Raw genomic sequence first — 230686 nt, forward strand, 5'->3', positions numbered from 1 at the left:
TCTTGATCTTTTAAACGAATCAGTTCTTGCCAAATTTCCTTTTTTAAGACAGGATCTATCCCCACCGTTGGTTCATCCAAAATGAGTAGTTTAGGATTTTGAATAAGGGCAATAGCAAGAGATAATCGACGTTTCATTCCCCCCGAATAATTTTCTACTTTTTGTCGTAAGTCATCTGTTAAACGAACGAGGCTTGCCGCATAGGCTACTCTTTCTATTCGTTCCGCTTTAGATAGTGAATAAAGCTTTGCAAAAAAATGTAGATTTTCTTCCCCCGTTAAATCTGTATAAAGTGCATCTGATTGTGCCATATAGCCAATGTCATTTAATAATTGTTTATGAGGAACATTCAAATCTAATACTTGAATAGTACCACTATCAGGTTTCAGCATGCCCATAATCATTTTGATTAGTGTTGTTTTACCACAGCCTGACGGACCGAGTAAGCCCATTAACTGTCCCTTAGGAACATCCAAAGAAAGGGGGGCAATAACTTGCTTATGTTGAAATCGTTTTTCGAGAGACTTAATAGAGATTGCCTGGTTGCCCATATGGTCCTCACTCCTTCACTGAACACAATGTTGATTTGATAAAAATTTTACGGTAGCATGTGAGCAAATACAATCAACAGTTTGCCAGCAAGTGTTAAGTAAATGGAGGGAAATATGTGTCTGTACATGAAAAAATGAATTTTGAAACGAAGCAAGCCATTAAAAATGCTTTTATCCAACAAGTAGAGGAGGTAGGCTTTGAGCGTGTGACTGTAAAGAATTTAGCGTTAGTAGCTGAAATTAATCGTGGCACGTTTTATTTACATTATTCAGATAAATATGATGTGATGGAGGATTTGCAGCAAGAGCTATTAAAGGAGTTAGAGCGCTATGTCAAACATGTTCAGCCGTTGGATGCTTTTCAAACGTTAAAAATGGGGCAACTTTATCAGCCATTTATCAAGGTGATAACGTGTATAAAAGAGCATGCACCAGCTTTTCGTATGTTATTAGGAGAGCAGGGGAGCCCTAGCTTTACACAAAAGGTGAAAATGATCTTTGGGAGTCATATTTTGGACAGATTATCGCTTATACGCAAGGAAGCACAAGATCCAGAGTTTCAACAATACTTACAAGCCTTTATAGCATCTGCCATTTTGGGGGTCATTCAGGAGTGGTTGGACAAGGGGAACGAGAACTTAACGGTAGAAGAAATGGTCGCTCTACATTTTCGATTAATACGTTTTTTAGGAAATGTAGTAGGTACTATTTAATGAAAACCGCTACAGCACTGGATCTGTAGCGGCTAGAAATTTAGAGATGTAAATCTCGTTTTACAAAAAAACGAATTGCTAGACTATAGCAAAGCAAGCCAATGAGGAAAAGTGTACCTAGCATCCACCAGCAAGAGCTATTTTGTTGGATTAATTGAACTGAATCGAACAATGAATAGATTGTAATGTATTGTAATTTGTCTAGTGAACCACCCATATTGCTCAGTGCCTCAATCAGATAAAAGGCAATGGGAATGCCAGCACTATAGGCATAGGATGTTCTTAAATCTTTCGTGCTGCAAGACATAAGAAAACAGAATCCACTAATGGCAAAGTGCAATAAAAATAGCCCAAAATTTAACAGCAGTAGGGCCGTTATGTCCAGCTCATTAGGGAATAATATTTCTGCAAAGACAATCATGACCATCGTAGTAACAGCAAGGAGTGTAAAAAGGCTGATGATCAAAAATAGTGCTTGTGTAAAGACAATTTTAAAACGTGTATTCGGTGTAGCGATTAAGTATGCCATCGAACCATTATCAATATAGCCCATGATGAGCTTATTGGCTAACATGATAGAAAATACCAAAGGAAGAATCATTAATAAAAATCCATATAAATAGGTGGAGAGAAATTCTATCAAGGTATCGCCAATGCTGGTCATACCAAAGGCTGCCATCATCTCAGGCATAGTTTCTGTTAATTTTTTTAGTGTATCCGTCATTTCTGGGTTATACATATAAATTACACTGACAATATATAGCATTAGTACACCGATAATAATGGTGAATAGTTTAAGAGAGGCAAATAACTCATGCTTGAATAAGGTAAAATTCATGATTAAGCACCTCCACTTTCGTAATAATGCATAAAAATATCTTCTAGTGACTGGGAAATAACGTCTAAGTCTATAATTTTATAGTTAGATAGCGTATGGAGAAATGCTTGAAGGTCTCCCATTATAGTAATCATAACTTTTGTAGAAGAGATACGTTCAAGTACATATTCCTCATCAAGGAAGCGAGTGAGCTCTTGCTCATCTTGAAACTCAAGCATGTATTTTTTAGATTTACGTTTCTTTAAATCTGTAATGGTTTCAGTCGCCACGATTTTACCTGCATTAATAATCGCTACACGATCACAAGTTTTCTCTACTTCTTCAATCATATGAGAGGACATGAAAATGGTCGTTCCTTTGTCTTTTTCAGCTAAAATGAATTCAATAAATTTGGTTTGCATGAGCGGGTCTAAACCACTAGTAGGTTCATCTAGAATGACAATTTCGGGATGATGCATGAAGGCACAAACTAAACCAACCTTCTGCTTCATACCTTTCGACATTTTTTTTATGAGCCCAGAAGCATCTAATTCAAAGAAATGCATTAATTCCTCGGCATGGGTGTAATCATTCATCCCTCTTAACTTAGCAATAAAGTGAATAAATTGCTTACCCGTCATTTTATCAATAAACGCAATTTCTCCAGGTAAATAGCCAACAACTTGTTGAATGGTTGCAGATGCCTCCCGACAATTTAAACCGTTAATGAAACAAGAGCCCTCAGTTGGCTGTAAAAAACCCATTAAATGGCGTATAGTTGTGGATTTTCCTGCCCCATTTGGTCCTAAAAAACCGAACACTTCACCCTTTGGAATTTGTAGATGAACATTTTGTATACTATAAAAATCGCCAAACTTTTTAGTTAAATGGTTTACTTCAATCATGGACACGTCACTCACCCCATTTTATTGATACAATAATGTTTTCAAAAATAGAAAGTATTCACTAGCCTCTTCCATGCATTGCTCGATTAATTCATTAAAGAGCTCTTGATTATCTACATGCGCTTTTAATCTTTCCTCATAACGATGACTGATACCATCTGTTACCCATTGAATAGTATCAATTGCCTTTTTTATATCCAAATTTTCTCGGAATAAACTCGTATCAATTCCTTCGAATGCAGTTACATAAGCATTTTTTTGAAAAGCGGCATTGTAATGATTTAGTTCATCTCGTACCTCAGAGCTTGTTTCAGCATAGGCCTTTTTCAAAAAATCAAACAGCGCATGATATTGCTTCATGAGATCAACTTTAATTTTCATGATCTGTTCATAACGCTTAAAAATATCAGGCTCTGCTAAATCAATTTGGCGATTAAGTGCCTCGGAGAATTTAGTAGTTGTATAGTCATATAAGAAAAGATATAAATTTTTTTTACTACCAAAATAGTGATATAAAATGCCTTTTGATATATTGGCATTGCTCACAATTTTGTTTGTTGAAGCGGTAGCATAGTTATTGAGCGAAAATTCCCTTAAGGCAGCATTAATAATTGCTTGGCGCTTTTCTTCGGTTAAATTCATAAAAGCTTGATACAATTTTTTACTCCTTTCCGTCATATTTTATGCCATTATATAGAAATTGACTACTGTGGTCAATGTTTGGGAAAATAAAAAAGAACATGATTGTGACCATTTCCAATAGTCTCACTCATGCTCTCCATTGCTTCAGTTTACTTATCATAATAATTGTTCAATGCAATTTCTAAACGTTCTTCTAAATGCTTTGAAATATAGCTTAGAACGAATTGCTCTTTGTCCATTTCAATTTGTGCGGACTTAAAAAATTTGGTGAAAAAACCGACTTTATGATTTTGGGAATATTGCTGTAATGCTTCTGTACGTAATGTAGAAACGATTTCATTTTCTATATGACGCTCTCTAATCTTTTGGACAATGTCCTTCACGCTATTTTCTTGCAGCTCGGTAATTTGATTTTGTAGATGCTCATTTTCCTGCTTTAGCTCCAACGTTTCTTTTTGAATTTCTTCCACTTGAAGGACAGAATCGGTCGAAAGACGTTGAATGTTTTTGTCAAGAAAGTCCTGATTAATGTTAACTTGTAACGTCCCTTGCTCTTCATTCGGCAAAATCTGAAAAAGACCTGTTTGAATCATTTGCTGTAGGACGTTTCCAAGTAAATCGATTTTATGTGATAAATCCTCAGAATCCATGGTCGTTGCGGTAATTTGGTGTTTCAGCAACTGACCGTTATCATCAATACCTAGCAATAATTTAATCCCCCTTACACGATACTCATCCTTCAATAATAAAATCATACGCAATCTCAATATAGCAGGTAGGTTTAAACGAATATTGCTATTTGTATTGGGCGAAGCATTGTCAAAAATATACTGTTCAAACGGTTTTAAATAGTAGCGAAGCATGGCGTCTGTAATATTAAACCAGCCCGCGACTTCTGCAATTGTATAGTGTTTCGATTCATCGATCTCTGCTAAATACCCATCATTATAGAGGTTTTCCTCTAAAGGTGTATGTTGCAGTGCCACAAACAATGGGTCATCTTGCACAATTTCAAGTACCATTTCTTTTGCATCATTTACTTTAAGCATCCTTACACACCCCACTTTATTTTTCCCATGACTAAATGTTCCCTATATAGGTTTCTATTCGATTGGCAGCAATTGTATGCCTATTTTATGTAGGAAATAGTCATTAGAACGAAGTACCTTTTAATCTTTTATGAATCTTAAGGGAAATTGTACTGATGTTCAGGAGGAAGTTAATACAGAAGAATTACCATCCTATACATTTTATTTTTTATAGATAAAAGAATATAATTGGTGTAAAATTACACTTAAATAATCATATTATATTTTTGTGGAGGTGTAGCTGAAATGAAAAGATTTATTCAAAGTATGTTGTCGCTATTTCCATTTCCGTTTTTATTTCATTTTTACGAGTATAATAGCCACCTCTCAAACCAAGAGGCTAGCTTCTTATTGCCATTATTTCTTTTTTCCATCATTGGAGTTGGCATAGTATCTAGAAATGAACATCTACCTTTGTTCATTGTCCTAAATTTTTTGATGACTGCTTTGTCTTTAATGTTAGGCCATTTTTTTATAGATGATGATGGAAGTTGGTTTAAGCCTTTTGGAAGAGATATAGCCATTATCTTTGTTTCATTCTTTTATGTTTTTGGGCAATTAATTATAAGAGGGATTAATATTGGAATCATAAGACATAGAGTAAAAGATTAAAATTACAATAAGTCGTATAAGAAAGGACCATGCCTTTATAAGAAGAGAGGAAAATATGGTCATTACTATTGATAAAGCTAAAAATGAAGATTATATTGCGATCAATCATCTTGGGGAAACAGTTACTTGAACGTGGTAAAGAATGGGGAGGGGGCTACATCTATAGAATTAACTGTGTAAGTTCAATACCAATGAAATTGAATTTTATGAGCATTTAGGGATAAAGAGTGTAAAAAGAAAAATGAAGATGAATATAGAAATCAAGCAATTAAGTCACTCATGAATGAAAATGAGCGACTTTTTTCGTTTTTACCCTATGAGATCGTGTTGATCTACTAACTAATAATGTCAATTATTAAGAAAAAGTTAAGAATTCTCCTTGCAAATCTTTAAGAAAGTCTCTTTATAGTTAAAACCATCAATAATGAAAGCAAAGCGAGGAGACAACTAAATGCAGCTCATCACCTTCCTTACTGAATTTATAAAGCATCCAAAAACAATAGGCGCTATATCACCTAGTTCTAAGAAATTAGCGCATAAAATGGTGCAACCTATTTGCTTTGAGACGGCTCAATGCATTATAGAGCTTGGCCCTGGGATGGGGGCCTTTACAAAGGAGCTTGTGAAAAGAAAAAAGCCAGCTACATTACTTGTTCTCATTGAACATAATGCGATTTTTTGTGAGAAACTGCGTAGGCAATTTGCTCATGTAGCCAATGTTGTAGTGATCCATGGTTCAGCAGAAAATTTGAAGCAATATTTGACAGATTTGAATATCGAAAAAATAGATTATGTTATTTCTGGACTGCCATTTACTTCGTTAAAGGCGGAAGTATCGTGTTGTATTTTAAGAAATGTGAGGGATTGTTTGTACAATGGAAAATTCATTACTTTCCAATATTCACTTGTGAAAAAATCATTTTTTCAAACCTATTTTCAGAATATTTCACATGAGAAAGTATGGATTAATATGCCACCAGCCTATGTATTGAGCTGTAGGCTAGGAAATACGAGGGTTAGCTAATGGAGCTAAAGGATCTTTTATTATTTATTGAACAATATGGCTATTTTGCTTTGTTTTTTAGTTTATGGCTAGGGATCATAGGCATGCCGCTACCAGATGAAATGATTGTCATGAGTGGTGGTTTTCTATCGTCGCTAGGAAAATTGGTCATATGGAAATCTTTCTTACTTACTTATTTAGGCGTTGTTTCAGGGCTTTCTCTAGGATTTATACTTGGAAAACTATTTGGTCATCGTGTACTCGATAAACTTGTGAAAAAGAAAAAGGCAAAGTACTTAACCAAATCACAAGAATTGTTAGATCAATATGGACACTTTGCATTAGTCCTGAGTTACTTTATTCCAATTGTTCGACATATCCTCCCTTACTTGGTGGGAATGAATAATATGTCTTTTAAAACATATGCCTTATTTTCCTATACAACAGGCTTTGTCTGGACATTGATTTATTTTACACTAGGTTTATTATTTGGCACTCAAATTGAATATATTTCTTTGATTGCTACGAAATATGGTATTTACTTTGGGTTATTCATCGTGACTGTTAGCTGTATTTATTATTTTTATATACGGAAAATAAAAAAATAGCTAAAATGGAGGAGCATTATGAATGGAAAATATTTGATTAATGGTGGGATTAGATGAGTAATGAAACAATTTTAATTGTAGATGATGAAAAAGAGATAAGAAATCTGATAGGCATTTATTTGAAAAATGAGGGGTTTCATGTGTTAGAGGCATGTGATGGAGAAGAGGGCTTACAGTTAGTAAAAAAGCATAAAGTACATTTAATTGTATTGGATTTAATGATGCCTAAAGTAAATGGCATTGAAATGTGTATGAAGGTAAGAGAAATAGCAGAAATGCCTATTATTATGCTAACTGCCAAATCTCAAGATATGGATAAGATTAGTGGTTTAACGATAGGTGCTGATGATTATGTGACTAAGCCCTTTAATCCGTTAGAGCTAATTGCCCGCATTAAATCACAGCTCCGTCGCTATCTGAAAATGAGTGGCTTACATAGCAGCAATAGAGAGGAGCTGGAAGTTGGCGATTTACGTATCAATACAGCGACACATGAAGTTTTTGTTAACAATGAAAGAGTAAAGCTGACACCTAGGGAGTTTGCTATTTTGGAATTGCTTGTTAGTAACCCTGGCATTGTCATGAGTGCAGAGCAAATCTATGAAAAAGTTTGGAAAGAGGAAGCATTTCAATCGGAAAATACTGTAATGGTACATATTCGAAAAATTAGAGAGCGAATTGAGGCAAATCCAAGGAATCCACAATATATTAAAACCGTATGGGGAGTAGGGTATAAAGTTGAAAAAGTTCTTTAGGCTTTTAAAGTTCCCAAGGTTTCTGAAGCAAATTGGTGCGAAAATAAAAAATAATATTCAACGTAGCATTCGTATTCAACTATTTACAACGTTTTTATTATGTGCACTTGGCAGTTTTTTAGTGGCACGTGCAGTAGTGCCATTTTTTGAGAATAACAATGAGACAGTGATTGTGGATTATAGTGGTAGTATGAAGATGATGTATTATCATGCACAGGATACAGCAGCATTGGCAACCCAAGAAAATAGTGTTGAAGCATTAAGAGAATTGATCGATCAAGAAAATGGAAAAATAGAAAATGAGGACAATGCATTCAAAATTGTCGTCACAGATGAGGCAGGTAAGATCTTATATAAAACAAAGCAGGTAAAAGAGCAACAAATCGATTTGCATGAAGAAATAAGGCATATCATGGGCTTTACAATGAATCAACCTTTTGAAAATGCCTATCATATGATCGAAACTTCTCGTGAAGAGTTTACTACATTAGTGCCACTAACTTTACAAGATAAAAATTATTACTTCTTTGTTAGTGGGCTTCCACAAGGAGAAGCCATCACAAGTACGAATGAAGGTCCCATACCTTTTTTCATTGGTGTTATGTTGTTTATCGTATCATTTTTCTCGATAACAAAACGCAAAATGAATCAAATTGAGGCATTAGCGGAGGGGGTTATGGAAATCGCAAAAGGAAATTTAGCCTTTCGTATTGAGAAAAAAGGCCAAGATGAAATTGCTTCACTAACGGATAATGTTAATCAAATGGCAGAAGAAATTATGACAAGTATCGAGATGGAGAGGAAAATTGAGCAACAAAAAAACGAGCTTATTACAAATGTTTCACATGACCTTAGAACACCTCTTACCTCAATCATGGGTTATTTGCGTTTATTAAGAGAAGAGAAGTATGAGACAAAAGAGCAATATGACGAATATTTGAAAATAGCCTTTTCTAAATCCGAGCAATTAAAAAATTTAATAGACGATTTATTTGAATATACTAAGCTCACGAATGATAAAAATACTTTAATGCGACAACAAGTTTGTGTAAATGAGCTGCTCTCACAACTAATGGAGGAACTAGTGCCGTTAGCAGAGGAGAAACAACGTATTTTTATAAAACATTTTCCAGAGAATCGAATTTTTGCTGCGCTGGATTCGGAAAAGATTGTACGAGTTTTTGATAATCTACTCATCAATGCGATCAATTATAGTACTGCTGAAGGAAAAATTATGGTTTCCCTTGAAGGACAAGCAAACCATGTGCGTATTTGTGTAGCGAATCAAAGTGATACCTTTACATCGGTGGAGCTTGCTAGTTTATTTGAGAGATTTTATAAAAAAGATCAATCGAGAACAAATGTAACCGAAGGCTCAGGGCTTGGACTAGCGATTGCCAAAAGCATAGTGGAGCTTCACGGAGGAACGATTCACGCAAAATACAAAAACGAGACACTGTACTTTATTATCACATTGCCGTTAGCAGCTTCATAACTGACTACAATGGAAGAATAGTAATGGCATGTTGTGTTTGTGTATGATGTGACAGCATGTCTTGCAGGGTTACTAGGGTAGCTGTGTTTCTGATTAATAATTGGATTTCAGTATGCTTGTATTGTCGTTGAAAGTCCATAATATAATCTACAATGATATGTAAATTACATTGATTTTTAATCTCTACCTCAACGAAAAATGGCAGTGTTAAATCTGGCAGCTTAATACTGCCACCACGTCGAATCCAAATTGCTTCCTGCCCATAGTAGCGGATCGGTAATTGGCGGTTACTAGCAATAAAAATATCCATAGAAAACTCCCTTCAGTGTCTAATTACAGCCTAATGGAAATGCATTCAGTCGTCAAAAGAAAACATGTGAAAATCTGATTGAAGATTTTCACATGTTTTTTTGTTTGTTTTTTGTTGAATTTGATTTGAATATGTCCGTTTTTTGGACTAAATGTAAAGGGCATGTAAACATTAATTTAATCCATTGTAAATGATATGTACAGCTAGCTTAAAACTATTAATAATAAAGTCTGACAACAAGGAAAGGGTTGAATGGATTGGCTATCAATGTACAGGAGATGATTTTCCAATTTCTTGGAGGGTTAGGCTTATTTCTTTTCGCTATTAAATTTATGGGAGATGGCTTGCAGAAGGCTGCAGGTGATCGACTAAGAGATATTTTAGATAAATTTACAACAAACCCATTGATGGGTGTACTAGTTGGTATTGTTGTTACAGTTCTCATACAATCAAGTTCAGGTACGACCGTTATAACTGTTGGACTAGTGAGCGCAGGACTTATGAAATTGCGTCAAGCAATAGGCGTTATTATGGGAGCTAATATTGGGACAACCATCACAGCATTTATTATAGGAATAGATGTAGGTGCTTACGCATATCCAATTATGGCAGTGGGCGCGATATGCTTATTTTTCTTTAAGAAAAGTTTCATTCAAAATATGGGACAAGTATTATTCGGGTTTGCAGGTTTATTTATTGGTTTAGAGCTTATGAGTGGTGGAATGAAGCCGCTTAGAGATTGGCAACCATTTTTAGATTTGACTGTACAAATGTCTGATGTGCCGATTTTAGGCGTATTAGTAGGAACGATATTCACCCTGATTGTTCAATCTTCCTCAGCTACAGTAGGGATTTTACAAGGGCTTTATGCTGAAGATTTAATAACTTTACACGGGGCATTACCTGTCTTGTTTGGAGATAATATTGGTACAACGATTACAGCAATTCTAGCCGCTTTAGGTGCTTCTATTGCAGCAAAGCGAGCAGCTGCCACACATTTACTATTTAATGTAGTGGGTACAATTATCTTTATGCTCATATTGGGATTATTTACGAACTATGTGGAATGGATTGCAGGGGTGCTCAATTTAGAGCCGAAAATGCAAATAGCCTTTGCACATGGAACGTTTAATGTCATCAATACAATCATTCAGTTACCATTCATAGGTGTTTGGGCTTATGTCGTAACGAAACTAATTCCAGGAGAAGATTCAGTTATTGAATACAAACCAAAATTTTTGGATAAAAATTTGATTATCAAATCACCATCAGTGGCATTAGGTCAAGCAAAAATGGAAGTAGTGCGCATGGGCGAGTATAGTATTCAAGGTCTAGAAGAAACGTTAACGATTTTGAAAACGGATGATGCTAAGTTAATCGGCAAGGTCAGCCAATTGGAGGAAGCCATTAATAATTTAGACCGCAAATCAACAGAATATTTAGTGGAGCTATCAAAACAATCTCTATCAACCCATGATTCCCAAGTGCATCATGCTTTATTTGAAAATATTCGGGATATCGAACGAATTGGTGATCATGTAGAAAATATAATTGAGCTTCTGCAATACAAGGATAGTAATCGCGTTCGTTTAAGTCAACAAGCGATGCAGGAGTTAGAAGATATGTTTGTTTTTACAGTAGAAACTGTGAAAATGTCTATTGAATCCCTTGATAAGCGTGATCTTTCCTTAGCACAGCAAGTGATAGAAAAAGAAAATGAAATTGATAATATGGAGAGACGTTTACGTAAATTGCATATTAAGCGATTAAATGAAGGAGTTTGCTCAGGTTCAGCAGGTATTGTATTTGCGGATATTGTGAGTAATTTAGAAAGAATTGGTGATCATGCTTCTAACATAGCGGAAACCGTTATTGCCTAATAATAAGCTGTTCAGTGGAGATAATCTGCTGAACAGCTTTTTTATTAGGGGAAGGATAGAATTGTTAAAATGACGGATAGAATTTCAAAACTTACGGATAGAATTTCAAAACTGACGGATAGAATTTCAAAACTGAAGGATAGAACCCTCAAACTGTCGGATAGTCATAAGCTTCTATGGCTTCTAAAAAATAAGTTAGGATGGGGGATTGTACTTCGTCTTTACGATAAATAAACCATGTAGGAATATGTGCTTGCTTGTTCTTTATCTTGTGCAATGTTAATGCTTGTGTTGCCATATATTTTTCCGCAATGGCAAGTGGTAGTAAGGTAATACCTAACCCAGCAGCAACACAGCCAATAATACCGTCAAGCGTACCAAGCTCCATTCGATTTTGTGGTCGAACCCCTTCTTCATGTAACCAATGTTCCAAGATAGCTCGATAGGAACAGCCGTGGCGGAATGTAATCACAGTGCTTCCCTCTAAATCCTGTAGATGCTTAATAGGTTTATGCTTGCTAGAAGTGAGAATAACAAGCTCTTCACAGACAAACTCTTTCATCATTATATTTTCTTTATAAACAGGTCCGGTAACAAATGCGCCATCTAGTTCATAGTTTTCTACCCGTTCAATATTGTACTGAGAAGGGCTTGTTAATATGGTGATATCCACTTGTTCATGTGCTTGATGAAATGTGCTTAACAGAGTTGGTAAATGCAATGCAGCAGTTGTTTCCATCGAACCAATTCGTAAAACGCCTCGTTGTTCCTCCGTTTCATGTATGATCTCAAAGGTTTTTTCATAGAGATGAAGCATTTTTAGGACTAACTCGTAGAATTGTTCTCCTTTTGATGTTAGCCGTATCCCTCGATGTCCACGATAAAAAAAGGTTGTTTCGTAGATTGCCTCAAGACTTTGTATTTTCATAGAGATATTGGATTGTGTGTAATTAAGTGCTGTGGCAGCTTTAGAAAAGCTACCTGTTTGGACGACTGTTCGATAAATCGTTAAATCATTAATATTCATATGCCCTCCAGCTATCAATTTTATTGATACTTATTATAAAGAATTAGATCTATTTTTGATACCTAGATATTCGATATAGTGAAATAGAAGGAGTGATGATATGCACAAGCAAACCGTACGCTATTTAATCGGGGGTATTTTTGCTTTAGTTATTGCTATGGGCATCGGCCGTTTTTCGTATACGGTTATTTTACCTTATATGCAAGAAACTTTTGAATTTAGCCGAGCAACAGCAGGTTACTTAGCAACAAGTAATTACTTAGGTTATTTGGTTGGAGCCTGGGTGGCAGGTCGTTTACCAATAGGGAATAAACGTATTCTCTTTTTGCAAATTACCCTTGTTATCAGCATTTTAACAACAGCCTTCATGGGCTTTACAAATGTAATCATCATTTGGTATTTATTACGATTTATCTCGGGTGTTGTGAGTGCTTTTATTTTTGTTGTTATAACAAGCCTTATACTAGACCAGTTAGCCAGCAGTAGTCATATGCATCTATCGGGGCTGTTCTATAGTGGGGTGGGAATAGGGATTGCATTAAGTGCGGTAATTGTTTCACCAATCCAAGCTGTTTTCCATTGGAATGGAACTTGGATCGTATTAGCTTTATTTAGTATTGTATTGTTTGTCTTGATTGTACTATTCATTAAGCCTATTACACCAAGTAAACAACTAGTGGAAAGCCAGATAATTTCACAGAAAACGCCTCCTCAGTCTTGGATGAAATGGTTAATCATCGCTTATAGCTTAGAGGGGCTTGGCTATATTGTCACAGGCACATTTATTGTATCAATTGCACAGGAGTCGACAAGCTTTCATGGAGATGCAGCCTTTGTATGGTTTGTTGTGGGTGTTGCAGCAATTCCCTCATGTATCGTTTGGTCTAAGCTAGCACAGCGTTATGGCTATGTGAAAATTTTACTCATCTCTATGCTACTGCAAGCGATAGGTATTGTTTTACCTGCGCTAGCTACAAATTCGATGACCCTGTATGCTAGTGCCTTCATTTTTGGGGCAACCTTTATGGGAATTACAACTGTTTGTACAACATTAGCGAGGAAACTTGCACCAGTTAATAGTCATCAAATGATAGGTTATTTAACGGCTGGCTATGCGCTCGGACAAATGATTGGTCCATCCATTGCAGGCACACTTGCAAGTTACACAAATAGCTATCAGTATGCCTTAGTTGGGGCTTCCTTAGTAGTAATGCTGGGAGGATTATGTTTAATAGGAGGCGTAAAATATGATAGAAGCAACTAAAAAAAGTAAGTAAGGTATAGTGCGCCTTACTTACTTTGAAATTAATGGATATCTCGTTTCTTAAAGTTACCACCACGAACTTCTGACACATCAGAAATGACTACAAAAGCGCCTTCGTCGATGTCTTTAATAATCGAAACTAATTTATTTTCTTCCATACGGTTAATGACACAGTTTAAGATTTCTGTTGGTTCATTGGAGAAACCACCACGTCCATGTGTATAGGTAACACCACGTCCTAAGCGGGCTTGGATAGCGTCTCCAATCTCCTCGGATTTTCCACTAACAACACGAACTTCTTTTGATTTTTCTAAACCAACTTGGATAATATCGATAACATTTTTGGCAATATAGTAAGTTAACGCTGAGTAGAGAGCACTCTCTAAGCCAAAGATAAAGCTTGCCCCTAAGAAAATAAAGGCATTGATAAATAATATAATATCGCCGACTGAAAATGGAATTTTACGAGATAATAGTACAGCTAAAACCTCTGAGCCATCTAAAGCGCCACCATTTCGTAGGACAATTCCAATACCCACACCAAGGAGCATACCACCAGATAAGACAATTAGGAGGGGATCATTTGGGCCTAAAATGGTTTTGACATCATGTAAAAGCACTGTAGAAATCGATAATGCTGCAATACCAGCACTACTCATTAAGGCAAAGGTTTTTCCAACTTGCTTGTAGCCGATATAAATGAACGGAATATTTAATACAAAGAGCAGTACGCCTAACGGGATACCAAAGAGGTGCGCACCCATAATACTAAGACCTGTTACACCGCCATCAATGACAGCATTCGGAATTAACACGGCCTCTAGTCCGTATGCGGCTATAACTGCCCCAATAATGATCATAATTAATTTTCGTATATTTTCTAGTGACTTTCCTTTTTTCATAAATCTTCTCCATTTCTCTACGTCAATAGTACCTAAGGCTTTGGAATAATATTTAAAGCAATTGTTTTAGTCTCCAAACCTTTATTTGAGTCGGTCATATTATAGTATTTAGTTAATAAATCGTTTAATTCATTTTCAAAGTTTTTGAATTGATCGTCCGTTAACGTTAAGTCGATTAAAGAAAAAGTTGCTAAATCTGTTGTGCTTTCTTTTTCATCAAGTGAATGCAAGTAATTTTGATATTGAGATAGTAAAGCCAATTGATAGTAGGAAATATAATTTAATTTTTGCTTGGTTGTGAGTTGAGTCCAATCCTCCTTACTAAGTTTTGCTGCTCCTTCATTTAATGCATAAAACTTCTCTGTAACAGAACGAACTTTTCGCTCTTTCACAATTTTTATGATATTTTCATCGACTAAAATTTGGATATGACGATATAGAGTGGCTTGTGGTACATCTTTAATGACAGAAATCATCTCCAATGTGCTCAAACCCTCTTCTTTATTGTGCATCAGAGCTTGTAAAATTTTCATTCTCACAGGGTGCATTAATACCTCTGCTTTATTACGCATAAACCGATCCTCCTACCAGAAAATGAGATAGTATCAAGGGAAGCAATCAAATGTTATCAATTTGAGAACATTATCAAAAAATATACTATAGCGTTTTTTTAAAGATGTACAGTAAAAAGGTAATGAAATTTTTTCATTCTTTTGTTATCATTATTGATAATGATAATAAAAGGGGTTATAAAAATGAAATTACACTATGGTTTTGAAGACTTAAATCAAATTGATTGGGTAAGCATACTACCAATTCTTTTACCATTTGTACTCGTAGGTTTTTTACTTATCACTGTTGCACTAATAGATTTATATAAACATAGAGATAGCAGAGAAAACATACTAATGTGGGCCATTATTATTTTGTTCTTTAATACAATTGGTTCTGTTCTATATTTCGTGATGGGAAGAAAGGATGTCAATAAACGTGCGCTTAGAAATTAATAATATTACGAAAAAATTTAAACAGAAAACGGCAGTAAGTAGTTTTTCAATGGTTATAGATTCGAATGAATGTGTAGGGCTTATTGGACCAAACGGGGCAGGGAAATCTACATTAATTCAGATTATTGCTGATATTCTTTATGCAGATGAAGGGGACATTGTACTTGATGGGCAAAAAATTTCAAAGATGAAAAATCATATTGGTTATTTACCACAGTACCCTAATTTCTTCTCGTGGATGACAGCATCTGAAACTTTAGCCTTTATGGGGACACTTTCGGGTATTTCGAAAAATCAATTACAAAAAGACATCCCAATTCTTCTGGAAAAGGTAGGCTTAGGGAAAGAAGCACATGCTCATGTTGGAACATTTTCAGGAGGTATGAAACAGCGTCTTGGAATCGCACAAGCTTTATTACACAGGCCAGCTTTCATCATTATGGATGAACCAGTTTCAGCCCTAGATCCAATTGGTAGACGTGAAGTGCTGAATCTATTAAAAGACATAAAAAAAGAAACGACCATACTACTTTCTACACATATTTTAGGCGATGCGGAGGAAGTTTGTGAGCGCTTTGTAGTCATTAAAAATGGTTACAAAATAGAAGATGCAACAAAATTAGAGTTACTTAATCGCTATCAAGATTCAGCTATCTTTTTAGCGGTTCAAAAGAAAGATGTTAAGTGGCTAACAACGATTGAACATTTACCTTATGTAAATAGAATCGAAAATTGTGGGGATGGTTTTAAAGTATATGTCAATCACTTGGAAGAGGACGCCCATCGATTGCTACAGTACGGATTGGATTCAAATGTACTATTTACAAAGTTTGATCTTGGCCTTCAAGAAAGCTTAGAAGAAATATTTTTAGAATTGGTGGTGTAATTTGAAGTGAATACGTTTATAGCATTAAGTAAAAAAGAAATGAATCAAATGACAAAGGAATATAAAGTCGTTTGGCTACCAATCGTCTATATCCTCCTAGGTTTAACTCAGCCGATTATGATGTATTTCTTGCCTGCTATTTTACAATCAATGGGTGGTATAGAAGGGATTATAATTGATCCAACAATGGCAAAGCCAGGAGGAGAAGAAGTGCTTGCTTCAACCCTTAATTCGCAATTTGATCAATTAGGTATAATCATCCTTGCTATTGCAACGATGGGTATTATTCAAGGAGAAAAAGCGAATGGAATGATGGCCTTCATTTTAACAAGGCCAGTATCAATCACATCCTACTTAAACAGTAAACTCCTTACTCATTATATTTTAGCCGTCCTATGTATTTCGCTTGGCTATGCAATGTCCCTTGGCTATACATCTTATTTATTTACCTCTGTACCGATAATGCGCGCATTGATAGCTTTAGCATTTTATTGTATTTGGCTGTTGTTCATCATTACATTTGTTGCCATGATGAGTACATTTTTTAATAGTACACCATTTATTGCTTTAATTAGTATTGGTGTCTTATTTATTTGTCGTTTTTGTGCTGGTTTACATCCATTCTTAGATGTCATAAATCCAGCTAGTAATAGTTTGTATGCTACAACGATAATAATGACAGGTGACATAGAAAAATGGTATAGCTTTAATATAATTGTCACACTGTTACTTGTACTATTCATGATGGCTATCATGCATCATTTTATTGCCAAAAAGAAATTTTAATATGGAGGAAATCCTCGACAAATGAATGTAAAAGTAAATCGAAGAAGCAAAATTCCATATTATCAACAACTCACACAGCAGTTGCTTTTATCCATAGCGACTGGAAGCTTAAAAAAGGGGGAACATTTGCCTTCAATTCGCCAGCTAGCAGCACAAACAAACCTCAATCTGCATACAGTTCATAAAAGCTACAAAGAGCTTCAAAAAAAGGGGATCATCACCATTAAGCCTCAGTCTAGAGCATTTATTATCGTAGATCCTAATAAAGCAACGACTATTTCATGTCACCAAATAGCTATGAAAGTGGAGCAATTATTTATAGAGGCTTATATTTTAGGCATGAAAAAATCTCAACTAAAAGAAATGTTTTATGACATTTTACAAAAGTATTATACGGAGAGTGAAAGAGATGGCTACTGATAACCTAGTGACCATCTCTTAACTATTTTTATTAAATTAAATTAAAAACACAGCAACTATCGTTGTCACAATCAGTCCAATGACTACAGGAATTAAATTTCGTCTTGCCAGTTCAAATGGGCTGACATTACAAATAGCAGCTGCTGGGATTAATGCCCAAGGAATTAGTGTGCCACCACCAACGAAAGACAAATTATTTAGCTGAAACAATTATGATTTCTCTTGCATGCTTAGTACTATGATATTCATCTTTTGTGTCAATTACTAATTGTTCAAATACCATAGTCATTAATTGTTTACGTTCATAATCATTTGCGTGCAACCACAAACTATCGATGTTTCTGATTATTGACTTTAAATCTTCATTATTACGAGAATTGTTTTGCTGTATATTCTTTATTTCTCGTTGCAATTCCTTTTCCTTCTCACGCAATTTTTCGGTTTCGCGAATTAATTCATCTATATCAATAACATCATTTTCGTACATAGTTTTTTTCTTTTTCATCAATTTTTGAACAGATGCCAATTCATTTTCTAATGTAGAAAGAAGTTCTGTGGAATATTCCGATTTACCCTCACTGCTTTTGAAATCACCAATTAATTCGTCCCATTGAGCAAACACTGTTTTTACTAAATTGTCCTCTAAAATAATATGACTAGTGCAATTTTTACCAGCCTTTTTCCCTGAACATCGATATGTCTTTTTATCACCTGATTTATGCCCAGACATCGAATGACCACACCTTGCACATTTTAATATAGATGAAAAATAATAATTGCTCGTTTCTCGTTTTCCACCAACTTTTCTTCGTTTATCCAATATATCTTGTAGTGCCCAAAACTCATCTCTTGATACTATTTTATCGTGATTACCTTCGTATAAGTTTTGTTCGCGAGGAGGCTTTTTATATTCTTTGAGACTTTCACTAAATGTCAAATAACCTGCGTAAACGGGATTGTTTGCTATATCTCTTACGGAATCAACATGCCAATCGCTACCTTTTCTTGTTTGGTAGCCTTTAGTAGATAATTGTTTTGCAATCGTGTAAAAACCAAGTGTCTTGGATAACTCAAATACTTCTTTTACAACTCCGACTTCATTTTCGTTAACAACTAGCTGTTTATCTACTATTTTGTATCCATATGGTGGAGTTCCACCCTTCCATAGACCTAACTTAATTTTCTTTTCCATTCCCATTCTCACACGTTCTGCTGTGTTTTCGCGTTCCCATTGTGCTATGGCTGCAACAAGTGTAATGAATAAACGTCCCATAGCATTAGTTGTATCATAAACTTCTGTTGCACTTTTAAACTTACAATCGTATTTGTCTAACTCTTGTAAGATTGAGTAAAGGTCAACAACAGATCGAGTTAATCTGTCTAATCGATAGACTAATACAACATCAATCCCACCTTTTTTTACAATATTCATCATCTCTTTAAATTGTGGGCGGTTTAAATCTTTAGCTGAGTAACCGTCATCTATGAATTGTTTCACCATTTCCCAACCTTGAGAGATGCAATATGCTTCTAACTTTTCAATTTGTGCTGCAATAGAATATCCGTGCCTAGCTTGTTCATCTGTACTAACACGGACATAAATTACACATTTCATAAGTACCTCCTTTATATAAAAGATATAAGAAAAGAGCTAGACGAATAAGTCTGCTCTTTTTTAATTTCAAAACGTTTTGGAATTAAAGTATCATTTCATAACTTATTGCTTTACCAATAATTCTTGCTGGATAATCCTCTGATATTTGTTTTAGTTCATGTTTAGGGTTATCAGGAACTAACCATATAAAGCCATTTTCTTTCCTTATACGTTTTAAAGTGGCTTCTTCATCACCATTTACTAAAACTGCTGCAATTTCACCATTTTCAACCTCAGGTTGTGCCCGAAGAAGTACGATTGCTCCATTTGGTATTGAAGGTTCCATACTATCACCCTTAGCTTGTAATGCAAATATGTCACCACTTGGTAGACTATCAGCAGGTTTATAAATGTATCTTTCGATATTCTCTTTAGCTAATATAGGATCACCACAAGCAATTGGCCCAAGTACTGGAATCGCGATCTTTCTTTCACTTAATAAACTAACATTTTTAACGTCATATCCTAGAAGTAATTCTATTACATCTACTTCTAATACCTCTGCAAATTTTGGAATTTCATCCATAGATATTTTTCTATCACCTTTGTAATATCTAGTAATAGTACTTCTATCTGTCCCCATCCTTCGGGCAAGTTCAGCACCACTGATACCTTTTTCTTCTGCTATTTTCTCTATTCTCTTAGCAACTTCTAAAGAATTCAAAAAATAACACCTCCTTGATTTAAATACTATCATGTTTCCTATAAGGAAACAATAGGAGGAATTAAGTATTAATTTTAATAGATTATCATATAATTGTTGACGTAATGGAAACAATGGTGTTATTATTTGGCTAACAAAAAGATGGAGGTGAAATAATGGAATTCAATCGCAATCGACTAAAGGCAGAAAGAATTGCTAGGGGTTTGACTGTGCAAGAAATGGGAGAAGTTTTAGGTGTTTCCAAAGGGACTTATTCAAAAAAAGAAAATGGAAAATTACCAATCGATGTTGATGAATTTTCCTTAATCACGAATAAGTTTGGAATCGAACATAAGGATATATTAATTTTTTTTACCCTTGATGTTTCCGAAATGGAAACAAAAGAAATTTCTTATGTTTAATCGGTGTCAAAATGTCAACTTTGTTTATTTCAACTTATAGCTTATTTGACAACGGCAACCTTGAAATAGCCAAATGGTTTTTGGATAAAATCAGACAAGCCTATTCGACATATTCTGATAAAAAGGAGTGTGAGTATGAAGGGGTTTAAAATGACAGAGGAAAAAGTGCGTAAACTGTTACCAGTTGTAGAGAGTATTTTATCTAGAGAGTATGGTAGGAAAATTACATTGAAAGACTTATCAGTTGGGGGAATTACAGTTTACAGACAAGATTGCGCCAAATAGCGCAGTCTAGAGAAGTTTTGTACAAGCTTATATAGAGGTGAAACAAATGAACATTAAACCTGTTCCAGTGGAGTTAGTAGGTGAAACATTGATGAATATTTCGCCACTGTATTTATTGAGTACGGTTGCTAGCAAGTTACCTATAGCTGTCCTATTAGATGTTAAAGGTCGCATAGGTGACTGGCTTGCCAGCGGTGGCAAAGAAACAGATCCATACATTTGGCAGCAAGTAGCCTATGCTCAGAAAGTTTATGAGGCAATGAAAGGAGGTGAAAAGGGATGAAGTTACAACCTGCAGCTGAGATGAAAAAGGTTACAAACGAAGCAACTGCAAAATTCGAAAAGGATTCATTAGAAAGTGAATATTTCAAAGACCTAGTTAAAGGTATTGAATCAAAAGCAGAACAAGGTAGCTGTAAATTCACTTACATTTATCAAGGTGATGAACCTCGTATACTAGGAGTCTTTTCAAAAGAGTTAAAAAAAGCTGGCTATACGATTTTAGACAATAAGGGCGTGACTGGTTTCACGGTAAATTGGGGTGAGTAAATGGAGAAGGTACAAGTAAGTCAAGATGTCGCTAAAGTTTTAGACCATCTGACAATGAACTACACAAAAAAGGTGATTATAGATGCACATGTAAGAAATCCTAATGGATGGGATACAGATTCCAACAAGGCTTTAAAAGGACTAGATTTAGATGTACTTTGTCAGGCTTTGTATTGTGGCTACACTGCAGAGCAAACACCCGAGGAAAAATTGCTAGAGTACTTTAGCACATATAAAAATAAAATCCTTGACGGTACTGCTACACCAATTGACGAGCTGGTCGTACTCTCAATTGAAACAACATGTGTCTTATTAAACGCAAAAATTAAAGGAGTGAATTGTTAATGAAAGCAATAGGTATTGTTCGTAGAATCGATGATTTAGGCCGTGTGGTAGTACCAAAGGAGATCCGTAGAACTCTAGGAATTGATGAAGGAGATCCATTAGAAATCTTTGTGAATGGTGGACAGGTTATTCTCCAAAAATATCAACCGGAAACAGAGAAAGAAGATGTAATTGCTTCTCTTAAAAAGTTGGCTGTTAGTGAAAAAAATCCAAATGTGCTCGAGACAATTGAACGTGCTATTAAATTAATACGGTAGGTGAAAAAATGAATGATTGTCTTTTAGAAGTCCTGGGTGATTATTTCGTAAAACACAACCTAGTAAATAAGGGTTGGAAGTTTCATGAATTTGTTGCCGAATGGCAGCAAGGCACCATTGTAATGGACAAAAAATAAGAGCCTATACCGCTGGAACGGTTCAGGCTCTAAACAAAATAATTATCTGAAATCAGTATATCAAATCGGGAGGTTGTTTCCTAGTATGACGAGAAAACCACTCGAAAAAACAATAGAAAATCAAATAAAGAAATGGCTCGAATCAAATGGCTATTGGTGGATGAAGGTACATGGTGACATGTTTCAGAAGTCGGGTGTACCTGACATTCTTGCTTGTATCAATGGAAAGTTTGTTGGCATTGAAGTGAAGCGACCAGGTGGCGTTGTGAGCGAGCTCCAAAAATACAATATCGAAAAAATTCAAGCTGCAGGGGGTGTAGCATTTGTCGCATACAGTGTCGAAGATGTCCGAGTTAATCTCGACCGATTCCATGTTATATGAATACCAAAAAGATGTATTAAAGGCAGCCCGCCCAAATTGGTTATATGCACTTGATACAGGTACTGGCAAAACAATTTTATCTATCCATCATTATCTACTTCATTACAATGGAGAACCACTATTGATTGTGGCTCCACCACAAAAAATTAAAGAAGGGGGATGGGATAGGGATATTCAAACGGTCGTTAATCATTACGGTGTCGAGATTAATTATGATCTATTAAGCTACGGAAAGATTGCTAGTGACTGGAAGAAATACAAAGGTTGGTTTGTCATATTCGATGAATGCCATTACGTGAAAACATCTACTTCACAACGTGGTAAGGCAGCCAAAAATTTAGTTAAGGCAAGTACGTACTTTGTACTTTTATCTGCCACACCATCCAGCAATGGGTGGGGGGACACAATAAACTATTTCATCATGTTTAATTTTGCACAAAGTAAAACGCAGTTTGAGCGTGAATTTGGCATCTTTGACACGCTGTATCTAGGCCAACGCCGAGTAAATAGAGTAGTGGGTTGGACACGTGAAAATATACTCAAGCAAATGTATCAATCTTTTAGTGTAAAGCTATCGAAAGATGATTGTTTGGATTTGCCACCAATGTTAATTGAAGATGTATTTTTCAAACGATCCACTGAGTATTTGAAGCTAAAGAAAGATCGCATTTTAGAGGTTAATGGTGAAAAAGTTGTCTATGACACTTATCCAAAATTGGCACAGGGTTTACGATTCTATGCCAATCAAAAGAACAAACTTGAATATATTGAAATGCTTGCTGAAAGTACCAATGAAAACATCATTATTTTCTATAACTTTAAAGCTGAAAAAGAAGCATTGCTTTTATTGTTGGGCAAATTGAAGAAAAAAGTGTTTGAGGTAAGTGGCCAACGGTCTGAATTGCCAGCTCGTAATACATGGCCAAAGTTAAAAGGTAGTGTAACGCTTGTTCAATACCAGGCTGGTGCTGCAGGTATTGAATTACAATATGCCAATCTAGTTATCTTTTATACGCCTACGTATAGTTTACAGGATTATGATCAATCACTTGGACGAGCTTATCGAAATGGCCAGGATAAAAAAGTAACAGTCTATCATTTTATCACCAAAGATACGATTGAGGAATTGATCTACGGTGCCTTGAAAACAAAGAAAGACTTCACAGACGAACTATTTGTGAAGTATATGGAGGGGCCAAAATGAGTGAAATAAAAGAAAAGGCAATCCTCATCGACCTGGGCATTGTCCGAATTAAAGAGTATGACAGTCTTAATGTCCAAATTGAACGGCTTGAAGAAGTTCTTAATCCAATATCAAAGGAATCATCAAATAAATGGCGATTTAAGGGCTATTCAGATACCATTTTGAACGCTTTAAAACTAATCGTAAACAAAGAGTTGTTGATTGATAGAAATACCGCAAACGGCTTGGAAAATTACTTAAAACAAGTTCAGGAAATTCATAACAAAATAATGATTGCTTTGAAGGGGGAAAAAATAGATGTTCCAAACAGATGATAAAAACGTCATCGAAAACCGTAGCTTATTTGTTGGTGGTTCGGATGTTCCAATTATTTTAGGTCTTAGCAAGTACAAGTCACAATTTGAACTTGCTAAAGAAAAAACTGGCTTAGTACCGACCGTATTTGAAGGAAATGAATACACAGTATATGGCCAAACAATGGAGCCACAAATTCGTGACTACATTAACGTAATAAACGAAACGAATTTTAAACCAGAAACAGTTATTAATAAAGAACGAAATATACGTGGTAACTGTGATGGCGCTGATTTCGATGAATCATTATTACTTGAAATTAAATCACATGGTAAAAATCCAACAATGGATGTATACAAAGTTCAAATGCAACTGTATATGAATGAATTTAACCTTGCTGCAGGATGGTTAGCTTTGTATGAACGTCCTGATAATTTCGATGCTGAGTTTGATCCTGAACGATTGAAAATTGAAGTGGTCCATCGAGACGATGTACAAATCAATGAAATCTTACAAGCTATTGAATTGTTCTGGAAGCGTTGTGAAGCTTTAAAACGACAACCTGTTATGTCTGAGGCTGAATATTATTCTATTACTTTAGAAGAAAAAAATGAGATTGCTATTGTAGCCAGTGAAGTTGAAAAATTTGAATTACAAATACAGTCTTTTAAAGAAACTGAATCACAATATAAAGCCATGAAGGACAAGTTGTATCAATTAATGATGGACCATAAAGTGAAATCTTTTGAAACGGATCGCTGCATTATCACTTTAGTGTTACCAACCGAAGTCACTTCAATAGATACCAAAGCTCTACGTGAATCACATCCACGTATTGCTAAGAAGTTTGAAAAGACTTCTCCTAAAAAGGGTTATACAAAAGTTTCTGTGAAAAAAACGAAGGAGGTTCAATAATATGGCATTACCACCAAACAGACCAAAGAAAACAATTGAAACACCACGTAATTATTTCATCTGGGGACCAACTATGAATGGTAAATCTTTTCTAGCAAGTGAGTTTCCTAATCCAGTCATTTTCAATACAGATGGGAACGCTGCACAAATTGAAACACCATCGGTTGATTTAAAAAATGAGCGTGATCCAAAGACAGGTGCAATAAAAACCACTGTTGTTGAGCAGATGTTAGAGCTTATTAAAGACCTGGAGAAAGGTGGACACGGCTTTGAAACGGTCGTTATCGATGTAATAGATGATTTAGTCACACTTATTGAGCAAGCAATTTGTGAGGAAAATGGTGTTGACTATGTAGGGGATGTACCATACGGCAAAGGTTGGGGTCTACGCAAAACATTCATTACCTCAATTGTGGTCCGTCTTAAAGCCCTGCCGATGAATGTTATTTACATTAGTCGTTATGCCACAAAATTAGAGGGTACTTTAGAAAAGCCAATTCCCTCATTAGGAGATAAAGATCTAAACGTTGTAAATGGTAACTGTGATCTGAACATCATGTGTCAAAAAATCGGTAAAAAATATCTTCGCCGTGTTGTGGATCGCCGTAAAAATTATCAACGTGATTGGATTGAGGACGAGCGCATTTTAAAAATCTTAGATTCTATAATTGGTGCTTTTGATAAAGGCTCAGCTAGTGAACCTCAACAACCATCAAAGCCAGTTGAAGAAAAGAAAACACTAACTCAAATCGCTGAGGAAGTATCGGTTGAGCTAGAAGATGGTTCAAGTGTATCTGTTGAAGTAAAGCCAAACGATAATTTAGCAACTGAGACATTGTATTTTCAACATGAAGGCTCAGGGGAATTTATTAAAGTTGAAAAAGGAGAGTCATTAGATTTTTTGGACAAAGACATCTATGATCCGCGTACTAAAGAAGATTATGAAAAACAAAACATCGAACAATATGTTAATGACAACCCACCGCCAGCCAATGCACCAAACACAACCATAAAAGCACCACGTACAGCTAAACCAGGTGCGCCACGTGCACCGAGAGCTCCACGTACAAAATGATTTGTCCATACTGCCAAGAACCAGCTGAATTTATCAGTTCGAAAGATTTTTATGGCACAGATTATCGCACCAACTTATATGTATGTAGGCCATGTGATGCCAGGGTAGGTACACATGGTCGAGGTAAAACACCTCTTGGCACAATGGCAAATGCTGAATTGAGAGAACTACGTAAATTGTGCCATGCACGATTTGATGTGCGTTGGAAATATGGAAAACTTAGTCGTTCAAAAGCTTATCAACAATTAGCCGATATGATGGGATTAACAAGAGAAACTGCACATATCGGTATGTTTGATAAAGAACAATGTAAAAAATTATTATCACTATTACCAAAGGAGACGAAGAATATGAGTAACTTAGCAGCTATGGCTCAAAAATTATTAGCAGAGGGATTTGATCCTAAAACATCACCAGTAGATGATTATGAGGCACTACCAGAAGGTGGCTACGATGTTGTACTTTCAGAGGTACAATGGCGTGTAAATGATAAAGGTACAGAATGGTTACAACTAGACCTTGAAATTTTAAATGAAGGTTATGAAAATCGTAAACATTTTGGAATGATCTTCTTCACCGAAAAAATGATGGAACGTGCATTAAAACAAACGATGAAATGTGCATCAGCTCTTGATATTGAATTAGATCCATCTGTATTCGGTTCACCTGAAACAGACCTAGTAAACGCATTTAAAGAAGCACTGGGTACTCAATGTGAGATGGACATTAAACATTCTAAATCTAAAAACGGCACATTTGTCAACTTCTCACTTTCACAGCCAGAACCGTTTTAAGGAGCTGACACAGCATGTTTAAAGTGTATGATTTCGAGATTTTCCCTAACGATTGGATGTGTGTCATCCTAAATCTGGCTAACAATAAAATCATACGCATACACAATGATAAAGAGCGCCTACAAAGCGCTCTTTCTTCAAAAGATATTCTTGTTGGCTTCAATAATTATCATTATGATGACATCATTTTATGGGCTATTTTAACCGATCAGGATCCGTATGAAATTAGCAAACAAATTATAGGTGGCACATTTAAACGAAAAGTAAATTGCGGCTTTCTTACATTAGACGTAAAGCAAGAATTAATAAATAAATCACTTTCTTTAAAAGAGGCCATGGCCAATTTAGGCATGACTATCATTGAAACACCAGTGGATTTTGATCAAGAAAAATTAACACCTGATGAAATAAAAACGATTCTTGATTACTGTGAAAACGATGTAAAAGCAACTGGTGCGGCCTTTCAAAAACGTGAAGATTATTTTGCTTCAAAGTTTGAAATTATTGAGACGTTCAAATTACATCCAAGTGATGTAAAAAAGACACGTGCAAATCTAGCTTCTACAGTATTAAAGGCTTTTAAAATGAAGGACCACAAACGTGATCGATTGAAACTTAGCTATGACAAGCGACTCAAAATTAATGAATTGCCAAAATCAGTTGTCGATTTTTATAACAATATCCACGTTTCTTATTTAGAAGGAGGATCTGTTACTGATTTAGAAAAACGACAATTTGAATATAAGCTTGCTGGATTAATACACACGTATGGTTTTGGTGGATTGCATGCAGCTAAAGAAAATTATTTAGGCGAAGGGTATTTTCTTCACATCGATGCAAAATCTTATTTTCCAACATTAAAGATTAACAATGGATTTATTAGTAGAGCAGCTAAGATGCCTGAACGATACGAAAAAATATACCAGGATCGGTTAAGGTACCAAGCTGCAGGTGAATCAAAAGAGGAAATTTATAAAATTTTGCTCAATGCTGCAGTAGGTGCTTGTAAGTCAGAATTTAATGCACTGTTTGATCCGCAACAATTTAACAACATCGTAGTAAATGGCCAACTTATTCTTACACATCTAATTGTGTTATTGGAGCCATTTATAGAGCTTATACAATCAAATACAGATGGCTTAATTGTTAAGTATGAGGACAAATCATTCCGTCCTTTTATCGATGAAGTCATTGAGCGATTCAGTAAACATTATGAAATACATTTTAAAATAAATGAAATTAATAAAATTGCTCAGCGTGATGCCAATAATTATTGTGTCCGATATTCTGATGGGAAAATCGTGGCAAAAGGAATTATGAAAAACTTCGAAGGTGGGACCTGGGAGCGTAATAGTTTATCAATTATCGATACAGCCCTGGTCAATTACTACATGCATGATATACCCATTCAAAAAACAGTCATTAATATGTTCAAAAAGGATTTAACAGCATTTCAGTTAGTGGCCAAGCAAGGGAAGTTTGAGGGTATGACATGTGAAGCGTTTGAGGATGGCAAAATGCAAATGATAGAGCTTCAAAAGGTAAATCGTATTTTTGCAACAACCGATCCAAAACGTGGCGGTGTTTATAAAGTACGTGATGAAAAATATCAAAAAGTTTCTAATAGTCCAGAGCAATCTATTGTGTGGAATGGTCCACTTGATCAATTTGAAAAACGAAAAATCGATTTGAATTGGTATGTGAAAATGATTCAAAAACAATTATTTGTATAGGAGAGTGTTTCAAATGACAACAGAAACAGTACAAACAAAAGACATACAAATTAGTGTGCTTTTTAAGAAAATGCAAAAGGATGATAAGAAAGAAGTTTTAATGTTTCATATCTTAACAGATGAAACGAAACATGCTGCCGAATTATTAAGGTTAACAGGTAAAATGACCATTTTAACAATTTCAGATGATGAGGGACCATATGAGCCGATTCAAGCTGAATTTGTGAACTTGCAGCGTGACAATAAAAAGACTGTACTCAAATTTAATGTAGCAACTGAGGATGTGGACCGAGTGAACGCCATTTATCCAGCTGCAGGTACAAATATTTCTTTATTAATTCAGCCGCAGCAAATGAGTATTGATGATCTTGAAGATGAGCATGAAGGGATTGAATATGAGGTAGGTTCGGATGGGACTGTGGAGATTAATTCGAATCAGGACCAAGAGGAATAACCTTAAAGATATTGTCAAGAAAGGAGGTGCTACGGTTTGAAGTCTACTATAAAACCATTGCGCTATATCGAGCTAGAAGAAAAGAAGCCTAAACACTCATTCGACATATTTTCTACGGATCACAAAAATTATAAGGATGCTGGTGTCATTTTAACAAAAGATATAGTGGTGGTGGACTTTGATACTCGCTCAGATGCTGCTGAATACATCTATTCTGTTTATCCATCCTTGCGTGTAGAGACGAGTCGAGGCTTTCACCTTTGGTATAAGCGTCCAAAGGCTGAGGGAATGACCACACCTATTAAAAACTACACAGATAAAACAACGGTAGCTGGATTAAAGGTCGATTATAAAACGGGTACTCGCTCACAGGCTACGATTAAGCAAAATGGCAAACTTCGGCCGATGGAAAATGCTCATTATCTTGAAGATGTGAGTACGTTACCAGAGCTTCCTTTGCTCTTGTATCCTTCTAAATTAAAACATAATTTACTAGGCATTAAGGAAGGGCAAGGGCGCAACAGTGCAATATATAGCCATTTGCTCACAACGTTAGAGCAATATGGCACCGATATGATCGATAATGAAACACTGCAGATCCTAGCAACCTTTATCAATACAAAAGTATTTGCTGAGTCGATGGATGATGACGAGCTTAATAACACAATTAAATCCGTGTTAGATAAAAAGCCAGCACCTAGTTCACAGCAATGGCTTAATCCAAAGGATATGGTTATGACCAGCGAAGTATTGGCCAAGCGTTTGGATCTCCATTATTACAACAATCAAATTTATTTTAAGCAGCTGGACCGTTACATTACCGATTCTAATAAGCTACTAAGAGAAATAGACAAGCATATAAAATTGAAGCCAGCCCAACATAAGCAGTTAATGGAACTATTTAAGATTAAATCGAATGTGGTAGAGGACAATGATTTTGTTATCCAGCTGCCTAATGGTGTGATTATCGATGATGGTGAGCCCATAATAATCGATGCTGGCTTCACACCGTATTTTTTAGATGTTCAATACGATGAAGATGCCTATGATGAGCATGTGGATCAATTCTTAGATTTCTTTACATGTAATCGAAAAGATTTAAGGATTGTGATTGAAGAAATGTTTGGCCATATTTTAATGACTAAAGGCTTTCCGCATAAAGTTTTCTTTTACAAGTCTGAAAAAGGGAACAACGGTAAATCAACATTATTAAAAATGCTTACTGCATTCACGAATGGCTTGGAAACGAACGTGCCATTAGATAAATTCGATGACGACACCGCTGTATATGGGATGTCAGGTAAATTAATGAACATCGCTGATGATATTGACGCGTCGTACCTGGACAAGTCGGCCAACTTTAAAACGTTGGCATCAGGAGATCCAGTTATGTTGCGTCCAATCTATTCAATCCCTATTACCATACGCTCAAAGGCGACACTCATTTTTACTTGTAACAAGATGCCACAATTTAAAGATAAGTCAGGTGGTATTGGTAGGCGCCTAGTAGTCATTCCTTGTGATGCAGAGGTTAAAGTGATCGATGAAAATTTAGACGAAAAGCTTTCGAGTGATACAGCTAAGTCTTACATACTAAAATTAGCACTCGAAGGTATTAAGAGAATACGTAAAAACGGTAATAAGCTTTCTGAATCAGCCACGATTGAACAACAAACAATTGAATATTTCATTCAATCTGATAGTGCTCTTTCATTTTTGTATCAATATAGTGATGAGATTGATGGAAAGAGGACCAGGGACGTTTACGCAATGTACGTAGCCTATTGTGAAGATGAAGGACACAAACCTGCTGGAAACACCGAGTTCGGTCGTAGGATGAAGAAGGAAGGTTGGGAATCAAAAGTGGTAAAAGTTATGGGGAATTCGGTACGTGTCTATAAAAAAGTTACGGATGAAGTAACAGGATAAGTAATAATATCAGTAACCTGCTACAAACCTATATCTATCAATGGTTTAATCTCCTATTTTAATGAATGACGGTTACACTTTAAAAAATACATCTGTAACCGTCACAAATCCTTATTATATATATATTTATATTATTATTATTTCTTTAGTTACAAATAAATAATAGATATAAGTATATAAAAAATAAATAAAGAGAAAAAAAGAAAGAAATAAAAATATATATAAAGAAAAAGCGCTTAAAAATCTGTATATTTGTAACCGCAAATATAAAAACGTTGATTTATCAACGTTTAGAAGGTTACGTATATCTTGAAACTCGTTGTAACACAATTTGTAACCTTTATTGAAAGTAGGTGCTTAATTTGAGTAAATTCGCATGGCTCAAAGATTATCGTGAGCTAGAATATGAAATTGCTTATTTAGAACTTAATTTAATGCGAACGAAAACCGAATTGAAACGCTGGGTACAAGGTGATCTAGCTAAAGTGAAACTAACTGCAGACAGCCAAGGAAGTAAGGTTGAGGAAGTTATTGAACAAATTGAATGGAAACTTGCCCATAAGATGAATAACCTATTTGATATTAAAAGATTAGTAAAAACGTTTGAAGGACTTGAACATAGGATATTAATAGGTAAATACATTGAACATAAAACGTTGGAACAGGTGGCAGAGGATTTAGGATACAGTGCTCAATATATCTATAATAAGCATGCACAAATAAGACGTATGGTCTCATTCGCTGAAAACTATACGGTAAATTCTTCACATAATATTACCTTAAGTTAAACCAATGTTAAGTATTGAATAATCGAGATATTATAGGAGTATCAAAAAGCGCACGGAAATGCGTACAAAATTTCCATTACAAAATAAACACGTTCGCTTGTACGTGTATGTCAGAAACAAGTAAAAGACTACTAAATTGGTAGTCTCTTTTTACATCAAAATTGTATTAATGACAACTACTTCTTATAGATTTATTATTGTAAATATATAGGAGGTGACTAGGTGTTATTAAATACATCTTTGATTACAGATGCAATACGTGAACCATTAGAAAAAATGAGCACGCAGTTACTAACATTTTCAATAGTTATTATCGGAACTTATATAATATGTTTTTTACTATTGAAAGCATTTAGACTTCCTTATAAGTTAGCTCATTTTGTAGCATTAATTGTTACATTCTTTGCTATGTATAAATCGTATTTTTATATCTTTATTGAAAGTCACATCTAACAAGGTGTGGCTTTTTACATTTTGCACCTTCGTGAACAAAATCTACTAATTTGTTTATAATAAAAGTATAAATAATTAAGGAGCTGATTAAATGATAAGTGTAAATGAATATAAGTATAATCTAGATTTGAATGGTAAAACATTAGGTGTTTTTAATTCATTCGAAAAAGCTGAACAGTGTGTAAAATATTTGGTTGAAAAATATTTTGAAGAAAAGTTACAAGGGCATGGCAATGAAGGCTCAGTAAAGCTGGATATTATACCTTTCTATTCGGGAGTAAATCGAGGTGAACGTGTTTTATCTGGTAAAAACTATAGTTCTGAATATAGTGTGAAAGAAGAGTTTAAAGAGATGTTTAAGGTGGAGTATCAAAAAATCTTGATGGATTTAGAAAAGGAAATAAGATTAATATAATAAAACTATCAAGTCGCATCAATCACGATGTGGCTTTTTATTATGCCTTAAAAGGAGGTGAGAGTATTGCTAAAGAGTTGTACCTATTGTGGTGGTATTCATAAGCGTGGTCAAAGATGTGCATCTAAGCCAGTAGCTATAAAGCAGACCACATACATTGATAGATTCAGATGGTCAAGGGCATGGAAGAATAAACGAGCGCACATTGCTGATCGTGACAAACATTTATGCCAGGTATGCTTGCGCAACTTATACAATACTCAAATGCAATATAACTTCACTGACTTAGAGGTGCATCACATAGAGCCTATAGCCAATGCCTGGGACAAGAGGCTAGAGGATAACAATCTTATATCGTTGTGTCGTTATCATCATGAGCTGGCAGAGAAGGGATCAATACCTGCAGAAGAATTAAAAAATATTATTTTGGAGAGTACCCCCCTGGTAATCGGTGAAAAATCGTGAAATTCCTGTACACCGACTGCCCCCATTTGCTCTAAAAAAATTCCCTAAATGAAAATTTTTAAGGAGGTGAGGAAATTGGCTAGACCGTCAAAAAGTGTGAAAACAATGAGCAAGAATTTAACGAAAGAAGAAATTGCAATTCGTACTCAAACAGAAGAAAAATTAAAAGGTGCTGCCGATGAAATCTTGCCTCCTACACACCTGAATGCAAGGCAAAAGAAAATTTTCAATTTCATTGTGAAGGAGTTACAAGCAAGTGGGATTCTTGGGAACCTCGATATTTATATTCTAAGCACCTGTGCTGTAGCCATTGACCGAGTCCAACAAATTGAACGAATTATTAACAGGGATATTGAAAGGCTTTTAGATCGGAACTTATTGAGTGCTAAAGATAAGTATTCAAAAGAGTTTTTCCGTTGCTGTAATGAATTAAGCCTATCACCACAAAGTCGAGCAAAGCTAGGTAATATTAATTTCCAAGTTCGAGTTGAAGAAGATGATCAACTGTTAAAAGTATTGCGTGGTGGTAAGAAATGATATTTGAAAAGGCGGTAAAATACGCTGAAAGAGTTGTAAAAGGTAAGGAAATTACAACAAAAGAGGTCATTATTCAGTGTAATTGGTTCCTAAAGGACTTAGAAAAGCAGTATGAAGATGATTTTGATTACTACTTTGATATGGAAGAAATAGAAAAGATCGAAGGACTTTTGGAATTGCTTAATTTTGCTACAGGTTTAGGCGTTGCAGGAAAAACAATATTAGAGGGCTTGGAAGGATTCCAGGCTTTTTTTCTTGTCAATATATTCGGATGGCGCTTTAAAAGTGATAAAGAAAAGTTTAGATACCGTGATATTACGCTGTTTATTCCTCGTAAGAATGCGAAGACATTCATTTGTGCCTTAATAATCATCATCTTAATGCTTACAGAGGATGATTATTCGGAGTTTTATTCTATTTGTTTGGATCGTGAGCTTGCAGGTGAAGTTAAAAAGGCTATGACTCAAATTATCATGGCCAGCCCAGGCGTTGCTAAATACTTTGTTATTCCAAAAACGTTAAGTGGAAAAATTGTATGTACTTTAACAAATAGTTTTTACCAGGCACGTACTGCAGAGGCGAATAGAAACAACTCGATCCGCCCAAGTGCTTTTATCGCTGATGAAGTGGGTGCATTTAAAGATTACAAGAATATAAATGCCATGAAATCGGGCCAATTAAACGTTAAAAACCCATTACGCTTTAAATTAACAACGGCTTATGCTGAGGATAAATCGATCATGTTGGAAGAATTAGCGTATGCAAAGAAAGTCTTTAATGGGTTTATTGAAGATGATCGCATGTTCGCGCTGCTTTATTATGCTGAGGACGAGCATTTATGGGACGATACAGGGCTATTACAGGCGAATCCATTGAGAGTTGAGGAAAACTATAACGAGATACGAGATAGCCGTAAATCAGCCATAGAAAAGCCCTCAGAACGTGAAGAATATCTATGTAAACATATGAATCACTTTTTACCTTCTAATAGTGGTGAAGCGTATGTAAATGTGGAAGACTTGCGTAAATGTAAAATTGATGATTTCGATTGGTCAGGTCGTCAAGTTTGGGTAGGTTTAGACTTGGCCATGACGAATGATAACTGTTCATTCTCGATGGTGACAGAGGAAGACATGCAAATATACGCTGATTCCTATGCGTTTGTACCAACAGAGCGTATCCCTGATAAAAACCGAGTGGAAAAGATTAATTACTACGATCACATTAAGGCAGGGAAGTGTTTTTCTTGTGGTGATATGACGGTGGATTACGGCTTTATTGAACAAAAGGTTCTAGAAATAGAAGAACAATTCAACGTCATTGTGATGGGCGTAGCTTATGACCGTTATAACTGCCTTTCTACAGCTCAGAAACTAGAAAAGGAAGGTTTAGTTACTGTAGAAGTGAAACAACATTCAAGCGTGTTACATCCAGCTACAAAGCTATTACGAGAAAAGATTATGAACAAAGGGTTCCATTATACCGAAAATGAATTACTAGAAGAAAATTTCCAAAATGCAAAAGTCACAGAGGACACAAATAAAAATATCTATGTGAATAAGAAAAAGTCCACTGGCAAAGTTGATATGGTTGTGAGTTTAATCAATGCAATCTATTTACTGCAGCATGATGTCATTTTTAATCCTGATGCTGATTGGGGCGCACAAGTCATTTAAGGAGGTGAGATTGTGGGATTAATTAAAGAGTGGCGTGAATGGCGTGATTATAAACGTATTCAGGAGTTTCGCGAAAGTGGAATGGATGAATTGTTGCTGCAAGCAGGGTTAACGGATGCTGTTTTAACAAAGGAACAAGCGTTAAGCATACCTAGTGTTGGCACCTGTGTAGATTTGATTTCAGATATTATTGCAACTTTACCTATCAAATTGCACAAAGAAAACAGTGGTAAAGTTGAAGAAATTGAAGAAGATAGACGTGTTTTTCTACTTAATGATGAGACATTAGATACACTAGACGGCTTCCAGTTTAAAAAAGCTTTAGTAACTGATTATTTATTGGAAGGCGCAGGGTACGTATTTATCAACCGAAAAAGAAATGATGTTGAAAGTCTTCATTATGTTGAGAATCGAAATGTATCGGTGTTAGTTGGTGTTGATCCAATATTTAAAAGCTATGATATTTCTGTTAATGGTGTGAACTATCGGGAATTTGAGTTTATTAAAATTGCTCGAAATTCTAAAGACGGGGTAACAGGTAGTGGAATTATAAAGGATCACAATAAAATTTTATCAGTTGCGTACAATACGCTTGTTTTTGAGGACTCGCTTGTTAAAACTGGCGGTAATAAAAAAGGTTTCTTGAAGTCATTGGGCCGATTGTCAAAGGATGCAATTGCAGAACTAAAAACAGCCTGGAACAATTTATACAAAAACAATACAGAAAATGTTGTGGTATTAAATAATGGTATAGATTTCAAAGAGGCATCGAGTACATCGGTTGAAATGCAGCTGAATGAAAACAAAAAGACCAATTCAAGCGAAATAAATAAACTTTTTAAAGTACCTGATAGCATTTTGGATGGCTCCGCCAATGAAGAAGTGCATACAAACTTTATTAAAAATTGCATACTGCCGATTATTCGAGCAATTGAAACGGCATTGAACAAGGACTTACTTCTTCCATCGGAAAAAGAGCAGTCTTTTTATTTTGCCTTCGATATGAAAGAGCTAGTCAAAGGTGACATCGAAAAACGCTATAAAGCTTATGAAATTGCGTTAAAAAATGGTTGGCTGCAGATAGATGAAGTTCGCTATTTAGAAGATCATTCTCCACTTGGTTTAGATTTCATTAAGTTAGGCTTACAAGATGTCTTGTATGATCCAAAAACAAAGACCGTTTACACACCAAATACAAATAAAACGGCTGCTATTTCTGGAAATGGCCAGGAATCCGAGAAGGGAGGTGAAGAAGTTGAGGATTGAAATTAGAGAAAATCAAGTGTTGCTAGATGGTTACGTGAATGCTGTTGAGCGTGAAAGTCGTATTTTACCTTCACCAAGAGGACGTTTTAAAGAAAAAATACGCGCTAAAACGTTTGAAAGGGCTTTGAATAAGGCTGAAAACGTTGATCTATTATTCAACCACGACAAAAACCGTAAGCTTGGATCACTACAAGAAGGCAATTTGCAACTGTATGAAGATAACATCGGATTACGTGCTATTGCTCATGTATCTGATGAAGAAATCATTCAAAAGGCAAAAGACGGCAAGCTAAAAGGCTGGTCATTTGGTTTTGTCGATAACAAGCCATCGTGGGAAGACGGAGAAGACGGCATTCAGAAACGCACATTAGAGGACATCGAGTTATTAGAGGTGTCAATTTTAGATAAAACGCCAGCTTATGTTGCTACTTCAATTGAAGCTCGCGGAGAAGATCAGGCAATTTCAGAAACACGTGGAGCAGATTTTAAAGCTGAGATTGAAAATCGTTCAGAAGAAACACGTTCTAAAAAAGATGTTGATTACTCATTGTATGAAAAACAAATTGAGCTTTTAAAGTTGAAAGGTGGAAACTAACATGAAAAAAGATATTAAGAAATTTATTGAAACTCGTTCTATGCCGTCACTGGTTGAACAGCGCAACAACTTATTAGATGAAATGGATAATTTACTAAAGGGGGCCAAAGAAGAAACACGCGCACTAACTGACCAAGAATCGACTCGATTTGATGAAATTAAAAGCGAAATTGCAGGACTTGATAAAACAATCACTGCTTTGGATGAAGCACGTTCTTTGGACAAAAAGTTACCTGCTAAACAAGCAGAACAACGTACGCAAGAAGAAGCTGAAACACGCGCTTTCGAGAATTACATTCGCGGTGTAGTCGAGGATCGAGCAGATGTTAATTTAACTGTAGGGTCAAACGGTGCCGTAATTCCTTCCAGCATTGCAAACAAGATCATTCAAAAGGTATATGATATTTCACCAATTTATCAATTAGCAACTCGTTATAACATTGCTGGATCATTAAGTATTCCTTACTATGATGAATCGGCAGGAACAATCGAAATGGCTTATGCTGATGAATTTGTTGAATTGGAATCTACAAGTGGACGATTCACTTCAATTGAGTTAAAAGGCTTCTTAGCAGGTGCATTAAGTAAAGTGTCTAAGTCACTCGTTAATAATTCACAATTCGACCTTGTTTCATTTGTTGTAGCGAAAATGGCTGAATCAATCGCAAAATGGATTGAAAACCAATTGTTAAACGGTACACCAAATAAGATTACTGGCCTTTCAACTGTAAAGCAATCTGTAACTGCTGCAGCTGCTACAGTATTAACAGCTGATGAATTGATCGATGTACAAGAAGAAGTACCTGATGCTTTCCAGGGCAATGCCATTTGGATCATGAACAAAACAACACGAAAAGCTATTCGCAAGCTTAAAGATGGACAAGGCAACTACTTGTTAAATAAGGATGCCACTGCTCGTTGGGGCTACACTTTATTAGGCAAAGATGTGTACACATCTGACAATATGGCAGAAATGGAAGCAGGAAAAACAGCTATTTTCTATGGTGATATGTCTGGACTTGCCGTAAAACTTTCTGAGAATGTATCGATTGAAATATTACGCGAAAAATATGCTACTCAACACGCAATTGGTGTTGTTGGCTGGATTGAAATTGATTCAAAGGTTGAAAATGAACAGAAAATCTCTAAATTAGTGATGAAATCAGCGTAGGGGCTAAACTCTACGCTTATTTTATTGGAGGTGACAGAATGAAAGTAAAAGCACGTGTAAGCTTTTCGGGTAGCGTCACAATGTCAAAAGGTGAAGTAAAAGTGCTACCAAAGAATGTGGCAGATGACTTGTTACAAGCTGGCCATGTAGAGGAAGTTGTCGTGAAAAAGCAGGTGAAAACAGATGCAGGTTAGTGCAATTACACCAGGAGAACTGGCAAAATATGCGCGAGAGGATGAAACTGATTTAGATGTCCTTTCAACTTTTACGCTTATCTTATCAGCTGTAAAGGCTTATATAAAAGGCTATACAGGACTATCAGATGAACAACTGGACACCAAAGAGGATATTTCAATAATTGTATTTGTTCTTGCTAATGAAATGTATGAAAATCGCATCTTCACAGTGAAGGATAATAACGTAAATAAGGTTGTTCAATCTATTTTGGACATGCATTCTATTAATTTACTTTGAGGTGAGCATTATGAATCCTGGCGATTTAAAACACAGAATTGACATCCTCACTAATCAAAAGACAAAAAATGAATTGAACGAAACTGTTTATGAATTTCTACCTGATAAAAAAATATGGGCAGCAATCATTCCGCAAACTGGCTCATTACAAAAGCAAGTTGCTGACACGATTTTAACGAATGTCACGCATAAAATCATCGTGCGATACAACGCTGGCAAAGACATCACAAAGGATATGCGGATCAGATACAAAGGACATGAATTTGAAATTAAATATATTCTTAATCCCTATTTTCGCAATGAGACACTAGAAATCTTTGTTCAGGAGGTGTTAAAGTGAGCATTCAAATGAACGGTTTAACTGATTTTCAAAGAGATTTATTTAATGTCGCCACTAGGGAGGTACCTAAGGAAGCACCAAAACTGATGCGTAAAATTGGTTCAAAGGCCAGGACAACTGTAGCTAAGAAATCTCGAAGCCTTGTTAAAAAGAAAACAGGAATGTATCACAAAAAGTGGAAACGAGGAAAAGTTTTTGTTGGTTATCATGGCGAACTTGTTGTCCGTGTTTATAATTCTTCACCACATGCGCACTTAGTGGAAGATGGCCATTGGATGGTAGACCATGAGGGCAATAAAACAGGTGATTTTGTACCTGGTAAAAAACCAATGGACAAAGGTATGCGAGAATTTGAGTCATCGGGTGACGTAGAGAAAGAGACTGTAAAATGGCTAGATGAATTGTTGAGGAAGAATAAATTATGATTACTTTTAAGCAAATCAAAACGGCAATTAATGATAAATTACAGTCAAATTTTATTGATATTGATGTTATTAGTAAATCAGCTAACGAAGGATTTACACGACCATCTTTCAAAGTGGAATTAGATAATGTGAAACGTGAGGGCTATTTGACACAAGTTGAAAAGTCTTGCACGGTTCGCATTTTTTATTTTCCTACAGATGAAAATGATAATGCAATTGAATTGTTAGATGTTCAAGAAGCATTAGGGAATGTATTTGATCTTAAATTTTCTGTAGAAGATCGCCATTTGGATATAGTCGAACCTAATTTCGATGAAATTGATGGTGTACTGCAGTTTGAATTTGATCTTCAATTCTTTGATGGCCGTGAATATGGCGAGGGCAGTTCAGGCGGAAATATTGAAGATGAAATTAAAAATGGAAAAGACTTTTATGAAAAATATCCAATTGAGCTTATGGGTGAATTGGATGATGAGGAAGGGGATTAAACAATGGGCCTACCACAAATTATTATCGAATTTAATGGTAAAGCCGTTACTGCTATCAAGCGAAGTCAACTAGGTATTGTTGCATTGATTTTAAAAGATGATGTACAAACTGCTGATACAGTAACTTACAAAAGCATTGAGGATGTACCAACAGAAGGATGGGCGCCAGCCAATTTAGATTACATTCAAAAAACGATTATGGGTACACCAAGCAAAATCATTATTGAACGTTTGCCAACAACAGCAACAGATTATAACGTAGCATTAACACGCTTAAATAATAAACGATTCAATTACTTGGCCATTCCAGGCATTGAAGATAAAGACACAACAATCATCGCAACTTGGATCAAAACAAAGCGTGACAATGATAAAAAAACGTTTAAGGCAGTTTTGCCAAATATCGAAGCAGATCATGAGGGAATTATTAATTTCACTACAACGGGAATTAAAGTTGAAGGTAAGGATTATACAACAGCAGAATATACAGCTCGAATTGCTGGCATCTTAGCTGGACTGCCATTTACAAGATCAGCTACTTACTACGAGTTGAATGAAATTGACTCTATTACAGAAATTGAAGATCCAGATAAGGCCGTTGATAATGGAGAACTCATCCTTATTAATGATGGGGAAAACATCAAAATTGGCCGTGGTGTGAACAGTTTGACAACAACAACAGGTAAGAAAACGGAGGACTTTAAATCAATCCGTATCATGGAAGTACAGGATATGATAAAAGACGATATTCGCACAACATTTGATAAGCACTATATTGGTAAACACAACAATATTTACGACAACCAAGTTCTGTTTTTGCGGTCGGTTAATGCATATTTTGATGGTTTAGAAGGTGAAGAAATACTTGATCCAAATTACGATAATAAATCAGAAATTAATGTCCGAAAACAACGTTTGGCGTGGGAGGGCATTGGAGTAGATACGTCAGAGTGGGATGACCAAAAAGTAAAAGAAATGTCCTTTAAACGTAATGTGTTTGTAGGGGGCAATATAAAAATTGTGGATGCTATCGAAGACTTAGATATGGATATTGCGATTTAAGGAGGGATTGACACGTGGGTAAATTAAAATCTAATCGCGTTATTAATGGCACATACGGCAGCGTGTGGGTGAACAATGAAAAATGGCTAGACATTGAGGAATTTGAAGCTAAAGTAACCATTGATTATGAAGATGTAAACATGGCTGAAGATCCAGCGACACATAAAAAACAGACTGGTTGGTCAGGAGAAGGCAACTTGAAACTTAAAAAAGTATATAGTCGAGGGGCAAAGCTACTTGCAGAAGCTGTTAAAAAGGGAATGACACCTGATGTAAATATTGTTGGGAAATTAGCTGATCCTGACGCATTTGGTTCAGAGCGAGTGGCAATTAATGAAGTGACATTTAACGAATTTATGTTGATGCAGTTTGCCCAAAAAACTATAGGAGCAGAGGAATTACCATTTAACTTTGCAGACTATGATCTCATTGATTCAATTACAGCCTAAAAACGTATAACGGAGGAAATCAAATGACTAAAAAGGTAAATAAACGATTATCAGTTACAGATTTAATGAAAGAGAAAGAAAAGTACCAGGTGAAAGATGATGTCACAGAGGTTGTACTTGTGGAACGTTTAGGCGTTGAAGTAGTCTTGCGTAAACCTGAAAAATCTTTATGCTTAGATACTTTGAAAATGTCCCGAGACGAAAATAATGATACTGACGCTGACGAGTACATGGTTTATAACACAATGGTGGAGCCGAATTTAAAAGATCCTGAATTAAAAAATGCATATGGCTGCACATTACCAACTGACATCGTAGCTAAAATCTTTGAACCAGGCGAAATTGCATTACTGTCTGAAATTGGTTTTGAACTTGCAGGATATAAAAAAGGTGGAGTTAAAGCTATAAAAAACTAATTGATAGTGATGATGATTTTTATTTTCTTCATCACTATATTCAACGCGGTTTTAAACCTGAATATCTTCTAAATCTTGACTATGATACAAAGTTAATAATGATGGCCAGCATAGAAAAATATTTAGAAGAAAAAGACGAGGAAATGAAAGCTAGAGCAAAAATGCTTTAGCTTTTTTCTTTTGTAAAAGGCGGTGAGGAATTGGGAAGAAGGGTAATATCAGCGGTTCTCACATTGCAAGATCGTGATTTTTCTAGCAACCTAAGGCGAGCCAGTGATCGAGCTGATGATTTTGGACGAGGCGTTGCGAGAGTGGGCAACCAAATTCAACGGTTTGGACAAGGGGCAGCTAGAGTTTTTAAAACAGTAGCAATGGGCGCAGGTGCTTTGGGTGCAACTGGAATCGCTGCATTTGGCGCAAGTGTCGCGAAGTCAATAGTTGATACTGATGGAGCCTTTAAACGCTTAGAAGCTCGAACAGGGGCAACAGGAGCAGAATTAAAAGGGCTTGAAAATGTGGCCAAAGATGTATTCAAAGCAGGTTTTGGTGAAAACATGGATCAGGTTGCTGATGATGTTTCTACTTTAAGTGCCATGTTCAAAAACCTAAAAGGTGATTCATTGACGGAGGTAGCCAAAGGAGCTGCAACTATTTCACAAGCCTGGGGTGCTGAATCAAAAGAAGTCGGAAAAACTGTTAAATCTATGACGAGCAACTTTAAAGGTCTAAGTGAAACAAAGGCACTTGATTTAATGACTCATGCCTTTCAGAAAACAGGCGACTATTCTGATGATTTACTAGATACGTTTAATGAGTATAGCGTCCATTTTAGCAAGCTTGGATTGTCTGCAGAAGAATTTACAGGCATTTTAATTTCGGGCGCTGAAAATGGAGCCTGGAACATGGATAAAGTCGGGGATGCTGTGAAAGAGTTTGGTATCCGTGCAATCGATGGCTCAAAAGGAACAAAAGAAGGTTTTGCAGCTATTGGATTAAATGCCGATGAAATGGCCGAGAAATTTACTGCAGGTGGAGAAACAGCAAATAATGCTTTTGCTGCTACTATTGCAGGTTTAGCGGCTATGAAAAATCCTGTTGAACAAAATGCTGCAGGCGTTGCGCTTTTTGGGACTATGTGGGAGGATTTGCGCGAAGATGTAGTTTTATCGATGGCAGATAGCGCTAAATCTGTACAAGGCTTTGAGGGAGCAACAGGACGAGCAGCTGATGCGCTACAAAGTAGCTTTAAATCGAAATTAACACAATCGTGGCGAGATTTACAGGTCGGCATAGCTGATGTTGTAAACGGAGCAGGAGCGCAGGAGTTTTTACAAGGTGTTGCTCAAAAAGCTGATGAATTGGTGCCTAAGATTCAGGGAATTGTACAAAAAGCTTTCGAGTTTGGCAATACCGTTCGTGATAATTGGGGGCCAATTAAAGAAACGCTTATTGGTGTTGGAACAGCTGTAGGAGTTGTGGCAGTAGGTATGGGTGCCTTAAAAGTTATCACCACAGTAACCACAATGATTCAAGGCTTTAGAACAGCAATGGGACTAGCAACAGCTGGACAATGGGCCATGAATACGGCCATGCTTGCCAGTCCTTTGACTTGGGTAGTGGTTGGCATAGCTGCTGTAGTTGCTGCAGGTGTTTTGTTATATCGAAATTGGGATACCGTCAAAGCAGCTGCAGGTAGCTTGTGGGAGAAAACGAAAGAGGTATTTGGAGGTATTTATGATTGGGCTTCTCAAAAGATTCAGCCAGTAACAGGCTTTTTCAAAGGACTCTATGATAAATTTATGGGCTTTAAAAATGCCATTAGTAATTTCCAACCGCCTGAATGGGTTTCGAAAATAGGTGGAGCTATTGGAAAAGCTGCAGGTGCCGTTGGTAAATTCGTTTCAGGATCACATGCAGATGGTTTAAATCGTGTCCCTTATGATGGATATATTGCAGAATTACACAAAGACGAAATGGTTATACCTGCTCGACAATCTGAAAGGATTCGTGCTGCAGGCGGATCAATCGATAATGTGGATCAAATGGTGCAATCATCACCAGGAACAGTAACAACGCCTACACCTGCAGGAGCTATGCCGCAGCCAACAGCTTCAAATACTGGCGGTGTACAAGTTATTATCCAAAACTTAAATGCCAAAGGCGTAACAGCAATGGAAGTAGCCGATGAACTTGTGCCGTTACTAAAATTAAGATTGGCCAATTTATAGGGGGTTGGATAGATGGACATTTTTCTAAGCACAATGGATCGAAAACAAATTATTCAACTTCCTATAGTGCCAGCTGATTTTAAAATACCTAGTCCTGTGAGTAATGAAGTGTTCACAACAATTAATCAAGGTGACATTAAATTGCTTGGTCGTAGAGGCTTGAAATCTCTTACGATTGATTCTTTTTTTCCTTCAAAGGTGTATCCATTTTCAAGAAACAATAAATATTTTGGGTGGGAGTATTATGAGATCATTGAAGGCTGGATAGACAAACGAATGCCAATTCGATTAATCATGTCGAACACACCCATTAATATGCTCATGACAATCGAAAACTTTGAGGCTGGACTTCAAGACGGATCAGGGGATGTTTATTATTCGCTGGCCCTATCAGAGTTTAAAGAGATCATTTTAGAAACAAAGAAGGTGAAATAATGGCTCATGAATTATGGCTAATTAAAGGTGGTACCATGACGAATATTACGCCTTTGCTTGGCACATTAACCTGGCGTAGCAACATGGAGGAATTAGGGGACGAAATTAATTTTAGTATCGCTTTTACTGATACAAATTACTTTCCTGTGAATCCATGTGATATTAGTGATATGGTGGCCCTTTACAATAACGGCAAGGAAATAACACGCGCTATTATTGTAGACGAGCTGAAAAATGGAAGATCACCAATTGCATACGTTGCCTTTGATTATGCCTTTTATCTAAATAAATCGAATGCAGTTTATCAATTTAATAAATTATCTGCAGATGCTTGTATCAAGAAGATCGCCAAAGACTTCAATATTCAAGTTGGTAAGATCGTATCTATTCCTAAACCTATCGATCAAATATACAACGATAAAAAGGTTAGTGAAATTATAAAAGACATTCTTACTATTGCAGAACAGTCGTTAGGTGTTAAATACCTCATGGAAATGCGCCAGGGCAAGCTATACATCGAAAAGCAAGGTGATGTAGTTGTAACAGGTACATTTCAGTTGTTTGAAGGTGGCCCAAAATATGATATTCATTCAGCTCTTATGAATCCATCTAAAAGACGCAGCATTACAGAAATGGCCAATACAATCCAGGTTGTCGGAAACAATGACAAAGTGGTTTTAACCAAGTCTGATAATAAAATGGCTGAGAAATATGGTCGTATTACTAAAGTTGTGAAGCTAGATCAGAATGAAAAGAAAAGTGCTAAACAGGTAGCTGAAAATGAATTAAAGCAGCTGTCAAAAGTGTCAGAAGAAAATAGTGTTGAATTGATGGGCCACGATGATTTTAGAGCAGGCCGTCTATTTGCACTCGAAGAACCAACCACAGGCATTAAAGGTACATTTTTAATTAAGGATGTATTGCACACGATTAGTAAAGGCATTCACACCATGAAGCCTACATTAGAGGTGAAGTAAATGGATTCGATTACAACGTTAGCTAAGATGCTTAAACAAAATGAAAATCCTAAACCTGTGTCAATGTCTACTGGAATTGTTATTTCACCACCGCCAAATGCTCAAATACGCTTAAATGATACTGTCATTCTTGGTAATAACCGATTAGTGTTTGCTGCTCATGTCCTAGAAGATTATGAACGTGAAATTGAGCTAGAGGGTGATATTCGATTTACAGATAGCCCATTTCAAAGATTTGAAGCTAAAGAAGTAAAATCCACAACAAAGGATACCCTCAAAGAAGGTGACGAAGTAATACTGTTACCGACTGCAGATGAACAACTGTATTTTGTTGTAGGTAAGGCGGTGAGGTTCGAATAATGTTACCTAAGATCGCACAACTAGAATTTGATACACAGGAAATTAAAACGGACTTGCCACCACTAGGTAAGTCCTTTTTGTATGACTTTGATAAAGGGGATTTTGTATTCAGAAATGGAAAAATGGTTGAAGTCCATGGTCTTGAAACATTGAAGCAATGGATCTTAAAAGTGTTAAAGACCGAGCGCTTTCGCTTTAGAATTTACAAAGGCATTCCGTACGGGGTGACATTGGAGGATTTAATAGGTTCCAGCTTGCCAAGAGCATTTATTGAAGCAGAAATAAAACGAGAAGTCACAGCGTCCCTAATGGAACATACCCACATTCAAGAGATCCAGGAATGGCAATTCAGCCATGATGGAAAATGGATGCGGATAAAATTTAGAGTCGTCACAGTAGAGGGAGCATTCGAAATTGACGAGCCAATAAAGAAGGTGGCAGCGTAGATGGAAGATGAAAAGATTATTCATGATCGTATGATGGTCAATATCAGCGATGAATACGACAAGTCGAAAGGTAATTTTGTTTATGACATTACAAAGCCAGTGGCCGTTGAATTTGCTAAACAACAAGAAAAAATTGCTACAGTACAAGAAAAATTAGACGTTGAAAAATTAACAGGTGACGAGCTAACAAGAACAGTTTATCAGCGCACAGGAATTATCCGTAAACCTGCTACACAAGCCACGACAACAGTCATTGTTTCGGGTACAGCTGGCACACTTGTAAAAGTTGGCGAATTAGTAGGCTCAGAAACAATTTTATATACAGTCATTGAAGAAGCCATTCTTAATGAAAGTGGATTCGCTCATGTTCGTGTCCAGTGTACTGAATTTGGCCAAATAGGAAACGTGCCAGCGAACACCATTGTAAATTTCCCTGCATCTATTAATGGCCTGGTGAATGTGTATAATCCGGATCCTGTCGTTGATGGCTATGACGAGGAAACAGATAACGATTTACGCCAGCGCTATTATGATAAGCTGCAGCGTCCAGGCAAAGCAGGCAATAAATATCATTATCGAGAATGGGCGCTAGAAGTGACAGGCGTAGGGGATGCAAAAGTATTTCCTCGCTATAATGGCCCATTATCGATGAAAGTGGTTGTAATCGATGCGAATAAATTACCTGCTAATGCCGAATTAATCGAAGCTGTAAGGGAGCATATCGAAGTAGAAATGCCTTTTGGGGTGGATGATTTACTTGTAATACCTGCAGAAGCATTATTAATCAATCTATCGGTGGCCCTTACAATAATGCCAGGTTATACAGAGGAAGTAGTCAAAGCGAATATTAAAAAGAACATTACACAGCACTTAAAAGAAATAGCCTTTAGAACATCATTCGTGAGCTATGCAAAGATTGGGGCGCTCATTATTGATAGTGATGGGGTTTTAGATTATCAGGATCTATTAATCAATGGATCGACTGCTAATGTGGTAATTCCTGATGATGGGGTGCCAGTAATGGGAGGTGTAAATGAATGAATCACATGACAGTGTATTTAAAAAATAAAGTTCTGACGGACAATTTAAGAACAACGCCAGTATTCGTTGCCTTGTTCAATGGTGATGTGGAAGTAATGGCAGCCAGCTACTCGCGTCAGTCTGCAAGCTTTACAACGCCAACAGATGGTCAAACATCGAACAGCGCTGATATTCTGTTTCCTATTGCCACAGAGACATGGGGGGATATAACGCACATTGGGATTCTTGATGCCAAAACAGGAGGTAATTTGCTATTTAAATCGCAAGCAGAATTTACGAAAAATATTGATGTATCAAGCCAGTACAAGATCCCTAAAAACTATTTAATTGTCCGTTTAAGGTAGGTGAGGACAAATGCACGCTATACCACAATCCGAGTGGGGCCAAGTATCAGTCTTTACATGGGGAGAGCTAACAGCTCACCAATGGGAATGTTTTAGACTTGCCTTGATGATTACTAAAACAGAACTGCAGACGCAAGGTGTTTCAATCGCTTCAACAGGCACAACGAATGAGGTTATCACAGAGCAGCTATCACAGGGGGTAAAGGTGGTTCAATCGCCTATTATCATGCAGACAAGAGCTGAAATGATTACAAGCATTGTTGTTTCAACAAAAGACTACCTATCGGACATGATGAAGTATTTACCTTTATATGAGCGTAAATCAAATGTATTCAGAACAGTACTTACAGCTGATGATCGGGAGCTACGAAATACAGAACAACAGCTTGAAATTGTGAACCGTAACATTTTTATTGATACAGCCATTGAAGCCTTACCTATTTATGAACGTGATCTTGGAATTAAACCAAATAGCACATTACGCTATGACCAGCGCAGAGAGCAAATTTCATCACGAAATCGCGCAAGCTTTGACCAAACAACAGAAGAAACCATTAAAACTGTAGCAGCTGCTTATAGCAACGGTGAAGTAAAAATTAATACTACAAATACACCAGGCGTATATGAGATCAAATTCACAGGTACAAAGGGCATTCCTGACAATTTGAGTGGGCTTATGCAAGCAATTGAAATAATTGTGCCAGCTCATTTAGAGTTTGGCTATTCGTACACATATAATGTTTGGGAATTTGTAAGCAATAGAACCTGGGGAAGTGTAACCAATATGACATGGGATGAAATTAGGATATATGAAAATGAGGTGAGCTAATGGAACATACACCAAATTTAGGTTTAAAGAAGCCAGAATTAACAGACAATGTTTTGATTACAGACATTAATGAAAACATGGATGTCTTGGATGCTGCAGTAAATGAATTGCAAAAAGGTACTGCATCGATTCCTGATTTAGAGACAGTTGACAAAACAATGGCAGGTGCCATTAATGAAATTAAAAGTGAAGTCATTAATGTTAAACAAGAAATTGAAAATCACATAACTGATCCAATGCCTCATGTATACACCAATAGCGAAAATAACAAAAAGTATCAATTCGGCTTTGGTGTTGATGCAGGTGGCTTTTATATCATTCAACAGGAGGTAGAGTAGATGGCAGGGATTGATAAGACATATTTTCCTGATAAACCTACACAAGATGCTATTAAACAAGGTGTAGATAATATAGCAGCACAAATTGAAAACAAAGATGCTGGAAAGGTAATGAGAAGTAAAGTTTTCGAAACACCTGGCACATTTACCTGGACAATTCCAGAAGGAGTAACAGAAGTATTTTTAACAGGCTGTGGCGGTGGGGGGAGTGGTGCGCATGGTCCTGATGGGGCAAGTGGTTATTATGGACCTTGTGGTGGTGGCGCGCGTTATGTTGAATACTACCCCGTGCAAGTAACACCAGGGCAAACCGTCACCGTTACAGTAGGGGCAGGAGGTCCCGCTGTTACACATGGTGGCACAACTGGCGCCAATGGTAATGCAGGAGGTACTACATCATTTGGTACCTACGTATCTTTATCGGGTGGTGGTGGTGGTAATTACAGCACTTTGAAAGGTGGTAATGCAGGGGGGCCCTTAGGAGTTAAAGGTAGTGATGGTGTTCCACATGGTGGCACAAATTATACCGCCTCACTTATAAAAGGGGGGAATTGTGGACCGTTTACAGGGGGGGCAATAGGTTCTTTTAATAGGTATCTCCCTGGCCAAGAAGGTGGGCCAGGTTGTGGTGGTGGTGGAATTGGAATTAATTCTGAAGGTATACCAAGTGGTAAAGGTGGAGACGGATTTTTAATAGTACAATGGTGGGAGTGATTAAATGAAACGTTATGCACAAGTATTATGGGATCAAGCCCATTGGATATTTGAAGCTGATGAAAAGCCTGAATTTGCACCAAATATTATTTTAGTTGATATTACAGGGCGTGATGATATTCAAGAAGGTTGGGATTACAACAATGAAACAGGCGAATTTACAGCGCCAGTTATACCCGAGCCAACGCCAATTGATGCACCGCCAACAGTTGAGGAAATGCAGGCGCAAACGCTAATCAATACAGAATACTTAATTGCCATGAATGAAATGGGCATCGAGGGAGGAAAAGTATAATGAAGGTATATGACTTATGTAAATTTTTAATTGATCGCAACCGATATAGTTATGATGACATGCTAAAGAAAGTAAATGTATTCTATGCCAACAATCAGCTGGCAGATGAAGAATATACGCAGCTATTAACAGATATGGACTCTCAACAAACGCAAGCATAAGCAAGCGTTATTTTTTATGTCTAAAATAAGAGGGGATCTTTTCCTTTTGTCGAATGGTAGTAAATAAGAGGAGGAGATGAAAATGGCTTTTACAAAAGAGATTTTAAAGGATCCTACATTTGATTCTGAAACTAGAAAAAAAGCTTCAACATGCTTAATGTGTCATGAAGAAGTAACTAACGGTGGAACTTGGGGAGGTGTAAGTGATAGTTTTTTATTAACTATTTGTAATGATAGTAATTGTATTGAACAATCTATAAAATGGTTAATCGATGCGTTTATATCTGACGAAACAAAAGATATTAGAGAATTAAATACAAAGCAAGAATTTATGAATTTAGTTGAAGCTGTATATGTAAACAAAGCAAATCATCCAAATCATAATCAGTAAGAATAAAGTAAATAAATCATGTTTGAAGATAGCCTTTCTTTAATCGTGTTTTTAGCCTTCCACAGATAATCGTGGAGGGCTTTTATATTTGGGAAAAGGGAAGTGTTCAGATGGAAAAATGGATTGCTGTAGTAAGTGGAACGATAGGCACTATGGTTTCATATTCAGTGGATGGTCTAGGAATGGCGGTTACTGTTTTGATTGGTTTTATGGCCATTGATTACCTCACAGGAATTATGGGCGGTATTGTAAATCAAAATTTAAACAGTCGTACAGGCTTTAACGGTATCATTCGAAAAATCTATTATCTAATGCTAGTTGGTTCAGTTTATTTATTATCTGTTGTAATACCTGGTATCGAGTATGCAGGGGATGGGGCAGCCATTGCATTTTGCGTCCTTGAATTCATTTCAATCACGGAAAACGGTACTAAAATGGGCTTACCAATGCCTGACTTTGTAAAAAATATTCTAGCAATCGTGAAGGATAAAACAGGGGAGGGTGAAGTTAAATGAGCTACACAATTGAAAAGCGATTAATGTCAGGGCTACCTAATCAAGCGTTAAAGGCAGTAAAATATGTCATTGCCCATGAATCAGGTAATGGTAATAATACAGGTCCAAATGCATTGGAAAACGAAATTGCCTATATGAATCGAAATAAAGCCAATGCCTTTGTTTCTCACTGGGTAGGCGGTGGGGGAAGAATCGTGCAAATTGCGCCAGTCGGCAGGTTACAGTATGGTTGTGGTCCAAAAGCTAATCCACTTAGCTATGCCCAGGTGGAATTAGCTCGTACTTCCGATAAAGAGCAATTCAAGAAGGATTATGCCGCTTATATTTGGTTATTACGGGAACTTGCCAAAGAGGCTGGAATACCTGTTGTGTTGGATGGGGCAGGTAATGGCATCAAGTCACACCGATGGATTACGGATAATTTGAAAGGTACAACACATAGAGATCCGTATTCGTATTTAGCGAGTATGGGAATCTCTGAGGCACAATTCAAATTAGACATCTTGAATGGCTTGGAGGAAGTAAAAGGGGCGCAAATTACAGAAGCTAAAGTTATGCTTAATGATACAAAAACTATTCCAGCTGTAATTATAGATGGTAGGACGCATGTTCAAGTCCGTGAGCTAGCCGATCTTTTAGGATTAAAACTTGTTTATAACAATGAAAGTAAAACAACAAAATTGTATGAAGTAAAATGATTATAATTTTAAAGCCCAGGCGCTCATTTTAACAGTGAGTACCTGGTCATTTTTGCGTTTATTCATATAGTAACGTGCAAACTTTATTGTAAAAAGTATCAAAATAAGTTTTGTTATAAATGTATTCACCATTAATATCAACAGCAATAAAACCTGTGACATTCTCCAAAAATGCTAGATTTTCTATTTTTCTTAATCTATAGCTGTCATACTCATTTAATTTTAGCAATTCAGTAGAAGATAAATGTTTTTTATTTTTTTCTTCATTTATAAAACAAGTTAAGGTATCGACTTTAGAATGTATTTCTTTAAATAATAAAATTTCAGGATCGTACATTTGCTTTAATTGATCAAAAATAACTTGGTAAGTGTAAAGTTGAAAAGTTCCATTATTCTTTTCGTGTAACATATTTACAACTAAATTTATAATGCAATCACGCTTTACTTCCGTATATATTTCTTGCATTTCTTCAAACATAGAAAGCATCAAATTATTATCTTCCTGACCTAGTTCAGGAAGTTTGCCATTTAAAACAGAATGATTAATTTTAGTTTTCATGATTAACAAACATTCTTCTAAATTTTTATTAGAAACGTGGTCTTTATAAGTTTGAATTAGATTTAAAATATTAGTAAGAGACGGTCCTTCCTGTAATAAATCTGTAAAGATATTCATTAATTCTAACTTCATTTAGTCACCTAAATCCCTAACAATTGCTTTTTCTTCGCGTCAAATTCTTCCTGAGTGATTAATTCATCCTCTAACAGTTCCTTCAATTCTCGAATTTCATCGGCTACCTCATACATATCCTTTTCCACTTTACCTGCAGGAGCAGAAGAAGTTTTAGCCATTGATTTTAGATTCTCAATAGCTGCCTTAATTTCTAATGCAATATGCGCTGGCACATCATCAATGATTGCCTTATTTCCAGTAGATACAATCTCGATAGTAGAGTAAACAAGCTTGTTAGAAATGTTGATACTGCTAATTGAAGACAAAGGAATGCTTCTTTCATCGTTTGAAACAATACCTTTGATTTCATGTAATAAAATACGTTGGTCAGTTACATAAAGCTGTTTGATGCCTTTAACGGATGCACATACAGCTAGTAGCGTTTCACCTTGATCCGTTAAGCGATCATCGAACATTTGAATTTGTTTAGCCATTGCCTTTTTCTTACCAAAGCCAGCAAATTTTATTGTTTCTGCAATTGTATCCATGTCATGCACCCCTTACAGATATTTGTAATCTTATTTTATAGAAAATCCTACCAATAGTACATATAAAAAAACAGACAACCAATGTTAGTTATCTGTTATCGTATATTTCATCATCGCAGTAAACACAATAACCTTTCCCGTTTTTAATTGGAACGGGTGAACAACATAGTGAACATTGAATAGTTTTACTTTGATCATTTATTTTTTTAATGAAATTTTTACACCCACATAAATGACACTTTATAGCTGAATCACTACATATAGCTTTGCAATTATAGCATCGTTTTTTATCCACGTTATCACCGTCCTATAGGTATTTAGAGGATAGATAAAACAAAATATCGACAACCCTGATTAGTTATCTGTTTTCTCTTTTATTTCATATGTCACGACTGCTTTAATGCCATCTTTATTTCTAGTCGTCTTTGTATCAAAGGATACATACAATTCATCAATTGTATAACCTTCATTTAACTTCGCTTTAAGAGCATCTCTCAGTGCCTTCTTTTGTATATTCGAGATTTTTGTTACCAACTCGTTTAATTCCATCCCCATCACCCCACAGATTATTTCAGTTCAAGTATTTCGTTCATATCAATTATTTCAAGGGCTTTACATATTATTGCAAGTTGTTCGCGGTTAATGGTGCTACGTTGATTGTTTACAATTTCACTTATTGCATTTGGTCTAATTGAAGTCATTTCGGCTAATTGCTTTTGAGAAATTCCACGTTCCTCGATGATCTTCTTTAACTTTACCTCAATCATTTTTCCACCACCTATCAGATAAATTATTAATACCATTATAACACTATATCGCTATTTGAGAAATATTTTATTCAATTATGTTGACATATCGATATGTCGATATTAATATGTATATAACGATATGTTGTAATATCGATATTTAGTGATAACGAGGTGAAAACGATGGCATTTGAATACTTAGCAACTTATAAAACATTTGAATCAATAGCAGACATGGACACAGCGGTTGAAGAACATATTGCGGCTCATTACTATGATTTAACGGAATCAGAACGTGCCATCGTTTTCAAACTTGCGAGTCATGCTTTGGAACATCCAGGAGCCTGCCACTTGAAAGCTGCAACTATTGCTGCAGCATTGGAGATCAGCACAAAGACGGTTTATCGGAGCGTTAAAAAGTTAGAGGATTTAGGCATCATAGAAAAAGTACCAGGAACGAAATTAAACGGCATCAAAGGGGCTAGCATTTATCGCATTTTACCTTATGTCCCATCGAGCGTGTCCCAACGAGATACAGCCAATGAAGCTAGTAATGACGCGGTTTGCCCTCCACAATCTGAAAACCAATCATCTAGTTCTTTTAATCTTTTAAGTTCTAAACAAGCAAATAATATTATGAGTCTTGGCAATGAATTAGCTTTGCAAGCTGAAAAGAAAAAGGCATACATGAATGAGTACCAAGTGATGCTATACGATTTCATGCACTCGATGCCTTTACAAGATGAATTGAAAGATCAACTTCACAAATGTATCTTGGCTACAAAAATGAACGATATACGTGATTTTGTGAACGCTAAGGACGTTTTAGCTAACATTATCAGCGATATTGTGAACGGTACATTAACTATCACTAGTACATTAAGAGCCGTATTTGCAGGGGCGTTTAACAAGGCTGTAGAGCGTTCTAGTATGAAGCAATATAAATCATCATCTATAGAAGAAACAGCTAATAGAGAGCGTCCAGTACCTTTCTATAACTGGCTAGAGGATAGAGATAGTCGAACAGAAATATGTAGTAGACCAAATATAGAAAACTGGCTTGAATGGTGAAAGGGGGACTAGTATATGGCTCATTTTGAATATATGGAACTGCAGGGGCAATTAACAATTTTTGATTTGGAGGATCAATATGAGGAGATGCAGTTCGAGAAGCCATCCACAAATGTTAATAAGCTTGTTGATAATGATAAAAAGATGTATATAGAGCCTCGTAGGAGAGTGTATATTGTTCAGTGATTTTTATGTACATTTGTATACCCGATGTTGCGTAATAGTGAGTGCTTGTAAAACATTATGAACACTGGATTAGGTTATGTATTAATTCAAATGTCCCCATTGTTTTTAGAGATACTTAGAACGATTGGAAAGGCTGTTTAATAGAAAAAAGACTATCTAGTTGGATGATAGTCTACAATTACTTTTTTACCAGGGAAGTTTTATCGTAATTTCCAAATAATACTGTTATGATATTTAAAAAGCAAAAAAGGGGATAAAAATGGATACTACTACTTTTATTTGGACCGTAATTGGCGGCTTGGTTGTTGCAGGTCTAGGTTTCGGTGCAACAAAGATTTATAACAAGAATAGTATTAAAAATTCACAGATTCAAAATGGTAATGAAAATATAGGAGTTTACCGATCAAAGAATATTGATATAGGAAGTGAACAAATTGTTCGGAAAGATAAAAACAAAGATAAAAAGTAGAATAAAAAATAGTGTTATTCAAAAAGGGATGGGGAATCTATCCATTTTCAAATCTAAAAACATAACTATTAATCAAATGCAAGTGATGGACCAAATGCAACAATATCTTCATAAGGGTGATATCGAAAATGCAGCTTTACTTTTAAAACAAATGGAGGATTTTGTTCATTCGCAACATCCTTGTGCACCATTTTGGAAATACGAATTTGGAATTGATGAAAATGGAAAGAGTTATATAGGACATGTGCCCGCATTCGCTGATGCAGCGAAGAAAATGCCTTTAACAGGAATGATGAAAGTAATTATTCCACCAAAATATCAAAAATTTACGAACATGGAGAGCTTATTGAATTTCTCCTATGGAACTCAGCAAGAAATAGAATTTGATTTAGCCAGTTTAAAAACTTGGATCGGAGAAACCCTTATAGATGAGTTTGTAGCAACAGAAAACAGCAATTCTAAGATTATAATAAAACCTAGTAAATTTCCGCCTCCACTTCCTATGAAGTTATATTTAAAAGACAACAGTTGGAGTATTGATTATCTATTAATTGGAGTCAAGCAAATGCTTGGATCTACTATTACCTTAAGCAATCATCAACAAGAAGGTGCACCTTTGGAAGTTGAATTTATAATGGATTTAAAGTTATCAACTGCTACATTTAATATCTCAATAAATGATGTTGGTTCTAATTCAGTTAAAAATATTATAACGTTTCTTGAAATCATTGATAAAAGTAAGAAAAAAAAGAAACCTAAATTAGCATTAAAACTATTAGATAATGATAGAGATATATTTATAGGCCCTAATTGGAACTTTAATGATACTGATGAAGAAGGTAATTTAGAAGAATTAATTAAAGTTCTCAAAAAGATGCTTTATATAGAAGAGGAGCTTGGTATAGAGTTTGTAATTTCAAACCGGGCTTTTACTCAATGGGAGCTATATAACATCGATGTTATATATCATTCAATTAAAGGTGAATATTTTAAAATTGATTTTAAAGGAAGCTATAGCTTTATTCTTGATAACCAATCAGAAATTAAAAAGCTTTTTAGACTTCATGATAAAAACAAATGCCTTAGCTTCCCATTATCTCTGCATTCAAATCTTCCTCTTGAATTATTTGGAATAAAACTAAATGTACTTACTAATGATGTAACTTTTGAAAATGTAAAACTTGATAGACCAGATAGGTTAAGATCGAAAAGCAAATTACTAGACGAAGGAGAAACATTAACTGTAAAACTAGTGCCATGCAATGACAAATCTTATCTTAGTATGAGATTAGGGATAGAGCAAGATTTACTTTAACATAAAAATAGTATTAGCTTCAGTTCTCAATAAAAGACCACTCCATGATGGGTGGTCTTAATTAATTGTCTTATGGTGGTGGTAGTGTACCACCACCAACCCAAATCGCTGTGATTTGTCCTAAAGCTGTTAAAGTTGCTGTTCCATCACCAATAGCATTCCCGAATAGACTACCAACCGAACCTGCTAAAGAAATTCCGGAGAAGCCCGAACCATCTAACCCAGTAATGGCCCCAACAACTGCCAATGTAACAACAGCAATTTCCTTTGTTAACGGAACTATTGCTGCAAGACCGACACCAAGATCATTGACAATACCGTGTGAAGTAGCGGGGAGGTGATCTCCAAGAATTTGTGTAAAGCCAGCATCTCCAAGATAGAAGAAAGCAGCAATTGGAATTACGGGTCCAAAGACTTTAAAGCCGAATTGAAATCCTTGAATCAAATAACTTGTTGTCTTTTCTAATCCCGCTGATTTATGAGCAACCATACTAAGCAACAATAAAATAAAAACAGAGGTTCCACCGATTAAAGCCGTTGCATCGCCGCCCGTTAAATTGAATACTGACATAGCGATAACGTCTAAGATAAAGGCAATAGGAATAAGTACGGCGAAGAATCGTTTTTGCCCAATTGACAGTAAGTTTTCCGCAGTTTCTTGTTCACCATCCTCCTCCTCATTGTTGCCAGTATTTAAAAGTAGCGTTCCTCGTTTCATATCACGTCTTAAAAAAATATAAGCAACAATTGTCGTTACAACGCCCATTGTGATAACAAGCGGAATACTGGCTGAAACAACATCTCCAACAGGGATACCAGCAGCATCAGCCGTTAATTTTGGAGCCCCTTGAATGACAAAATCACTCGATAATGCAATACCATGCCCAAATAAGTTCATCGCCATGGCAACCCCCAGTGCTGGGAGGCCCGCCCGAATCGCAACAGGCAAGAGCACGGCTCCTAATAGCGCTACTGCAGGTGATGGCCAGAAAAACCAAGAAATAAACATCATTAAAAGTCCAATCGTCCAATAAGCGAGTGCGGGTGTTTTAATGATCTTTGTGAAAGGGGCCACCATAATCTCATTAATACCTGAAGACATCATGACCCGACTCATCGCCACGATAATCGAAATAATAAGAATCGTTGATAGCAGCTCAGTTATGGCATAAATAAAGCTGTTAAACACACCACTTATGGAAGAAGTAAAATCACCAGTTGCAACAATCGCTAGCATAAAGATGCCTACTACACAAATGAGGGTGGTATCGCGACGTTTAACCATAAATCCGATGATGAGCACAATAAAAACCACGTAAATCCAATGGAGAGCTGTGAATTCAATCCCCATACGTTTCCCCCTCAATATTCTGATTCTATAGAATATGAAGAGAAAAAAAGATGGTGATGATTTTAAAAAATTTAACTTAGGCGGAAAGCTAAACAACACCAAAAAGGTATTTAAAGTTATACCCAAAACAAGATATTTGAAAGAAATGAGTTTATAGATTAAAATACTTTTATAGATTATCGATAATCTATAATCCATAATATATAACGCTTTTAGCTAATCACCCTATACACTGAACTATGTTAAAATAAAAGGATATAAATTTATTGGAGTGGTTTAATGGGGTTTGATGAAAATTCAATTTCAAAAAAAACAATTTCTGAGCAAATAGCTGAACGATTATTATTCCGCATATTTTCTGGTTACTATGAACAAGGTCAGCGCTTAATAGAGGCAGAAATTGCAAAGGAGTTACAAGTAAGTCATGCACCTGTCCGTGAGGCTCTATATCTTTTACAAAAAGATGGTGTAGTTGAAAAAGTACAACATAAAGGTGTAAGAGTGAAGATTATAACGGATCAGGAATTAAAGGATTATTTGGAAGCGCTTTATCATCTATTGGATATTGCACTAACCAAGTGTGAATCTAAATGGACTGCCGATTTGCAAAATGAACTATTATTTCGATTTGAAGCTATGAAACAAAGAAAGTCTGCTGAAAATATTTATGAATATGTTGTTTCATTTGCCCACTTGTTACAATTGTTTTTTGATGTTACAGGAAATATTGCTATGCTACGATTCTTTAAAGAAACAATATTTGTTACAAATGTAGCTGCACAAACCAAATGGAAGATGAATCTAGTTGAATCCTATCATATGTCCATCAATACTTTTATCAAGTGTATAGAAGTGTCGGATTTTGATCATGCACGAGTAGCTATTAAGGATGTTATTTTATGGTACCAATTTAAATAATTTTATGGGGGTAACATAAATGAAAGCTGCAGTTTGGCATGGTGTGAAAGATATTAGAGTTGAAGAGGTTGAATTACGCGCTTTAAGAGAAGAAGAAGTGAAAGTAAAAGTAGCGTGGGCTGGTATTTGTGGAAGTGATTTGCATGAATACGAAGAAGGTCCGGTTTTCGTACCAGTTAATGAAAAAGCTGATTTAACAGGTGAAGTTGCCCCACTTACAATGGGACATGAATTTGCTGGTATCATCGAAGAAGTTGGCTCTAAGGTTACTGACTTTAAGGCTGGGGACCGAGTTGTCATCAATCCTACATTAACATATAGAAATAAACATGAAGAAGTCGATCGTTATGATGGATTTAACTTTATTGGTTTACATGGAAACGGTGGATTTGCGGAATATGTTAATGTCCCTGTAACGAATATACATCGTTTAGCAGATAACTTAACATTACAAGATGGTGCACTGGTAGAACCAATGGCTGTTGCTGTACAAGCTGTTAAAGATGCTGGGGTTACATTAGGTGATTCTGTTGCTGTATTTGGAGCTGGACCAATTGGATTATTAACAGTAATCGCTGCAAAAGCATCAGGTGCTAGTAAAGTTATCGTATTAGATTTATCCGATGATCGATTAGAAAAGGCAAAAGAATTAGGTGCAACCCATGCTATTAATTCAGGTAAAGAAAATCCTGTACAAGCAGTTCGTGCGATTGTTGCAGATGGGGTTGATGTATCCTTTGAGGTGGCAGGAGTTGCTCCTACCTTTAAACAAGCAATTGATGTAACAAAACCTCGTGGTAACATGATGATTGTTTCGATTTTTGCAAGACCAATCGAATGGAATCCAATGCAACTTACAAACACAGGTGTTAATGTATTATCATCCATTGTTTATACACCGTCAATTTTCCAAAGAACAATTGATGCAATGAGCGCTGGTCAACTAAATCCACAAGGGATCATCACAAGTCAAATTGACCTAGATGAGATTGTTGAAAAAGGATTCAAAACGTTAACAAATGACAAAACACAATCTAAAATTTTAGTCGAAATAAGCGGAGAAAAATAAAATTGAGAGGAGTATGGCTGATGACAGCCATGCTCTTTTTTTATAGTCTGGAGGAGTATGGAGCTTAAGAAAAAATGACAAAAGGAATCGAGAATGAACTTCTCGACTCTTTCAGTAACTTAATCTCTTTCTCTAGCTCTCTGTGTGTCTCTAATATTCTTTTGAACCGTGATGGATGCAAATAAACTTAGAACAAATGACATACCATAGAACCCTTTTTCGCTTAAAACAATACTTCCAGCATTATATAACCCAATGCCCATTAATGAAATAGATACAATAAGTGCAACCCAGCTAATACCATAATAAATACTAGTAACTGGTATTCCCTCTTCTTTATCTCTTACTGCTTTTTGTAAGGATATTGCTGAATAGAGTCCAAATATTAAAACAGCTAGGTAATATCCTTTTTCGTTTAGTTGCATCGTTGCATTAAACAAGCCTATAAAATATGCCGTAACACCTACTAACAATGCGCCCCAGGAAGCCCCCTTGAAAGCAGCAGTTGGTTCCCCCTCTTTTCTTTCTACTTTAACTTTCGGATTAGGCTGCTTTTCCTTATCTAATGAAGACTCATTTTGATTAGACAATATCTTTCTCCTCCTTCTATCACTGTATAAAAACATTCTATCATTCTACAGGGAGGTTATGAGAATAGAAATTTTTCTAAATCTCGCTCTTCAATAATAATTTGGCTGTTATTTTTACTGGAATATAGAGTTAATATGGCTTTCTCAAATCTGAAAGCACTCTTATCATTCCTTGGTAAAATTGTGTTCTACACCGAGAACAATTTTTTGCTGTGATTTGCTGTAATTCTTTTGAACAGATAAGAGCTAGGTGTATAACTTTTTTTCATATTATTCAAATAGACAGCTGAATATGTTAGGTGTATATGTCTGCCTGTTGTTGCTATGTCTACCGCTTATTACGATTCGTGCCACCGATGAAAAAATAATTGAAATGGTTGATAAAGCTGTGAATACCACCGTTTATAGATGAAATTAAATCGCTAGTCCGATCACTTAGAAAGTGATTGCGCCACTGTAACCAACTTTTTTACTCCTTCTCTTAGCTGTTTTTCATTTGCATAGGAATAGCTTAAACGTATCCAGGAGGATAGTTGTTTTAATGGATCACAAACTTGACCTGGCACAAAGGAGATCGATTGTTCGATGCTTCTAGATAATAATAATTCAGTTGGAAGATCGTCTGGGAGCTGTACCCATAAATTTAGACCGCCTTTTGGACTGTTCCATCGCCAGCCTGTTACAGCTAGCTCTTCCTCCATAATTTCCTTTCGAATCTGTAGGGCAATTCGGATTTTCTCCAAATGTTGTTGCAATCTTAGTGAGGAGAAGTAATGGAGAAAAATTTTTTGATTGAGAAGTGGTGAGCCATTATCAGCTAGCGATTTTTCTGTTAATAGTGATTTCATTAATGATGATGGACAAATAACAGTTGCAATTCTCAAACCAGGAGAGATGTATTTGCAAAAGCTTCGGATATAAATGACTGTCCCAACACTATCAAATGTGTAAATTGGAGGTGGTGGGGCTTGGTCAAAATAAATGTCGTGATAGGCATCGTCTTCTATTATTAGAAACCGATAGTGCTCAGCTAATTCCACTAATCTTTTGCGCTGCTCAACAGAAACCGTATAACCAGTTGGATTATGGAAGGTAGGGTTGAGATAAAATAGGCGTGGCTTGTATTTTTTAATATAGTATTCGACCTGTTCTAAATCGTAGCCCTCAGGGTGGATATCCACCGTAACAATCTGAGCTCCTTGTGCTTTAAAGATATCAATCGCAGCACTATAGCTTGGACGTTCAAATAAAACGACGTCTCTTGGCTTAATAAAAGCTTGAGCAATTAAGTGAATGGCTTGCTGTGAGCCAGATGTTATTAACAGTTCATCTGGACTCAAATGTGTTTTATAGTGGTTGATAAAATATTGGGTCAGAGTCTCACGTAGCTCTAAATCACCCTGCACCGTTGAGTAGGTTGCCAGTACTTTCGGATATAGGTCAAACACTTCCTTCACGTAATTTGAAAAATAGTGATTAGGCAAAAGATTAGGATCAATCAATGCCTGAGAAAAATGATAGGAAACAGATGGCTGATGGATTTCGGATAAATGATTTTTTTTTACGTATGCTGAAACAATGGGATTGTCTTGATCTAAACATTCAATATATTTTGTTACAATTGATTGGACAAAATAGCCTGATTTATCTTTTACATAAACTTTGTCATGCTGTTTTAATAGTTGATAAGCTTTTAATACCGTTAGCCGATGGACATTCATTTCAGATGCTAATTGCCGGACGGAGGGAAGCTTTTCATGTTCTTTCCATTCTTTACGCTCTATTCGGTGCAGTACATCATCATAGACTTTCTTAAAAAGATAATCTTCATTTTGATTTGCTTTGCCCACATCGATTCCTCCTATTCAAACCGATTGTACCACGAACCAAATTGATCTGTTCTATCCTTTTTAATCTGTTCTATCCTACTTCTTTTATGATAGAAAAAGAGGAGGAGTTTGATATGGTAATGATTAATTATTTCTTTATGTGTTTGATTTTTGGGACAACATTTTTAGCAATTAAAGTTGGTGTTGATGCAGGAGTTCCTCCGTTTTTATCAGCTGGTCTTCGTTTTTTCATTGCCGGTTTACTACTATTTAGTTTTATGGTTTGGCGCGAAAAAACGACAATCCGGTTATTATTTCGAAAAGAAATGTTTTTTACAGGAGTGGCCTTAACCTTTGGAACGTTTGCCACATTATATTGGGCAGAACAGTATGTGACATCTGGAATCGCAGCTGTCTTATCTGCTACAGGTCCAATGATGATTATTGTTATTCAAACATTTATATTGAAGCAAAAAGGAGACCGAAAATCATTTATTGGTTGTGTTGTCGGAGTCATTGGTGTTACGTTCTTAATCTTACCTAGTTTTGCAATTGAGATTAGTCCCTTCTGGATGGTTGGTTGTTTCGCTATTATTTTAGGTGAAGTTTTCTATGCATCTGGAACAATTTATACGAAGCATGTCATCCAAAAATTTGGAACAACATCTCCAATTGCTTTAAATGCAGCACAAATGATGCATGGAGGGATTTTATTAATCATTTTGTCACTTTTTACTGAGAACATTCAGCTTCATTATCTTTTAAGTCCAGCTTCAATTGGTTCTCTTTTTTATTTAATTATTTTTGGTTCAATGATTGGTCACAGCATTTATTATTGGCTTGTGTCACGAACAAATCCTGTTTTTCCGTCCACATGGCTGTATATCTCACCAGTAATTGCCGTTATATTAGGTGTTACCTTCTATCATGAATATATTTCGTGGTTAACAGGAATAGGTACGCTGACGATTATTGTTGGAACGATTCTAGTCAATTTTGAAACATTGAGAGAGTTGCTTTGGCGGAAGAGGACTGTTCTTCAGGATGTAAAAGAATAATAAAATCTAATCAACATAAAGGGGAAGAAATGATGAAAATTTCTAGGGGAGTAGAGATTCTGGAGCTTAAATTTAACGGAGCCTTCATTCATCCAACGCTTTTATGGGATCAGGAGATGGCTGTTTTAATTGATACTGGATGTTCAGGTCAAATGGAAGATTTACGTAAGGCAATGGAAGATGTAGGCGTGTCGTTCAACCAATTAAAAGTTGTGATTTTGACACATCAGGATATCGATCATATAGGCAGTCTTCCTGAAATATTGCAAAATTGCGGTAGTCATATAAAAATTTATGCGCACGAACTAGATAAGCCTTATATTCAGGGGGATTTACCGCTTTTGAAAGACGGGCACATAGAGAATCCACCCAAGGGGAAAGTGGATGAGACCTTGAAAGACGGTCAAGAACTACCATATTGTGGGGGAATACGAGTTATCCATACGCCAGGACATACGCCTGGCCATATTAGTTTATATTTGAAGCAAAGTAAAACGCTTGTTGCCGGCGATTCGATGTATAGTGTAAATGGTATATTGGGAGGGATTCATGTTCCAACCACTTTAGATTTAGAGGTTGCTCAACAATCTTTAAAAAAATATGTAGACCTAGACATTGAATCGGTGATTTGTTATCATGGAGGATTATGCACGGTGGATATTAAAGAGCAGATTCAAAAGCTTTGAATCTTAAAAATAATGATTAAAGATGAAATTTCCTTAGAAAACCAAATGTTTAGAGGCTCGCTCGAACCGTAACAGGCAAGAGTACAGCCCTCCAACGCTTGTAAAACTTCTGTTTTATTGTGAGCCAGCTCATGTTATAATGAGGCACTTAAGATACTTAAGCTCTTTTTTATAACGGATGCCAAGAAAAGCCTCCGCGGAACGATTAAATATGGAGGTGTAAGGAAATGAATAAACGTTGGACGATTGGTGAAATTCAGAAATTTGTTGAGAACAATTCAGAAAGTAAGTTGCTAACGACTGAATACCATGGTTTTTCTCAAAAGCTACTATTTAAATGTGCATGTGGTACTAACTTTGAAAAAACATTTACGAAATTTAAAAATAAAAACCAACGAAAATGTGATGTATGCCAACCGCCAAAAGAGTCACGTTAAACGTTTGCGGCCGTTCTAATACTATTAGTGAACATTAAAAACATCTCACTTCTATGTTCTTTATATAGGGGGTGTTTTTTTGATTGGATTATTACAGTATAAGATTTATGCTGAAGGAAATTGAGAAAAAACATTCAATTTAACATTCTTTATTAATGAAATACAAAGATAAAAGCCAAACCCTTGATACATGTGGGTTTTGGCTTTTTTATCATGTTTAAAAATTAGGTTTTCCTCTACGAGAGGATACATTATTAACGAAAAAAAGATTGTAAAATAACAATCTGTGATATATATTGGAGATTATGATTTTTTTCGACATCTCAAAATCATAAACAATATTTCATCAATAGACAAGTTTTGAGAGGGAAGTGAATAATCAAGATGTATCTTTATCCCCTATTAGTAGTGATTGCAGCTAGTAGTTTTGGTATCGTTTCAACTATTATAAAACTGGCAATGCGTAGTGGCTTTTCTGTATCTGAGGCAGTTACAAGTCAGTTTTTTATCGGCTTTTGTATAGCAGTATGTATTTCCTTAGTTACAAATAGATCAAATTTTAGCTTTAAAGGCGTTAAAATCCTTCTGTTTGCAGGCATGTTAACAGGGTTAACAAATATTTTATATGGTCATTCTTTAAACTTTTTGCCTGCTTCCTTGGCAGTAGTATTACTGTTCCAATTTACATGGATTGGTATGCTGATTTCTTGTATCACAAGACGGCAATTTCCAAGTAGAATTGAATGCATCTCTTTAATTATATTAGTAGCTGGAACCATACCAGCTGCAGGCATAATTGATGTTGATTTGTCTCAAATACCTTTTCAAGGGTGGTTATGGGGTTTAGCAGCTGCTCTTTGTTACTCCTTATTTTTATATGTAAACGGAAAGACAACCGCAAGTATGACAACCTCTAATCGCTTAGTATTGGTTTCTTTCTTCGCTTTCATGACGACTGCGGCTTTTCAGTCTCCAGAAATTATTTGGAATGGCACTTTGTTTAACGAAGGGCTGTGGATTTATGGTTTAGCATTGGGGTTATTTGGCATGATTATACCAGTTTTCTTATTCACAATTGCAGTGCCTAAAGTGGGATTAGGTATGTCATCCATATTGAGTGCTGTTGAATTGCCAATCGCGGTGATGGTATCAGTTATCCTCTTAAGCGAAACGGTTACAACTTTGCAGATAGCAGGTATTGTCATAATCGTTATCGGTATCAGTTTACCAACTTTGCTTGATAAAGATGGATTATTAAAAAATGTAAAAGCTAAATACAGAAAATCTGACAAAGTAGCAAAAGGATCTTCGATTTGAAGATCCTTTTTTTCATGTCAATTAAGCAATGTCATAGCAAAAGAATCATTAGGTCCTTTCTGTATTTATTTAATGACGTACTATTTTTTTGTTCATACGCTGTTCATATTGTTTTCATAGGCAGTACACCTTCATTGTATAAGCTATCCTTAGCGGTTTATGAAAGTAGCCGAGATAGATTAATAGGGAGAAGAAAGTATGAAAGGGAGGTGTGGCACGAGAAGAAAGGAAAACACAGTTATCGCTTGCTGTTCTATACCCTCGTGCCAAAATAATGAAAAAAACGATAACCTTTATAAGTAAAATAGTAGTAGGTTTAATTATAGCCATATTACTTTTATTAGCGGTTGTTTTCGTTGTTCATATTGTTTGTAGCAAAATGGAGCAAGGAAAACTAGAAACTTATGGTCAGTCTATCACCGTAGATGGGAAAAAAATGAATGTCTTTATCCAGGGAGAAGGAGAAGAAACCGTCGTACTCTTACCTGGTTATGGAACAGCAGCACCAGCACTTGATTTTCAACTACTAGTAGATGAATTATCTCCATTTTACAAGGTTGTGGTCATAGAACCTTTTGGTTATGGATTAAGTGCTCTTACCGAAAAAGAAAGAAGCACTGAGAATATTGTTAGTGAAATCCATGAAGCATTACAGCGCCTTCAAATTGAGTGTTATATTCTAATGGGCCACTCCATTTCAGGCCTTTACGGATTGGATTATGTGAACAAATATCCAAACGAAGTAAGTGCATTTGTCGGGCTGGATAGTAGTGTTCCGACAATAAGTGAAAGAAAGATTGAACCTTCAGTAATAACTACTTTAAAACTACTAAAAAAATCAGGTTTAGCTAGATTGCAGGTGAAGCTTAGTGATGACCCATATGTCGAACTACCCTATGATGAGAAAACAAAAGAACAACTGAAAATTCTTAAGCACAAAAATATGTATAATCTCAGCCAGTTAAATGAAGCTGAAATGATGTATGCTAACTTTAAAGCGGCTGAAAGTTTAATATTCCCTAAAAATCTTCCAGTTATTTTGTTTATACAAGAGAAGCATCCAGTAACGGACAGATGGGTACCAGAGCATAAAAAACAAATAGCTAATTCTGTCCATGGGAAAGTGATGACATTTGAAGGGGATCATTTCTTATATCGTACAAAAGCAAAAGAAATCGTTGAAGACTTTAGAGAATTTATGAAAGAGATAAAGTGAATGTTCTAAGAAAGATTTTTCATTTCTAAATGGAAAAAAACAGATTTAATTATTGTATTTCTTAATAGTGAAGTATTTAGTGCGTATGAGCAGCAAGCATATTATTATAGACCTAATTATTAACAAATAACCAGGCGCTCAAATGAGAACCTGGTCTTTTTTTGTGAACCATATGTTTTAATCCCAATGTTCAGATCTCAGAGCGGAAGTTATTACCAAGGCTGCTACCCAAACCAAAATAATGACGAAAATTATAAATTAGTGGACTCCATTTATTTGGATCAATATGATTTTCGTCAATAATTATTTCTTCGTGGGCATGTACTTGTGTCGTTTGGGTCTCAACGATAGCAAAATTAGGAGAATAATCTGGAATACGTATATGTTTTACCTTTGCTTCGATTTGAATAGGACACTCCATAATTCGAGTAGGAATAACCGTTGTAGACCCAATAGGTGTTAAGCAACTAATATCACATTTCTCTTTTCTAAATGTAAAACCGATCTGTTTCTTAAAATCTGGAACTGGATTTTTTCCTGTGTAAGGAGCTAACTGTTCCACGTTTTCCCAGAGAGAGGGGTCTGGGATATTTATGACACATTCAGGATGATGTTCTAAGTTTTCAATTGCCTTTCCTCCAAGACCAATCCCTAAGATAATGCAATCTCCTAATACCCAAGAAGAAGATAAAGGGCTAATATTTACTGTTCCATCCTCATTTAACGTACTTAGTAAAATTACCGGAAATCCATAATATAAAATTTTAGGATTTATTATTTTGGTATTTGGCATTTGTTTCATTATTTTCATTTTTAGTTCCTCCCATAAATGTTTTCACTGTCAGACTCATTGTAAAATATAAACATTTCGACGTTCATCGAAGTGTTGATTACAAAATTGATACTTCAATCTATAATGTTGAGCAAAGGTATAGTTTCAAGTCTCCATATTGCGAAAGTCCTGAAAGTAACCAGTCCGACGCTTGATCATTTTGTACAAAATTATGAAGAAAAATTGTTACAAGTAGTAGCTTTATCTGAGAATCAAAGGCTTTCAGAAGCCTTCCAAATAAAATCCTTTTCACAAGAAATAGGAGATGATTTGCAAGAAATTGCTTTTAGGAAGAGGATAAAAGATAGAGAAATGAAATGAGTGAGGTTGATGGATCTTTGGGTATAAGAGGGAGGCTTCAACTTAATTGACAATGATAATCGTTATCGATAAGGTAGGGATAGGCGAGAGCCGTCATCCCTACCTTTTTATATTTTTGGTAATGAATAAGATGAAAACTATAATTCAACCCAACTACCGAGGACTACACCTTGAAAAAGCAGTAACTTATTGTGGTACGTGCAGTTTGCTGTATGACAAATATTGGTTTTCCAAACAAATTATTATTGAAATGAGGTATATAAGTATGAAAATCGACGTAAATCAGCTTGCAGAGCATTTAGCAAACACTCCTTTCCAAGTAAAAGGAATCTATCGATATTCTAGAAATACAGGTGTACCTTCCGCGGATTATACAGATTCTTTTCCAGGATTTGTTTTTCCCCTTTCTGGAAAAATAGAATTTCAATTTAATGGAACCCCTTACATATTTTCTCCAGGAAAAGTTGTACACGGGGGAGCGAAGATGAAACTAAATCAAAAAAATTTTGATGATGCAAATTGGGAATATATTCTGGTTTTGTACAGGATATGTACGGAGAATTTAGCAGAGACAAGTTTTTCACATCAGCATTTTGAATTACCGATAGGACAATCTCCTCGTCTAATCGAGTTAATTATGCGTCTATGGCATGTATATAATCAGCGTGGAGGTATATCAATGTTTCAGACAGAAATGCTATTTCGTGATGTACTGAATGAAGCATTATTATGTGTAGCTAATCGACAAAATAGCTGTGCGTCTCACACTCTATTCGAACGAATAACTACTTATATTCATGAAAACTATTATCAAAGCCTTTCCATTACCTCTCTTGCCGAACAATATAACGTTAATCGAAATCGACTATCCTATATATTTAGAAAGCATGCAGGGATGGGTCCAGCAGAATATTTATTAAACTATCGTATAAACATGGCTCAAAAAATGCTATTTACAAGTGATGTGCCTGTACAACAAATTGCAGAAACGGTGGGAATTACTGACCCCTTTTATTTTAGTAGAGTATTCAAGAAGCAATATGGTATCTCTCCTACTGAATATCGAGATAAGTTCATCAATAATCCATGCTAAGTTCACCAAGCTTCCATTCTCCGCCAAACATGACTTTACTATACTAAGTGTATATCAGAGATTTTATGTTGGAGGAATTTCAATGCAAAAGATTAAAGGACTGCTATTTTTAATGCTACTACTAGCAGGTATATTGGGAGGTTGTCATAAATCGCCTGCTGAAAATAAGGGGTCAACTATAGGAGACATATCTTCATCAGCAGTTAATGTAGAAGAAACTGCTTGGCCTAGAACCATTAAAGACGCCCTAGGTAAAGAATTTGTCATCGAGAAAGAACCAGAAAAAATTGTTTCATTATGGTATTTTTATCCTGAAATTTTAGTTGCATTAGGTGAGCCACCTGCAGCTTCTACTGATAAAGAATATTTATCCACTTTGTCTTATTTAAACGGTAAGCTAGATTCAACAGAGGAATTAGGCGATAAATTGTCCCCTAGTATTGAAAAAACGCTATCGATTGGCCCTGATTATATTTTAGCAACAGAACATCATGAAAAATTGTATGAATCCCTAGAAAAAATCGCCCCAGTCATTACGTTGCAATCACAGGACATCTACGAAGACTGGCAATATGGACTTCGTACAGTAGCCGAGATTATCGGAAAAGACGATGAGGCGGAAAAAGTAATTGATAAAATGATGAAAGATATCTCAACAGGACGTGAAGCATTAAAGTCAATTCAAGGAGAGTCTGTAGCGCTTATTTTGTCTTGGGACGGAAAAACGTTTAATGTTCTTGGTGAAGATAACCCTGTTTATACACTTGCTTTCGATAAAGAAAAGGGCTTGGGTCTAACACCAGATCATACATTTAAGGGGAATAATAATCAATTCGCTGCATTTGAAGGCATCTCAACTATTCAAGCAGACCATATTTTCCTTATCGGTGATATTACAAAAAAGGAAGCATTAATGAGTGAGTTAAATCAAAGCAATGTCTGGAATAATATGAATGCCGTAAAAAAAGGTAATATTCATTTAATGGATACTTCCGCTATTACAGGAGGTCCATTAGCTATCGAGTACGCTTTGCAAAATATAACAGAAGCCTTACAAAAGGACGAATAATAGGAAAAACCTTTTCCAAAAGTAAATAAGGAGAGATGAATATGCAAGATCAAGTTATCAATATAAATGAGAAGTTATCCGAATTAAAGGAGCTTTGGTCACCGAAAATTATTGGTGAAATACACGATTTTCAATTCAAAGTGGTGAAGATTGCTGGGGATTTTATATGGCATGAACATCAAGGGGCTGATAAGGTATTTATTGTGCTCGAAGGGGAGATGTTTATTGCTTTTCGGGATGGTCAGGTGAAAATATCCAAAGGTGAGATGTTTATTGTTCCTGGAGGAGCGGAACACATGCCCTTTGCTGAAAAGGAATGCCATATTATGCTTGTGGAGCCTAAGGTCATGTAGGCATTACCAGAATAACAAAAAGAGATAGATGATTTTTTATCTTACCCCTTTAGATTAATCTAAAGGGGTATTTACCTTGGTAACAGTTCGTTATTAAGCCAAACCACCATTTACGAAGATTACTTGTCCATTTACCCAACGTGCTGGTCCTGCTAAAAAAGAAACAACTTCTGAAATATCCCTAGGTTCTCCTAGTCTTTCTAATGGTACAGCATTTGCTAAATTATGAATCTGTTTTTCATCTTTTCCATGGAAGAACAAAGGTGTTGCCGTTGGTCCAGGAGCTATTGCATTAACAGTTATATCTTTTCCTCTTAATTCACGAGCTAGAATCATTGAAATAGATTCAACAGCTGCTTTACTTGCTACATAAGCACCATAGTTTGGAAATTGGCTACGAGTGACAGAGGTAGAGAAATTAATTATGGAGCCACCTCTCCTTACTCGTTGTGCAGCTAATTGTGAGATAACAAATGTACCTCTGATGTTTGTGCGATGCATTTTATCTAAATCATTTAAATTCAAATCTGCAATTGGACTAAGTAACATGATTCCTGCTGTATTTATCACGACATCTATACCACCAAAAGCGGTTTCTACTTGGTCAAAAGCCATATTCATTTCTATTTCATTTGCTACATCACCTCCCACACTTATAGCATGTCCTTTATCAGCTAATATTTCTTCAACTAATTCGTTAGCCTTTGATTCACTTGAAGAAAAGTGAACGCCAACTGCATAACCTTCCTCTACTAATTTTGCTACAACAGTACGTCCTATCCCTCCAGATCCGCCTAATACCAAAGCAACCCGTTCATACATTTCTTTCACCATAAAATTCATCCTCCACAACCCGTTATTAAAAGTTACAATTTTTTTATTTTGTAACTTTGTTATTGTATATTACACATGTTATAGTTACATTGTCAACAAAATGTAACTATGAGAAGCGAAAGGAGTATATTTAATGGCTATTCTTTCAGAAGAGAAGATTTTTTCTACGGCTGAAGCAATTATTTTAAGCAAAGGTATAAATAAAACAACATTATCAGATATTGCAAAGATGCTAGGCGTAACACATGCTGCGCTTTATAAACACTATAAGAATAAGGACGATTTGCTCCAAAAGCTTGCCCTTAAGTGGTTGGATAATACTTCTAAAGATTTGTTTGAATGGAGTCCTAAAAAAGGCGTTGATGCGGAAATCGCTTTACATGATTGGCTATGGCTTCTTCATGTCACAAAAAGAAATCTGTATCAAAATCATCAAAAAATGTTTCTGTTGTATACAAATTATATAGAAACAAATAAAGATTTAATTAAAGATCATCTCCAGCATCTTGCTAAAAAAGTTGAAGAAATTAGTGGTTGGGAAAATAAGGGGATGGCAGTTATTGTAGCTTTTACTTACTTCCATAATCCTTATTTTGCTGAACGGTGGAATCAGGGGGACCATCTACATTTGTTTGAACAGGTTTGGTCTGTTGTTAGTAGATCTCATTAAGTCTTGATCTTTCAAAGTAAGTACTGCTTGTTGTGCTTTTATGATCAAAATTATAAAACGGATTGGGAAATAAGCATTTCCCCAATCCGTTTCTTTTTATTATTAGATTCAGCTAAGGCAATCTATTTCTATAGGGAAGATAGGATAATGGGGTAAATGAAGAATTTGCAATCAAAGCATTCAGATACTCAATTGAATATTTCTAACGAGGCATAAATGGATAATAGAATCGTAGATGTAATTTCAGGAGGATAAAAATTTATGATTCTGTATATCATTATATTGAAAAAATAATGAAATCGGATTAGATTAAAAAGGAATTATTTGTAAATTTAATTGAAACAGCTACTTTTGCCGTTAAAGGTTATAGTATTTCTAAATTATAGAAATTTTTTATGAAAAGATTCCCTATATAACCAATGCAGTATTAAAATTACCTTATTTTTAGCGTTTATTTATTGGTAATGAAGTTATATTATTGTCTTGTAAAGCAAATTACAGTTTGATTGGGATATTTAATCATGAAAAATTTAGAAGATTGCTTTACATATAATTGGTTGAATTATTATTTGTGGGAACGATTTATACATATTTTTATAATTTTATAATTAAATAGCGCGATAATATTGTTCTCACAGAATAATATAATTTATTAAAATTCTGGAGGAATATACTATGACAAAACAAAACAAAGGTCGTAAATTTTTCGCAACTACAGCTACAGCAGCACTTGTAGCATCAGCAATCGTACCAGTAGCATCAGCTGCGGAATTTCAAGATGCAGCTAGCATTTCATCTTGGGCAAAAGAAGCTGTTCAATTTTTAACTGATAAAGGCTACATCCAAGGCGATGAAAAAGGAAACTTCAACCCAGCTGGTACACTTACTCGTGCAGAAGCGGCTGAAATTTTATCAAAAGCATTAGATTTAAAAGCTACTGGTACTGAAGATTTTTCTGATGTTAGTGAAAATGATTGGTTCTATAATGCAGTACTTGCAACTTCACCAGAATTATTTGATGGTATGGGCAATGGTAAATTTGAGCCTAAAGCTCAATTAACAAGAGAACAAGCTGCTAAAGTCATCGTTCAAGGCTACCAATTAACAGGTAAAGCAGATCTTAGCCAATTTGCAGATGCTTCTAAAGCTTCTAAATGGGCTGTATCTTACTTAGAAACAGCTGTAGAAAATGGTGTAATCAATGGTAAAGGCTCTTTATTAGCACCACAAGATAAAATTAGCCGCGAAGAATTCGCTACAATGGTAAAACGTACGATTGACGCAGTTCAAGAAGTAACACCAGCTGTAGAAGCTGTAAAAGGACTGAATGCAAAAGAACTTGAAGTGAAATTCAACACAGCTGTTGATGCAAAAGATGCAGCAATCACAACAAAATATGCTGTTGAAGGTGTAGCAATCACTAACGCAGTAGTATCTGAAGACGGTATGACAGTTACGTTAACAACTGATAAAGAAGTAAAATTAACAAATGGTAAAGTAACTGTAAAACCAATTAAAACAAAAGCGGATGCTAAAGTTCTAACTGAAGAGTTCAACAAATTAATCACATTTGCAGATACGACTCCTGTAAGCGTTAATTCTGTAGAAGCTAAAGGTACTACAGCTGTTATCACGTTCGACGAGCCTGTACAAAGTGAAGGAACAATCAGCTTAAATGGTACAGAACTATCAAAAGATCGCTATACTTTATCTGGTAAGAAATTAACAATTACTGGATTAACAGCAGAACAATCTTACAAAGTAGACATTGTTGGTGCAACTGACTTCGCTAATAATATCGCAAATCCTATCGCAGTTAACTTCACAGTTTTGAAAGCAGACGTTGATAATTCAAAACCAACTGTTTCTACAGCAGTGAATGGTACAGAAATTACGTTTGATTTCTCTGAAGAACTAATGAAACAAAATCTTAATGCAGATGCAGAGACTAAAGAATATGCAAAAGTAACAGTAGGATCAACTGTATTCTATTTAACAGATGCTGATATTAAAGATACAGAGGATAAAACTGTATTCACTATTGATGCTAAATCTGCTTTAGGTACAGCTACATTCATTAATACAAACATTAAAGTAGAAGGACAAAAAGATTTAGCTGGTAATGCAGGTGATGCATTTGAGTTCAATGCTATTCTTTCAAAAGATTTAACACCTGCTACACTTGTTTCTACTGCTACTAAAATGTTAGTAGCTGATGATGTAAATGCTACTACAGACGTTGATGCATTATACCTTACTTTTAGTGAGCCAGTAAAAGTAGAAGGAAAATTAACTGTTAAAACACAAAATGGTATTGCTTACACTACTGGAAAAGAAACAGCAGTAAAAGCAGATGCAGGTTTCGATGTAGATGGTAACGGTAAAATCGAGGGTGCAGAGAAAAACACTGTAAAAGTTGACATTGATCTAGATAGCAATTCAACATACACTTTCGAGTTATCTGCTAAAGCAGTAACAGATTTAGCTGGCAATGTAACTGCTGATACTGTTACTTTCAATGTAACAACAGGCGTATTTGAAGCTACACCTGAAACACCAACAGATTCATTAGTATTCGGCGCTACTCCAGTTGTTGTAACTGACAATAACGTATTCACAGTTGAGTATGCTAAAGATGTGACTGCAACAGCTACAAATGCTGCTAACTACACACTTGGGGGAAAAGAACTTCCTGCAGGTACGCAACTTCAGTTTGTAGATGGTACTAAGAAAGTAAGATTCACTTTACCAGAAGGTTCTATCACAGCTAATGGTAATTATGTACTTGAAGCTAGCAATGTAGTAGATACAAAAGGTAACACGCTTAAAGGTGGAAAAGTGACAACTCAAGTAGCACTTAAAGAAAATATTGTTCCTGTTGCTACTAAAGTAACTGCAGTAGATAGCAAAACATTTACAGTAGATTTCTCTGAAAATATTGCTGATCAAGCTGCTCCAACAGGTGTTACTGTTAAAATTGCAGGATCAACTGTAGAACTTGCTTCTATTACAGTAGCTGGTGGTAAACTTACTGCGACAACTAAAGCTGACTATGCATTAACAGACAGCATTGTAGTTGAATTCAAATCAACAAACCTAGTTGATGCTAATAACAACAAAGTAAAAGACGGTTCTATTGCAAAATAATTAAATCGTTCAAAAGCCCTGTGGAGATTTCCGCAGGGCTTTTTTAGTGTTTAAATAAGATCATGCTAATAGGAGAGAAAGACCTTTAGGCAAGGCGAGAGGTTGATTTCCGTTCCGCCAGCGTCCTTTCCAGGGGGCGTCCGATGAGCCGCTGTGTTCGCTCTAGGGTCTCCTCTGAGACGCTAAATCCCCTAGGAGTGACGCTGGCTCCACTCCAATCAACCATTCTGCAAAAGTGTTTTTTCCTTATTTTTCATACTAGCAGAGCGATCAAAATAGCCCATGATTTGCATGATTAGAAAAAGGATAGGTTTTTATTTTCAATGTAGAGAAGTGATGCGTGATAACCCCTCTTCATAAAACCTTCACTTTATTTGAAAACCTTTGCTAATAAGGTAACACTTTTGTGGGGGAGGGGAGGGCTACTTGACTCCCGTGGGATAGCAAGACAGGCAAAACGCTAAACGGAGTGGTAGCGGAGGAAGCAATTCGGCGCTCGCCCACAGGAAAGTAAGTAGCCTGCAACGGAAATTCATTTTCACTTTTTATTGATTGCTTTTTTAACACTATGAAACCCCTTGGTAGATTTCCACAGGGTCTTTTTAATTTGTTTCTTCTTATTTAATAATGCACCACAGAAGAAACATTAGTATTTCAGTAACGGTAAGCACAAAATAACAGGTTCTCAACTAAATATACACCAGTTGACGGAAACAAATCGACGACTGGCTGTGCATATTGAACGGCTATTTGTAAGGGAATTTGCTCGGGATAGGTCCAAAGGCAATCCAATGATATTTAAAGAATCTGCCCATCAATAGCACGACCATCCATGTGACGAATAGAGCAAAGGTAAAGCCACCAATGCTCCATAGGTGATAGATTATACTATTACCACCAGTACTTAATTGTCTATAAAGGAAAAGGAAAAATGGATGCAATAGATAGACGCCAAATGATACTGTTCCTAGATTGATTAAGCCATTTACAAAAGCATGGTTCCATTTATCATAGATCCAGAAAGAAAGCTGTAATAAGACAATACAGGCTGTTAAAGATTGTAGCTGAAAAACTAGCTCAAATATTGTGCTGTTCACTTTATAGGTTTGTGATGTATAAACAAAGTAATATAAATAAACATTATATATAGTAGAAATTAGCCATATACACCACACAAAAAGTATCGTGATAGGAAAATTTTCTTTTTTTAGTTGAAGCCATCCTTTGTATTTTTCAAAATAAATTCCTAAAAATGCCCCTGCTAAGAAATAAAAGAGATAGGAAAAAGCGATACTCCCTCTATAGGGATACTGCCATAACTCAGCGTTTAATAGAATAAAGACCCATTGAAGAACGAAACCAATCCAAATTAAATAAGGAGATAGTGCTGGTTTTTTCTTTAAAATATATAGGAATAATGGGAACATAAGATAGAATTGAACAATAATAAAAATATAGTATAGATGCGTATACGCTTTGCCTAATAAAAGTTTTTCTAGAAATTCGATACTAAATAGAGAACGCCATGTGTCTACTAAATCATGTGTCACATAAAATTGCATTGCTGCATAATAAAAAATAGAAAAAAAGAGATAAGGAATGAGTATTTGGGTCACTCTTTTTTTATAAAAATGAATGATAAGCTCCTTTGTTAAATCCTTTTGTATATAATTGTAAAATAATACAAAGCCACTTAAAAAAATAAAAGCAGGGACAGCGAATTTAGGGGAGATATTGAAAAATACATAAAATGGATATAATTTTGAGTCACTAGATAAAGCCGTTACAGGTGTACTAGTAGAATGAATAAGAAGAACAGCTAGAATGGCTAAAGCCCGTGTAATAGCTAATTCATTAATATGTGCTCGCTTCATACGATCATCTCCAAAGTATTAATTATAGTATTGAATTCCCAGAATACTGCCTACATACTCTATTGGTATGCTTGTTAGTACAAATTTAGACAAGCTTTGTTGCCTAAATTTGTCTAAAGGAAACAAGTGGGTTGTTCATGAGCTACTATAAAGCGCTTTTATGTCAGGGAGATGTCAACAATAAAAAAAGCTACCACGCTCGCTTTGCGTAGTAGCTGTATGTTGTTATTTGCCAACTAGAATTATTTTCTGGGAAATAGAATAAAGAAGGAAGCTTAATTAAACTCCTTATAATGCAACAAGGATTCTACCTCTTGCTTGACCCTTCAGTAAAATAGGTAAAACATCAGGAAGTTGTTGTAGTGTTACCTCTTGCTGAATAAAATCATTAAGGTTTGCTGGTTTGAAATCAGTCGCTAGTCGATGCCAAATGTTTAATCGAATGTCCATTGGGCAATAAACAGAATCAACTCCAAGTAAACTCACGCCTCTTAAAATGAAGGGAAATACACTTGTAGGAAGCTGTGTACCTGCCGTTAAACCACTACATGCAACAGCCCCACCATATTGAATTTGGCTTAATAATGAGGCAAGTGGCTCTCCACCAACAGAATCAACAGCAGCAGCCCATTTTTGTTTGCCTAATGCTTTAATTTTTCCATCATAAACCTCTTCACGATTTACTATTGTAGTAGCCCCGAGTGATTGTAAATATTCATGTTCAGATTCTTTTCCTGTGCTCGCTTCAACTTGATAACCCAGTGTTGAAAGAATAGATACGGCAAAGCTACCTACACCTCCTGTAGCCCCTGTCACAAGAATTTTCCCCTTTTCAGGATGAATACCATTTTCCTCTAACTTTTGAACAGATAATGCAGCTGTAAATCCTGCAGTACCAATTACCATAGCCTCTTTAAGGGAAAGTCCTTTTGGAAGCGGTACAATCCATTGCGCTGGGATGCGGGCATATTCACTAAAGCCACCAAAATGGGAAACACCTATTTCATAGCTAGTTGCAATGACCTCGTCACCAATTTTAAAGCGAGAATCCTCAGAAGAAACAACAGTCCCAGCTAAATCAATGCCAGGAACAAAAGGATAAGACGTAACGATTTTACCATCAGGAATAGAGGCAAGACTATCTTTATAATTAATACCTGAATAACTAACTTTAATTAATACCTCACCCTTTGGTAGATCTTCTAAAGTTAACTTGTTCACTTTCACTGTAAATGCATCATCTTTATTGACTACTAACGCACTAAAATTTTCTGCCGTCATCGTAAACGTCCCCCTACAATTTTATTCCATTAAACAGTATCAAAATTATTCTGACCGGTCAACATAAAATTGGATTGTTGCTACTCTTCATGTATAATAACTTCTATCAAGTCATCGGAGGCTCCTATGAAAAAGAAAGAGGAAGAACGTAAAAAACAGATTATGAAAGCAGCCTTTAACGCTGTTTCACAATTAGGTTATGATAAGGTTACACTACAAGACATAGCCAATCATGCCAGTGTCTCAAAAGGGGTAGTTCATTACTACTTTACAAGCAAACAAAACATTTTATTAGAATTACTTGAATCCACTACGAACAAAATCTACAGCTATGAAATACAAGAAATAGGCAAGCATCAAACAGCTATAGACAAGCTTCATGCCTACTTAAATGCTGTATTTGTATCCCCTATAGAAAATAAAAAATTTTACAGGGTTTATTTAGACTTTTTAGCTCAGGCAAATAGCAATGAAGAGTACAAAAGAATTAATTTAAAATTTTATGAGAATTGCTGGGGAATTGGACAAGAAATTATTGAATTAGGAAAAAGAGAAGGTGTCTTTAGTTCAGACATTGATTCCTTAACCTATGCAAAAATGATGAGGGCAATGATTGATGGTTCATTAATTCAGTGGTTAACCTGCGATTTAGAAGAACAACATAAATTTTATAAAGAAACCTGTTTGAATAGTATTGTGCGACTATTAAAATAGGCAATTGAAAAGCCTTATTACTATTGTAGTAAGGCTTTTTTTTGCCGTAAAAAAGAAGAATAATTGAATGATTTTGGAAAATATTTATTAACATATTGCATTTATAGATAAAATTACCGTCAAAATTTTCGGAAAAAACTATAAAAAAAGAACAGTTTTAATATTTTGTTTAGTAATTTTTTACAAAAATACGCACTTAAAAGGAAAAAAATGTTTTGTTATGCATTGAAATAGCGTTTATGCAATCGTTTATACAAGAATAAATCTATGTTTTTAATAATTTAAACTGTATAAAAATTTAAAATAATGTCGAGTTGAGTCAATGTTGCAATTTCTTTATACTGTGAAAGTAATTATTGGAGAGGAGAAAACATCATGAATAAAGAAGTGACAATTATTGGGGTGCCCATGGATTTAGGTCAAACAAGAAGAGGCGTAGACATGGGACCAAGTGCTATCAGATATGCGGGGGTAACTGAACGACTTGAGAGACTTGGTTATTCGATTTACGACGAAGGGGATTTAACTATTGACTTCGTACACGAAGATAAAGACGCAGAAGGAAAGACAAACTTAAAAAATTTAAAAACTGTCACAGAAAGTAACGAGAAGCTAGGCCAAAAAGTAGACCATGAAATTTCTTTAAACCGTTTTCCTTTAGTTTTAGGTGGAGACCATAGTATTGCTATTGGAACATTAGCAGGAGTTTCCAAGCATTATGAGAATCTAGGTGTCATTTGGTATGATGCCCATGGCGATTTAAATACTGGTGAAACATCTCCTTCAGGAAATATCCATGGCATGTCTTTAGCTGTAAGCTTGGGCCTTGGACATCCAGCACTTACAAATATCGGAGGCTATGCTCCAAAGGTAAAGCCTGAAAACGTTGTTATCATTGGTGCTCGAGATTTAGATCCTGGAGAAAAAAAGCTTATTAAGGAAATTGGTATTAAAGTATACACGATGCATGAAATTGATCGTTTAGGAATGACGAAAGTAATGTCAGAAACGATTGACTATTTAAAGGAGCGCACAGACGGTGTTCACCTATCATTAGATTTAGATGGACTGGATCCAAATGATGCACCAGGTGTAGGCACGCCAGTAGCAGGTGGTATTAGCTATCGTGAAAGTCATTTAGCTATGGAAATGCTGTCAGAAGCAAATATTATTACTTCAGCAGAATTTGTTGAGACAAACCCTGTATTAGATCAATACAATAAAACGGCTATTGCTGCGGTAGCTTTAATCAGCTCACTATTTGGCGATACATTACTTTAAGCCATGAATAGAAGTCATTTTGTATCCCAGAAGGAAGAACTTTTCTTAAAAAATTAGGTCGCGACAACCAACTATAAGAAAATAGCTCTCCCTATAGTAAGTTTACAATACAATTTAGCTATTCAATAGCCTTTATTTTGTCAGAAAATTGACAGTTCATAAAATATATAAAACAGTTTATCTATTAACATTCAAATTTTAGATTGTTATCTGTTTTGTACGAAAAAAAGAAAGTGCTTACACAGATAATGAATGTAAGGAGTTTTTTATGGCAGCAGAACAATATGAATTAAAAAGAAGTATGAAAGCAAGACACTTATTTATGATTTCACTTGGCGGATGTATTGGAACTGGTTTCTTTCTTGGATCAGGCTACACGATTAACCAAGCTGGGCCAACTGGTGCCATCCTAGCTTACTTAGTAGGCGGAGCAGTTATGTATTTAACAATGCTATGTTTGGGTGAATTGTCTGTTGCTATGCCGGTATCAGGTTCATTCCAAACGTACACAACGAAATTTATCGGTCCTGCTACTGGTTTTGCCGTTGGATGGCTATACTGGCTAGGTTGGGCAGTAACTGTTGCTCTTGAGTTTTTAGGGGCTGGACAACTAATGCAAAGATGGTTTCCTGATTCACCAGTATGGATGTGGTGCCTAATATTTGCAGCACTACTCTTTGTATTGAATGGTTTATCAGCAAAAGCATTTGGTGAAGCAGAATTTGTCTTCTCCAGCATTAAGATATTGGCAATTATTATGTTCCTTGCGGTTGGTGGAGCAGCTATGTTTGGGCTAATCGATATGAAAGATGGAACAAATGCCCCTTTCCTTACTCATTTTTATGAGGGTGGATTGTTTCCTAATGGTGTAACAGCACTGCTTATTACAATGATTACCGTGAATTTTTCATTCCAGGGTACAGAATTGATTGGTATTGCTGCTGGGGAGAGTGAAAATCCTGAAAAGACTATCCCTAAATCTATTAAGCAAACTGTTTGGCGTACGCTGTTCTTCTTTGTGTTATCCGTATTTGTACTTGCAGCAATGATACCAATGGATAAAGCAGGGGTGGTGGAAAGTCCATTTGTAGTCGTATTAGATAGCATTGGTATTCCATATGCAGCAGATATTATGAATTTTGTTATCCTAACAGCCTTATTATCTGTCGCAAACTCGGGTCTTTATGCTGCAACACGTATGCTGTTCTCACTATCTGTCGAAAAGATGGCAAGTCCCGTTTTAGGGAAAGTTAATAAAAGAGGTATCCCAATGAATGCATTACTAATCACACTCGCTGTAGCAGGTCTGTCTTTACTGTCAAGTGTATTTGCTGCTAATACAGTCTTTGTGTGGTTATTATCTCTAGCAGGCTTAGGTGCACAAATTGGTTGGATTGCGATTACAGCATCTCAAATTGCATTTAGACGCTCCTATATACGCCAAGGAGGAAAAGTAGAGGATTTAAAATTCAAAGCGCCACTGTATCCAGTGATCCCTATTTTAGGTTTATTAGCGAACTGTATTGTTATGGCAAGCTTGGCTTTTGATCCAGCTCAACGTTTAGCACTCTACTGTGGTGGAGCATTCTTCATTGGTTGTTATATCGTTTATTATTTAAAAGTGAAAAAAGTGACGAATTTAGAAATAAACCAACAAGAAGTCCAATTAAAATTAAATCAAAAAATATATCTTTAATATCAAAGAGTAGCTACTTACATGGCTACTCTTTTCTTCATAGATAAGCAACAACAAAGACGTATTTAACAAAGAATAGTTCCAGTAATAATAGAAAAAAATTTATTGTTTTTCGATAAATAAATATTGAAATAAGATAATTTATCGTTTATTCTTCATACAAGAAGCAATTTAATTATGAACAAGTTCATTTGAGGTGGATTCATGTTGAAGAATTTTATTAAAGACTTAGGAGTCTTTACGTATCATCAATCATTATCTTGTATTTTTCCTGTTGTGATATTTGCTACACTTGCACTCTCTAAAGTCATTCAAATACCTGGGGTAGGAAGATATGACTTTATTTTGGCAATTTGTCTATTGACTCAGTACTTGATGTATAAATTTGGTTTAGAAACAAAGGATGAAATAAAAGTCATTTGCTTGTTTCACATTATTGGGCTCGTGCTCGAACTATATAAAGTGAATTTCAATTCATGGTCATATCCTGAAGAGGCGTGGACAAAAATAGGGGGTGTGCCTTTATATAGCGGATTTATGTATGCGAGTGTAGCAAGTTATATTTGCCAAGCTTGGCGTAGGTTTGATTTAAAAATTGTAAGCTGGCCAAAAAGTTATGTAGCTATTCCACTTGGAGCCATTATCTACTTGAATTTTTTCACACACCATTTTATTTATGATTTTAGATGGCTGTTAATGGCACTACTATTTATTGTGTTTTATCGTACTGTTGTAAAATTTACAGTACGGAACAAAGTCTTTAAAATGCCCATTGTTGTATCGTTCTTTTTGATTGGCTTTTTCATTTGGATTGCTGAAAATATTGCAACGTTCTTTGGAGCATGGTCCTATCCGAATCAAGAGGTGTCTTGGTCGATTGTTCATTTTGGTAAAATCAGTTCATGGTTTTTACTTGTAGTCATTAGCATTATGATTGTTGCGCAACTTAAACTATTCTATCGTGATGTAGGTGAAAATTTGGAGAATAAATCATTCAATATATGACATTCATTTGTAGAACTAGAGAACTTCTAAGAAAATAGTATGGGCTTTTGATAAACTAGTATTTTTACCTTGTACCCATGCCCTTTCATCAAACTGTCCCTTTTTTAACGTGCAATACTGCTGTAGACTCCTTTTTAGAAGAGGATAGGGGGAATGATAATGGTAACAGATATTCGGATGATAAATAGAGCTTGTACAGATGAAAAACAAGTTAAACAATTTTTAGAAGGCGCACAAACTGCATTTCTTGGCTTGGTAGATCAACATATGCCATATGTTATTCCGCTAAATTATGTTTACAAAGACGGAAGTTTTTATTTTCATGGTGCCAACGAAGGAAGAAAAATAGATATTCTAACAAATAATCGGAATGCATGTATCACAATAAGTGAAAATTATGGAACAATGGTAGACCCTATTCCTGCTGAGACTGATACGGCTTATATAAGTGTAGTAGCAAATGGTTTGGTAGAATTTGTTACAGATTTAAATGAAGCTACTGCTGCTATGCAGGCAATGCTTGATAAATATGTACCAGATTATTACCAAGCACCTTTATCAAAAAAGCATATCGAAAAATATCAGTCATCTTTAGGGAGCAAAACGCTTGTTCTAAAAGTGAAACCGACCAGTATAGCTGTAAAAGAGAATAAATTAAATAAACAAATGCTATATTACGCAGGTAGAGTGGTAACACAGGATATGAGTCGAAAATCTACTGCTACAGCAATCAATCCAACAAATTAATTACCAGAAAATGCGAGGCTTGGGATATAACCTAAGCCTATTTTTGATGTAGTAATAGTTCATTATGAAGCTATCTATGATTTTGTTAATATAAACCTATTAAAAGTAGAGTTGGAAAGATGTTTTCATCTAACTACCCTAATAATAGATATAGTCATGCGTAAGTGCTATAATGCCTGTGAAAAATCATTGGAAAACAAGTAGGGAGAAGGAGAGGGCAATACAGTTGAATATATTAGTTGTTGACGATGAAAAGGAAATTGCAGATTTAATAGAACTTTACTTAAAAAATGAAAACTATCATGTATTTAAGTTTTATACGGCTCAAGAGGCTTTGGCATGTATTGAGCATGAGAAAGTAGATTTAGCTGTTCTGGATATTATGATGCCTGATATAGATGGGTTTACTATTTTACGAAAAATCCGAGAAACACTGAATTTTCCAGTGATAATGCTTACGGCAAAAGAAGAAGAAATCGATAAAATAAATGGATTTTCTCTGGGAGCAGATGATTATATAACAAAGCCATTTCGTCCATTAGAGTTGGTTGCTCGTGTAAAGGCGCAAATACGAAGATTTACTTTCTACAACCAAGGTTCGAAGCAACAGGAAGATATCATTGATTTTGCTGGCTTGGTGATTAATAAAAACACACGACAAGTCTTTTTAAATGAAAGACCCATATCCCTTACACCTACGGAGTTCGCTATTCTTTGGTATTTATGTGCAAATCGAGGGACAGTTATTAGCTCAGAGCAATTATTCCAAGAAATTTGGGGGGAAAAGTACTTTAGCAGCAATAACACGGTAATGGTTCACATTCGACATTTACGGGAAAAAATGAAGGATGCTGCGGAGAACCCAAAGTATATAAAAACGGTTTGGGGAGTGGGGTATACCATTGAAAAATGAGTATGGCAAACTGAAAAGGAAAATGGTTCTACAAATTATTTCGATACTTGTCATCGCTAGCATCATAGGCTTTTTTATTAATTTTGCATTTATTGATGGGGTCTTACAAGCTCCCTTTGCAGATGCTTTTATTGCTTTTTGTGAAAATGTCTTGCAGCTTGATTATTATGCTGCAAGCAATGCCTATCATGTGTTATTTCGACAAAATAAATCACTTTGGCTTGCGATAGGATTTATTTTATTATTATTGATTATTTTTTATATCGCCTTGTCTCGATTTACCCGATATTTTCATCAAATTAGTTCAAGTATTACCATGCTTGCTGATGAGTCAGGGAAGGAAATTGAGCTCCCAGCTGAACTCGATTTTTTGGAGAAAAAATTAAATAACGTGAAATATAAATTAGAAAAGCGTGCAAGGGATGCACAAGAAGCTGAGCAACGAAAGAATGATTTAGTTGTCTATTTAGCGCATGATATTAAAACACCTTTAACATCCATTATTGGCTACTTAAGTCTTTTAGATGAAGCGAGGGATATGCCGGTAGAGCAGAAAGAAAAATATGTGACGATTACATTAGATAAATCTTATAGACTGGAACAACTAATCAATGAATTTTTTGAAATAACCAGGTTTAATTTACAATCCATCATTTTAGAGAAAGATTCTATTCCTTTACAACATATGTTAATGCAAGTGGCCGACGAGTTTTATCCATTGCTGGCACCAAAGGGTCAAAAAGCCATCGTCAAATTAGATGAAGATATTACTATCTATGCAGACGGTAATAAAATAGCAAGGGTATTTAATAATATTTTAAAAAATGCAATTGCCTACAGTGATCCAAATAGTACAATTGAAATTAGTGCGCAAAGCGAAAATAATCAGACATTTATTTCGTTTACGAATACAGGGAAGACGATCCCTCCTGAAAAATTAAAAATGATATTTGAAAAGTTTTACCGCTTAGATAGTGCAAGGTCTACCCAAACAGGAGGTGCTGGGCTTGGTTTAGCCATTTCTAATGAAATTGTACAGGCCCATGGCGGAACCATTACCGCAACTTCTAGTAATGATACAACCGTATTCACCGTGATGATTCCAACCAATTCTTAAGAAACCTTAAGAATTCACTAATAGTAAATTAAAAATAAGCTCCTTTTTTTATGGTTGAATAAAAGCATAAAGAGAAGGAGTTGTTTTTATGTTCAAGAGAAAAGGTATATTGAGTTTATTGTTCTTATCCATAATGATTTTCGTTTATTTACTATTGAAAGAATCGCCAATGACTTTACGTCAGGAAATAGATCATGCACCAAAAGTAGTACAAACAGCCAGTCAGCATATGCTCGATCTTGATATGTACAGTTCGAATGCAATTTTAGTGAATTTGGATGAAAATCAAATTGTTTTAGATAAAAAAAGTGAGGAAAAGATTTATCCTGCTTCTTTGACAAAAATGATGACGGTTCTAGTCGCGATTGAGCAGATCTCCAATTTACAAGAAGAAATCATTTTACCTAAACATATCTTTCGGGATTTATTAGAGGAAAATGCGTCAGTGGCGGGCTTTCTCCCAAATGAAAAGCTGACAGTAGAAGATTTGTTGTATGGCTCTATGTTGCCATCAGGTGCAGAAGCATCACTAGGTTTAGCTGAATATGTTGCGGGGTCAGAACGTGGATTTGTGAAACTGATGAACGAAAAGGCGCAGCAGCTAGGCATGAAAAATACGCACTTTGTGAATACAACTGGACTCCACCATTCAGATCATTATACAACTGTAAAGGATATGTCTTTACTTTTACAATACGCCTTAACAAACGATGATTTTCGAAATGTTTATACAGCAGAAAGATATTCTATAAAATCAACAAACCTTCATCCGGAAGGCATTACTTTTACCAGTCGCATGTTTCAGCATATGACGTCAAGTGCATTGCCAGGAGGGGAAATTTTAGGTGGAAAAACTGGCTATACAGAAGATGCAGGCTTATGTTTAGCAAGCTTAGCTCTTATAAATGGACAAGAATATGTGCTAGTGACAGTAGGAGCGGACGGCAGCCCTAGAACGGAGCAATATAATATTACCGATGCCATTTCGGTATATAGTCAATTATAACTAGCCCTAATAGTGTGTGATTAGAGAATAATTCATTTTCTAGTCACACTTTTTTGTAGTTCTAAAAATAATAGAATTGAATAATAGATGGGAGATTCCATATAAGTCTCTATAAACCAACGTGTTGTTGGTATGGCAGAAATAATTTATTAATTTTAATCTTCAGAAAAATGATATATAGTAAATATGATCAAATACATTCATCTTTAAGGAGGATACTATGGGGAGATTAGTTCATTTTGAAATTCATGTAAGTGATATGGATCGGGCTAAGGATTTTTATGGGAAAGTTTTTGGATGGTCATTTCAGGACTGGAGTGAATATGCAGGCATGCCTTACTTCGGTGCCGTGACAGGTGAAGATGGTGAACTTGGCATTAACGGTGCTTTAATGCAACGCCAAGGGCCTCCACCAGAAACAAACCAAGCGTTGAATGGCTTTGCTTGTACAATGGGTGTTGAAAGTTATGATGTAACGGAAGCAAAAATTCTTGAAAACGGGGGCAAAGTAGCCATGCCAAAGTACGCATTACCAGGAATGGCATGGCAAGGCTATTATATTGATACGGAAGGCAATGTATTTGGTATTCACCAGCCCGATAAAAATGCCAAATAGTATTGAGGGGTAAATCGCTCTAAGAAGGAGGGAACCCGCTCTTAAAGAGGTGAGAACCCGCTCTTAAAAGTGTGAGAGCCACTCCAATGTAGTGAAAAACCCACTCATTAGCAGTTGAAAGCAGTAAGACCTATGTTCGAGAAAACGAGCATAGGTCTTTTTTGATTATCTGATAGGTAAATGGGGAGATTTGTAAATATATAATGTTTTATTTTGGTAAATTTGGTATCGTTGAATGAGATAATTTATCAAATGATACATAGTATGCAAGGAGAAATAGCAATGAAAAAAAGAAGCTTTATGTTATTTTTATTCGCACCAATATTGATTTTAGCATCTTGTAGTAGTGAGGACGAAAGTGTTACTGCTAATGAGAAAAAGTATATTTCATCGATTCAGAAAAAGGAAGTCTATGAGATTCAACAGCCTGCAAAAGTCAATATTGCTAGAGGTTCAATCATCAATAATATGAATAACGCTTTAAATATTAATGAAATTGAAAGAGGACTCATGAATTTATCGGTGAATCATTTCTCAACTGACAAGTTTTAAATGCAGGAAGGTCAATATCTCGAAGAGAAAATGATCAGCCAATGGTTAAGTAGAAAAACAGATGAAGGTATTGGGTTAAATCCAGCCATTGAAACTAGAAGTGACAATGTGCTAGAGGATGAAAAAAAGTATCCTTTGATTCTCTCACATGTGTTAGAACAAAATTTTATTAATAAAGAAAATAACAAAGTAGAGGGACTATCGATCGCGATCTCGTTAAATGAATTTTATGATATACGAGTTTCCGATGCCAATGGTTTAATTTACACAGGCCAAGTGAAAGTAGACCAAAATGATGATGATATCAACGATGTTAAAAATTATGGGAAGGAAGTAGCTAAAAGGATTCTTGAGGATATTAGAAAAAATGAAAAATATCCGAGAGTCCCTATTTATTTAACTTTATATCAAGAATCTAATATAAACGATATTATTCCAGGCATATTTTTAGCTGAAACCTTTATTCCTAAAGATGCAGATACCATAACAAAATGGTTTGATATAGATAAAAAGCATTATATATTCCCTTCAGATGCTTTATATAGTTTGGACCAAAATATGTATAATAAATTATTAATTTTTAAAGAGGATATTCAAGGTGGATTTAAACATTTAAATCCTAAAATCATGGGAAAACTTCGTTATGAAGATGGCAAATTAACAGATATTAATCTAGAAATACATGTACCACTGGTTAATGATATTGAATTAATTGGCTTGTTACAGCTCACTAGTACAAAAATAAATACAATTTTATTTGACTATATCCCCATCACCATTCGGGTAATCGATCAGAAGCAGGATGTTGGAATTGTTCTCTGGGACCCAACGGAAAAACAAATTTTTGCATCACCTATTTGAATAGAAAAAAACTAAAGGGTGAAGCTCCATATTAAATTTCGTAACTTGTATTTATATCTACTGTAATTGAAGAACCATCATTATTATCAAATTTCATGAACCATTGACCAGCTTGGCTTGCATCCAACTCGTAAGTTGAAGTAAATGATTGTCCAGATTTAATGATCTCTCCGTCTATCCAAACCGTTCCATTAGGTGCAGTTAATATAAACCTAATAGATTGTGAGCTGTTATTTTTCACATAAATTTGAATTGTATCAGTGCCATTACTAGGTGCTTTAAAATTAAAGCTCATCGAACCCTGACCAGTTGGAAAGGTAGAAGACGTTGTAAGAAGAGAATCATCACTTTTTTCAGCTGTGGAGGTAGAATAAGATTCCTCAGCAGAAGCACCAAGGTTCGGCGGAATAGATGGTTGGAGTATAGGATCTTCTATAAAAGATGCTCCACCAATTGGAAATATAAAAAGAGTAACTATAAATAAAGAGGTAAATTTTCTCATGATTCCTCCGCTTAAATATTTTTGAATTATCTCAATAATACCTTTATTTAACTTTATGGTAAATATTAGTTGTTTGCTTATTTTTCATTTGTAGAGGACCTTCAAAAACTTAATAGTATTTCATTGCAATCTCTGCCATGAATGATTATTATGAAAATGATAATCATTATCAATTAAAAAGAAGGAGAGTAGCAATGAAAAGACACCTTATTATTGGAATGCATTTAGCTGTTTACGGTAATCATGGCAAACAGGGTGCGTTGATAGAAGAACATATTGCATTTGCGCAGCGTGCTGAAGCAGCGAAATTAGATTTTGTATTTAAGGCGGATTATTTAACAGCTCATCCAGAATTAATGGCTAAAATGAAAGGAACAGTTGGCTTAGATCCTAACTTTTTAATGGCGATGGTGGCAAGAGAAACGAAACAGATTGGCTTAGTAACAACGATTTCTACATCCTTTACGCCACCTTATCTGATTGCGCGTCAATTGCAGTCCTTAAATTGGATTAGCGAAGGACGAGTTGGATGGAATATCGTAACCTCTATAGATGGCGCCCATAATTTCAGCAATGAGCCCATGCCTTCTTCCGAGGAGCGTTATGCTAAAGCTGCAGAATGTACAGCGGTGGTCAAGCAGCTATGGCATAGTTATCCCTATGAAACATTAGAAATGGATGGGAATTTAGAGAAAATAAAAGAGCTTGTTAAGCCAATTGAGCATGAAGGCGAATTTTTCCATATAAAAGGTCCCTTAAATCTCCCAATGCATCCAGCAGGAGAGATTCCACTCTTCCAAGCAGGAGCGTCGGATGTTGGGCGGCAATTTGCGGCTACTGTTTCCAATGCGATTTTTGCGGCTACACCAGCCATGGAGGTGGGTATTGAGATGCGTAATGATTTGCGTCAGCAGGCTATAGAAGTAGGTCGTTCAGCCGACGATATTCGCTTATTACCCGGACTCTATTTCTTTATAGGGGATACATATGAAGAAGCACTCGAAATGCACCGACAAGCACATGCACATTTAACACTTGAGCGGCGCTACAGTGCTTTAGAATCTGTGATTGGCATGGATGTTCGTCATTTGGCACTTGAAGATCAGGTAACGGTTGATATGCTGCCATCAAAAGATCAACAAGTACGTAGTAAAACACATGCAGATTTGGTACGTCGTTATATTGTAAACAATGAACCAACTGTCGCAGTATTGTTAGCACGTCCAGAGGTAATTGGCTCAGCCCACCTTGTAGCAATCGGTACACCACAGGATATTGTCGATCAAATCGTTACTTTTTATGAAGAGGGTGCATTGGATGGCTTTATTGCCATACCAGGCGGACCTGCGAAATCTTTGAATTTGTTCTTTAGCGACGTTATTCCCATGTTAGTAGAGCGGGGGTTATTCAGAGCTGAATATGAAGGTAGCACATTACGCTCCCATTTAGGCTTAGATGTGCGATCCCCCATTAATAGCTGAAAAAGGGCAAGCCATAAGCTTTGCCCTTTTATTGCTAGAAACTCATTCGAATATTAATAGGATAAAGATAAGGTGATTCAGGTTGTTCGATTGTTACCCAATCATCAATATGGATAACAGGTAAGCTTGCACCTTCATATGTTGTTTGACTAATTGTACCGACCACTTCAATCCATGTATCTTCTGTGAGTGTAGGAGCGTCCGAAAACTCTGTCAGAAAGCCGACAATACTGGCATCGGCGACGCAATGCGTAATAAGAAATCTTGAAATCACTAGTTGCTTTTCTGTAAAATTTTTTTCTTTTAAAACAAAGCCCTTCAACTGTATTTTCTTCCCCAAATAGTTAGCCAAATTTTGATTAATTTCTTCATAATAAATCGTGTAGTCCTCATCGGTCATTTTTAGCATGGATTGTTGGGATAGCTGTTGCTTTAATTGCTCATATTGTTTTTTTGTCATTTCCTGTTTTTCCTCTGTCAGTCGGGGATCAGCTTCATGTTCATCATAGATGTTTTCATCAATCGTTTCATTTGAAGTGAGGTAATCCTCTATTTTAGATGATTGATTTTGCTGGGTGAGAATAAATGCACCACCTTTTTTATCAGCGATGGATGCATCTAAAATTTTTGCTGGCACGAAGAAGCCTGTCATTATTGGTGTCATGATAATGAGGTAGGCTATCATTTTTTTTCGGGTAAAGGCTGTGTGACCATGGTCGTGATGGGAGCAGCATGCTTGTCCCGTTTGATCACATGAATGGGGAACCTTTGAAAAAGATATAATTCTTGTCACTTGAACAAGAAATAGTATAAAAAATAAAATGGCGGCTGTTTTACTCAGCCCTTCATATTTAGGGTTGATAAATTTTGTTAGTTCTCCGGTCCAATGCAGGTTGGCAATCATAGCCGAAAAGGCGAGTAACATGAAGGCTCTTAGCGCTTGTTGAACGTGAAATTTCATGGTTTTCCCCCTTAGAGATATGCTGAAAGAATCCATATACTAATGTAGACAACTGTAGCCACTAAGGCGATTAACCAAAAAACAAAATTTAAACGAAATACGCTCATCAACATAATGGTATTTTTCAAATCGATCATAGGGCCAAAAATAAGAAAGGCCAGAATGGATGGAGTGGAGAAAATAGCACTAAAGGATGCGCCAATAAAGGCATCTGCCTCAGAGCAAAGTGACAGAATGAAGGCTAAGCCCATCATAACTAGAATGGAGGAGGGTTCACCTTCTCCAATGGCTACGAGTGTTTTGGTAGATATATAGGTTTGTACAAAGGCAGCTAAAAATGCCCCGATAATTAAGTATTTCCCCATATCAAAAAATTCATCGATGGCATGTTTGACCATATTTAATAATTTGGTGAAGAAGGATGTTTGTTGACTAGGGATTGTTAATGAGTAGGGCTGTAAAGAGCTCTTAAATTGGGAGCCTTTAAAAAATAAGCTGATAAGTAATGCTACTACAATAGCGATGACAAAGCCAACAAGCATTCGAAGGCTCGCTATTCTTAAATCATTTCCAAATGCCATATAAGTAGAAAGAATAACAACGGGATTAATAAGTGGACCAGTTAACATAAAGCCTATAGCTGCATGTATAGGTACGCCTTTGACAATCAATCTTCTAACAATCGGAACAATCCCACATTCACAGGCTGGAAATAATGCACCTACAAGACAACTCATGATAACTGCCATCACAGGGTTTCGAGGAATCCACCTTTGGATATGTTCCTCTGTTATAAAAATCTGTATAAAGCCAGCAATCAGTATTCCAATTAAGACAAATGGTAATGCTTCAATTAAAATACTTAAAAATATCGTATTTAAATTGAGTAGAGAGGAACTAAGGTCGTTTAGAGCTGAGACGTTGAATAACAGTAGTTGTAGCATGCCTAGGAATAAAATGAAGAGCAACCAAAAATTCAATACATATTTAGAAAAATGGAGACGTTCCACATAGACCTCCTTAAAGTGTAATGGTTACGTTTTAATTCAAGATATGACATAGATGATATTGTTAGTACTTCAAAAAAGGAAAGAGAAAGTAAAAATTGATTTCTACCATCTTTTTACTTTCCCTCTATATCGAATTATTTATGAGAATACTTAGTTCTATATTGTTTAGGGGTAATTCCCGTAAATTTTTTGAAAACTTTAATGAAATAGCTTTGATCTGTGAAATTAAGTAATGAACCGATGTCTAGGATTGGATAGTTGGTAAATGTTAAGAGTTTTTTCGCCTCATCAATCCTTTGCTGCTGAATATATTCACTAAAGGAAGTACCTACTTCCTTTTTAAATAAGGAGGAAAGATAATTGGGGCTTAGGTGGCAAATTGCTGAAAGTTGGTCGAGTGTTAGATCCCCATACAACTCATTTTCAATAAAATGGATACAGGTAGTAATGGGTCCAGAATACTTCATTGTATTTGCCTGTGATACACGGCTTGTATAGTCGTAAATAGCTTCCTCCATTAACGAAAGAATTTCGATTAAACTGTTTTGATCTTCTAGCTTTTGAATGTAAAAATCATTTAATGTAAAGGCTGTTTCTTCATTTAAACCACCCTCAATTGCTGCACGGCAAATAAGTGCAATGCCTGTAATCATCAAATATTGAACACTTCTTAAATTATTGCGTTTTGATAGTATTCCAAGTTCTGCTTGCTCAACAATGGAATAATTCAAAACTTCATTTAGTTTCTCTATACGCCCATTTTTCACATTGTCTAACAATATTTTTTCATAGTAAAGATTTGTATGAACAATATCATTTCTTCTTGCATAGGAGAGCTCAAGCGTAGTATTTTCCTCATGACGAATGAGAGGTCTTAATGCTTGGTTGTGATAAATGACAGCAGATTTATTTAATTTCTTTTGATAGATGGCGTAATACACAAATAAACTAATGGCTAAACTTTGTTGATAATGAAGAATAGGAATCAGCTCTTGATTAACACTTGTCTTTATGTCTTCCACTTCTGGAGAAAGGGAAGGGCCAACTACAATTGCACCTAAATATTGATCCTCTTGCTGCACATTAATATAGAAAAAATTAAACTCAGCATAAGAGAAAAAAATTGGATAGGCATTAGAATCTTTATGGTAAGGATATGTTTTCAACTGTTCCTTTAAAGAAATGTAAGATGGATTATTTGTTGATGAATAGTCAAAGATTATTTTTCCTAATGAATTAATATAAGTGACTGGAAGATGATGTGTTTCATAGATTAATTGGCTGATGTATTGAAGATCAATAGTGTTAATTTTCATGTTCCTACACTCCAGTTCGTAATAATTCTATTAAAATGAAAGCATTTACATTTTTATTGGATAGACATTGAGAAAGTACTATTTTGTGTAGAATAATACAATAAATAAAGGAGAAGTAGCAATAAAATAGACAGTGACTTTAAAATGTTAGGGAGGAATAGAAGATGGATCTTTTGAATAAAATTGCAGTTGTAACAGGCGCAGGAAGCGGAATTGGAAGAGCTAGCAGCTTGAAACTTGCTAGCAATGGTGCAAAAGTGGTGGTAGTGGATTTCAACAAAGAAACAGGGGAAGAAACAGTAAGCTTGATTAGAGAACAAGGCGGGGAAGGTATTTTCGTTCAGGCAGACGTTTCAAAAAGTGAAGACGTTCAGAAATATGTCAATACTGCTGTTGATACGTACGGACGTATTGATGTATTTTTCAATAATGCTGGGGTTATTCAGAAAATTTCTCCACTAACAGAGATTGAAGATGAAGAATATGACCGTATTATGTCAATCAATGTGAAGGGTGTATTCCTTGGCTTAAAATATGTTTTAAAAGTAATGGAGGGACAAGGAAGCGGTTCAATTATAAATACAGCTTCTACAGCAGGAGTTCGCAGTGAGCACAGTATGGCTGTCTATTCTGCAAGTAAGCATGCAGTAGTGGGTTTAACAAAATCAGCTTCTTTGGAGTATGTAAAAAAAGGTATTCGGATCAATGGTATCTGTCCAGGGGGAGTAGAAACGGCATTAACAAACAGTGTAACTGCGATGTTTGAAACAGGTGGCTATGTGCCAGAGGAGATTCCAAATATGAGAATGGGGCGCTATGCAAAACCAGAGGAATTAGCAGAAATGGTAGTATTCCTAGCATCGGACAAAGCAAGCTATATGACAGGCTCTATTGTGTTAGTAGATGGTGGTTTAACTTTATAATGAAAGAAGAAATCCAGTGAATCATATCACTGGATTTTTTGCGGTAATGAATCGAATCGCTATAGGGTGAATTTTTTGAGCTCATTCATCAACGTATTAGTCATAGCTTCAAGATCGTCTATCTTAGCACTAATTTTTTGGAAGGAAAGTAGCTGTTCTTGCGTTGATGCCGATATTTCTTCTGTGCCAGCAGCCGTTTCTTCTGTAATAGCAGAAATATTTTCAATGGTACTATTTACTTGCTGGCTCATTTCATTTGTTTGTGCCATTTCTCTTGTGAGGTTTTGTAAATTGCGATGGATATTTGTTATGTGCATGGTAATAACAGAGAATGATTGTTCTGTCTCTACCATGGATTGAGATTGCTCATTTGACAGCAGATAACCTCGTTCAGCCGTAGTAAGGATGTGCGTAATGCCATCTTGAATATGCGAGACCATTGAAGTGATTAAATTCGTAGCATTCTCCGTTTCAGAAGAGAGCTTTTTAACCTCCTCAGCAACAATGGCAAACCCTTTGCCTGCTTCTCCAGCTCTTGCAGCCTCGATAGCAGCATTTAGTGCTAATAAATTTGTTTGGCTAGCAATCGTATGGACAGCATTGGCTGCGCCTTCAATTTCCGAAGTGAATTGAGAAAATTGAGTTACAGCTTCCTTAATATCAAGTGATGTGGTTGATATATCCTTTGCAATGGAAGATTGTTTTTCTAATGAATATTGACCATTTTGAACAGCCTCCAGAGCTTGTTTACCAGTGTCAGCCGATTGCTCACTCGTACGCATAACATCCCTAAATTGATCTGCCATATTATTCATTTGGAGTGCCACTGATTGAATGTCTTCGGACATCGTATAGCTGCCTTTTGCTAATTCGTCGGTTGAGGTAGCGACTTGATTACTACTTTCATGAATATTGTTCATATGGCTCGTCACTTCTTGTGTAAACAAATTAACATCCTTTCCAATATTATCAATGGATTGTACAGTACTTTTTAAATTATTCATCATGTCTGCAAAGCTTTTTGTTAATTGATCAATCTCATATCGACTGTTTGCTTGATAGGAAAGGGTAGAAGTATCCATTGTTAAGTTTCCTGTTGCTGCAGCCTGTGCACAATCTACAATCTGATTAATGGGTTTGGTAATTCTTTTCGCAGCTACATAGGAATAAAGTATCGTAGCAATAATTAATAGCACACTACCTATGATGGTAGAGGTTGTAATGAAACCTATTTTTTGCTTCGTTACTTGGATCATTTCTTGATACCATTCGTTCGTTTCTTTTTTGAGCAAATACATATCGTTTAAAATTCCTTTAATTCTGATGGACTGCTTTTTAATTTCAGAGCGATTGTTTTCTTGAAACCCGCTTTCAGTCGCTTTTTCTAGATTTTCAAATTTACTAGCTATTTTTTCGACGATTGTCTGATGTTCAGGTATTCTCGTTAGGGAAGCTAATGCCTCTAAATTACTTTTTGTTTCTTGTAAAATAGCGAGCGCTTCGTTTTTATTGGCTTCACTATCCAGGTAGGTAAAATTATTTAAAGATTGGCTGGCAACAACTAAACTTTGCTCTAGTTCTTTCACTGCAAGTAAAAGTTTCGTATCATCCTGTGCTGTTGTTTGGATCGTGAATGTTTGTAGGATAATAAAACCAATCATAGCCATAGCCAATACGATTGGAATCAATGTGTTCATAAATAATTTCTTACGTAGTGTCACTGGTCATTCCTCTTTTCCGCAGTAACTTTTATCGTACCTGAAATAATGGCTTCTTTGGCTTTTTCGATAGCAGTCTGTTGCTCAGCTGTCAGTTGAATTACACGAATATCTGCTAGTCCCACACCCTGATCCGCTAAACCTAATGCAAAGGATTTTTCTGTAATTTTACCATTTTCTACTAATGTCTTAGCGAGTTGATAGACGGCTAGATCAACATTTTTAAGCATGGATGTGACAACTGTTTTTTCGGCAACAAAAAACTGATCGATATCAACACCTGCTGCATAGATCCCCATTTCCTCTGCCTTTTTTATCGCCCCAAAGCCAGTAAAGCCTGCTGCATGGTAAATAAAATCAACGTTATTTTTGATATATCTTTCTGCTATTGCTGCACCAGCCTGGGTATCGTCAAAGGTACCAGCATAGTCACTCATAATTTCAATCGATGGCTGTACATAACGTGCCCCTTCGATAAAACCATTTTCAAAGTGATGGATAACAGGAGCATCTGCTCCACCAATAAAGCCAACTTTTCCTGTTTTACTTGTCATAGCGGCAATCATGCCAACTAAAAAGCTACCTTCTTGTTCTTTAAAGGTAATCGAAATGATGTTGTTAATATCAGATTGCCCGTCAATCAGTATAAATTGCTGAGAGGGATTTTGTTTTGCAGTCTTTTCTAGTGCTTCTTGTACAGAGAACCCGAGACCAATGATGATATCATATTTTTCTGCTACAAGTTCATTCAGCTTTTCCTCGTATTTACCATCAGGAGCCTCTTTGTAATCAAACAAAATGCCTAGCTCATCGCGCGCTTTTTCTAAGCCTTTAAAAGCGGAATCATTAAATGATTCATCGCCTAGTCCTGCATCTGATAGTAAAATTCCTATCTTATATCCTTCAGTTGATGTTTCTGTCGGTGCTGAGGAACAGCCTGCTATCAACAGAGTGATCAAAAGAAAACTAGTGAATAATTTCTTCAAATTTTGTGTACCTCCTGTTGTGTATAAAATATATATCGGCAAAAACTTAATATTTTTAGTCTGATGTCAGACATCCGTGCAAAAAATTTTTAGGATGTCTAAGAATAATGAATCATTTCTATATACATAATAAGTTAATAATATAAAGCTAGATTACTAATAAAGTAATTGATTTATAAAGGTTTTCGTAGCACTTCTTGTATGTACAGCACTATAAAAGCCTAACGCAAATAGCGTCAGGCTTTATATGTTCTAAACAGCGCCGAATAATTTTAATAAATTAATAATAATAATGCCGATTACTCCAAAGTCTGAATCACCGAAGGTTGTGCCCTCATAGCCAATGTCTCCCATAAAGATAAGGAGTATGGCTGGAATAAAGCTAATTAATAAACCATTGGCAAAGGCTCCGGACATCGCACCAATTCTACCGCCAGTAGCATTTCCAAAGACACCCGCCGCAGCACCTGTGAAGAAATGTGGAACAAGACCTGGTACGATGACTTTTAGTCCGATGAAGGGGAGTATAAACATGGAAACCAGCCCTGCTATAAAACTAAAAATGAAACCAATAATAACGGCATTTGGTGCAAAAGGAAAGATGGTTGGACAATCAAGTGCTGGTTTTGTGTTTGGTACAAGTTTATCTGCAATGCCTTTGAAGGCTGGAATAATTTCAGCAATTAACATCCGTACACCTGCTAAAATAATATAAACACCCGCTGCAAATGTAATCGCTTGCATAATAGCGAAAATAATAAAATTTGAGCCAGCTGATAATTGTGACTCAATATAGGAAGGGCCAGCAAAAAGGGCAACAATTACAAAGAACACACACATTGTTAAAGAAACAGCAACTGAGGTATCTCGTAAAAAGCCTAATGCTTTCGGAACCTGTATATCTTCTGTGGATTTCATTTTATTACCAAAGAGCTTACCAATCTTTGCAGAAACATAATAGCCAACACTGCCAAAGTGACCAACAGCAAAGTCATTACTCCCTGTTATTTGTCGAACTGTCGGCTGTAAAATGGCAGGGAACACGACCATACAAAGTCCAAGAATGATAGACCCAACAAGAATAAGAGGTGTACCACTCATCCCTCCAACTGATAATGAAGCGGCGATTAAACAAGCCATAAATAATGTATGATGTCCAGTTAAAAAGATATATTTTAATGGCGTAAATCGCGCAAATAGTAGATTCATAATCATACCAAATACCATGATTAGTGCAGTAGCTGTACCAAAATTAGTCTGAGCAGCTGCCACGATGGCCTCATTGTTGGGAATGACTCCTTGTACTTGAAAGGCATGATCGAACATTTTACTAAAATGATCTAAAGAGCCAATTAAGACAGTGGCACCAGCTCCGAGGATGACAAAGCCCATTATCGTTTTTAATGTACCTGACAGAACAGTGGAACTTGATTTTTTTTGAATAAGTAAACCAATAAAAGCGAATAGGCCGACTAATATAGCTGGTGTTCCTAAAATGTCATGCATGATAACATCTAACATACCAACACCTCATCCTATCCAAATTTTTAATGCTTAAAGCAACGGTTCAAGCTTTTCTTTTATTTCTGAAATACTCATCATATTTACGATGCTCACAATGATTCCTTTGTCTTTCGCTAATTCATTCACGATATCTGCTGCCCCTAAATAAATATCTGCTTTCTCCGCCTTGGCAGACGCTAAATCTGTATGCGTTACCTCTGCATCTTTCCCCAATACTTCTAATGCTTTTTTAACATTCAATTCTAAAATAAAGCTACTTCCTAAACCGCTCCCACACACGACTAAAATTTTCATTCTGTTGACTCCTTTGTCGTATATTGTTTGATTTTCTCCCATATCATGTCCGCATGTTGACAGGCGATTAGGTCATCAATCTGATCGGGTTCTTGTAAGACTAATGCCAAATCAGCCAACACCTGTAGATGTGAAGCATTGTCAATGGCAGCTAGCACAATCAGTAGGTAGACAGGCTGATTAGGGCTGAAAAAAACAGGCTTTTGTAATCGTAGCAAGCTTATGGCTAGTTCAAGAACCCCATCAGATGGCCGTGCATGAGGAATGGCTACTTTGGGTGTGATGACAACGTAAGGACCATAGTGTTCAATAGATCGAATCATGGCTTCGACATAGCGCTGTTCAATTTTGTGTTGTTGTACTAATGGGCTAGCCGCTAAATGAATTGCTTCTTGCCATGATCGGACAAAGTTTGCAAGCTGTATACAATCTTTTGTCAACAGCTTGGTTAGCAAGGACAACCCTCCTTTCATAAAAATATCTTCCCATTCCATGTTATTACGACTGTATGTGGAATTATGTCATCGTAGAAGACATTTTTAATTGCTTTGCTATTTCATAAACCGACGTTTTGACAAATTCATCCATTTTATGATCTAAGCGCGTTTTCGGATAAATCAATTGAATTTTTCTATTTAGTGTTACATCATGTAGATCTTTCTTCAGCAGTACACCTGATTTTAATTCTTCTTCTATTAAGGAAACAGATAGAAACGCCAAGTTTTTGCCAAAGGTCAGCATCTTTTTAATCGTGCTCACAGAATCCAGCTCAATTGTGTAAATAGAAGGCTGAAATGGGTCCATCCACTTTTCAATGAAGTGATTCGTGGAGCTAGAGGATGTATGCAACAATAGCTTGTACTTAAGAATATCTTCTTTGGTGATGTCTTTTTGTGCTGCTAGCTCGTGTGATGGGCTGAATGCCAATACAAGTGCATCTTCACCGATTGTTTCGTAATGAAGTAAAGGATTTTCCTGCTTAGTCTCCATGATGAGCCCGAAATCTAATTCTTGTAGTGCTACCTTTTTTTCAATTTCAGGTGCTGTTTTTACTTCTAATGAAATGCGAATCTCAGGATAGGTCGTTGAAACTTGATGAATTAAATCTGGCATAAAAATATGGGCAGGTAAGCCACTCGCCCCAAGTCGTAATGAACCGATATGGCCTGCTAAAAGATTTTCAATAAAACGATCCATATCCTTTTGAAGTTGAACCATTTGACGAGCGAAATGATACACACCTTCGCCCGCTTCTGTTAAACGGTATCCTCCAGCATTTGTTCGAAATAAATGAATACCATATTCCTCCTCTATAGAGCGAATATGAAATGATACGGTGGGGGCTGTAATGCCAAGTGCTTTGGCGACAGGTGCTAATTTTTTTAATTCTACAAGTAAGCAAAATGCCTGTAATTTACTATTGTTCATTTTATCCTCCTAAAGGAAATTAGAAAAAATCTTGTATTTGCTTTAGTTTATTAGATTTTTTTTAACGTGTTATTAATAGTAGATTAATATTTTCTAAATATCTGGAATTTATAGTTGTAAGTAACGAGGAGGATACTTATGAAAATCTCATTAAAAAATATCGAGAAAAAATATGGGCAGTCTCAAGCATTGTGGCCGATTGATGTGGAGTTAGATCAGCAATTTATTACGATTCTCGGACAATCAGGCTGTGGCAAAACAACCTTATTAAAGTTGATAGCTGGCCTTGAACAGCCATCAAAAGGAGAAATACGATTTGATGACACCGTCATTTATTCTTCGGCGTCTCGTAAAAATGTCAAACCAAATAAGCGTAATATTGCTATGGTTTTTCAAGATTTTGCTCTATGGCCACATATGACCATCTTCCAAAATATTGCCTTTGGCTTAAAGGGCATTATTCCTAAATCAGCTATTCCTGAACGAGTCGAGCATGTGATGCGATTGGTAAAAATGCAAGGCTATGAGAAACGAAAGCCAGGTGAATTATCGGGTGGACAACAGCAGCGAGTGGCATTAGCTAGAGCTTTAGCGACCAAACCGCAATTAATTTTATTTGATGAACCTTTATCCGCTCTCGATGCTGTTTTAAGAGAGCAAATGCAAGATGAAATCATGCACCTCATTCATGAGCTTAATTGCCAAGCCATTTTCGTAACACATGATCAAACAGAGGCCATGACAATGTCTGATCAAATTATCGTTATGGAGGCAGGGAGGATTGCTCAAATTGGCTCGCCTGAGGAAATTTATCGTGCACCAGCAACGCCCTATGTGGCAGATTTTATTGGCAAAGTGAATTGGCTTCACAATCGACAATCAATTGTGCGACCTGAGGGTGTTTCGAGAATATCGCGTCCTGGTACGATTGCCAAACAAGCGCAGATTGTGAAAAGTACATTTGTTGGCGATCGTTATCTAGTACAAGCACAGGTAGAAGGACAGTATTGGAGCTTTTATGAGAAGCAGCCATTAGAGCATGGAAAAAGATTGCAAGTTTTTATTGATGAAAAACAAATCTATCAATTGGAGGGTTTACATTGAAGAAACGACATTTTAAATTATGGGCAACTGCTGGCATTTTATTGACCTTAGCATTAGCTGGCTGTGGTAATAAAGAGGCAAAAGAGACGAATGAAGCAAGTGCAAAGACACAGGAGGAGAAAGTTCTGACAGTGTATTCTGCTGGGCCAGATGGTTTAGCTGCAAATATTCAGCAAGCATTTGAAGAAAAAACAGGGATTAAAGTGGAAATGTTTCAAGGAACTACGGGTAAAATTCTCTCTCGTTTAGAAGCGGAAAAAAATAATCCTGTAGCTGACATTGTTGTACTTGCCTCTGTTGCCTCAATGGATGGGTTAAAAGCAACAGGTCAATTGCAAAGCTACGAAGCGGCTAAAAACAAGGACAAAATTAACAGTGATTGGTCGGATCAAGATGGATATTTTTATGGCTACAGTGCCTCTGCTTTAGGTATTGCCTATAATACGAAAAATACGACACAGGCGCCTACGGATTGGTCTGATTTAGCAAAAGCTGATTGGCAAAATAAAATGAATATACCAGATCCAAGTCTGTCAGGCTCTGCTGTTGATTTCTTATTTGGCTACACAGCAGCAGAAAAAACAGCTTGGAGCACGATTGATAGTTGGAAGAAAAATGGCTTACAAGTCAATGGTGCGAATAAAGAAGCCTTGGATGCGGTTATTACAGGCGAGAAAAATGCCACGATTGCAGGTGTAGACTATATGGCTTATAAAGCAAAAGCAGACGGTGAGCCAGTGGAAATTATCTATCCGACGAGTGGGACAGTAGTTAGTCCAAGAGCGGTAGGTATTTTAAAGGATGCGCAACATGTAGAATCTGCACAAGCCTATGTTGATTTTTTATTGTCAGATGAAGGGCAAAAGCTAGTAGCAGATGCTTACTTATTACCAGGGAATAAAGATATTGCTGTGAAAAATCGTGCAGCATTAGATGAAATTCCACAGTTAACAGTTGATTGGATGGGTGCGGAAGCGAAACAGCTGGAAGTACTAACAAAGTTTACGGATATATTTCGTTAAATAAAGGGAGGTTAATTTACCTCCTTCTAGTTTTCATAGAGAAGGGTTGAAATCGTCATGATAATGGAAGGAAGACGAGCTTTTGGATTTTTACTAACAATTGTCATCATATTTGCTATCGCTCCGTTGATGGCCATTTTATTTTATACCTTTATAAAAGAGGGACATGTTGATATTTCACAGTTTAGTCGAATGTTTGCACACGATAGAATATGGAAAACACTTGGAAACTCGATGGTTTTAGGGGTTTTCGTGATTATTGGGACAACAATTATCGCATTACCTATGGCTTTCATTCGCACGAAAACAAGTTTATCTCAATATGAATGGCTCGATATAGTGTTAACAATTCCATTTATGACACCTCCCTATATTGGTTCAATGGGCTGGATTTTGTTTATGCAGCACAATGGTTTTTTACAGCAGCTTATTCCAAGTGCTGCTAGGATGACAGATTCCTTCTTTTCCTTATTTGGCATGGTAGTGATCATGAGCCTACACCTGTTTCCATTTTTGTATTTAATGCTGAAAAATACATTGCTTCGCATAAATGGCTCATTTTTAGATGCAGCGCTGATTTTTGGGCGAAGTTCTTTGCAAAATTGGCTAAAAGTTGTGTTACCTCTTTTACTTTCGAGCTATGTTTTGGGAAGTCTCCTTATTTTTATTAAGACGCTTGCTGAATTTGGAACGCCAGCTACATTCGGCAGTCGGATTGGATTTCAAGTGTTTACAACCGAAATTCATGCCTATTTATCAAGATGGCCAGTTGATATTCGCATGGCAACCTCGCTATCCTTATTCTTATTGTCAGTTTGCTTAGTCATTTGGTATTTCCAAAATCTCATTGGACGCAAATATACATATGGTGTGCTATCAGGAAAAACACCTGCTAGACGTGAGATCAAGGACAAGTGGTATATAAAAACAGCTTCTTGGACTTTTGTAGGGCTTATTTTATTGCTATCTATCGGCATTCCTTATTTCTCTATTATCGTGACCTCTTTGCAAAAGGTACGGGGAGATGGTTTACAGGCAGGGAATTTCAGTTTGGCTTCTTATCAAGAGGTCTTCACTAGTGGAAGTGCAGGATTGACAGCATTTTTAAATAGCATTGTTTTTTCTATCATGACGGCCTTGATAACCGCCATAATAGGTTTATTCATCGCTCTTTATATTAAAAAAGGAGAAACCAGAAAGCAGCAAATATTAGACTTCTTTAGTTTAATGCCTAATATTATTCCGGGGATTGTCTTTGTTGTAGGTTTAATTATGTTTTGGAATGCTCCTTGGCTTCCCGCAACAATTTATAACACAAAGGCAATGGTAATAGTCACATACTGTGTACTGTTTTTACCTTATTCGGTGCAGTATATAAAGTCTTCTTTTTCACAATTGGATGCCTCTATTTTTCAATCAGCTGCTATTTTTGGACGTAGTAACATTGCGGTTTATCGTCGCATCATCCTACCACTTTTGATGCAGGGTATTTTTACAGGAATGATGATGACTTTTATTATTTCAATGCGAGAGCTTGTAGCTGGCCTTTTAATTTTGCCACCATCCGTAGAGACAGGGGCAACCTTTATCTATAGCCAATTTGAGCAAGGTAATGTAGGGGTTGGAATGGCAGTAGCTGTTATAACCGTCCTTATGACTGTTATTTTTATGTTCCTATTGGGTTGGCTGCAAAAACGAGGAGGGCAGGCCAATGCTTAGTGTTGAAATTTTAGGTGGTGTAGGCGAATATGGGCGCAATTGTTTTTATATAGAAAATCAGAGGCAGGCCATTTTATTGGATTGTGGCATTATGAAAAATACACAAAAAACGCCACCAAATATTACATTTAATCATATTGAAAAGCTAGCTGCTGTCTTTATTTCTCATTCGCATATTGATCATGTAGGGGCATTGCCAATACTACAGAACATGGGCTATACGGGACCGATACTAATGAGTCATACAACTGCTCAGCAGCTTCCACTGCTTATCCCACAAGTCAGAACTTTCTATCCAGATACGATTGGAAAATGGATAGAGGTCAATGAATATCTTGCCTTTCAATGGGGATATAGTGGGCATTTAATTGGAAGCGTGTGGTACAAAATTCGTTTTTTTGATGAAATGATTTTTTTCTCTGGTGATTATGTAGTCGATTCGTATTTATTAAAGGCGACCTTGCCAGAGGAGGATGGAACGGTTTATGATGTAGCGTTTATTGATAGTGGACATGCGGAAAAATGCATTCGAAATCTTGAGGTGTTACAGCAGATGGCTATGTATGTAAAGGCTCATCCCAATCATTCATTTATATTCCCCTCCTCTTTTTCGGGCAAAACAGTCGATATTATGACGTATCTTTCCGAACATACAACTCGAGCGATTAGGGTAGATGCCAAGCTACAACCTTTATTGGCGCATTATGATGAAGAACATGAAAATATTTGGCCAAATAAAGTGATGCTTTTAGAACGACTCAAGCAAAAACAGGACAGTCACCATGTACTGTATTTTGTCTCAGAGCAGGATGTGGCTCAAGTGGAGGAGCTTGCAATGGATTATCCGACGGCAATTTTTGTTCATACAGGCTATTCTCGTCATGCTTACAATCCAGCTAGCTTAAAGCATATCTCTGAGGAGTTCTTCTATAAAACACATCCAGACTATTGGGATTTAGTGGCACTGTCACAGAGACTTCGTGCACGACAAACGATCTATTTTCACAGTACACATACAAATTTAACAACAACATTTCCGAAGGAGGAATTAAAGCGTGACTAAACTAAAAAAATGGGCATTTTATCTGTGTGTTTTGGGCTTGATAATGATTAGTATGATGGGTGTGAATACAACACAAGCGAAAGCAGCCATTGAGCCAGGCCATGAAATTAAATTCAATATTAAACCTGAGATTTTTAATGAATCAACGATTGTCCAGGCTTTTCAAGCAACTAAAAAGGATAACGTAAAAGTTTATTTTTATGATACGTTTGACCAATTGTTTCTACGTCATGACTATATACACCGCTTACGTGTATATAAGGGTAGTAATAAAATGGATATAACCTACAAAAAGCGTTTTTTAAACACACCTTTAAGTGAAGCAATGGCAGAAACAATGAATCATGGTTTTACTGGTTCTGAGTCAAATTATAAGTTTGAGCTAGATATTAAGGGAGATCATCGTACATTTACGATAAGCCGAAAGGAATCTTTGAAGACTTCTGCTGAGGTCTCTTATGATTCAGTTGCTACAAATGTTGCAAAAAAACTCATTCTTGAAAATGCGCCAAAGAAAATTGTAAATTGGAACTCCGAAGCATGGTATAAAAATACGTTGTCTCAAGTTGTCGTATATGGGCCTGCTAATGCTACGACCTATAAAGGAAGCTTTTTAGGACATGAAGCGGATATAGAGGTATGGCAGTACAAAGGCGATATTATGGTTGAACTTTCTACGAAGGTAGATGATGCGGCTCAAGCAGCTACTATAGAAAAGCAATGGTATGAGCAACTATTATCCACTGGCTATCTAAGCGGGGATCAACGTGGTAAAACGGCATTTGTTATGGATAAATGAATAGGACGATAATGATTTCGCCTCATATAGAAATGAGGCGAAATTTTTCTTTGGCAACAGAGAGATTAAAAAAGTAGGTCCATGTTTGTTCTAACTTTGATAATTTCGCTTACACTTACTATAGGACGAACTTTGGGTGATATGAGGGGGAAATAACATAGCGAAAAAAATGGGCATTGTTACACTACTACTTTTCGGTGTTTACGTGCTTTGTATGTACTGGTATATTTTCCACAGCGGTGGTGGTAAAATACCAAGTGCCTTACAAGGAACGGCGGCAGATCCAGTGATGTTTATGTCTGGCAAGGAACTTTTTTTAAGTGGTGAATATTCAAAAATACGGAACTTTGTATTCTTTGTAGCCACACCTTTAGAATGGCTTATTTACTTCTTGATTTTACTATTGGGTGTATCTCGTTATTTCGAAAAAGTGACGACCTCCCAAACGAAGTGGAAGCTATTGCAAAATGCGGGTTACTTATTCCTATTATCTTTATTGCTCTATATAGTGCTATTCCCGCTTGATTATTATCGCTATCATCTAAGCAAAAGCTATGGCATCAGTACACAAGCATTTGCATCTTGGATGAAGGATGGTGTCATTGATTTTTGGGTGAATTTTGGCACTAGCTTGATTATTGTTACGGTGATTTATTGGCTCATTAAAAAGAGCGAAAAAAGATGGTGGCTCTATGCTTGGCTTTTAACTATCCCCTTTACAATCTTTGTGATGTTCATTCAGCCAGTTGTCATTGATCCTTTGTACAATGATTTTTATCCACTAAAAAATAAAGAACTGGAAACAAAGATACTTTCACTTGCTACACAGGCCAATATTCCAGCAGAGCATGTTTATGAGGTCAACATGGCAGAAAAGACAAATGCTTTAAATGCTTATGTGACAGGAATTGGGAGCAATTCGAGAATTGTGCTATGGGATACTACATTAAATAGACTAACGGACAATGAAATTTTATTTATCATGGCACATGAAATGGGACATTATGTTGAAAAGCATATTTATTTTGGCATTGCAGGCTATTTATTCTTAATGTTAATAGGGCTATGGCTAACAGCGAAAATTATGCGTCGCTTGATTTCACGATATGGACAGGTTTTAAAAATTAATAAAATCAGTAGCATTCGTTCCTATCCATTATTTTTACTCATTACTTCTATTTTACTATTTGCTTCCAATCCAGTATCCAATTTTATATCGAGATATCAAGAAACGAGAGCCGATCAATATGCTATTAACCTTATGAATGATCGAGAAGCGGCTGTAACAGCATTTCAAAAGCTAACGATTTCAGGCTTAAGTGAAGTGAACCCGCCACTCTTAGTGAAGTGGTTCCGCTATACACATCCACCGATGCTTGAGCGAATCTATAAAGTTGCGGATACAGGGGAACATAAACAAAATATGCCTTTAAAGGAAGAACAGAAGAAAAAGTAAGAGGATAGGTTTTTCAGGAGTGTAAATTGGGTAGTCTATGACAAAGATGTATCAAAAATTGGTCGTTGATTGATAGGGGATAGCATTATGCGAAATGTGATTATAATTACACTTTCTTCCATTTTAGTGGCCTTTGCCTATAATTATTTATTGATTCCCCATGAAATCTTGAGTGGTGGGTTGAGTGGTATTGCCATCATGCTTGGGATTATTACCCCTTTAAATACAGGCGTGTTAAATTTACTGCTTAACCTGCCTTTACTGATTTTAGGTGTGATGAAGCTCGGCAAGCGATTTATTAGCTACACCATTCTTTCGGTGGCTGTGTTGTCAGTGAGTTTATATATTATTCCAATACACAAAGCGACACAAGAGCCAATCCTCGCGTCCTTATTTGGTGGTGTTATTGTAGGGTTTGCAATGGGCATGATTTTCCGAGCAGCTGGCTCCTCAGGGGGCTTTGATATAATTGCTATGCTACTTAGCCGGAAACGTGATTTTCCGCTCGGTACGTTAATTGCCGCTATGAATGGAATCGTAGTGGCTGCTTCTGGCTTTGTCTTTAGCTGGGATGCGGCGTTGTTAACCCTTGTGTCCATTTATGCAACTGGAAAAGTAGTGGATACAATTCATACAAGCCATATTAAATTAACGTTGATGATTATTACGAGTAAAGGGGACGAGGTCAAACAGCAACTATTAGAAAAGCTACATCGTGGAGTAACGATTATCGATGCAAAGGGAGCGTATTCAGGCGAGGGTCGGAAAGTATTAATTACTGTTATTACGCGTTACCAACTAGCTGATGTGAAAAGCACGATTAAGGAGACTGATCCAAAGTCGTTTGTGAATATTTTACAGACGACGGAAGTAATCGGAATGTTTGACCGTGGTACAACTAAATAATGCTATTCTCTACACACGTTTTAGGTTATACTTACCATAATCGAACGTGTGTTTTTATTTGAGGGGACGGGGATTGTAAAGATGGAAAAAGAAATAATTCATGCTTACTGTATACAGCTTCATGGAACAACGTATGACTATCAAGAGGAGTGGCAAGCAGATCGCTATCATATCGGTGGAAAAATGTATGCCATGCTTGGAGGAAATAGAACAGGTAAGCCTGTTCTTACATTGAAATGTGAGCCTTCTCGAGCGGAGGAATTACGAGAAGCCTATGCAAGCATTATACCTGGTTACTATATGAATAAAACCCATTGGAATTCCATTTATATGGATGCTGAGGATGTCCCGATGGATTTAGTAGAGAATCTTATTAAGCATTCGTATGAACTTGTTTTCAATAAACTAACGAAGAAAGCACAGCAGGAAATTCAATTGATTGGCAACCCTTCAAACAAGTAATGAATAGCGCATTTACCTTTTTGGCAAATGCGCTAATGACTAATTATAACCATACTCACCATAAGGCTTTAGTGTCTCAAGCCATTTTTGCTCCAGCTTTTCGAGCTCTTTTTTTTCATCGAAATAGCCTTCTTCTTTTTTCTTTAAATACTCAACGATTTTCACCTCGAAAGCATCTTGACCAAATGAATTGTAGTCCGCTTGAAGCTCCTTGTTCGTATGTGTATTCGTTTTGAGCATAAACTGAAAACCATTTAAACGCTTCAAATTATTAAAGCTACCGACAAATACTTTATTTGTTTGTGTATTCGTCATTGTAAAAACGCCCGCTTCAATTTTCATGTCCTTATACATTTCTTTTAACTCTTTTTTATGATCCATTTTTATTAACCTACTTTCTTATTTTTTTACCCAATAGGCACTGCCATCTGCTTTCCGGTCAAGAAAACCGTATTCAATTAAGTAACGACGTATGTGTACATAGTCTTCATACATCGGTTTAATCACTTCATTTAATTCTTTTTCAGTATAATGCTTTTCTTGGTCAAAAAGATTTGCAATTGCACGCAGCACTACAATTTTCTGTTTTTCGCGCTTTGGAAAGCGAACCAGTTCCTTGCCAACACCGTTTGGAAATAGCTTCTCTAATAATTGCTGTTCTTCCGTGAGGGTTACGTTATAGCGATCGTCGACCATAGTAGCTGTTTTATGAATAGGCACAAATGGTTCCTCCTTCTGATCTTGTTCTTTTAGTAACTCCATCATCACCATCAATGTTTTGGCTTGGCGTTCCTTTTCTTTTAAAGCAAAACGGTGATGGCGAATCGTTGTGGCACTGCCAATCTCTAATTCTTCTTTTATCTCCTGATCTGATTTTCCCTCATAAAATAAGCGTAAAATATGACTTTGATGTTCTGTTAAGCCTGTCATTTTTTTATTGAGACCGTTTAAATAATGAAAAACAGAATGGTGAGCCAATGTAATATGGTGTTGCATCATTTTCTCTGCTTCATATAATAAGCCCTCTTGAGGATAAATAATGCCTTTTTCTATTTTTTCACCGCATAGTAGGCAGGTGAAGTGTGTCGCTTGATCGATATATCCCTTTTTTAGATCATCGATAGGAGCTTGCCAAAATAATTCATTTACATCCATTGCAATCCCTCCTTGATAAAACAAACGAATTCTAAATTTGTTTGTTATTTAATATTTAAAATAACAAAATGTTTGTATTAAAGCAATAAAAAACACATCGTATTCTAAACGATGTGTAAAATGGTTGGCTCATATTTAGTTATACTTTCTCTTAAATAAGATCATAGATGCTAGAGAAAGAACTACAATTGTACATACAATCACAATTAGACTTGTTGTGGAGCTAAGTATATGTCCATTTAGTTCATAAACAATGCCATAATTCATTTCATAATCTTCCACATAAGAAACGGGCACACCATCAAAAACATTTGCAATAGAACTCTCCATAAATGCATTGCGTAATAATAGTGTTGTATGGCTAATTGGAAAGTACATGATTATATGTTGTGCAAAGCTTGGTAGAGCTCCAAGAGGTACATAAACACCACATAAAAATCCAAGTAATGTACCAACAATTGTGCCGAGTGTTGAGAAAGCATTTTGGGTCGACACAAATAACGAAAGAAATAAATTAAAAACACTCGCAAGCAAGACAGATAAAAACAGTATGCTCAATACCTGAATAAAATCCCCAAAACTTAGAATCTTACCTCCCGTTGTGATAATAAAGATTTCACAGCCAAGGAGCGCAATAAAGGAAAAAATACAGCCGATAATAAATGCATTGAGCACATAGCTCAACTGAATAGTTGCACGAGAAAGGGGAGCTGTTAAAAAGTCGGCTTGTACTTTGGATTCTTGGTCTTTAACAGCGATACCATAGGCACCAAGTGTAGTCGAAACAGCAATCATGGATAGTAAACCTGCTACTAGCCACTCATTGACCATGGTGATCAATTCAGGTGTAGCTTCTGTTAGTTGTTCAATGGCATCTACCTGCATTTTTTGGAGAAAGACAGCGTACAACACAATGACAATAATGACTGACAGTAGGGAGAAGAACACCTGTGTTTTATCCCGTCTAAATATTTTGTTATTACGCAGAACTAAACTAATTAATGCTTCCACTACGCAACCTCCTCCTCTGCCATAATATGAAGAAAGACATCATCCATTGATCCTTTAATGACTTCGAAGGAGGCGATAAGTGGCTCAGCTTTTTTTAAAAGGGGAAGTGCTTGTAAGGTAGACGTTAAACGGATGGTGTATATCCCTTGATTCTCTGTGTAGGAGATCGCATTTTCCTCAAGAAACTTCACACCCTCCTGTGCATTTTGAAAAACGAGAGCCATTGAATCATAGGCATATTTTGTTTTTAGTGCATCGGGCGTTCCCTGTGCAACAATTTTACCTTGCTTTAAGACAGTGACTTGGTGAGCGACTGCCGCTTCCTCCATATAGTGGGTCGTTAAAAAAACAGTCATATTGGTTTCCAGTTGAAGTTGTTTAATCGCCTGCCAAACAAATTGACGTGTTTGTGGATCTAAACCCGTTGTAGGTTCATCCAGAAATAAAATACTTGGACGATGAATCAGTGCACGAGCAATATCTGCTCGCCTTTTTTGTCCCCCTGATAATGTTCCATATTTTTTCTCTTCAATATCCTCTAAATGCAAATAGGTAGAAACAAATTGATAGTTATCGGTAAGCTGTGCTTTCGATAAACCATATGTTTTACCTCGATGGAGGATATTTTCACGTACAGTTAATCGCTCATCTAATAGACTTTGCTGGAAAACGACACCAATAGATTTACGGATATCCGCGTTATCATTGCTTGCGTCGAGTGTGAAACCATTAATAGTTACTTGACCACTCGATTTTTTTAGTAAAGTACAAAGTATTTCAATCGTTGTAGATTTACCTGCACCGTTTTCACCTAAAAAAGCGAATAGGGTGCCTTGTTCGACTGTAAAAGAAATACCTTTGACAGCTTGCTGTTCTCCATACTGTTTACATAAATTTTCAACTTTTATCGCAAACGTCATAAGTGGTTAATCCCTTCTCTTTTGAATTTCTTTATTGATTTTTTCAATATCATTTAATTGAAGAACATATAGAATACACCAAACAATCAAGTAAATAATGGCTTCCGCAATAAGTACATACCATACACCTGAATCAAACCAGCTACCAAAATAGCCTGCGGTTAGTACACATGCTGTCACCGCTACTAAATGGAGAAGAAGCTGAACTGTAAAAGGCAATTGCTCCATATCAAAAATGACGGATAGCAAACCAATGGCAATGCCAAGAATGGCCGCGATCACAATTTGCTCCAATAATTCTGTTCCTGAGGCCACCGCATTATTTGATAGGACGCTAAGTGTCACTAAGACATAAGAGGAGCTAAGGGAAATGAGTAGACCGATAATCATCATGCGTAAATACTTCATGCTATGAATCCCTCCCAATACCTAAGTGTCTCTTTAATTCTTTTAAATATTTTCGGCTGACATGAATGGCTACGTCATTTTCAAGTAATAGCTGTGTAGTGCCGATTTTGCCCATTTGAATAGAGGATATTTTATGGATATTGACGAGTGTAGACTTACTCACGCGTACAAAATCTTTGGCTAGCTGAGCCTCAAGCTCATATAATTTTCGCTTGGACTCAAACTCTTGCTCATCTGTCTGTAAAAATACTTTGGCATCCTCTGCGTAAATGGAATAAATATCGGAAATTTTTAAGAGATGAATTTCTTGTTGGTCATACCCATCTAGCATCGTAGTTTGGGATGCTTGAAGCTGTCTCATCAATCTTTCAATTTGCTCATTATATTCCTTGGCATGGATATGAACCTCAGTTTCCTCGAGCTCATGATTGATGGTTAAATGAATTTTCATAGGAGGCCTCCTTTAAAAACGCTGAATCAGGTATTACTAATGTAGCATAGAAAATTTTAGCAAGGATAAATTGTTCGATAAGAGGTTTTATTTGTTGGATAACAGGTTCTTTTTCAACGATAGCAAACAGCTCAAAAGTCGGTCCAGTAGAAAAAGCGGTTTATAAAGGTCATAATAGGCTTATCGAGTTGAAGGGGTTGCTACCATGTTTATTTTTGATAAGCATATGTTCATCACATTATGCATTGGTTTAATAGGTGCTGTAGTTTTTCAATTTTTCCATATACCGATGCCTTGGCTGTTAGGAGCGATTACAGCGGTGCTCATCGTGCAGCTATCCACCAACGTCCAATTAAAATGGCATCATTCTTTCCGCAATTTTGGTTTAGTCGTAGCAGGTTATTCTATCGGCTATGCCTTTACACCAGAAGCTGTACAGGACATCAAGCTTTTTTTAGGAAGCATGGTCGTGTTAAATATCATATTTATTTTGTTGTTTTTTGCGGTAAGTTTCCTTGTTGCCAAGCGTACAGATTTAGATTTTGCGACTGCCTTAACGTGTTGTGTTCCTGGGGGCATGTCGCAGGTTGTGGCATTTGCGGAAGAGCAACAAGAGATGGATATGGTGGTCATCACATTCTTTCAAATCCTTCGCGTTCTTTTAATCGTTGGCTTTGTTCCTTTAATGGTGGCAGGGGCAGGTGGCAATAGTTCTATGATTGATGGAACATACACATGGAACCTTGTTAGCATACTTGTGGTATGTGGTGGCGCAGGGTGGCTAGCACAAAAGCTAAAAATTCCAACAGGCTATATGCTAGGCCCAGTGTTTTTACTAATGGGCGTTAATATGGCAGGGATAGAAGTGCCAAAATTACCATTATCGCTTCTGCATATTGCCCAACTCATGCTAGGAATTTATATTGGATTATTATTAAAAAAAGAGGATTTACATTTATCGAAGAAGCATATCTTTTATGCGTTTGTTTCGGCGGGCATTTTTATTGGGGCAGCCTATGGTTTAACATTTGTGATGGCAGCGTTGTACAGCCTTGATTTTAGGACAAGCTTTTTAAGTATTGTTCCTGGTGGTCTTGATCAAATGGGGATTATTGCCGCTTCGGTCCATGCAAATGTCACGATTGTCACGGCCTTTCAGCTTTTTCGTGTACTAGTTGTCTCGATTTTTCTGGTGCCTGTGGTAAAAGTATTTGTAAGAAAAGTGAAAACATGATGGGGCTATGAATCAACCTCTCATGTTTTTCTTTGTGCGAATTTCGATCAAATAGAACTTTTGAATAATGATAAATGAACGTTAAATTTTCCCTTTCCAAATAATCCGAATAATGTTATGATAGCCATAACTACTATGAACGGAGGTGAGAAGGAATGAATAAAAACGCTACGAAAACATGTGTAAAAGTGGATACGGCTATGTATTTTGCACGTGTGATTACTTTCGATTTTGCGAACAACGGGATAGGTCTGTCCATTTTTAAGCAAAATCAAATAACAAACGTAGCGAATTAACCATTCTTTTTCACACATTTAATTGAGAAGAGGACTGCTTGTTAATGAGCAGTCTTTTTTGTGTTCTAAAGATGTTTTCGCACGTTTCATTGGAGGAAAAAACGATGCAAATGAAAGCTGAACAAATTCAAAAAATTATGGGTGGCAATATATTATTCGAGAACTTACAGCTAGAGGTAAATAGTGGTGAACATGTGGCGATTGTTGGTGTAAATGGCAGTGGAAAAACGACTTTATTACAACTGCTTGCAGGGGTAGAGATACCTGACAAGGGACGAATAATTAAAAGTAAAGAAGCGACGATTGGCTATTTACATCAGATTCCACATTATCCACTCCATGCTGTGAAAGAAGTGCTGGAGGAAGCATTTGCGGATATTTATGCAATAAAGGCAAAAATGACAGCACTTGAGCAAGAGATGCAGACGACGGTCACGGATAAAATATTACTACAATATGGCCAATTGCAGGAGCAATTTATGCTATTAGGGGGCTATGAAGTAGATGCACAGCTAGCAATGATTGCAAATGGACTAGGTATTTCAGATATGCTAGAGCAGCCATTTAGTAGTTTAAGTGGTGGGGAAAAAACAAAGGTTATGCTTGGACAAATTTTATTGAAAAAGCCCTCTATTTTGTTATTGGATGAACCAACGAACCATCTGGATATGCAAGCTATTGAGTGGCTTGAACATTATGTGCGAAACTTTGAGGGGATTGTCATTGTCGTATCCCATGATCGTCAATTCATGAATCAAGTAGCCCAGAAGATTATTGAAATTGAGGATGGGGAGGCTTTTACGTATAACGGCCATTATGATGCCTTTATAGCACAAAAAGAAGCAAAAATTGAGCAACAGTTTGCAAATTATGAAGAGCAACAAAAGAAAATTAAAAAGATGCAAGAAACAATTAAACGATTAAAGCAGTGGGCAAATGAGGCGAATCCACCAAACGCATCTATGCATCGACGTGCAAAGAGTATGGAAAAAGCATTAGCACGTATCGAGCGAGTAAAGAAGCCCCTCACTAAAAAGAAAATGAATTTAGCTTTAACGATGGCTGAACGCAGTGGTAAAGAGGTCGTGCTTTTGCAAGCCATTGATCATGGCTTTGATAAGCCTTTATTGAAGGAAAGCAATCTAGCTATTTATTTTGGCGAAAGATTAGCGATTGTTGGGAGCAATGGTAGTGGAAAATCAACATTATTAAAAATGATATTAGGGGAAATCATTCCTAATCAGGGAGTGTGTCAGATTGGAAGTAATGTGAAATTTGGATACCTTTCCCAGCAATTTGAACATCCAAATCCTGCTATACGATTAATTGATGCCTTTCGTGAAAGTGTCGCCGTGTCAGAGGCGGAAGCTCGCCATATACTCGCACGATTTTTGTTCTATGGCTATGATGTCTTTAAAAAAGTGAAGGACTTAAGTGGTGGAGAAAAAATGCGTCTTCGTTTAGCACAATTAATGCATGAGGATATCAATGTCTTAATCTTAGATGAGCCAACGAATCATTTAGATATTGAAGCAAGAGAAGTATTGGAAGAGACACTGGAATCCTTTGAAGGCACGATTATTGGGGTGTCACATGACCGCTATTTCTTACAGAAAATTTTTACGAAAACGGCGTGGATTGAAAACCAGACTATTCAAGTTTTTGAGGGAGATTATGAGTGGGCTAGAGAAAAACGACAGGAACTTGCAATGAAAATGGTTGAAAAACAACCAGTAAATAAAACGCAGCCACCTAAAAAAGAATTACCGATTGAACAGCAAATTGAAAAATTAGAGACAAAACTACAACAACCATCGCTTGCTAAAGAACAACGGCAGAAGCTTGAACTTCAATTAGAAAATTTATATGAAAGATGGTTAGAGGGGGGCACAGAGCATGTTTAATTTAGAACGCATTATGCAGCTTGATATAGAGTATGTGAAGAGCTTCAGTGAAGTGGAGGTTTGTAAGGAGGGGGTCTTATTTTACAATCAGGCTATCCCGACCTATTACGATGCAAATCATGCACAGATTTGGAGAAAGATTGAGCAACCTGACTTATTTTTACACGACATCAAAGATTTCTACCAATCAAAATCTCTGATCCCACGGATTTATTTATATAATCTAGAACAAAATCAGCTATGTATAGAGGCATTAGAGACGCACGGCTTTCAATATGAGCATTTTGTTAATGAAATTCAGTACTGGGATGGTGAATATGCGATACTTCCACCTAATCCTGCCATTCAAATTGAGCGTGTAACGGATGCAAATATGGAGGAAGCATTAGCAGTAGAAATGAGCATTTCTGCATTTGGGGAGCCTTCATTAATAAAAAAGGCATTTGAACAAACTTATCATTCTTCACATTTTACGTATTATCTACTAAGACTAGATGGGGTGGCGTGCTGCTCAGCAAATATTTTTGTGTCAGAAAATCAAGGTAGGATTGAAAGTGTTGCAACAACTGAAAGCTATCGTGGTCGTGGTTTAATCGGCTATATGCTGCAGCATATCCAACAGCAATCAGTCAAGCTGGGATTGGACGATCTTTGGATATTACCAATTAGTGAACAGGTTGCCAAAGTCTATGAGAAGGCAAATTTTAAATCGGTGGGCTCCATTGCATCGATTCATGCGTTTACTGAAGGGAAGAGCATTCAAGATATCCGCCAACAGGCTTAAATAGCTACACATAAAGATCGCCAAATTCCTGTAGTGCTTACAAGGAACTTGGCGATTTTTTAGAACTGTACTTGTCAATTTTGATTACAGGTTGTTTTAATGAAGGGATGCTTTAAAATATAATCAGCAAAAATCATTTCCTGCTCCTGTAGAACGATAGCTGCTCATTACGACATCAAATTCCTAGAATGAAAACTAGTAAAATCCTGAATAGTATCGACTATTCGGGATTTTTGTTTTATTGTTAAAAAGAAGGATTTTCAATTATTAAAAGTTTTTTACTTGAAAAAATGTCGTATTCGATTTATTGTCTTTAGAGATACTTGTTTAATGGACTTGGAGGATATGAAATGCACGGAATTTATATACGCTATAATGTCTCAGATGAAACCCAAGCAGCACAATGGCCCAAAAAAATGGATGCATTTGCGTATGTTCAACGAGAAAAACCACAACAAGACAATGATAACTTGCTGTCAAAAGAAGAGCTAAAAAACCATGCCATTCGCTATATTAAAAGCTTGAAAGACAATGCAAGTGTCCATTTAGTAGAGCAGCGCAACGGTGAAATTGAACATTTTGATCGACGCTACATGGAGTCATTAAAGTTAAAGGAAAGCATCGATTCCCAACTTATTAATCTAGAAGAAATACGCTTATTATTGCAATTAATGAATGTCTTGAATTTATCCCATGCTTTTGGAGAAAATGCTGGCAAGCTACTTCGTCAAATAACGCCATATGCCAAAGAGGTAGAACATCCAACATTCCAAACAACACGCGTTGAGCGCCATTTTTATTCGGAGCTAATTGAACAAATTGAAATGGTTTACGCACGAATTATGCGTCAGCACAACCCATCGACAACGGAAATGCAACAATCAGAAAAGCTCTGGACAACTGTCTGTGAGCAAGCAATAGAAAAAGTAGAAGCACGAATCGAACGTTTATCATCTATTAAGTTAAAGCATGAGAAAAATTTACTAGAGTTTAGTCACTTAAAACAGCAAAATATCGAAGCGAAGGAACGCTTAGATCTAGCTGTCCATGAACTGGATGCCATTTTAAATGTATTAGAATCATAAGAAAAGCATGTCTCTGTCAAAATCAGAGACATGCTTTTTATGTTGTCGTCGGATAGAGGGACAAAAGTGACGGTAAGCAGTGCGAAAGTGGTGGAAAGCTTTGTAAGATTGACGGATAGCTGTGCTTTACTTCGCTTTCTCCTCTGTTTGATCCCGCTTAGTTTGGCGTGAAAGGCGGATTAAATCCAATCCAAGAAGCACAACAATGATATAAAATAGAGGACTTGTGAACGATAGGCCAATTTGTGATTGACCACCAAGTAATGTTAAAACAATCCATAATCCAACTGTATACAATGTTAATCCGATATAAGCCTTTTTGGATAATCTTTTATATCTACCCTTGTCGAAGGCTAGCTGAATGATGACAAGCCCAACTAATATAAGCAATATTATTTTTTTAGTCAGCATCGCAGCAATAGCTGTATCAGGGAAGAAATCATTAACGAATAATAACGTGAAAAATACTAGAATTATAAAATTTAAGATTGTCGAAAGCTTCATGCCATTTCTCCTTAGTTGTCAGAATACTTTTCTATTGTAACATGGTTCTAATGAAAGCAAAAAATAATACTTTAAAGAAGAGTTTGAAAAATTTTGAAACTTTTCCTGAGGTACATCCGTATAGTAGGTAATATGATGAAAAGGGGTGAGCAACTTGACGCTATTTGGCTATTCACTCGAGCAGATCTTTTTGGTGGTTTTGATTTTCGCTGGCCTTGCCACAGTATTGGTTATGTTTTTTGGTGATGCAGTCGAAGGTATTGGGGAAGGACTACCCATTTTTAATCCGAGTGTCATTCTATCTTTCATTACGTTGATGTCAGCAGCAGGTTTTATTTTAGAAAAACTAGCCTGGTTCTCTAGCGTTTGGAACATCATTGCTGCATGTATCATCGGTGCTATTTTAAGTTCCATCTTTTATTTATTTGTTCTCGTTCCGCTACGTTCCGCTGATGTTTCTTTAGCTTACACAGAGGAATCGCTAGGCGGGCAATTAGGAAGAGTTATTGTGCCAATTCCAGTAGATGGTTTTGGCGAGGTTGTTATCGAAACGACAAGTGGCATGATTTCAAAACGCGCAACGGGCTATGATAATGAAGCCATTGACTATGATGAAACCGTACTTGTTGTGGATGTGAAGGACGGAACACTTTTTGTTAGAACGTACGAGAAAAAATTTGTTTAAAGGAGAGATATGTCTATGTCAACCGATATCTTAATTGTTTTAGGAATTGTAGCATTTGTATTAATTGCCCTAGTCGGCTTATATGTGACAAAGTATCGTACGGCGGGTCCTGATGAAGCACTGATTGTGACAGGTAGCTATCTCGGCTCTAAAAATGTACATAAGGATGAGTCGGGGAATCGCATTAAAATCATTCGTGGGGGCGGTACATTTGTATTCCCTATTTTCCAACAAGCACAGCCGTTAAGCTTACTTTCTAGTAAACTAGAAGTGACAACGCCTGAGGTGTATACAGAGCAAGGTGTTCCTGTTATGGCAGATGGTACAGCCATTATTAAAATTGGCGGTTCCATTTCAGAAATTGCGACAGCAGCAGAGCAGTTTTTAGGCAAGCAAAAAGCAGAGCGCGAAGGGGAAGCACGTGAAGTATTAGAAGGTCATTTACGTTCCATTTTAGGATCTATGACGGTTGAAGAAATCTACAAAAACCGCGATAAATTCTCACAGGAAGTTCAACGTGTTGCTTCACAAGATTTAGCAAAGATGGGTCTTGTCATTGTATCCTTCACGATCAAGGATGTACGAGATAAAAATGGCTATTTAGACTCACTAGGGAAACCGAGAATCGCACAGGTAAAGCGAGATGCTGATATTGCGACAGCAGATGCAGAAAAAGAAACACGTATTAAACGTGCAGAAGCGTCTAAGGAAGCACAAAAGGCAGAACTAGAGCGTGCGACGGAAATTGCAGAAGCAGAAAAAGAAAATCAATTAAAAGTAGCTGAGTTCCGACGTGAGCAGGATATTGCCAAAGCGCGTGCTGACCAAGCGTATGAGCTTGAAACTGCTCGTGCTAAGCAGGAAGTAACGGAGCAAGAAATGCAAATTCGCATTATCGAGCGTCAAAAGCAAATTGAATTAGAAGAAAAAGAGATTTTACGTAGAGAAAAGCAATATGACTCTGAGGTTAAAAAGAAAGCAGATGCAGATCGCTATGCAGTGGAGCAAAATGCTGCAGCCGAAAAAATGCGTGAGCTTGCACAGGCTGATGCGGAAAAATATCGTATTGAATCATTAGCAAAAGCAGAGGCAGAGAAAATTCGTTTGGATGGTCTTGCCAAAGCTGATGCAGAGCGAGCACAAGGGGAGACGGAGGCTGATATCATTCGTCTACGTGGTCTGGCTGAAGCTGAAGCTAAACGTAAGATTGCCGAAGCCTTTGAATACTATGGTCAAGCAGCTGTACTGGATATGGTTGTACGCATGATGCCAGAGTATGCAAAAGAGCTTGCAAGTCCACTTGGCAATATCGATAAGATTACAGTGGTCGATACTGGTGGTGGAGAGGGAAGTGGTGCGAATAAGGTGACATCTTACGCAACCAATTTAATGTCTACACTTCAAGAAACATTAAAAGAAACTTCTGGTCTCGATGTAAAAGAGCTGATCGAGAGCTATGCTGGGAAGCACACATTGCGTCCAGAATTAGAGCAGATTGCTTTAGGACTTGAAAAAAAGCAAGCACCTGAAGAAACGAAAGAAGCGGTAGAACAATCCTAACAAAAAACGACCTGATGATCTCATCAGGTCGTTTTTTTTATAGTTGTTGCTGCCATTCACTTACAAGCATGCCATAAATAACGTGATTTACATAATGATCGTAGAGCCATTCTGCAGCTCGAATGGTTCCTTCTTGCATGAATCCAAGACGTTCTGGGATTGCGCGACTTTTGTGATTGGCTTCAGCAACACGAATTTCAACTTTATGAAGCTTCAATGTTTCAAAGGCATATTGCAATAAAGCTTTTACCGTTTTCGTCATGATGCCATGTCCTTGTGCTCCTTCGCTCAACCAATAGCCAATAGTGCCGATTTTATTGCTCGGGTTAATCGCGTTAAAGCCTGCAATGCCAACAATTTCATTTTTAAAGAGAATGACTAGGGAGAGGCTACTGTTCGCTTCATGGCCCTTAATACAGCCCTCAATATAGGCTTTTGTATCCGCCAGTTCTTTTGTGAAATCTAGCCATGGTAGCCATTCTTTCAGATATTCCCTCGAGGCATCCGTTAATGCAAAAACCTTCTCTGCATCTTCAGGTGCGATCATCCGTAAAGCTAAATCTTGGTTTATGGTAATTTGCATTATTGTTCACCTCATTATTATTTTAACGCATTGTGCATAAAGCCTTTCATTTCTCGGCTAAGTAAAGTTAATTCTTCTATAATTTCGCTGAAATCCTGTACGAGCTGTGCTTGCTCATTTGTTGCATCATTGATTTGTCCCATATTTTGCTTTAGATTATCTAGATTTCTATTGATATTCCGTAATGATGATTCTATATTTTCGGTAGCACTAGACGTCTCAAAGGACAGTTTTCGAACTTCCTGTGCCACAATATTAAAGCCAGCGCCGTGCTGTCCAGCACGTGCAGCCTCGATGGATGCGTTTAAACCTAGTAAATTAGTTTGGCGAGATATACTTTTAATTAAATCTGTCACGGCATTTGTTTTTTCAGAGTCCTCTAGGGCATGCTGTGCCTGCTTATTAATTTCCTCACTAGTGGCTGCTAATTCCTCAGAATGGGAAGCGATTGTATGTACTTTATCCTGTAGACTGTTGACGATCTTATCCATCGTAGCCATATAATCTTCAAGTTTGAGTTCATTATCTATTGGTAAGCCAAAAGCTAATGCACCTACTACTTGACCATTTTCACGAATGGGGAATGAAAAAGCATTGATTGCTACACCGTAAACATCCTCTGGTATCACCACATCTGCATTTTGTCCATTAAAGGCGATGAAAACATTTTGGTCATTGGCGTTAACTTTTTGTCCATCATGGTAGCCGGAATCCACACGTTTACCTGCTAAGTATTTAACGACTGTTTCATTTTCCTTTTCAACAACAGCTACAATGGCTTCTTGTTTTAGTGCTAGATGAATATAAGGTGTTGCGAGGGCTAAAGCTTCAATAATTTTCATAAAAATTCCTCCAAGTCTCGTCAATGAAAATGGTTGTGTCATCTGTCTTCATTGTGACAATGGTTCTAGATGATTACTTTTACTGTAGCACAATATTTGCCAAGTCAAAATAGCTATTTATTTTTTATTAAAAGACGTTTATATAAATTTGATATGCTTTTATTTGTCAATTATTTTTTGTGATTCATAGGTGGAAAAGTAGGTTTTTTTGTCTAAAATTTGACAAGGAGACGTGTGTTTTGCGAAATATTGTATTAGAATAATAGTAGCATGTGGAAGAAGTTAAGGAGAGAGTTTCATGGACTATATACAAAAGGGTACGAGGGCGTTTCATAAAGCGAATTGGGCCTTATTTTTAGCAGGCTTTATTACGTTTGCTAACCTATATGTAACGCAGCCATTACTACCAACATTTTCAGAAGCATTTCACGTCTCACCAGCTGTAGCAAGTTTATCTCTTTCAGTAACTACCTTTGCATTAGCGGTGAGTTTAATAATTGTCAGTTCGTTATCAGAAGCATGGGGAAGAAAATCATTGATGACGATTTCTATTTTTGCAGCTTCTGTCCTGACACTAGCTCTTGCATTTTCACCTAACTTTGAAACAATTTTAGTTTTACGTGTTGTACAAGGCATCGTTTTTGCAGGTTTACCAGCAATCGCTATGGCTTATTTGGGAGAAGAGATGGAACCAGGAAGCTTAGGGGTTGCCATGGGCTTATATATTAGCGGTAATTCAGTAGGGGGACTTAGTGGACGAGTTATTATTGGTACCTTAACGGACCATTATAACTGGCATACAGGCATGATGGTACTAGGAGGAATCAGCCTACTAGTTAGTTTATTGTTTGTCTGGATGTTACCAAGCTCCAAACATTTCAGTGCGCGACCTTTACAATTAAAAGCATTGACCAAAACCCTACTGCAACATTTAAGAGATCCTTCTATGCTGTGTCTTTATGGGATGGGGTTTCTTTTAATGGGAAGCTTTGTCACACTTTATAATTATATTGGCTTTAAACTAATGGCACCTCCCTATAATTTAAGTGCCACAATTGTAGGATGGATATTTGTCATTTATTTAGTTGGGACATTTAGCTCGGCATGGTTTGGCAGTTTAGCCGATCGTTATGGTCGCCAACGAATGCTCTTACTGGCCATTGCCATTATGTTAGCTGGAGCTATAGTAACGCTCAATGGGCTACTTACTTTAAAGATTATAGGGATAACCGTTTTTACCTTTGGCTTTTTTGCAGCTCATTCAATCGCAAGTGGCTGGGTGAGCAAACGAGCATCCCACGATAAAGCACAAGCATCTTCTCTCTATTTATTTTTCTATTATTTTGGTTCAAGTGTTGGAGGAACAGTAGGAGGCGTTTTTTGGATGAAATATGGGTGGATGGGTGTTATAGTGATGATTGCTCTGTTTTTATTCATTGCTTGTGTCCTATCATTTTTATTAAAAAGATTCATTGTTAGACAACGTATCACAACATGATGTGAGGTGTCATTTTGCAGGAATTACTTTTCTATTTTTTCATTATCCTAGCGGCTTCTATTTTACAAACCAGTACAGGTTTTGGTTTTTCCGTTATGGCTACGCCTTTTTTACTGTTGCTTTTTACACCACAAGAGGCGATGCAAATAAATATAATACTGTCCCTTGTTATTTCGTTTTCTCTCATATGGAAGGTGAGACATGATATTGATGTAGCGTTGCTTAAAAAGGTGATGATCGGTAGTGTTGCAGGTGCTCCTTTTGGTAGTATACTATTTGCCATAGTCGATGTGACGACATTTAAGCTGCTCATCGCTATCCTTCTTATAGGGCTTACGATTCTATTGATTAGAAATTTCTCTATTCAACAAACAAGGAGTAGAGATTATGGCGTTGGTTTTATATCAGGTATGTTCACAACAAGTATTGGGATGGCTGGACCACCACTGTTGCTCTATTTTGCGAGCACACATAGAAATAAAGAAACCATTAGAGCTGTTTCACTAGCCTACTATATATTTATCTATCTAATTAGCTTACTTTCTCAAGTCATTTTTGCGGGTACAAGTAAAATGGTTTGGATGTATAGTATGTATGCTTTGCCAATTGTTTTCTTAGGACTTATTTTTGGACAAATGCTATTTACGCGATTAAATCAAAAATTGTTTAAAATCTTAATTTATTTTCTATTAGTAGCAGCAGGCTTAATTTTGTTGATCCAAAGTTTATGGACAATGCTATAAACGACAAAAAGAAGTATGGAAGGATAATACATCCTCCCATACTTCTTTATTGTTAACCCATAATATTGTAGCCAGCGTCGATGTAGATCGTCTCACCAGTCACACCACGTGATAGGTGAGATAGCATAACAATCGTCATATCTGCTACTTCGTCTTGTTGAACATTACGTTTTAAAGGAGCTGTTTCTTCAATTTTGTGTAAAATTGTGTTAAAAGAAGGAACACCTTTTGCAGCGAGTGTACGAATAGCACCAGCTGAGATAGCATTGACGCGAATATTATCTTGGCCAATATCAGCAGCAAGATAGCGCATAGAAGCCTCTAATGCAGCTTTTGCAACGCCCATCACATTGTAGCCATCAAGTACTCGTTCTGCACCTAAGTAACTCATTGTAACGATAGAGCCACCCTCTGTCATGTATGGATGAGCTGCTTTTGCAGTGGAAATAAGTGAATAGGCACTTGTATCTTGTGCGAATGCATAGCCTTCTCGAGTTGTTTCAAGGAAGCGGTTGTGTAAATCTTCTGCATGCGCAAAAGCCACTGAATGTACAATCCCATGAATAACACCAACCTTTGAGCCGATTTCTTCAAAAGCTGCTTTTGTGCTGTCGTCACTATTCACATCACATTGAACAACAAGAGAATCGGATTGTCCGATATTTTCTAATTGTTTTTGTAATTTTTTTAATGAACGTTCTTGACGATACGTGAAGATGACATTTGCACCAACGTCAAATAAACGTTTAGCAATGCCCCAAGCAATACTGCGATCATTTGCTACGCCCATGACAACAATGTTCTTATCTTTTAATTGTAATAAATTATCCATCATTATGAAGAACTCCTTTGTGAGATAATATCTGTTATTAGTACCAACTACTAAAATCTTATCATACATAAAATAACGTTGCAATAACAAGATGAAAAGAGAAGTAGTTTAGAGAGCAAAAAAAATTCATCTCTTTACAGTAGAGACGAATTAAAAGGTGTGCTAATTTATTTTGTTACATAATGATCATACATATCTACTGCTCGATTAACGGCACTACTGACAGTGATTCTAAAGCAATTTTGTGACCGAATGACCTGTGCCAATATTTTGATTGCTCTTGTTTGATTTTTATGGAATAAAGCATTGTCTGTTTGAAAATCATCGTCTAAAAAGGCAAGATAATAAGGTATTCGATTTTGTGGTTTTAACAAATCAGATTCTGCACTTTTTTCAAGTGTATCGTACACCCATAAATCGATGGCATTTCCTAAGTGGAAGGCCGCAAAATACTGAAAATCATCATTCTCACATTCTTTTACTTTTTGAATTATTTGAATTTTTTGGAGCTCATCTAATAAGAATGTATTGATGGAATAATAGATGGCTTTAGAAGGATTTAGAATGAGCTCATCGGTCTGCTGCGATTTTAAGAAAACCCAGTTATTTAACACGTTTGCCCATGCGTCCACAGTATTCAAACATTTCGCACAAACATCTGGAAATATTGATTGCCACTTTGCAGCAAGATTTTTAAATCTATTCATATGGTCTTGATCAATATAAAATAAACTATGCTCAACTTGTAACTGCTCAAACATTCACATTCCTCCAATAGATTGGTATGTATAGCAATGGACCATATGCCTATTATCTTGATGCAAAAGATAGCCAATATTTTAATCAATAAGAAGGCATCCCCTGAAGGATGCCTTTTAAGATATACATCAACGGAAGACTATTCAAATTTTAATGAGTCACCATCGAATGTTTCATCTGCTACTTTGATAGAGTCTGTTGGACAACCTTCAAAAGCGTCTTGCATATCTTCCAATAGATCCTCTGGAACTTCAGCAGTTCCCATGTTATCATCTAAAATAACGAAGGCAATGCCTTCATCATCATAATCATAAATGTCTGGCGCTGCGGCTCCACATGCGCCACAAGCGATGCATGTATCTTTATCAACTATTGTGTATTTAGCCATTTTATTCTCTCCTTTAACGATGTTCCTACAAAGCTTCATACTCATTTTAAAGATGTTTATCTTACATTTCAACTTAAATACTATTAAATTGGAGGAATTTGCGTCAATGTTTCATCAAATTTTATTGCAAATCTTTCAAAAACTCAATAAAGAGCGGACGATTTCGGCTGCCTATCATGTCCTAAGAGGGAAGCGTTCAGGCCAGACGATTCAAGATATTGGTCTTTTTCAACTGCATCAATATTTTGGCCTCTTGCCAAAACTATCTCGTACTACATTTGATGAGGCTGTAAACTTATTTATGCAGAATAGTTGGTTAAATGTGCAGGAATCTGGTCATTTTTACATGGAAACGCTAGGATTACAACGTGCACAACAAACGCCAACCTTTTTCTTTGATGGTTGGCACTATCGGGGAAATGAGCATGTGTTTTTTGCGAGGCTCTCTCTCATTGTACAAAGTTTGTCACATCAAGCCGCAGCCGTTCGTACCTTTTCACCGATTAGTAGAGATACAATGATTCAAGCGTGGGTGCGAACTTTTTTACAGGCACATCATTATAAGGAAGGTCATTTACAGCAGCAATTATTGACAGAATGTAATCATGTGCTAACTATTCTCCCTGTGTCAGATGCAAGCAAACAGCTTGTTCTGTATCGTTTAAGTGGTTATCAATTACCAGGATGGACGTGGCAACAACTTGCAGATGAACGGAAGGAAACTGTACTGGATAGTCAATTAGCTTTTATTGAAACCCTACATATATTATTAAATGAAGTGCATCAAAAAATAGATGATTACCCATTGCTAGGGCATGTGGCAGAAGGGTTAAAAGTTAAAATATTGCTAACAGATTCTGCACAACAAACCGCACAATTATATGAACAAGGTTATTCGATGGAGCAAATTGTTCAAATGAGAAAACTAAAACAAAGTACAATTGAGGATCATTTTGTGGAATTAGCTATGTATGAACCGAACTTTTCTATTGGCCCATTCGTCTCCTATGATGAAGCTCAAAAAGTGTGGCAGGCATCGAAGCAGTATCAAACAAAAAAATTAAAAATATTACATGAAGCTTTAAACCATATGAGTTATTTTCAACTAAGGCTTGTCCTTGCGAAAGGAGAAGTATAAATGGAACTTGAACAATTATTGCATAAGCATTTTGGTTATTCATCATTTCGACCAGGACAGAAAGAAGTCATTGAGGCATTACTACAGGAACAAGATGTTATTGCCTTATTGCCAACAGGAATGGGAAAATCACTCTGCTACCAGCTACCAGCCTATACATTAGAGAAACCTGTACTAATTGTTTCACCATTACTCTCATTAATGCAGGATCAAGTAGAAGAGCTGAAGCGTTTTGGGGAAAAGAGGGTGGTAGCTTTAAATTCCTTTTTATCACTAACAGAGAAACGTTATGTATTACATTATTTAGAGCAATATCGTTTTATTTTTACTTCCCCAGAGATGCTGCTCCAGCAACAGGTACAAGAGAAATTGGCGCAGATGAAGCTAGGTTTAATCGTAGTAGATGAAGCGCATTGTATCTCACAATGGGGCTTTGATTTTCGACCAGATTATTTACGAATAGGTGACTGGCTATCGAGAGAAAATCGTCCGCCAATTTTGGCATTATCTGCTACGGCAACAAAGAAGGTTGTTCGAGATATACGGGAAACTTTATCTCTCAAAGCTCCATTCGAGTTTATGTATAATGTTGACCGCCCGAATATTCATTTAGGTCGTGTAGTAGTGGAGGATAAGGCTGATAAAGCTAGATGGCTCATGCACCATATTACGGAAACAGCAGGACCTGGTATTTTATATGTTTCCTCACGTAAACGTGCGCAACAATATAGCGAAGCCTTATTACAAGAGGGCGTTCGTGTTGCTGCATATCATGCGGGCTATGGGGTGGAGGACCGTCAATTTATTCAACAGCAATTTATAGCTGGTGAACTTGATTGGATTGTTGCAACAAACGCTTTTGGTATGGGCATTAATAAGCTTGATATACGGCAGGTCATTCATGAATCAATGCCTGCCAATATAGAGAATTATATGCAGGAGATTGGACGTGCAGGGCGGGATGGACACTCTGCACTTGCTATATTACTGTATGCTGAAGGTGATGAGGAGCTGGCTAAATTTGTTGTGACAGGCGATTTACCAACTTTACATCATGTTGACCGCTATCAGGAGCTGCTATCTCAGCAAATACAGCCCATCCAAATGCTGAAAAATGGGGAGTTAAGTGAGACAGCCTTCCGTGTGTTAGACTATTGGCTGCAACGAGAGTCTTCGGAACAAGTGAAGGTCCGATTAAATCATTTAGCACTAGAGAAATACAATGCAGTGAATGAAATGCTTCAAATCATACAGACAAAAGACTGTATTCGTGAACATTTAGTCGGGTATTTTGGGCAAAAATTGCAGAAAAAGCCGGAAAACTGTTGTGAAAATTGTGGAATCCATTATGATGTAATCAAGAAAGTACGCTTAAAAGAGAAAAAGAAAGTAGAAATGGCAACGTGGGAAAGTCGATTGCAACAACTATTAATGGGTAATTAGACTAAAACTGACGGTCATTTACTTTTTTCGTAATATTCGTCATAATAGAGATGATAGAAAGCGTAGTAAGGTTGGGGGAAAGGCGAATGAATAAAGAAGATTATCGCGATAAAATAGAAGAGCATCGTCAATCGTTTGAAGATGAGCAAAAAGAACAGCAATCCTTATCAAGAGTTTCCAGAATGAATAAAAACGGTAATAAAAACAAAAAGCCAAAAAATTCGAAACGTAAGACACCGTTAATGACGATTCTGTTTGTTATTTTTATCTTGATACCATTAACAATTCTTATTTATTTTTGGAAATTTTATGAACCAGGAAAAACGATTGAACAAGCCGAAAAGGATACAGCTGAACAGGTTGTCGAATTAGATCCTTCAGAAGCATCTGCGTCAGATAAAGACAAGGAAAAAGATAAGGGTCAAGACGCTCAGGGGGATAAGAAGGCTCAAGAGCAATCTCAAAAAGATGCTGATAAATTAGCAGCGGAGCAAAAAGCTGCTGAAGAAGCGAAAAAGGCTCAAGAGGCGAAAAAGGCAGAGGAAGCAAAAAAAGCCGAAGAAGCTCGAAAAGCTGAAGAAGCAAGAATAGCTCAACAACAAGCAGAGGCAGCAAGAAAAGCAGAAGAGGCTAGAAAAGCGGAAGAAGCAAAACAAAATGCTAAAGCAACGACACATACTGTAAAAGCAAATGAGAACTTATACCGAATTGCATTAAATCACTATGGCGATGGCAGTGAAGCGACTTTAGCTAAAATTCGTGCTGCTAATGGGATGTCCTCTAATACTGTAATGGTTGGGCAAGTCATTAAGTTACCTTAATAGAATTTTTTATCGTTATATAGGTTTTCTAGTATAAAATTACAGACAAACGTTCACACCAAAACGTACGTCTGATTTAGCAAAAAGGCGATTCGTTTTTTAAGAAGAATCGCCTTTTTGCTGTCGTAAGGAGAAGTGAGAAAATGCTATATTTAGGGCTATTTCTTTTGGTAGTCATCGCCCCTCCACTTTATATGTGGAAGGTGGCACATGAAAATAATGTATTGTCTCACCAGCTTTCATTACAGGGTGAACAGGAGAAGGTACGATTATTTTTTATTTCAGATGTTCATTTACGTAAAATAAGTAAGAAAATGATTGCACAGTTACAGGGACATCATTTTGATGCAGTAATTATTGGCGGTGATTTTGCGGATAGCCGTACACCGATTGATCGTATTCATGAAAATTTATCATTATTAACGTCCCTTGGACCAACCTATTTTATTTGGGGCAATAATGACAGAGAAATTGGGGAAGAAAGACTGAAGGACATTTTACAGGCATACCATGTTCAAATTATTGTCAATGATGCCGTACAGCTTCCGCTTAAAAATAGCTTTTGGTTAAGTGCTATTGAGGATACAACTGTTAAAGAATATAGTTTTGAAAAAGCTTTTGCAAAGATAGGAGATCAGGATTTAGTTGTTTTTATCGCCCATAATCCAGAGGTTTTTGCGAAAGTTCGGGCTAAATATCGTGCGGATTTAATGATGGGGGGACATTTACACGGAGGGCAAATCAGATTCGGTCCATATGGTGTTCATCCAAATGGTTCCTATCGTCGGCGTGATGGTGTCATGACTTTAGTAAGCAATGGCTATGGGACGACATTAGTACCTTTTCGATTTGGTGCAAAGCCCCAATGTCATATAATTGACATTGATATTTCGAGTAAATAAACAACCAAAACGTGTGAGAAGGCGTATAATAAAAAAGTATCGTCTATTCTATGAAATGTGAAAGCATGGAGCAGCAATTTTTGCTGTTCAAATTCGATTGGAGTGTCAAGAAATGCAGCAAGCAGATGCAATTATTGTTGGAGGAGGCCCATGCGGCTTAGCAGCAGCAATAGCTTTGCAAAATATTGGTTTACAACCTATTGTGATTGAAAAAGGAAATATCGTCAATGCCATCTATCATTACCCTACACATCAAACATTTTTTAGTACGAGTGAACGGTTAGCCATTGGTGATGTACCATTTATTATTGAAGGACGTAAGCCGAAACGCAATCAAGCCCTTGTCTACTATCGAGAGGTCGTCCGTTTAAAAAATATACAAGTTAATCGCTTCGAAAAAGTACAAAGTGTTGTAAAAAATAATGATTTGTTCACGGTTACCTCCGATAAGGAAATATATGAAACGCCCTATGTTGTCATTGCAACAGGTTATTATGATCATCCGAATTATTTAAATATCCATGGTGAGCAGTTACCTAAAGTTTTCCATTACTTTAAAGAGGGCCATGAATTTTTTGATACGGATGTTCTAGTTATAGGCGGCAAAAATTCAGCGATAGATGCCGCGTTAGAATTAAATAAAGCCGGGGCTCGTGTAACCGTAGCCTATCGTGGCAGCGAATACTCTCCAAGCATCAAGCCATGGGTATTGCCCGAATTTGAAGGGGTAGTCAAAACTGGAGAAGTTGACATGCTTTTTAATACAAATGTATTGGAAATACGTGAGCACGAAGTTGTTTTAGAAGTAGAGGGCCAAGAGAAAATAGTAAAAAATGATTTCGTTTTTGCTATGACTGGCTATCATCCTGATCACTCCTTTATTAAAGCGATGGGAGTGGACATAGAGGAAGAAACGGGTCGTCCTTATGTTACGCCTGAAACGATGGAAACCAATGTTGAAGGACTATTCATTGCAGGTGTTATTGCAGCAGGAAATAATGCCAATGAAATTTTTATTGAAAATGGTCGTTTCCATGGCGAATGTATCGCTCAAACTATTGAGCAGAGAAAAAAATAACGATCGAGGCTGTATAGGCATGTAGCTTATACAGCCTTTTTAGCAAGGAGGCAGCTCAATGATTGGCTTGTATTGGCTCTTGAGTTATTTAATAGGAAACATCTTGACGGCTTATTTCGTTGGTAAGATATACGGTGTCAATTTGCAGGAAGAGCGTAGTAAAAATTTAGGCGCGCGTAATGCGGGAAGTGTGATTGGGAAAACAGCGTTTATTTTGACTCTTCTTGGCGATTCATTAAAAGGTGTACTTGTTGTCGGATTAGGACGCATGTGGCAATTGGATGAATGGGTCCTTATTGGCGGAGCTGCATGGGTGATAATTGGCCATCTATTTCCGATTTGGCTGAAATGGAATGGAGGGAAAGGTGTAGCTACTTTTATTGGTGTGGGTCTCGCCTTATCGCCAAGTCTTTTTTTATGGATGATTATTGGTACAGCACTTATATCTGCATTTACTAGAAGTCTGACACTTGGCATGGTTGGGGGCTTTGTTTTTTATATAGCCGCAATTATACAAGCAGGGAAATTAGAGCCATATGGACTTTTAATCATGGCAATCGTGTGTATGCTTATTAAGCATATGTCTAATATTCAGGAATCATTGAAAAGAGGGAAGTGAAGGAAATGTATTGGTGTAAAATTGCCAAGACAAATGAAGAATTTGAGGCGATTGCTCGATTGAATTATGAAACATTTGTAGAAGAAATTCCTCAGCATGAGGTAAATGCATCGCGAAAAAAAGTAGACCGATTTCATCAGGAGAATACCTATGTCGTTGTTTATAAGCAAACAGAATTAATTGGCATGGTGGCGTTTAGAGATCAACGACCATTTTCTATTGATGAAAAGATTGGTAAGGTCGAGCAGTATTTATCGAAGGAAAATTGTGAGAAGCTTTGTGAAATTCGTTTGCTTTCCGTGAAGAAAGGTTATCGAACGGGGCGAGTTCTATTGAAGCTTACTCAGGCCTTAACTACATTTGCCTACGAAAAAGGCTATTCTGCTGCAGTGATTTCAGGTACAACGAGAGAGGAAAAACTATATAAGCAGATGGGTTTTAAGCAGTTTGCACCAGCTGTCGGGGAAGAGGGTGCGATGTTTTTACCGATGGTGCTCACTAGACATGAATTTGAACAATCATTACAACATAGACTAACGACGGAACCCTCTACATTTTATCCTGGGCCGGTGAGGCAATTAGAGACAATTGCTCATTCAGATTTATCACATCGTTCATTACCTTTTTATGCGCTTTATGAACGAGTGCAGAAGAGGTTACTGCATTTATCGAAGTCCAATCATGTTGGTGTAATCGTAGGAACGGGAACGCTAGCAAATGAAGTAATGCTTGCACAACTAAAGGCACAGCAATTAGGAAAAGGGCTTATTCTCACAAATGGAGAATTCGGTGAACGTTTACAGAAGCAAGCCGCTCGTTGGTCATTACATTATGATGTGGTAGAAAAAGAATGGGGAACAGTATTTGATGACAAAGAACTGGCTTCACAGCTTGAGACGGGGTCTTATCAGTGGATGTTGGCAGTACATGGTGAGACTTCCACGGGAACTTGTAATAACTTAGATATTCTTAAAAAGCTTGCTAAACAATACAATGTAAAGTTATGTATAGATTGTATTAGTTCGTTCGGTGCCATGCCGTTCTCTTTACAGGACTGCTATTTAGCTACGGCTGTGAGTGGTAAGGCCATTGGTGCGTTAAGTGGGCTAGCATTTGTATTTTCGCAATCACTTGCACCCCCATCTGCCAATCTACCCGCTTATCTTGATTTAGCAAATTATCAGCAAGGTGTCATACCATTTACATTACCTGCTGTATTACTGAGCAATGTGGAGACTGCATTGCAAGCCTATCCAGCACGTTATGAGCAGCTACAGCAACGCTTTCAATCACTGCTGCAGCTACCAATCATGCAATTTCAATATCCAACTACTCAATATCCGATGTTGATAACTGTTCAATTGCCTAATAATTATGCCAACCTACTTATTGATTTAGCATTAAACGGGCTATTCGTTCATGGTGAAAGCCAGTATTTACGCCAAAAGAATTTCATTCAATTTTCTGTGATACAGCCAGATTTCGATGAAGCTTTGGCTCGACTTAGCGAGATACTGGGCTATTATGAACAGGTGATCGAGACTTTAGCGTTACAAGAAAAAGTCCTTTAAATTTAAAGGCGAGCCAGTTGTGTTAAGGCCTATTAATAATTTTAAGCGTGCCTTTTGACCATTAATACCTGTGGCGAATATGGCGCCTAAGTCTTCTAGCATTTTACCGCCGCCCATATAGCCATAAACACCTTCTGCAATTCCATTAAAGCAGCGGGAAACAAGTACAACTGGGATGTCTCGCTGTATAAGGCTTTCAATTCCCTTTACAACAGATGGCGGGACATTCCCTTGACCTAGTCCTTCTAGCACAACACCATCATATTTACATGCAAGCACGACATCCAATAAATCTTCTTCCATTCCAGCGTACACTTTTAGCATTGCGACACGCTTAGTTAAATTGTTAACATCTACATATTGTCGACGAATTGGTGCGTGATGGAATAAGATTCTGGATTTTGTAATAAGGCCAATCGGTCCATATTGTGGAGATTGGAAAGTATTTACAGAACTTGTGCTTGTTTTTGTTGTATTTACAGCAAGATGAACCTCATCATTCATCACAACAAGCACACCTTTATCACGTGCTTCTTCATCAACAGCTACTCGGACTGCCTCTACTAAATTATAAATCCCATCTGCTCCAAGTTCGTTAGATGAACGCATTGCTCCTGTTAGCATAATCGGAATGGCTAAGTTCGTAGTTAGCTCTAAGAAATAGGCGGTTTCTTCCAATGTATCCGTACCGTGGGTGATGACCACACCGTCAATTGGCTGTGCGTCAATTTGTTCCAAAATCAAGTTACGCAATAAAAGCATCTCTTTCGGTGTAATATGTGGAGAAGGAAGGTTAAAAGCTTCTATTTCGATAATGCTTGCTAGTGAAGCCAGTTTATTACTTTCCTTCATTAGAGGATTTTCCTTATTAGGCATGACCGCTCCTTCAGCACTCATCGCCATGGAGATTGTGCCGCCAGTATGAATTAATAAAATTGTTTTTTTCATAAAAAAATAAATCTCCTTTTAAAAAGTTTTTTTGTCATTACATGGTATAATAATAGCAGTCTATTGTTGAAAGGAGCCGGCATCATGATCATTTTATTATCTGCTGCCATTGCTCCCGGTCTAGCGCTTTTTAGTTATTTCTATTTGCGCAATCAGATGGCTACGGAGCCAAGAAGAACTTTACTACAAACGTTTTTATACGGCGCATTTTTAACGTTCCCAATCATGTTTTTACAGTATGTATTAACAGAGGAAGGGGTTTTTCGATATCTTTATCTTCAAGACGTACTATTTTCAAGTGTCATTGAAGAATTTTTTAAATGGTTTGTGCTATTAATTGCCATCTATAATCATATAGAATTTGATGACCCTTACGATGGTATATTGTACGGGGCAAGCATTTCACTTGGCTTTGCTACGATTGAAAATGTTCTTTATTTACTTTCATTTGGCTTAGACACGGCATTTATGCGAGCCTTATTACCAGTATCGAGTCATGCTTTGTTTGGTGTCGTAATGGGCTATTATTATGGACGGGCTAAGTTTTCGAAACTTGTTAAGACAAAAGAGATGATAGCTATGGCGCTTTGTGCACCAGTCGTACTTCACATTCTATACAATACAATATTATCATTCAAAGGTCACTGGGTTTATTTAATGATTCCTTTTATGTTGTTTTTATGGTGGTTTGGCTTGCGCAAAGTGAAGCTTGCACATTATCATCTGGTGCAGCATCTTCACATGCAAAAGAAAATATAAAGCGTAGAAATCGTCAAAGATTTCTACGCTTTATTTCATTTTTATCATGTATAAATTACTCCTTTTGTTTCAAGCTATAAAAAAAAGGAGTGATAAAAGTGCGTTTAGTAAGCATACTTTTTGCTTTGATATTAGGAATTAGTATAATTGCGATTCCTCAAAATGATGCAAATGCATTTAGCGATCAGCAAATTACTCGAGGTGCCTATGGAGATGATGTCATTGAATTGCAAGCAAGGCTACAATACTTAGGTTTTTATAAGAGTAAAATTGATGGCAAATTTGGCTACAACACATACTGGGCTTTACGTAATTTCCAAGAAAATTATGGGTTACCAGTAGACGGAATTGCAGGCGCTAAGACAAAGAAAGCGTTAACGGGCAATTCAGATTATGACGAAAAATGGGTGAAAGCTCAATTAAATGCAGGAAATCAATTTACTTATTATGGTGGGCAGCCACTTGATCAGCAAGTGAAAAAGAATACTAGTGGTGGCAGTAGCAATAGTAGTGGAAGTAGTAATAATAATGGAACACAGACACAAGTTCCTCCCAAATATACAGAGCGTGATTTACAGCTAATGGCGAATGCGGTATATGGAGAGGCAAGAGGAGAACCATATGAAGGACAAGTAGCAGTTGCTGCAGTTATTTTAAATCGTTTGGAAAGCCCAGATTTCCCGAATACTATTTCAGGTATCATTTTCCAACCGTTAGCATTTACGGCTGTTGCAGATGGGCAAATTTGGCTTGAGCCAAATGAGCGAGCGAAAGAAGCGGTTATTGATGCAATGAACGGCTGGGACCCTTCTGAAAATGCATTGTATTATTTCAATCCAAAAACTGCAACGAGCAAATGGATTTGGTCACGTCCACAAATTAAACAAATTGGAGAGCATATTTTCTGTTCATAGAAAGGAGGAACCTAGATGAAAACTTGGCTCGTGGTCTTAACGATTGCCGTTATTGGGTTAGGGGCATACAGTATTGATTTACATGGAGATAAAGAAGATTTACAACGTACCGTGCTAGCACAATATACAGATAAGTTAACGGATGCATCTGAAAAACTTTCCCATCTTCAACGCTCAGTATCACAATCCCTGTTGTTTCAAGATGAGCAGGCGATTCACAATGAACTAGATTCGGTTTGGCGTTTAAGCTCAGAAGTTCGTTCTTCAATTGCGAATATTCCAATAGGACAAGAACTATCAAGTGAATGGATGAACTATCTAGGTCGACTTGGCGATGAAGCAAAAAGGACAGCGAAAACAGGGGATTATGAAGCTTGGCGTGAAAAAATGCCCCAGGTTTCAACGAATTTACAATCTCTTTCCGATGAATGGACAGCTGCTACCGTCGATTTCTATAAGCATGATGGGAAAATGGATGTTTGGCTACAGCAAGTAGATAATAAAAATCCAAATAGCCAATTTGATACTGTAAAGGATACATTAAAGGGCTACGGCGAAAAGGATTTCCCGTTAACTTTATCTGAATCTGATTGGCAGAAAAAAATTGAGTTAAAGGCATTACAGGATGCAGTTATTACCGAAAAAGAAGCACTAGAGAAGGTGAAATACTTATTCCCAGTCATTAAAGATGCTACATTTACAGTTACAAAAAGTAGTGATACAGCACCATATCCTTTTTATCATATCCAATTCCACCAAGGGATTCGATTAGGCTATGTTGATTTAACAGAAAAGGGTGGACATTTATTATCCTATTTAGTAGAACGTCCTGTGGATGAAGCCAAGTTATCACAAGAGGAAATCATGAAAAAAGCGCAGGAATATGTGAAGAAATTAGGCATGAAAGATGTAGCCTATGTGGAATCACGAGAAAATCATCAAGCTTGGCATGTGACATTTGCTCGTGTCCATCCAGGAGATAATGCGTTAATCTACGCTGATGGTGTTCAATTGAAAGTGGCGAAAGATACAGGTGAGCTGTTAGGTGCAAATGCAATGGAATATATTCAAGAAGAAAATATTAAAAAGCAAACAGCTAAGCCGATTGATTGGAAAACGTTCTTCCAAGACGATATCCAAGTACAAGAGGTAAAAAATATCTACACAGATAATGGACAATTTGAGCAACGTCTTTGCTATGAGGTCATTGCATTGCGTGATGGTAATACGCAGGAAACATTTAGAATTGTTATTGATGCGGAAAACCATAATGTATTAAAAGTGGAATATCTAACTTAATCAATGATGCTTCCGCTCTGTATCAACTTGACATGAAAATACTACCAATTTTTATAGCCAAAATAAGCTTCTCATGAGATAATTAAACTATATTTTTCGCACGGGGAGATGCTCATGGAAATAAAAATTGGTACACAATTACAACTTGAACCAACTTATACAGAGCGTTTGGAGAAATTCCGCTGTAAAGTTGTAGAGCAAAAAGATAATATTCTATATATTGATTATCCGGTTAATATGGTAACAAAGAAAACGGCATTTTTAATAGATGGCTCAGAATTTAGAGCAACTTTTCGTACCGAGGATAAGCAATCCTTTGCCTTTAATACAGAGGTAGTTGGCCGTAAAGCAGGTAATATCCCAATGATTATGTTGCATTGTCCAACACCAGAGGAGTTTATAAAAATTCAGCGACGAGAATATGTTCGTGTGGAGACACAAGTAGACGTTGCTATTCAGTTGAAAGATTATAAATATCAGCTTGTGACTGTGGATATTAGTGCAGGAGGCCTAGCAGTCATGTTGAAAGGTCAAGTAGCTTTTACTGAGGGTGATGAAGTAAAACTAACTATTGTATTGCCATTTGCCAATGGAGATGTCAAGTATGTCATTACGGAAGCGCTGATCGTACGTATTTTTGAAAAAGAGGATAAACGCATTGCAACAATCCAACTAACAGATACAGATGACGTCGATCAACAGCATATTGTCCGTTTTTGCTTTGAACGTCAATTAGTCAATCGTCGTAAAGAAATGAACCCTTTTAATGTTTAATATCCTTTATGAATATTTTGATGAAGCCCTCTCCTAGTAGAGGGCTTTTTTGAGGTTATATGATACAATAAGAGGTGCAGAAAGTAGGGAAGAATATGAAGAAAAACATTCAAATTGCGATAGACGGGCCTGCTGGTGCTGGCAAAAGTACAATCGCAAAAATTGTTGCTGAAGCACTTGGCTTTACTTACATTGACACAGGGGCAATGTATCGAGCGGTTACGTATAAAGCGATGCAACAAAACATACATTTAGATGATGAAGCAAAATTAGCAGAGATGCTTGAAGTAAGCACAATTGAATTAAAACCATCACCTCAGGGACAGCTTGTTTTTTTAGATGGTCACAATGTGTCAGCGGAAATACGCTCTAATGAGGTCACTTCATCAGTCTCACAAGTAGCTGCCCATGCGAAGGTTCGTGAGCTATTAGTTGCTCAACAGCAAAAACTTGCAGCTAATGGCGGTGTTGTCATGGATGGCCGCGATATTGCGACACATGTCTTAAAGGATGCAGAACTAAAGGTTTTCATGTCTGCAACAGTAGAGGAGCGTGCTAGACGACGCTTGATTGATAATCAAAAAAGAGGAATTGACTCCTCTCTTGAAAAACTTCAGGAAGAAATAGCGCTACGTGATAAAAAGGATAGTGAGCGTGAAGCATCGCCACTGATTCAAGCTGAAGATGCGGTTTTTTTAGATACAACAGCATTGTCCATTGATGATGCAGCACAAGCTATTTTAAAATTAGCAGAAGAAAAAATGCTATAAATCCTAAAATTTCAGACATTTTTAGAATTTAAAGGATTTATTTTTGTCTTTGTCTTCAATATCGAATAAAATAGTAAGGGAAGATGCGAAGGAGGGTTACATATGTCTGAAGAAATGAACTATGCAGAACAAACGTTTAACGAGGGTGATATCGTCAAAGGCATTGCCGCGCAAGTTGATGAAAAGGCAGTATCTGTATCAATTCCAGGTGCTCCGTTTGATGGTATTGTACCGATTAGTGAATTATCTAGCTTACACATTGAGAAAGCGTCTGATGTCATCTCAGTTGGAGATGAATTAGAATTGATGATTACAAAGGTTGAAGAAGAAAACTTTGTCCTATCAAAACGTAAAGTGGATGCTCTAAAAGCATGGGATACACTGGAGCAGCAATTTGCCGCTGAGGAAATCTTTGAAGCGGAAGTAAAGGATATTGTTAAAGGTGGTCTTGTCGTAGATTTAGGTGTACGTGGCTTTGTACCAGCATCGCTTGTAGAGGACTATTTTGTTGATGATTTTGAAGGTTATAAAGGGCAAACATTAAGCTTTAAAATTGTTGAGCTTGATAAGGATAAGAATCGCCTTATTTTATCTCACCGAGCAGTGGTTGAAGCAGAGAAAGCTTCACAAAAGAAAAATGTGATTAATCAAATAAAAGCTGGCGATGTATTGGATGGTAAAGTACAGCGTCTCGCGTCATTTGGTGCATTTATCGACCTAGGTGGTATTGATGGTCTTGTACACATCTCGCAAGTATCACATGAGCATGTGAGTGATGTGAGTGAGGTTTTAGCTGAAGGACAAGATGTAAAAGTAAAAGTTCTATCAGTGGACCCAGAAAATGAACGTATTTCTTTATCTATTAAGGAAACAATTCCTGGACCATGGTCTAATATTGAAGAACGTGCCGCTAAAGGCACTATTTTAGACGGTAGAGTGAAGCGACTTACTTCATTTGGCGCATTTGTGGAAGTATTCCCAGGCGTTGAAGGTTTAGTGCATATATCGCAAATTGCGCATAAGCACATTAACACACCTCATGAAGCACTAAAAGAGGGACAAGAAGTACAGGTAAAGGTTCTTGATGTCAACGCTGACGAAGGCCGTCTAGCCCTTAGTATTAAAGAATTATTAGAAAATCCTGAAGCAGAAGAAGTAATCGACTATGAATTACCTGAAGAGAATACAGGCTTCTCATTCGGTGATGTGATTGGCGATAAACTAAAAAACTTTAAATAATGTATAAAGCGAGGATGCATAATTGTATCCTCGCTATTTTTATGGTTGATAGGATTTTGAAAGTGAAGGATAGCGATTGAGGAGTGGATAAAATCTTTGAATTGAAGGATAAAACTTTAAAAGTAGCGGATAAGATTTCAGAAGTGAAGGATAGCAAATAAGAAGAGGATAAAATCTTTGAATTGAAGGATAAAACTCTAAAAGTAACGGATAAGATTTCAGAAGTGAAGAATAGCAAATAAGAAGAGGATAAAATCTTTGAATTGAAGGAGGATAGCAATTAAAAAGGCGATAAAACCTAAATAACTCGGATAGTTTGCTTAAAAAAATGAGGTAACACCTTTTATCACCATACATAGCGTTCTACATTATGGATATGATATGATATAATGGCATTTTTCGTGTATAATAGCGAAAGACAAGAAGTTGGAAGGATGAAGTACAGATGACGAAACCAGTAGTAGCCATCGTAGGTCGTCCGAACGTAGGTAAGTCGACGATTTTTAATCGTATCGTTGGAGAACGTGTTTCGATTGTGGAGGATATCCCAGGCGTAACACGTGACCGTATTTATAGTTCGGCAGAGTGGTTAACACACGATTTTAATATTATTGATACAGGTGGCATTGAAATTGGAGACGAGCCGTTTTTAGAACAAATTCGTCAACAAGCTGAAATCGCCATTGATGAAGCAGACGTTATTATTTTCATGACAAATGGTCGTGAAGGGGTAACGGCAGCAGATGAGCAAGTCGCTAAAATTCTATACAAAACAAAAAAACCAGTCGTATTAGCGGTCAATAAAATTGATAATCCTGATATGCGTGAAATGATTTATGATTTTTATGCACTTGGCTTCGGTGAACCTTGGCCTATTTCAGGTTCCCACGGTTTAGGTTTAGGGGATTTATTGGACGAATGTGCGAAACATTTCCCGAAAGAAGATGAAGAACAATACGGTGATGATGTCATTAAATTCTCTTTAATTGGTCGCCCGAATGTTGGGAAATCCTCTTTAGTGAATGCTTTCCTAGGGCAGGAACGTGTTATTGTTAGTAATATTGCAGGGACAACACGTGATGCGATTGATACGCCTTATGCATATGATGGACAGGAATATGTCATTATTGATACGGCGGGTATGCGTAAAAAAGGAAAAATCTATGAAACAACCGAGAAATATTCTGTGTTACGTGCGCTACGTGCTATTGAACGCTCAGACGTTGTTTTAGTAGTGCTGAATGCAGAAGAAGGTATTCAGGAGCAAGATAAAAAAATCGCTGGCTATGCACATGAGGCTGGAAAAGCTGTGATCATTGTTGTGAATAAATGGGATGCCATTGAAAAAGATGAAAAAACAATGAATGTCTTTACACAGCAAATTCGTGAGCATTTCCTATTTTTAGATTATGCCCCAATTATTTTTGTATCGGCGAATACAAAACAGCGTGTGCATCAAATTTTACCGATTATCCAACGTGTCAGCGAGAATCATGCGATGCGTATTCAGTCCTCTATTTTAAATGAAGTGATTGAGGACTCAGTGGCTCGTAATCCAGCACCGACAGATAAAGGTCGTCGCTTACGTATTTACTATGCTACTCAGGTAGCGATTAAGCCACCAACATTCGTTGTTTTTGTGAATGAACCTGAGCTTATGCATTTTTCATACGAACGCTTCTTAGAAAATCGCATCCGCGAAACATTTGACTTTGAAGGGACGCCAATTCGTTTAATTACACGTGCGCGTGCTTAAGGCAATAGCTATAGACATACAATACGCCAACCCGACATTATTGTTGGGTGGCGTCTTTTTACAAGAAAGAACTTACTTAATAGACAACCCAACAAAGGGAGGATTTTGTTATGGAAAAAGTTTGTGTGTTAGGGGCAGGCTCATGGGGTACTGCACTGGCAATGGTACTAGCGGAAAATGGACATGATACGCTTGTATGGACACATAGAGCTGAGCAGGCAGAAGAAATCAATCAACTGCATACGAATAAAAAATATTTACCAGAAACCATTCTACCTGTAAATTTACATGCGACGAGTGATATGGCGCAGGTAGCTACTCATGCAGAAACCATTGTTGTGGCTGTTCCAACAAAAGCGATTCGTGAAGTATGCGAGAAACTAACGGCTGAATTAACAAAAAAAGTGTTGTTTGTCCATGTTTCGAAAGGAATTGAGCCTGACTCATTAAAACGAATATCTGAGATTTTAGCAGAAAGCTTACCAGCAATGTATGTGGAAGAAATTGTTGTTCTTTCTGGGCCAAGTCATGCAGAAGAAGTGGTACTGCATCATCCTACAACGGTTACTGCAGCTTGTGCTAATATTGATGCTGCTGAAAAGGTACAGGATTTATTTATGAATCAGTTCTTCCGCGTCTATACAAATGAAGATATCATTGGTGTAGAAATAGGAGGAGCGTTGAAAAATGTTATCGCTTTAGCGGCAGGTATTACTGATGGCTTAAATTATGGAGACAATGCAAAAGCGGCACTTATTACGCGAGGTCTTGCAGAAATTTCACGGTTAGGTGTAAAAATGGGTGGTAATCCATTTACGTTCTCAGGGCTTACAGGTATGGGGGACTTAATTGTAACCTGTACAAGTGTCCACTCGCGAAACTGGCGTGCAGGTAATATGTTAGGGCAAGGTATGAAGCTACAAGAAGTGCTGGATCAAATGGGCATGGTCGTAGAAGGTGTCCGTACCACGAAGGCAGCCTATCAATTAGCAGAGAAATATGATGTCGCCATGCCGATTTCCACAGAGCTCTATAGTGTGCTATTTAATGATGTTGAACCGAAAGTGGCAGTAGATGCCTTAATGATGCGTATGAAAAAACGAGAAATAGACGATATGAAGCATTAATATTAATTTTTTGATTAGACTTGTCATTAAATGGACATAAATAAGGTGTCTCAACGAATCTGTTGAGACGCCTTATTGTGTGCCACTAGTTGAATAGAAATACATGCTAAAAGAGTTGTCCATTTCTTGATAGTTATGGGACAACTATTTCTTTTTAGCAAAAGCACATAGTATAATATACTTTGATTGTGTCTTGACATTCAAAGAAAGGTGGTTTTTTGAAATGGGCCCGTTAGCTCATATGCCTGCGCTTGATGTAATGTGGGTGTCGTTTTATTGCATCGCATTTATGATTATATCAGTCGGCTTAATTTATTTAGCGCGAAATAAGATTTCAAATGTATTTTTACGAACAGTCGTAAATTTATGTGCATACATACTGTTTGGACTTGGCACATTTTTAATGGTACTTGTAGTTGCCACTTGGCCAGCATAAATAATAATGAGGTGTCAGTAACATGAAAAAACTAAGTGCTTTGCTGTTGGTATTTGCAACCGCCATACTGTTAGTAGGATGTGCGTACCCAGAAGAAGAAAAAAGGGCTAAGGTCACGCCTGATGTCGATCAACTAGCGGCAGTTCAACGTGCTGTGGATGAATACCGTGAAGCAACAGGTGGACTAGTACCAATTAAAAATAGCGAGCTAGATACGGATATCTATATCAAATATTTAATCGATTTTGAAAAACTTATGCCGAAGTATTTGACGACAATTCCTGGAAATGCCTATGAAAAAGGTGGTATATATCAATATATCATTTGGGACCCTGAAAATGAGGCATCGGTCAAATTAGTAGATTTAAACGCGGCAGAGCGTATACGTGAAATAGGTATTCGTAAACTATCTACACAGTATTTACCAATAAAAGGGTCAATTTCAGATAATGTTTATCAGATCAACTATAAAGATTTGGGTTATAAAACAGAGGTAACTGTAAAAAGTCCCTATTCTGGCGTCGAGTTACCGCTTTTCATGACTGGTGATGGTGAATTACATGTAGACTATGCTGTGGATTTAGGCCAGCTTTTAAAAGAGGATAAGCCTAATGTAAAGCCAGGTGATGATATTCGCCAACTGCTTGTCGACAAATTTCCAGTGGTGCCTGCCTATTCTATTCCATATACAGTGGACGAGAATGGAGAGCCTATCTATGATATGAAAACGTATAATGCGGATGTCAAAAAAGCGAAAGAATTACAAAAACAAGAGGCAGAAGCCGCCGAGAAAAAAGAGAAATAGCAAACAAGCTCCTTACATTCGTGAGGGGCTTTTTCATATTTGTCTACAGGCTCGCATATAGTGAAAAAGCGTAGATAAAGGAGGCAGAAACCTTGAGTGAAGCAGTATTTAGAGAAATTGCAGAGCGCACAAATGGCGATGTTTATATTGGTGTTGTCGGTCCAGTACGTGTAGGTAAATCAACATTTGTAAAAAAGGTAATGGAATCAGTCGTGTTACCAAACATTGTGGATGAAACGGAAAGAATGCGAGCACAAGATGAGTTGCCACAAAGTTCTCCGGGGCCAGTCATTATGACTGCTGAGCCGAAGTTTGTGCCTGCCCAAGCAACCCGTATTGTGGTCGGTGAAGATGAAATGCCATTCCAAATTCGATTAGCAGATTGTGTTGGTTATATTATCGATGGGACAAAAGGCTATGAGGATGAAAATGGACCAAAATTTGTTCATACGCCTTGGCATACGGAGCCAATTCCATTTCAGGAAGCCGCTAAAATTGGCACAGATAAGGTGATTCGCGATCATGCGAATATTGGTATTGTCGTAACGACTGATGGTACAGTGAACGGAATCAGTCGACGAGCAGCAGAGAAGGCAGAAGAGGAAATTGTAGAGCAATTAAAAGACATCGGCAAACCATTTGTCATCTTACTCAATTGCCAAATGCCTGCGAGAGAAGAAACGGTTCAGCTTCGCAATGAATTGTTTGAACGTTACAATGTCCCTGTTATTGCGATGTCCATTGATCAAATGAGAGAAACGGATATTCAATATATTTTACAAGAGGCGTTATTTGAATTCCCAATTCGTACCATTGAGGTGGAAAAACCAGACTGGCTGGATGTATTAGATGCTACACATCCATTAAATGTTGCATTGATTGATTCGATGGAGGAAGTCCTTTCTTCTGTTATGAAAATTCGAGATGTGCAACAGGCGTCAGATGCCTTTAAAGCCATTGACTTTATTGACCAAAGTGAAGTTGTTCATGTAGATGCAGGTGTAGGAACAGCTGTAATTCGGGTATCCCTACAGGGTGAATTGTATAAATCAGTTTGTAATGAATGGCTAGAAGAACCAATTGAAACGAAAAAAGATTGGTTACTCTTTATCAAAGAGGCGGCAGAGGCAAAAGAGGCCCAAAAACGCTTTAAAAGTGCTATTCACGATGCTGATACGACAGGCTATGGCGTGACATTGCCAATGATGCAGGAATTTGAGCCAACAGCCCCAGAGCTCATTAAACAGAATAATTTCTTCGGCGTACGAATGAAGGCAAAAGCGCCATCCTATCATATTATCCGAGTTGATATGGAGTCAGAATTTGCACCGTTAATTGGCTCAGAGTTCCATAGTCAGCAACTTCTAAAAGATTTAAATCATGCTTATTTACATGATCGTGATGCCTTATGGAATACACAATTATTTGGCACACCATTGCATGAAGTATTAAAAGAGGGAATTCGTTATAAAATGGATGCAGTTCCATCTACTGCCAAAAAACGTATGCGTCAGACGATTGAACGTATGGTTAACGAAGGAGATCGTGGTTTAGTAACATTTATTTTATAGTGATAAAATTCAGAAAAAATGCAAAAAATATACGCAGGGCTTTTCGTTTTTATGCGAAAAGTCCTTTTATTTTTGTTTTTTGGGTGAAAAACTGATTTTTTGGTTATAATCATGTATGAATACAGTTGCGTAGCGGTTTTCTATGTGTTACTCTTTTTACAGAATTGGTTCATGACCCTTTGAGAGGAGGTGAATGGTGTGAATAAAACAGAATTAGTAAACTCTGTTGCTGAAGCTGCAGGTCTTTCTAAAAAAGACGCTTCTAAAGCAGTTGAAGCTGTATTTGATACAATTCAAGATGCTCTTGCAAAGGGTGACAAAGTACAATTAATTGGTTTTGGTAACTTTGAAGTACGTGAACGTGCGGCTCGTAAAGGTCGTAACCCACAAACTGGTAAAGAAATCGAAATCGCTGCTAGCAAGGTGCCTGCTTTCAAACCAGGTAAAGCGCTTAAAGACGCGGTAAAATAATACACGTCTAGTAGTTACATAGAGCAGTCTTCATGTTAACGAACATGAAGGCTGCTCTTTTTAACTTCAAATTTGAATTTTACATAATAATATACAGTGATTTTCTTATCTAGAAGCGAATTTCTGATGAATCAGGTAAGTCATTTTGCGCTTACCTTTTGGATGTGCTACGATGCATAGGGAAATGTGTAATGTTTTGATATGCAGGAGGGTTTTTTGATGTCGAATATTGATTTATTAAAAATAGAAGAAGCGGTAAAAATGATTTTAGAAGCGGTAGGTGAAGATGTAAATCGTGAAGGTTTATTGGATACGCCGAAGCGTGTAGCAAAAATGTATGCCGAAATGTTCAGCGGCTTGCATGAGGATGCTAAAGATTATTTTAAAACGGTATTTCATGAGGATCATGAAGAACTAGTGCTTGTCAAAGATATACCTTTTTATTCGATGTGTGAGCATCATCTAGTACCTTTCTATGGCAAAGCACATGTTGCATACATACCAAATGACGGCGTTGTTGCTGGACTGAGTAAGTTAGGACGTGCAGTGGAGACGATTGCCCGCAGACCACAACTACAAGAGCGTATTACCTCTTCAGTAGCGGACACAATTATGGAGATGCTTTCGCCAAAAGGTGTTTATGTTGTGATCGAGGCTGAGCATATGTGTATGACAATGCGTGGATTAAAAAAACCTGGTTCTAAAACGGTGACATCTGTTGCACGCGGTATATATGAGGAAGATGAAGTGAAACGTAGAGAAGTACTATCATTTATTCAAATGTCTTAAATTGCGTGTCTAATTATGTTATGATGAACTAAGAATTTGTCGGATTTAAGGAGTGTACAAAGATGTCACAAGATTATATTGTTATTCAAGCAGAAGAAGATGGTGTACATGTCATTGGATTAACACGTGGAACTGATACGAAATTCCATCATTCAGAGAAATTAGATGCCGGCGAAGTAATGATTGCTCAATTTACAGAACACACGTCTGCCATGAAAATACGCGGTAAAGCGCAAATTCATACAGCACATGGCGTGATCAATAGCGAAGCGAAAAAATAAGAAATTTTGTTTCTGACGATAGGTTTTAATGCTGTTCAACGTTCTACAGCACATATAAAAACACTAGATGTGAAAAACTTTGTATAAGGTCTATGGGCAGTTAGCATTCCAACATTCAATTATGGGAGAGCTTTACTGCCTGTGCTATGAAGAAAGCAAATTTTTTTTATTCCGCATCGTTGCGTATGCTATAATGACTCAGTAAGCAAGCGTTTGGCCTTGTATAGGGCTAACGTATCTGAAAGTGAAATGGAGTAAGGTCTATGAATGCAACATACATTCAAAATTCAATTGCACAGTTAAAAACAGAGATTTTCATGGATGTTCGTCATAGAACTTTGCAAAAATACACAGGTGTACCTGTGCTAGATGAAAATCAACTGTTTTATTTGTTAATCCCGTTTTTGAATGGTGAAGAGTGGCAACAAGAGCAACAAGAGGCTGCAATTACTGTTGGCATAGTGTACGCAGCATTAGCGGCTCACGATCATATAAAAGAATTAGACGCAACATCAAAAGAACAGCAGCTTACCGTATTAGCTGGGGATTTTTATAGTGGTCGTTATTATGAAATATTAGCAATGTCAGGGAATGTTGCATTGATTCGAAACTTGTCACAAGGTATTGTGGCACGATGTGAAAATCAAATTAAGGTTTATGAAAATAAACAACGAACAATGGAACAGTGGTATACATCGATGAGTACGATAGAATCTGGGTTAATTGCTCAATTTTTTGATCTTTATTCTTTCAGTGAATATATACCACTTATAGAAAAAAGCTTATTAATCTTGCGTTTAGAAAAAGAATGGACAGCTTATCAACGTGGGCAAATGTCTTTAATGGGTAAGGCACTAGAAGAAAGTGTCAGACGTAATGGCGCAACCTTTAATAGCGTCATCCAAGGGAAAATTGTGCATTTAAAAACAGAGCTATCACAGATCATTAATCAGGCATCCTTTTTACAAAGTGATATCAAACAAGCTTTACATGCACATGTAGAGGCATCCATTGCTTCTACTAACGGATAAGAGAGGTTTTTCAAAATGGCTAAAACGAAAGAAGAACACGTTCACGAAGTATTTGAAAGTATTTCGGAAAACTACGATAAAATGAATGGTGTAATTAGTTTCCAGATGCATGTTGGCTGGCGTAACGATACGATGAAGCACATGGCTGTAAAACCTGGATCAAAAGCACTTGATGTATGCTGTGGCACCGCAGACTGGACAATCGCATTGGCAGAGGCTGTTGGTGAAAGTGGAGAAGTAAAAGGGCTTGACTTTAGTCAAAACATGCTGAAAGTTGGCGAAAAAAAGGTAGAGCCATACCCACAAATTGAACTCATTCATGGAAATGCAATGGAGTTGCCTTTTCCAGATGATACGTTTGATTATGTGACAATCGGCTTTGGTCTTCGCAATGTACCTGATTATTTACAAGTTTTGAAGGAAATGCATCGTGTTGTTAAACCAGGTGGAATGGTGGTTTGTCTAGAAACATCTCAATCTGAAATCCCTGGTTATCGTCAGCTGTTCCGTTTTTATTTTAAATTTATAATGCCGATATTTGGTAAAATATTTGCGAAAAGCTATAAGGAGTATTCTTGGCTTCAGGAATCTGCGAATGATTTCCCAGGTATGAAAAGGTTAGCGGCATTGTTTGAGCAGGCAGGATTAGAAAAAGTAACGTACAAAGCATACAGTGGCGGGGCTGCGGCAATGCATATGGGCTTTAAAAAGATACGTTAATGGGGGAAGGTTTTCACACGTGGAAAAGATGAAGTTAAAACTACTCTATTCCGATTTGAAATCAGATATCGAAATCATTGAACAAGAGTTAGAAAAAGCGGTGGACTCATCTTCATATTTGATCAACGATGCTTCTCTCCATTTATTACAAGCTGGTGGCAAACGGATAAGACCAATTTTTGTGTTACTAGGCGCAAAATTTGGTGATTATGACATTGAGAAGATGAAGGATGTAGCAGTGCCTTTAGAACTCATTCATATGGCATCGCTTGTACATGATGATGTCATTGACGACTCCAATATGCGAAGAGGACGCCCGACTGTCAAATCACAGTGGAATAACAGGGTAGCAATGTACACAGGCGATTTTATTTTCGCACGTGCGCTGGAATATATAACAAAGTTAGAAGACCCACTTGTTCATCAAATTTTAGCCCGTACGATGGTGGAGATTTGTAACGGTGAAGTCATTCAAATTGAAGATAAATTTAGATTAGATCAAGGTTTAAAGGATTATTTTAGAAGAATCAAACGTAAAACAGCATTACTTATTTCCTCAAGCTGTGAGCTAGGAGCTGTGGCAGCGGGGGTTGATGCTAAAACAGTTCGGCATTTAAAGCGCTTCGGCTACTTTGTAGGCATGAGCTTCCAAATTATCGATGATGTTTTAGATATTATGGCAACCGATAAAGAACTAGGGAAGCCAGCAGGTAGTGACTTACTACAGGGCAATATTACTTTACCGATTTTATTGTTGAAAGATGATCCGGAGATGCAACCATACTTAGTTAAAGTGTTTGCAGGCACGTTAACAGAATCGGAACGTCAAAATATGTTGCAATATGTGCGTAAATCTCATGCGATTGAGCAAGCTAATCGTATGAGTGATAAATATTTGAAAAAAGCCTTACAAGAAATTGATGCTTTACCAAAACATCCCGTTAAGAAAAAATTACGTGATGTAGCATTGTTCATGGGTAAGCGCAAATTCTAGCTTTTTGTTGTACAAAAGCTCATTTTTTGTTAATATTTATCGGTAGGTGTAAAACCTGTTAGACGAATTTAAGGAGTGTTTTAAACATGGCAATTGAACAAACTTTTTTAATGGTTAAGCCTGACGGCGTTGAACGTCAAGTAATTGGAGACATCGTTGATCGTTTCGAACGTCGCGGTTTTGTAATGAAAGGTGCTAAATTAATGGTAATTCCTAAAGAATTAGCAGAAAAGCACTATGCTGAGCATGCTGAGCGTCCATTCTTTGGTGAATTAGTTGATTTCATCACTTCTGGTCCTGTATTCGCTATGGTATGGGAAGGCGAGAACGTAATCAAGCTTGCACGTACAATGATGGGTGCAACAAAACCTGAAGAATCTAACCCAGGTACAATCCGTGGTGACTACGCAACAACTGTTTCTCACAACATCATCCACGGTTCTGACTCTCTTGCATCTGCAGAGCGCGAAATCGGCTTATTCTTCGGTGAAGATTTAGTTTAATTTGTGAATCTAAGAAGCGTAGCGAAAATAACTACGAATAGAACTCAATAAAAAAATCATCTATTTTTCCGATGTAACTTTTACCTTCTAACAAAAAATGTTAGGGGGTTTTTTATTTGTCAAAATCATTTAATAAAGTTAACACGCCTTGAGACACATAATAGTTTAGTTTTTGTTTTGTGGCAACCACCATTTATGGAGTGTTCCACATCCAGTGTAGTCAGTCACAGCGAAAAGAATCTTTGACAGACTACACTGGATGTAGAGGGAGAAATCTATGGAGGTTGCTCATCAAAAAATATGAAGAGGCAAATTATTTCTGGGAATTGACCTCATGTATATTTTAATTTCTTTATCATGCAAAATCGTTTATAAATGAATACAAATAAATCATCAAACCGGGCAATATCGAAACAATTGAACTGTTAGAAGAGCAAGTATTGCAGTAATTTCTAAAGCACTAGGACGTTCAGACTTGGTCGTGAAAATATAGTATTTGGGTATGTTGGTAGAAGAATGTAAAAAATAAGAACTGTAAGATAGTCTACTATGGTATTATATTAGTACTATTATATTATGAGGTGATTAGTTGTTTTGTAATCAATGTGGACGTGAAAATCCCGAGGATAGTAAGTTTTGTTCGGGGTGTGGAGGTTCTTTAGTTACTGATACTGGAACTAAGGATGATGAAAAAAATATTTCTGAAAAAAAAGGTTCAAAAAAGAAATTAATTATTAGCACTATTTTAGGATTATTATTAGTAATTGGTGGCATAGGAGCCTTTTTTGTTTATCAGAAAAAACAAGAAGAAAAAAGAGTTCAAGAGTATGTTGAAGAAATGGCGATTAACTCTTTTAACATGTATTTAGAAGTCTTAGAAAATGCGATTGTTATCTCTATGTACTCAGAAACATGGAGTGATGCGATTGATAATGGTAACGATTTTAATGTTGAATTAGCCAATTTAAAAGATGCATATAAAGAGAAAGGCATATTGCAAGAATTAACAGAAACTCAATCCGAAATCCAACATAGCATGAAGTATCTACAAGACGTTCCAGAAGGTTATGAAGAGGTATACGGAGTTTTAAAAGAAATGTATGGAGTATATGTTGAATTTGCTGATCAAGCTCAGTCACCAACAGGTTCACTATTATCTTTTAACAGCAAAACAAATGATTTATATTCTAAATTTAATAGTCTATTTGAAGAATATTTAATCACAATGCCAGCAGATGTAAAAGAAGAATATGAAACATATGTTGATAAAAATAAGAACAAAGAAGAGGAAGAGACAGAAGATACAGAAGATACAGAAGATACAGAAAACTAGCATTGACCTGTTGCCTTAAGGTGACCATGTATAGGAGCGCTTTCTGTAACAAAAAGAAAAAATATTTAAATAAATAATATAGAAAGATAAGACGAGATTTATCGTAAATATTTGCGGAAGTTTTATATGTTTTGGATTCTAAGAAGGTATAAGCATAGTACCTCTTGCTTCTGCAGAGCGCGAAATCGGCTTATTCTTCGGTGAAGATTTAGTTTAATTTCGAATAGATCAAGCAATCTCAATTTTTGAGATTGCTTTTTTATTGCGCAAAAAAGGAGAGGGATCATGCCGACGAATAATCTCTTACTAGAAACATATAGAATTGTTAAAAACTTCTTAGTCATGTACAATAAATAATGTAATATTCTGATAATTAAGTGAGGAATAGTTGAGTAGGCTCGTCAATAAACTATGAGGATGACGAGGAAAAGGGGTTATGGACATGAGAGAAGTGGTGATTGTAGCAGCTGTGAGAACTGCTATAGGAAGAAGTAAGGGCGCATTAAGTCAAGTTCGAGCAGATGATTTAGCAGCTGATGTATTACAGGAGGTTGTAAAGCGTGCAGGCATTGGTAAGGAACAAGTAGACGATGTCATTTTGGGGTGTGTGACGCAAACAGCTGAACAAGGGGCAAATATTGCGAGGACCTCTTTATTAATGGCTGGATTCCCCGATAGTGTGCCAGGTGTAACCATTGATCGTCAGTGTGGTTCAAGCCAACAAGCCGTGCACTTCGCAGCACAGGCAATTTTAGCTGGGGATATGGACATTGTCATTGCTGGTGGGGTAGAAAGTATGTCAAGAGTACCAATGGGCTCAAACATGCAACATGCCCATGCTAGTAACCGCTTACAGGAAAATTATGATATTATCCATCAAGGATTATCAGCAGAGAAAATCGCTTCCCAATGGTCTTTATCGAAAGAACAGCTAAATAGCTATGCTTATCAAAGCCATCAACGGGCGATTTCCGCCATTAGAGCGGGTCATTTCCAAGCTGAAATACTACCCATTCAAGTTCCACAAGAGGATGGCTCAGTGACAACATTTGCGGTAGATGAGGGTCCTCGTGCAGAAACTACCGTTGACATTTTAAATGGATTAAAAACCGTCTTTCAAGAGAATGGCGCGATTACTGCGGGCAATGCGAGCCAAATGAGTGATGGGGCCTCAGCTGTAGTCGTAATGGCATTGGATAAAGCGAGAGAACTAGGCATTCAACCACTCGCTAAAATTGTGACAAGAGTGGTCGTGGGCTCTGATCCGACATTAATGCTGACAGGGCCAATCGAAGCTACTAGAAAAGCATTAGAACGGTCAGGGCTCAACATTGAGGATATCGACACATATGAGGTAAATGAAGCCTTTGCACCTGTGCCGCTCGTATGGCTGCATGAAATAGGAGGAGACCCACAGAAGCTCAATCCTGATGGTGGAGCCATTGCACTGGGACATCCATTAGGGGCAACAGGTACGAAATTGTTAACGACCATGCTCTATCGAATGGAGCGAGAGAATTATTGTTACGGCTTGTTGGCGATTTGTGAGGGAATGGGAATGGCCAATGCCACGATCATTGAAAAAATGTAAAAGGGGATATGTCTGATGAAGGAACATGAAGTGGTGGCAGTCGTAACAGGAGGTGCCTCTGGTTTAGGAGAGGCAACCGTTCGGAAATTAATAGGACAGGGTGGCAAAGCAATTATTTTTGATGTCAATGATGAGCGTGGACAAGCTCTAGTGGAAGAATTAGGTCAAAATGTCCTTTATGCACGAGTAGACGTCACAAAGGAAGAGGAGGTGGCGACTGGCCTTGAGCAGGCTATTGCAGCTTTTGGCAAGATCAATGTTGCAGTGAACTGTGCTGGCATTGCAGATGCGAGTAAAGTTATTTCGAAGCGTGGTATACACGCCCTTGCGTTATTTGAAAAAGTGATTGCTGTTAATTTAGTTGGCACGTTTAATGTCATCCGTCTAGTGGCAGAAAAAATGCAACATAATGAGCCAAATGAGGATGGACAGCGTGGCGTCATTATTAATACCGCGTCTGTGGCTGCATTTGATGGGCAAATCGGACAAGCTGCTTATAGCGCGTCAAAAGGTGGCGTAGCAGCCATGACGTTGCCAATTGCAAGAGAGCTTGCGGAAATCGGTGTCCGAGTGATGACCATAGCGCCAGGATTAATTGAAACACCAATGTTTGCTTCGTTACCTGAGCCTGCACGAACAGCTCTTGCTCAAATGACACCATTCCCTAAACGACTTGGTAAACCTTCGGAATATGCTCTTTTGGTTGAAAGTATTATCCACAATGGCTTGTTAAATGGAGAGGTCATTCGACTAGATGGTGCCATTCGCATGCAGCCGAGGTAACGGCAAAATCTAGTTCAAATAGTTTTTGTTTTGATTGTTTCTAAAATCGTAGATGAAGGGAAGCGGTATCATGCATATGATGGATACACCTTTATTATTAACAAGTTTTTTGAATCGTGCAGAACGATTTTTTCACTCAAAGAAAATCTATTCTCGAACAAGTGCCACTACTATTCACGAATTTACGTATAAAGAATATGTCAAACGGACTCGCCGATTAGCCGATGCTTTGACGAAACTAGGGATGGATCGAGGAATGAAGGTGGGCACATTTGCTTGGAATCACCATCGCCATTTGGAAGCCTATTTTGCTGTACCATGTGCAGGAGCAGTATTGCATATGATTAATATTCGATTATCCCCTGAGCATATTGCCTATGTCATCAATCATGCAGAGGATGAAATATTATTAATAGATGATAATCTGGTGCCACTAATTGCACCTATCGTCTCTCAGCTGAAAACGGTAAAGCATTATATCATTATGGGTGATGCTGTTGCAGTAGAAACTTTACCGATTCCAAATGCTCTTTCCTATGAATCGCTACTTGCGGAGGCAGATGAACATTTCACATTCCCAGAAGATTTAGATGAAAATACACCCGCAGGCATGTGCTATACCAGTGCAACGACGGGCATGCCAAAGGGAGTAGTCTATACACATCGCAGTATTGTACTTCATAGTTTAACAGCTGGTCTCGCTGACAGTATTGCAATTTGTGAGTCGGATGTGGTGTTGCCTGTTGTGCCAATGTTCCATGCGAATGCATGGGGATTACCATTTGCCAGTGTCGCATTTGGTTCTACACAGGTCTTACCGGGACCTATGTTTACACCACAGCTATTGCTAGAATTATTTGATGTATATAAAGTTACATTGACAGCAGGTGTACCGACCATATGGCTGGGCGTTCTACAGGAGCAGCGTCAAAATCCTCGTGACCTATCGTCTATGCGATTAATTGTTTGTGGAGGTTCTGCTTCACCAATTGGTCTTGTCCGAGGCTTTGAGCAAGAACTTAATATCCCCTACATGACAGGTTACGGTATGACGGAAACCTCACCTCTTGTAAGCCTATCCACGTATTTAACACATATGCAGGACTATACGGCTGATGAAAAAATGAATGTTCGGATTACACAAGGTATGACGATGCCACTTATTGATACAAGGATTGTCAATGAAAATGGTGAAGTGCCTTGGGATGGCAAAACGATGGGAGAGCTTACGATTAGAGGACCATGGATTGCTAATGAGTATTATCAGGATGAACGAACGGAAGAGGCCTTTAAAGACGGCTGGCTCTATACAGGCGATATTGCTGTGATGACAACAGATGGCTATATAAAAATTACCGACCGTACAAAGGATTTAATTAAGAGTGGTGGCGAATGGATTTCTTCAGTAGAGCTTGAAAATGCATTAATGTCCCATCCAAAGGTCTTTGAGGCGGCTGTTATTGCCATTCCACATGAAAAGTGGTTGGAGCGACCATTAGCTTGTGTCGTAGCAAAGCCAGAGTTTAAGGGTTCGATTACAAAAGAAGAGTTACTAGAGAGTCTACAGCACCAATTCCATAAATCATGGGTTCCTGATGATATTGTCTTCATTGACGAGGTACCAAAAACGTCTGTAGGTAAATTCTTGAAGGCTAAATTACGAGAAGATTTAAAAGACTATCGCATACAAGTCTAACGATAATGGATAGAATGAGGGTGGTGAAAAACTACCTTCATTTTTTATTGGAATAAATTCCTGAAAAATGAAACTATTTTTTCCATTTTGCCGTATAATCAAAATAACGAAAGGAAGTGAACGGATTGTCAATTGCCATTGTAGCGATAATTGGGGGCGTCATTATTTCTCTAGCTGGAATTTTTACAGACGCTCGTACTAGACAACAAAAAATAAAACTGAAGGCTGTTGAAAAAGAAGTAGAATTAGAAAAGCTTAGGTTAGAAACTTATACGATTGAAACAGAAAAAATGAGACTTGAATTAGAACAGTCGAAAGTATTACTTTTAGAGGAAAAACAAAACGTAAGAAAGTAGATTTGCATACATGAGAAAGACTATTTCAGGATTGGGGCTTTTCCGCTATAATGGTAATACGACGCTAGAGGGGAAGATGACCATATGTCTGATTATGAACAGTTTATAGAAGGTATTAAGCGCAAAACAGGAATAGATTTAGCGTTATATAAAGAAGCGCAAATGAAAAGACGATTAACCTCTCTTTATGAGAAAAAGGGCTATCGTAATTTTGTAGACTTTCTAAAGGCACTCGAACAAGATCGGGATTTAATGAATGAATTCTTAGATCGTATGACGATCAATGTTTCTGAATTTTATCGCAATGGAAAGCGCTGGGAAGTATTACAAAAGAAAATATTTCCGAAACTTTTACAAACTAATAAGCGTTTAAAAATTTGGAGTGCGGCTTGTTCGACAGGAGAAGAACCATATTCTTTAGTAATGGTATTATCTCAATTGGTGCCTTTATCTCAAATTCAAATTATTGCCACTGATTTAGATGAGAATGTGATACAAAAGGCGAAGTTAGGTGTCTACCCTGAACGCTCTTTAGCCGAGGTCCCAAGTGATATTAAAGCAAAGTATTTTGAACAAGAAGGCTCCTTCTATCGCGTGAAGGATGAGATTAAGCGTTGTGTAACCTTTAAGAAACATAATTTATTGAATGACTCTTATGACGGCAATTATGATTTAATTGTTTGTCGCAATGTCATGATTTATTTTACAGAAGAAGCGAAAGATCAAATTTATAATAATTTTAGTAAAGCACTGCGCAAGGATGGCGTTTTATTTGTTGGATCGACAGAGCAAATTTTTAATCCAGCACGTTATGAATTTGATGTAGAAGACACGTTCTTCTATCGGAAAAATAATTAATAATATGGATGAAAAGCTTTGTACAAATAACACAATTGTACATAAAGTTGACCAAGCATTAAACATAGATAATTCATACGCTTTTCGCTTATCATAAGCAAAGGCGTATTTTTTATAAAATTTAGCTAGGTGTTTTTTATAACTTTCATTCAGAATATTCACATTTAGATCTATGAAAATGGTAACTACTTAAAAGACATTCGTAAAAGGACTGTTTTTTTAAAGAATATATGTTATAGTGAAAAATACATACTTTAGCGAGTTGAAGGGAGAAAGTGTTTATGCGTTACTTAACAGCAGGTGAGTCTCACGGACCTCAATTAACGACAATTATTGAGGGTTTACCGTCACTCTTACCCATTACAGCAGAAAAAATTAATCACGATTTAAAACGTCGCCAAGGAGGTCATGGACGTGGGCGCCGCATGCAAATCGAAACAGATACAGTGGAGATTGTAGCTGGTGTTCGTCATGGTCAGACACTTGGATCTCCTGTTGCACTCGTTGTCACAAATGATGACTGGAAGCACTGGACTAAAATTATGGGTGCAGAGCCACTAGCTGATGATATCAATCCTGAAGATATCAAGCGTCAAATCTCACGTCCTCGTCCAGGTCATGCAGATTTAGTTGGAGGCATGAAATATGGTCACCGTGATTTAAGGAATGTATTAGAGCGCTCCTCTGCGCGTGAAACAACTGTACGAGTAGCAGTTGGGTCTGTGGCAAAGGCGTTACTTAATGAACTAGGCATTTCCATTGTTGCACATGTTACAGAGATAGTGGGAATTAAAGCCGATACTTCTTTAATAGAAGGAAAAACAACAAAAGAAATTCGTGCAATTGTCGAAGCGGATCCTTGCTACTGTGTAGATCCAATCGCCTCTGCGAAAATGGTTGAGGCAATTGATGAAGCGAAAAAGGCCGGCGATTCGATCGGTGGTGTTGTAGAAGTCATTGTAGAAGGCATGCCAGCAGGTGTAGGTTCTTATGTACATTATGATCGTAAGCTGGATGCAAAGCTTGCTGCTGCTATGCTATCTATTAATGCATTTAAAGGAGTAGAGTTTGGACTTGGCTTTGAAATGGCACGTCGAAAAGGTTCTGAAGTACACGATGAAATCATCTGGTCTGAAGAAGAAGGTTATACTCGTGCAACCAATCGACTTGGTGGCTTAGAAGGCGGTATGTCAACAGGTATGCCAATTGTTGTACGTGGTGTGATGAAGCCAATTCCTACTTTATATAAACCATTACAAAGTGTAGATATTGAAACAAAAGAGCCGTTTAAAGCGAGTGTTGAGCGCTCTGATAGCTGTGCAGTACCAGCAGCGTCTGTAGTTGCAGAACATGTTATTGCCTGGGAAATAGCGAATGCAATTTTAGAGCAATTCCATAGTGATCAACTACCACAATTACAAGCTCAAATTGACGAGCATCGTCAATATACAAAGGGGTTCTAAGTTATGCGTGTACCAGTAGCAACAAAATCACATCAATATGAAGTTGTTCTTGGGCATCAATTTCTAACTGAAGCTGTGGAGGCATTTGCTGATAAACTTCAAAAAGCGGATAAGCTCTTTGTGTTTACTGATGTCAATGTTTGGGCAGCACAGGGAGAGTACTTCAAAGCAAATTTCCCGTACCACTTTGAGGTCTTTATTTTGCCAGGTGGAGAAGCGTGCAAAACCTTTGATCAATACAATGCTGCTCAAACATTTTTATTAGAGCAAAAATGCTCCAGAAAATCCTTCATTTTTGCTTTTGGAGGAGGAGCAGTTGGCGATTTAACAGGTTTTGTTGCGGCAACTTATATGCGTGGGATTCCGTTTATTCAAATTCCAACGACTATTCTAGCGCATGATTCCGCAGTTGGTGGAAAAACTGCCATTAATCATCCACTAGGAAAAAATATGATTGGCGCATTTTATCAGCCAGAAGGCGTGATATATGATACAGCTCTTTTAGAAAGTTTATCAGAGCGTGAGGTACGTTCGGGAACAGCAGAGTTAATTAAGCATGCCATGATTTCTGACCCGAACTGGCTGGAGGAATTAATGACAGGAGATTCGGTGATCCATTTTAATCAAAATGAACTAGCAAAGCAACTAAAAAAAGGAATTGAAGTGAAAGCACAAATTGTTGCTGAGGACGAAACAGAGCAATCCGTTCGAAAGTTTTTAAACCTAGGCCATACATATGGACATGCCATTGAGGCAGCTGCGGGTTATGGCAAAGTGGCTCATGGTGAGGCGGTTATGATTGGACTCGTCTATTGTCTTCTATTGAGTGAACGATATGGAGAACTTGATCGAACGTTCACCCAATCCTTTTTACAGTTTGCGATAAAAAACGGCTATCCTTTTAAGGCTGTGAGTGATTATTCATTTGAACAATTATCTAGCTACCTAATGAAAGATAAAAAAGCGGAATATGGCATTTTACAATTCGTTCTTTTGGATAAAATCGGAAAACCTTTTATCAAAGCTATTGATTTAGAAGAATGTCAAGAAATAGATGCTGAATATAGACAGTTATTAGCGGAGGTGCTTGTATGATTCGTGGACTTAGAGGAGCAATAACAATTGAATCTGACAAGCCAGAGCTTGTATGGGATGAGACAGCAAGATTAGTGCGTGAGGTTGTGGCAGCAAATAATGTGGACATTGATGATATCGCATCGATCCTCATTTCAACAACGCCAGATATTACCTCAGCATTTCCTGCTCGTGCAGTACGCTTGATGGATGGCTGGCAATATGTCCCTGTTATGTGTACACATGAAATGGATGTGCCAGAAGCATTACCATTATGTATTCGTGTATTAATACATGCAAACGTAGAGGTTGCCCAAAAAGATGTAAAGCACTTGTATCTCAATGATGCAGTGAAATTAAGACCAGATTTGGCTCAGTCTAAATAAGTAGAGGAGATGTTTTAGATGAAGTGGAAACAACAATTGGACGGTATGCAAGCATATAAGCCAGGTAAACCAATTGAAGAAGTACAACGTGAATATGGCTTAAAGGAAGTTATTAAATTGGCATCGAATGAAAATCCATTCGGGTGCTCACCTAAGGTAACAGCTTATTTACAAAATAATGCAGTGAATCATGCACTTTATCCAGATGGCTATGCACAAAACCTACGTACTGCTGTGGCAAATCATCTAGGTGTGAAAGAGACACAGCTTCTTTTTGGTAACGGCTCTGATGACATCATTGCTATTATTACTCGTGCTCTGTTGTATCCAGGGGTAAACACGGTTATGGCCGACCCTTCCTTCTCTCAATACTGGCACAATGCTGAAATTGAAGGTGCTGAAGTACGTAAAGTGCCTTGTCAAGATGGAGCACATGATCTAGAGGCAATGTTGGCTGCAATTGATGACCAAACTTCTATTGTTTGGGTATGTAGTCCAAATAATCCTACAGGAGTTGTCATTCCTGATGCTGCATTGCGTGCCTTTCTTGCAAAGGTTCCAAGCGATGTCCTTGTCGTGCTTGATGAGGCATACATTGAATATGTTACACATCCAGACCACAAGGATACGTTACCAATCATTAATGAGTATCCGAATGTGCTTTTACTGCGTACATTCTCTAAAGCATATGGCTTAGCTTCGTTCCGCGTAGGCTATGCTATTGGCCAACCTGATGTTATTGCTAAGCTTGATCCTGTGCGTGCACCATTCAATAATACAATCTTAAGTCAAGCTGTTGCTGCCATTGCCCTCAGTGACCAAGATTATATTGAAGCCTGCCGTGAAGCCAATGAAAAAGGTAAAAAACAATATGTAGAATTTTGTGAAAAGCATAATTTAAAATACTTCCCATCTGATACAAACTTTATTTTCTTTGATACCCATGCTGATAGTGATGTTGTTTTCCAAGAGCTGATGAAAAGAGGCTTTATCGTGCGCAGTGGTAATGCATTAGGCTTACCAGGATTTATCCGTGTGACAATTGGAACAGAGGCTCAAAATGCAGCATTGCTTAGCCAACTTGATGAAGTGTTAAAACAACAAGGGGTATTTGCATGACACGCAAAGTACTCGTTATAGGGCTAGGATTGATCGGAGGTTCTATTGCCCTTGCTTTGCAAAAAGCACCGGAAACAAAAATTATTGGCTACGACATGGACGCACAAACACGCGAGCATGCGAAAACATTAAATATTGTGCATGAGATTGTCGCAGATCCACTGGCTGTTGCGGCTGAGGTTGATGTTATTATCTTCGGTACGCCCGTTAATGCAACACTGGATTGGATGGAGCAATTAAAATCATGGCCCTTGAAAAATAAAGTCATCGTAACAGATACAGGAAGTACAAAAAAATTAATTATGCAAAAAGCCAGCGAATTACGAGAACTTGGCATAACGTTTATTGGTGGACATCCAATGGCGGGGTCTCATAAAAGTGGTGTGCTGGCTGCTAAGGCGCATCTTTTTGAAAACGCATATTACATGCTTACACCACTTGCTGGGGAAGAAATTGTTCATATGGCACAGCTTGAAAGTTTGCTGAAATTTACCCATGCAAAAGTAGTCAGTGTATCTGCCAGTGAGCATGATCACATGACAGCGGTGGTGAGTCATTTTCCGCATGTTATTGCGGCCTCACTTGTTCATCAATTAGGCGGCGAAAATGGGGAGTACCCAATGACACGTTCTCTTGCAGCAGGAGGGTTTCGTGATGTGACACGAATCGCCTCTTCCAATCCCATCTTATGGCGAGATATTACGCTGCAAAATCGCGAGGAACTCCTCACGCAATTAGATGGCTGGGAAAAAGAAATGACACGCATTAAGGAACTGCTGATGGAGGGTTCTTCACAGGCTATTGAAAACTATTTTGCAGTTGCCAAAGAACTGAGAGATGAATTACCGATTAGTGCAGGGGCTATGTATACACCATTCGATCTATATGTTGATGTTCCTGACTATCCAGGTGTTATTTCTGAAGTGACGGGCTTTTTAGCAGATGAAGCAATTAGTATTACGAATCTTCGCATCGTTGAATCACGAGAAGATGTTTTCGGTATTCTAGTCATTAGCTTCCAAAGTGAAAATGATCGCGAACGTGCTGCAGCCTGTATTCAAAAACGAGCAAATTTCGAAACGTATATTTCTTAGCATAAGAAAGCGTCGGCATTTCGGCGCTTTCTATCTTCATATTGGAGGGAATAAAGTTCATGAGTGAAAAAGTATTGCAATACAACAAGCCTTCTTTACAGGGCTCTTTAACTGTTCCAGGCGATAAGTCTGTATCTCATCGCTCTGTGATGTTTGGCGCCATTGCTAGTGGAACAACGACAGTAGAGGGTTTTTTACTAGGTGAAGATTGTTTAAGTACAATTGATTGCTTCCAGAAACTTGGCGTTCAGATTGAGGTGGAAGGGACAAATGTAACCATTCATAGTCCAGGGATGGATGGCTGGCAGGAGCCGACAGAAGTGTTATATACGGGTAACTCGGGTACAACAACACGCTTAATGCTAGGCATTTTAGCTGGTTCTACTGTTCACTCTGTCATGACAGGAGATGCATCCATTGGAAAACGACCAATGCGCCGTGTTATAGATCCACTGCGTCAGATGGGTGCACAAATTACAGGGCGTGCAGACGGGCAATATACACCACTAGCCATTCAAGGTACAAAATTACAAGCCATTGATTACAAGATGCCTGTAGCAAGTGCACAGGTGAAATCTGCTATTTTACTAGCGGGCTTGCGTGCTGAAGGAACAACTATTGTTAGAGAAATGGATGTTTCGAGAGATCATACAGAGCGAATGCTGCGTCAATTTGGTGCACATGTAGAAGTAGATAATGGCGTAGTATCGATTGAAGGAGGACAAGCTCTCAATGGTACGCATGTTTCTGTGCCAGGAGATATATCATCGGCTGCCTTTTTCTTAGTGGCAGGAGCCATTTGCAAAAATAGTCAGCTAACACTAAATAATGTGGGCATTAATCCAACACGTGATGGCATTATAGAGGTGCTGCAAAAAATGGGCGCCACGATGACGGTAACGCCGAATGATGATAATCAAGCTGAACCGACAGCAACAATCCAAATCGCCACATCTTCTTTAACTGGTACAATAATTGAGGGAGACATTATTCCTCGTTTAATTGACGAAATTCCAATTCTTGCATTACTCGCTACGCAAGCACATGGTCAAACGATCATTAAAGATGCCGAGGAGCTAAAGGTGAAGGAGACTGACCGTATCACAGCTGTTGTGACTGAATTAAAGAAACTTGGTGCCCAAATCGAAGCAACAGAAGATGGTATGATTATTGAGGGACCAACGTCTTTAAAAGGAGCAAACCTTAAAACATATGGCGATCATCGAATCGGCATGATGGGTGCAGTTGCAGCTTTAATAACAGACGGAGCTGTTACACTAGATGATGCACAATGTATTGCTGTATCCTACCCATCGTTCTTTGAGCATATTGAGGCAGTGAAGTAACAATTAAGAGAGGCTCTCCAAGCTTTTGGGGAGTTTTTTCTTGTTTCAGAGGTAAATGTTTTGTAGCATAAAGGTATCAACGAAAGAATAGGTGAATGACTGTGAACAATGCGATGACTGAAATGATGCAAGCACTTGAACAAGGGGATTTAGCATTAATAGATCAGCTACTAGAATCATTTTTAATGAAGGAGCTACCCGAGGAGATCTATGCACTTGCTGAGATTTTTATGCAGTATGGGTACATGAAGGAAGCTGACCGTGTGCTGGAGCATTTACAATTTTTATTCCCAGAAGAAGCACAGTTAAAAATAGATCGTGCCAATGTCCTAATGGAGCTTGGTAATGAAGATGAAGCATTAGATTTATTATTAGAAATTGAAGAAACCTCCCCAGAATATCCACAAGCGTTATTGGTTTTAGCTGATTATTATCAAATGCAAGGGTTATTTGAGGTTGCAGAAAAGCGTATAAATGAAGCATTAGCAATTTTACCAGACGAGCCATTATTACATTTTGCGAAAGCAGAACTTTTATTTGAAACAGGTCGTTTTTTAGAGGCAGCAAGACTGTACGAGGACTTATATGAGCAGCAAAATGAATTTGCTGGTATTCAACTTGTCGAACGACTAGCGGAGGTTTATCGTGCAGGTGCAGCCTATGAGACGGCATTTGATTATTATGTCAAAGCCCTTGAAGATGAAGTAAAGCCCGATATTTTATTTGGAGCTGCTTATTCAGCCTTCCAGTCACAAAAATACGAGATGGCTATTAAACAACTAGAGGAATTGAAAGAATTAGATCCTGATTACTTCTCAGCCTATTTATTGCTTGCGGAAAGCTATGCAATGACAGAGGATAATCAAAAAGCATATGCTGCCATTCAAGAGGGGTTAAAGCGTGATGAATATGATAAATCGCTTTATTTATTCGCTGGTAAAATGGCATTGAAAAATGGTTTGCCAGAAGAAGCTGAGCAACATCTGAGAGAAGCTATAGCGCTCGATCCTGAATATATGGAAGCGGTACTGGCACTTATTTCAGTGTTTGGACAACAGGAGCGCCATGAGGATGTGATCGAGTTATTTGAGACATTACAGCAAAATGATTTTGAATGGAGCACTTTATATCCTTTTGCGGCAGAGGCATATGAAAATTTAGAATTGTACGACCGTGCATACGAATTTTACCGTTTGGCATATAATGATTTTAAGGAAGACGCAACATTTTTAGAAAAATATGTTTACTTCTTATTAGAAGAAGGAAAGCGTTCAGAGGCAAAAGAGGTTCTTGGACAATTAATCAACATTCAACCGGGTGAACCAGAGTGGCAGGAGAAGTTAGAAACCTTAGAATTTGAGTAAAGGAGGGAGTGGGTATGACTGCTTCTGTATCAGTTGTTGATAAAAAAGCATTTGTTCGATGGTTTTTAAAAAATTATCAATTGAAACGTCGTGAGTGTGTATGGATTTTAAATTACCTATTAAGTAATGATGACTTGTTAAAAAGAATCCGTTTTGTGGAAGAAGCTCACTATTGTCCTAGGGCAATGGTGATGTCAACAGTAGACTCAACAGGTGTGCCTTTTCGTTTCTATAAAGGCAATGTGATGACGGCAGATGCTGAGAAGTCTTTCCATGATTTACGCTTACATGAACAAGAAGATATGTATATACAATTGAATTTTCCTAATATACCACCAAGTGCACAATACTTAGCAGTTCTTGAAGAAAACCCTTATATGCCAGAAACACTGCTCGTCAGTGAAAAAGATCGTGTACTGGCAGAAGAGCTGCTTTCCAATAGCTTACTCGTATTCCAAGAAGAGAAATTACTTGCACAAATTGATGAAGCCCTCGACCAGGGAGATGAAGTGCGATTTTATGAATTGTCTAATTTGTTACAAGCATTGAAGGAAACGGCTAATTTACGTTAATTATAGGTAAAAATTGAATGTCCTTTATCCATTTCAATATGGTAACATTACTAGTGAATGATTGTTTTCACTTTTAATTGGGTATCCTATTGAAGAGTGGAAAAGGACATTTTTATTTTGCGATAAAAGGAGGTTTGTTGAATGTATTTTAATGCAAACGATGTAACATCGTTTATGGCACAAAAAGATTTTATTGATACCGCGGTTGTTCCACTTGTATCCATTGATCTCTCTTCTGAAAAAATGAAACAAAGTGGTGCCGAGGTAGATTTTGTCATGTCTTTAACTTCTTTTATAGAGCAGCAGTTTAAAGGTCGACTACTAGTCATGCCACCATTTTCTTATATGACAACTTTAAAAAACGACGATTTACCACAGCAATTAGAAGCACAATTACATAATGCTGGATTTAAGCATGTGTTCTTCATTACTTGTGACCATTATTGGACAAAGAGTGGAGAGATAATCAATATGATTTGGTTACCAGCGATTCCTTTAGAAAGTATGGATGCCAGTGTGAAAAAATCCATTCTAGAAGATCAATTGCGACAAGTGATTCCAATGCTTTCGACTAAATGGGCACAGATTTAACAATTAGTTTCAATAAATGTTCACATTCTCCAGCTTTCCACAGAATGCTATATTGACCAAGCTATGGACTTGATATATCATATATATGTCCTAGTATTACTATTTGTAAAAGTATGTCCGTTGGACTGACCTTTAAGTTAGAGGGGGGAAAATAATGAGTAATAATCGAGTTTCACGTCGTCAATTTCTAAGTTATACTCTTACTGGTGTAGGTGGATTTATGGCGGCAGGTATGCTAATGCCAATGCTTCGCTTTGCAATTGATCCTGTGCTACAAAAGCATGAGGGTGGGGATTTTGTAAAAACAGAGCATAAAATCGCTGACTTGACTGAAGAGCCTGTAAAAGTGGACTTTTCATATGAACAAGTGGATGCATGGTATAAATCACAGGTTACAGATGTAGCTTGGGTTTATAAAAGTGGCGATCAAATCATTGCCCTTTCACCTGTTTGTAAGCATTTAGGATGTATGGTTGACTGGAATGGAGATTCTGCACACCCAGGTCAATTCTTCTGTCCATGCCACGCAGGACGTTATGAGAAAAACGGGAAAAACATTGCAGGTACACCGCCTCTAGGTCCGTTGGATGAATTTGAAGTACAAGAACAAGATGGCTATTTAATGATTGGTCCAGCTAAAGCAAATTCTCTAGTTAAATAAGTAAGGGGGTACGACAACAGTGCTAAATAAAATTTATGATTGGGTCGATGAACGCCTAGATATTACACCGATTTGGCGTGATATTGCCGACCACGAAGTGCCAGAGCACGTTAACCCTGCACATCATTTTTCAGCATTCGTTTACTGCTTTGGTGGATTAACATTCTTCATCACAGTAATTCAAATTCTATCTGGTATGTTCCTAACAATGTACTATGTACCAGACGTTGTGAATGCCTGGAAATCAGTTTATTATTTACAAAACGAAGTAGCATTTGGTGAAATCGTACGCGGTATGCACCACTGGGGAGCTTCATTAGTTATCGTAATGATGTTCTTACATACACTTCGTGTATTCTTCACAGGTTCTTATAAAAAACCTCGTGAGTTAAACTGGATGGTTGGTGTAGGTATTTTTGGTGTAATGATGGGTCTTGGATTTACAGGATACTTATTACCATGGGATATGAAAGCATTATTCGCTACTAAAGTAGGTATCGAAATTGCAGCATCAGTACCGTTTATCGGTGGGATGATTAAAGTATTATTAGCGGGTGACACAACGATTCTTGGTGCTCAAACGTTAACTCGATTCTTTGCGATTCATGTATTCTTCTTACCTGCAGTATTGTTTGGGTTACTTGCAGCGCACTTTATCATGATTCGTCGTCAAGGAATTTCAGGACCGTTGTAATTGTCTTGACGGTTCGATGATCTTTAAAAGGAGGGGACACTATGCATCGCGGAAAAGGAATGAAATTTGTCGGCGATTCTCGTATTAAAGCGAATCACAGAATGCCGAACGTTCCAAAGGATTATTCCGAATATCCAGGTAAGACGGAAGCTTTCTGGCCAAACTTCTTACTGAAGGAATGGATGGTAGGTGCTGTATTTTTAATTGGATACTTATTATTAACTGTCGCTCACCCGTCACCACTTGAAGGGCCGGCAGATCCAACTAGAGCATATACACCACTACCGGACTGGTACTTCTTATTTATGTATCAACTTTTAAAATACTCATTTGCTTCTGGTCCATACAATGTAATCGGAGCTATTGTAATTCCAGGTCTTGCATTTGGAGCGCTATTATTAATGCCATTTTTAGACAAGGGTCCAGAACGTCGTCCATCTAAACGTCCATTGCCAACAGCGTTTATGTTATTAACTTTAGCTGCTATGTTCTACCTAACTTGGGAGTCAGTTGTTAACCACGACTGGGAAGCTCAAAAAGCTATGGGTGCAATCGTAGAAACAGTTGAATTCGATAAAGAATCAGAAGGTTATAAACTATACGCTGGTTCAGCTTGTATTACATGTCACGGTGAAGGCTTAGAAGGTGGAGCTGGTGCACCATCTCTAATGAACACTGGATTAACAGCTGATGAAATTAAGGACATTGCTCATAATGGTCGCGGTAACATGCCACCAGGATTATGGACAGGTTCAGATGAAGATCTTCAAAAACTTGCTGAATTCATCGAAAGCTTAAAAGCAGAGTAATAGTAAAAGAGTCAGGAAACTGGCTCTTTTTTTTCTACCTTGTTATACTATTGGGACTGGAAGCCATACAAAAAGGTTCCCTTGTATAAAGGATTTTAGCGAAAGATGTCGAAAAAACATTTATTCTTGAAACAAGTAAGCGAATTAAAACAATAAAATAACACATATTGATGGTGAGATACAATTGAATTGAAAGGTAGAGTAAAGCTCTAGAATTTCAGAACTATACATAAATAATGGATTGTTTTTATCGGAAGGAGTTAACATCGTGCAACTAACAAAAGCAAATATTTGGTACCTTCTGACCCATAAATCATTCTTGATAGTGCTGCTAATTATTAATCTACTAGGTACAATTTATGGCTATTATTGGTATGGGTGGCAGCTTGCCATCACAGAGCCTATTTTTTATATTTTTGTTCCAGATAGTCCGACAGCCAGTTTATTCTTTTGTTTTGTGTTAATTGCTTGGATTATGGGGAAAAGCTGGCCACTGATGGAAGTACTTGCCCTTGTTACGTTGGTGAAATATGGCTTATGGGCAGATGTGATGAATATTTGGACATTAATTGAAACAGGTTCTATTGGCTGGCAGGGATGGATGCTAGTTGGTTCACATTTTGCCATGGCTGTACAAGCTGTACTATATATGAAGAAATATGTCTTCACTTATTGGCATGTTGTGATAGCAGCTGTTTGGACACTGCATAATGATGTCATTGACTATGTATTTGGGCAAATGCCGATGTATCGGGATTTAGCCAATTACACAAGCTATATAGGTTACTTTACATTCTGGTTATCAATTGCATGTATTTTACTTGCCATTTTCTCAATTAGGTGGCGCAAATATTTGCCGAATTAGGGTATAAATTATAGAATTATAGTATCGAGGTAGAAAGGGGTTAGAAAATTGTCAACGAGCATGTATATTGTTTATTTTGTGATTATTATGCTGCTTCCACTTTATGCTCAAATGAAGGTAAAGGGTACGTATAATAAATTTGCAAAGCAACGTACAATGAAGGGGCAAACTGGTGCAGAGGTAGCGCGTGCGATTTTAGATGCAAACGGCTTATATGATGTACGAGTTGTGCCAACACAAGGTGTGTTGTCTGATCATTATAATCCAGCAACCAAAACAGTGGCTTTATCAGAAAGTAACTTTTATGAAGCAAGTGTTGCAGGTGCTGCGGTTGCTGCCCATGAGGTAGGTCACGCCATCCAACATAAAGAAGCTTATTCCATGCTTACATTACGTAGTAAGCTAGTCCCAGTAGCAAATATTTCTTCTAATGCGTCTTGGATTTTCGTAATGATTGGTATTTTTGCAAGTAGTACGAATTTCTTGCTATTAGGTATCATATTATTAGCAGCAGGTGTTGTTTTCCAATTAGTGACACTTCCTGTGGAGTTTGATGCCTCAAAGCGAGCATTAGTTCAAATGAATTCACTTGGCATTATTACAAATGAAGAAGAACGACCAGCACGAAAAGTATTAAGTGCTGCAGCATTAACATATGTAGCAGCGGCAGCAGTAGCTGTACTAGAGTTATTACGTTTAATTTTAATTTTTACCAATATGCGTAGCGACGACTAAGAAAAAACTTGTTATAGTGGTACACCACTATAACAAGTTTTTTATCTTCGTATGCTTAATGAAGGGGCTGCTTTTGATCGTCTAGTGTGAAGCCTTCTCCTGCCACATCTCGTACTTCAATGATGGAAACAAATGCGTGCGGATCAACTTCATGCACAATAGATTTTAACCGTACAACTTCATTGCGACCAATTACACAATAAATAACCTCCTTAGGTTGTTTCGTAAAATGACCATGTCCTTCTAAAATGGTGATACCACGCTCCATTCGAAGAGCGATTGTTTCAGCAATGGCTCCAGACTTTTCTGATATGATAAGCGCACCACGAGCCGCATAAGCACCTTCTTGTACAAAGTCAATGACACGGGCTCCAACAAATACGGCTACTAATGTATACATCATGGAACGAGCATCCAAGAACGTCAGCCAAGAAAGAATGATGACGATGGCATCGAAGACAAACATGGTTTTCCCCATACTCCAGCCAAAATATTTATGCCCTAGTCGTGCCAAAATATCGACACCACCTGTAGTGCCACCGAAACGAAAGACAATCCCAAGTCCCAATCCAACAAAGACACCAGCAAAAAGTGCTACAAGCAACATGTCATCCTCTAAATGGATGGTAAATTGATATTTTTGGAAAATTTTTAGAAAAAGAGATACGGATAAAGTGCCGACAAGCGTATAGACAAATGATTTTTTTCCAAGTAATCGATAACCTATGATAAACATGGGAATATTTAATAACAGGTTCATTAAGGCGGGGTCCCATCCTAATGTAAAATATAGTATGAGTGTAATCCCACTTAGTCCACCTTCACCCAGTTGATTTTGGATGTTGAAGTGAACAAAGCCGAAGCTGAAAACTGCTGCTCCGAGCATAATCGCGATAATATTACGTATTTTAATCTGTTTTAGCATTTGACCTCCTGTAGTTCCAAACAAATGAAGTAGTGTTATCTATTATCTGACATTTTATTGGTTTTGACAACAATGGTGTAAATTTTATACGATGGTAAATAGGAGTGTGATTTTTATGGCAAATCAACTAACAATGCAAGCTTTACAACAGCGTGTCGATGACTATATAGGACAATTTAAAGAAGGCTATTTTCCACCATTTGAATTACTTGCACGTCTAACAGAAGAATTAGGTGAACTTTCACGCGAAGTTCAGGATGTCTATGGACAGAAAAAGAAAAAGAGTACAGAGGATACAAACAGTATTGAAGAGGAACTAGGAGACTTTTTCTTTGTACTAGTCTGTTTTGCAAATGCCCAAGGTATTAAACTAGATGAAGCACTTTTACGCGTCATACATAAATTTGAAACTAGAGATAAGGATCGTTGGACTAGAAAGGATGAAGAATGATGTCGATTCGTGTAGCTATTGCGGGAGCAAGAGGAAAAATGGGAGCTGAGGCTGTACATACGGTCATGAAACATGACAAAATGGAATTAGTAGCTGTACTAGATTATAAGGAAGTAGGAAAAACTTTAGCTGATTTAGATATGTTTCCAGCAAGCTATACAGTGCCTATATTTACAGAAATGCATGATCTTGTAGAAGCAACTGCACCAGATGTACTAGTGGATTTAACTAATCCACATGCAGTCTACAAACATACAAAGGAAGCACTGAATTTAAATGTACGACCAGTAATTGGTACAACAGGATTTACAGATGCACAACTAGAGGAATTATCAGCCATGGCCAAAGAAAAAGAGTTAGGTTGCATTATTGCACCAAACTTTGCGATTGGTGCTATCCTAATGATGAAGTTTGCAAAAGAAGCAGCCAAATACTTACCAGATGTAGAGATTATAGAAATGCACCATGATCAGAAGCTTGATGCACCATCTGGGACAGCGGTGAAAACGGCACAGTTAATACAAGAGGTCCGTACGCCAAAGGCACAAGGACATCTAGAAGAGAAAGAAACCATTAAAGGTGCAAGAGGTGGAGATTTTGACGGTATGCGCATTCACTCCGTACGTTTACCTGGTTTAGTGGCACACCAGCAAGTATTATTTGGAGGGGATGGGCAGCTACTAACGATTCGCCATGATTCATTAAACCGTAATTCTTTTATGTCGGGTGTTGCATTTTGCATAGAAGAGGTTATGAAAATGGATCAGCTTGTTTATGGTTTAGAAAACATCATCTAAAGATTGGGATGGAAGCTATATGAAAATCGCATTGATTGCACATGATCGTAAAAAAGATAATTTAGTACAGTTTGCTATTGCTTACCAAAATATTTTACAAGAACACACACTATATGCTACCGGCACAACAGGACAACGTGTAATCGAAGCTACTGGTTTGGAAGTTACACGTTTTCGTTCAGGGCCACTTGGTGGCGACCAACAAATTGGCGCAATGATTGCCAATAATGATATGGACATGGTGATATTTTTCCGTGATCCTTTAACAGCACAACCACATGAGCCAGATGTTTCTGCACTAATCCGTCTTTGTGATGTTTACCAAGTGCCACTGGCAACAAATATGGGAACAGCAGAAATATTACTAAAAGGCCTACAGGAAGGCTTTGTGGATTGGAGACTGATACAAGAAAGACGCAATTAACAAAAGACGTGATTCAGAAAGGATGATCATCGAATGAAAAAGCTAAAAATAGGCATTACCTGTTATCCTACAGTTGGTGGCTCTGGTGTCATTGCAACAGAATTAGGCAAAATGCTTGCAGAAAGAGGACATGAAATTCATTTCATCACCTCAAGCGTACCATTTCGATTGAATAAAATTTATCCAACCGTCTTTTTCCATGAAGTCGAAGTTAATAATTATTCAGTATTTCAATATTCTCCATACGATATTGCATTAGCGAGTAAAATGGCAGACGTCATCAAGGATGAAGAGTTGGATGTGCTACATGTGCATTATGCCATCCCACATGCAGTATGTGCGGTACTAGCCCGTGAAATGAGCGGCCGAGACATTGGCATCGTTACAACCCTTCATGGCACAGATATATCGGTGCTTGGGCAAGATTCTACGCTCTCACAGGCCATTAAGTATGGGATTGATAAATCTGATATTGTGACAACCGTGTCACAGGCATTAAAAGAACAAACCTATGAACTGATTGATACAGTAAAACCAATTGAAACGATTTATAACTTTGTGGACGAACGGGAATACTTCCCACGAAATTCAGGAAACTTAAAAGAGCAATTTGGTATACAAGAAGATGAAAAAGTCCTCATTCATGTATCAAACTTCCGTAAAATAAAGAACCTTCCACACATTGTAGACGCCTTTATGAAAATCCGTGCCAACATGAAAGCAAAGCTCTTATTAGTAGGTGATGGCCCAGAAAAGCATCGTGTCATGGACCAAGTAAAAGGAAGTCCGTATATGAAGGATGTTTTATTTTTAGGGAAACAAGAAAACTTAGCTGAACTGTATGCGATTAGTGATCTAAAGCTATTATTATCACAGCAAGAATCGTTTGGACTGGTGTTATTAGAGGCAATGGCTTGTGGTGTACCTTGTATTGGAACAAATGTAGGTGGTATTCCAGAAGTCATTGAGCATGGTGTAGACGGCTATATCGTGGAATTAGGGGATACAGAGGCAGTTGCGGCGTATGCAACCCATTTATTGCAAGATGAGGAACAATTACTGCGCTTCCGAGAAGCGGCCATCCGTGCAGTAAGTGAAAAATTCCACTCATCCAAAATTGTGGAACAATATGAAAATCTGTACGAGAAGGTTGCGGAAAGAAATCATGCAAAACAATAAAGAATGGCAGGCAGCCTATACAGTCATTGAGCAATTAGAACAGGCGGGATTTGAAGCAGTTATTGTTGGTGGAGCTGTAAGAGATGCTTTACTCGATCGTCCTGCCCATGATGTAGATGTGGCTACAAATGCCTTGCCTGAAGAAGTAAAAACTGTGTTTCAAAAGACTGTAGATATTGGGATTCAGCATGGGACGGTACTTGTTATCGTACCCGCTGGACCTGTGGAAGTGACTACCTATCGGACAGATGGGGAATATACAGATCATCGAAGACCACAGAATGTCCATTTCGTTCGATCTCTAAAAGAGGATTTACAACGCCGAGATTTTACAATGAACGCCATTGCCATGCGTCGTGATGGCTCTTTTGTAGATTATTATGGCGGACAACAAGATATTGAAAAGCGCGTTATACGAGCGGTAGGAGAGGCAGAAAAACGGTTTGCAGAAGATGCTTTAAGGATGCTGCGAGCGATTCGCTTCTCTGCACAGCTTGATTTTACGATCGAGGCGAATACATTAGCAGCCATCCAGCAAAGGGCTGCTGATTTGGGCTTTATTGCAAAAGAACGCATTAAAGCAGAGCTTGATAAGCTTTGGGTAGGACAAACAGTTTTTGGGGGTATACAAAAACTAGAGGACAGTGGATTAACGGCCTATTTAACAGGTGATTTTCAAACTGCACAATGGCATAATTTCCAAACAAAAGATGCCCTTCTTGGCTGGGCATACTTTGCCTTACTACAAGGAGCAGCATGGCGTGAGGTAGTGCGCGATTATCGATTATCGAATAAGGAAATGGCGTTTATTAATTCCGTTTTAACCGCTTATGACGCTTTAAAAGATGGTTGGACAAATCGCCATTATTTTTACTACACAGAGCAAGAACTAGAGGCTGCACAATATTTTGCCCAACTTCGCCAATTAGACGCTTCGATACCTCAACAATCTATCCGAGAATTACAGGCAAAGCTACCGATTCAACATAAGCAAGAATTAGCGGTGAATGGGGCTGATTTACTGAAATGGTCTGGCAAAAAGGGTGGGCCGTGGGTAAAAGCCGCATTGGAGGAGCTGCTGACAGCCATTCTTCATCATGAACTTCAAAATGATCGACAACAGATTAAAAGCTGGCTGGAGCAACAGGATCTTACTTAAAGCCGAATACATGATAGGTAAAAGCCGTCTCCTGAAATGGGAGACGGCTTCATTAAATTCCTATCGTTGGTGGTCATTTACGTTAATTTACAGTATGATTAAGACAAAATAAGTTACATAACAAGAGTACAGTTAACTAAAGGATTGATGTGAAGATGACAATTTCCATGAAGGACGAAATTTTAAAAAGAATATTGGCTGCTGATGGAGAAGCGGTTTCAGGTCAGGAATTAGCAGATTCTCTTGGTGTCTCAAGAACCGCTGTTTGGAAGCATATGCAAACATTACAAGAGGAAGGGTATACATTTGATACAATTAAGAAAAAGGGGTATGTATTGACAGGTGTACCAAATAGCTTGAGCCCCACACAGATTAAGCTTTTTTTAAAGACAGAGCATTTTGGACGTGAGATCCATTATTACGATGTAGTTGATTCAACACAAACAATTGCGCATAAGCTTGCACAGGAAGGAGCTCCACACGGTACAATTATTATTGGTGAGGAGCAAACAGCGGGGCGTGGTCGTATGGCTCGTCCTTGGGAGTCTGCACATGGGACAGGTATTTGGATGACCGTTATCGTTCGGCCAGATGTTACGCCCCAGCAGGCCTCATCCTATACACTTGTGGTGGCAGTAGCTGTCACAATGGCCATTAAAACCTTATATAAAGATGTAGAGCCAGCGATTAAATGGCCCAATGATTTATTGATTAATGGCAAAAAATGTACGGGGATTTTAACGGAAATGCAAGCAGAGGCGGATCTTGTGCAAGCTTTACTTGTTGGAATTGGCATAAATGCGAACCAAGCAGCAGCTGACTTTTCACCTGATATTGCGGATATTGCCACTTCATTACGATTAGAAGCTGGAGAAGAAATCAATCGTGCAGCACTTGTGGCCTCTATCTTACACTATTTAGAACAATTTACAGAACTATACGTTAAAGAGGGTTTTGCGAGTCTAAAGACACTATGGCAGCAAATGTCTTGTACAATTGGTCAACGTATAGAGGTAACAACGATACGCGAACGTTTTGAAGGGGTTGCCAGTGGCATTACAGACGATGGTGTTCTGCAACTGACACAGGACGATGGAACGGTTCGAACGATCTATGCAGGAGACATCAAAATATTATAAAAAAGAAGCTGCAAGTAACGTACTTGCAGCTTCTCATGTTGTTGCAAAAAGATGATGTCAACGGCAGAAAAAGCAACTTTGCAAGGTGAGGGGGTGATTTCCGTTCCGCCAGCGTCCTTTCCAGGGGGCGTCCGATGAGCCGCTTCACTCACTTGCGTTCGCTCCAGGGTCTCATCTGTGACGCTAAATCCCCTAGGAGTGACCTGGCTCCACTCCAATCAACCATTCTGTAAAAGTGTCTTTGCTTTATCTTTCATACTGGCCGTAGCGAACAAAATAATCCATTATTTGTATTATTAGAGAATCGATAGACTTTTATTTTCAATGTGGGGAAGTCATGCGTAACAGCACCTCTTCATAAAGAGTCGTGAACACCTTCACTTTATTTGAAAACCTTTGCTAAAAGGTAACACTTTTGTAGGTTGAAGTGGAAGGCTACTTGACTCCCGTGGGATCGGCGCTCGCCCACAGGAAAGAAAGTAGCCTGCAACGGAAACCATTTTCACCTTTCAAAAAAATTCTATTAATGGTTTTGTTTTTCAACAATATGAGAAGCTGCAAGTAACGTCCTGTACTTGCAGCTTCTTTTATTGTCTATTCTTTATTTTAGTGACACATCTATATCACCATGTGATAAGGAAACATTCAGTTGGTGCTCACCCTTCGTTACCTGAGTCACGGTGCCATTTTGTTCTTCATCATTAATGGTCACATCACCGAAGTCTGTTTTGAGAGCGTAGCCTATATCACTTTGTTTGTTTTGTAAGTGAATCGTTGTATCGCCAAAACTAGAGGTAATGGTTGTTTGCCCATTTAATGTGCCATCTATATCGATATCTCCATGCTCGCTCTCAATAGTAAAGCCGTTACTAGTAAGTTGCTGAAGCGTCAAATCACCAAAGGACTGCCTAATCTCTGTTTTGTCACCCGTCGTGCTGTTGAAAGTAATATCTCCATAATCCTGGATGAGATTAAGCTGCTGATACTGGAGCCCATGAATGGCTGTATCGCCAAAATTACTGTCTATCACAATCGCCTCTATTTTTGTATCTTTTGGGACATAGAGTTTGATTGAAGGGGAAGAGAGGTTACCGAAGCCAAATTGAAAACCATCCTTTTTCTTTGCCATTGTTTCGATGGTTAAAGTTCCGTTATCAATATGATATGTTACATCTTCTTGATCATGGACCTTTGTGTCTAATTTATAGTCACTATCACTTGCAACAATCTCCACATCTCCATAATCATTTATGATATTAATGCTTGTGAATGCATCTAAAGCATGAGACTGACTTATTAATTTAGTATTACTTGGGACATAAAGACCCTCTGAATCTTTAAGAATCAGCCAGCGACCCCCTGAAAAATAGCCAATCAATGCGAGTAGAATGCCTAATGCAATCATTGTCATGGCAATAAGGGTATTTTTTGACGTCATTTAGAAGTCCCCCTTTTTTTGCTTCTTTGTCATTTTATGGAACAGTCTGCCTAATGTTTCAACAGAGACAACAACGGTTTTCTTGATAACACGAGCAACAACTGGGAACAGTAGGACGCCCAAGCCCGTTACGATTAACCCGACACCCATAAAGAGCAGTGCGGTCGGCCAATGCTCTGTTAAAATTAAGAAACCTGAAATGATCGCCACAACGCCACCAGCAAAAATACTAATAACAGTTGCGACAATAGCAAAGATTAAGCTGATAATGACTGCGCCAAATGAAAAAATGAGTGCAATGGCTGTTGCAAGTAATGGCAATGAAAGGGGCGCAGACAGTATAGCTAGAATAATGAGCCAAATGGCAGACATATTCTTTTTTGTTGATTTTGCCGAGGAGGTCTCTAAATCCTTTAATGCGAAATCAGCTAATATTTGTGAGGCGACGTGTGAAGGAGAGCCAAGTTGTGAAATGACCTGATGCTCATTTTCCTCTCCAGCTTCCTCAAAGTATTCTTCATAATAGGCAAGCGCAGCGTCTAACTCATGCGCAGGAAGCCGACGTAATTTTCCTCGTAGCTGTTTCAAATAGCTTGCTCTATCCATCTAAATTCCCTCCTAAAAGTACACAATCAACCTTTTCCTTATACATTTGCCATTCTTTTAATAGCTCTAATAATCGTATACGTCCTTGCTCTGTAATTTGATAATAGCGTCTATTTCTACCTTGATAAGGTTGATCGTACGTTGTTAAGTAATGCGCTTTTTGTAAGCGGCGTAATACAGGATACAGTGTAGACTCTGAAATCTCCATGACTGATTGTACCTGCTGTGTTAAAGAATAACCGTAGGCGTCCTCTTTCTCGACAATAGCCAGTACACAAGCATCAAGTAAAGCTGAACCAAGCTGAAATGTCATCTTTTCACCTCACATGTAATACCTATACTTCATTTTATATTATATGACATATAGTATGTGGATAGTATATGACGTATAACATTGATTGTCAATTATAAAAGAAAATTTTTTCCAATGTTGTTAGACGAAGATATTGTAAGAAAATAATATTTGAAGATTAATAGGAAAATCTGTTATAGTATGTGCGAAGGGCAGTATCCATTGTGAACGGCACCTTCAAAAACGCAATAGACTATACTATCAAATATCTGCCTTGATCTTTTAGACAGGGACGGAAGAAAACGATACGTTCAAATATAGCTTTCATTTTGTAAGCTATTGCCTCTTTCAGGGGTCTTTTTATCATTGAACGACACACTACCCTTCTGTCTGTTTTCGGCCAGAAGGGTTTTTCTGTTTTCTTCCTTTAAAAAAGGAGGACTACAAAATGAAAACGACAACAGATTTTTTAAAGATGAAAGCGGCAGGCGAGAAAATAGTGATGGTGACGGCCTATGATTATCCAGCTGCTAAATTCGCGGAAGAAGCTGGCGTTGAGATGATACTAGTCGGGGATTCACTTGGAATGGTCGTGCTTGGCTATGATTCTACAATGCCTGTAACTGTAGCGGATATGGTTCATCATGCAAAAGCAGTAAGACGAGGGGCAAAGGATACGTTTATAGTCGTTGATATGCCCTTTGGTTCTTATCATGGCGATGTCAATGAGACACTCAAAACAGCCATTGCGATGATGCAACAAACAGGAGCAGATGCTTTAAAGGTTGAGGGGGCAGGTGAAGTTATACCTGTCATTCGTAAATTAACGTCAGCTGGTATTCCAGTAGTAGCTCACTTAGGCTTGTTGCCTCAATCAGCGGGAGTGCTTGGTGGTTATAAGGTACAAGGAAAAACAGCTGAACAGGCTGCTACACTGCTTGAAGAAGCAAAACAATGCGAAGCGGCTGGAGCATGTGCAGTCGTGTTGGAATGTATCCCTCATCAGCTGACAGAAATTGTTTCAGCTAGTCTTGTTATTCCAACCATTGGCATAGGCGCTGGTATTGAGGCTGATGGACAAGTGCTGGTGTATCATGACATGCTAAGCTACGGTTCACACCATGTACCGAAATTTGTTCAACAATTTGCTGATATGGGCAAAGAAGCAAGCGCGGGGATGATGGGTTACGTAGAAGCAGTGAAAGCGGGTACTTTCCCAGCTCCAAAGCATTTCTTCACAATGAAAGAGGAAGCATTAGATCAGCTATATGGAGGCGTTAAATGATGAAAGTCATCACGACCATACAGGCATTAGCCACAGAAATTCAAGCAGCTAAGCATGCTCAAAAAACGATTGGACTTGTTCCGACAATGGGCTATTTACATGAAGGTCATTTAACATTAGCACAAACAGCTCGTGTAGAAAATGATGTCGTTGTGATGAGTATATTTGTCAACCCAACACAATTTGGGCCAAATGAGGATTTTGAAAGTTATCCTCGTGATTTGCCAAGAGATACTGCATTAGCTGAATCTGTGGGCGTTGATATTGTGTTCGCACCAAGTGTGGAAGAAATGTATCCTCAAGATGGAGGGATTCGTCTACATGCAGGTGAGCAGGCTACCATTCTTTGTGGTGCAAGTCGTCCTGGTCATTTTGATGGCGTTTTACAGGTTGTCTCTAAATTATTTCATTTAACACTGCCAACAAGAGCTTATTTCGGTCAAAAAGATGCACAGCAGGTTGCGATTATTGCGACAATGGTACGTGATTTTAATTTCCCTTTAGAAATGCGTGTTGTCCCAATTGTACGCGAGGAGGACGGTTTAGCGAAATCTTCTCGTAATGTCTATTTAAGTGAGTCAGAGCGACAAGAGGCTCCAGCAATCAATGAAGCATTACAGTTGGCTCGCGATAGCTTTTTAGCGAATGGTGATGCTGATAAAGCACTTGCAAAAGCAAAAGCTCATATTCATGCAAGAACACATGGCCGCATTGATTATATTGAATTATTAACATATCCAGATTTAACACCAGTGACAACTGCAACTCAGCAAGTTCTGTTGGCAGCAGCTGTTTATATAGGTAAAACACGTTTAATCGATAATTGTATTTTTACTGTGAAAGAGGGACTATAGTATGTTACGTATGATGATGAATAGTAAAATCCACCGTGCAACAGTGACACAGGCAGATTTAAACTATGTAGGCTCCATAACAATAGATGAAGATATTTTAGATGCAGTAGGTATGCTGGCAAACGAAAAAGTACATGTTGTTAATAACAATAATGGCGCTCGTTTTGAAACATATATTATAGCTGGTGAACGAGGATCAGGTGTCATTTGTGTTAATGGCGCAGCAGCAAGACTTGTGCAGCGTGGTGATATTGTCATTATTATTTCCTATGTGTATGTGGATAATCATGAGGCAAAAGACCATCAACCAACTGTAGCCATCATGGGAGAGGGCAATACAATTAAGGAAATGATCGCACACGAGCCAGAAGCAACTGTGATGTGAATTCAGCCATAGAATAAATTAATACTAGAGAGGAGGATGGCAAAGCATAGCCAATCCTCCTTTTTTGCGATTACGTTTATATCAAAAGTTACTGGCAAAAATTTGCTTTTATTACTATTAAACTAGTTAACAAAATTATAATTTTACAAATGTTCTAGTATTTTGCGTCATATTTATGTAGAATTTAGTTGTTAGTACATCATTTTACTAGTGGAGGTATCATTTGTCATGGAAAATAAACGTAACAAATTTTTAACAGTAACTGCAGCAGCATTGGCTGTAACAGCGGTAGCGGTAGTACCAGCATCAGCAGCAAGTCCTTTTTCGGATGTAAAGGAAAGTCATGCAGATTTTGAAGGCATTTCTACACTTTATGCAGCAGGGATTATTAGTGGTTACCCAGATGGTACATTCAAACCAGATACAAATGTCACACGTGGACAAGCGGCAAAAATGATTGCAGGCGCATTAAAATTGGATACAAAAGAAGTAGAGGATCCAAAATTTACGGATATTAGTGCATCAAATCCTTATTATGGCTCAATTGCAGCCCTTGTAGGATTAAATGTCATTACAGGCTATGGAGATAATACTTTCCGTCCAAACCAAACAATTACACATGGTGATTTAGCAAAAATTTTAGCATCTATCCCAACATTACCAGAGCTAGAAAGTGCAAAAAATCATGAGGCTAGTGAAAAAGTTACACGTGGACAACTGGCAACATTCATTGCTGAGGCTCTAACAAAATCAAACCCAGAAACTCCAGAGACTCCAGAAACACCAGAAACACCAGAGACTCCTGAAACACCAGCAGATGCATTCTCATTATCGATTTTACATGTGAATGATACACATGCTCGTGCAAATGAATTACCTAAATTGGCGACAGCTGTAAAAGAACAAAGGGAAGCAAAGAAAAATGTTTTAACATTACATGCTGGCGATGCATTTAATGGTACATTATATTTCAATGAATTCCATGGACAAGCAGATCTAGCGCTATTAAATGAAATTGGCTTTGATGCAATGGTATTTGGTAACCATGAATTTGATTTAGGTGCCTCTCCAGAAGGTCATCAAGCATTAGCGGATTTTGTTAAAGGGGCTAAATTCCCATTTGTGGATGCTAATGCTGATTTCTCAGCAGATGATAAATTCACTGGTTTATTTACAGACTTAATTTCAAGTGAACCTGAAAATGGTAAAATTTATTCTGGTATTGTAAAAGAAATTGATGGAGAAAAAGTTGGTATTTTCGGCTTAACGACTGAGGAAACGGTTGATATTGCTTCTCCTGATAAAGTAACATTTACAAATTATATAGAGGAAGCGAAAAAAGCTGTGGCAGCCTTTGAAGGAATGGGTGTCAACAAAATTATCGCTTTAACACATATTGGCTACAATGATAATCCGAATGTTGATAATGATATTTTACTAGCTAAAAATGTACCAGGTATTGATGTCATTGTTGGCGCACATGATCATACAAAATTAGACGAGCCATTCGTTGTTGATACAAATACAGTAGGTGAAGCGAAGGATGCTACATTAATTGTACAGGCCAATGAGTATGTAAAATACTTAGGTACGCTTGATGTAACATTTGATGGAGATGGCATAGTTACTGAATATGGTGGCGAATTAATCGACCTTGGTAAGGTAGCTGAAGACGAATCATTAGTAAAATTACTAGCACCTTATAAAGCAAAAGTAGATGAAGTGAACAACAAAGAAATAGGTGTAACACTAAAAGAAGCTTTAGCTAACCCACGTGCAAGTGAAACAAGTCTTGAAAGTGTGCGTAGTAATGAAACAGCCCTAGGTAATATCATTACAGATGGTATGCTAGCAAAGGCACAAAAATATACTGATAAAACGGTTGTAATGGCATTACAAAATGGCGGTGGTATTCGAGAAGCAATTCCAGCTGGGAATATTACTGTTGGTCAAGTAATTACAGTATTACCATTCGGTAATACATTAGCATTAATGGATGCAACAGGTGCTGAGCTAAAAGCAGCATTTGAAGTGTCCTTGAAAAATGCACCTAAAGAAAATGGTGGCTTCTTACACATTGCTGGAGCGAAATTACAATATGATTCGTCAAAAGAAGTAGGCTCACGTGTTGTATCTATCGAATATTTAGATAAAGCAACAGGTAAATATGTTGCTATTGAAGATGGTAAAACTTACACAGTAGCTACAAATGCCTATACTGCTAAAGGTGGAGATGGCCTAGATATGTTTGCTAAAGCATATGAAGAAGGTCGTGTTACAGATTTAGGCTTATCTGATTGGGAAAACCTTCAAGAGCAATTACTATCACTTAAAGAAGTGAAAACAACAACAGAAGGTCGTATTGTTGATGTAGCAAAAAAACAATAAGCGTAACGTTGTTTGAGTAAGCACTCCATAACGATTCCACAACGCAACCTTAGGGGATTGATTTCTCCAAGGTTGCGTTTTTTGTATGGATGCGGTGATTCAACAAAGAGGAGAAAGGATGCCGCAGAGCCAATAATATGATAAAATTCAACTTATCTAATGTGAACTGTGAGTTGAGATGTATGATGGAAAGTCAAAAATATGCAATTGTAGATTTGGAGACAACTGGTCATTCACCAGCCAATGGGGACCGGATGATTCAAATTGCCATTGTTATTATGAAGGATTGGGAAATTGAGCGTACCTATACGAAGTTCATAAATCCAGGGAAAGCTATTCCCACTTTCATTCAAGATTTAACGCATATAACGAATGAGGATGTAAAGGATGCCTTCCCATTTGAAGCGCATGCGGATTACATATATGAGCTACTTGCTGACTGTGTATTTGTTGCACATAATGCAGATTTTGACTTATCCTTTTTACAAGCAGAGTTTAAACGTGCTGGACTACCGAAATGGCAAGGTAAAAAAATGGATACGGTGGAGCTAGCTAAAATTTTGTTCCCTATGTCCCTTGGTTTTAAGCTAGGGGATTTAGCGGCCGATTTAAATATTGAGTTAGCAAATGCTCATCGAGCGGATGACGATGCTCGCGCGACAGCGGAGCTATTCAAGCATTGCTGGAAGGAGCTACTAAGTTTACCACAGCTTACACTTGAACAGATGCATAAGCGTTCCTTTCGCTTAAAATCAAATATTTCTCAGCTTTTTTTTGAGGCGTTGCAAATTAAGCGCCAGCATACGACGGGCCGCGAAAATGTACACTATTACCGTAATTTTGCGATTGGCAATGGCCGAAATAAGCATGAGCATGTGACAGAAACGATTGCCTACCCTCAATCAGTAGATGAGAAAATAACTTTAATGTCAAAGGCACTGCCAAATTTTGAGGAACGTCCTGCACAATTTGACATGATGGACACGATTTGGCGGGCATTACATGAACAACAGGAGTGCGTGATTGAAGCTTCTACGGGTATTGGTAAAACTGCTGGCTATTTACTTCCAGCCATCTTATTTGCCCGTGCTGTCAATAAAAAGATTGCCATCAGTACGTATACTTCCTATTTACAAGAACAGCTTGTAGAAGAAGAGCTACCAAAGATCGAAAAAATCCTTGGGACAAAGGTGAATTTGTGTGTGCTGAAGGGAATGCAGCATTATATTGATCTCGATCGCTTTGAGCAATGTATGGCATATGCTGATGAATCCTATGATGATACATTTACTATTTTACAAATACTTGTGTGGTTGACCAAAACAGAGACTGGTGTGTTGAGCGAGCTCAATGTTTCTGGTGGCGGACAACTGTTTTTAGAGAAAATCCGAAAAATACCGAATGACAAGCCTTCAAAGGGCTTTGATTTCTATGAGCAAGCTTTAAAGAACAGTGCAGTTGCTGACTGTATTGTAACGAATCATGCCATGGTTTTAAGTGATTTAGTGCGTCAAACACCACTTTTTACAGAAATAGATGGCTGGATTATTGACGAGGCGCATCAATTTATTCAGGCAGCTATGCAGCAGGATGAAGTAGTCTTCTCCTATACACAATGGAAGTATATTTTTGGACAAATTGGTACGATGGAGGACACGGCTTTATTTCAACAGTTTTGCCAGGCAGCGAAGAGAAAACAGCGAGTAGCCATGCAAAATTTACAGCATCTTGATGCACAATTCATACGTTTGCAGCGGACATTTGATGAAACAATCCAGAGAACTATTCAAAAATTGCAACAGCAAATGAAAGGGAAACAAGCAGGTAGTAAATGCACCTTGTTTTTAGAGGATGTTTCATTTGCGAAAGAAACGTTTGCACAAGTAAGCAAACTAACCCAGCAATGGCTGGATCTCGCTACTAGCATTACACAGTCGTTCGAAAATGCGATTGAGCAGCTAGATAAAAACGATCAATATGTATTATCTGAATGGCAATATTGGATTCGAGAAGTGAAGATAAAAATTGCTGAATGGGACGATATTTTTCTGTCACCACAGGAAGGCAATTCTGTTTGGTTAGAATTTGATGTACGGAGTGTCCCTGGCAGTCTCCATGTTTTTAAGAAGCCTGTCAATGTGACGCCGATAATTGAAAAAGTATTAGCACCTTTACGTCAGCAAGCGAGTATTGTTTGGACATCAGGCACATTAACGGTACCAGGCAATGAGCGCTTTGTTACACGCCAGCTAGGCATTTCTGATAATGTTGAAGTCTTGAAACTACAAGCTCCACCAGCCTACTATGCTGGGGCTAAGGCATTTATCGTCACCGATATGCCAGATATTCAGCATGTCAGCCAAGAAGAATACATTGAGGCTGTTGCCCATGCAATTACGCGGACTGTTCGAATGACAGAAGGGCGTTGCTTTGTACTCTTTACAGCACAGGATATGCTACGAAAAACAGTTGAGCTTATCCAAGATAGTGAACTATTAGATGATTACATGCTATTTGCACAAGGTGTTACAGGAGGTAGCCGTATGCGCATTCTAAAATCCTTCCAAAAATTTAGTCATGCCGTTCTATTTGGCACAAACAGTTTTTGGGAGGGGGTAGATGTTCCAGGAGATGCACTTGCCTCTGTTATTGTCGTACGATTACCATTTTCTTCACCAGAAGAGCCTGTTTTTAAGGCGAGGGCAAAGCATCTAACTACTCTAGGCCGCAATTCCTTTACGGAGCTTTCCTTACCAGAAGCGATCATGAGGTTTAAGCAAGGCTTTGGTCGATTAATACGTTCTTCGCAGGATAAAGGAGCTTTTATTGTCCTAGACCGACGAATTACTAGTAAGTCATATGGGAAAGAGTTTATTAAGGCATTACCACCTATCGATGTAAAGAAATTGCAGCTACCCGAATTGTTAAAGGAACTAAATCATTGGCAAAAATAGCAGAAACCCCTTTTAGCATTGCTAGAAGGGGTTTTTACGTATTGTAGAAGCGTTTAAAGAAAGGCAATTGCTAGTATGATTCTCATTGCTTATTTTTAGTTTGCTCATCAAAAAGGTTAGCATTACGAACGATTTCTGTAATATATTTCATAGTGATTGCCGTTGCTTGTTTGGCATCATAACTTTTGCGATTATTCAATAGGTTTGTAAACATACCTTGCCAAATTAATAGTGTGATTTCATTGATGGCATCAACATTGCCTTCAGTTAAGTAGCCTTCTTTTAAAGCGATCTCTAACATAGAACGCCCTCGTTTCGTTAGACTGTGTTGAAATAAAATGGTCTTTAAATCATCAGGGATATTGATTAAATCATTGGGGTAAAAATTATAATAATTTTCCAATAGTGCTTCTGGTGTTTCCCCTAAATCCATGATAAAGACTGCGTGAAAAATCTGAGGTTGTTTGAAGGAATATTGACAAAAGCACTCCCAAGCCAATAAGTATTTTTCAATAGGATCTTTGCCTCTTTCTATGTAGCGAGCAACTTCGTTGGTATAATCTTGCATGCATCTCATCGATGCAAAAAATAGAAGATGCGAGACTTCTGAAAAATAATTGTAGATAGTAGCACTGTTGTAACCTGCTTTATCAGCAACCTTTCGGATTGTGACATTTTCCAGCCCTTCTTCTTCGATGATTTCCGCAGTGGCATCTACAAAGTATTTCCACATACGACTCCTTTGTATTTCCTTTTTCTTCAAAGTAATATCCCCCTAACAAACAATTAATTACTGTAAAATCATTAATTAAATGTATATATTTACCTTCTTGTAGCTGATTTAAACTTATTATAGCATAGCAATTTTAATTATCTTCTTTCATTATAGCATTAGCTTTTGTCATTTTCAGAGTTGTGCATTAGAATTTCAGGTGATATACTAATCACAATTATTTTATAATCATGATTACTAAATAATCAAGATTCGGAATAATTAGACGAAGAGGATGTTATAACTAGGAGTCTTGCACTTAGACACAAGGGGAGGATTATACAATGAGTAAAAAAATTGTGACACAATTTGAGTGTACATATGAAACGATTGAAAACACATGGATCGAGTTAGCAGACGGCACAAGGCTTTCAAGTCGTATCTGGCTACCAAATGTAAAATTGGGAGAGAAAGTACCAGCCATTTTAGAGTATATTCCTTATCGTAAAACAGATGGGACAAGAGCAAGAGATGAGCCTATGCACGGTTATTTTGCAGGACATGGTTATGCTGTTGTGCGAGTGGATATGCGAGGTTCAGGTGAGTCAGATGGTTTATTAAAGGACGAATATCTAAAGCAAGAGCAGGATGATGCCCTTGAAGTCATTGAATGGATTGCTAACCAAAGCTGGTGTGATGGCAATATCGGGATGATGGGGAAATCGTGGGGCGGATTTAATTCTCTACAAGTAGCAGCTCGTCGACCAAAGGCGTTAAAGGCGATTATTACCGTAGGCTTCACGGATGATCGCTATAACAATGACATTCACTATAAGGGTGGTTGTTTATTAAATGATAACTTCTGGTGGGGCGCTATTATGTTAGCCTACCAGTTACGTCCAATTGATCCACATATTGTTGGCGATAGCTGGCGTGATAAGTGGATGGAACGATTAGAAAATATGCCTTTATGGATGGCACAATGGATGGAGCATCAAACAAGAGACGATTATTGGAAACATGGTTCAGTTTGTGAGAATTATCAAGACATAGAAATCCCAGTTTTTGCGCTAGATGGCTGGGAAGATTCCTATACAAACACAGTCTTAAGTTTAATGGAAGGGCTTTCTGTTCCGAGAAAAGGCATCATTGGCCCATGGGCACATGTTTATCCCCACGATGGAGTGCCGGGTCCAGCAATGGGCTTTCTACAAGAAGCTGTGAAATGGTGGGATCATTGGTTAAAAGGAATAGACAACGATGTAATGGATGGACCAATGGTGAATGTCTGGGTAGAAGAGAGCATGGAGCCATCCGTTAAGAAACCAATTAGCAAAGGCTATTGGGTTGGTTTAGAATCGTGGCCAGCAGCGGAATCGATACAAACTAAGGTGTATCAACTGACACATGGAAAACTAGTAGAAAACCGTAGTGAGCAACAAGAGCAAGTCCTACTAAAAACTCCTCAAAATCATGGACTTTTATCTGGTGAATGGATGGGCGCTGGCGTACTAGGTGAAAGTCCAGCAGACCAACGATTAGATGATGGAATGGCCATGGTTTTTGAAACGGATAGGCTAGAGAAAGCCTTAGAGATTGTGGGCTATCCAAAATTTGAAGTGGAATTAATGAGTGACAAACCACATGCAATGCTATTTGCACAGCTATCAGACGTAGCACCCGATGGAGCTGTCACTCGTGTATCCTATGGCGTGATGAACCTGACACACTTAAATGGGCATGATCATGTTGACCTGTTAACACCTGGTGAAAAAGTGAAGGCCTTTGTTCAGTTAGATTGCTGTGGCCATCAATTTAAAGCGGGGCATCGTTTACGCCTATCCTTAGCTACAACGTTTTGGCCGATGTTTTGGCCAATGCCAGAAGACGCTACATTGACATTAAATCTAGAAACGGCTACCTTATCATTGCCAACCTTCCATGGTCAGCAGGTAGTAGGACCTAATATGAATGCTGAAAGTGCACCATTAACGCCAATCACAACGCTGCAAGAAGGAAGAGTTGATCGTTCTATATCCTATGATATTTTAACAGATACATGGACATGCATTACAGATGGGGTTGGAGGCGTATTTGGTGAAGGTATTTATCGCTTTGATGATATTGATGTCACTGTAGAACATAATTTGAAACGAGAATTAACCTTAACGAATGCTGATCCACTGTCAGCTCAGTATACAATCTATCAAAAGATGAAAATTGGTCGTGAAGGCTGGTGGATTGACGCGGATATTACGGTTACCAAAACATCCGATCAGGAAAACTTCCAAATTGTTGGGGAAATGGTCATCAAAGAAAATGACAAACAAGTCTTCCATAAGGAATGGAATCAAAAAATTAAACGTCATGGCTTGTAAATAACATATAAGGGGTAAACATATGGAAGCTAAGTTAAAAAAGAATACAGCTACTTTAGTTATTTTAGCTGTTTCAGGTGCCTTAATTTACGCATTGCCTTATTTTAGAAACTACTATTATGATGTCTTTCTGGATGCATTTCATTTAACCAATACACAAATGGGGACACTTGGTAGTGCGTATGGTATTTGTTGTTTAATTTCCTATATTTTTGGAGGATTTTGTGCAGATCGTTGGAAAACGAAATATTTATTAACCATTTCTTTAGTAGCCACAGGATTATTAGGGTTTACATTATTATTGTATCCACCCTATCCAGTACTTCTACTGATTCATGCTGCTTGGGGAATCACGTCCATTATGACGTTCTGGGGAGCATTAGTAAAAGCGGTTCGTTCTTTAGGCTCTGAAAATGAACAAGGAAAAGCTTTTGGATTTTTTGAAGGCGGACGTGGTGTAACCAACATTATTCAATCTGCTGTGATTTTAGGGATCTTTGCTTTTTTTGCAAAACATATGAGTGATAAAATGGCTCTTTCAGCAGTTATTACGGTGTATTCTGTGATTTGTCTTTTGTTGGGCCTCATGATTATGATGCTGTATAAAGATCCAGATCAAGCAACTGTCAGTCCAGAAGATAGAGAGAGCAGTAAAACGTTTGATTGGGCAGTCCTTTGGAAAGTGTTGAAGATGCCAACTACCTGGCTTGCGACTATACTTATCTTTACGTCCTACGCGATGATTATTAGCTATTATTACATTACACCTTATGCAACGGCCGCATTTGGTGCGTCTACGTTAATTGCTGCGGCTTTGGGCTACTTCTCGCAATATTGTCGTCCAATTGGTAGTTTTAGTGCAGGAATCATAGGAGACCGGATTGGTGTGTCGAATATGGTGTTAATCGGCTATATTTTATTAGCACTTGGTTTAGTAGGGCTCATTTTATTACCAGGAAAAGCTTCTTTTATCCTTATGCTTTTAGTGTTCATTGGGATTATCTATACATCTATGTATGCTTTGCAAGCGATGCATTTTGCAATTCTAGTAGAAGGCGATTATCCAGTAGAATCAACAGGGACTGTGTCCATGCCACTGATGATAATTGGTTATAGTGGTGAAATCTTTATGCCAATTATTGCAGGTGCTTGTTTAGATTACTGGGGTGGCACAGCGGGCTATAAAGTATTCTTTGGTATTTTATTAGGCTTAGCTATTATTGGATTCATTACAGTAGTCATTTGGCAGCGTGTGACGAAAGAAAAACGCCGAGAAATTGCTTTACAACGAAAGCTTTCCAAGGAACAGGCACTTACTTAATTTAATTTAATTTAGAACTAACATTGGTTTCTTCCAAAGCCAGCTTTTTTAAACATAATGATGGATAGCTAAAAAGGCTGCGAATTGTTTTTTACTATTTATACAAGTTGATTATTCACAAATCAATATGTAAACAGAGAAACAGAGGCGTCAAGGTAATGACGCCTCTGTTTTTGTCTCCGGTTTTGTATGATCCAGTAAAAATTCCACACGATTTCCACCATGGTGTTTGGCCTGATATAAAGCCTTGTCACATCTAGATAATAAGGAATGAATTGTATCACCCCTCACAAAGCAAGTCACTCCAATAATGATATACATATCAATGCTATCTAGTTTATCTGTTAACTCTAGCCAATGGGATTCATTTTTATCTATTCAAAGATCATGGACATCACTCAATATATCTTCGATGGAGACCATTTTGGAATTAAATGCTGTCCTAACACAAGAGGATCTAGCAGCTTATCTGTTGGGCTGATTGCACTAACAGGGGGGATGAGAGCGAACATAACTAGGATAATAAGTGTGAATAAATTTATTTTTCTGACTATTGTATTTTCCATGTTATTTGCTAAAACATTATTATAGACCATAACAGCAAGATTGAGGACGAAATAAAAGGATAGTTCCTGATAATATAAGGTCTAACAAACAGCATGGAGGCTTATATTATGTCAAAAATTCAGCAATTTTATGATTTACATTTTTCACAAGAGCTATTATTTATTGGGAATGCTTGGGATGTTATATCAGCATTAACATTAGAAAAGGCAGGCTTTCAAGCAATCGGTACAACAAGCTGGGGCATAGCGAACTCACTTGGCTATGCAGACGGTGAACAAATCGATTTTCAACGACATCTAACAATTATTCAATCCATTACAGAGCAAGTCAAGATACCCGTATCAGCAGATATAGAAGCGGGGTATGGCCATGATGAACAAAGTATTATCGACAATGTTTTGAGAACGGCAGATGTAGGAGTAGCAGGGATTAACATTGAAGATTCCCTTAAACATCAAACAGGCTTAAGGAGCATAATTGAACACTGTTATTTATTAACAAACATGAGGAAAGAATTAGATAATCATGGCTATAAAGATTTCTTTATTAATGCTCGAACAGATACGTATTTTCAATTAGAGCAACCATTTGAAGAAACAATAACAAGAGCAAAAGCTTATATTGAGAGCGGAGCAAGTGGTATATTTATCCCAGGCTTAACAGATGCCAATGAAATAAGCGCGATGACTCGTAATATAAATGCGCCCATCAATCTTCTTTCATTACCTAGTTTAACGAATGTCAAGCTACTAAAAGAATTAGGGGTGAAACGCTTTAGCTTTGGAAATGCACTTTCAGATAAAATAATTGCGCATTTAACACAGCATGCTGCACAATTATTAAAAGACCAAGATACTTCTGCGTTATATATATAGTCGATGGGAATGAGGTGAGATAATCGTGGACAATGCCATCAATTTATCTTTTGAGGAAAAGTGGGAAAAGATTATAACATGTGATCAAACCTATGATGGGCTTTTTTATACAGCGGTTAAAACTACTAAGATTTATTGCCGTCCTTCCTGTAAATCCAGAAAGCCGAAAAAGATGAATGTTGAATTTTATGAAGATATCCAAAAGGTAGAGGCGGCTGGCTATCGGGCATGTAAACGATGTCAGCCTGAAATAGAACATTCCCCACACACGCAATTGATTAAAAATGTCACGACTTTTATTATGAACGCATATAAACAAAGAGTGACTTTACAGGATATGGCGGAGCATGTTGGCCTCAGTCCCTTTCACCTTGAACGACTATTTAAACAAGAGACTGCTGAGACGCCTCGAACGTATTTAGAGAAAATCAGAATTGATAAGGCTGCCCATCTATTAAAACATACCGACTTTACAAATTTAGAAATATGTTATGAAGCTGGCTTTCAAAGCCCATCTAATTTTTATAAAGTTTTTCGACGGCTGAAAAATTGTTCGCCTACAGAATACCGTAACCTATCGTTGCAGGGGGACATGATATGAAATGGACAAACGATGTTGGCTATTTAGTTATCGAGTTACCACAAGCATTTAATTATAGAGAGTGTTTGCAGTTCTTAAAGCGCTCACATCACGAAATACTTCACCATATAAAGGATGATGTGCTCTACAAATTATTGAAGATTGATGAACAATTTATTTTATGTGAAATAACTGAACAAGCACATAAAATAATAGTAATATTTCCAATGAAACAGCCAGCTAGCCATGAACAGGCGATCATCGCACAATATATCGCAGAGTGGTTTGATTTAACAAAGGATTTGCAGGGGTATTACCAGATGGCTGAAAACGATCAAATCCTAAAGCCACTTGTGAAGAAATATAACGGATTACGGTTAATCGGGATTCCTGATTTATTTGAAGCATTAGTTTGGGCAATTATTGGTCAACAAATAAATTTAACTTTTGCCTATATGTTAAAAAAGAGATTTGTCGAGCATTTTGGAGAATATGTTTACTTTGAGGGGCAAAGCTACTGGCTGTTTCCAACGCCAGAGAGAATAGCCGTTATTGAGGTAGATGATTTAATCCACCTCCAATTTACACGGAGGAAATCAGAATACATTATTGATATTGCCAAAATTATCGCAAGCGGACAATTGACAAAAAATTTGCTGTGGCAACAAGAGGACTACGAAGCCATGAAAAAACGATTAATGGACATTCGAGGAATTGGTGCATGGACAGCAGATTATGTGCTTATGAAATGTCTGCAACAACCGACAGCATTTCCTATAGCAGATGTAGGTCTACATAATGCTTTAAAAATACAACTAGCATTAGAACGAAAACCAACAATTGAAGAATTAAAGAACTATGCGGAACATTGGCAAGGCTGGCAAGCTTATGCCACCTTTTATTTATGGAGGTCACTGTATGAAACGGTATAAATTAGATTATTCATCACCAATTGGGATTATAGAAGTTGAGGGAAGTGATACAGCAATTGATGCCATTAACTTTGCAGAGCGAGAGCAGGTCGTCAATACTCCTCAGCAAGACACACCTGAAGTTTTACTAGAATGTGTTAAGCAATTGCATGAGTATTTTCTAGGTGATCGTCAGGAGTTTTCATTTCCTTATGTTTTTCGAGGTACAGATTTTCAACAAGCTGTTTGGCATGTTTTACCGAGTGTAGGATTTGGTGAAACGGCTTCATATAAGGATATCGCCATTGCTATTAACAATGAAAAAGCTGTAAGGGCTGTTGGTAGTGCGAATGGTAAAAATAATATCAGCATTGTTGTGCCATGTCATCGAATTATCGGCTCCAATGGAACGCTGACAGGTTATGGAGGCGGGATGTGGCGCAAAGAATGGCTGCTTCAGCATGAGCAGACACATAAAAAATCATCCAAGTAACGCCATTCATCAGAGTACGTCATTTCGCCATTTGTACACAGTATAAAAAAGAGGTTATTGCAAAAAATAAGACCGTCAAAATGGCGGTTGTAATGACTAGTCTTTGTCATTTTATCGCTTCTTATGACACCTCCCTGCTAAGAAATATAGCTTGGAGTATTGAAAATAAAGGAGGTGTACACATGAGCGTGCTTTATAGAATCGCCTTAGTACTAGTTATTATAGGTGCAATCAACTGGGGACTCATTGGATTCTTTAGATTTGATTTAGTGGCTTATTTATTTGGTGGACAAACGGCGGTCTTATCTCGTTGGGTTTATGCACTCGTTGGTCTTGCTGGGCTAATTTCGATTCCTATTCTTGTAAAGCGATTTGAAGACGAGGATGATGTAGATACATTTACTCGTATGGATAGAAATCCTAGTTATGGCATGGAGGCTGGAGAAGAAACAGATTTCTCAGAAGTAAGAAAAACGGAAGAGAAAAAAGAGAACAAATAGTTAAACTGTAAAAACTAGTGACCATGTTGTCGCGTCAGTTTTTTCAAAATATTCGCGTAGCTATTGACTACGCGAATATTTATTTTTTAGGATTAGTCCTGATTACTTGGAAATGCAAAGGAAGAGGTAACGTCATTCCCTTGTTCTATCCATTTTTCTGAAATGGTTTTCGCTTTTGTGAAGAAACGTACTTGGTCAGGTCCAAACATATGCCCCTCACCAAATCTTGAACGTTTCCAGCCACCAAAGTTATGATAGCCTACTGGAATAGGAATGGGTACATTGACACCTACCATACCTACTTCAATTTCAGTGGTAAACTTTCGAGCTGCTGCACCATTGTTCGTAAAGATGGTTACACCATTTCCTAATTCATGGGCATTAATAAGGGCTATAGCTTCCTCTAATGATGCCACGCGGACGACATTACGTGCAGGTCCAAAAACCTCTTGTTCATAAATTTCCATTCCAGGCTTTACATGATCGAGTAATGTAGGTCCAAGATAGAAACCGTTCGATTGTTTGGAAATTTCCGGATTTCGCCCATCGCAGACCAATGTTGCGCCTTCTTCTAGGCTACGATCGATATAGCCAATGATGGCATCCTTTGATTGCTGAGTAATGACTGGTCCAAAATCAACTTCGGCATCTGTATAGGGACCCACTTTTAATTTGGCAATTTTATCGGCAAGAATACCCACTAATTTATTGGCTGTATCCTCCCCAACAGGAATAATGGTTGACAGTGCCATACAACGCTGGGAGGCAGCTCCATAGGCAGCCCCTAAAAAGGCATTTGCTACATGCTCTAAGTCAGCATCTGGCATAACCACCATATTATTTTTACCTCCCCCAAGTGCTGTGACACGCTTCCCATGTTTAGAGGCTGTAGCATAAATGGCTTCTGCAACTGGCGTAGAGCCTACAAAGGAAATCGCTTCAATGGCAGGATGGCATAACAGCTCATTAACAGCATCTTTGTCTCCATTAATAACAGTCCAAACCCCATCTGGTAAGCCTGCCTCTTTCCACAGCTCTGATAAAAATAATGCTGAGCAAGGAACCCGCTCTGACGGCTTCAGAATCACACAGTTTCCTACAGCCACCGCCATACTTGTAATTGCTAGCGGTACCATGACAGGGAAATTAAATGGTGAAATAGCCGCTACAATGCCTAATGGTTCTTTCAGAGAATAGGCATTGATATGACCACCAACATTCACCGAATACTCTCCTTTAAGTAAATGGGGGGCATTGATAGCTAAATCAACAGATTCTAAACCGCGAGTAATTTCGCCCTTGGCATCCTCAATCGTTTTGCCACTCTCTGTACAAATCATATCAATTAGTTCATCGATATTTTCTGTTATGAGTTGGCGGAATCTAAGGATAATTTCAGCTCGTTTACCAACTGATAAGGCACGCCAAGCAGGAAAAGCCGCTTGGGCAGCAGCAATCGCTTCCTGTACCTCTTGTTTTGTTGCCAAAGGTACGCGAGCAATGACAGTACCTGTGCTTGGGTTGTAAACATCTGAAAACTGACCGCTTTTCCCTTGAACTGTTTGTCCATTGATAAAATGACCTAAATCCTGTATGTCTGTATTCGTTACCATCTAGCTATTCCTCCTACAGTTTAATAGAATGTAAGGCTTGTACAAATTTTTCAACAATGAAATTCGTCTCGTCTGAGGAAATAATCAGAGGAGGAGATAAGGTTAACACATTATTGAAACCTGCCACGGTTACCCCATTTTTCCCAATGAGTAACCCTTGTTCCTTACATTGTGTGATCACTTTGTTCACAAGTGTCATGTCGAGCGGTGTTTTGCTATCTTTATCTTGTACTAGCTCTACGCCAATTAATAAGCCTTTCCCACGAATATCCCCAACATTCGGGTGCTCCTTTAATTGCTCCTGTAATGTAGTGAGTAATGTAGCACCTAGTGCAGCCGAGTGGGCAAATAAATTTTCTTTTTCCATTATTTCAATATTTTTTAATGCGACGGCACATGCTGCTGGTGATCCACCGAATGTGTTGACATGACGGAAAAAGTCATATTCCTCAGTTCCAGCAAACGCCTCATAAATTTCACGACGAACAGCTGTAGCAGACAGTGGCATATAAGCGCTTGTTAAGCCTTTCGCCATAGTCACAATATCAGGCTGGATGCCGTAGTTTTGGAATCCAAAAGCTTTGCCTGTACGACCAAAACCACAAATAACTTCATCGACAATGAGTAGTGCGCCATGCTTCTCACAAACAGCTTTAACTCCCTGTAAGTAGCTGTCGTGGGGCATAATTACACCACCGCCAGTAATAATAGGCTCCATAATGACTGCTGCTATGGAATCTGACATTTCCCAAGTCATGACATGATCGATTGCTTGGACGGATGGTAATGCACAAGGGTCCTTACTTTGAATATGGTCTTCATTGGCACGATAAGCGTCAGGTGGAGTGACATGTAAAAAACCTGGTGCCAGTGGCTCATATTTATACTTTCGTTGAGCTTGTCCAGTTGCTGCAAGAGCACCCATCGAGCTACCATGATAGGCCCGGTAACGAGAAATAATTTTCGTTCGATTGACGTGACCTTTTTGTTGATGATATTGTCTAGCTATTTTGAAGGCTGCCTCATTTGCCTCGGAGCCACTATTGGAGAAGAAGACGACATAATCATCCCCTAAAAGCTCATTAATTTTTTCACTTAATTGAATAGCAGGGATATGCCCAACAGATAATGGGGTATACGTATTTTCTAGCAATTGCTCATAGGCAGCTTTGGCAATCTCCTCACGTCCATAGCCAACGTTTACACACCATAAACCTGCCATTGCATCTAAATAGCGCTTGCCTTCAATGTCAGTAATCCATGCCCCTTTAGAGGATTGGACGATCATTGTTGCATTTGGATTGTAGGGCTTCATAGAATGCCATACGAATTGTTCATCTTTTACTTGCCAATTGGGACTTGTTACATTTGTCACGAAGCTTCACTCCTTCTAAACAGGTAGTTGATTAGCATGCATATGTTCTCCTCAGATGTGGACAACAAAAATGCGCAGTTGCCCCCATTTGTACTTTATATGTATGCTTCAAGAATTTTAGAAGGAGTATTTAATGAGAAAGATAATTCAGTTAATTTAATGTTGTGACAGGCTATTGATGCATTAACACATCCTCAATTAAAAAGGCAATATACAAATTAGTCTTCGTAAAGGGATTGCTTAAGTCCATATCTAATAGCATTTCAATTTTCTTAATTTTATAGAGGACGGTGTTTCGATGTATAAATTGACGTTCACTAATCCTGCTTGTACTGCCATTTTCCTCAACAAAAATACGTAAAAAAGGTACATAGTCTGTCCCATGTAGTTCATCATAGCGGTAAAGTTGTCCTAAAATATCCTGACTAAACGATTTCATTAGGGGCTGATTTTTCACAGCCATCAATATTTTATAGGCACCGATTTCTTTGTATTTATACAAATAACGATTGTTATGAAGCTGTGCTAAATGGATGACGGTTAAGGACTCATCATAGCTTTGGCGAACATTTTCTAGCTCTTTATGAAAGTTACCTTTGCCGATAATAATATCCAAGTAACCATTTTTTAGCGTGATTTTTTCATAGATTTCTTCTACAACTTTTGAGAAGGGTATATTAGGTGTATTGATTTGTGCTTTATCAATTAAAAAGATGAGGTGATTTTTATGCTTTAATTTTAAGAAGCGTTGATAGCGATTTTGAAAAGCGAATTGGATCATGACCTCATAACGGTCAATAGCTGCTTTGGAGCCAATGGTTGTACAAGTTATGATCGCTAATTCTCTTCCTTGAGGAAATCCTAGCTGTGCTAGTTGATCTTTCATTGTGTTAGTGTTTTGTTTGTAATGAAATAGTAGATTGAAAAGAACCTTTTCTTCGATAGAAAGCTCTTGATGGTGATTGGCAATAAATTGAAAGGTAGTTTTTAATAGATCAGCAATGCGATAATTCCATGGCATTTGAAAAATTGGGAAATCATGTTGATTGGCAAAAGAGATGACGGCTTCTGGAATGCTAGGAATGAATGGTCCTGTATTAATGATAAAGCCAGCTACTTTTTTCGTGTATGCCTGTTTGACAAGATGTTCCAAGGAGTCTTGCTGCGCATCTAAATTAATACCTGTTGTGACGACTAATTCATTGGGTCTACAAAACATGATTAAATCACTGCTTTCCACAACATTAATACCAGTAACTCTGCGATACGTACCACTATGTCCAGCGACTAATGTGAGCATTGGGAAATGAACTCCCTCTACAATTTTACGAATCGTCCCCATACGTTCCCCCCTTAATTATGAACATAACTTACCATATATGATGTGCAGTTGCACATATTTTTTTAGTTTACTATCCATATCTCACAAATTTTATCTATTTTAGAATGTTTATTAACTACTGTGAAAGAGAGGACTTGCATATGTATAAATGTAATAGTAGACGATTGCAAGAGTTAATTGAACAATTTAGTCAATTTGGGGCCACCGAAAATGGTGGCGTCACACGTTTGTCTCTTTCGAATGAGGATGTATTAGCAAGAAACTATTTTTGTGAGTGTTGCAAAGCGTTAGGAATGGATATTCAGGTGGACGATATGGGCAACATTTACGCCACTCTTCCTGGTAAAAAGAATGTGCCACCCATTGTCATGGGTTCCCATCTAGATTCAGTAGAAAAAGGTGGAAGATTTGATGGTGTGTTAGGTGTACTAACAGCGATCGAGGCCATTCGAACAATAAAGGAAAATGATATCGAAGTGGACATTCCTCTTACGATTGTCAATTTCACGAATGAAGAAGGGGCACGTTTTGATCCAGCCATGATGAGTTCAGGCGTCATCACCTCAAAATTTGACAAAGAAAAAATGCTCCAATCTACAGATAAAAACGGCATTCGTTTTCAACAAGCTTTACAAGCAAGTGGCTATGAGGGAGAGCAAGCCAATCGTCTGAAGGAGGCACTTGCTTATATCGAATTGCATATTGAACAAGGGCCAGTATTAGAAGCAAAACAGCAGGAAATTGGTGTGGTTGAAGGTGTGCTAGGCATGGTCTGCTATGAAATTACAATTAGTGGGCAATCAAACCATGCAGGTACAACCCCAATGTCAATGCGTAAAGACCCAATGATTGTGGCATCAACCATCATTAAAGAGCTATATGAACAATTAGGAAAAATTGACGAACAACTTGTTTTTACTTTTGGTCGTATGAATGTTTCCCCGAATATTCATACCGTTATCCCAAATAAGGTGACATTTACAATTGATTCACGTCATCAAAAGCCAGAGGTCATGCAACAGGTTGAGGATATTCTCAACGCGCTTCCTGAGACAGCGGGCGGATGCCATATTCAGCCTGTCAAGTTATGGGGCAGAGATACCGTGTATTTTGATAGTGCGATTTGCAATGAAGTAGAAAGAGCTTGTCAAAGCTTTGGCTATTCATCTCATCGTATGTTTAGTGGCGCTGGACATGATGCACAGTATATGGCAAGTATGGTTCCTTCCGCGATGATTTTTGTTCCAAGTATTGAAGGGAAGAGTCATTGTGAAGAAGAGGAAACAGCCTTTGAAGATTGTGCAAAGGGCGCAGATATTTTATTGGAAACGGTGTTAACGCTACAAACGAAGTTTAGTATGGGCGAAACATATACACTGCATTAACTATCAAGCATTCTCTAATTTTGTGATGAAGGGTGAGAGGCATAGTGAAAAAAATCATTAAAGGTGGACGAGTAGCAACTGCTGCTGATGTATTTGAGGCAGATATTTTAATTGAGAACGGTAAAATTGTTCAAATTGGACAAAATTTAACGGATGCTGGCGCTGAAATAATTGATGCTACAGGCAAGTACGTATTGCCTGGTGGCATTGATCCCCATACGCATTTAGACATGCCATTCAATAACACGGTGACGGATGATGATTGGAAATCAGGCACCATTGCAGCGGCTTTTGGTGGGACAACTACTATTTTAGATTTCTGTTTAACAGCAGGAGAAGAAAAATTATCGACAGCCGTAGAGAAATGGCACGACAAGGCAAAAGGAAAGTCTGCTATTGACTATGGCTTCCACTTGATGATTGGTGATCTAACACCTGAAACCGAAGCTGAATTACCACAATTATTAGAGCAAGAGGGCATTACTTCTGTCAAGGTCTTCATGGCTTATGCAAAAGAATTCCAAGCGACAGATCGTACACTATTTAAAGCCTTTAAAATCGCTAAGGATCTTGGTGCGATAGTGATGGTCCATTGTGAAAATGGCTCTGTTATAGATGAGCTAGTAGAGGAGGCAAGACGTGCTGGACATAAGGAACCGATCTATCATGCACTAACTCGTCCAGCGGAATTGGAAGGAGAGGCAACAAAGCGTGCTATCGAATTAGCGCATATAGCTGGTGCGAAGCTCTATGTGGTGCATGTGACATGTAAAGAAGCGGTAGATGAAATTATTGCCGCTCGTGAAAAGGGCTATGATGTTTTTGGTGAAACTTGTCCACCATATTTAACACTCGATCAATCCGCATTAGCGCAACCAGGCTTTGAAGGAGCCAAATATGTTTGGTCACCGCCACTTCGTCCTAAATATCATCAAGAACATTTATGGAATGCCTTAAAGGCAAAACAGCTACAAACGATTGGCTCAGACCAATGCTCCTTTAGCTTTAAAGGTAAAAAGCAATTAGGCTTAAATGATTTCTCGAAAATTCCAAATGGCGGACCATTCATTGAAGACCGCTTCAGTATCTTATACTCTGAGGGCGTGGCAAAAGGCAGAATTTCCATCCATGAATTTGTTGATATGATCTCTACTAGTGCCGCAAAAATATTTGGTTTATTCCCGCAAAAAGGAACGATTGCAATTGGTTCAGATGCGGATATCGTCATTTTTGACCCAGAGGCACAGCGTCAAATTTCAGCTAAAACACATCATATGAATGTGGACTATAATCCATATGAAGGCTGGGAGGTAACAGGTGAGCCTGTTAGTGTACTCGTACGTGGGGATTATGTCATTAAAAATAAAGAATTTGTAGGTGTACTTGGCAGTGGACGATACATTAAACGTCCATTAAAAACAGTAACTGCGGAAGCTCTAAACATTTAGCTTCCTACAGGATAGGACCGATTGTTTTGACTGGAGAGCAAAACAATCGGTTTCGTAATTAGGGTACGGAAAAAATGAACACATGAGGGGGATGTGGAAATGGTTCCGATTCAAGAAAATGCAATGACCGTGCAGCTTAGACGTAATTTTGTGGAATTAAAAGGTAAGATGACAAAGAATGAGGCTATTGAGGAAGCCAATCGTTGTTTGTATTGCTATGACGCACCATGTATTAAAGCATGTCCAACAAGTATTCAAATACCAAATTTCATAAAAAAAATTGCATCTGGTAATATGAAGGGTTCGGCTACGACTATATTAGAAGCAAACCCAATTGGTGCAAGCTGTGCAAGAGTTTGTCCAACGGAAGAACTGTGTGAAGGGGCGTGTGTCTTAAATTCTTCAACAAAGCCAATTAAAATTGGTGAGTTACAACGTTATGCAACGGATTGGGCAATGGAAACCAATGCTCAGCTATTTAAGGCAGGTCCACATAATGGACAGAAAATAGCCATTGTAGGGGCAGGTCCTGCTGGTTTGTCGGCAGCTCGTGAGCTCAGTCGTTTAGGCTATCAAGTAACTATTTATGAGGCTGAAGCGAAGGCAGGTGGCTTAGGAAGCTATGGGATTGTAGCATTCCGATTACCAAATGATGTCGTAGATTGGGAAGTAGAGCAGATTGAACAACTCGGTGTGGACATTCAAACGAATACAGCTGTAGGTGTGGATATTTCTGCTGATGAAATTTTGGCTCAGTATGACAGTGTGATTTTAGCTGTCGGTATGGGTGCTGTCCCAAATTTGGGCATTGATGGGGAAGAATTAGAAGGGGTACATGATGCCATTGAGTTTATTCGAAAAACAAAAATGGGACCGCTTACAAATGATATTGTAGGGAAACGAGTAGCCGTAATCGGTGCTGGAAACACGGCGATAGACGGTGCTACAAGTGCGGTGCGTTTAGGCGCAGATAATGTACAAATTCTCTATCGTAGAACAGAAAAAGAAATGACAGCATACAAATTCGAATATGAATTTGCCAAGCAGGATGGTGTGGAATTTAAATGGCTAACTGCACCTAAAAAAATTATTGGCAATGAAGCAGGAAAGGTGACAGGCATTGAATGTGTGAAAATGAAGCTTGGTGAGGCAGGTCCTGATGGTCGACAACGCCCTGAAGAAGTAAAGGGCTCCAATTTTATCATTGAAGTGGATGCTGTTATTAAAGCCATCGGGCAAACTCGTTTTGTATCGTTAATTGAAGCCTTTGGTTTAGCTCATACAAATGGTGTCGTAGACATTGATGAGACAACAATGCAAACGTCCAATGACAAAGTATTTGCATGTGGAGATGTTGTCTTTGGTAATGGACAGGGTGAAGCGATGGTAGTGACCGCTGTACAGCAAGGAAAAGATGCAGCATATAAGATTCATGAACGTTTAAGAAAACCAAGTGAGATTGCATAAAGTGAACCTTCAATCAGGGAGGCTCTTCCTCCACTGATTGTTAGATTCATCAATCGGGTTTATACAGGCTGTTAATCCCCCATCTGAATGATTACATTAGCTTTTGAAATGGTGGTCATACAGCCTGTATCTGGCACTATGCTTTCAGTTGACAAAAGATTGTTAGTACGGATAGAGGGGGAACTTATATGGCAGACTTACGCATTAATTTAGCGGGCATCAAATCGCCGAATCCATTTTGGCTAGCATCTGCTCCACCAACGAATTCAGGCTATCAAGTCCAACGTGCATTTGAAGCGGGCTGGGGTGGCGCAGTTTGGAAAACGTTAGGAGAACCGATTTTAAATGTGTCTTCCCGTTTTGCAGCAGTTAGCTATAATGGCCAACGTGTGGCAGGCTTTAACAATATTGAATTAATTACGGATCGACCATTAGAAGTGAATTTACAAGAAATTTATGAGACGAAAAAGAAATTTCCTAATCACGCAATTATTGCCTCGTTAATGGTGGAACCAAAGCAAGAAAAATGGCATGAAATTGTGAAACGAGTAGAAGATGTGGGGGTTGATGGTCTTGAGCTTAACTTTGGTTGTCCACATGGGATGGCAGAACGAGGCATGGGTTCTGCCTCTGGTCAAGTCCCTGAATTGGTGGAAAAACAAACGTACTGGGTAAAGGAAGCGGCGCGTACACCTGTTATTGTTAAACTAACGCCCAACATTACGGATATTACCGTGACGGCGGAAGCGGCAACACGAGGTGGAGCAGATGCTGTGAGTATGATTAATACGATTAACAGTTTAGCTGGTGTTGATTTAGATTCTTGGAATACAGTACCACATGTGGCTGGAAAAGGAGCTCATGGGGGCTATTGTGGTCCAGCAGTTAAACCAATTGCACTGAACATGGTTGCAGAATGTGCTCGTAATCCATTAGTCAATGTACCGATTTCGGGCATTGGGGGGATCTCCAATTGGCAAGATGCAGCGGAATTTATTTTAATGGGTGCGACAGGCGTACAGGTATGTACAGCAGCAATGCATCATGGCTTTAGTATTGTGGAGGATATGATTGATGGGCTGAATAACTACTTAGATGATAAAGGTCTAGCTTCAGTCATGGATTTAGTTGGTCGCTCTGTACAAAGGTATTCAAACTGGGGTGATTTAGATTTAAATTATAAAATTGTCGCAGAAATTAATAATGATGTTTGTATTAATTGCAATAAGTGTCATATTGCTTGCGAGGATACATCCCATCAATGTATTGACCTTTATACGGAGGATGGTCGCCCAATGCTAAAGGTTCGTGAGGAAGACTGCGTAGGCTGTAATTTATGCTCAATTGTTTGTCCTGTCGATGGAGCCATTTCAATGGTTGAACGCCCATCTACAATTCCGCCAATGACATGGAATGAACGCCAATCACTTCTTAGCAGTCTATCAAAATAAAGGACCGTTGTTCATTTTTGAATAAAGATTAAAATCGAAATTCCACCTTCCTTCAGCATTTTGGGTGAAGGAAGGCACTTCAAGTAGGTTGTCACGGAAATTAGAAAAAAAGGAGAGAAACATTATGGAACGTGAAGGGAATTATTTAAAATCCCCAGATTTACTTCCAGTGACACATCAACAAAGAAATATTGGAACATTTGGTTTTGCGGTGATTTGGATAGGAATGGCAATTGTATTAGCAGCTTTTGCCATTGGTGGTTCGGCTATCATGAATTTATCCTTACCAATGGTGATTGTGGCAACATTGGTAGGTTCTTGTTTAATTGGCGTCTTTATGACGTTAATTGGTGACATCGGAATAGAGCATGGATTATCTTTCCCTGTTTATATGCGTGCACCATTTGGCACATTCGGTACTCATATACCTTCTCTTGTACGTGGTGTTACAGCTGCCTGTTGGTTTGGTTTGAATACGTATTTTGGTGCATTAGCGATAAACGGAATTTTAAATTTATTGTTTGGCTTTGATAATTGGTTTATCTGCTTCCTTGTGTTTGCAGCGCTTCAACTCTTTAATACATCTCTTGGTATTAAATCCATTGAGCGTTTTGCTGATTTAGCAGCCCCTGTCATTATTTTAATTTCTTGTTGGATGTATTACACATTGGCAGATAATGCAACATCTCAGGGAAAAAATATTTGGACGTGGGTGGAAACCCCAACAACAGGCTTCGCTGCTTTTACCGCCTTTATGGTAGTGGTGATGGCAAATATGGGCTTTTGGGCAACCTTAGCAGCAGATATGCCATCCTTGTCACGTTTCTTTAAAGCACCCAAAAATGAGCGTAATTGGTTCAAGCGTAATAAAACACAGCTTGTAGGCTCTTTAATTGTCATGCCCATTACAAACACATTCATTGTTACGATTGGTGCAGTTTGCTATATGGCAGTTGCCTCGGCAGACCCAATTAATGCCTTACAGCAAAGTGCAAGCGGCTTTATTCTTGGGATTCTATTGCTGATGATTGTATTAGCACAATGGTCGACAAATACCTCTGCCAACGTTGTACCAGCAGCTACTATTTTCTCTAATATCGGTGGACCGAAAGTGCCATTCTGGGTAGGGGTAGTTATTGCAGGGATTATTGGTATTCTTGCACAGCCTTGGAGTCTATTTGATGTCATGGTCAATGTCCTATTAATCATTGGCGGTATTTTAACAGCGATTGTAGGTATTTTATTTGCTGATTACTACCTGATTCGTAAACGGCGCGTACATGTAAAAGAGCTTTATGAATTAGATGGGCAATTTAAATATTATAAAGGCTTTAATATGGCTGGGTTAATCGCCTGGGTAATCGGTGGTGCAGTTGCCAATATATTTTCAACTTACTCTTCTTTAGTAGGGTTCGCTGTAGGCGCGATTGTATATTATGTATTAGCGAAGTATTGGTGGTTTAAAAAGTATCCTCAAGCTGAGCTAGATGATCCAAGTGATGCCAAATATTTAGGTATTACTGTCGGACATAATTTAGACGAAATATTTGGCCAACCAGCAGCTCCAGCGGCGCTCCCAGATGAAGATGAACTGGTGGAGCAACCAGATCCTCTGTTAGAGATGAAGGGTGCCGAGTAAGTGAGACAACATCAAGACATTTTCAAAAGAAGGTGAGGTGATGGCATGTCTGAATTCCAACAAAGCACAGAGGAAATTCAAAAAGTAGATCATTATTTAGATAGTGGCTTTAAAATCAAATATGTCTACGAGAATTTAAGTGGGATGTTTGTAGAATTTGCACGTCAAGAAGAAGTGACTTTGCTACAAATTCTAACAGCAGATGCACGTAAATACTTCTCTGCAAAATTACAGGAACAAACTTTATTACAATAACGAAGTAAACTCTATTCCTTTCGTCTTGAACGGAATAGAGTTTTTTGAATTTTCTGATTTAAATTATGTTGAAGTAACATCATATTTCGTATAAACATCAATTAAATCGTCGTTATTACCTATTTTTTGTTATTCTATTAAAATAGCAATATTTTTTGTTTTTCCTAAAAATACATTTGTCTTTTTTAGAAAAATTGATTATTATTTTAAAGTAAAAACATCGTAGAAAGAACAACAGGAAAAGAGGCGTTATGGAGTGGCCAATAAGGAATTGAAAAGAGGATTAGAAGCACGTCATATTCAAATGATTGCACTTGGCGGTACGATTGGTGTTGGGCTATTTATGGGCTCAGCAAGTGCTATTCAATGGACAGGACCTTCTGTACTCCTTGCCTATGGTATTGCAGGTATTTTTATTTTTTTCATTATGAGGGCAATGGGTGAGATGCTTTATATGGAGCCAAGTACAGGCTCTTTTGCCACATTTGGCTATAAATATATTCATCCTTTAGCAGGGTATTTAACAGCGTGGAGTAACTGGTTCCAATGGGTTATTGTTGGGATGTCTGAAATTATAGCAGTAGGAACGTATATGCAATATTGGTATCCAGAATTACCAGCTTGGATACCTGGTCTAATTGCAATGGTGATTTTGGGTGTGGCAAACTTCATTTCTGTCAAATCGTTTGGAGAATTTGAATTCTGGTTTGCGATGATTAAAATTGTTACGATTATTTTAATGATTATTGCAGGGGTCGGACTCATCTTCTTTGGCTTTGGCAATGATGGAATAGCAATCGGCTTATCCAATCTTTGGAGTCACGGTGGCTTCTTTACAGGTGGCTGGACAGGATTTTTCTTTGCCTTATCTTTAGTCGTTGCTGCCTATCAAGGGGTGGAGCTCATTGGGATTACAGCAGGAGAAGCAAAAAATCCTCAACAAACGATTACGAATGCCATCCAAAGCATTATTTGGCGTATTTTAATTTTCTATATCGGTGCAATCTTTGTCATTGTTACAGTGTATCCTTGGGATGAGCTTGGCACAATTGGTAGTCCTTTCGTTGCGACATTTGCTAAGGTAGGTATCACAGCTGCCGCAGGTATTATTAATTTCGTCGTCATCACAGCTGCAATGTCAGGGTGTAACAGTGGAATCTATAGTGCTGGACGTATGTTATATACACTTGCTATGAATGGACAAGCACCAAAATTTTTCGCAAAGCTTTCTAGTAATGGTGTGCCTTTATTTGGAACAGCGGGCGTATTAGTTGGCTTAGTCGTTGGTGTTATTTTAAGTTATATTGCCCCTGAAAACTTATTTGTTTATGTGTATAGTGCAAGTGTTTTACCAGGGATGATTCCATGGTTTATCATTTTAATAAGTCAAATTCGTTTTAGAAAAGTAAAGGAAGCGCAGCTAGCAAAGCATCCTTTTAAAATGCCGTTCGCACCGATTACAAACTATGTAACAATTATCTTTTTAATCATGGTACTAGTCGGCATGTGGTTCAATGATGATACACGCGTGTCATTAATAGTGGGCATTATTTTCTTGATTCTTGTAACCATTAGCTACTACGTATTTGGTATTGGTAAAAACCGATACAGCAAAGATTCTATAGAATAACCTTTAAGGATGTATCTCTAATTGGGATGCATCCTTTTTGTATGGCTATTTTTGCTAGCACAATTTTTACATAATTAAATGATAAAAAGGCAAACTACTAAAAAATGAATGATATGGACTGGTATTTATCGGAACAAAAGGGGTGGAGCAAAAATGAACGAGATACCCGAGCAGATTGTCACTAAATTAAAGCAGGAGATTAACGAAGTCGATGACGTAAAACTCAAAATGATCGCTACAGAAGAAGGGGATGTGACGGTCATTTATTTCTCCTCACTCATCGAAAAAATGACCTTACAAACCATGGTGACGATTCCACTAGCTAATAATTTGAAACAAATTCATCAAATGGCTCAATATGTGGACCCGAAAGATGTGAAAGGTGTCGTTAAAAAATTGAATGCTGGGCAAACCCTTCTTTTTTTTCACGAAACCAACGCCCTATTAAGTATCGATACGTATAGTGCGCCTACAAGGGCCATTACGGATACGGAAACAGAGTCGACTGTAATTGGTCCACAGGATGCATTTACAGAATCACTGGAAACGAATATATCGTTAGTGAGAAGACGGATTCAAAGCTCCATGCTAAAAAATGAAAACCGAATTGTTGGATCAGAAGCCAATATTAAAATATCGATTATGTATATGGATAATATCGTGAGCCATGAAAATTTAGATGATTTAAGAAACCGTATTGACCAGGTAGATTATCCGTTATTTACGGATATATCCGTGTTGAAGCAATTAATTGAGGATAATCCATTATCGCCCTTTCCTCAATATTACATGACAGTCCGTCCAGATAGTATTTGCCGTTATCTTCTGGATGGTAGAATCGTCGTTTTTATGGATAATAGTCAACTAGCCATTGTCTGTCCCACTTCTTTTTTTGAAATGTTCGTGTCGATTGAGGATTACTACAACCGTTGGACAACAGCATCTTTATTAAGGATGCTGCGCTTTTTTGGTTTTTTCTTAACGATCATGATTACACCAATGTATATATCAGCCTTAACCTTTCATCCAGAAATTTTGCCATACGAATTATTACTAAATCTTCAAGAATCAAGAAGTAAGGTACCATTTCCACCACTGATTGAGGTATTATTTATCGAGCTTATAATTGAAGTCTTACGAGAAGCGGGCTCTCGAATGCCTGCCAAAGTCGGACAAACCATTGGTATCGTAGGAGGTATTGTAATTGGTACAGCGGCCGTAGAAGCTGGATTACTAAGTAATATACTCATTGTGTTAGTCGCTACCTCAGCACTACTTTCCTTCTTACCGCCTATTTTCTTAATGAGTAATACTAGCCGATTTATTCGTTATATTTTTATCTTATCAGCAGGTTTATTTGGCTTGTTTGGACAGATGCTCGCCTTTGCGTGGTTAATCCACCATTTATTAAGTCTCAAATCTTTAGGAACGCATTATATGACACCTGCTATTCCAAGAAAGCCAAGCGATTTATTGGATAGTGTCATCCGATTTCCAACTAAATATATAAGAAGTAAGACCGGTATTTCAAAAGTACAGAAAAAATAGTGTCAGAATGAGAATGAGGTGGTTAACTTTGAATACAACAAAAGGAAAGGTGTTAAATCGTTATCATGTCATCTTCTTAGCGCAAAGTATTATGATTGGTACCGGTATCCTTTCGCTCCCTCAGAAATTAAGTCCTATGGGCTACACACAATCATTTATGCCTCTTCTCTTTGGTGTGATTGCTAGCCTGACACTATTTGCGATGGTATGGCTTTGTTCGAAGTTTCCCAATGATGATTTATTTCGAATGAATGAAATATTATTGGGAAAATGGCTCGGAAAGTTTATAAATCTACTCATCATTATTCAATTTATTGTTTTTAGTGCAGGGATTATTAGTAATTATATGCACTTAATTCAAAGTACAGCATTGCAGGAACAAACCATCACCATGCCTGTTCTTTGCTTTTTACTTCTACTTATTTATATTGTAAGTGGGGGTATTAAATCTATTGCACGATTTTGTATAATGACATTTTTTATTACCATTGGATTATTCTATTTTACGCGCTGGGCCATCGAAAAAGGTGATCCAAGTCATTTTTTGCCTCTATTTAATTTTACGCCTAAGGAATTTTATGAAGCGTTAAAGCAAGGATATTTTTCTATCCTTGGTTACGAATTAATTCTATTTTATTTTCCATATATCATCGATCAAAAAAAGGCATTTCGTCATTCCTTAATCGGTATTTGGATTAGTATATTTTTATGCTTTATCACAACAGCTATTAGCGTCATGTATTATTCAGAGTGGCAATTAAAAAATGTAGAGTTTTCAGTATTAAACCTATTTAAGGCAGGAGAATTTACCTTTATTGAGCGAATCGATATCATTGGCATTACGCTTTGGGTTTTTCTAATCTTATCCTCGATTACAGCCTATGTATGGTGTGCAAAAAGGGGTATGGATACCTTCCTTAAAAAGAAAAAGCAAAGTTATCAGTTGTATATCATCGCCTTGATCATTTTCTTTATTGTAAAAATGCCCTTTTCGCGTGAATTCCAAGAAAAATTATTTATGGCAAGTAACTATGTAGGCTATGTGCTGGTAAGCTGGCCAGTGTTTTTAATCCTGATATATGTTATTCGAAAAAAGCAGGTGCAGGTATGAAAAATAAACGTCTATGCATCATTTCTTTTTTGATTTTCGTTTTCCTTGCAGGCTGTTCTAAAAAAGAAATAAAAGTTCCTCTAGAGGATGTTGGGATGGTAGACTCGATGGCTTTTGACTATATCGATGAGAACCAGATGAGACTCACAGTAGCGATCCCCCAATATTCTCCAGACGCAGAAAAAGACACACAAACTTTTTCTATCACAACAGATTTAGTATCAAGCGGCATCGTGGAAATAGAAAAGCAATCCGATAAGAAAATAGTCTTCAATCAATTGCGAGTTGTCTTAGTAAACGAAGATTTTGCGCGGAAAGGGAATGTTCGAAAAATCGTTCAGCACTTATATCGCAATGCGGAAGTAGGTAATAAAGTATTGATAGCTGTTGTGAAGGATAATGCGGAAGCGATTTTAAAAGGTGATTATCCTGATAAGCCAAGTATTAATTTTTATTTGAACAATCTATTAGAGCCGAGTATCAATACTGCTTTTAATCCCAATACCAATATTCATGATTTTATGTACTCGATTACAAATCCTGTAGTGGATACAGTATTACCCTATGTTGAAAAACGAGGGGAGAAATTAGAGATTAAAGGCGTTGCCATATTTAAAGGGAATCAGATGCATGAATTAATTAAACCTGAGGAAGCACTAGTTATTCAAGCTTTAAGTGGACAGAAAAATCTTGCTCCTTTGCACCTTGATTTAAATGCAGGACATGGAGAAGAAAAGGTAATGATTGATTTAATCGAGAGCAGTGTGAAAAAAGAGAGTAATAAAAATATGGAATCACCCAAATTAACGATTTTCTTAAAAATAAAGGGTACTTTAAGCGAATATAAGGGAGAAAGAGAATCACATTTATTTACAGTTGAAAGCATTAGTGATTTGGAAAAAGATGTGAATAAACAGCTGGAACAGGATATTAGTGAATTTTTAGCGCGATTAAATAAAACAGAGGTAGATCCAGCTGGCTTAAGTGAAGAATTTAGAATGTATCATCATGGAAAATGGACATCGAAAAAAACAAGAGAGCTTATTAGAAAATTAGACGTGAAGGTCCGTGTAGAAACGTCCATTATTAGTACAGGTACTTTAAAATAACAGCAAAGACCCATTCGATAAGAAGGGTCTTTGCTGTTATTGTGTTTTTCGCATAATAAAGCTTAAATGTCTTCCAGCTTGTTTATCTTGACGATAAGAAAAGCCATCGGGACTAAGGAATGTACAGGTTTCATCAATTTGTATTTGATTCACTGGAATACCCGCAAGCTCACATTGCTTTTTGACTGTCTGCTGATTATCAATATGGTATTTTTTCGTTTCTGCATTGTAATACATAAATTCTTCGGCATAACCAAGACTGTGAAATTTTTCATATACATCTGCGTCTACCTCAAATTTCTGCTGACTCAGTGCCATACCGATTTGAACATGAAAGTCCTCAGGTCGACACTGTTCTTCATTCATAAGATGCTGAAACAGTTTGGGTGTTATTTCTTTGACTGTTCCTTGCCATCCCGAATGAATCACACCGACGAGTCCATTCACAGCATTATAAAAAATAACGGGCACGCAATCTGCTGTAAAACTACATAATAGTAAGTTAGGCTCAAGTGTATAAAGCGCGTCTGTATTCTTCACCGCTGTATCCATTTGCGCAGCTCCTCGTCCTTGATCGGCTAATGTGACTTTATGAAAGTTCGCACTATGTGTTTGCTCTGTACAAATAAAATTTTGTAAATCACAGTTCAATGTCGCAGCTAAATGCTGACGATTGTTAATGATAGCTTGAACATCATGGCAACTATGCAAAGCCATATTATTGTGTTCAATCTCCATCTCATCTTTTAAGGTCGTTCCTGCGATAAATTGCTCATTATCTATATACATTTTTATTTTCATTTAATCACCTCGTTTTACTATATAGGATCGCTTGTGGAATGTATAGGTTGCCGTTTTTTACTATTTAGCACTCCTTTACCCGTCTATCAAACTTTTAGACATAAAGAATCGATTTCCTCATATAGTAGAAGGAATGCTAGAGAGGGGGAGAGCGTGAATGTTGAGTGAACAAGACATATTATTAATTTGCCAAGTAGGAATGGGTCTTTTTTGGATTTTTACATATATACTTGTTATTTACAAAGGATGGCAAGATAAAACCTATGGCATGCCTATGGTCGCTATTTGTGCCAATATTTCATGGGAATTTATCTTTGCCTTTTTCTACCCACAAAATGACCTGCAACGCTATATTACGCTGATTTGGTTTGTATTGGATGTCTTTATTTTGATGCAATTTTTACGTTATGCTCCAAATGAATATCGAAAGATGCTATCAAAAAAGCTATTGTATTTCTCCTTTTTGATCACGTTAATCTTTAGCATGCTGATCATTTTAGGTATAGTCTATGAATTTCAAGATTTCGAAGGAAAGTACGTAGCATTCTTTCAAAATCTTATGATGTCAGGACTATTTATTGCTTTACTCTTGCAAAGAGGGAATTTAGCTGGTCAATCCATGGGGATAGCAGTTTGTAAGATGGTGGGTACATTATTTGCAGCGGTTGGATTTTATCTATACTTCCGCACACCTTTAATTACCATTATTTCTGTAGCAACGCTCTTTTATGATTGGCTCTATATTCTCTTAATTTATCGATTACAGCGTAAGCAATTAGCAAAATAGGATATTTTGTGCAGCAATTGATCACTGAATCTATTAGTAATGTATGCCAATTACAAACATATTGCAACTTGATGACAATTCCAATGGGAAAGAATAGCGAGAGAAAGGGCTTTAACTAAACATATGGCGAGCTTGTCATACAATTGTAAAAATCCTTCCAAATATTTTGTGATGATTATGGCTCAGAAACTATTTACGATAATGGTAGAGCAATTAGGAAGGGTGATTAACATGTTTAAAAAAATAAAAAAAGTAGCACTAGCTTCAGTAGTAGCAACTTCATTATTAGTACCAGTTGCGGCAATGGCCGCCGAATCCTATACAGTGACATCTGGCGATACGCTATGGAAAATAGCATTAAAAACAGAAACGGGTGTACAGGAATTAATTGATGCCAACCCACAACTCGCTAACCCAAATCAAATTTCTCCAGGTCAAAAAATTAACGTCCCTGTAAAAGAACAGGCAACAGTTGAACAAGAGGTTGTGAAACTTGTCAATGCAGAACGGGCAAAAGCAGGTCTTCCAGCATTGCAAGAAGATTGGGAGCTATCAAGGGTTGCTAAATATAAGTCGCAAGATATGCAGGATAAAAATTACTTTGACCACACAAGTCCAACGTATGGTACACCTTTTACCATGATGAAAAACTTCGGTATTACGTATAAATCTGCTGGTGAAAATATCGCGAAGGGCCAACGCTCCGCACAGGAAGTTGTAACGGCCTGGATGAACAGTGAAGGACACCGTGCCAATATCCTTAATAAAAGCTACACACATATTGGTGTAGGCTATGTACAGGAAGGTAATTACTGGACACAAATGTTTATTCAAAAATAAAAAAAGAAAGAGTATCTATTGGCTTTTGTGACAGCTAGTAGATGCTCTTTTTCGCGTTAAATTCTAAAGTATACCGTATTGGAAGCGTATATTACTTCTTCTAGAATTAACATCCCCCTAAATCATTAAAAGGTTAATTAAGTACAAGAATACACATCAAACTATCTTTAGATATGTCAGGCTAAGGATAATGTAGCGTGTTTTTGCTATCTTGACAAATAAAAATAACCAAAAAACAACACACTATGAGCAATAGACGAATAAGATGTCTCTGTAGTATGAAGATAGAGGTGGTGTTTATGGTTGAAAAAGAAGTGGTTAGCTACATGTTGCGTTATCTGTATGACGGGTCTCGTAGGTTGTGAAAAAACAGCAGTCCCTGATAACAAGCTAGAACAAGAAATTCAACAACGTGAGGAAATAAAGCAACCTGTTACATATGAACAAGAACAAATGATTGATCCTATTGTAGAGGTTGTTGATCCAACTACGAGTAAGGTACTTAAAACAATATCTCCAAAGGAATTTGGCTTCGATACGGACCCACAAGCCTATCAAAAGCATATCGAACAATTAGCAAGGGAATGGGCAAGAGGAACGGACACATCAAATGGCTATGATCAGCGTATGATGCTTGATCGATTGGATGAAAACGGGCAAGTGATCAAGGGGAAGCCGCAAATCATTTTAAAGGAAAGTGAGCTAGTGGAGCGTATTATCGAAGCTTCTGCGACTGGCGGTCAGGTAGAAATGCCGCTCTATATAACAGAAAGTGGCTATTATTTTGAGGATCTTCCTTTATTAGAGGAAGTAGTTGTTGCATCTTATACAACTTATTTCAATCGTGCTGATTTAGGAAGAAATAAAAATATTGAGCTCTCTGCTAGAGCCATTCATAATGTGATTGTAGGCAGTGGCGATTATTTTTCTTTTAATACAATTGTAGGTCCAAGAGATGAGGCAAATGGCTATCAACCCGCACCTGAAATTATTAATAAGAAGGTAGTCATGGGAATTGGTGGTGGAATCTGTCAAACTTCTTCAACCTTGTTTAATGCAGTAGACCAAATTCCCGTCAAATATGTTGAGCGCCATCATCATTCGTTAGATGTAGGATATGTCCCAAAAGGAAGAGATGCTACGGTTTCTTATGATACGTTAGATTTTAGGTTTCAAAACTCAAATGATGTACCATTTTTAATTAAGGCAAGTTATGGAGAGAATTCTCTAACAATTGAAATTCGAACGGCAGAAAAATATGTAGAATTATTGAAAAAACCATAATGTTGTAAGGAGACACCACTGGACGTTGGTGTCTTTTTTCGGATCGCATGATATAGTTAAATTGATACAATTCAGAAAATTTTAGGGGGAAAAGACAATGCATCCTAAACTACAAGCAACTATTGATTCGATTGATTTATACCAAGCAACTTACCCAGAGGATGCTTGTGTCATCGTGGCAGATACGGAAAAAGTGCTTGCCTACAAACCAGGAAAAAAGGTTGACTTAAAAGTTGGGGTTGGTGACCCAGTACATAAATATCGAGGTACAGCAACAGAAATAGCGTTAAGTTCAGGAAAATTTGTGAAAGAGGAGCGTAGCGCAGAAGGTTTTGGTATGGCCTATATCGCCTCTGCCCAGCCTATTTTTGAAGGAGGACGTATTATTGGCGTAGTAAGTGCCATTATTTCGAACGAAAAAATGGATAGTATGCGTCTATTGGCAACTGAGCTTTCGAGTGCTGTAGAAGAAATGACAGCTACAAATGAAGGATTAGCCACTGCCAGTAAGGATGTATCCAATCGTTTGGAAGAGCTATCTAATTTCGCGGAATCGATGACAGGCAATATTGAACAAATTAATGTGATTGTCCATTTAGTAAAAGATTTAGCTATGAAATCGAGAATTCTTGGTCTAAACGCATCGATAGAAGCAGCACGTTCAGGTGAGCATGGGCGTGGCTTTGCGGTGGTCGCTTCTGAAATACAAAAAATGTCCCAGAGTAGTACAGAAAGTGCTGATAGCATAACTGTGCAACTAGAAAATATTAAACAATCCATCGATCAGGTAAATGCATCAACAAATCAAATTGCTGCGTTTACACAGCAGTTTGCTGCGAGTATGCATGAATTAACAGATGCCTACAAAGGGGTTAATAGTACAGCAGAAAAGCTAATGCAAATTAGTGACATCAAAGGATAGGCATATAAAAAGGATAATAGACAAGTGCTATTATCCTTTTTCATGATTAAATGATCTCTAAAATTTCCTGTGGTGTTGAGACACTGTATTCAGGTTCGTCATTTTGCACGACTTCTTTGGCATCATAGCCCCATTCCACCCAAATAATTGGTATACCGGCTTTCTTACAAGCAACAATATCCCTTTGCTCGTCTCCAATGTATACGACGTTAGACGAGTCGACATTTGCTTCCTTTAAAAACTTTTTCATTACTTTGTCCTTACCAAAAATGCGGTTGGAGCAAAGTACATCTGCTACACAATGAATACCGTTCATTTTAAGAAATTCTAAAATATTCTCTTTAGAGTTTGAGGAAATAATCAGGATTTTATAGCCTCTTTTATCAATCTCTATTAATAGTTCCTTCATTCCTTCAAAAAGATGAACATCATTTAATGATTGACGATACAATTTATAAAATTGCGGTAAAATCATAGGCAACTTATACATTGGAAAGTCGAATAATTTACTGCGTTCTGAAATTGATAATTTTTTTAATGTATCAATTTCCTTTAATTCAATGCCTTTAAATTTATATTTTTGGGCTAAAGTATTCCATGCTGAGGCAAACACAGCAGTAGAATCTGCAAGCGTCCCATCAAAATCAAAGATAATATGCTTCATTGCAAACTTTCTCCTTTTTCATCTCGTTGTATTGACGTTCTATGCTAAAAAATGTTACATGGAATGGGCATCTAGTATTCTTGCAATAACAACCATTTTGAGCGTACGTAAACATCTTATGGTAAATATTATCAGAAAATACGGCGATTGCAATGAAAATGGTACAACAAAAGGAGGTGTCTCAAAAGTCCATTGAGACACCTCGACATTATTGTGTTTTTTTCAAAAAGAAGGAGAGTATGACATTGATTATTGCCAGAACAAAACTGATAGAAAAGACAAAGGCTGAACCTGAAGCTGCTGCTTCTTGCGTATTAGTTGTTATGTCACTTAGGAGGTGCTGTTGTTTTGCTGAGAACAACGACACCATCACAGCAATACCAATTGCACCAGAAACTTGCTGAGAGGTTTGTGTAATCGCAATGCCATCTGGAAAGTATTGTCTTGGTAAGGCATTCAGCGTATTTGTTTGAACAGAGGCTAATACCATTCCAACACCAAGCATCATGATAATATGCGTTACGACTAATAGCCAAGTAGCTGTTTCTGTACCAGATAAAGCATAAAGTCCATACCCGATTACAACAAGTATAGTGCCAGGCGTAATGACTGCACGAGGGCCATATTTATCGAAGAATTTACCGATTGTAGGGGCTAATATACAGTTTAATAGACTACCAGGAAGCAACATTAAACCTGTCCCAAAAGCCGATACGAAAAGGACCATTTGCATATACATAGGAAGCACTACCAGCATAGACAACATATTGAAGAAGTTAATCATATTCATAAGAAGACCTAACACGAACATGGGGTATTGAAACGCTGTCAAATTTAACATCGGATGTTGCATTTTCAATTGACGTAATACAAATAAACATAAGGCGATTACCCCTAGCAAAATGGTGCCTAGTACAGTAATATTTGACCAGCCTAAATCTCCGCCAGCACTGACACCATAAACGATGCCACCAAAGCTAATGGTAGATAAGAGAATGGACCAAAGATCAATAGCCAGCTGCTTTATTTCATTTACATTAGGAATAAAGATAAAGCCAAAAATAATAGAGAATAATAGGAAGGGGATGGTAACCCAGAATATCCAGTGCCAGGACAAACTATCTAAAATCATCCCAGCCAAGGTTGGACCGAAAGCGGGTCCAGCTAAAATAACGAGACCCATTACGCCCATAGCACTACCACGTTTATTAGCTGGGAAAATTGTGAAAATCACATTTTGCGTTAAAGGTAATATAATCGCAAGTCCTGCTGCTTGAATAATACGTGCTAAAAGTAGGACAGCAAAGACGGGTGCAACGGCGGCAAGTATAGTACCAATTATCGAAAAGAGTAAAGACGCCATAAACATTTGGCGAGTAGTAAACTTTTGCATTAAAATGCCTGTTACAGGTACTAAAATGCCTAATGTGAGAAAGTATCCTGTTGCAAGCCATTGGATGGTTGTAGCGTCCACATCGAAGAGCAGGCTTAGCTCTCCAAGTGCAATATTTAAAGCTGTCTCACTAAACAATCCTACAAAGCCAGCTACTAAGAGAGCAGCCATAATCGGACTTGTTTTTATTTCTTTATTCACAGTAAAAGCTCCTTTAATAAATGTTAGACGATCATAGGAGATTAAAATACAGAATATTTAGAAATTAATAGACGAATTTCTAGCAATCTTTTATTTTCTGCACAATAAAATGACCATGACGATGTTATCGTGATGTGGATTATCAGCGATCGTTTTTCCTATTAGCCAGTACACCTCCACGATACTGGCTTTTCTGATTTTTACTATAGCAAAAAAATTTTCTCGAATGTAAGTATTAATTCTAGCTTCATCTATACGATTTCACAATTTGGACAAACATTTTTGACATAGCATTCATTTTTTGAATGAATTAGAGGAGAAACGACGAGCACCTATCACAAATGCATGATAGGTACTGGTAATTTTTATAAAAGTTTTTCTGTTTTTTCGCGTGTTCGAATTAAATAAAAGGCATTGATGCAGGCGGCAATCGGAATAATCAATGCAATGCCGATTCCTGCACAAAAAATGGTTGTCATTTCGGCACTAAAAACCTTGGAGTTAACAATTTCCCCAATCGAATAGGAGAGGTCCTTGAACCAGATTAATAAGCTTAAATAGCCACCAAAGAAAGCAAAAAATAACGTATTAGTATCGGTTCCTAATATATCTCTTCCTATGCTTAAGCCAGCTGTAAATAATTTTTTTCTACTCATCGAAGGATTGCGATAAAAAATCTCATGCATAGAGGTAGCGATGGAAATGGCTACATCCATAATGGCACCAATCGTACTCATAATGATGACTGATGCACCAATCTGCACAAAATTAACACCAATGTAGAGAGAAAAGATGCTGATTTCTTCAGTTGATTCTTCGCCAAACCCTTGGATCATCGACTTTTCCGTTACAAAGGTAATAAAGAGTAGTAACATACCTATCGTCACCATCGTCGAGATAAAGGCTGTAATGGTTTTACTGTTTGTTTTATTGATATAGAAAAGACTAATACAGCTAATGACCGTACAGGCAATAAACGTCAAGATGATGGGGCAATTTTTAGGGTTTGTCATTAAAAAAATGGTGACAAAGAGCACACCAAAGTTTAGGAATAAAGAAAGAAATGAGCGTATCCCCTGTCTACCGCCGACAAGTACCATTAACACGAATAATATAACTGCTAATAAGACGACAACATTCATCCTTGAACCCTCTTTCGATTGATGAAAAATATAGCGGTATACTGACTGATAGGAATCGTAAGGACAACACCAATACCCCCTGCTAAGGCACGGGCTAATTCTAAAGAAAGATTTAAGGACAATGTAAGCCCTAATGTGGAAGAATTTTTTAAATAGAGAATAATCATAGGTATGGAGCCGCAAAGGTAGGCAAAGAATAAGATACTTGTAATGGTACCCATAATATCTTTACCGATTTCATGTCCCGAAGATTTCAGAGCCTTGACAGAGATTGTAGGATCTTGCTCGTATAAAGCAAAAATCGAGGAAGCCATTGTAATAGAAACATCCATTACTGCCCCAAGTGAGCCAATAAATAAACCTGCCATAAAGACGGTACGATAGGGACGTGTTAAAAATTGCATTTCTTCATAACGAAGACCATTTTCACCTGTCAACCACATTACAATAGAGCTTATGATAAGCGCTATAACAGTGCCTAAAAGTGTGGACACGATGGCTACATATGTTTTTGTATGCAATCCACTAATAAGTAGTAGCGAAATAATCGTAAATAGCAGGGCGCAAATGCCGCTGACTAATAACAGGCTTACGCCCCCATGCTTCACATAAAGATCTAATGCGAATGATAAAATCACAGCATTGACACTCAAACTAATGATAGAAAATAAGCCTTGTCTTTTACCTACAATAAGTAGGGCAAAAATAAAAATCCATGCAATCATTACCATGGTTTGATCTCGTTTTAAATCGAGAATGGTTCCTGTTAAAACAGATTGTGTTTTGCGATCATCTAGCGTGACAAAGATTTCATTGCCTACATGGTATTCTTGATCAAAAGCACCAGACGAAGAATAGTCATTCGTCAAATGAATGGATTGCCCCTTATGCTGACCATTTTTGATAATGGCCATAATCTCCTGTGTAAACAAAAAATCCTCATTTTCATACATATCTGTCATGGGTTCTGATGCTGTTACATCCACTTGCGTTATTTCCGCTATCGGTCGATCATAAAATTGTTCGTTATGATGTACGAAAACGATCGAAACCCCACAACAGAGTGCTAATAGGGCATAGAAAATAGCTTGTTTAAAAGGTATATTTTTAAAAAATGTCAAGTAAATGACCTCCAAACTGCTAGACTGAATAGTCACTTGTAAAGGAACGTTTTTTTGATTAAGAAGTTCCATAAACAGGTTAAATGTCATCATTTTAATAATATCTTTTACATTTTTCAAGTCGAGTCAGAGCTGTTTAAAATTTATGCTTCGAAAAAAATTTAAAAAGAAGGATGGATAATATAATAAAATAGTGTTATCGTAAGACTAGCTAAATAAAAATATTCTTCGGGGTAGGGTGAAATTCCCGATCGGCGGTGATGAAGCAATTCAAAGTCCGTGAGCGCAAGCTGATTTGGTGCAAATCCAAAACCGACAGTTACAGTCTGGATGGGAGAAGGGTAAAAATGCGAACTTTTTAAATTGATACTAATTTAGAAGGTTTATTTGACTATGCATTTATTACAAAACTTCCCAATCATCTTGTGGGAAGTTTTTTTATTTAGCTACAATCGAATAGAAGATGTTCTTCGGGGTAGGGTGAAATTCCCAATCGGCGGTGATGAAGCAATTCAAAGTCCGTGAGCGCAAGCTGATTTGGTGCAAATCCAAAACCGACAGTGATAGTCTGGATGGGAGAAGAACGAATGAGATGACGGTCTATGAAAAAATTGTTTTCAAATAGGCTTATTTGTTGATGTCTTATACTCCCAAAACCCCTTTGATGTAAAGGGGTTTTTATTTTTTATTGCTAACGAGAGAAGGGAGAAGGATAAGGCACAAAAACAGGTGGATCAACTTTAAAAGTAAAGGATAGAAGTGCTAATAAAGTAGAGTAGGTGATGGAATGTTTACAGGACTTGTAGAGGATATTGGTATCATAAAAGCCGTGCAAAGCGATCGGGACAGTATGGAAATTACGGTTCAATCAGCTAAGATAACGGAGGATGTCAAGCTTGGTGACAGTATAGCGGTCAATGGAGTTTGTTTAACAGTGACAAATTTCACACAACAGCAGCTTACGATGGATGTTATGCCTGAAACAGTCAAAGCAACAAATCTACAGCAGCTGGCAATAGGCGATTCTGTTAATTTGGAGCGTGCCATGCCTGCTAATGGACGATTTGGTGGCCATTTTGTTGCTGGTCATGTTGATGGAGTCGGCAAAATTTTGCGAAAACGTCCAGTAGCAAACGCCGTTTATATTGATATCGAAATGTCAGAGGAGCTAACCAACTTTTGTATTCCAAAGGGTTCCATAACAATTGATGGCACAAGCTTAACCCTTTTTCATGTTGAAGCCAATAGTGTCACAATTTCACTTATTCCTCATACTTACAAAGAAACCGTTTTAGGTATGAAGAGGGTTGGAGCAATCGTTAATATCGAAACCGATTTAGTTGGAAAATACATTATAGGGCAATTAAAAAAGGGGCAAACAACGCCAGCTATTACAAGAGATTATTTAGCACAACATGGTTTTTAAATCACAGAATAGGAGTTGATCATCGTGCTACATTCAATTGAAGAAGCCATAGAGGATTTAAGGCAGGGCAATATGATTGTGGTGGTTGATGATGAGGATCGAGAAAATGAAGGAGATCTTCTGGCACTCGCTGAATTCATCACACCAGCAACAATCAACTTTATGGCAACCAATGGTAGAGGTTTAATTTGTACGCCGATTTCGCAGCAGCTTGCACAAAAGCTAGATTTATATCCAATGGTTCAGCACAATACAGATAACCATCAAACCGCATTTACGGTAAGTATCGATCATGTAGAAACAACGACAGGGATTAGCGCCTTTGAGCGTGCGCTAACGATACAAAGAATGATAGAAAAGCAAGCTAAGCCAACTGATTTTCGTCGACCAGGCCATATTTTTCCGTTGATTGCGAAAGAGCAAGGCGTGCTGGAACGGAGAGGGCACACGGAGGCCACTATTGACCTAGCGAAGCTTTGTCATAGCGTACCTGCAGGTGTTATTTGCGAAATTATGGGTGATGATGGGCATATGCTTCGGTTTGAAGAACTAACAAATTACGCTGCACATCATGGCTTAAAAATGATCTCGATAGAAGCATTGGTTGCTTATCGTAAACAATTATCCACTAATAAAACTAAAATTTCTATGTAAAAAGGAGAAGGAACAATGGGTCAAACATTTGAAGCACAATTAATTGGAACGGATTTGAAAATTGCAGTAGTAGTGGGTCGTTTTAATGAGTTTATTACTAGCAAATTATTGGATGGGGCAATGGATGGTTTAACTCGTCATGGGGTTGATTCTGCATCTATTGATGTTGCATGGGTGCCAGGGGCTTTTGAAGTTCCTTTTATAGCAAAACAACTGGCAGAAACAAAGAAATATGATGCTATTATTGGTTTAGGTACTGTTATTCGTGGCTCTACAACACACTATGACTATGTTTGTAATGAATCAGCAAAAGGCATTGCCAATGTGTCATTGTCAACGAATGTACCTGTTATTTTTGGAATTGTTACTACTGAAAATATTGAACAGGCAATTGAACGTGCAGGAACAAAATCTGGTAATAAAGGCTATGATGCGGCAATGTCTGCAATTGAGATGGCAAATCTAAAGAAAATGATTGGATCAGGACAATTTGAATAGTCTTCACAACATTTGTTTCTTTGAATATTTTGAACAACCATGGGAAAAATATGCTTAAGTGTATTTATTGAAGGTGATTGTTTTCATAAATGTACTAATCTTGAGCTGGCTCAGTAGGAGATGAGAAGTATTTCATCAATGGAACAAATTAATTTGAAAATGTTGAAATCACTATTTCAACGCTCTGCTGATGTGATTTTCCAACAATATAATTTTCAGCAATATACAGTACATTTGATAACTTGTGATGCAATGGTCAATGAGCAAATACTTCAAACTGTGGTTGTTCAACGTGTTCAATCTTTGTTATGCAATGTCACTGAGGACATGCTAGAGGAAGAAATTGAACAGCATTTACACATTCCCTATTTACAAAAGATTTTATCGAAAGAGGATGCGATAACTAGGGTCTATAAAGGCCATGTTTTACTGTATTTTGAAGAAAATCAATTACTTTATTCTAGTGATATTTCAAAAAGACCCAATCGAGAGCCTGGGGAAACAACATTAGAACTAGTAGTAAAGGGACCTAGAGATGACTTTATTGAAGATGTTTTTATTAATATTGCTTTATTAAGAAAACGATTACCGACTAATTCTTTTAGTGTAGAGACATTAGAAATTGGTAAGCGTTCTAAAACAACCGTAGCCATACTATATATGGAAGACATTGTGAATTTAAATATGCTGGAACAAATTCGACTTCAATTACAAAAAATTGACACGGATATTGTTATCAATGGCGACTTATTAATGGAAAAAATTGAAAAGACAGCGACAATTCTTCCAAGACATGATTATACAGGAAGACCTGATTTTGCTATGCAGGCCTTAATTAGAGGAAGAATACTCTTAATGATTGATGGTGTGTCCTATGCCATAATTACACCTACAAATATTATGTTGCTCTTTAAATCGGCAGAGGATAATGAGTACCCACTCATTGTTAGCTCGATGGAACGATTACTCAGAATTGTCGGTATATTAATAAGTATGCTACTGCCAGGTTTTTGGCTTGCATTGACGACTTATCATCAAGAGCAGCTTCCGTTTCTTCTACTTGCTACGGTTGTAGAATCGAGGTCAGGATTGCCCTTTCCAACCATTCTAGAAATTTTAATGATGCTATTTATGTTTGAATTGTTTCGAGAGGCTAACTTGCGCCTTCCTAGTGCAATCAGTGGCTCAGTTAGTGTGGTAGGGGGACTAATTATTGGGGATGCAGCGATTAAAGCAGGTGTTACAAGCCCCTCAATGATAGTTGTGATTGCCATTTCTAGTATCGCTGCATTTACATTGGTCAATCAATCCTTTGTGACGGCTATGAGTATTTTTCGATTAATCATTATTATGGCTTCGGCGTTTTTTGGATTATTTGGTTTTTTTATATCCGTGTTTTTCATCCTTTTATACACTGCGAATATGAGAGTCTTGGGAGTGCCATACGTAAACTTTAGTGCCGATTTTGAAAAGGGCAATATACGTAAGTCCCTATTGCGACTATCTCCAAAGGGCTATAGTAAACGACCTACCTTTCTAAAGCCGCAAGATCAAACGCGGACTTCAAGAAAAAAATAAGCATATTGTGATGAGATCAGGTATTGTCGATACCTGATCTTTTTTTGATACCTTTGCTTTAGTGGTTTTTTCAATTTTCCATTTAAATAGGAAATGAGACATAAAAAGTTATTACTTTTCTTTTTAGTTTACTTTCTTGTCAAGGATTATTAAACTATTTGTTACAGTGTGTAATTTTGGGTATGAATAAAATAAAAATTGATTTTGTGTTTTAATTTATGTAGGATATACAAGCAATGTTTGCTTTACAAACAAAAAATAGAGTTAATTATAATATAATAATATTCTAGAATATTTATAGATGAGGAAGTACCGTTTTTTATGAAAAATAGAAAAATAAAACTAATATTAATTCTATCAACGATTTTATTATGTTTGTTTACAAGTTTAAACATCTTTACATCCTATGTAAAAATAAAAAAGACCGTTGAAGAGTCGATTGCCAATCAAAGCTTAGAGGCAGCCCATTCTATTGCTGCATCCATAGATACGGATGCCTATCAGCAATTTTTAAATAATCCACAGGAAAATGATTATTATTGGAAAGTAAGAAATTATTTAAACGATGCAAGGATAAAATTAGGTGCACTATTTGTTTACACCTTAAAGGTGGATAATCCTGAAGTATCTATAGCCATGATTACAGGGATGCCAAAAGAAATGAAAGAGGGCTTCGGTATTGGCGTGGTTTGTACTGTTCCTGCAAAGCATGTTGAAAAGGCCTATAATGGTGAAACCTATGTTACAGAGGTAATTCATGATTCTGAACATGGGTCTTATTTATCTGTTGGTGCACCCATCAAAGATGATAATGGAACAATTATCGGGTATTTAGGCATTGACATTAGTGCAGATACGCTAAATGGTATTAAGGGTAAAGTCATTGAAGACAACCTATTTAATTTTATTTTTAATGGTGTACTTATTTTAATTGTCATCGGTTCTTTTTTATTTTTACAAAGATGGTATCAAAAAGAGGTAGCGAAGGAAGTTGGTGCTACAGAGGACACATATCTAGCAGAAATCAAAACATTGATTACTTCGGTGTCGTCCCTACGTCATGATTTTACGAACCATATCCAAGTGTTACATGGTTTATTACAATTAGAAAAAACAGATCAGGCGAGACAATATTTATCCTCACTATCAAAAGAAGTTCAGGCGATCAAGTCATTAAAATTAAATATTGATCATCCAGGTTTGTCCATCTTATTGCAAACGAAGAAATTAACGGCTCAAAATCATCATATTGATATGGATTTTACGCTTTCTCAAAATGACTTTAATAAGATTAAAACGACAGATTTAATCAAGATTCTATCCAATTTAATTGATAATGCGATTGATGCTGCTGTTGAATTACCTGAGGAACAACGTAAGATTAAGATTTGCTGTACAGCAGATGAATCTCAGTATGAATTTAAAATTACCAATACTGGGCCAAATATTGCGAATCCCGATCACATATTCAAACAAGGATTTTCAACGAAAAAACATGAGAATGGTAGACTAAGAGGACAAGGTTTATTTATTGTCAAAGAAATTGTCACTAAATATAATGGTCATATTTCAATTGATTCATCAAAACATTTAGAAACGACTGCTATTGTCAGAATTCCAATAAAATAACAGAAAAAAGCTTCCTACAAAAAGTTGTGGGGAGCTTTTTTCTATGTACAGCACATACATTACAAAGTAGAAAGTGATATGATGAAGGAGATGAAGAAAATGGAAAAGGGTCTCCTAGCGTTATTGAGAAAAGGTGGGCTAACTTTATATGCAAGACACGGAACAGCAACTATTGGTGTAGATCAAGCATATGGTACATTTCAAAGTTGTCAAAATCAACGGAATTTATCCGATCAAGGTCGTAGGGAGGCAATTTATTATGGTCAAATGCTACGCTATTGGCAAATTCCCATCCTTTCCACCATCACTACCAGTCCTTTTTGTCGGACCATTGAAACAGCACGTTTGGCATTTCCCAACAGCAATCTCCAAATTGACCCCTTCTTGTTTGAAATCTTTATGTTAGGTGGCAATCTTCCTACTGTAGTGCAAAGCAGTATATTAACGATTTCTACATCGATGCTGGAAATCATCCCACCCGAGGGCATAAACAACATAATCATTGGGCATAGCTTTCCAAGAAATGCGGGGCTGGGCATCATTTCGAATATGGGGACGGTTGTCATAAAACCTAAAGGTCAAGGACATGGTTATGAGATTGTGAGAAAACTAACCTTAGAAAATCTAGCAGCATTAGATTCCATTTGAAAAGAGGGATTGTATGAAGATTAACACAGTTGCACAATGTACATTAGATGAAGTATTGAAAGCATGGAACAAAGGCTTTGAAGGTTATTTTATTGAAATTAATATGACAGCAGAAATGTTTTTACAGCGACTAGTGGGGGAGGGGTTATCTCCTGAGCATTCTATTGTCGTTTTTGATCAAGAGGAACCGATTGCCATTGTGATGAATGGCTTTCGTACCATCGATGGCCAAAAAACAGCTTGGAATGGTGGGACTGGTATTTCTCCAGCATATCGTGGTAAGGGTGTCTCGCGCCTATTAATGGAGGAAACCCTAGCTATCTATAAGCGAGAAAATGTAGAATTGGGTACGTTAGAAGCCATTAAGGAAAATCAGGTAGCCATTGCCTTGTATGAAAAATATGGCTATGTGGTTGCCAATCAATTATTATTTTTAAGCGGCGAGTATGAAGCAAAGGTAACATCTACAGTAGCCCTTCATATAGCGACCATTCGCCCAGAGCAGCTAGCACATCTATCTTTCTATCGGGAAAATGTTCCTTGGCAGTGTAACTGGCAGAGCGTGAAGCATGGGGAAGCAAAGGTGTTTTATAATGATAACCATGAACCACTTGGCTATATGCTATACAAAACATTGTGGAATGAATATGGTGAGGTGGAGCGTATTCTACTTTATCAAATGGTAATACTAGAGGAAAGTAATGTAGAGTTAATAACACAGTTTTTAGCAAGTATTACAACACATAAAGTCCATTTGACGACAGTGAATTTCTTAGCGAGCAATCCAGCAACGAGCTATTTGTTAAAGCATGGATTAAAGGTGACAACAGAGCAGGTACAGATGACAAAGCAACTATAAGCCAGGCTGTCGTTCAGTATACAAATCAATAAAGAGTGGAAATAGAGCGACGTATGTAAAAAGCAGAGGGAAAAGTAATTACAAAACAACAAGGGCTCCTTATGGTACATGAAGCGCCATAAGGAGTCCCAGCTATGAAAAAATAATTGACCTATTGATTAATTTGAGGGTCTTGGGGTGCCTCATTATTGTTATTATCAGGAGATTTCTTGAGTTGCACCGAATTATTGGATGTGTTCGATAGCGAAGAAGTTCCTTTCGCCAAAGTCAGAACCTTAGCAACATATTCTGTAGATGAATCAAGTTGATTACCGAATGCATCTACTGGTATGCTTAGCGCTTGGCTGACGTTAGAGAGATTATTCGGATAAATTCTGGTGCTATTTGGATTGCTAATAGCATCCTCCAATTTGAAACTATCTGCTTTATCCTTAGGTAACATAAACACTCTATACTCCGTTACGCTTTGACCATTTTTGACATCAAAGCTAATGTTTATATTGTTATATTTATATCCGTCGCCCTGAAGACTGAGTGTTACTTTCTCCACTGATCCAGGGGCTGAAAGGTCTTCCAAAGCAATGTAGGAAGATGGGTAGGATAAGCTATACATTTCCTTAGAATTTCCACCACCTACAGACAAGATGTATACGCGATATTCTTGGCCATTCGTTATAAGTCTTCCGTCTGTATCTCTACTATTAGCCCCCAATTTCACACTATACTGGCCTTTACTCCAACCTGTATAATTAGTTGCTCTAATAGCTGTATTCAGATCAAAGTCATTTGCCT

The 230686-nt window shown here is 37.4% G+C and carries 246 protein-coding genes, 3 pseudogenes and 2 riboswitches (2 of these 251 cut by a window edge); of the genes and pseudogenes, 188 read left to right on the forward strand and 61 right to left on the reverse strand.

The features are described from left to right. Nucleotides 1-551, reverse strand: the 5' portion of a protein-coding gene (locus MKY76_RS06645; protein WP_112117601.1) for an ABC transporter ATP-binding protein. It extends 178 nt beyond the left edge of the window; the window shows 551 of its 729 coding nt (coding positions 1-551); it begins with the start codon at nucleotides 549-551; its stop codon lies off the left edge, out of view. Nucleotides 552-667: 116 nt separating this feature from the next. Between MKY76_RS06645 and MKY76_RS06650 the strand changes: the two genes are divergently transcribed. Then, nucleotides 668-1264 (forward strand): TetR/AcrR family transcriptional regulator C-terminal domain-containing protein, encoded by a 597-nt coding sequence (locus MKY76_RS06650; RefSeq protein WP_016993228.1) that lies wholly within the window; start codon nucleotides 668-670, stop codon nucleotides 1262-1264. A gap of 40 nt (nucleotides 1265-1304) precedes the next feature. Here MKY76_RS06650 and MKY76_RS06655 read toward each other — a convergent pair whose 3' ends face one another. From MKY76_RS06655 to MKY76_RS06670, 4 genes are all read right to left on the reverse strand, one after another. Then, on the reverse strand, nucleotides 1305-2102 hold the full coding sequence (locus MKY76_RS06655; protein ID WP_342557549.1) for an ABC transporter permease subunit: 798 nt from the start codon (nucleotides 2100-2102) through the stop codon (nucleotides 1305-1307). 2 nt (nucleotides 2103-2104) lie between these two features. Next, on the reverse strand, nucleotides 2105-2986 hold the full coding sequence (locus MKY76_RS06660) for an ABC transporter ATP-binding protein (protein WP_233436359.1): 882 nt from the start codon (nucleotides 2984-2986) through the stop codon (nucleotides 2105-2107). Nucleotides 2987-3007: 21 nt separating this feature from the next. Continuing rightward, complete coding sequence (locus MKY76_RS06665) at nucleotides 3008-3643, reverse strand: TetR/AcrR family transcriptional regulator (protein WP_048391200.1); 636 nt, start codon at nucleotides 3641-3643, stop codon at nucleotides 3008-3010. 134 nt (nucleotides 3644-3777) lie between these two features. Continuing rightward, on the reverse strand, nucleotides 3778-4677 hold the full coding sequence (locus MKY76_RS06670; RefSeq protein WP_259949940.1) for a hypothetical protein: 900 nt from the start codon (nucleotides 4675-4677) through the stop codon (nucleotides 3778-3780). A 285-nt stretch (nucleotides 4678-4962) separates the two neighbouring features. Here MKY76_RS06670 and MKY76_RS06675 point away from each other — a divergent pair, with 285 nt between their 5' ends. The 5 genes from MKY76_RS06675 (at nucleotide 4963) to MKY76_RS06695 (ending at nucleotide 9189) form a co-directional block, all read left to right on the forward strand. After that, the gene (locus MKY76_RS06675; protein WP_259949941.1) at nucleotides 4963-5328 is read left to right on the forward strand and encodes a hypothetical protein; all 366 of its coding nucleotides are present in this window, start codon (nucleotides 4963-4965) and stop codon (nucleotides 5326-5328) included. Between the two features lie 451 nt (nucleotides 5329-5779). Beyond that, entirely contained in the window at nucleotides 5780-6352 is a 573-nt protein-coding gene (locus MKY76_RS06680; RefSeq protein ID WP_054550638.1) for an rRNA adenine N-6-methyltransferase family protein, read from the forward strand. Next, nucleotides 6352-6939, forward strand: coding sequence for a DedA family protein (locus MKY76_RS06685; protein WP_305193184.1), 588 nt, complete (start codon nucleotides 6352-6354; stop codon nucleotides 6937-6939). The genes MKY76_RS06680 and MKY76_RS06685 overlap by 1 nt, the downstream gene beginning before the upstream one ends. A gap of 53 nt (nucleotides 6940-6992) precedes the next feature. Then, nucleotides 6993-7694, forward strand: a complete 702-nt coding sequence (locus MKY76_RS06690) for a response regulator transcription factor (RefSeq protein WP_048391196.1) — start codon at nucleotides 6993-6995, stop codon at nucleotides 7692-7694. Next, on the forward strand, nucleotides 7678-9189 hold the full coding sequence (locus tag MKY76_RS06695) for an ATP-binding protein (protein ID WP_342557550.1): 1512 nt from the start codon (nucleotides 7678-7680) through the stop codon (nucleotides 9187-9189). The genes MKY76_RS06690 and MKY76_RS06695 overlap by 17 nt, the downstream gene beginning before the upstream one ends. 4 nt (nucleotides 9190-9193) lie before the next feature. On the opposite strand, the gene MKY76_RS06700 is transcribed toward MKY76_RS06695, so the two are convergent. Continuing rightward, nucleotides 9194-9499 carry a hypothetical protein gene (locus MKY76_RS06700; protein ID WP_342557551.1) on the reverse strand — a complete coding sequence of 102 codons (306 nt, stop codon included), beginning with the start codon at nucleotides 9497-9499 and terminating at the stop codon, nucleotides 9194-9196. Nucleotides 9500-9777: 278 nt separating this feature from the next. Between MKY76_RS06700 and MKY76_RS06705 the strand changes: the two genes are divergently transcribed. Beyond that, the gene (locus MKY76_RS06705; RefSeq protein WP_342557889.1) at nucleotides 9778-11379 is read left to right on the forward strand and encodes a Na/Pi cotransporter family protein; all 1602 of its coding nucleotides are present in this window, start codon (nucleotides 9778-9780) and stop codon (nucleotides 11377-11379) included. A 148-nt stretch (nucleotides 11380-11527) separates the two neighbouring features. Here the strand turns inward: MKY76_RS06705 and MKY76_RS06710 are convergent, their stop codons facing one another. After that, nucleotides 11528-12406 (reverse strand): LysR family transcriptional regulator, encoded by an 879-nt coding sequence (locus tag MKY76_RS06710; RefSeq protein WP_342557552.1) that lies wholly within the window; start codon nucleotides 12404-12406, stop codon nucleotides 11528-11530. 100 nt (nucleotides 12407-12506) lie between these two features. On the opposite strand from MKY76_RS06710, the gene MKY76_RS06715 reads away from it, so the two are divergent. Next, the gene (locus tag MKY76_RS06715; RefSeq protein WP_269898840.1) at nucleotides 12507-13670 is read left to right on the forward strand and encodes a YbfB/YjiJ family MFS transporter; all 1164 of its coding nucleotides are present in this window, start codon (nucleotides 12507-12509) and stop codon (nucleotides 13668-13670) included. Between the two features lie 41 nt (nucleotides 13671-13711). On the opposite strand, the gene MKY76_RS06720 is transcribed toward MKY76_RS06715, so the two are convergent. Next, nucleotides 13712-14572, reverse strand: a complete 861-nt coding sequence (locus MKY76_RS06720; protein WP_048391185.1) for a YitT family protein — start codon at nucleotides 14570-14572, stop codon at nucleotides 13712-13714. A gap of 32 nt (nucleotides 14573-14604) precedes the next feature. Continuing rightward, on the reverse strand, nucleotides 14605-15144 hold the full coding sequence (locus tag MKY76_RS06725) for a transcriptional regulator (RefSeq protein ID WP_048391183.1): 540 nt from the start codon (nucleotides 15142-15144) through the stop codon (nucleotides 14605-14607). A 183-nt stretch (nucleotides 15145-15327) separates the two neighbouring features. Here MKY76_RS06725 and MKY76_RS06730 point away from each other — a divergent pair, with 183 nt between their 5' ends. Genes MKY76_RS06730 through MKY76_RS06745 form a run of 4 tightly spaced genes read left to right on the forward strand, consistent with a single transcriptional unit; the run spans nucleotide 15328 to nucleotide 17671 of the window. Continuing rightward, a complete protein-coding gene (locus MKY76_RS06730) occupies nucleotides 15328-15579 on the forward strand; it encodes a PLD nuclease N-terminal domain-containing protein (RefSeq protein WP_279494361.1) in 252 nt (83 codons plus the stop codon). Next, nucleotides 15563-16465, forward strand: a complete 903-nt coding sequence (locus tag MKY76_RS06735) for an ABC transporter ATP-binding protein (RefSeq protein ID WP_342557553.1) — start codon at nucleotides 15563-15565, stop codon at nucleotides 16463-16465. The genes MKY76_RS06730 and MKY76_RS06735 overlap by 17 nt, the downstream gene beginning before the upstream one ends. Before the next feature lie 6 nt (nucleotides 16466-16471). Then, nucleotides 16472-17251: an ABC transporter permease subunit gene (locus MKY76_RS06740; RefSeq protein ID WP_048391181.1), complete on the forward strand. Its 780-nt coding sequence runs from the start codon at nucleotides 16472-16474 to the stop codon at nucleotides 17249-17251. 21 nt (nucleotides 17252-17272) lie between these two features. Beyond that, on the forward strand, nucleotides 17273-17671 hold the full coding sequence (locus MKY76_RS06745; protein ID WP_342557554.1) for a GntR family transcriptional regulator: 399 nt from the start codon (nucleotides 17273-17275) through the stop codon (nucleotides 17669-17671). A 36-nt stretch (nucleotides 17672-17707) separates the two neighbouring features. Here MKY76_RS06745 and MKY76_RS06750 read toward each other — a convergent pair whose 3' ends face one another. From MKY76_RS06750 to MKY76_RS06760, 3 genes are all read right to left on the reverse strand, one after another. Next, nucleotides 17708-17881 (reverse strand): hypothetical protein, encoded by a 174-nt coding sequence (locus MKY76_RS06750; protein ID WP_281116233.1) that lies wholly within the window; start codon nucleotides 17879-17881, stop codon nucleotides 17708-17710. After that, a complete protein-coding gene (locus tag MKY76_RS06755) occupies nucleotides 17865-19286 on the reverse strand; it encodes a recombinase family protein (protein WP_342557555.1) in 1422 nt (473 codons plus the stop codon). Before MKY76_RS06755 ends, MKY76_RS06750 begins: the two co-directional genes overlap by 17 nt. A gap of 82 nt (nucleotides 19287-19368) precedes the next feature. Beyond that, nucleotides 19369-19989, reverse strand: a complete 621-nt coding sequence (locus MKY76_RS06760) for a LexA family transcriptional regulator (protein ID WP_342557556.1) — start codon at nucleotides 19987-19989, stop codon at nucleotides 19369-19371. A 155-nt stretch (nucleotides 19990-20144) separates the two neighbouring features. On the opposite strand from MKY76_RS06760, the gene MKY76_RS06765 reads away from it, so the two are divergent. The 46 genes and pseudogenes from MKY76_RS06765 (at nucleotide 20145) to MKY76_RS06990 (ending at nucleotide 51535) form a co-directional block, all read left to right on the forward strand. Next, on the forward strand, nucleotides 20145-20390 hold the full coding sequence (locus MKY76_RS06765) for a helix-turn-helix transcriptional regulator (RefSeq protein WP_342557557.1): 246 nt from the start codon (nucleotides 20145-20147) through the stop codon (nucleotides 20388-20390). A gap of 135 nt (nucleotides 20391-20525) precedes the next feature. Continuing rightward, the gene (locus MKY76_RS06770) at nucleotides 20526-20675 is read left to right on the forward strand and encodes a hypothetical protein (RefSeq protein ID WP_202341692.1); all 150 of its coding nucleotides are present in this window, start codon (nucleotides 20526-20528) and stop codon (nucleotides 20673-20675) included. A gap of 46 nt (nucleotides 20676-20721) precedes the next feature. Continuing rightward, entirely contained in the window at nucleotides 20722-20958 is a 237-nt protein-coding gene (locus tag MKY76_RS06775; RefSeq protein ID WP_313469240.1) for a DUF6877 family protein, read from the forward strand. Further along, nucleotides 20955-21224, forward strand: a complete 270-nt coding sequence (locus tag MKY76_RS06780; protein ID WP_320938880.1) for a hypothetical protein — start codon at nucleotides 20955-20957, stop codon at nucleotides 21222-21224. The genes MKY76_RS06775 and MKY76_RS06780 overlap by 4 nt, the downstream gene beginning before the upstream one ends. Further along, a complete protein-coding gene (locus MKY76_RS06785) occupies nucleotides 21225-21569 on the forward strand; it encodes a hypothetical protein (RefSeq protein ID WP_342557558.1) in 345 nt (114 codons plus the stop codon). Continuing rightward, nucleotides 21569-21727: pseudogene (locus MKY76_RS06790) on the forward strand (AbrB/MazE/SpoVT family DNA-binding domain-containing protein); the annotation flags it as partial. The gene MKY76_RS06785 and the pseudogene MKY76_RS06790, both read left to right, overlap by 1 nt. Nucleotides 21728-22048: 321 nt before the next feature. Then, a complete protein-coding gene (locus tag MKY76_RS06795; protein WP_313469249.1) occupies nucleotides 22049-22345 on the forward strand; it encodes a VRR-NUC domain-containing protein in 297 nt (98 codons plus the stop codon). Then, entirely contained in the window at nucleotides 22287-23549 is a 1263-nt protein-coding gene (locus MKY76_RS06800; protein WP_342557559.1) for a DEAD/DEAH box helicase, read from the forward strand. Before MKY76_RS06795 ends, MKY76_RS06800 begins: the two co-directional genes overlap by 59 nt. Continuing rightward, nucleotides 23546-23863 (forward strand): hypothetical protein, encoded by a 318-nt coding sequence (locus MKY76_RS06805; protein WP_342557560.1) that lies wholly within the window; start codon nucleotides 23546-23548, stop codon nucleotides 23861-23863. Before MKY76_RS06800 ends, MKY76_RS06805 begins: the two co-directional genes overlap by 4 nt. Continuing rightward, entirely contained in the window at nucleotides 23847-24758 is a 912-nt protein-coding gene (locus MKY76_RS06810; protein ID WP_342557561.1) for a YqaJ viral recombinase family protein, read from the forward strand. The genes MKY76_RS06805 and MKY76_RS06810 overlap by 17 nt, the downstream gene beginning before the upstream one ends. Before the next feature lies 1 nt (nucleotide 24759). Then, complete coding sequence (locus MKY76_RS06815; protein WP_328025095.1) at nucleotides 24760-25833, forward strand: AAA family ATPase; 1074 nt, start codon at nucleotides 24760-24762, stop codon at nucleotides 25831-25833. After that, the gene (locus MKY76_RS06820) at nucleotides 25830-26627 is read left to right on the forward strand and encodes a zinc-finger-containing protein (RefSeq protein WP_342557562.1); all 798 of its coding nucleotides are present in this window, start codon (nucleotides 25830-25832) and stop codon (nucleotides 26625-26627) included. Before MKY76_RS06815 ends, MKY76_RS06820 begins: the two co-directional genes overlap by 4 nt. A 14-nt stretch (nucleotides 26628-26641) precedes the next feature. Beyond that, on the forward strand, nucleotides 26642-28360 hold the full coding sequence (locus MKY76_RS06825) for a DNA polymerase B (protein WP_342557563.1): 1719 nt from the start codon (nucleotides 26642-26644) through the stop codon (nucleotides 28358-28360). 13 nt (nucleotides 28361-28373) lie between these two features. Then, on the forward strand, nucleotides 28374-28814 hold the full coding sequence (locus MKY76_RS06830; protein WP_342557564.1) for a hypothetical protein: 441 nt from the start codon (nucleotides 28374-28376) through the stop codon (nucleotides 28812-28814). A 36-nt stretch (nucleotides 28815-28850) separates the two neighbouring features. Next, nucleotides 28851-30743, forward strand: a complete 1893-nt coding sequence (locus MKY76_RS06835) for a phage/plasmid primase, P4 family (protein WP_342557565.1) — start codon at nucleotides 28851-28853, stop codon at nucleotides 30741-30743. A 362-nt stretch (nucleotides 30744-31105) separates the two neighbouring features. Next, nucleotides 31106-31531, forward strand: a complete 426-nt coding sequence (locus MKY76_RS06840) for a hypothetical protein (RefSeq protein ID WP_342557566.1) — start codon at nucleotides 31106-31108, stop codon at nucleotides 31529-31531. Between the two features lie 544 nt (nucleotides 31532-32075). Next, nucleotides 32076-32399, forward strand: a complete 324-nt coding sequence (locus MKY76_RS06845; protein WP_342557567.1) for a hypothetical protein — start codon at nucleotides 32076-32078, stop codon at nucleotides 32397-32399. A gap of 57 nt (nucleotides 32400-32456) precedes the next feature. Further along, nucleotides 32457-32864 (forward strand): HNH endonuclease, encoded by a 408-nt coding sequence (locus MKY76_RS06850; protein WP_342557568.1) that lies wholly within the window; start codon nucleotides 32457-32459, stop codon nucleotides 32862-32864. Between the two features lie 75 nt (nucleotides 32865-32939). Next, complete coding sequence (locus tag MKY76_RS06855; protein WP_305193547.1) at nucleotides 32940-33401, forward strand: P27 family phage terminase small subunit; 462 nt, start codon at nucleotides 32940-32942, stop codon at nucleotides 33399-33401. After that, entirely contained in the window at nucleotides 33398-35077 is a 1680-nt protein-coding gene (locus tag MKY76_RS06860) for a terminase TerL endonuclease subunit (RefSeq protein WP_305193546.1), read from the forward strand. The genes MKY76_RS06855 and MKY76_RS06860 overlap by 4 nt, the downstream gene beginning before the upstream one ends. Before the next feature lie 12 nt (nucleotides 35078-35089). Continuing rightward, nucleotides 35090-36343 carry a phage portal protein gene (locus tag MKY76_RS06865; RefSeq protein ID WP_342557569.1) on the forward strand — a complete coding sequence of 418 codons (1254 nt, stop codon included), beginning with the start codon at nucleotides 35090-35092 and terminating at the stop codon, nucleotides 36341-36343. Next, the gene (locus tag MKY76_RS06870) at nucleotides 36333-36938 is read left to right on the forward strand and encodes an HK97 family phage prohead protease (protein ID WP_342557570.1); all 606 of its coding nucleotides are present in this window, start codon (nucleotides 36333-36335) and stop codon (nucleotides 36936-36938) included. Before MKY76_RS06865 ends, MKY76_RS06870 begins: the two co-directional genes overlap by 11 nt. Nucleotide 36939: 1 nt before the next feature. Beyond that, complete coding sequence (locus MKY76_RS06875; protein WP_342557571.1) at nucleotides 36940-38109, forward strand: phage major capsid protein; 1170 nt, start codon at nucleotides 36940-36942, stop codon at nucleotides 38107-38109. A 38-nt stretch (nucleotides 38110-38147) separates the two neighbouring features. Next, nucleotides 38148-38303 carry a hypothetical protein gene (locus tag MKY76_RS06880; protein WP_305193542.1) on the forward strand — a complete coding sequence of 52 codons (156 nt, stop codon included), beginning with the start codon at nucleotides 38148-38150 and terminating at the stop codon, nucleotides 38301-38303. Further along, a complete protein-coding gene (locus MKY76_RS06885; RefSeq protein ID WP_342557572.1) occupies nucleotides 38293-38583 on the forward strand; it encodes a head-tail connector protein in 291 nt (96 codons plus the stop codon). The genes MKY76_RS06880 and MKY76_RS06885 overlap by 11 nt, the downstream gene beginning before the upstream one ends. Before the next feature lie 10 nt (nucleotides 38584-38593). Beyond that, nucleotides 38594-38923, forward strand: a complete 330-nt coding sequence (locus MKY76_RS06890) for a phage head closure protein (protein ID WP_342557573.1) — start codon at nucleotides 38594-38596, stop codon at nucleotides 38921-38923. Continuing rightward, on the forward strand, nucleotides 38920-39348 hold the full coding sequence (locus tag MKY76_RS06895; RefSeq protein WP_305193539.1) for an HK97 gp10 family phage protein: 429 nt from the start codon (nucleotides 38920-38922) through the stop codon (nucleotides 39346-39348). The genes MKY76_RS06890 and MKY76_RS06895 overlap by 4 nt, the downstream gene beginning before the upstream one ends. Beyond that, a complete protein-coding gene (locus tag MKY76_RS06900; protein ID WP_342557574.1) occupies nucleotides 39345-39836 on the forward strand; it encodes a DUF6838 family protein in 492 nt (163 codons plus the stop codon). The genes MKY76_RS06895 and MKY76_RS06900 overlap by 4 nt, the downstream gene beginning before the upstream one ends. A 3-nt stretch (nucleotides 39837-39839) precedes the next feature. Beyond that, complete coding sequence (locus tag MKY76_RS06905; RefSeq protein WP_342557575.1) at nucleotides 39840-40898, forward strand: phage tail sheath C-terminal domain-containing protein; 1059 nt, start codon at nucleotides 39840-39842, stop codon at nucleotides 40896-40898. A 14-nt stretch (nucleotides 40899-40912) separates the two neighbouring features. Continuing rightward, nucleotides 40913-41347, forward strand: coding sequence for a phage tail tube protein (locus MKY76_RS06910; protein WP_319839615.1), 435 nt, complete (start codon nucleotides 40913-40915; stop codon nucleotides 41345-41347). Nucleotides 41348-41370: 23 nt separating this feature from the next. Continuing rightward, complete coding sequence (locus tag MKY76_RS06915; protein WP_319839614.1) at nucleotides 41371-41763, forward strand: hypothetical protein; 393 nt, start codon at nucleotides 41371-41373, stop codon at nucleotides 41761-41763. A gap of 200 nt (nucleotides 41764-41963) precedes the next feature. Continuing rightward, the gene (locus tag MKY76_RS06920) at nucleotides 41964-43991 is read left to right on the forward strand and encodes a phage tail tape measure protein (protein ID WP_342557576.1); all 2028 of its coding nucleotides are present in this window, start codon (nucleotides 41964-41966) and stop codon (nucleotides 43989-43991) included. 12 nt (nucleotides 43992-44003) lie between these two features. Continuing rightward, nucleotides 44004-44426 (forward strand): hypothetical protein, encoded by a 423-nt coding sequence (locus MKY76_RS06925; RefSeq protein WP_313871109.1) that lies wholly within the window; start codon nucleotides 44004-44006, stop codon nucleotides 44424-44426. Next, entirely contained in the window at nucleotides 44426-45403 is a 978-nt protein-coding gene (locus MKY76_RS06930) for a hypothetical protein (RefSeq protein ID WP_342557577.1), read from the forward strand. Before MKY76_RS06925 ends, MKY76_RS06930 begins: the two co-directional genes overlap by 1 nt. Then, a complete protein-coding gene (locus tag MKY76_RS06935) occupies nucleotides 45404-45763 on the forward strand; it encodes a DUF2577 domain-containing protein (RefSeq protein WP_305193531.1) in 360 nt (119 codons plus the stop codon). Then, nucleotides 45763-46209 carry a DUF2634 domain-containing protein gene (locus tag MKY76_RS06940; protein WP_342557578.1) on the forward strand — a complete coding sequence of 149 codons (447 nt, stop codon included), beginning with the start codon at nucleotides 45763-45765 and terminating at the stop codon, nucleotides 46207-46209. Before MKY76_RS06935 ends, MKY76_RS06940 begins: the two co-directional genes overlap by 1 nt. Beyond that, nucleotides 46210-47250 carry a baseplate J/gp47 family protein gene (locus tag MKY76_RS06945; protein WP_342557579.1) on the forward strand — a complete coding sequence of 347 codons (1041 nt, stop codon included), beginning with the start codon at nucleotides 46210-46212 and terminating at the stop codon, nucleotides 47248-47250. Then, the gene (locus tag MKY76_RS06950) at nucleotides 47247-47594 is read left to right on the forward strand and encodes a hypothetical protein (protein ID WP_342557580.1); all 348 of its coding nucleotides are present in this window, start codon (nucleotides 47247-47249) and stop codon (nucleotides 47592-47594) included. Before MKY76_RS06945 ends, MKY76_RS06950 begins: the two co-directional genes overlap by 4 nt. A 10-nt stretch (nucleotides 47595-47604) precedes the next feature. Beyond that, nucleotides 47605-48423, forward strand: a complete 819-nt coding sequence (locus tag MKY76_RS06955; protein ID WP_342557581.1) for a putative phage tail protein — start codon at nucleotides 47605-47607, stop codon at nucleotides 48421-48423. Next, the gene (locus tag MKY76_RS06960) at nucleotides 48423-48761 is read left to right on the forward strand and encodes a hypothetical protein (protein WP_342557582.1); all 339 of its coding nucleotides are present in this window, start codon (nucleotides 48423-48425) and stop codon (nucleotides 48759-48761) included. The genes MKY76_RS06955 and MKY76_RS06960 overlap by 1 nt, the downstream gene beginning before the upstream one ends. Next, complete coding sequence (locus MKY76_RS06965) at nucleotides 48762-49475, forward strand: glycine-rich domain-containing protein (protein ID WP_342557583.1); 714 nt, start codon at nucleotides 48762-48764, stop codon at nucleotides 49473-49475. A 4-nt stretch (nucleotides 49476-49479) separates the two neighbouring features. Further along, nucleotides 49480-49770 (forward strand): hypothetical protein, encoded by a 291-nt coding sequence (locus MKY76_RS06970; protein ID WP_342557584.1) that lies wholly within the window; start codon nucleotides 49480-49482, stop codon nucleotides 49768-49770. Further along, the gene (locus MKY76_RS06975) at nucleotides 49770-49931 is read left to right on the forward strand and encodes a hypothetical protein (RefSeq protein ID WP_181574634.1); all 162 of its coding nucleotides are present in this window, start codon (nucleotides 49770-49772) and stop codon (nucleotides 49929-49931) included. Before MKY76_RS06970 ends, MKY76_RS06975 begins: the two co-directional genes overlap by 1 nt. Nucleotides 49932-50013: 82 nt before the next feature. Then, nucleotides 50014-50322 (forward strand): hypothetical protein, encoded by a 309-nt coding sequence (locus MKY76_RS06980; protein ID WP_342557585.1) that lies wholly within the window; start codon nucleotides 50014-50016, stop codon nucleotides 50320-50322. A 110-nt stretch (nucleotides 50323-50432) separates the two neighbouring features. Beyond that, a complete protein-coding gene (locus MKY76_RS06985; RefSeq protein ID WP_342557586.1) occupies nucleotides 50433-50837 on the forward strand; it encodes a phage holin family protein in 405 nt (134 codons plus the stop codon). After that, complete coding sequence (locus MKY76_RS06990) at nucleotides 50834-51535, forward strand: N-acetylmuramoyl-L-alanine amidase (protein WP_342557587.1); 702 nt, start codon at nucleotides 50834-50836, stop codon at nucleotides 51533-51535. The genes MKY76_RS06985 and MKY76_RS06990 overlap by 4 nt, the downstream gene beginning before the upstream one ends. 58 nt (nucleotides 51536-51593) lie before the next feature. On the opposite strand, the gene MKY76_RS06995 is transcribed toward MKY76_RS06990, so the two are convergent. The 4 genes from MKY76_RS06995 to MKY76_RS07010 form a co-directional block, all read right to left on the reverse strand. After that, nucleotides 51594-52226, reverse strand: a complete 633-nt coding sequence (locus MKY76_RS06995) for a hypothetical protein (protein ID WP_342557588.1) — start codon at nucleotides 52224-52226, stop codon at nucleotides 51594-51596. An 8-nt stretch (nucleotides 52227-52234) separates the two neighbouring features. Beyond that, on the reverse strand, nucleotides 52235-52756 hold the full coding sequence (locus MKY76_RS07000; RefSeq protein WP_342557589.1) for a PH domain-containing protein: 522 nt from the start codon (nucleotides 52754-52756) through the stop codon (nucleotides 52235-52237). Nucleotides 52757-53110: 354 nt separating this feature from the next. Further along, nucleotides 53111-53305: a hypothetical protein gene (locus MKY76_RS07005; protein ID WP_066036958.1), complete on the reverse strand. Its 195-nt coding sequence runs from the start codon at nucleotides 53303-53305 to the stop codon at nucleotides 53111-53113. Nucleotides 53306-53322: 17 nt separating this feature from the next. After that, entirely contained in the window at nucleotides 53323-53523 is a 201-nt protein-coding gene (locus tag MKY76_RS07010; protein WP_259419810.1) for a helix-turn-helix transcriptional regulator, read from the reverse strand. Nucleotides 53524-53685: 162 nt separating this feature from the next. Between MKY76_RS07010 and MKY76_RS07015 the strand changes: the two genes are divergently transcribed. The 4 genes from MKY76_RS07015 (at nucleotide 53686) to MKY76_RS07030 (ending at nucleotide 56543) form a co-directional block, all read left to right on the forward strand. Further along, a complete protein-coding gene (locus tag MKY76_RS07015) occupies nucleotides 53686-54573 on the forward strand; it encodes a helix-turn-helix domain-containing protein (protein WP_342557590.1) in 888 nt (295 codons plus the stop codon). Nucleotides 54574-54588: 15 nt separating this feature from the next. Beyond that, nucleotides 54589-54759: a hypothetical protein gene (locus MKY76_RS07020; protein WP_342557591.1), complete on the forward strand. Its 171-nt coding sequence runs from the start codon at nucleotides 54589-54591 to the stop codon at nucleotides 54757-54759. A 259-nt stretch (nucleotides 54760-55018) separates the two neighbouring features. After that, nucleotides 55019-55228 (forward strand): hypothetical protein, encoded by a 210-nt coding sequence (locus MKY76_RS07025; protein WP_342557592.1) that lies wholly within the window; start codon nucleotides 55019-55021, stop codon nucleotides 55226-55228. Continuing rightward, entirely contained in the window at nucleotides 55194-56543 is a 1350-nt protein-coding gene (locus MKY76_RS07030) for a hypothetical protein (protein WP_342557593.1), read from the forward strand. The genes MKY76_RS07025 and MKY76_RS07030 overlap by 35 nt, the downstream gene beginning before the upstream one ends. A 70-nt stretch (nucleotides 56544-56613) precedes the next feature. Here the strand turns inward: MKY76_RS07030 and MKY76_RS07035 are convergent, their stop codons facing one another. Then, the gene (locus MKY76_RS07035; RefSeq protein ID WP_342557594.1) at nucleotides 56614-57894 is read right to left on the reverse strand and encodes a hypothetical protein; all 1281 of its coding nucleotides are present in this window, start codon (nucleotides 57892-57894) and stop codon (nucleotides 56614-56616) included. A gap of 279 nt (nucleotides 57895-58173) precedes the next feature. Here MKY76_RS07035 and MKY76_RS07040 point away from each other — a divergent pair, with 279 nt between their 5' ends. Together MKY76_RS07040 and MKY76_RS07045 are read left to right on the forward strand one after the other, a co-directional pair. Beyond that, nucleotides 58174-58812 carry a GntR family transcriptional regulator gene (locus MKY76_RS07040; RefSeq protein ID WP_048391171.1) on the forward strand — a complete coding sequence of 213 codons (639 nt, stop codon included), beginning with the start codon at nucleotides 58174-58176 and terminating at the stop codon, nucleotides 58810-58812. A gap of 19 nt (nucleotides 58813-58831) precedes the next feature. Next, entirely contained in the window at nucleotides 58832-59881 is a 1050-nt protein-coding gene (locus tag MKY76_RS07045; RefSeq protein ID WP_054550650.1) for a 2,3-butanediol dehydrogenase, read from the forward strand. 119 nt (nucleotides 59882-60000) lie between these two features. Here MKY76_RS07045 and yiaA read toward each other — a convergent pair whose 3' ends face one another. Next, entirely contained in the window at nucleotides 60001-60471 is a 471-nt protein-coding gene (gene yiaA, locus MKY76_RS07050; RefSeq protein ID WP_048391167.1) for an inner membrane protein YiaA, read from the reverse strand. 431 nt (nucleotides 60472-60902) lie between these two features. After that, on the reverse strand, nucleotides 60903-62321 hold the full coding sequence (locus MKY76_RS07055; RefSeq protein WP_103117682.1) for a PLP-dependent aminotransferase family protein: 1419 nt from the start codon (nucleotides 62319-62321) through the stop codon (nucleotides 60903-60905). Between the two features lie 113 nt (nucleotides 62322-62434). Between MKY76_RS07055 and MKY76_RS07060 the strand changes: the two genes are divergently transcribed. From MKY76_RS07060 to MKY76_RS07080, 5 genes are all read left to right on the forward strand, one after another. Then, on the forward strand, nucleotides 62435-63358 hold the full coding sequence (locus MKY76_RS07060) for an EamA family transporter (protein WP_066036647.1): 924 nt from the start codon (nucleotides 62435-62437) through the stop codon (nucleotides 63356-63358). A gap of 32 nt (nucleotides 63359-63390) precedes the next feature. Continuing rightward, the gene (locus tag MKY76_RS07065; protein ID WP_342557890.1) at nucleotides 63391-64044 is read left to right on the forward strand and encodes an MBL fold metallo-hydrolase; all 654 of its coding nucleotides are present in this window, start codon (nucleotides 63391-63393) and stop codon (nucleotides 64042-64044) included. 227 nt (nucleotides 64045-64271) lie between these two features. Further along, nucleotides 64272-64481 (forward strand): hypothetical protein, encoded by a 210-nt coding sequence (locus MKY76_RS07070; RefSeq protein ID WP_048391161.1) that lies wholly within the window; start codon nucleotides 64272-64274, stop codon nucleotides 64479-64481. Between the two features lie 384 nt (nucleotides 64482-64865). Then, nucleotides 64866-65798: a DMT family transporter gene (locus tag MKY76_RS07075; protein WP_257961463.1), complete on the forward strand. Its 933-nt coding sequence runs from the start codon at nucleotides 64866-64868 to the stop codon at nucleotides 65796-65798. 274 nt (nucleotides 65799-66072) lie between these two features. Then, nucleotides 66073-67014: an alpha/beta hydrolase gene (locus tag MKY76_RS07080; RefSeq protein WP_342557891.1), complete on the forward strand. Its 942-nt coding sequence runs from the start codon at nucleotides 66073-66075 to the stop codon at nucleotides 67012-67014. Between the two features lie 190 nt (nucleotides 67015-67204). On the opposite strand, the gene MKY76_RS07085 is transcribed toward MKY76_RS07080, so the two are convergent. Then, nucleotides 67205-67825 (reverse strand): flavin reductase family protein, encoded by a 621-nt coding sequence (locus MKY76_RS07085; protein ID WP_313871656.1) that lies wholly within the window; start codon nucleotides 67823-67825, stop codon nucleotides 67205-67207. Nucleotides 67826-67897: 72 nt separating this feature from the next. Between MKY76_RS07085 and MKY76_RS07090 the strand changes: the two genes are divergently transcribed. The 4 genes from MKY76_RS07090 (at nucleotide 67898) to MKY76_RS07105 (ending at nucleotide 70682) form a co-directional block, all read left to right on the forward strand. After that, complete coding sequence (locus MKY76_RS07090) at nucleotides 67898-68167, forward strand: opine metallophore biosynthesis dehydrogenase (protein WP_342557595.1); 270 nt, start codon at nucleotides 67898-67900, stop codon at nucleotides 68165-68167. 265 nt (nucleotides 68168-68432) lie between these two features. Continuing rightward, complete coding sequence (locus MKY76_RS07095; protein WP_048391153.1) at nucleotides 68433-69260, forward strand: AraC family transcriptional regulator; 828 nt, start codon at nucleotides 68433-68435, stop codon at nucleotides 69258-69260. Between the two features lie 82 nt (nucleotides 69261-69342). After that, the gene (locus MKY76_RS07100; protein ID WP_257961461.1) at nucleotides 69343-70329 is read left to right on the forward strand and encodes an ABC transporter substrate-binding protein; all 987 of its coding nucleotides are present in this window, start codon (nucleotides 69343-69345) and stop codon (nucleotides 70327-70329) included. A 41-nt stretch (nucleotides 70330-70370) separates the two neighbouring features. After that, nucleotides 70371-70682, forward strand: a complete 312-nt coding sequence (locus tag MKY76_RS07105; RefSeq protein WP_048391149.1) for a cupin domain-containing protein — start codon at nucleotides 70371-70373, stop codon at nucleotides 70680-70682. 93 nt (nucleotides 70683-70775) lie between these two features. On the opposite strand, the gene MKY76_RS07110 is transcribed toward MKY76_RS07105, so the two are convergent. Continuing rightward, nucleotides 70776-71516, reverse strand: coding sequence for an SDR family oxidoreductase (locus MKY76_RS07110; protein ID WP_288582212.1), 741 nt, complete (start codon nucleotides 71514-71516; stop codon nucleotides 70776-70778). Nucleotides 71517-71649: 133 nt separating this feature from the next. On the opposite strand from MKY76_RS07110, the gene MKY76_RS07115 reads away from it, so the two are divergent. Then, a complete protein-coding gene (locus tag MKY76_RS07115) occupies nucleotides 71650-72186 on the forward strand; it encodes a TetR/AcrR family transcriptional regulator (RefSeq protein ID WP_048391146.1) in 537 nt (178 codons plus the stop codon). A gap of 675 nt (nucleotides 72187-72861) precedes the next feature. Beyond that, the gene (locus tag MKY76_RS07120) at nucleotides 72862-75333 is read left to right on the forward strand and encodes an S-layer homology domain-containing protein (protein WP_112117629.1); all 2472 of its coding nucleotides are present in this window, start codon (nucleotides 72862-72864) and stop codon (nucleotides 75331-75333) included. A 746-nt stretch (nucleotides 75334-76079) separates the two neighbouring features. Here the strand turns inward: MKY76_RS07120 and MKY76_RS07125 are convergent. Both MKY76_RS07125 and MKY76_RS07130 read right to left on the reverse strand, forming a co-directional pair. Then, the gene (locus MKY76_RS07125) at nucleotides 76080-77207 is read right to left on the reverse strand and encodes an acyltransferase (RefSeq protein WP_342557596.1); all 1128 of its coding nucleotides are present in this window, start codon (nucleotides 77205-77207) and stop codon (nucleotides 76080-76082) included. A gap of 288 nt (nucleotides 77208-77495) precedes the next feature. Beyond that, nucleotides 77496-78488 carry an acryloyl-CoA reductase gene (locus MKY76_RS07130; protein WP_048389661.1) on the reverse strand — a complete coding sequence of 331 codons (993 nt, stop codon included), beginning with the start codon at nucleotides 78486-78488 and terminating at the stop codon, nucleotides 77496-77498. A 126-nt stretch (nucleotides 78489-78614) separates the two neighbouring features. Here MKY76_RS07130 and MKY76_RS07135 point away from each other — a divergent pair, with 126 nt between their 5' ends. The 10 genes and pseudogenes from MKY76_RS07135 to MKY76_RS07180 all read left to right on the forward strand — a co-directional run bounded on the left by MKY76_RS07135 (nucleotide 78615) and on the right by MKY76_RS07180 (nucleotide 88996). Then, nucleotides 78615-79202: a TetR/AcrR family transcriptional regulator gene (locus MKY76_RS07135; protein ID WP_054550665.1), complete on the forward strand. Its 588-nt coding sequence runs from the start codon at nucleotides 78615-78617 to the stop codon at nucleotides 79200-79202. 375 nt (nucleotides 79203-79577) lie between these two features. Beyond that, nucleotides 79578-80483, forward strand: coding sequence for an arginase (gene rocF, locus MKY76_RS07140; protein ID WP_048389666.1), 906 nt, complete (start codon nucleotides 79578-79580; stop codon nucleotides 80481-80483). A gap of 268 nt (nucleotides 80484-80751) precedes the next feature. Next, nucleotides 80752-82179 carry an amino acid permease gene (locus tag MKY76_RS07145; RefSeq protein ID WP_004232450.1) on the forward strand — a complete coding sequence of 476 codons (1428 nt, stop codon included), beginning with the start codon at nucleotides 80752-80754 and terminating at the stop codon, nucleotides 82177-82179. A 204-nt stretch (nucleotides 82180-82383) separates the two neighbouring features. Beyond that, complete coding sequence (locus tag MKY76_RS07150; protein ID WP_115673470.1) at nucleotides 82384-83184, forward strand: DUF817 domain-containing protein; 801 nt, start codon at nucleotides 82384-82386, stop codon at nucleotides 83182-83184. A gap of 159 nt (nucleotides 83185-83343) precedes the next feature. Beyond that, nucleotides 83344-83931 (forward strand): pyridoxamine 5'-phosphate oxidase family protein, encoded by a 588-nt coding sequence (locus tag MKY76_RS07155; RefSeq protein WP_112117633.1) that lies wholly within the window; start codon nucleotides 83344-83346, stop codon nucleotides 83929-83931. Between the two features lie 220 nt (nucleotides 83932-84151). Beyond that, on the forward strand, nucleotides 84152-84844 hold the full coding sequence (vanR, locus tag MKY76_RS07160; protein ID WP_167444827.1) for a VanR-ABDEGLN family response regulator transcription factor: 693 nt from the start codon (nucleotides 84152-84154) through the stop codon (nucleotides 84842-84844). Between the two features lie 22 nt (nucleotides 84845-84866). Further along, nucleotides 84867-85961: a HAMP domain-containing sensor histidine kinase gene (locus MKY76_RS07165; protein WP_244205601.1), complete on the forward strand. Its 1095-nt coding sequence runs from the start codon at nucleotides 84867-84869 to the stop codon at nucleotides 85959-85961. 88 nt (nucleotides 85962-86049) lie between these two features. Next, the gene (locus MKY76_RS07170; protein ID WP_048389674.1) at nucleotides 86050-86967 is read left to right on the forward strand and encodes a serine hydrolase; all 918 of its coding nucleotides are present in this window, start codon (nucleotides 86050-86052) and stop codon (nucleotides 86965-86967) included. A gap of 220 nt (nucleotides 86968-87187) precedes the next feature. Beyond that, nucleotides 87188-87583 (forward strand): VOC family protein, encoded by a 396-nt coding sequence (locus tag MKY76_RS07175; RefSeq protein ID WP_112117635.1) that lies wholly within the window; start codon nucleotides 87188-87190, stop codon nucleotides 87581-87583. Between the two features lie 300 nt (nucleotides 87584-87883). Next, nucleotides 87884-88996: pseudogene (locus tag MKY76_RS07180) on the forward strand (CamS family sex pheromone protein). Between the two features lie 31 nt (nucleotides 88997-89027). Here the strand turns inward: MKY76_RS07180 and MKY76_RS07185 are convergent. After that, nucleotides 89028-89498: a hypothetical protein gene (locus MKY76_RS07185; protein WP_342557597.1), complete on the reverse strand. Its 471-nt coding sequence runs from the start codon at nucleotides 89496-89498 to the stop codon at nucleotides 89028-89030. A 218-nt stretch (nucleotides 89499-89716) separates the two neighbouring features. Between MKY76_RS07185 and MKY76_RS07190 the strand changes: the two genes are divergently transcribed. Beyond that, nucleotides 89717-90979 carry an NtaA/DmoA family FMN-dependent monooxygenase gene (locus MKY76_RS07190; protein WP_342557892.1) on the forward strand — a complete coding sequence of 421 codons (1263 nt, stop codon included), beginning with the start codon at nucleotides 89717-89719 and terminating at the stop codon, nucleotides 90977-90979. 34 nt (nucleotides 90980-91013) lie between these two features. Here MKY76_RS07190 and MKY76_RS07195 read toward each other — a convergent pair whose 3' ends face one another. The 3 genes from MKY76_RS07195 to MKY76_RS07205 form a co-directional block, all read right to left on the reverse strand. Continuing rightward, nucleotides 91014-91940 (reverse strand): TIGR03943 family protein, encoded by a 927-nt coding sequence (locus MKY76_RS07195; protein WP_257961455.1) that lies wholly within the window; start codon nucleotides 91938-91940, stop codon nucleotides 91014-91016. Between the two features lie 11 nt (nucleotides 91941-91951). Beyond that, nucleotides 91952-92950, reverse strand: a complete 999-nt coding sequence (locus MKY76_RS07200; RefSeq protein WP_342557598.1) for a permease — start codon at nucleotides 92948-92950, stop codon at nucleotides 91952-91954. Between the two features lie 134 nt (nucleotides 92951-93084). Continuing rightward, entirely contained in the window at nucleotides 93085-94266 is a 1182-nt protein-coding gene (locus MKY76_RS07205) for an AraC family transcriptional regulator (RefSeq protein WP_305193364.1), read from the reverse strand. 164 nt (nucleotides 94267-94430) lie between these two features. Here MKY76_RS07205 and MKY76_RS07210 point away from each other — a divergent pair, with 164 nt between their 5' ends. After that, the gene (locus tag MKY76_RS07210; protein WP_054550678.1) at nucleotides 94431-95189 is read left to right on the forward strand and encodes a glucose 1-dehydrogenase; all 759 of its coding nucleotides are present in this window, start codon (nucleotides 94431-94433) and stop codon (nucleotides 95187-95189) included. A 59-nt stretch (nucleotides 95190-95248) separates the two neighbouring features. Here MKY76_RS07210 and MKY76_RS07215 read toward each other — a convergent pair whose 3' ends face one another. The 6 genes from MKY76_RS07215 to MKY76_RS07240 form a co-directional block, all read right to left on the reverse strand. Continuing rightward, nucleotides 95249-96910 (reverse strand): HAMP domain-containing methyl-accepting chemotaxis protein, encoded by a 1662-nt coding sequence (locus tag MKY76_RS07215; protein ID WP_342557599.1) that lies wholly within the window; start codon nucleotides 96908-96910, stop codon nucleotides 95249-95251. Then, the gene (locus MKY76_RS07220) at nucleotides 96907-97893 is read right to left on the reverse strand and encodes a BMP family ABC transporter substrate-binding protein (RefSeq protein ID WP_115673461.1); all 987 of its coding nucleotides are present in this window, start codon (nucleotides 97891-97893) and stop codon (nucleotides 96907-96909) included. Before MKY76_RS07220 ends, MKY76_RS07215 begins: the two co-directional genes overlap by 4 nt. Nucleotides 97894-98145: 252 nt before the next feature. Continuing rightward, nucleotides 98146-99414: a PTS ascorbate transporter subunit IIC gene (locus tag MKY76_RS07225; RefSeq protein ID WP_342557600.1), complete on the reverse strand. Its 1269-nt coding sequence runs from the start codon at nucleotides 99412-99414 to the stop codon at nucleotides 98146-98148. A gap of 33 nt (nucleotides 99415-99447) precedes the next feature. Continuing rightward, a complete protein-coding gene (locus tag MKY76_RS07230) occupies nucleotides 99448-99711 on the reverse strand; it encodes a PTS sugar transporter subunit IIB (RefSeq protein ID WP_004232490.1) in 264 nt (87 codons plus the stop codon). Next, nucleotides 99708-100166, reverse strand: a complete 459-nt coding sequence (locus tag MKY76_RS07235; protein ID WP_054550682.1) for a PTS sugar transporter subunit IIA — start codon at nucleotides 100164-100166, stop codon at nucleotides 99708-99710. Before MKY76_RS07235 ends, MKY76_RS07230 begins: the two co-directional genes overlap by 4 nt. Before the next feature lie 61 nt (nucleotides 100167-100227). Continuing rightward, nucleotides 100228-101139 carry a LysR family transcriptional regulator gene (locus MKY76_RS07240; RefSeq protein WP_342557601.1) on the reverse strand — a complete coding sequence of 304 codons (912 nt, stop codon included), beginning with the start codon at nucleotides 101137-101139 and terminating at the stop codon, nucleotides 100228-100230. A 138-nt stretch (nucleotides 101140-101277) separates the two neighbouring features. Between MKY76_RS07240 and MKY76_RS07245 the strand changes: the two genes are divergently transcribed. From MKY76_RS07245 to MKY76_RS07280, 8 genes are all read left to right on the forward strand, one after another. Next, nucleotides 101278-102243, forward strand: coding sequence for an ABC transporter ATP-binding protein (locus MKY76_RS07245; RefSeq protein WP_048389693.1), 966 nt, complete (start codon nucleotides 101278-101280; stop codon nucleotides 102241-102243). Beyond that, nucleotides 102240-103265, forward strand: a complete 1026-nt coding sequence (locus tag MKY76_RS07250) for an ABC transporter substrate-binding protein (protein ID WP_342557602.1) — start codon at nucleotides 102240-102242, stop codon at nucleotides 103263-103265. The genes MKY76_RS07245 and MKY76_RS07250 overlap by 4 nt, the downstream gene beginning before the upstream one ends. A gap of 57 nt (nucleotides 103266-103322) precedes the next feature. Then, a complete protein-coding gene (locus tag MKY76_RS07255; protein WP_342557603.1) occupies nucleotides 103323-104984 on the forward strand; it encodes an iron ABC transporter permease in 1662 nt (553 codons plus the stop codon). Next, nucleotides 104977-106047: an MBL fold metallo-hydrolase gene (locus MKY76_RS07260; protein WP_342557604.1), complete on the forward strand. Its 1071-nt coding sequence runs from the start codon at nucleotides 104977-104979 to the stop codon at nucleotides 106045-106047. The genes MKY76_RS07255 and MKY76_RS07260 overlap by 8 nt, the downstream gene beginning before the upstream one ends. After that, entirely contained in the window at nucleotides 106040-106846 is an 807-nt protein-coding gene (locus MKY76_RS07265; RefSeq protein ID WP_342557605.1) for a hypothetical protein, read from the forward strand. The genes MKY76_RS07260 and MKY76_RS07265 overlap by 8 nt, the downstream gene beginning before the upstream one ends. Nucleotides 106847-107003: 157 nt before the next feature. Further along, complete coding sequence (locus MKY76_RS07270) at nucleotides 107004-108302, forward strand: M48 family metallopeptidase (RefSeq protein WP_279629542.1); 1299 nt, start codon at nucleotides 107004-107006, stop codon at nucleotides 108300-108302. A gap of 87 nt (nucleotides 108303-108389) precedes the next feature. Continuing rightward, nucleotides 108390-109208 carry a YitT family protein gene (locus tag MKY76_RS07275; protein ID WP_004232517.1) on the forward strand — a complete coding sequence of 273 codons (819 nt, stop codon included), beginning with the start codon at nucleotides 108390-108392 and terminating at the stop codon, nucleotides 109206-109208. 81 nt (nucleotides 109209-109289) lie between these two features. Beyond that, a complete protein-coding gene (locus tag MKY76_RS07280) occupies nucleotides 109290-109670 on the forward strand; it encodes an MmcQ/YjbR family DNA-binding protein (RefSeq protein WP_048389704.1) in 381 nt (126 codons plus the stop codon). A 39-nt stretch (nucleotides 109671-109709) separates the two neighbouring features. Here MKY76_RS07280 and MKY76_RS07285 read toward each other — a convergent pair whose 3' ends face one another. From MKY76_RS07285 to MKY76_RS07310, 6 genes are all read right to left on the reverse strand, one after another. Beyond that, nucleotides 109710-110051: a GIY-YIG nuclease family protein gene (locus MKY76_RS07285; protein WP_342557606.1), complete on the reverse strand. Its 342-nt coding sequence runs from the start codon at nucleotides 110049-110051 to the stop codon at nucleotides 109710-109712. Nucleotides 110052-110069: 18 nt separating this feature from the next. Beyond that, nucleotides 110070-110825 (reverse strand): DUF2087 domain-containing protein, encoded by a 756-nt coding sequence (locus MKY76_RS07290; RefSeq protein ID WP_313871680.1) that lies wholly within the window; start codon nucleotides 110823-110825, stop codon nucleotides 110070-110072. A 135-nt stretch (nucleotides 110826-110960) separates the two neighbouring features. Next, complete coding sequence (locus MKY76_RS07295; protein WP_342557607.1) at nucleotides 110961-111836, reverse strand: ABC transporter permease; 876 nt, start codon at nucleotides 111834-111836, stop codon at nucleotides 110961-110963. Then, nucleotides 111836-112756 (reverse strand): ABC transporter ATP-binding protein, encoded by a 921-nt coding sequence (locus tag MKY76_RS07300; protein WP_115673454.1) that lies wholly within the window; start codon nucleotides 112754-112756, stop codon nucleotides 111836-111838. The genes MKY76_RS07295 and MKY76_RS07300 overlap by 1 nt, the downstream gene beginning before the upstream one ends. Nucleotides 112757-112762: 6 nt before the next feature. Next, entirely contained in the window at nucleotides 112763-113164 is a 402-nt protein-coding gene (locus tag MKY76_RS07305) for a DUF3021 domain-containing protein (protein ID WP_048389711.1), read from the reverse strand. A gap of 1 nt (nucleotide 113165) precedes the next feature. Continuing rightward, on the reverse strand, nucleotides 113166-113615 hold the full coding sequence (locus tag MKY76_RS07310; protein ID WP_048389715.1) for a LytTR family DNA-binding domain-containing protein: 450 nt from the start codon (nucleotides 113613-113615) through the stop codon (nucleotides 113166-113168). A 205-nt stretch (nucleotides 113616-113820) separates the two neighbouring features. On the opposite strand from MKY76_RS07310, the gene MKY76_RS07315 reads away from it, so the two are divergent. The 5 genes from MKY76_RS07315 (at nucleotide 113821) to MKY76_RS07335 (ending at nucleotide 118918) form a co-directional block, all read left to right on the forward strand. Beyond that, nucleotides 113821-114849 (forward strand): AbrB family transcriptional regulator, encoded by a 1029-nt coding sequence (locus tag MKY76_RS07315; protein ID WP_342557608.1) that lies wholly within the window; start codon nucleotides 113821-113823, stop codon nucleotides 114847-114849. Nucleotides 114850-115004: 155 nt separating this feature from the next. Continuing rightward, nucleotides 115005-115145 carry an RAxF-45 family protein gene (locus tag MKY76_RS07320; protein ID WP_004232534.1) on the forward strand — a complete coding sequence of 47 codons (141 nt, stop codon included), beginning with the start codon at nucleotides 115005-115007 and terminating at the stop codon, nucleotides 115143-115145. A gap of 104 nt (nucleotides 115146-115249) precedes the next feature. Next, nucleotides 115250-117049: an ABC-F type ribosomal protection protein gene (abc-f, locus tag MKY76_RS07325; RefSeq protein WP_342557609.1), complete on the forward strand. Its 1800-nt coding sequence runs from the start codon at nucleotides 115250-115252 to the stop codon at nucleotides 117047-117049. Continuing rightward, entirely contained in the window at nucleotides 117042-117833 is a 792-nt protein-coding gene (locus MKY76_RS07330; protein ID WP_054550693.1) for a GNAT family N-acetyltransferase, read from the forward strand. Before abc-f ends, MKY76_RS07330 begins: the two co-directional genes overlap by 8 nt. Before the next feature lie 350 nt (nucleotides 117834-118183). Further along, entirely contained in the window at nucleotides 118184-118918 is a 735-nt protein-coding gene (locus MKY76_RS07335; protein ID WP_048389726.1) for a hypothetical protein, read from the forward strand. 126 nt (nucleotides 118919-119044) lie between these two features. Here MKY76_RS07335 and MKY76_RS07340 read toward each other — a convergent pair whose 3' ends face one another. Next, the gene (locus MKY76_RS07340) at nucleotides 119045-119422 is read right to left on the reverse strand and encodes a hypothetical protein (protein ID WP_066037601.1); all 378 of its coding nucleotides are present in this window, start codon (nucleotides 119420-119422) and stop codon (nucleotides 119045-119047) included. Between the two features lie 154 nt (nucleotides 119423-119576). Between MKY76_RS07340 and MKY76_RS07345 the strand changes: the two genes are divergently transcribed. Beyond that, complete coding sequence (locus MKY76_RS07345) at nucleotides 119577-120107, forward strand: hypothetical protein (protein ID WP_004232545.1); 531 nt, start codon at nucleotides 119577-119579, stop codon at nucleotides 120105-120107. Nucleotides 120108-120122: 15 nt separating this feature from the next. Beyond that, complete coding sequence (locus MKY76_RS07350) at nucleotides 120123-121667, forward strand: flotillin family protein (protein ID WP_004232547.1); 1545 nt, start codon at nucleotides 120123-120125, stop codon at nucleotides 121665-121667. 37 nt (nucleotides 121668-121704) lie between these two features. On the opposite strand, the gene MKY76_RS07355 is transcribed toward MKY76_RS07350, so the two are convergent. After that, the gene (locus MKY76_RS07355; protein WP_103117709.1) at nucleotides 121705-122250 is read right to left on the reverse strand and encodes a GNAT family protein; all 546 of its coding nucleotides are present in this window, start codon (nucleotides 122248-122250) and stop codon (nucleotides 121705-121707) included. A 17-nt stretch (nucleotides 122251-122267) separates the two neighbouring features. Further along, complete coding sequence (locus MKY76_RS07360; protein ID WP_048389774.1) at nucleotides 122268-123092, reverse strand: methyl-accepting chemotaxis protein; 825 nt, start codon at nucleotides 123090-123092, stop codon at nucleotides 122268-122270. 298 nt (nucleotides 123093-123390) lie between these two features. On the opposite strand from MKY76_RS07360, the gene MKY76_RS07365 reads away from it, so the two are divergent. Together MKY76_RS07365 and MKY76_RS07370 are read left to right on the forward strand one after the other, a co-directional pair. Then, complete coding sequence (locus MKY76_RS07365; RefSeq protein WP_066037603.1) at nucleotides 123391-124590, forward strand: MFS transporter; 1200 nt, start codon at nucleotides 123391-123393, stop codon at nucleotides 124588-124590. A gap of 14 nt (nucleotides 124591-124604) precedes the next feature. Further along, complete coding sequence (locus tag MKY76_RS07370) at nucleotides 124605-125333, forward strand: sulfite exporter TauE/SafE family protein (protein WP_103117710.1); 729 nt, start codon at nucleotides 124605-124607, stop codon at nucleotides 125331-125333. A gap of 52 nt (nucleotides 125334-125385) precedes the next feature. On the opposite strand, the gene MKY76_RS07375 is transcribed toward MKY76_RS07370, so the two are convergent. The 3 genes from MKY76_RS07375 to MKY76_RS07385 all read right to left on the reverse strand — a co-directional run bounded on the left by MKY76_RS07375 (nucleotide 125386) and on the right by MKY76_RS07385 (nucleotide 127312). After that, nucleotides 125386-126168 (reverse strand): SDR family oxidoreductase, encoded by a 783-nt coding sequence (locus tag MKY76_RS07375; RefSeq protein WP_004232559.1) that lies wholly within the window; start codon nucleotides 126166-126168, stop codon nucleotides 125386-125388. Between the two features lie 164 nt (nucleotides 126169-126332). After that, complete coding sequence (locus tag MKY76_RS07380) at nucleotides 126333-126926, reverse strand: hypothetical protein (protein WP_048389781.1); 594 nt, start codon at nucleotides 126924-126926, stop codon at nucleotides 126333-126335. A gap of 137 nt (nucleotides 126927-127063) precedes the next feature. After that, entirely contained in the window at nucleotides 127064-127312 is a 249-nt protein-coding gene (locus MKY76_RS07385) for a ferredoxin (protein ID WP_004232564.1), read from the reverse strand. Between the two features lie 106 nt (nucleotides 127313-127418). Between MKY76_RS07385 and MKY76_RS07390 the strand changes: the two genes are divergently transcribed. The 7 genes from MKY76_RS07390 to MKY76_RS07420 all read left to right on the forward strand — a co-directional run bounded on the left by MKY76_RS07390 (nucleotide 127419) and on the right by MKY76_RS07420 (nucleotide 134884). Further along, nucleotides 127419-128450 carry a helix-turn-helix domain-containing protein gene (locus tag MKY76_RS07390; RefSeq protein WP_342557610.1) on the forward strand — a complete coding sequence of 344 codons (1032 nt, stop codon included), beginning with the start codon at nucleotides 127419-127421 and terminating at the stop codon, nucleotides 128448-128450. After that, on the forward strand, nucleotides 128451-129893 hold the full coding sequence (locus MKY76_RS07395; RefSeq protein ID WP_342557611.1) for an ATP-dependent DNA helicase RecQ: 1443 nt from the start codon (nucleotides 128451-128453) through the stop codon (nucleotides 129891-129893). An 86-nt stretch (nucleotides 129894-129979) separates the two neighbouring features. After that, nucleotides 129980-130714 (forward strand): LysM peptidoglycan-binding domain-containing protein, encoded by a 735-nt coding sequence (locus MKY76_RS07400; protein WP_257961436.1) that lies wholly within the window; start codon nucleotides 129980-129982, stop codon nucleotides 130712-130714. 143 nt (nucleotides 130715-130857) lie between these two features. Then, the gene (locus MKY76_RS07405) at nucleotides 130858-131616 is read left to right on the forward strand and encodes a metallophosphoesterase (protein ID WP_103117713.1); all 759 of its coding nucleotides are present in this window, start codon (nucleotides 130858-130860) and stop codon (nucleotides 131614-131616) included. A gap of 112 nt (nucleotides 131617-131728) precedes the next feature. Further along, on the forward strand, nucleotides 131729-132694 hold the full coding sequence (locus tag MKY76_RS07410; RefSeq protein WP_342557612.1) for a YpdA family putative bacillithiol disulfide reductase: 966 nt from the start codon (nucleotides 131729-131731) through the stop codon (nucleotides 132692-132694). A gap of 58 nt (nucleotides 132695-132752) precedes the next feature. Beyond that, entirely contained in the window at nucleotides 132753-133313 is a 561-nt protein-coding gene (locus tag MKY76_RS07415; RefSeq protein ID WP_112117657.1) for a glycerol-3-phosphate acyltransferase, read from the forward strand. A 5-nt stretch (nucleotides 133314-133318) separates the two neighbouring features. Continuing rightward, nucleotides 133319-134884, forward strand: a complete 1566-nt coding sequence (locus MKY76_RS07420; protein WP_103119058.1) for an aminotransferase class V-fold PLP-dependent enzyme — start codon at nucleotides 133319-133321, stop codon at nucleotides 134882-134884. On the opposite strand, the gene MKY76_RS07425 is transcribed toward MKY76_RS07420, so the two are convergent. Then, nucleotides 134864-135832 carry an asparaginase gene (locus MKY76_RS07425; RefSeq protein ID WP_342557613.1) on the reverse strand — a complete coding sequence of 323 codons (969 nt, stop codon included), beginning with the start codon at nucleotides 135830-135832 and terminating at the stop codon, nucleotides 134864-134866. The two genes, MKY76_RS07420 and MKY76_RS07425, sit on opposite strands and share 21 nt — an antisense overlap. Nucleotides 135833-135916: 84 nt before the next feature. Here MKY76_RS07425 and prsW point away from each other — a divergent pair, with 84 nt between their 5' ends. The 38 genes from prsW to MKY76_RS07615 all read left to right on the forward strand — a co-directional run bounded on the left by prsW (nucleotide 135917) and on the right by MKY76_RS07615 (nucleotide 171461). Then, on the forward strand, nucleotides 135917-136591 hold the full coding sequence (gene prsW, locus MKY76_RS07430; protein WP_004232588.1) for a glutamic-type intramembrane protease PrsW: 675 nt from the start codon (nucleotides 135917-135919) through the stop codon (nucleotides 136589-136591). Between the two features lie 98 nt (nucleotides 136592-136689). Then, nucleotides 136690-137505, forward strand: a complete 816-nt coding sequence (sleB, locus tag MKY76_RS07435) for a spore cortex-lytic enzyme (RefSeq protein ID WP_279494445.1) — start codon at nucleotides 136690-136692, stop codon at nucleotides 137503-137505. Nucleotides 137506-137520: 15 nt separating this feature from the next. Continuing rightward, a complete protein-coding gene (locus tag MKY76_RS07440) occupies nucleotides 137521-138804 on the forward strand; it encodes a PepSY1/2 domain-containing protein (RefSeq protein ID WP_048389800.1) in 1284 nt (427 codons plus the stop codon). A 114-nt stretch (nucleotides 138805-138918) separates the two neighbouring features. Beyond that, the gene (locus tag MKY76_RS07445; protein ID WP_066037612.1) at nucleotides 138919-139578 is read left to right on the forward strand and encodes a flagellar brake domain-containing protein; all 660 of its coding nucleotides are present in this window, start codon (nucleotides 138919-138921) and stop codon (nucleotides 139576-139578) included. Between the two features lie 95 nt (nucleotides 139579-139673). Continuing rightward, nucleotides 139674-140348, forward strand: a complete 675-nt coding sequence (cmk, locus tag MKY76_RS07450) for a (d)CMP kinase (RefSeq protein WP_342557614.1) — start codon at nucleotides 139674-139676, stop codon at nucleotides 140346-140348. Between the two features lie 102 nt (nucleotides 140349-140450). Then, complete coding sequence (gene rpsA, locus MKY76_RS07455; protein ID WP_048389803.1) at nucleotides 140451-141587, forward strand: 30S ribosomal protein S1; 1137 nt, start codon at nucleotides 140451-140453, stop codon at nucleotides 141585-141587. A gap of 445 nt (nucleotides 141588-142032) precedes the next feature. Then, complete coding sequence (gene der / locus MKY76_RS07460) at nucleotides 142033-143343, forward strand: ribosome biogenesis GTPase Der (RefSeq protein WP_112117660.1); 1311 nt, start codon at nucleotides 142033-142035, stop codon at nucleotides 143341-143343. Nucleotides 143344-143453: 110 nt separating this feature from the next. Beyond that, entirely contained in the window at nucleotides 143454-144470 is a 1017-nt protein-coding gene (locus tag MKY76_RS07465; RefSeq protein WP_016993349.1) for an NAD(P)H-dependent glycerol-3-phosphate dehydrogenase, read from the forward strand. Nucleotides 144471-144693: 223 nt separating this feature from the next. Continuing rightward, on the forward strand, nucleotides 144694-144906 hold the full coding sequence (locus MKY76_RS07470; RefSeq protein ID WP_004232605.1) for a DUF2768 domain-containing protein: 213 nt from the start codon (nucleotides 144694-144696) through the stop codon (nucleotides 144904-144906). 22 nt (nucleotides 144907-144928) lie between these two features. After that, complete coding sequence (locus MKY76_RS07475) at nucleotides 144929-145711, forward strand: hypothetical protein (protein WP_054550706.1); 783 nt, start codon at nucleotides 144929-144931, stop codon at nucleotides 145709-145711. A gap of 92 nt (nucleotides 145712-145803) precedes the next feature. Then, entirely contained in the window at nucleotides 145804-147282 is a 1479-nt protein-coding gene (gene spoIVA / locus MKY76_RS07480; protein WP_048389809.1) for a stage IV sporulation protein A, read from the forward strand. A 198-nt stretch (nucleotides 147283-147480) separates the two neighbouring features. Further along, nucleotides 147481-147753, forward strand: coding sequence for an HU family DNA-binding protein (locus MKY76_RS07485; RefSeq protein ID WP_004232618.1), 273 nt, complete (start codon nucleotides 147481-147483; stop codon nucleotides 147751-147753). 219 nt (nucleotides 147754-147972) lie between these two features. After that, nucleotides 147973-148542: a GTP cyclohydrolase I FolE gene (gene folE / locus MKY76_RS07490; protein WP_009370809.1), complete on the forward strand. Its 570-nt coding sequence runs from the start codon at nucleotides 147973-147975 to the stop codon at nucleotides 148540-148542. 62 nt (nucleotides 148543-148604) lie between these two features. Continuing rightward, a complete protein-coding gene (gene mtrB / locus MKY76_RS07495; RefSeq protein WP_004232621.1) occupies nucleotides 148605-148823 on the forward strand; it encodes a trp RNA-binding attenuation protein MtrB in 219 nt (72 codons plus the stop codon). A 263-nt stretch (nucleotides 148824-149086) separates the two neighbouring features. Beyond that, nucleotides 149087-149854 (forward strand): heptaprenyl diphosphate synthase component 1, encoded by a 768-nt coding sequence (locus tag MKY76_RS07500; RefSeq protein WP_048389813.1) that lies wholly within the window; start codon nucleotides 149087-149089, stop codon nucleotides 149852-149854. 15 nt (nucleotides 149855-149869) lie between these two features. Further along, complete coding sequence (locus tag MKY76_RS07505; protein WP_048389815.1) at nucleotides 149870-150574, forward strand: demethylmenaquinone methyltransferase; 705 nt, start codon at nucleotides 149870-149872, stop codon at nucleotides 150572-150574. Between the two features lie 19 nt (nucleotides 150575-150593). After that, on the forward strand, nucleotides 150594-151568 hold the full coding sequence (gene hepT, locus MKY76_RS07510; protein ID WP_054550708.1) for a heptaprenyl diphosphate synthase component II: 975 nt from the start codon (nucleotides 150594-150596) through the stop codon (nucleotides 151566-151568). A gap of 86 nt (nucleotides 151569-151654) precedes the next feature. Further along, on the forward strand, nucleotides 151655-152071 hold the full coding sequence (ndk, locus tag MKY76_RS07515; RefSeq protein WP_004232627.1) for a nucleoside-diphosphate kinase: 417 nt from the start codon (nucleotides 151655-151657) through the stop codon (nucleotides 152069-152071). Nucleotides 152072-152660: 589 nt separating this feature from the next. Next, nucleotides 152661-153404 (forward strand): zinc-ribbon domain-containing protein, encoded by a 744-nt coding sequence (locus MKY76_RS07520; RefSeq protein WP_342557615.1) that lies wholly within the window; start codon nucleotides 152661-152663, stop codon nucleotides 153402-153404. A 442-nt stretch (nucleotides 153405-153846) separates the two neighbouring features. Beyond that, nucleotides 153847-154995 (forward strand): thiolase family protein, encoded by a 1149-nt coding sequence (locus MKY76_RS07525; protein ID WP_342557616.1) that lies wholly within the window; start codon nucleotides 153847-153849, stop codon nucleotides 154993-154995. A gap of 15 nt (nucleotides 154996-155010) precedes the next feature. Further along, nucleotides 155011-155778 (forward strand): 3-hydroxyacyl-CoA dehydrogenase, encoded by a 768-nt coding sequence (locus tag MKY76_RS07530; protein WP_048389823.1) that lies wholly within the window; start codon nucleotides 155011-155013, stop codon nucleotides 155776-155778. A gap of 70 nt (nucleotides 155779-155848) precedes the next feature. Next, the gene (locus MKY76_RS07535; protein WP_342557617.1) at nucleotides 155849-157474 is read left to right on the forward strand and encodes a long-chain fatty acid--CoA ligase; all 1626 of its coding nucleotides are present in this window, start codon (nucleotides 155849-155851) and stop codon (nucleotides 157472-157474) included. Between the two features lie 125 nt (nucleotides 157475-157599). Next, nucleotides 157600-157830: a hypothetical protein gene (locus MKY76_RS07540; RefSeq protein WP_048389827.1), complete on the forward strand. Its 231-nt coding sequence runs from the start codon at nucleotides 157600-157602 to the stop codon at nucleotides 157828-157830. Between the two features lie 84 nt (nucleotides 157831-157914). After that, a complete protein-coding gene (locus MKY76_RS07545) occupies nucleotides 157915-158688 on the forward strand; it encodes a protein-glutamate O-methyltransferase CheR (protein WP_048389829.1) in 774 nt (257 codons plus the stop codon). A gap of 281 nt (nucleotides 158689-158969) precedes the next feature. After that, a complete protein-coding gene (aroC, locus tag MKY76_RS07550) occupies nucleotides 158970-160151 on the forward strand; it encodes a chorismate synthase (protein WP_054550710.1) in 1182 nt (393 codons plus the stop codon). 3 nt (nucleotides 160152-160154) lie between these two features. Beyond that, nucleotides 160155-161246, forward strand: coding sequence for a 3-dehydroquinate synthase (gene aroB / locus MKY76_RS07555; RefSeq protein WP_315054631.1), 1092 nt, complete (start codon nucleotides 160155-160157; stop codon nucleotides 161244-161246). Continuing rightward, nucleotides 161243-161611: a chorismate mutase gene (aroH, locus tag MKY76_RS07560; RefSeq protein WP_313871698.1), complete on the forward strand. Its 369-nt coding sequence runs from the start codon at nucleotides 161243-161245 to the stop codon at nucleotides 161609-161611. Before aroB ends, aroH begins: the two co-directional genes overlap by 4 nt. A gap of 18 nt (nucleotides 161612-161629) precedes the next feature. Further along, entirely contained in the window at nucleotides 161630-162730 is a 1101-nt protein-coding gene (gene hisC / locus MKY76_RS07565) for a histidinol-phosphate transaminase (protein ID WP_066037622.1), read from the forward strand. Further along, nucleotides 162727-163824 carry a prephenate dehydrogenase gene (locus tag MKY76_RS07570; RefSeq protein ID WP_048389834.1) on the forward strand — a complete coding sequence of 366 codons (1098 nt, stop codon included), beginning with the start codon at nucleotides 162727-162729 and terminating at the stop codon, nucleotides 163822-163824. Before hisC ends, MKY76_RS07570 begins: the two co-directional genes overlap by 4 nt. A gap of 59 nt (nucleotides 163825-163883) precedes the next feature. After that, nucleotides 163884-165170 carry a 3-phosphoshikimate 1-carboxyvinyltransferase gene (gene aroA, locus MKY76_RS07575; RefSeq protein ID WP_054550713.1) on the forward strand — a complete coding sequence of 429 codons (1287 nt, stop codon included), beginning with the start codon at nucleotides 163884-163886 and terminating at the stop codon, nucleotides 165168-165170. A 95-nt stretch (nucleotides 165171-165265) separates the two neighbouring features. Further along, nucleotides 165266-166534 carry a tetratricopeptide repeat protein gene (locus MKY76_RS07580; protein WP_004232654.1) on the forward strand — a complete coding sequence of 423 codons (1269 nt, stop codon included), beginning with the start codon at nucleotides 165266-165268 and terminating at the stop codon, nucleotides 166532-166534. 14 nt (nucleotides 166535-166548) lie between these two features. Beyond that, nucleotides 166549-167106: a ReoY family proteolytic degradation factor gene (locus MKY76_RS07585; protein ID WP_048389838.1), complete on the forward strand. Its 558-nt coding sequence runs from the start codon at nucleotides 166549-166551 to the stop codon at nucleotides 167104-167106. 141 nt (nucleotides 167107-167247) lie between these two features. Continuing rightward, nucleotides 167248-167697 (forward strand): DUF2487 family protein, encoded by a 450-nt coding sequence (locus MKY76_RS07590; protein ID WP_313871700.1) that lies wholly within the window; start codon nucleotides 167248-167250, stop codon nucleotides 167695-167697. A gap of 154 nt (nucleotides 167698-167851) precedes the next feature. Beyond that, on the forward strand, nucleotides 167852-168358 hold the full coding sequence (locus MKY76_RS07595) for a ubiquinol-cytochrome c reductase iron-sulfur subunit (RefSeq protein ID WP_004232660.1): 507 nt from the start codon (nucleotides 167852-167854) through the stop codon (nucleotides 168356-168358). 19 nt (nucleotides 168359-168377) lie between these two features. Next, a complete protein-coding gene (locus MKY76_RS07600) occupies nucleotides 168378-169052 on the forward strand; it encodes a cytochrome b6 (protein WP_004232663.1) in 675 nt (224 codons plus the stop codon). A 41-nt stretch (nucleotides 169053-169093) separates the two neighbouring features. Beyond that, nucleotides 169094-169861 (forward strand): menaquinol-cytochrome c reductase cytochrome b/c subunit, encoded by a 768-nt coding sequence (locus tag MKY76_RS07605; RefSeq protein WP_004232669.1) that lies wholly within the window; start codon nucleotides 169094-169096, stop codon nucleotides 169859-169861. Between the two features lie 268 nt (nucleotides 169862-170129). Next, nucleotides 170130-170726 carry a DUF1405 domain-containing protein gene (locus MKY76_RS07610; RefSeq protein ID WP_257521653.1) on the forward strand — a complete coding sequence of 199 codons (597 nt, stop codon included), beginning with the start codon at nucleotides 170130-170132 and terminating at the stop codon, nucleotides 170724-170726. A 60-nt stretch (nucleotides 170727-170786) separates the two neighbouring features. Beyond that, entirely contained in the window at nucleotides 170787-171461 is a 675-nt protein-coding gene (locus MKY76_RS07615; RefSeq protein WP_036077718.1) for a zinc metallopeptidase, read from the forward strand. A 55-nt stretch (nucleotides 171462-171516) separates the two neighbouring features. On the opposite strand, the gene MKY76_RS07620 is transcribed toward MKY76_RS07615, so the two are convergent. After that, the gene (locus MKY76_RS07620; RefSeq protein ID WP_004232676.1) at nucleotides 171517-172386 is read right to left on the reverse strand and encodes a YitT family protein; all 870 of its coding nucleotides are present in this window, start codon (nucleotides 172384-172386) and stop codon (nucleotides 171517-171519) included. A gap of 115 nt (nucleotides 172387-172501) precedes the next feature. Here MKY76_RS07620 and MKY76_RS07625 point away from each other — a divergent pair, with 115 nt between their 5' ends. The 6 genes from MKY76_RS07625 (at nucleotide 172502) to MKY76_RS07650 (ending at nucleotide 177535) form a co-directional block, all read left to right on the forward strand. Beyond that, the gene (locus MKY76_RS07625; RefSeq protein WP_257961419.1) at nucleotides 172502-172837 is read left to right on the forward strand and encodes a nucleotide pyrophosphohydrolase; all 336 of its coding nucleotides are present in this window, start codon (nucleotides 172502-172504) and stop codon (nucleotides 172835-172837) included. Continuing rightward, nucleotides 172837-173634: a 4-hydroxy-tetrahydrodipicolinate reductase gene (gene dapB / locus MKY76_RS07630; protein ID WP_004232679.1), complete on the forward strand. Its 798-nt coding sequence runs from the start codon at nucleotides 172837-172839 to the stop codon at nucleotides 173632-173634. The genes MKY76_RS07625 and dapB overlap by 1 nt, the downstream gene beginning before the upstream one ends. 19 nt (nucleotides 173635-173653) lie before the next feature. Further along, nucleotides 173654-174058 (forward strand): methylglyoxal synthase, encoded by a 405-nt coding sequence (gene mgsA / locus MKY76_RS07635; protein WP_004232690.1) that lies wholly within the window; start codon nucleotides 173654-173656, stop codon nucleotides 174056-174058. A 33-nt stretch (nucleotides 174059-174091) separates the two neighbouring features. Continuing rightward, on the forward strand, nucleotides 174092-175237 hold the full coding sequence (gene bshA / locus MKY76_RS07640) for an N-acetyl-alpha-D-glucosaminyl L-malate synthase BshA (protein ID WP_004232695.1): 1146 nt from the start codon (nucleotides 174092-174094) through the stop codon (nucleotides 175235-175237). After that, the gene (locus MKY76_RS07645) at nucleotides 175224-176396 is read left to right on the forward strand and encodes a CCA tRNA nucleotidyltransferase (protein WP_326140503.1); all 1173 of its coding nucleotides are present in this window, start codon (nucleotides 175224-175226) and stop codon (nucleotides 176394-176396) included. Before bshA ends, MKY76_RS07645 begins: the two co-directional genes overlap by 14 nt. A 155-nt stretch (nucleotides 176397-176551) precedes the next feature. Continuing rightward, a complete protein-coding gene (locus MKY76_RS07650) occupies nucleotides 176552-177535 on the forward strand; it encodes a biotin--[acetyl-CoA-carboxylase] ligase (RefSeq protein ID WP_131519677.1) in 984 nt (327 codons plus the stop codon). 601 nt (nucleotides 177536-178136) lie between these two features. Here MKY76_RS07650 and MKY76_RS07655 read toward each other — a convergent pair. From MKY76_RS07655 to MKY76_RS07665, 3 genes are read right to left on the reverse strand one after another with little or no spacing between them, the layout of a single operon-like run. Further along, the gene (locus MKY76_RS07655) at nucleotides 178137-178973 is read right to left on the reverse strand and encodes a DUF4097 family beta strand repeat-containing protein (RefSeq protein ID WP_342557618.1); all 837 of its coding nucleotides are present in this window, start codon (nucleotides 178971-178973) and stop codon (nucleotides 178137-178139) included. Continuing rightward, complete coding sequence (locus MKY76_RS07660) at nucleotides 178974-179579, reverse strand: DUF1700 domain-containing protein (RefSeq protein ID WP_066037628.1); 606 nt, start codon at nucleotides 179577-179579, stop codon at nucleotides 178974-178976. Further along, nucleotides 179572-179892, reverse strand: coding sequence for a PadR family transcriptional regulator (locus tag MKY76_RS07665; protein ID WP_004232706.1), 321 nt, complete (start codon nucleotides 179890-179892; stop codon nucleotides 179572-179574). The genes MKY76_RS07660 and MKY76_RS07665 overlap by 8 nt, the downstream gene beginning before the upstream one ends. A gap of 427 nt (nucleotides 179893-180319) precedes the next feature. Between MKY76_RS07665 and panB the strand changes: the two genes are divergently transcribed. From panB to dinG, 5 genes are all read left to right on the forward strand, one after another. Further along, on the forward strand, nucleotides 180320-181156 hold the full coding sequence (panB, locus tag MKY76_RS07670; protein ID WP_066037629.1) for a 3-methyl-2-oxobutanoate hydroxymethyltransferase: 837 nt from the start codon (nucleotides 180320-180322) through the stop codon (nucleotides 181154-181156). Then, nucleotides 181156-182010, forward strand: a complete 855-nt coding sequence (panC, locus tag MKY76_RS07675) for a pantoate--beta-alanine ligase (RefSeq protein WP_054550960.1) — start codon at nucleotides 181156-181158, stop codon at nucleotides 182008-182010. The genes panB and panC overlap by 1 nt, the downstream gene beginning before the upstream one ends. Nucleotide 182011: 1 nt before the next feature. Then, the gene (panD, locus tag MKY76_RS07680) at nucleotides 182012-182395 is read left to right on the forward strand and encodes an aspartate 1-decarboxylase (RefSeq protein WP_009370842.1); all 384 of its coding nucleotides are present in this window, start codon (nucleotides 182012-182014) and stop codon (nucleotides 182393-182395) included. A gap of 228 nt (nucleotides 182396-182623) precedes the next feature. Continuing rightward, nucleotides 182624-184783 (forward strand): 5'-nucleotidase C-terminal domain-containing protein, encoded by a 2160-nt coding sequence (locus MKY76_RS07685; protein ID WP_115673436.1) that lies wholly within the window; start codon nucleotides 182624-182626, stop codon nucleotides 184781-184783. A gap of 182 nt (nucleotides 184784-184965) precedes the next feature. After that, nucleotides 184966-187737, forward strand: coding sequence for an ATP-dependent DNA helicase DinG (gene dinG, locus MKY76_RS07690; protein ID WP_048389865.1), 2772 nt, complete (start codon nucleotides 184966-184968; stop codon nucleotides 187735-187737). An 82-nt stretch (nucleotides 187738-187819) separates the two neighbouring features. On the opposite strand, the gene MKY76_RS07695 is transcribed toward dinG, so the two are convergent. Further along, complete coding sequence (locus MKY76_RS07695; RefSeq protein WP_103119060.1) at nucleotides 187820-188470, reverse strand: TetR/AcrR family transcriptional regulator; 651 nt, start codon at nucleotides 188468-188470, stop codon at nucleotides 187820-187822. Nucleotides 188471-188793: 323 nt separating this feature from the next. Between MKY76_RS07695 and MKY76_RS07700 the strand changes: the two genes are divergently transcribed. Both MKY76_RS07700 and MKY76_RS07705 read left to right on the forward strand, forming a co-directional pair. After that, nucleotides 188794-190827: a CocE/NonD family hydrolase gene (locus MKY76_RS07700; protein WP_115673434.1), complete on the forward strand. Its 2034-nt coding sequence runs from the start codon at nucleotides 188794-188796 to the stop codon at nucleotides 190825-190827. Between the two features lie 22 nt (nucleotides 190828-190849). Continuing rightward, on the forward strand, nucleotides 190850-192148 hold the full coding sequence (locus MKY76_RS07705; RefSeq protein ID WP_328012053.1) for an MFS transporter: 1299 nt from the start codon (nucleotides 190850-190852) through the stop codon (nucleotides 192146-192148). Between the two features lie 150 nt (nucleotides 192149-192298). On the opposite strand, the gene MKY76_RS07710 is transcribed toward MKY76_RS07705, so the two are convergent. Beyond that, on the reverse strand, nucleotides 192299-192526 hold the full coding sequence (locus MKY76_RS07710) for a diguanylate cyclase (RefSeq protein WP_342557893.1): 228 nt from the start codon (nucleotides 192524-192526) through the stop codon (nucleotides 192299-192301). A gap of 296 nt (nucleotides 192527-192822) precedes the next feature. On the opposite strand from MKY76_RS07710, the gene MKY76_RS07715 reads away from it, so the two are divergent. The 5 genes from MKY76_RS07715 to MKY76_RS07735 all read left to right on the forward strand — a co-directional run bounded on the left by MKY76_RS07715 (nucleotide 192823) and on the right by MKY76_RS07735 (nucleotide 196074). Then, complete coding sequence (locus tag MKY76_RS07715; RefSeq protein WP_048389871.1) at nucleotides 192823-193590, forward strand: isocitrate lyase/phosphoenolpyruvate mutase family protein; 768 nt, start codon at nucleotides 192823-192825, stop codon at nucleotides 193588-193590. A 25-nt stretch (nucleotides 193591-193615) separates the two neighbouring features. Next, on the forward strand, nucleotides 193616-194191 hold the full coding sequence (locus MKY76_RS07720) for an Ada metal-binding domain-containing protein (RefSeq protein WP_054550722.1): 576 nt from the start codon (nucleotides 193616-193618) through the stop codon (nucleotides 194189-194191). Then, a complete protein-coding gene (locus tag MKY76_RS07725; protein ID WP_066037634.1) occupies nucleotides 194188-195102 on the forward strand; it encodes a DNA-3-methyladenine glycosylase in 915 nt (304 codons plus the stop codon). Before MKY76_RS07720 ends, MKY76_RS07725 begins: the two co-directional genes overlap by 4 nt. Beyond that, on the forward strand, nucleotides 195089-195574 hold the full coding sequence (locus MKY76_RS07730) for a methylated-DNA--[protein]-cysteine S-methyltransferase (protein ID WP_054550724.1): 486 nt from the start codon (nucleotides 195089-195091) through the stop codon (nucleotides 195572-195574). Before MKY76_RS07725 ends, MKY76_RS07730 begins: the two co-directional genes overlap by 14 nt. A 182-nt stretch (nucleotides 195575-195756) precedes the next feature. Further along, nucleotides 195757-196074 (forward strand): DUF378 domain-containing protein, encoded by a 318-nt coding sequence (locus MKY76_RS07735; RefSeq protein WP_048389879.1) that lies wholly within the window; start codon nucleotides 195757-195759, stop codon nucleotides 196072-196074. 92 nt (nucleotides 196075-196166) lie between these two features. On the opposite strand, the gene MKY76_RS07740 is transcribed toward MKY76_RS07735, so the two are convergent. The 3 genes from MKY76_RS07740 to MKY76_RS07750 all read right to left on the reverse strand — a co-directional run bounded on the left by MKY76_RS07740 (nucleotide 196167) and on the right by MKY76_RS07750 (nucleotide 200404). Continuing rightward, the gene (locus tag MKY76_RS07740; RefSeq protein WP_281216732.1) at nucleotides 196167-197687 is read right to left on the reverse strand and encodes a CoA-acylating methylmalonate-semialdehyde dehydrogenase; all 1521 of its coding nucleotides are present in this window, start codon (nucleotides 197685-197687) and stop codon (nucleotides 196167-196169) included. Nucleotides 197688-197700: 13 nt separating this feature from the next. Further along, nucleotides 197701-199062 carry an aspartate aminotransferase family protein gene (locus MKY76_RS07745; protein WP_112117682.1) on the reverse strand — a complete coding sequence of 454 codons (1362 nt, stop codon included), beginning with the start codon at nucleotides 199060-199062 and terminating at the stop codon, nucleotides 197701-197703. Between the two features lie 172 nt (nucleotides 199063-199234). After that, nucleotides 199235-200404, reverse strand: a complete 1170-nt coding sequence (locus tag MKY76_RS07750) for a PucR family transcriptional regulator (protein WP_048389885.1) — start codon at nucleotides 200402-200404, stop codon at nucleotides 199235-199237. A gap of 140 nt (nucleotides 200405-200544) precedes the next feature. On the opposite strand from MKY76_RS07750, the gene MKY76_RS07755 reads away from it, so the two are divergent. From MKY76_RS07755 to MKY76_RS07800, 10 genes are all read left to right on the forward strand, one after another. Next, a complete protein-coding gene (locus tag MKY76_RS07755; RefSeq protein WP_257961408.1) occupies nucleotides 200545-201789 on the forward strand; it encodes a Zn-dependent hydrolase in 1245 nt (414 codons plus the stop codon). Between the two features lie 44 nt (nucleotides 201790-201833). Continuing rightward, nucleotides 201834-203237, forward strand: coding sequence for a dihydropyrimidinase (hydA, locus tag MKY76_RS07760; RefSeq protein WP_342557619.1), 1404 nt, complete (start codon nucleotides 201834-201836; stop codon nucleotides 203235-203237). Between the two features lie 99 nt (nucleotides 203238-203336). After that, nucleotides 203337-204704, forward strand: a complete 1368-nt coding sequence (locus tag MKY76_RS07765) for an NAD(P)-dependent oxidoreductase (protein WP_259950056.1) — start codon at nucleotides 203337-203339, stop codon at nucleotides 204702-204704. Nucleotides 204705-204892: 188 nt separating this feature from the next. Then, a complete protein-coding gene (gene preA, locus MKY76_RS07770; protein WP_048389894.1) occupies nucleotides 204893-206155 on the forward strand; it encodes an NAD-dependent dihydropyrimidine dehydrogenase subunit PreA in 1263 nt (420 codons plus the stop codon). Between the two features lie 124 nt (nucleotides 206156-206279). After that, complete coding sequence (locus tag MKY76_RS07775; RefSeq protein ID WP_257961405.1) at nucleotides 206280-207794, forward strand: NCS1 family transporter; 1515 nt, start codon at nucleotides 206280-206282, stop codon at nucleotides 207792-207794. Nucleotides 207795-207839: 45 nt separating this feature from the next. After that, complete coding sequence (locus MKY76_RS07780; RefSeq protein WP_016995612.1) at nucleotides 207840-208049, forward strand: hypothetical protein; 210 nt, start codon at nucleotides 207840-207842, stop codon at nucleotides 208047-208049. A gap of 256 nt (nucleotides 208050-208305) precedes the next feature. Beyond that, a complete protein-coding gene (locus MKY76_RS07785; protein WP_054550730.1) occupies nucleotides 208306-209679 on the forward strand; it encodes an amino acid permease in 1374 nt (457 codons plus the stop codon). A 153-nt stretch (nucleotides 209680-209832) separates the two neighbouring features. After that, on the forward strand, nucleotides 209833-211227 hold the full coding sequence (locus MKY76_RS07790; protein WP_054550731.1) for a spore germination protein: 1395 nt from the start codon (nucleotides 209833-209835) through the stop codon (nucleotides 211225-211227). A 28-nt stretch (nucleotides 211228-211255) separates the two neighbouring features. Then, on the forward strand, nucleotides 211256-212338 hold the full coding sequence (locus MKY76_RS07795; protein ID WP_342546172.1) for a GerAB/ArcD/ProY family transporter: 1083 nt from the start codon (nucleotides 211256-211258) through the stop codon (nucleotides 212336-212338). Further along, nucleotides 212335-213447 (forward strand): Ger(x)C family spore germination protein, encoded by a 1113-nt coding sequence (locus MKY76_RS07800; RefSeq protein ID WP_342557620.1) that lies wholly within the window; start codon nucleotides 212335-212337, stop codon nucleotides 213445-213447. The genes MKY76_RS07795 and MKY76_RS07800 overlap by 4 nt, the downstream gene beginning before the upstream one ends. 36 nt (nucleotides 213448-213483) lie before the next feature. Here MKY76_RS07800 and pgeF read toward each other — a convergent pair whose 3' ends face one another. Then, nucleotides 213484-214248: a peptidoglycan editing factor PgeF gene (pgeF, locus tag MKY76_RS07805; RefSeq protein WP_048389906.1), complete on the reverse strand. Its 765-nt coding sequence runs from the start codon at nucleotides 214246-214248 to the stop codon at nucleotides 213484-213486. 157 nt (nucleotides 214249-214405) lie between these two features. Between pgeF and MKY76_RS07810 the strand changes: the two genes are divergently transcribed. The 4 genes from MKY76_RS07810 (at nucleotide 214406) to MKY76_RS07825 (ending at nucleotide 218081) form a co-directional block, all read left to right on the forward strand. After that, nucleotides 214406-215035 (forward strand): hypothetical protein, encoded by a 630-nt coding sequence (locus MKY76_RS07810; RefSeq protein WP_016995451.1) that lies wholly within the window; start codon nucleotides 214406-214408, stop codon nucleotides 215033-215035. 231 nt (nucleotides 215036-215266) lie between these two features. Further along, on the forward strand, nucleotides 215267-215875 hold the full coding sequence (locus tag MKY76_RS07815; protein WP_112117691.1) for a CAP domain-containing protein: 609 nt from the start codon (nucleotides 215267-215269) through the stop codon (nucleotides 215873-215875). Nucleotides 215876-216178: 303 nt separating this feature from the next. Next, on the forward strand, nucleotides 216179-217159 hold the full coding sequence (locus MKY76_RS07820; protein WP_054550736.1) for a VanW family protein: 981 nt from the start codon (nucleotides 216179-216181) through the stop codon (nucleotides 217157-217159). A gap of 97 nt (nucleotides 217160-217256) precedes the next feature. Then, the gene (locus MKY76_RS07825) at nucleotides 217257-218081 is read left to right on the forward strand and encodes a methyl-accepting chemotaxis protein (protein WP_342557621.1); all 825 of its coding nucleotides are present in this window, start codon (nucleotides 217257-217259) and stop codon (nucleotides 218079-218081) included. A gap of 46 nt (nucleotides 218082-218127) precedes the next feature. Here the strand turns inward: MKY76_RS07825 and MKY76_RS07830 are convergent, their stop codons facing one another. From MKY76_RS07830 to MKY76_RS07845, 4 genes are all read right to left on the reverse strand, one after another. Beyond that, a complete protein-coding gene (locus tag MKY76_RS07830; RefSeq protein ID WP_048389915.1) occupies nucleotides 218128-218745 on the reverse strand; it encodes an HAD-IA family hydrolase in 618 nt (205 codons plus the stop codon). 208 nt (nucleotides 218746-218953) lie between these two features. After that, on the reverse strand, nucleotides 218954-220339 hold the full coding sequence (locus tag MKY76_RS07835) for a DHA2 family efflux MFS transporter permease subunit (RefSeq protein ID WP_342557622.1): 1386 nt from the start codon (nucleotides 220337-220339) through the stop codon (nucleotides 218954-218956). A gap of 365 nt (nucleotides 220340-220704) precedes the next feature. Further along, nucleotides 220705-221481, reverse strand: coding sequence for a YibE/F family protein (locus tag MKY76_RS07840; protein WP_342557623.1), 777 nt, complete (start codon nucleotides 221479-221481; stop codon nucleotides 220705-220707). Beyond that, on the reverse strand, nucleotides 221478-222602 hold the full coding sequence (locus tag MKY76_RS07845) for a YibE/F family protein (protein WP_066037650.1): 1125 nt from the start codon (nucleotides 222600-222602) through the stop codon (nucleotides 221478-221480). Before MKY76_RS07845 ends, MKY76_RS07840 begins: the two co-directional genes overlap by 4 nt. 220 nt (nucleotides 222603-222822) lie before the next feature. Then, nucleotides 222823-222948: riboswitch (FMN riboswitch) on the forward strand. A 116-nt stretch (nucleotides 222949-223064) separates the two neighbouring features. Next, nucleotides 223065-223190, forward strand: a riboswitch (FMN riboswitch). A 199-nt stretch (nucleotides 223191-223389) separates the two neighbouring features. Between MKY76_RS07845 and ribE (MKY76_RS07850) the strand changes: the two genes are divergently transcribed. The 7 genes and pseudogenes from ribE (MKY76_RS07850) (at nucleotide 223390) to MKY76_RS07880 (ending at nucleotide 229894) form a co-directional block, all read left to right on the forward strand. Next, the gene (ribE, locus tag MKY76_RS07850) at nucleotides 223390-224028 is read left to right on the forward strand and encodes a riboflavin synthase (protein WP_066037651.1); all 639 of its coding nucleotides are present in this window, start codon (nucleotides 223390-223392) and stop codon (nucleotides 224026-224028) included. A 24-nt stretch (nucleotides 224029-224052) separates the two neighbouring features. After that, nucleotides 224053-224679 (forward strand): annotated as a pseudogene (gene ribB, locus MKY76_RS07855) (3,4-dihydroxy-2-butanone-4-phosphate synthase); the annotation flags it as partial. 18 nt (nucleotides 224680-224697) lie between these two features. Then, entirely contained in the window at nucleotides 224698-225180 is a 483-nt protein-coding gene (gene ribE / locus MKY76_RS07860) for a 6,7-dimethyl-8-ribityllumazine synthase (protein ID WP_048389922.1), read from the forward strand. 138 nt (nucleotides 225181-225318) lie between these two features. Next, the gene (locus tag MKY76_RS07865) at nucleotides 225319-226758 is read left to right on the forward strand and encodes a spore germination protein (protein WP_342557624.1); all 1440 of its coding nucleotides are present in this window, start codon (nucleotides 225319-225321) and stop codon (nucleotides 226756-226758) included. A 321-nt stretch (nucleotides 226759-227079) separates the two neighbouring features. Further along, complete coding sequence (locus tag MKY76_RS07870) at nucleotides 227080-228387, forward strand: GHKL domain-containing protein (RefSeq protein WP_103117740.1); 1308 nt, start codon at nucleotides 227080-227082, stop codon at nucleotides 228385-228387. Nucleotides 228388-228486: 99 nt separating this feature from the next. Further along, a complete protein-coding gene (locus tag MKY76_RS07875) occupies nucleotides 228487-229035 on the forward strand; it encodes a histidine phosphatase family protein (RefSeq protein WP_048389924.1) in 549 nt (182 codons plus the stop codon). A 13-nt stretch (nucleotides 229036-229048) separates the two neighbouring features. Next, on the forward strand, nucleotides 229049-229894 hold the full coding sequence (locus MKY76_RS07880; RefSeq protein ID WP_342557625.1) for a GNAT family N-acetyltransferase: 846 nt from the start codon (nucleotides 229049-229051) through the stop codon (nucleotides 229892-229894). 151 nt (nucleotides 229895-230045) lie between these two features. On the opposite strand, the gene MKY76_RS07885 is transcribed toward MKY76_RS07880, so the two are convergent. Beyond that, nucleotides 230046-230686, reverse strand: partial view of a copper amine oxidase N-terminal domain-containing protein gene (locus MKY76_RS07885; RefSeq protein WP_342557626.1) — the end only. Its footprint extends 2458 nt past the window's final position; only the last 641 of its 3099 coding nucleotides appear in the window; its start codon lies beyond the right edge, outside the window; it ends in the stop codon at nucleotides 230046-230048.

Origin of the sequence: Lysinibacillus sp. FSL P4-0201 (assembly GCF_038593425.1) — a bacterium.
In the GTDB taxonomy this organism is placed as follows: Bacteria; Bacillota; Bacilli; order Bacillales_A; family Planococcaceae; genus Lysinibacillus; species Lysinibacillus capsici.

Coding starts and splice junctions, on each gene's coding strand:
- MKY76_RS06655 (WP_342557549.1), bottom strand. CDS start 2,102: ATGAATTTTACCTTATTCAAGCATGAGTTATTTGCCTCTCTTAAACTA.
- MKY76_RS06660 (WP_233436359.1), bottom strand. CDS start 2,986: ATGATTGAAGTAAACCATTTAACTAAAAAGTTTGGCGATTTTTATAGT.
- MKY76_RS06670 (WP_259949940.1), bottom strand. CDS start 4,677: ATGCTTAAAGTAAATGATGCAAAAGAAATGGTACTTGAAATTGTGCAA.
- MKY76_RS06675 (WP_259949941.1), top strand. CDS start 4,963: ATGAAAAGATTTATTCAAAGTATGTTGTCGCTATTTCCATTTCCGTTT.
- MKY76_RS06680 (WP_054550638.1), top strand. CDS start 5,780: ATGCAGCTCATCACCTTCCTTACTGAATTTATAAAGCATCCAAAAACA.
- MKY76_RS06685 (WP_305193184.1), top strand. CDS start 6,352: ATGGAGCTAAAGGATCTTTTATTATTTATTGAACAATATGGCTATTTT.
- MKY76_RS06690 (WP_048391196.1), top strand. CDS start 6,993: ATGAGTAATGAAACAATTTTAATTGTAGATGATGAAAAAGAGATAAGA.
- MKY76_RS06700 (WP_342557551.1), bottom strand. CDS start 9,499: ATGGATATTTTTATTGCTAGTAACCGCCAATTACCGATCCGCTACTAT.
- MKY76_RS06705 (WP_342557889.1), top strand. CDS start 9,778: ATGATTTTCCAATTTCTTGGAGGGTTAGGCTTATTTCTTTTCGCTATT.
- MKY76_RS06710 (WP_342557552.1), bottom strand. CDS start 12,406: ATGAATATTAATGATTTAACGATTTATCGAACAGTCGTCCAAACAGGT.
- MKY76_RS06715 (WP_269898840.1), top strand. CDS start 12,507: ATGCACAAGCAAACCGTACGCTATTTAATCGGGGGTATTTTTGCTTTA.
- MKY76_RS06720 (WP_048391185.1), bottom strand. CDS start 14,572: ATGAAAAAAGGAAAGTCACTAGAAAATATACGAAAATTAATTATGATC.
- MKY76_RS06725 (WP_048391183.1), bottom strand. CDS start 15,144: ATGCGTAATAAAGCAGAGGTATTAATGCACCCTGTGAGAATGAAAATT.
- MKY76_RS06730 (WP_279494361.1), top strand. CDS start 15,328: ATGAAATTACACTATGGTTTTGAAGACTTAAATCAAATTGATTGGGTA.
- MKY76_RS06745 (WP_342557554.1), top strand. CDS start 17,273: ATGAATGTAAAAGTAAATCGAAGAAGCAAAATTCCATATTATCAACAA.
- MKY76_RS06755 (WP_342557555.1), bottom strand. CDS start 19,286: ATGAAATGTGTAATTTATGTCCGTGTTAGTACAGATGAACAAGCTAGG.
- MKY76_RS06765 (WP_342557557.1), top strand. CDS start 20,145: ATGGAATTCAATCGCAATCGACTAAAGGCAGAAAGAATTGCTAGGGGT.
- MKY76_RS06770 (WP_202341692.1), top strand. CDS start 20,526: ATGAAGGGGTTTAAAATGACAGAGGAAAAAGTGCGTAAACTGTTACCA.
- MKY76_RS06775 (WP_313469240.1), top strand. CDS start 20,722: ATGAACATTAAACCTGTTCCAGTGGAGTTAGTAGGTGAAACATTGATG.
- MKY76_RS06780 (WP_320938880.1), top strand. CDS start 20,955: ATGAAGTTACAACCTGCAGCTGAGATGAAAAAGGTTACAAACGAAGCA.
- MKY76_RS06785 (WP_342557558.1), top strand. CDS start 21,225: ATGGAGAAGGTACAAGTAAGTCAAGATGTCGCTAAAGTTTTAGACCAT.
- MKY76_RS06795 (WP_313469249.1), top strand. CDS start 22,049: ATGACGAGAAAACCACTCGAAAAAACAATAGAAAATCAAATAAAGAAA.
- MKY76_RS06805 (WP_342557560.1), top strand. CDS start 23,546: ATGAGTGAAATAAAAGAAAAGGCAATCCTCATCGACCTGGGCATTGTC.
- MKY76_RS06810 (WP_342557561.1), top strand. CDS start 23,847: ATGTTCCAAACAGATGATAAAAACGTCATCGAAAACCGTAGCTTATTT.
- MKY76_RS06815 (WP_328025095.1), top strand. CDS start 24,760: ATGGCATTACCACCAAACAGACCAAAGAAAACAATTGAAACACCACGT.
- MKY76_RS06820 (WP_342557562.1), top strand. CDS start 25,830: ATGATTTGTCCATACTGCCAAGAACCAGCTGAATTTATCAGTTCGAAA.
- MKY76_RS06825 (WP_342557563.1), top strand. CDS start 26,642: ATGTTTAAAGTGTATGATTTCGAGATTTTCCCTAACGATTGGATGTGT.
- MKY76_RS06830 (WP_342557564.1), top strand. CDS start 28,374: ATGACAACAGAAACAGTACAAACAAAAGACATACAAATTAGTGTGCTT.
- MKY76_RS06845 (WP_342557567.1), top strand. CDS start 32,076: ATGATAAGTGTAAATGAATATAAGTATAATCTAGATTTGAATGGTAAA.
- MKY76_RS06860 (WP_305193546.1), top strand. CDS start 33,398: ATGATATTTGAAAAGGCGGTAAAATACGCTGAAAGAGTTGTAAAAGGT.
- MKY76_RS06875 (WP_342557571.1), top strand. CDS start 36,940: ATGAAAAAAGATATTAAGAAATTTATTGAAACTCGTTCTATGCCGTCA.
- MKY76_RS06880 (WP_305193542.1), top strand. CDS start 38,148: ATGAAAGTAAAAGCACGTGTAAGCTTTTCGGGTAGCGTCACAATGTCA.
- MKY76_RS06885 (WP_342557572.1), top strand. CDS start 38,293: ATGCAGGTTAGTGCAATTACACCAGGAGAACTGGCAAAATATGCGCGA.
- MKY76_RS06890 (WP_342557573.1), top strand. CDS start 38,594: ATGAATCCTGGCGATTTAAAACACAGAATTGACATCCTCACTAATCAA.
- MKY76_RS06900 (WP_342557574.1), top strand. CDS start 39,345: ATGATTACTTTTAAGCAAATCAAAACGGCAATTAATGATAAATTACAG.
- MKY76_RS06905 (WP_342557575.1), top strand. CDS start 39,840: ATGGGCCTACCACAAATTATTATCGAATTTAATGGTAAAGCCGTTACT.
- MKY76_RS06915 (WP_319839614.1), top strand. CDS start 41,371: ATGACTAAAAAGGTAAATAAACGATTATCAGTTACAGATTTAATGAAA.
- MKY76_RS06925 (WP_313871109.1), top strand. CDS start 44,004: ATGGACATTTTTCTAAGCACAATGGATCGAAAACAAATTATTCAACTT.
- MKY76_RS06930 (WP_342557577.1), top strand. CDS start 44,426: ATGGCTCATGAATTATGGCTAATTAAAGGTGGTACCATGACGAATATT.
- MKY76_RS06935 (WP_305193531.1), top strand. CDS start 45,404: ATGGATTCGATTACAACGTTAGCTAAGATGCTTAAACAAAATGAAAAT.
- MKY76_RS06940 (WP_342557578.1), top strand. CDS start 45,763: ATGTTACCTAAGATCGCACAACTAGAATTTGATACACAGGAAATTAAA.
- MKY76_RS06945 (WP_342557579.1), top strand. CDS start 46,210: ATGGAAGATGAAAAGATTATTCATGATCGTATGATGGTCAATATCAGC.
- MKY76_RS06950 (WP_342557580.1), top strand. CDS start 47,247: ATGAATCACATGACAGTGTATTTAAAAAATAAAGTTCTGACGGACAAT.
- MKY76_RS06955 (WP_342557581.1), top strand. CDS start 47,605: ATGCACGCTATACCACAATCCGAGTGGGGCCAAGTATCAGTCTTTACA.
- MKY76_RS06960 (WP_342557582.1), top strand. CDS start 48,423: ATGGAACATACACCAAATTTAGGTTTAAAGAAGCCAGAATTAACAGAC.
- MKY76_RS06965 (WP_342557583.1), top strand. CDS start 48,762: ATGGCAGGGATTGATAAGACATATTTTCCTGATAAACCTACACAAGAT.
- MKY76_RS06970 (WP_342557584.1), top strand. CDS start 49,480: ATGAAACGTTATGCACAAGTATTATGGGATCAAGCCCATTGGATATTT.
- MKY76_RS06975 (WP_181574634.1), top strand. CDS start 49,770: ATGAAGGTATATGACTTATGTAAATTTTTAATTGATCGCAACCGATAT.
- MKY76_RS06980 (WP_342557585.1), top strand. CDS start 50,014: ATGGCTTTTACAAAAGAGATTTTAAAGGATCCTACATTTGATTCTGAA.
- MKY76_RS06985 (WP_342557586.1), top strand. CDS start 50,433: ATGGAAAAATGGATTGCTGTAGTAAGTGGAACGATAGGCACTATGGTT.
- MKY76_RS06990 (WP_342557587.1), top strand. CDS start 50,834: ATGAGCTACACAATTGAAAAGCGATTAATGTCAGGGCTACCTAATCAA.
- MKY76_RS06995 (WP_342557588.1), bottom strand. CDS start 52,226: ATGAAGTTAGAATTAATGAATATCTTTACAGATTTATTACAGGAAGGA.
- MKY76_RS07000 (WP_342557589.1), bottom strand. CDS start 52,756: ATGGATACAATTGCAGAAACAATAAAATTTGCTGGCTTTGGTAAGAAA.
- MKY76_RS07005 (WP_066036958.1), bottom strand. CDS start 53,305: ATGGAATTAAACGAGTTGGTAACAAAAATCTCGAATATACAAAAGAAG.
- MKY76_RS07010 (WP_259419810.1), bottom strand. CDS start 53,523: ATGATTGAGGTAAAGTTAAAGAAGATCATCGAGGAACGTGGAATTTCT.
- MKY76_RS07015 (WP_342557590.1), top strand. CDS start 53,686: ATGGCATTTGAATACTTAGCAACTTATAAAACATTTGAATCAATAGCA.
- MKY76_RS07020 (WP_342557591.1), top strand. CDS start 54,589: ATGGCTCATTTTGAATATATGGAACTGCAGGGGCAATTAACAATTTTT.
- MKY76_RS07025 (WP_342557592.1), top strand. CDS start 55,019: ATGGATACTACTACTTTTATTTGGACCGTAATTGGCGGCTTGGTTGTT.
- MKY76_RS07035 (WP_342557594.1), bottom strand. CDS start 57,894: ATGGGGATTGAATTCACAGCTCTCCATTGGATTTACGTGGTTTTTATT.
- MKY76_RS07040 (WP_048391171.1), top strand. CDS start 58,174: ATGGGGTTTGATGAAAATTCAATTTCAAAAAAAACAATTTCTGAGCAA.
- MKY76_RS07045 (WP_054550650.1), top strand. CDS start 58,832: ATGAAAGCTGCAGTTTGGCATGGTGTGAAAGATATTAGAGTTGAAGAG.
- MKY76_RS07060 (WP_066036647.1), top strand. CDS start 62,435: ATGGTAATGATTAATTATTTCTTTATGTGTTTGATTTTTGGGACAACA.
- MKY76_RS07065 (WP_342557890.1), top strand. CDS start 63,391: ATGAAAATTTCTAGGGGAGTAGAGATTCTGGAGCTTAAATTTAACGGA.
- MKY76_RS07070 (WP_048391161.1), top strand. CDS start 64,272: ATGAATAAACGTTGGACGATTGGTGAAATTCAGAAATTTGTTGAGAAC.
- MKY76_RS07075 (WP_257961463.1), top strand. CDS start 64,866: ATGTATCTTTATCCCCTATTAGTAGTGATTGCAGCTAGTAGTTTTGGT.
- MKY76_RS07080 (WP_342557891.1), top strand. CDS start 66,073: ATGAAAAAAACGATAACCTTTATAAGTAAAATAGTAGTAGGTTTAATT.
- MKY76_RS07085 (WP_313871656.1), bottom strand. CDS start 67,825: ATGAAAATAATGAAACAAATGCCAAATACCAAAATAATAAATCCTAAA.
- MKY76_RS07095 (WP_048391153.1), top strand. CDS start 68,433: ATGAAAATCGACGTAAATCAGCTTGCAGAGCATTTAGCAAACACTCCT.
- MKY76_RS07100 (WP_257961461.1), top strand. CDS start 69,343: ATGCAAAAGATTAAAGGACTGCTATTTTTAATGCTACTACTAGCAGGT.
- MKY76_RS07105 (WP_048391149.1), top strand. CDS start 70,371: ATGCAAGATCAAGTTATCAATATAAATGAGAAGTTATCCGAATTAAAG.
- MKY76_RS07110 (WP_288582212.1), bottom strand. CDS start 71,516: ATGGTGAAAGAAATGTATGAACGGGTTGCTTTGGTATTAGGCGGATCT.
- MKY76_RS07115 (WP_048391146.1), top strand. CDS start 71,650: ATGGCTATTCTTTCAGAAGAGAAGATTTTTTCTACGGCTGAAGCAATT.
- MKY76_RS07120 (WP_112117629.1), top strand. CDS start 72,862: ATGACAAAACAAAACAAAGGTCGTAAATTTTTCGCAACTACAGCTACA.
- MKY76_RS07125 (WP_342557596.1), bottom strand. CDS start 77,207: ATGAAGCGAGCACATATTAATGAATTAGCTATTACACGGGCTTTAGCC.
- MKY76_RS07130 (WP_048389661.1), bottom strand. CDS start 78,488: ATGACGGCAGAAAATTTTAGTGCGTTAGTAGTCAATAAAGATGATGCA.
- MKY76_RS07135 (WP_054550665.1), top strand. CDS start 78,615: ATGAAAAAGAAAGAGGAAGAACGTAAAAAACAGATTATGAAAGCAGCC.
- rocF (WP_048389666.1), top strand. CDS start 79,578: ATGAATAAAGAAGTGACAATTATTGGGGTGCCCATGGATTTAGGTCAA.
- MKY76_RS07145 (WP_004232450.1), top strand. CDS start 80,752: ATGGCAGCAGAACAATATGAATTAAAAAGAAGTATGAAAGCAAGACAC.
- MKY76_RS07150 (WP_115673470.1), top strand. CDS start 82,384: ATGTTGAAGAATTTTATTAAAGACTTAGGAGTCTTTACGTATCATCAA.
- MKY76_RS07155 (WP_112117633.1), top strand. CDS start 83,344: ATGGTAACAGATATTCGGATGATAAATAGAGCTTGTACAGATGAAAAA.
- MKY76_RS07165 (WP_244205601.1), top strand. CDS start 84,867: ATGGTTCTACAAATTATTTCGATACTTGTCATCGCTAGCATCATAGGC.
- MKY76_RS07170 (WP_048389674.1), top strand. CDS start 86,050: ATGTTCAAGAGAAAAGGTATATTGAGTTTATTGTTCTTATCCATAATG.
- MKY76_RS07175 (WP_112117635.1), top strand. CDS start 87,188: ATGGGGAGATTAGTTCATTTTGAAATTCATGTAAGTGATATGGATCGG.
- MKY76_RS07185 (WP_342557597.1), bottom strand. CDS start 89,498: ATGAGAAAATTTACCTCTTTATTTATAGTTACTCTTTTTATATTTCCA.
- MKY76_RS07190 (WP_342557892.1), top strand. CDS start 89,717: ATGCATTTAGCTGTTTACGGTAATCATGGCAAACAGGGTGCGTTGATA.
- MKY76_RS07195 (WP_257961455.1), bottom strand. CDS start 91,940: ATGAAATTTCACGTTCAACAAGCGCTAAGAGCCTTCATGTTACTCGCC.
- MKY76_RS07205 (WP_305193364.1), bottom strand. CDS start 94,266: ATGAAAATTAACACTATTGATCTTCAATACATCAGCCAATTAATCTAT.
- MKY76_RS07210 (WP_054550678.1), top strand. CDS start 94,431: ATGGATCTTTTGAATAAAATTGCAGTTGTAACAGGCGCAGGAAGCGGA.
- MKY76_RS07225 (WP_342557600.1), bottom strand. CDS start 99,414: ATGTTAGATGTTATCATGCATGACATTTTAGGAACACCAGCTATATTA.
- MKY76_RS07230 (WP_004232490.1), bottom strand. CDS start 99,711: ATGAAAATTTTAGTCGTGTGTGGGAGCGGTTTAGGAAGTAGCTTTATT.
- MKY76_RS07240 (WP_342557601.1), bottom strand. CDS start 101,139: ATGAACAATAGTAAATTACAGGCATTTTGCTTACTTGTAGAATTAAAA.
- MKY76_RS07245 (WP_048389693.1), top strand. CDS start 101,278: ATGAAAATCTCATTAAAAAATATCGAGAAAAAATATGGGCAGTCTCAA.
- MKY76_RS07255 (WP_342557603.1), top strand. CDS start 103,323: ATGATAATGGAAGGAAGACGAGCTTTTGGATTTTTACTAACAATTGTC.
- MKY76_RS07260 (WP_342557604.1), top strand. CDS start 104,977: ATGCTTAGTGTTGAAATTTTAGGTGGTGTAGGCGAATATGGGCGCAAT.
- MKY76_RS07275 (WP_004232517.1), top strand. CDS start 108,390: ATGCGAAATGTGATTATAATTACACTTTCTTCCATTTTAGTGGCCTTT.
- MKY76_RS07280 (WP_048389704.1), top strand. CDS start 109,290: ATGGAAAAAGAAATAATTCATGCTTACTGTATACAGCTTCATGGAACA.
- MKY76_RS07285 (WP_342557606.1), bottom strand. CDS start 110,051: ATGGATCATAAAAAAGAGTTAAAAGAAATGTATAAGGACATGAAAATT.
- MKY76_RS07290 (WP_313871680.1), bottom strand. CDS start 110,825: ATGGATGTAAATGAATTATTTTGGCAAGCTCCTATCGATGATCTAAAA.
- MKY76_RS07300 (WP_115673454.1), bottom strand. CDS start 112,756: ATGACGTTTGCGATAAAAGTTGAAAATTTATGTAAACAGTATGGAGAA.
- MKY76_RS07305 (WP_048389711.1), bottom strand. CDS start 113,164: ATGAAGTATTTACGCATGATGATTATCGGTCTACTCATTTCCCTTAGC.
- MKY76_RS07310 (WP_048389715.1), bottom strand. CDS start 113,615: ATGAAAATTCATTTAACCATCAATCATGAGCTCGAGGAAACTGAGGTT.
- MKY76_RS07315 (WP_342557608.1), top strand. CDS start 113,821: ATGTTTATTTTTGATAAGCATATGTTCATCACATTATGCATTGGTTTA.
- MKY76_RS07320 (WP_004232534.1), top strand. CDS start 115,005: ATGAATAAAAACGCTACGAAAACATGTGTAAAAGTGGATACGGCTATG.
- abc-f (WP_342557609.1), top strand. CDS start 115,250: ATGCAAATGAAAGCTGAACAAATTCAAAAAATTATGGGTGGCAATATA.
- MKY76_RS07330 (WP_054550693.1), top strand. CDS start 117,042: ATGTTTAATTTAGAACGCATTATGCAGCTTGATATAGAGTATGTGAAG.
- MKY76_RS07335 (WP_048389726.1), top strand. CDS start 118,184: ATGCACGGAATTTATATACGCTATAATGTCTCAGATGAAACCCAAGCA.
- MKY76_RS07340 (WP_066037601.1), bottom strand. CDS start 119,422: ATGAAGCTTTCGACAATCTTAAATTTTATAATTCTAGTATTTTTCACG.
- MKY76_RS07350 (WP_004232547.1), top strand. CDS start 120,123: ATGTCAACCGATATCTTAATTGTTTTAGGAATTGTAGCATTTGTATTA.
- MKY76_RS07355 (WP_103117709.1), bottom strand. CDS start 122,250: ATGCAAATTACCATAAACCAAGATTTAGCTTTACGGATGATCGCACCT.
- MKY76_RS07360 (WP_048389774.1), bottom strand. CDS start 123,092: ATGAAAATTATTGAAGCTTTAGCCCTCGCAACACCTTATATTCATCTA.
- MKY76_RS07365 (WP_066037603.1), top strand. CDS start 123,391: ATGGACTATATACAAAAGGGTACGAGGGCGTTTCATAAAGCGAATTGG.
- MKY76_RS07375 (WP_004232559.1), bottom strand. CDS start 126,168: ATGATGGATAATTTATTACAATTAAAAGATAAGAACATTGTTGTCATG.
- MKY76_RS07380 (WP_048389781.1), bottom strand. CDS start 126,926: ATGTTTGAGCAGTTACAAGTTGAGCATAGTTTATTTTATATTGATCAA.
- MKY76_RS07385 (WP_004232564.1), bottom strand. CDS start 127,312: ATGGCTAAATACACAATAGTTGATAAAGATACATGCATCGCTTGTGGC.
- MKY76_RS07390 (WP_342557610.1), top strand. CDS start 127,419: ATGTTTCATCAAATTTTATTGCAAATCTTTCAAAAACTCAATAAAGAG.
- MKY76_RS07395 (WP_342557611.1), top strand. CDS start 128,451: ATGGAACTTGAACAATTATTGCATAAGCATTTTGGTTATTCATCATTT.
- MKY76_RS07400 (WP_257961436.1), top strand. CDS start 129,980: ATGAATAAAGAAGATTATCGCGATAAAATAGAAGAGCATCGTCAATCG.
- MKY76_RS07405 (WP_103117713.1), top strand. CDS start 130,858: ATGCTATATTTAGGGCTATTTCTTTTGGTAGTCATCGCCCCTCCACTT.
- MKY76_RS07410 (WP_342557612.1), top strand. CDS start 131,729: ATGCAGCAAGCAGATGCAATTATTGTTGGAGGAGGCCCATGCGGCTTA.
- MKY76_RS07415 (WP_112117657.1), top strand. CDS start 132,753: ATGATTGGCTTGTATTGGCTCTTGAGTTATTTAATAGGAAACATCTTG.
- MKY76_RS07420 (WP_103119058.1), top strand. CDS start 133,319: ATGTATTGGTGTAAAATTGCCAAGACAAATGAAGAATTTGAGGCGATT.
- MKY76_RS07425 (WP_342557613.1), bottom strand. CDS start 135,832: ATGAAAAAAACAATTTTATTAATTCATACTGGCGGCACAATCTCCATG.
- prsW (WP_004232588.1), top strand. CDS start 135,917: ATGATCATTTTATTATCTGCTGCCATTGCTCCCGGTCTAGCGCTTTTT.
- MKY76_RS07440 (WP_048389800.1), top strand. CDS start 137,521: ATGAAAACTTGGCTCGTGGTCTTAACGATTGCCGTTATTGGGTTAGGG.
- MKY76_RS07445 (WP_066037612.1), top strand. CDS start 138,919: ATGGAAATAAAAATTGGTACACAATTACAACTTGAACCAACTTATACA.
- cmk (WP_342557614.1), top strand. CDS start 139,674: ATGAAGAAAAACATTCAAATTGCGATAGACGGGCCTGCTGGTGCTGGC.
- rpsA (WP_048389803.1), top strand. CDS start 140,451: ATGTCTGAAGAAATGAACTATGCAGAACAAACGTTTAACGAGGGTGAT.
- der (WP_112117660.1), top strand. CDS start 142,033: ATGACGAAACCAGTAGTAGCCATCGTAGGTCGTCCGAACGTAGGTAAG.
- MKY76_RS07465 (WP_016993349.1), top strand. CDS start 143,454: ATGGAAAAAGTTTGTGTGTTAGGGGCAGGCTCATGGGGTACTGCACTG.
- MKY76_RS07470 (WP_004232605.1), top strand. CDS start 144,694: ATGGGCCCGTTAGCTCATATGCCTGCGCTTGATGTAATGTGGGTGTCG.
- MKY76_RS07475 (WP_054550706.1), top strand. CDS start 144,929: ATGAAAAAACTAAGTGCTTTGCTGTTGGTATTTGCAACCGCCATACTG.
- folE (WP_009370809.1), top strand. CDS start 147,973: ATGTCGAATATTGATTTATTAAAAATAGAAGAAGCGGTAAAAATGATT.
- mtrB (WP_004232621.1), top strand. CDS start 148,605: ATGTCACAAGATTATATTGTTATTCAAGCAGAAGAAGATGGTGTACAT.
- MKY76_RS07500 (WP_048389813.1), top strand. CDS start 149,087: ATGAATGCAACATACATTCAAAATTCAATTGCACAGTTAAAAACAGAG.
- MKY76_RS07505 (WP_048389815.1), top strand. CDS start 149,870: ATGGCTAAAACGAAAGAAGAACACGTTCACGAAGTATTTGAAAGTATT.
- ndk (WP_004232627.1), top strand. CDS start 151,655: ATGGCAATTGAACAAACTTTTTTAATGGTTAAGCCTGACGGCGTTGAA.
- MKY76_RS07525 (WP_342557616.1), top strand. CDS start 153,847: ATGAGAGAAGTGGTGATTGTAGCAGCTGTGAGAACTGCTATAGGAAGA.
- MKY76_RS07530 (WP_048389823.1), top strand. CDS start 155,011: ATGAAGGAACATGAAGTGGTGGCAGTCGTAACAGGAGGTGCCTCTGGT.
- MKY76_RS07535 (WP_342557617.1), top strand. CDS start 155,849: ATGCATATGATGGATACACCTTTATTATTAACAAGTTTTTTGAATCGT.
- MKY76_RS07545 (WP_048389829.1), top strand. CDS start 157,915: ATGTCTGATTATGAACAGTTTATAGAAGGTATTAAGCGCAAAACAGGA.
- aroC (WP_054550710.1), top strand. CDS start 158,970: ATGCGTTACTTAACAGCAGGTGAGTCTCACGGACCTCAATTAACGACA.
- aroB (WP_315054631.1), top strand. CDS start 160,155: ATGCGTGTACCAGTAGCAACAAAATCACATCAATATGAAGTTGTTCTT.
- aroH (WP_313871698.1), top strand. CDS start 161,243: ATGATTCGTGGACTTAGAGGAGCAATAACAATTGAATCTGACAAGCCA.
- hisC (WP_066037622.1), top strand. CDS start 161,630: ATGAAGTGGAAACAACAATTGGACGGTATGCAAGCATATAAGCCAGGT.
- MKY76_RS07570 (WP_048389834.1), top strand. CDS start 162,727: ATGACACGCAAAGTACTCGTTATAGGGCTAGGATTGATCGGAGGTTCT.
- aroA (WP_054550713.1), top strand. CDS start 163,884: ATGAGTGAAAAAGTATTGCAATACAACAAGCCTTCTTTACAGGGCTCT.
- MKY76_RS07580 (WP_004232654.1), top strand. CDS start 165,266: ATGACTGTGAACAATGCGATGACTGAAATGATGCAAGCACTTGAACAA.
- MKY76_RS07585 (WP_048389838.1), top strand. CDS start 166,549: ATGACTGCTTCTGTATCAGTTGTTGATAAAAAAGCATTTGTTCGATGG.
- MKY76_RS07590 (WP_313871700.1), top strand. CDS start 167,248: ATGTATTTTAATGCAAACGATGTAACATCGTTTATGGCACAAAAAGAT.
- MKY76_RS07595 (WP_004232660.1), top strand. CDS start 167,852: ATGAGTAATAATCGAGTTTCACGTCGTCAATTTCTAAGTTATACTCTT.
- MKY76_RS07605 (WP_004232669.1), top strand. CDS start 169,094: ATGCATCGCGGAAAAGGAATGAAATTTGTCGGCGATTCTCGTATTAAA.
- MKY76_RS07615 (WP_036077718.1), top strand. CDS start 170,787: ATGTATATTGTTTATTTTGTGATTATTATGCTGCTTCCACTTTATGCT.
- MKY76_RS07620 (WP_004232676.1), bottom strand. CDS start 172,386: ATGCTAAAACAGATTAAAATACGTAATATTATCGCGATTATGCTCGGA.
- MKY76_RS07625 (WP_257961419.1), top strand. CDS start 172,502: ATGGCAAATCAACTAACAATGCAAGCTTTACAACAGCGTGTCGATGAC.
- dapB (WP_004232679.1), top strand. CDS start 172,837: ATGTCGATTCGTGTAGCTATTGCGGGAGCAAGAGGAAAAATGGGAGCT.
- mgsA (WP_004232690.1), top strand. CDS start 173,654: ATGAAAATCGCATTGATTGCACATGATCGTAAAAAAGATAATTTAGTA.
- bshA (WP_004232695.1), top strand. CDS start 174,092: ATGAAAAAGCTAAAAATAGGCATTACCTGTTATCCTACAGTTGGTGGC.
- MKY76_RS07645 (WP_326140503.1), top strand. CDS start 175,224: ATGCAAAACAATAAAGAATGGCAGGCAGCCTATACAGTCATTGAGCAA.
- MKY76_RS07650 (WP_131519677.1), top strand. CDS start 176,552: ATGACAATTTCCATGAAGGACGAAATTTTAAAAAGAATATTGGCTGCT.
- MKY76_RS07655 (WP_342557618.1), bottom strand. CDS start 178,973: ATGACGTCAAAAAATACCCTTATTGCCATGACAATGATTGCATTAGGC.
- MKY76_RS07660 (WP_066037628.1), bottom strand. CDS start 179,579: ATGGATAGAGCAAGCTATTTGAAACAGCTACGAGGAAAATTACGTCGG.
- MKY76_RS07665 (WP_004232706.1), bottom strand. CDS start 179,892: ATGACATTTCAGCTTGGTTCAGCTTTACTTGATGCTTGTGTACTGGCT.
- panB (WP_066037629.1), top strand. CDS start 180,320: ATGAAAACGACAACAGATTTTTTAAAGATGAAAGCGGCAGGCGAGAAA.
- panC (WP_054550960.1), top strand. CDS start 181,156: ATGAAAGTCATCACGACCATACAGGCATTAGCCACAGAAATTCAAGCA.
- panD (WP_009370842.1), top strand. CDS start 182,012: ATGTTACGTATGATGATGAATAGTAAAATCCACCGTGCAACAGTGACA.
- MKY76_RS07685 (WP_115673436.1), top strand. CDS start 182,624: ATGGAAAATAAACGTAACAAATTTTTAACAGTAACTGCAGCAGCATTG.
- dinG (WP_048389865.1), top strand. CDS start 184,966: ATGATGGAAAGTCAAAAATATGCAATTGTAGATTTGGAGACAACTGGT.
- MKY76_RS07695 (WP_103119060.1), bottom strand. CDS start 188,470: ATGTGGAAATACTTTGTAGATGCCACTGCGGAAATCATCGAAGAAGAA.
- MKY76_RS07700 (WP_115673434.1), top strand. CDS start 188,794: ATGAGTAAAAAAATTGTGACACAATTTGAGTGTACATATGAAACGATT.
- MKY76_RS07705 (WP_328012053.1), top strand. CDS start 190,850: ATGGAAGCTAAGTTAAAAAAGAATACAGCTACTTTAGTTATTTTAGCT.
- MKY76_RS07715 (WP_048389871.1), top strand. CDS start 192,823: ATGTCAAAAATTCAGCAATTTTATGATTTACATTTTTCACAAGAGCTA.
- MKY76_RS07725 (WP_066037634.1), top strand. CDS start 194,188: ATGAAATGGACAAACGATGTTGGCTATTTAGTTATCGAGTTACCACAA.
- MKY76_RS07730 (WP_054550724.1), top strand. CDS start 195,089: ATGAAACGGTATAAATTAGATTATTCATCACCAATTGGGATTATAGAA.
- MKY76_RS07735 (WP_048389879.1), top strand. CDS start 195,757: ATGAGCGTGCTTTATAGAATCGCCTTAGTACTAGTTATTATAGGTGCA.
- MKY76_RS07740 (WP_281216732.1), bottom strand. CDS start 197,687: ATGGTAACGAATACAGACATACAGGATTTAGGTCATTTTATCAATGGA.
- MKY76_RS07750 (WP_048389885.1), bottom strand. CDS start 200,404: ATGGGGACGATTCGTAAAATTGTAGAGGGAGTTCATTTCCCAATGCTC.
- MKY76_RS07755 (WP_257961408.1), top strand. CDS start 200,545: ATGTATAAATGTAATAGTAGACGATTGCAAGAGTTAATTGAACAATTT.
- MKY76_RS07765 (WP_259950056.1), top strand. CDS start 203,337: ATGGTTCCGATTCAAGAAAATGCAATGACCGTGCAGCTTAGACGTAAT.
- preA (WP_048389894.1), top strand. CDS start 204,893: ATGGCAGACTTACGCATTAATTTAGCGGGCATCAAATCGCCGAATCCA.
- MKY76_RS07775 (WP_257961405.1), top strand. CDS start 206,280: ATGGAACGTGAAGGGAATTATTTAAAATCCCCAGATTTACTTCCAGTG.
- MKY76_RS07780 (WP_016995612.1), top strand. CDS start 207,840: ATGTCTGAATTCCAACAAAGCACAGAGGAAATTCAAAAAGTAGATCAT.
- MKY76_RS07790 (WP_054550731.1), top strand. CDS start 209,833: ATGAACGAGATACCCGAGCAGATTGTCACTAAATTAAAGCAGGAGATT.
- MKY76_RS07800 (WP_342557620.1), top strand. CDS start 212,335: ATGAAAAATAAACGTCTATGCATCATTTCTTTTTTGATTTTCGTTTTC.
- pgeF (WP_048389906.1), bottom strand. CDS start 214,248: ATGAAAATAAAAATGTATATAGATAATGAGCAATTTATCGCAGGAACG.
- MKY76_RS07810 (WP_016995451.1), top strand. CDS start 214,406: ATGTTGAGTGAACAAGACATATTATTAATTTGCCAAGTAGGAATGGGT.
- MKY76_RS07815 (WP_112117691.1), top strand. CDS start 215,267: ATGTTTAAAAAAATAAAAAAAGTAGCACTAGCTTCAGTAGTAGCAACT.
- MKY76_RS07825 (WP_342557621.1), top strand. CDS start 217,257: ATGCATCCTAAACTACAAGCAACTATTGATTCGATTGATTTATACCAA.
- MKY76_RS07830 (WP_048389915.1), bottom strand. CDS start 218,745: ATGAAGCATATTATCTTTGATTTTGATGGGACGCTTGCAGATTCTACT.
- MKY76_RS07840 (WP_342557623.1), bottom strand. CDS start 221,481: ATGAATGTTGTCGTCTTATTAGCAGTTATATTATTCGTGTTAATGGTA.
- ribE (WP_066037651.1), top strand. CDS start 223,390: ATGTTTACAGGACTTGTAGAGGATATTGGTATCATAAAAGCCGTGCAA.
- ribE (WP_048389922.1), top strand. CDS start 224,698: ATGGGTCAAACATTTGAAGCACAATTAATTGGAACGGATTTGAAAATT.
- MKY76_RS07865 (WP_342557624.1), top strand. CDS start 225,319: ATGGAACAAATTAATTTGAAAATGTTGAAATCACTATTTCAACGCTCT.
- MKY76_RS07870 (WP_103117740.1), top strand. CDS start 227,080: ATGAAAAATAGAAAAATAAAACTAATATTAATTCTATCAACGATTTTA.
- MKY76_RS07875 (WP_048389924.1), top strand. CDS start 228,487: ATGGAAAAGGGTCTCCTAGCGTTATTGAGAAAAGGTGGGCTAACTTTA.
- MKY76_RS07880 (WP_342557625.1), top strand. CDS start 229,049: ATGAAGATTAACACAGTTGCACAATGTACATTAGATGAAGTATTGAAA.